This is a genomic window from Citrobacter sp. Cu233 (assembly GCF_030332225.1).
Classification (GTDB): Bacteria; Pseudomonadota; Gammaproteobacteria; order Enterobacterales; family Enterobacteriaceae; genus Citrobacter.
This window is the reverse complement of the sequence record NZ_JAOWIF010000031.1, coordinates 1-230,686: the sequence shown is the minus strand read 5'-3', so window position 1 is coordinate 230,686 and position 230,686 is coordinate 1. Positions and strand designations below refer to the sequence as shown.

Below are 230,686 nucleotides of genomic sequence, written 5' to 3'. Positions count from 1 at the left end.
CAATCCGGTACACTTACGCTGGGAGTAAAAGAGAGTTTTTTCCAGGTGAGTCCCGGTTACTCCGCGACTGCCAGAACAGATGTCCCCCACTTTTATGAAAACCAGGGTGATGACATCCTGAATTTCATCATGACCGTTAACGAAAAATCATCCTGAGGGGTGTCAGGCAGGATATGAATTTTACTTAACCACATAGAGCATATGAACATGCATAAATCATCAGGCTTTTTCGTCACACTTATGGAACTCAAGAAATTTCAGGAAATCGCTTTCTATGACCTGTTACTTTCACCTGAATGCCATTCCCGGCCTGATGTTGTTCGTGTGGGAACATACTGGCTTAATCACATTCATATCGTGGATAAGATTTTTCAGGCACATTTAAGTGGAGAAAAGCATGGTTTTGACTCTACGGTAAGTGATGATATTCCCGGGCTGCAGATGCTCAGACAACAGGCTGTCAACAGCAACGACTGGCTTATTGCCTATGCCGGATCTTTGAATTCAGACACTGCCGCTGAAAGGCTGCAGTTCACTTTCACTGATGGGGCGCCTGGCGACATGACGCGTGGAGAGATCCTTCTGCATCTGCTCACACATGCCATTTACCATCTGAGCACCTGCAGTCCGTTACTGGAGCAAAACAGACTCCCGATCCCTCCCATGCTCCTGACCACCATGCTGAGTTCCTCTTATGAAGATACTCTTTGTGGCAATAAGTAGCCCCGGGGCTGACAGGTATCCGAAAGGAGGTGCCTTGTGCACGCTCAACATCTGACTTTTAAAAAAGACCGCTATACAGTGACAACTGACCCTTCACTTTTCCAGACTGATGCCATACGCGATTATCTTTCGCAATCATCCTGGGCTCCCGGAATTGATGAGGAAACCGTCAGGCTATCCGTGCGTAACAGCCTGTGTTTCGGTTTACTGGACGGTTCTGATCAGATTGGATTTGCCCGGCTTGTCACTGACTATGCCACCTTTGGTTATCTCTGTGACGTGTACGTACTTGATAAGTACCAGAAGACTGGACTGGGCAGGTGGATGATTGAGTGCTGCCATGCGCACCCGGTTTTTTCACGCCTTCGGCGGATAATGTTGGTTACAGACAGTGCGCCGTGGCTATACCAGAAATTAGGGTACAGTCCTCTGAACCAACCTGATTTTGTCTGGCAAATCAACCGACCAGACATCTACCGGAAATCAGGCCAGAGTGAGTGAAACCTGAACTCCCGATAATAAAATATTCAGTGATGTCTTACCGTCTGTCTGCACGGGAAAGGCGGTTCCGTTGCAAGCATACGGATGTTGAGCGGCATCGCCCGGAAAAGCCGTAACGCATTTTTTGTTCACCCGGATTTAACATTGACGGATGCTTCAAGAACAATGCGGTGGCAAATTCTGGCAGAATATCATCGGGCTGACGATAGTGCATCGCCAGGATCAGTACAGGTCGCTTTGTTGACCCCACAAACTGATTCCAGTCGTCAAGGGATGAGCCTGCGTCCTGAAAATGAATTTCGACTTTCCAGGGTGGGGAACCTGCTGACCAGATACGATGGAATGACTGAGATTCACGGTCTTTGTCGATGCCGTTGGTCTGAACAATAATCTGAAGCGAGCCCGAAGGATATCGTCGACGAATCGAAGGCATTATCTGAACAATGAGATGACGAAGTAGCTGCTCAAAATGTGAAATCCCGGGCGTAAGAGGGTCGTCCGGCAACAGCGTTAAAGGCGGAATGTCTGCGCTATCCCCTTCCTGTATATGTGCAAGACGAGACAGCAATCCCGTACGCACGTTGTCATAAAACGCGCCGGCGACTTTACGCAGGATCTCATCTCCGGTGTTATGTCCCCACGTATCGTTGATTTGCTTAAATTTGTCGACATCAATCAGCAGCGTCGAAAGAGGTATCCCGCTCCGACTGGCGTGAATGCTTTCGCGGTACCAGACAGGAACCAAACCGGTTTGGTAAAACCCCATAATCTGGCATCCCGTCGGAGGTTAAGGTTATAATCCTGACAACGATTTTATTGGATCAGACGCAAAAATGACAAAACTCACCCTACAAGAGCAGATGCTGAAAGCGGGCTTAGTCTCCAGCAAAAAAATGGCGAAAGTACAGAGAACGGCGAAAAAATCGCGCGTTCAGGCCCGTGAAGCCAGAGAAGCGGTTGAAGAGAATAAAAAAGCACAAATTGAACGGGATAAGCAGTTAAGCGATCAACAGAAACAAGCGACGCTGTCGAAAGAATACAAAGCGCAGATTAAGCAGCTTATTGAAATGAACAAAATCACCATTTCCAAAGGTGATATTGGGTATAACTTCACCGATAATAATCTGATTAAAAAAATCTACGTGGATAAGGTGACTCAGGCACAATTGATTAAAGGGCGTTTGGCTATTGCCCGGCTGACTGCCGAAAGCGACCGCGACAGTGAATATGCTATTATCCCGGCTGTCGTTGCCGATAAAATTGCACAGCGCGACGGCAGCTACATCGTCTTAAATTGCGAGCTGAGCCAGGAAGCGAAAGACGAAGACGATCCGTACGCTGATTTCGTCGTACCTGACGATTTAATGTGGTAAATGAAAAATGCCGGATAATAAGTCCGGCATTTTTTCTAATAATGAGGTGACGACTCAGATGCTCACTCAATTCCCCTTATCATAACCGCATATCCTCTCTCTAAAACTTATAATGCTCTTTGCTTAGTCCGTATTTCCTCATCCGCAAATACAGTTTTTTGCGCGGAATTTGCAGATATTCTGCCACTTCATTAATACGCCCTTGATGAATATTTAGGGCTTCGGTAATGATTTGCCGCTCGTACTCTTCAACCCGGCGATCCAACGGTGTCGGTTCCGGCATATGCAACTGCGGATTGGCGGTTTCCGCCAATGGCAGCAACCCAACGGCAAAAAGCTCTGCGGCGTTTGCCAGCTCTCGCACATTGCTTAGCCACACACGACGTCGCATCCCTTTTAGCAATTCCCCGTCGACCTCCGGAATGGGGTGGTTCAGACGCAGACAGGCTTTTTGCAGGTAATGGCGAAATAGCGGCTCAATATCGTCCGGGCGCAGGGATAGCGGCTGGCAGGCGATTTGCGTCATGGCGAAACAGTAATAGAGTTCGGCCACGATCTGGTTTGTTGCCGCCAGCTCCACCAGCGATGTCGTGCCAATACCAATTAACCGAAAAGGGCGCCGCTCCTGGCTTTGCAGGTGAACCAACTGGTGCTGTTGCTCGCGTGTCAAACACTCTATATGACTTAATACCAGTGTCCCTCCTTGCGCTTGTGCCATTAGCTCATCGAGCTGAGCGGTGTTCCCGGTGGTGAGCTCTGCGCGAATAAGCGGCCCCTGGGCGCTACGTCCCAGTTGATGCAGATAACGGGCTCCCGTCATGCGTCCCGTTCCCGGCTCCCCATAAAACCAGACGGCAAGATCCGTTTCCGCAAGTTGCTGCAGGCGTTGACGGTACTGACTTACCCAGTCGCTGTAGCCAACCAACTCAACCTGTAGCTTTTGCTGGCAGTAATGACGACGGGCAATCACAGATTTTCGTTGTTGCAACGCCTCTGCAACCTGCAACAGCAGCTTGCCGGGATCGACCGGCTTTTGCAGAAAATCCCATGCCCCTTTCTTCACCGCATCCACCGCCATCGGCACATCACCATGTCCGGTAATCAGCAGGATCGGCAGCTGGTTATCATCCTGATGAAAAAGAGCCATCAGTTCGATACCGTTGCAGCCGGGCATACACACGTCACTCAGGACGATACCGGGCCAGTCAGCCTGTAGCCAATTTCGGGCATCATAGGGGTTATTGCACGCGCATACCCGATAACCCGCCTGCTCGAGCAACAAGGTGTAAGCATCAAGGACATCGGCATCATCATCAATCAGCAGAACAGAATATTCATCACTCAACATCTTCTACATCCGTCAGGTTGAATTGCAGTACCACGCAGGCATTGCGCCCCAGCGTCGATGCCAGGCGTAGCTCGCCGTTCATCTGCGCCATTAACGAGACACAAATTGATAGCCCAATACCGAGACCCACATCCTTACTGGTGGTAAACGGTTTTAATAGCGACGGTAGCAGTGCGCCAGGCCAGCCGGGACCATTATCGCTGACAAATACACATACCGTACTACCTTCGGCCTGCCAGTGAACGTCAATCTTCGCGGCAATCGGGCAGGCATCCAGCGCATTTGCCAGTATGTTTACCAGAACTTGCTGAATTCTCACCTCATCGCCCGTAACCCACACGCGCTCAACCGGCAGCGAAAGCGTACCCTGCTGCGGTTTATGCCGCATAGACAATAACTCCCAGGCCGCGCTGAAAGTTTGTCGTAAATCGACCGGATGCAGTGGTGCCCCCGGCTCGGCCCGGCGCGCAAACTGTCGCAATGAGCGGATAATGGCATCGATACGGGTAATGAGTCCTTCAGCTTTGGTTAACGTGCTTCTGGCCTGCGCCAACTGCTCTTGTTCAATTGCCCTGCCCGCAGTAAACAGATACATCGACAATGCATTCAGTGGTTGATTGATTTCGTGGGCCAGCGTGGTCATGGTCTGTCCGACCACCGCCAGTTTCGCCGTCTGAATCAATTCGCCCTGGGTCGCTCGCAGATCGGCTTCAATCTCCTTACGCTCTGCCACTTCCTGCTCAAGCTGACTTTTTTGCGTATTGAGCTGACCCAGCGTATGGCGCAGTAACCCCGCAATGCGCCCTAGCTCATCACGGCCATAAACCGGGATCGAAGCATCGGTTCTGCCAAGACCAATTTGCACCACCGCCTGGTTGAGCGCAGTAAAACGCTTCACCAACCGTGAACGGATAAAGTAGTGGTTGAGTCCCCAGGCAAGAAGCAGCGCCAACAGCGTCGCCAGCAGAATAAGCCCGCCGCTAACGCGAACAATCTGCTCCAGTCGCTGGTTAAACATCTGCATTTGCTGATGACTACTTCCTAACTGAGCCTCAAGCAATGTTCGAAAACGACCAAGCGTAGCTTCTCTGGCATGACTGGCATCAACCAGCGCTTTTTGCGCCGCGACATAATCGCGCATCGTATCGGGCATTTTGTTTTTCATCATCCCGATTTCCAGCAATTCGTCGATGGTTTGTCGCAACGTGATAGTACTGGGCCAGTCGTCCAGGGTACGGATATTTTCATCCGCCGTTTTCTTCAGATTTTCCAGATAGCGAATATGATTCTCCACCAGCATGCCGTCGTCGCTACCTGACTTCAGTTCATTCAACCTGTCGCGTAAATCATCGACAATCTGGTTTTCAATTCTTGCCAGCGTGTACACCTGTTGCTGCTCATTCTGCACCTCCCTGGCGCGTTTCAGGTACAACGCCGCGTCGCCATTTTTCGCTTCAATTTGATCCAACAACGTTCCCTGCTGCCAGGTGAAATCCTGCACCAGAGAGTTCAGTTCGGTCGTGAAATCATCATGTAACCAGTCGATTCGCGCGGAAAGTTCGCTGACTTTTTCGCGTACCAGGAACATGTTGTAGAGCACTCTGTCCAGCTCGGTCATCAACGCCCGGCTGTCCTGCAAAATCACCGCCAGCTGTTGCTGCTCCGTGGGTTGCAATCCCCGACTCAGCAGTTCAATTTTGTCCAGATGTTCTATGATCTGATTGCGCAGTTGCAGCCGTACGGTCGTATTGGGGGCAAGCAGGAATTCATTAAGCTGATCGACCACCAGGTTAAGATTCCCTTCAATCAAAAAAGCGGAATGCACGCGCGGGAAATAGTCATCGAGCGAATAGCGGATTTGCGAGCTTTGCTCATGCCAGGAATACAAACTGACACAGCTCACACTTAGCGTCAGTAAAGCTCCTGTCAGAAAAGCCCCCCGCAAACTGCTGCTGATGCTGAGCTGACGAAGACGCTGCAATAGCGAACCGCCTTTCATTGTAGTTCTTCCAGTTTTGATATCGCCAGGCGCTGGTTTTTAAGAAACCAGAGTTGCCATTCCATCATTTGCTGTTCAGCAAAGCTTTTATTATCGAATTGAGCAAGCCAGGCTTCATCTTCGCTGCTCCTGGCGTCGATTGGGACCTGGGTTAACAGCGCTCTGATTTCGGGTAACGGGCGTTTCAGACGGGCTTCCGCGCTGTACAGCGCTCGCCAGGCATCCTTAAGCTGCGCGAGGCGGAAACTGATGGCCGTATCAAACATCCGCTGGACCAGTTGTTGACGTTTCAGGATCAGACGGTAATTAAGCGGTGGCTGTTTCATCAAAATGGCCTGTTGGGCTGCACGCGGGTTATCTGTTGCCAGCGACGTTACCGGATATTTACCGGTATTCGCATCTGCAAGGATCCGCTGCCCTTCCGGGCTCAATAAATAGCGGATAAAACGTTGTGCTTCATTGGCGCGCGGGCTGTTTTTCAGCACGGCTACGTAGGTCGGCGAGACTGCAGAGTGTGGGAAGTAATTAAAGGTCAGATTGGGGTCATTGAGCAGCAGATTGGCATAGTTATCAATAACCGGTCCCGCAACGCCCAATCCGCTCTTAATTTTGTCCGCAACACCAAAGCTGCGTGATGAGATGGTCACCAGGTTCCCGGCACTGGCCAGCAATGTCGCCCAACCTTCTTGCCACCCTTTTTGTTGCAGCAGTGATTCAACCATCAGGTGATTGGTATCGGAGCGCGATGGGCTACTCATCAGCAGAGCATTTTGATATTTAGGATGCGTTAAATCCCCCCAGTCCGTCGGTGCTGGCAGATGTCGCGCCGTCAGTGCTGAACGATTAATCAGCAGACCAAATCCCGAGATCGCCACGGCTACAGACGTCGACCGTATTGACTCAGGCACCAGGCGCTGGCTTTCCGGCAATGCATTATCAAAAGGAGCAAGTTTCTGATGCTCCTGAAGATGCTGCAGTAGCATCGGCGAAGACGTTAAAATCAGGTCAACGTTTTCCGCATTCGCGGTGTCGAGCAATTGCTCCAGAGAAGAACTGGTCCGGTTTAGCGTGCGGATCATCACTGACCCCGGCTCCGTTTGCCAGCGCTGAATAATCCAGGCCGTTGCTCCCGGGGAAAACGTCGTCGCCATAACCAGCTCCTTCCCCTGTGCCAGACAGACCGCCGACAGCGACATAAAACACAGTGACAGCGCCAACAAACTACCCCGACAGAAAAGCCTGTTTGTGATCCTGTTCATAAATACCAACATCTTCGAAAAATAATATTGAGACAAAACTTACCCGTTTATCACGACAGGTGGAAAAGATAAAGCTGCTATCAAAATAACCAGACGGAATGCGATAACAGAGATAAAGAATACCTGAAAATGTCGTTTGAATTTGTTAATACCCGCACATGCTGATGATAAAAATGCTTTAAGAATAATAATCCCGGCCTCGCCATAATTCAAAAGAGTCAAAACCAGTCCCATTTTCAGTAAATTGAGTCAATAGTGACACATTTCTTCAATTTGAATTTCTTAGCCACCTATTTCACTCTTCACTGCGAAAAATCCTGAGATTCACATCAATATAAATTTAGGTGATGATATGTTATCAATATTCAAGACAGGGCCATCGGCAAATAAAGTCCCGGAAGAAAAAATTCAGGAGACTTATGGTCGATACCGCATTCAGGCGTTACTTAGCGTATTTCTTGGCTATCTTGCGTATTATATTGTACGCAATAACTTCACCCTCTCCACCCCGTACCTGAAAGAACATCTGGATCTCAGCGCAACACAGATTGGTTTACTCAGCAGTTGTATGCTAATTGCCTATGGGATCAGTAAAGGCATCATGAGCAGCCTGGCGGACAAAGCCAGCCCGAAAGTCTTTATGGCTTGCGGCCTGATCCTGTGCGCCATTGTCAACGTTGGCTTAGGGTTCAGCACCGGATTCTGGATTTTTGCCGCGCTGGTGGTCTTCAACGGGTTGTTCCAGGGGATGGGCGTCGGTCCCTCGTTTATAACCATCGCCAACTGGTTCCCACGCAAAGAGCGTGGACGCGTTGGTGCATTCTGGAATATCTCACACAACGTCGGTGGCGGTATTGTCGCCCCCATTGTTGGTGCCGCCTTTGCTATTCTCGGCAGCGAACACTGGCAAAGCGCCAGCTATATCGTCCCAGCCTGTGTTGCGGTGCTATTTGCTTTTATTGTTCTGATGTTGGGAAAAGGCTCACCACGCGAAGAAGGCTTGCCTGCTCTGGAACAGATGATGCCGGAAGAAAAAGTCGTGTTAAATGCCAGGCACGTAACCCAGGCACCGGAAAACATGAGCGCCTTTCAAATTTTTTGCACCTACGTGCTGCGTAACAAAAATGCCTGGTATGTTTCATTGGTAGATGTTTTTGTCTATATGGTGCGTTTTGGCATGATCAGTTGGTTACCGATTTATCTGTTAACTGAAAAACATTTCTCGAAAGAACAAATGAGCGTGGCGTTCCTGTTTTTCGAATGGGCCGCAATTCCTTCCACACTGCTGGCAGGCTGGCTGACCGATAAACTGTTTAAAGGTCGTCGCATGCCGTTGGCCATGATTTGTATGGCGCTGATCTTCGTCTGCCTGATCGGTTACTGGAAAAGTGAATCCCTGCTGATGGTCACTATTTTTGCCGCCATCGTCGGGTGCCTGATCTATGTGCCCCAGTTCCTGGCGTCTGTTCAGACCATGGAAATCGTCCCCAGCTTTGCTGTCGGTTCGGCGGTCGGATTACGCGGTTTTATGAGCTACATTTTTGGTGCATCGCTGGGAACCAGTCTGTTTGGTGTCATGGTCGATAAGATGGGATGGCATGGCGGTTTCTATCTGCTGATGGGCGGGATTGTCTGCTGCATTCTGTTCTGCTATCTGTCTCACCGCGGGGCGCTGGAACTCGAGCAACAACGAAAAAATGCCCAACAACAGGACACGGAGCTGCAGCTTGCTGATGCAAGGTAATCGGCTTTAGAGAGAAAAAAGTGCCAGCGATGCTGGCACTTTAGTTTGCTCAGATGGAAGCCAGAAAATCAGTCAATGTAGTACACAATTGCGTTTTCAGTTATGAACCTTCGATTTAATGCTTGTCATCCCCCACCATAAAGCGAATGATCAATCCGCATGCCGGGGCAAGAAAAAGAAATAGTCCCGTTATCATTTCGTTTCCATCAGTCAACCGTATGGTAAAGAAATAAATTAATGCCGTAAGGATAGCCATGCCGAAAAAAGAACTAATTGACGCGGCAGCGCCCATTACCTGCCAAATATAGCAACTGACGCACAGAATACTCAATGCGAGGAAAGTCCAAAAATAGAACATAGCGTTACCTCCTGTCTGCCGTAAAAATCGACGTAAGTCCTTACACTTCCTTGATTTTATAGTCTAAGACAATTCCGACCTGTTCGCAATTCAAGCAACATTTTCGCTACAATAACCGTTCATCTTCTGAACCGAGCATTCCCTGTTGACCTTTATTTAATCGTCATAAAAACAACAAATTATCTATAAGCTTATTCTTGCTTTTTATCGACCATAAAACATTTACGAAACTTGAGGAATTATTTCTGGATGACATTAATCTTCGGGTGTACATTGTGCGTCCGATCATTCATACCCTCGTGGTTTGTCCTGACTCAGTTTTACACTCTTTACAGGAACCATTGTCGCTCATAGTGACCTAACTGTTCAGTGTCAGAGAGTAACGCTGTAGACAAAGAATCTTCGCGATACATTATTTTCGTACCAACAACAGGTGCTTATGTTCCCCCAATGTAAATTTTCGCGCGCGTTTTTGCATCCGCGCTACTGGCTCACATGGTTCGGTGTCGGTGTGCTCTGGTTACTGGTGCAACTCCCTTATCCTGTTTTATGTTTTCTGGGCACCCGTACAGGTACGCTGGCGCGCCCATTTCTAAAGCGCCGGGAATCCATTGCCCATAAAAATCTCGAACTCTGTTTCCCGAACCTGTCACAAAAAGAAAGGAACAAACTGGTCGACGAGAACTTCCGCTCACTCGGTATGGCACTGCTTGAAACCGGTATGGCCTGGTTCTGGCCAGATCGCCGGGTGCGTAAATGGTTTGATGTTGAAGGTCTGGACAACCTGCAACGCGCTCAGGCGCATAACCGTGGCGTAATGGTAGTAGGCGTGCATTTTATGTCGCTGGAACTGGGGGGCCGCGTGATGGGGCTTTGCCAGCCAATGATGGCAACCTACCGCCCGCACAACAACAAATTAATGGAGTGGATACAAACCCGCGGCCGTATGCGCTCGAACAAAGCCATGATCGGCAGAAATAATCTGCGCGGCATTGTCGGTGCCCTGAAAAAAGGGGAAGCCGTATGGTTTGCACCCGATCAGGATTATGGCCGTAAAGGCAGCTCATTTGCTCCCTTCTTTGCCGTCAAAAATGTTGCGACAACCAACGGTACCTACGTGCTGTCACGCTTGTCGGGGGCGAAAATGCTGACCGTCACCATGGTGAGAAAATCTGATAATTCCGGCTACCGTCTGTTTATCACGCCAGAAATGGAAGGTTACCCGGAAGATGAAAACCAGGCCGCGGCCTATATGAACAAAATCATTGAGAAAGAGATCATGCGGGCACCCGAGCAGTATCTCTGGATCCATCGTCGTTTCAAAACCCGCCCGATGGGTGAAGCCTCGCTATATGTCTAAAAAGAAAGGCCGAATGGCCTTTCTTTATTTCTGCGCTTGAATTACTTAACACTCCACTTGTTCTGTAGTTCAGTCATTCGTTCGCTATATTCTCTGGCAAGGCAGGCGGGCTTATCCTGCTCTTTCCAGCATTCATTACGTCCTTTGATCCAACCTCGTTGCTCTGCTTTTAGCGTCGGGTCATTTTTCGATTTAGTCAGCGCCTGCTTGTAGACCCCGTTCAATTTTAAATCCATTGCGGAGAGCGACGGGCTCTGACAGATAATCTCTTCCATACTTCCCTTTTCCACTGCAGAACAGGAGAACGATGGGCCAGCATGAGTCGTTTTTTTCGCCGGAGAGAAATCAACATTATCTTCAGGCTGACAAATCCCATGCTTGCGGTTTGGGCCAGCCCAGGATACGTCCGGGTTTCCGTCATCTTTTCTGGAAATAGAGACGGTATTTTTACCGCTCTTCGCCTCCCAGTAATTGTCATTGAAGGTCTTAATGGTCGCTTTTGTGCCATTAATCCATACATTGCCTTTACCATCACTATTCACACCACCAATACTTGCGCAGCTGAAATTGAACGCTTGCGGTGCAGCCGCCATCGACGTCAATGGCGCAAGAACAAGTGCTAACATCATTAATCTGGTCATTTATAACCTTTTCATTATCAAATTCCGCGAAAAAATTAACCGCATTAACGTCAAGGTGATATGAGAATTTTCTGAGTAACAACTACGTCGCTCAATAGTAATTTATTACCGTCGGAAATTAAACTGTCGCCGAATCACGACACTTGTAAGTTACTAAAATTAAATAAAAAAATGCCTCTTGTTTCACCTCATTTTTAGGCGTACATTAGCGCCGTCTGGAGCATTAAAGCTCAGAATTCTGAGGTGATGCAGCCAAGCAAACGCGGGGTATTCTCCCTTTCGTTTATGCTCGCATCAGCTCTCTGTCAGGTAAGCATATGTTCATTTAGGCGTACTCATCGTATGCGGAGAGATGAAAAGTGAAATATTTCTTTATGGGCATTTCTTTTATGGTCATCGTGTGGGCCGGTACTTTTGCCCTGATGATCTAAATTGAAAGATGCAGCAAAAAAACAGGAGCCATTTGGCTCCTGTTTGCGTATGTAAGGTAAAGGTTTTGCTAGTCGGTGCTATCAGTGGCTGATTTAGGACTGGCCGGCAGTAAACCATCTGCGCGGAACATGGCTTTGATCCCACGGATTGCCTGACGGGTACGGTCACGGTTCTCAATCAGCGCAAAACGCACGTGTGTATCACCATAGTCCCCAAAGCCAATCCCCGGCGAAACACAGACCTTCGCCTCATTCAGCAATTTTTTGGCAAATTCAAGCGACCCCATCGCGGCGTACTGCTCCGGAATTTTCGCCCACACGTACATCGACGCTTTTGGCATTTCAACCATCCAGCCCGCTTCATGCAGCCCCTTGACCAGCACATCGCGACGACGCTTATATTGCTCAGCGATATCCCGTACGCATTGCTGATCACCTTCCAGCGCGGCAATAGCGGCTACCTGCAGCGGTGTAAACGTTCCGTAATCGTGATAGCTCTTAATGCGCGCCAGTGCGTTTACCAGCGTTTTATTGCCAACCATAAAGCCAATGCGCCACCCCGCCATGTTATAGCTTTTCGACAAGGTGAAAAATTCAACGGCAACATCACGGGCACCCGGAACCTGCATAATCGATGGCGCTTTCCAGCCATCGTAGACAATATCGGCATAGGCCAGGTCATGAACCACCAGCACATCGTAGCGTTTAGCCAGTGCGACAACCTTTTCGAAGAACTCCAGCTCGACACACTGCGCCGTCGGGTTGGACGGGAAGCCTAAGATCATCATTTTCGGTTTCGGGTAGCTTTCGCGAATCGCACGCTCCAGTTCATTAAAGAAATCGACCCCTTCCACCAGCGGCACGGAACGCACCTGTGCTCCGGCGATAACGGCACCATAAATATGGATGGGGTAACTGGGATTCGGCACCAGGACCGTGTCGCCGTGATCCAATGTAGCCAACATCAGGTGAGCCAGCCCCTCTTTGGAGCCAATCGTTACAATCGCTTCGGATTCAGGATCGATCGCGACGTCATAGCGTTCCTGATACCAGCGAGAAATCGCCCGACGTAAACGAGGAATACCGCGCGACGTTGAATAACCGTGGGTATCCGGGCGCTGCGCCACGGTACACAGTTTTTCAACAATGTGAGGAGGCGTAGCACCATCCGGGTTCCCCATGCTGAAATCGATAATATCTTCGCCGCGCCGACGCGCAGCCATCTTCAGTTCAGCGGTAATGTTAAAAACGTAAGGGGGAAGACGATCAATACGCGTAAAACGACGTTCAGGGCGGGAATCAGCCATAATATCCTCAGATGTACGTTAGCGCCCGGACCGTCCGAGCGACGCTGCCACGATGGTGGCACGTTTAGAAAATAGCCTGATCAATTTCCTTCTGTCGAGAGGTACAGCAAAATATTTTTTTCGACATAAAAGAGGAACAACGTTTCTAAAACGGGAAATTCATGAATATCCAACCCTCATGAAATTACCAGTTTTTAACATTTTGTTGTTAAATACATTACGTTGAAGTTCGCCTTCTCAGGAGAGATATTGTAAATACAACAATCATGCAACAATCCCCTTTTAATATTGTGGTTTTTCCTCATTAGCCTGTGCTGACAGGGATGCTGGTCATCCTGCCTCAGGTTACCTATCATAGAGGTTTAACCCCTTCGCAAGAGTCACCTGTGCACGAAATATTCAATATGCTGCTGGCGGTCTTTGATCGGGCTGCGCTGATGTTGTTCTGTCTGTTTTTCCTGATTCGTATCCGCCTGTTCCGCGAACTGTTGCACAAGTCAGCTCACTCGGTGAAAGAGCTGCTCGCCGTTACTGCCATTTTCTCCATGTTTGCCCTGTTCAGCACCTGGTCTGGTGTACCGGTAGAAGGTTCACTGGTGAACGTGCGGATCATTGCCGTGATGTCAGGAGGAATTTTGTTCGGCCCATGGGTCGGCATCATTACCGGACTCATCGCGGGTACACACCGTTATCTGATTGATATTGGAGGTGTTACTGCCCTTCCCTGTTTTATTACCAGTATCCTTGCTGGCTGTATTGCGGGTTGGATCAACCGAAAAATCCCTAAGGCACAACACTGGCGCGCCGGTATTTTAGGCGGGATGCTGTGCGAATCATTGACCATGATTCTGGTGGTCGTCTGGGCCCCCACAACCGAACTGGGGCTGGATATCGTCTCGAAAATCGGTATCCCAATGATCCTTGGCAGCGTCTGTATCGGCTTTATTGTCATGCTGGTACAAAGCGTGGAAGGTGAGAAAGAGGCCAGTGCGGCAAAACAGGCTAAACTGGCGCTGGATATCGCCAACAAAACCCTGCCGCTTTTTCGTCAGGTCAATAGCGAGTCGCTACGCCAGGTGTGCGAAATTATTCGCCATGATATTCATGCAGATGCCGTCGCGATCACCAATACCCAGCACGTTCTGGCCTATGTCGGCGTTGGCGAACTGAACTACCGCGACAACGATGATTTCGTTAGCCCGACCACCCAGCAGGCGATAAATTACGGAAAAATCATCATAAAGAACAATGATGAAGCACATCGCACGCCGGAAATACACTCCATGCTGGTAATACCGTTGTGGGAAAAAGGTGTGGTCACTGGCACGCTGAAAATCTACTACTGCCATGCCCACCAGATCACCTCTTCATTACAAGAAATGGCTATCGGTCTGTCACAAATTATCTCGACTCAGCTTGAGGTTTCCCGCGCCGAGCAGCTACGCGAAATGGCAAATAAGGCAGAGTTGCGGGCACTACAAAGTAAAATAAATCCCCATTTTCTGTTTAACGCGCTAAACGCGATCTCATCGTCAGTGCGGCTGAACCCGGACACTGCACGCCAGCTCATTTTTAATTTATCTCGCTATCTTCGCTATAATATTGAATTAAAAGATGATGAGCAGATCGACATCAAGAAAGAGCTGTATCAAATTAAGGATTACATTGCCATTGAGCAGGCCCGTTTTGGCGATAAGTTGACGGTTATTTATGATATTGATGAAGAAGTCAGCTGTTTTATTCCCAGCCTGCTGATTCAGCCATTGGTTGAGAATGCCATCGTCCATGGGATCCAACCCTGCAAAGGGAAAGGTGTGGTCACTATCAGCGTAGCAGAATGTGGTAATCGGGTACGCATTGCCGTCAGAGATACCGGCCATGGTATCGATCCAAAAGTCATTGAACGCGTTGAGTCCAATGAAATGCCGGGCAATAAAATTGGCCTGTTGAATGTGCATCACCGCGTTAAGCTCCTGTACGGTGAAGGGCTACATATCCGCCGTCTTGAACCTGGCACAGAGATTGCCTTTTACGTGCCAAACCAGCACTCACCTGCAGCAGCCCCGGCCACATTATTGCTTTAACCAGGAGTAAAGTTGTGAAAGTCATCATTGTTGAAGATGAATTCCTGGCCCAACAGGAACTTAGCTGGCTGATAAAAGAGCACAGCCAGATGGAAATTGTCGGCACATTTGACGACGGTCTGGATGTGCTAAAATACCTGCAGCACAACCGCGTTGACGCTATTTTTCTGGATATTAACATTCCGTCACTGGATGGTGTGCTGTTGGCACAGAACATCAGTCAGTTTGCGCATAAACCCTTTATCGTGTTTATTACAGCCTGGAAAGAACACGCTGTTGAAGCCTTTGAACTGGAAGCGTTTGACTATATTCTGAAACCGTACCAGGAATCACGAATTGTCGGCATGTTGCAAAAACTGGAGGCAGCCTGGCAACAGCAGCAAACTGGAGCCCCCCTGACCAGCCCGGTGACGCGTGAAAACGATACGATCAACCTGATCAAAGACGAGCGAATTATCGTCACGCCAATCAACGATATTTACTACGCTGAAGCCCATGAAAAGATGACCTTCGTCTACACGCGGCGCGAATCGTATGTCATGCCGATGAACATCACCGAATTTTGCAGCAAACTGCCTGCTTCACATTTTTTCCGCTGCCACCGCTCATTCTGCGTAAACCTGAACAAAATCCGCGAGATCGAACCATGGTTTAACAACACCTATATTTTGCGATTAAAAGATCTGGAATTTGAAATCCCGGTTAGCCGGAGTAAAGTAAAAGAATTCAGACAGTTAATGCATTTATAGTGCGATCAGTCATGACCGTGCGGATCGTTGTAAAATGGCGATCTACTGCCGGTGCTATAAAACATAATAAAGTGAATTTTCAATGAAATACAGACATGCGCTATCCCAGTTATGTTTTCAGATGCTTGAAATGGGTGCGGATCGCCGTACGGTGAAAAACGCCCTCACCTCCCGTCGAATGAAGGCTCGTCAGGCTGTCGTACTGCTGTGCAAGCAAGAGATGGTGCTACTGAGAGCCGGGAAACTACCGATACAAAATACAACAAACACGACATCTCACTGAGAATAACAGGTCGCGAGCTAACGAAACCATTATTACCTCGCGGCCACTTAGTGTGCAGGGCATGCTACAGACTAAACCGAATTAGCTAACAGCAACCTTAATACCGAGGGCAATCAGCAGACCGCCCAGCATTTTATTGATGACTTTCTGCGCCTTTGCCAGGCCAGCGCGAACTGGTGCACTTTGGATAAGGATCACGAGTACCGCTTACTAAATACACTAAAAAGAATTTCTCACGATAAATCGATTCTTATTGCAGCAATCTGGCCTGAATAATGCAATCTTATCCCGATGTATCACTATAAATAAGATGTCCATTCTCATAAAGAGAACAGTATTAAATTTACGCTAACTTAATGATATTTCGACACATTATTCACCAGAGTTGATATTTATACTTTTTCTTATTATTGCGGCAACCTTTTGAGGTTGAGCAGGATATTTAATGTCAACATAATGACATTGGTAATAATTGATAATACAAAAAACAGCCCTCACTCCCAGAGCGTTTCAGTTTTAACCGTCAACGGAATTATTTTCGTTGTTGGCCGGATAAGCGCAAAGCGCTATCCGGCACAAGTCTTACAGAATGTGCCCCAGCGTCTGGCGTAAATGCGCGCCGGAACCAAGCAGACCTGGATTATCATGCACAATAAGATATACCGGAATATCCTGCACATAGGCTTTAAAACGCCCTTTATCCTCAAAACCACCGCGAAAACCCGACGCTTTAAAGAATTCCAGGAAGCGCGGCACTATGCCGCCGGCAATGTACACCCCGCCAAACGTCCCTAGCGTTAATGCCAGATCGCCGCCAAACCGACCCATGATGACGCAAAACAGCGACAGTGCACGACGACAGTCAATACAGGAATCGGCCAGTGCGCGTTCCGTAATATCTTTCGGTTGCAGATTTTCCGGCAGACGTCCGTCGGATTTCACAATCGCGCGATACAGATTTACCAGCCCAGGACCGGACAGCACGCGCTCCGCAGAAACGTGACCAATCTCAGCCCTCAACACTTCCAGGATAATCGCTTCTTCCTCGCTGTTCGGCGCAAAATCTACATGCCCCCCCTCGCCTGGCAGGCTCACCCAGCGTTTATCCACATGTACCAGATGTGCCACGCCAAGACCGGTGCCCGCACCATAGACCGCAATAGGTTTGCCCTCGACAGGCTCAGCGCCGCCAAACTGAATCAAATGCTCTTTTTTCAGCATTGGAATTGCCATTGATACGGCAGTGAAATCATTGATGATTTCCAGATGGCTAAAGCCCAGATTCTTTTTCATCTCAGCAATAGAAAATGCCCAGGTATGGTTGGTCATGGCCACCCAGTCGCCGGTTATTGGGCAGGCAATGGCGATACAACCATCTTTGACGCTAACGCTATACTCATCCAGGTACACGCGCACAACGGCTTCAAGGCTTGGGTAATCCAGCCCGGAATAGGTTTTCGCTTGCGAAATCTCGCCGCTGGCGATATCGCACAGAGCAAGACGCGCATTGGTGCCGCCAACATCACCCACTAAAGCATATTTTGTCATTCTTCCACGGCTCCGCTAAAGTCAGAATAAATCTTTGCCACACTGTAAATTCATGGGGGCATAACAACAACGCCCTGAAGGCTGATGCCCGTGGAATATCGATCCAGGTCACAGAATTACTTTATCGTTTCAGCACCATTTGCAGCGATGCCGTTGGGCAGGCTGTGCAAACTACCTCTATGACTCTGCATTAAGGAATAGAAAATGCTCCATCCGCGAGCCAGAACGATGCTCTTGCTATCAACACCTGCGTTACTGATTGGTGTAGCGTCCAGTCTGGTGCTGATTGCTGTGATGAAAGTGGCTTCCGTTTTACAGCAATTTTTGTGGGAACGTCTGCCCATAAGCATCGGTATTGCCCAAGATTCTCCATTCTGGATTATTGCTATGCTCACGCTTGCCGGGGTCATGGTCGGGCTCATCATCCGCTACAGTCATGGTCATGCTGGCCCTGACCCAGCCTGCGAACCCTTAATCGGTATGCCCGTCTCGACCTCTGCGTTGCCAGGACTGCTGGCGGCCCTGATTATTGGCCTCGCGGGTGGCGTCAGTTTGGGCCCAGAGCACCCCATCATGACCGTTAACATTGCGCTGGCAGTGGCGATAGGTAGCCGCATGTTTCCGCGAATTGCAAAGCTGGACTGGACCATCCTCGCCTCTGCTGGCACCATCGGGGCGCTATTTGGCACCCCAGTTGCCGCTGCGCTGGTCTTTTCGCAAACGCTGAACAGCTCCAACGATGTCCCCCTATGGGACCGTCTGTTCGCACCGTTAATGGCCGCCGCGGCAGGATCACTCACCACCAGCCTGTTCTTTCATCCCCACTTTTCATTGCCCATCGCGCACTATACGCAGATGCATCTGGTCGATATCTTCAGCGGCGCGGTCGTTGCTGCCATTGCTATCGCAGCGGGGATGGTGGCCGTGTGGTGCCTGCCTCGTTTGCACCATCTGATACATCGCCTGAAACACCCGGTGCTGATCCTCGGCGTTGGAGGCTTTATCCTTGGTATTCTGGGTGTTATCGGAGGACCACTGACCCTGTTTAAGGGCCTGGATGAGATGCAGCAAATGGCATTTAGCCAGACGCTGGGAGCCTCAGACTATTTCATGCTGGCGGTGATAAAGCTGGCAGCGCTGGTCGTGGCTGCAGCGAGTGGTTTTCGCGGTGGGCGGATTTTCCCCGCGGTATTCGTTGGCGTCGCGCTGGGGCTGATGCTGCACGCCCATGTCGAAGCCGTTCCTGCCGCGATTACGGTCTCCTGCGCCATTATGGGACTGGTACTGGTCGTCACTCGTGATGCATGGCTGAGTCTGTTTATGGCGGCAGTGGTGGTGCCGGACACCACCCTACTACCGCTGTTGTGCATCGTTATGCTTCCTGCCTGGCTGCTATTAGCCGGAAAACCAATGATGATTGCTGACCGTCCCGATAAGTAGCTACCCCCCGTTACGGGATTCCAGCGCACGGGTCACCGTGCGCAAGAGTTCAGGAAGGTCAGCTTTCGGCAACACCACTTCTATCAACGAGAGGCGTTGCGGTTTTACCAGACGAGCCAGAACCTCTTCCAGTTGGACAGCCTGCTTCACGCGCCAGCATTCCGCCTGGCATTCACGACTTAGCGCCTGTGGCACCAGCGTCCAGCTCCATCCGGCGATATCATTGTATCGTTGGTTCGCACCATGAATGGCACGTTCCACGGTATAACCGTCATTATTGAGCAGTAAAATAACAGGAGTTTGCCCGTCTCTAAGCATGGTACCCAATTCCTGAATGGTGAGCTGTGCCGCGCCATCGCCAATAATCAGGATCACCCTACGGTGCGGGAAGGCCGTTTGCGCCCCGAAAGCAGCAGGCAAAGCGTAACCGATTGACCCCCACAGCGGCTGGACCAGTACCTCCGCCCCAGCAGGAAGCGACAGCGCAGCTGCGCCAAATGCTGCGGTCCCCTGATCGACAAGAATAATGTCGTCGGGGGCCAGATACTGCTGCACCGTATGCCAGAAATTCCCCTGCGTCAGAGGGCCTTTCTCAACCTGCAGACGCCCGGCACAAGGACGTTCAGGCGGAAGCGAAAACGACATTTCCAGGCACAGTTCCCGTAGCGTAGTGACCGCCTGTTCCATAGGGATGTTAAACCAGCTCCCTCCAACCCGCGACGCATGAGGTTGAACCTCAATAGTTCGCTCGAGAGGTAAGTTTTGCGTAAACCCGGCAGTCAGCGTGTCAACAAACTGGGTACCGACGCAAATAATCGTATCGGCATCTTCTATCGCCTGGCGCACATAATCACTGCTGGCCCCCGCACTGTATGTGCCAACAAACGCCGGATGTCGCTCGTCAAACAATCCTTTGCCCATCAACAGCGTGGCATGAGCCATCGGCGTTTCTGTCATCCAGCGTTGTAAAACGGGCTGCAAGCCAAAGCGTAGCGCGAGAAAATCGGCTAATAGTGACACTCGCGAACTGTCCAGCAACTGCTCACGCGCATGATAGCGAAATGCAGCAGCGACACTTCTTTCCGGCTCGCTTAAGGGAACAATAAGTATGTCACTCGGTGGTGTAGCAGGTTGTTTCGCAACATCAGCAGGTAGCATCAGGTAACCTGGTCGTCTTTCGGTTAACATCGCCTGCAGCACACGGTCAATTTCATAGCAGGCATTTTGTTCATCCAGCACAGCACTGGCTACCGTCACTGACTGTTGCATACGGTAGAAATGCTGAAAGTCACCGTCGCCAAGGGTGTGATGCATTAACTCGCCACGACGCTGAGCGCTGCGACATGGGGCCCCGACAATATGCAGGACAGGAACGTATTCCGCGTAACTTCCTGCAATGCCATTAATTGCGCTTAATTCGCCCACACCAAAAGTGGTAAGCAGCGCGCCCGCTCCGACTACCCGGGCGTAGCCATCCGCGGCATACGCCGCATTCAATTCATTCGCACACCCGACCCAACGCACACTTGAGTGGTCAATAACGTGGTCAAGAAACTGCAAATTGTAATCGCCCGGCACACCAAACAGATGGTCAATGCCACAGCCTGCCAGCCTGTCCAGCAGATAATCAGCAATGGAATACGGGGTTTGCATGACAGCTATCCTTCTGACGGTAACCTCATGTTGAGTATCGAAGAACTGTGATGACTGTCCAGGAATGTCGCCGTGAAGGGGGTGGAAAGCAGGATGTACAGTTTTGGCGAATAAAATTGCCTTGAAGAATCGATTGTGTAACCGTATACACTGAAAGACACATATGTTCTGGAAGGAGGCGACATGGTTTATCAGGCTAACGAAAATCGCTATCACACAATGGAATACCGCCGCTGCGGTCAGAGCGGGCTCAAACTGCCGATTGTCTCCCTGGGTCTGTGGCACAATTTTGGTGATACCACTCAAGTCGAAAACAGCCGGACCTTGTTACAGCACGCCTTCGATCTGGGGATCAGCCATTTTGATCTGGCGAATAACTACGGTCCGCCGCCGGGGTCGGCTGAACGAAACTTCGGTCGTATCCTGCAGGAAGATTTTTTATCGTACCGGGATGAACTGATAATCTCGACCAAAGCGGGCTATACCATGTGGGAAGGTCCCTACGGTGACTGGGGGTCGCGCAAGTACCTTATTGCCAGCCTCGATCAAAGCCTGAAACGTATGGGGCTGGAGTATGTTGATATCTTCTATCATCACCGCCCCGATCCCCAAACACCGCTCAGAGAAACCATGAAAGCGCTGGATCATATTGTGCGTCAGGGGAAAGCGTTGTACGTAGGACTCTCTAACTATCCGACGGATCTCGCCAGACAGGCGATCGAAATACTCGATGATTTAGGGACGCCATGTCTCATCCACCAACCGAAATATTCTATGTTTGAGCGCGAGGTTGAGGGGGGACTGCTGTCACTCTTACAGGAGAAAGGTGTTGGCAGTATCGCCTTTTCCCCGCTGGCTGGCGGGCAATTAACTGACCGCTATCTGAACGGTATTCCGGCGGATTCCCGGGCAGCGAGTGCCAGTCGTTTTCTCAACCCAGACCAGATCACCCCACAAAAACTGGAAAAAGTCCGTGCCCTGAATGCGCTGGCCGGGCGCCGGGGACAAAAACTGTCTCAGATGGCGTTAGCCTGGGTTCTTCGCGATGATAAAGTGACATCAGTACTGATTGGCGCCAGCAAACCTGCGCAAATTGAAGATGCCGTTGGCATGCTGGCAAACCGTCATTTCTCTCCCGAAGAGTGTGCGGAGATCGACACCATCCTGGGTTGATGGAAATAAAGACACATTTATTAACAAAAAGTGCTCTCTCAGATCATTTAAGAGTTAAGGCGATGAAACGGGGCTTTACTGCCCCGTAATATTGCGTTAACAGGCCGGCTACGGCTCGATCGTGAAGGAGAGAAAGAATGTTCAGATCATTGATTCTGGCGGCAGTCTTATTGGCTTTTGCACCGCTGGCCGCAAACGCTGGCGAAATCACCCTGCTGCCGTCAATTAAATTACAAATTGGCGATCGCGATAACTACGGCAACTACTGGGACGGTGGGCGCTGGCGTGACCGGGATTACTGGCACCATAATTATGAATGGCGTAAAAATCGTTGGTGGCGTCATGACAACGGCTATCATCGCGGCTGGGATAAGCGCAAAGCTTATGAGCGTGGCTATCGTGAAGGCTGGAACGATCGCGATGACCATCGCGGGCGTGGACGTGGCCACGGGCACCGCCATTAATGTAAAAAAACCCCATCATACGGGGAGTACTGTTCACACAAATCATCGAGTTACCCAGGGCCTGTATCTATGCATAGGCCCTTTTTGCATCACGCTTTGTCAATCGCCAGATGACGAGCGTTCACATCCGCTCTCCCCTGTTTTCCCGTAAATTTCCTGTTCATTTCACAAATTCGCAAAATCGGAAAAAAAAATTCCGATTTATCGTGTTTTTTTTGAACTTTGCGCGATAAATATTAACATTAATTTAATATTATAAAACCTGGGGTGAGCGCTAATGAAAAAACAAGAACGACAAAAGGCCATTCGGGTTAAGTTAGTCACCGATAAAAAGGTTTATGTTAGTGAATTAGCAAAGGAATTATCTGTCACAACTCGCACGATCCGTAATGACTTAAATGAATTAAGTCAGAATAGCCTTTTCTCGTTATTTCATGGTGGTGCGCAATTAAAAAGCGCATCTGATGAATCATTATTTGAACAGTCTTTCACCAACACCATATTGAATGGGTTCAAAAGCCACAGAGAAGAAATTGTATCGGTTTCTACTCACGCCAAACAAAATAGCTATATAGATGATAGCATTTACATACTTGGTTCATTTAATATAGATATTGTTTCTGAAACGACGACATTTCCTCAGATTGGCCAGACCATCCGAGCCTCTGCCACCCGTTTTTATGCCGGAGGAAAAGGCACAAACCAGGCGGTTGCCGCAGCTAAAATCAATAACAATGTTCATCTCACCGTTAAGTTAGGAGCCGATGAATTTTCAAAAAAAGCCAAAAGATATTTAACCAACACTGAAATTTCTTCTTTTTCTTTTTTTGAAAATGAAATGTCATCCACGGGCATTGCAATGGTATGGGTTTCAGGTGCCACGGGTGACAATATGATCAGTATCGATCTTGGGGCCAATGAAACATTTACCCAGGAAGATATTCTATTGGATATTGATACCATCCGTAATTGCAAAGTTTTTTTAACCCAACTGGAGAACAATTTCCCGATCACGCGTTTCGCTATCATGCAGGCAAAACTGGGAAAATCGCTGGTTGTCCTGAACCCGGCGCCTTATGTTTCAGAGATCAAAGAAATATTGCATTTAATTGACATTATTACGCCAAACAGAATTGAAGCTGAAGCGTTATCTGGTATCAACATTATTGATATCTATTCGGCCAAAAATGCCGCCAGGAGCATTTATGTGCAAGGCGCAAAATGCGTCATTATCACGTTAGGTAGCGACGGTTGTCTGATCTTTGATGGCACAGTTTTCACGCATATTCCTGCCTATAAATCAGCCGTGGTCGATACCAGTGGAGCAGGCGATGCCTTTACCGGGGCACTGGCTGCATGCATTGCAAACGGTAAAGGACTCATCAATGCAGCGCAGTACGCTTCTGCGTTTGCATCGTTGAAAGTTGAACGTAAAGGTGCATCAAACATGCCCAACAATTCACTCGTTTATCATCGTATGCAGTAGCTGTTTAGAGCATCATTCAGCCCCCTACACCTATAGGATAATCTCATGAAAAATAAAATGTTTTATCGTGTTATCGGTGCCACAGTCGGTTTAGCGCTTTCCGCCACTTTCACCGCTCCCACTTTTGCCGCCGATACTCAGACGCATAAACCTAAAGTCGCGCTGGTGATGAAGTCACTGGCAAATGAGTTTTTCCTGACCATGGAAACCGGAGCAAAAGAGTATCAGAAAAAAAATGCCGACAAGTTTGATTTGATTTCTAACGGCATCAAAAACGAAACGGATACGGCAAATCAAATCCAGATCGTTGAACAAATGATTGTCTCAAAAGCCGATGCGATTATCATTGCGCCATCAGACTCGAAAGCCCTTGTACCGGTCATTAAGAAGGCAATTGATGCAGGTATTATTGTCATCAACATTGATAACAAATTTGATGACGGTGTACTTAAAGATAAAAACCTGAATATTCCTTTTGTTGGCCCGGATAACCAAAAAGGTGCAAAAGAAATTGGCGATTATTTAGCGAAGCATCTTAAGGCCGGCGATCAGGTTGGCATTATTGAAGGCATCCCTACCTCCAGCAACTCTCAGCAACGTACTCTGGGCTTCCAAAATGCAATGGCGCAGGGTGGCATGAAAGTCGTCTCTGTTCAATCTGGCCAGTGGGAGATTAACAACGCCAATGCGGTCGCGGCAGCAATGTTAAGTGAGTATCCTGATATCAAAGCACTGTTAGCCGATAACGATAATATGGCATTAGGTGCCGTTTCCGCCATCCGCTCTGCCGGCAAAAAAGGACAGGTTCTGGTTGTCGGCTATGACAATATCGAAGCAATTAAGCCTATGTTAAATGACGGTCGTGTTTTAGCAACTGCGGACCAATTTGCCTCTCAACAAGCTGTATTTGGTATTGATGCTGCCCTTGATGCCTTAAAAAATGGCAAAAAACAGAGTGAGCTCTCCAGCAACGTAGAAACCCCAATAAAACTGATCGTCAAACAATAAGCGGATAACAGTGCGCCGCTGTGGTACTGGCATCAGTTGAGTATCAGAGCGGCTTACCGGATAAGGCCAGAATATGAAAAGTGGGCAAGAAATCCTCACAATACAGGGGGTAGGTAAAACCTACAGTGAACCTGTTTTGGTGGATGTGACGCTAGCATTATATCCAGGAAAAGTACTGGCCCTGACGGGAGAAAACGGTGCCGGGAAAAGTACGTTATCAAAAATTATCGGCGGGTTAACCAACGCAACGACCGGGAAAATGGTTTATCAGGGGCAGCCTTACGCACCTGCGAGCCGAAAAGAGGCGGAAAAGCTGGGTGTTCGCATGGTTATGCAAGAACTCAATTTACTGCCTACGTTGTCGGTTGCAGAGAACTTATTTCTCGAACAACTTCCGCATCGATTCGGCTGGATCGATCGAAAAAAACTCGCAGAAATGGCCCGTCCGGTAATGGCAATGGTTGGGCTGCAATCCGTCGATCCAAATACGCTGGTGGGCGAATTGGGGATTGGTCACCAACAGATGATCGAAATCGCCAGAAACCTGATTGGTGAAAGCCGGATACTTATTCTGGATGAACCGACGGCCATGCTCAGTAGTCGTGAGGTCGAACTGCTATTTAAACAAATAGCGATCTTCAAAGCCCGAGGCGTTTCAATAATTTATATTTCTCACCGACTGGATGAGCTTGCGATGATTGCTGATGACATCGCGGTGCTACGTGATGGTCATTTGGTTTGCGTGGACGATATTAAACGTTATACCAGCGATCAACTTGTTTCGTTGATGGTCGGCCGCGATTTAGAAAGTTCATTTGATTTAAGTGGACGCCAGGCCGGTCAACCCATCCTGAAAGTGGAAAATTTTAAGCGTGGAAAAATTATTCGGGACACGTCGTTTACCTTGCACAGTGGCGAAGTGCTCGGCATTAGTGGTCTTGTCGGCTCTGGCAGGACCGAGCTGCTACGCGCTATTTTTGGCGCGGACAAAATAGACAGTGGCACATTACTGATTGGTACTCCACTAAAACCAGTGGTGATCCGTTCGCCTGCACAAGCTATCCGACACGGTATCGCCTTAGTCACGGAGGATCGTAAAGGTGAAGGGCTTCTGCTACCACAGTCGGTTGCCGCAAATATCTCGTTGGGTAACAGCGAGAAAATTAGCCATCTGTCGGTCGTTAACGCATTGAGTGAAACCACATTAGCGAATAAGCACATCAAAAGTTTAGGCGTTCGTACAACGAATACCTCACAGGCCGTGGAAAGCCTGTCAGGTGGTAATCAGCAGAAAGTTCTCATTAGCCGGTGGCTGGAACGAGACTGTGAAGTCGTCTTATTTGATGAGCCGACTCGCGGTATTGATGTAGGTGCCAAACAAGATATTTATCAATTGCTGAATACGTTAACGGCGAAGGGAAAAGGCGTTGTTGTCGTTTCCAGTGACCTACGCGAACTGATGCTGGTTTGCGATCGTATTGCGGTCATTTCCGATGGCAAGTTAGTGAACACATTTACACGTGATAACTGGAGCCAGGATCGCATTTTAGCGGCTGCATTTTCGGCCTATCAGCATTCAGAAGAGACTGTCAGCGAGTAGCCGGGGATAAAAGATGAAAAACAATTTTGCGACAAAACAAGCGGCAGCAGAGAAAAGAAATACACCGACGTCATGGAAAGGCCTAAGTAGCTATATCGGGTTGCTCGGGGCGTTAGCCGCAATGATCGTCCTATTTTCATGCCTCAGTTCTCATTTCTGGAGCATGAACACTTTCAGCACTATTGCGAATCAGATCCCCGATTTAATCGTTATGTCGGTGGGGATGACATTTATCTTAATCATTGCCGGCATCGACCTTTCCGTTGGATCGTTGCTGGCGCTTGCTGCTGCAGTCGTCAGCGTCACCTATTTAAATTTTCATTGGACGCCCTGGCTTGCCGCGCTTTCAGGCGTAGCACTCGCCACATTCGTTGGAGCGTTAACGGGCCTGATTACCGTTGCCTGGCGTATTCCGGCGTTTATCGTCTCACTGGGCGTTCTGGAAATGGCCCGCGGAGCAGCATATCAGTTAACTGACTCGCGGACCGCGTATATCGGTTCTATTTATGATTATTTAGCCGACCCCATTCTCTTTGGCGTCTCCCCTTCTTTTATTATCGCGATCGTTGTCATTGTTGCAGGGCATCTGGTGCTGACGCGAACCGTATTTGGTCGCCATTTGATCGGTATTGGCACCAATGAAGAAGCCGTTCGATTGTCAGGTATAAATCCAGGTCCTTATAAGGTCGCAGTCTTTGCCTTGATGGGGGGATTATCCGGCCTGGCGTCGCTGTTTCAGGTTGCCCGTCTTGAAGCCGCCGACCCCAATAGCGGCGTTGGCATGGAACTACAGGTGATTGCCGCAGTTGTGATTGGCGGCACGAGCCTGATGGGAGGACGTGGCTCTATTATCTGTACGTTTCTTGGCGCGTTGATTATTTCCGTTCTGGCGGCGGGACTGGCGCAAATTGGCGCAAGCGAGCCGACAAAACGTTTTATAACAGGAGCCGTAATAATCGTTGCAGTGGTACTTGATACATACCGTAGCCACTTAAATAAAAAATAATAATGAGGGTTGCCCGGCTTGACCGGGTAACCACAGCAGATGAAATTCCTGTTACAGTCCGAGCGCGGTCCCGACGAGCAACCAGATATTCAGCGCCACCACCAGCACCACAATCACCCAGCCAACATATTTAACCCAGACAGTGTTAACCAAATCCCCCATTAACGTACTGTTGCTGGTGAATATCAGGAGTGGTACCAGCGCCAGCGCGATACCGAAACTCAGTAGTACCTGACTCATGACCAGAATACGGGTGGGATCCAGGCCCATCAGGATGACGATAAATGACGGCATCATGGTGACGCTACGGCGCACCCAGAGCGGGATATGAAAGCGGATAAACCCTTGCATAACCACCTGCCCCGCCAGCGTACCAACCACAGTAGAGGAAAGCCCTGCTGCCACCAGGCTTAAACCAAATACGGTAGCCGCAGCATGACTCAGCAGCGGTTCAAGCGTCAGATAGGCCTGGTCCAGGTCTGCAATACCGGTATGCCCGCTAAAGTGAAATGCGGCTGCTGCTGTCGCCATCATTGCCAGATTCACAAATCCAGCAATCGTCATGGCGATTGCCACATCCCATTTCGTCGCTGCGTAACGCTGTTGGCGCGTACCACCGTGCAAATGCTGGGTTAAGGAGGAGTGCAGATAAATGACGTGCGGCATGATGGTGGCACCAAGCACACCGGCCGCCAGGAACACCGCTTCGGAATTGGGCAGGCTCGGTATAACCATCCCTTTGCTAAGCTGCGCAAGGTTCGGTTGGGAAAAAATCAGCTCGACAATGTATGCCGCTGCCACGAACAACAACAAACCGCCGATCACTTTTTCCAGGGGTTTTTGCCCGCGACGCTGCAGCATCAGAATTAAAAATGTCGCAATACCAGTGAGCACAGCCCCCTGCAGCAGCGAAACGCCAAGGATAAGTTTAAAGCCAATCGCAGCGCCAATAAATTCTGCAAGATCGGTCGCCATCGCAATAATTTCGGCCTGTACCCAGTAAAACCAAACCACTGGACGAGGATAGTGATCACGGATCTGTTCCGCCAGGTTTTTGCCGGTGGCAATGCCAAGCTTGGCCGACAGCACCTGAATCAGCATCGCCATCAGATTTGCCCAGACCACAACCCACAACAGTTTGTAGCCAAAGCTGGCCCCTGCCTGGATATTCGTAGCAAAGTTACCGGGATCGATATATCCGATAGCCGCGATGAACGCAGGTCCCATTAATGCGAGCTTCAACTTGCGCGCTGCCCGTCCACTGCTACTCTCAACGCGATCGTTAGTCATTTTAGTGCCTCAGAAACATAGCCTTTGCTATGTTTCAAGCTACGCTTATTGAGAATGATTATCAAATTCATTTTAATGGGTGAAGTTGATTTCTCTGATAGCGTTTGCCTATGGAACGGTAAGAAATTTGGAAATGCCGGTAAGATGTTTGATTATTGTTATGAGATTAGCACAGTGACATAACTTTTCACTTCCATACTAAACATAACGGAAGTGTATCACCGATCACTAATTTTGAATCTCGTCACAGGTCCTTATTATAGTGTGTGTTTGATCTCGTTTTCTTTACTGTTGTTACATAGAATGTGCACGAAAACTAAATCTGCCTCAAATTTGGAGCAAATATGGACCGCGTTCTTCACTTTGTCCTGGCCCTTGCCGTGGTTGCGGTACTCGCACTGCTGGTAAGCAGTGACCGTAAAAAAATCCGCATTCGTTATGTTATTCAATTGCTTGTTATTGAAGTGTTACTGGCATGGTTCTTCCTGAACTCTGATGTCGGCCTGGGCTTTGTAAGAGGCTTTTCCGAGATGTTTGAAAAACTGCTCGGATTCGCTAATGAAGGGACTAACTTTGTCTTCGGCAGCATGAACGATAAAGGCCTGGCATTCTTCTTCCTGAAAGTGCTTTGCCCAATCGTCTTCATTTCCGCTCTGATCGGTATTTTGCAGCATATCCGTGTTCTGCCGGTTATCATCCGCGCGATTGGTTTCCTGTTATCCAAAGTGAACGGTATGGGCAAACTGGAATCCTTCAACGCCGTTAGCTCCCTGATCCTGGGTCAGTCCGAGAACTTTATCGCCTATAAAGATATCCTCGGTAAAATGTCTCGCAACCGCATGTACACCATGGCAGCAACAGCGATGTCTACCGTTTCCATGTCTATCGTCGGCGCATACATGACGATGCTGGAACCAAAATACGTTGTTGCTGCGCTGGTTCTGAACATGTTCAGCACCTTTATCGTTCTGTCACTGATCAACCCTTATACCGTTGATGCCAGCGAAGAAAATATTCAGATGTCCAATCTGCACGAAGGTCAGAGCTTCTTCGAAATGTTGGGTGAATACATTCTGGCAGGCTTCAAAGTTGCGATTATCGTTGCAGCAATGCTGATTGGTTTCATCGCGCTGATCGCTGCCCTGAACGCCCTGTTCGCTACCGTTACCGGTTGGTTTGGCTACAGCATCTCCTTCCAGGGCATCCTGGGTTACATCTTCTACCCGATTGCGTGGGTGATGGGTGTGCCGTCCAGCGAAGCGCTGCAGGTGGGCAGTATCATGGCAACCAAACTGGTTTCCAACGAATTCGTCGCAATGATGGACCTGCAGAAAATCGCCTCTACGCTCTCTCCGCGCGCTGAAGGCATTATCTCTGTGTTCCTGGTTTCCTTCGCGAACTTCTCTTCTATCGGTATCATTGCAGGCGCAATTAAAGGCCTGAACGAAGAGCAAGGTAACGTGGTTTCCCGCTTTGGTCTGAAACTGGTTTACGGTTCTACACTGGTCAGCGTACTGTCTGCTTCCATTGCAGCACTGGTACTGTAAGACGACATCAATACAGCCGTTACCAAACCGGGGAGTTCAGATTCTCCCCGGTTTTTTTATGTCTGTTATCCAGCAATCTAAGCAAATAAACGAAAAACGCAGGCAGGAATCAAATGCAAAAAACCCCCGCTTTTCAGCGAGGGTTTCAATTTTGGTGGAGCTAAGCGGGATCGAACCGCTGACCTCTTGCATGCCATGCAAGCGCTCTCCCAGCTGAGCTATAGCCCCACGATGCGTTTACGTACCAAATTCATTGGGATTAAATTTGGTGGAGCTAAGCGGGATCGAACCGCTGACCTCTTGCATGCCATGCAAGCGCTCTCCCAGCTGAGCTATAGCCCCGTCACGTAAAGCTTGTCGAGTTGACGGGCGGCATCATATGAATTCCCTTCGCGTGTGTCAACGGCAAAATTAACTCATAGAATTCAATCGCTGAAAAAGCAGGCAAATGAAGAACATTGCGCAACAACTCGCATTCAGTAGTTAAACGCGTCACGGTTTCTACTAAAATGGTGCTATAAAATGAACCACTAATTAACCCCACGACTATTCAGGGAATCGTTATGTTCAAGGAACGGATGACGCCAGAAGAACTTGCTAATCTGACCGGATACAGCCGACAGACCATCAATAAATGGGTGCGCAAGGAAGGTTGGGCTACCTCACCCAAACCAGGCGTTCAGGGCGGTAAAGCCCGTCTGGTTCACGTTACCGAACAAGTTCGTGAATACATTCGCAGCGCTGAGCGTTCAGCGGAAGGCTTATCAGATAGTTTATCTTTATCAGGTGACACCTCCATTGAAGCTCTACTGATAAGACTCGCCAAAGAAATGACGCCATCAGAACAGAAAATGTTTACGTCGCTGATCCTGCGTGAAGGCATTACGGGTTTGTTACAACGCTTAGGGATTCGCGACAACAAATAATATGAAAAAATTACGCAGTAAAATGACCACCGAAGAGCTGGCTGAATGTCTCGGTGTCGCCAAACAAACCGTCAATCGCTGGATCAGAGAGCAAAACTGGACAACCGAAAAGTTTCCCGGTGTTAAAGGTGGTCGCGCAAGGCTTATTCATATTGATGCGGCTGTCCGAGAGTTTCTTCTCAATATTCCCGCTTTTCGCAAGGTGCCAGAATTTTATCAGGCAGAAGAACCGCTTGCCGAGTATACACACGTGGTTCGCAGTCACGCCTGCCGTCAGATAATCAGCGCACTGGATAACATGTCACCAACGGAACAGGAAAAGCTGGCGATGTATATTTCGCGCGAAGGTATTCGCACTTTCCTGACCCGTCTGGGCATTGATGAGTCTGAATAAATACCAAAAAAACGGCAGGGTATGCGCCTGCCGTTATTTTATCTCTCAACCCGTCTTACTGCTGACTTTCACGCTCAGTAATAAACGCGAGCGCTTTGTTAATACGTTCAATGCTGCGAGATTTACCAATCGCATGCACAGTAACGTCTAACGCCGGAGACTGACCCGCACCAGTGACGGCTACGCGCAGCGGCATCCCGACTTTACCCATGCCCACTTCCAGCTCGTCAGCGGTTGCCTGAATCGCGTGGTGCACGTTTTCCGCGGTCCATTCGCTGATAGCAGCCAGTTTGTCGCGAACCACTTCCAGCGGCTGACGAGCAACCGGACGCAGGTGTTTCTTCGCCGCATCGGCATCGAACTCAGCAAAGTCTTCGTAGAAGTAGCGGCAGCTCTGCGCCATCTCTTTCAGCGTCTTGCAGCGTTCGCCCAGCAGTTTTACCAGCTCAGACAACTGCGGGCCAACGCGCGTATCGATATTTTCCTGCTCGATGTGCCACTGCAGATGTGTCGCCACATATTCTGGCGCCAGTGCATTAATGTAGTGGTGGTTCAACCACTGCAGTTTTTCAGTGTTGAACGCGCTCGCAGACTTGCTCACCGCACCGAGAGAGAACAGTTTGATCATTTCTTCACGGGTGAAGATCTCCTGATCGCCGCTGGACCACCCCAGACGTACCAGATAGTTCAGCAACGCTTCCGGCAGGTAGCCGTCGTCGCGATACTGCATAACGCTGACCGCACCGTGACGTTTAGAGAGTTTTTTGCCGTCGTCGCCGTTGATCATCGATACGTGAGCATAAACCGGGACCGGTGCATTCAACGCTTTCAGGATGTTGATCTGACGCGGGGTGTTGTTGATATGGTCTTCACCACGAATGACGTGGGTGATTTCCATATCCCAGTCATCAACCACAACGCAAAAGTTATAGGTCGGGGAACCATCAGTACGGCGGATGATCAGGTCGTCCAGCTCCTGGTTGCTGAATTCGATTGGCCCACGGATCTGGTCGTCAAAAATAACGGAACCATCCTGCGGGTTGGCAAAACGCACCACGCAAGGTTCGTCGTCCGCGTGGTGTTCATGGCTATGACGGCAGCGACCGTCGTAACGTGGTTTTTCACCTTTTGCCATCTGATCTTCACGTAGCTGTTCCAGACGCTCTTTGGAGCAATAGCATTTATATGCCGTACCTGCTTCCAGCATCTCATCGATGACAGCATTGTAACGATCAAAACGTTTAGTCTGGAAATACGGGCCTTCATCCCACTCCAGATTCAGCCAGTTCATGCCATCCATAATGGCTTCAATAGCTTCCGGAGTGGAGCGTTCGAGATCGGTGTCTTCAATACGCAGCACAAACTCACCGCCATGGTTACGTGCAAAAAGCCAGGAATAAAGAGCAGTACGCGCACCGCCGACGTGCAGGTAACCTGTCGGGCTTGGCGCGAAGCGAGTTTTGATTTTCATGAAATGGCCTTACGTTTATAAAGATGCCGACAACCGGCAAATCCTGGGAAGATTATCAGGCTGGTATTCTATCACTGTGGTCTGATTCCTCAATGTTGTTCAGGTTGGAACATCACGCTTTGCCATTTTCGTATACAAATCATGCGGCATGGATTGTTTTGCGATCGTTTTGCTTAAATTTACGACGAACGAACAATTTCTTTAGAAAATGCGTTGACTCATTTTCAACTCTCCCTATAATGCGACTCCACACAGCGGGGGTGATTAGCTCAGCTGGGAGAGCACCTCCCTTACAAGGAGGGGGTCGGCGGTTCGAACCCGTCATCACCCACCAACTACTTTAAGTAGTCTCCGCCGTGTTAAGTAAGAAATTGAGAAGTGGGTGATTAGCTCAGCTGGGAGAGCACCTCCCTTACAAGGAGGGGGTCGGCGGTTCGATCCCGTCATCACCCACCACTTTCTCGCCAGCTGGATTTCTTACAATACAATGAAGTACCGAAGTGGGTGATTAGCTCAGCTGGGAGAGCACCTCCCTTACAAGGAGGGGGTCGGCGGTTCGATCCCGTCATCACCCACCACTTCGGGTCGTTAGCTCAGTTGGTAGAGCAGTTGACTTTTAATCAATTGGTCGCAGGTTCGAATCCTGCACGACCCACCAATGTAAAAAGGCGCCCTAAAGGCGCCTTTTTGCTATGCGCAAAATTTAATGATTCGAACCTGCAGCAGGTTCGGGTCGAACGTAGTGAGACAACGGAGCCGTTGACGGCGATGACCCGAAGGGCGAGCGAAGCGAGTCATCCTGCACGACCCACCAATGTAAGAGAGGGCGCTGGCGGCGCCTTTTTGCTATTTGCGATTTATAAAACTGCCAGATAAGACGTTAATCGCCGTCCGGCACAGACATCATACCGTTAGCGCCACCACCAGTTTTTCCAGTGCCGGCGTTGCCTGTTGTTGGTCGTACACAATGTACAAATCAGCAGGGATCCGTTCTTCCAGTGGGCGAAACACCACTCCCGGCCAGTTCATCTGCGCATAACTGTCTGCGATTAAGGTAATACCAATCCCCATACTGATCATCGCCAGTACCGTTTGCGGCTCCCTCACCTCGCGAATAATCATTGGCGTGAAGCCGGCGCTCAGGCAAACACGCTGCAAAAACGTCCAGTCAGTATGAACGGAAGGCATCGTGACAAAATATTCGTTCCGTAACGCTTCCAATGGTATCGCTGCAAGCGCGATCAGTGGGTGCTCTTCTGGCATCGCTACCAGAAAAGAGGACTCATGCAAACGCAAGCTGGTGAATCCAGGCGAAGGTTCAGTCGCCATCCGCCATACTCCCGCATCCAGCTCACGCCGCTCCAGCATCGTCATCTGCATTGCCGGCATATGTTCACGAAACAGCACTTCAACGTTGGGGTTATCCTTCAAAAAACGCCGCATGACCGGGCGCATTTTTCCCCACATTGCCGTACCGATAACGCCAAGTTCAATTCGCCCTGTTTCACCCCGACCAATCTGTTCCACGCGTGCCAACGCCTGATTGGCGCTGGCTAACAAACGGCGCGACTCCTCCATCAAAATCGTCCCTGCATGGGTTAACGCAACACTACGGGAGTGACGAATGAACAGCAGAGTGCCAAGTTGCTGTTCAAGTTCTTTGATATGAATACTCAAAGGGGGTTGCGACATATTCAGCCGGGCAGCAGCCCGACCAAAATGCAGCTCTTCTGCAACAGCAAGGAAATAACGCAATAACTTCAGATCAATACGATGGGCACGTTCCATAACTGTTGCACTCCATGAATGAGGGATAAGGTCTTGAATTTACCACATTACCTGATAAAAAAGAGTTTTAACGACCAGATACCCGATATGCATACAGATAATAGACAGTACGTTGGGAAAAGATAGACATGAGAATAGATATATAGCGTAAAGTTAATAATGTGCCATTGCCAGCCTCAATGCCCAAAAATGGAATTATTTCTTTTACGTATTACTGTCGCTTATAAAGCAAACTGGCGAGTATTTCCTCGCCAGTGATATATAAATTAATGTGCCAATGATTTAGTCGCCAACTTTTCTGGATGATGCTGGTACTTAAAGAACAATGCGAATACAACCGCCAGCGCCAGTGCATAAGCAGCAAACACCAGCCAGATGGTTTGCCAGTCTTTTACTCCATCAATAGAGAAATAATCGACGGCCATACCGCTTAAAATCGAACCTACCCATGCACCAACACCATTTACCATCGTCATAAACAACCCTTGTGCACTGGCACGTATATTGGAGCTAACCTCCTGCTCCACAAACACCGAACCTGAGATGTTGAAGAAATCAAACGCACAGCCGTAGACGATCATCGACATAAGAAGCAGTACAAAACCAAACGGAGAGGGATCGCCGAACGCAAAGAACCCAAAGCGCAGCGTCCACGCCAGCATACTCATCAGCATCACCGTTTTGATGCCAAAACGTTTGAGGAAGAAGGGGATAGTGAGGATAAAGCCGACTTCCGCCATCTGAGAAACCGACAGTAGAATTGAAGGATATTGCACCACAAAGCTATTGGCAAACTCAGGGTTACGGGCGAAATCATGCAGGAACGGATTACCAAAGACGTTGGTAATCTGCAGCACCGCCCCCAGCATCATTGCAAACAAAAAGAAGATTGCCATACGCGGGTTTTTAAACAGAACAAACGCATCCAGTCCCAACTTACTGGCAAGTGTTGCTGATTCTTTTTTCTCTGCAACCGGAATTTTCGGCAACGTGAGAGCATAAAGCGCAAGCAGTAACGATGCACCGGAGGCGATATACAACTGTGCGCTGCTCAGTTCCAGCCCCATCAGACTGACTGTCCACATAGCCACGATAAACCCAATGGTGCCAAAAACGCGTACGGGTGGAAATGATGTGACGGGGTCCAGACCCGCTTTTGCCAGGCAAGAGTAGGAAACACTATTCGATAATGCGATCGTCGGCATGTAGGCCATGGCATTGACTAACATGACCCAAAACATCGTGTCCGAATCCGTGACGGTTGTGGCATACAGCAACACACCGGCACAGACCAGATGGCACAGCATGTACGCACGTTCCGCGCGTAACCATTTGTCGGCAATGATCCCCATAATGCCAGGCATGATAATCGCCGCCAGACCTTTGGAGCTGTAAACCATACCAACGTTGGCACCCGTAAAATGTAAGGTGTTTATCATGTATGAACCCAGGGTTACCAACCAACTACCCCAGATAAAATATTGCAAAAACGACATAATTTTTAATCGGGAAATAATACCCATTTTTATTCCTTGCCGTAGGGTAAAGCCCCTGATGCGGGGCTATTGTTATTGTGTATTTAGGCCAGCTTGCGTAAGAAACCACAAATCAGATTAATAAAGTTCTGACGAGAAAGTTCGGCTGCTGCCAGTGTTTGCTCATGGGACAGTTTTACATCACCCAATCCCTCCGCCAGATTGGTAATCGCTGATACTGCCACAACTTTCAGGTCGCAATGACGAGCAGCAATAACTTCAGGTACAACAGACATGCCCACCACATCGCCGCCAATAATTTGCATCATGCGAATCTCAGCTGCTGTTTCGAAGTTCGGTCCAGGATAAGAAACAAATACGCCTTCAGTGAGAGGGAATCCTTCATCTGCCGCGACGGTCTGGAGAATGGCGCGGTAATCTGCATCATAAGCATTCGCCAATGAGAAGAAGCGATCGCCAAAACGCTCATCATTTAGCCCGACCATCGGGGTACCCGGCATAGTATTGATATGGTCGCGTAACGCCACCAGACTCCCCGGGCCGACTTCTGGGCGCAAAGATCCTGCAGCATTGGTGCTGAACAATAATTCGCAACCCAGTAATTTCAGCGTACGAACGGCGTCAGTCATTACCGCCATGCCACGGCCTTCATAAAAATGGCCACGCCCTTTCATGCAAGCTACCGGGACCCCTGCCAGATGACCAAGCACCAGTTCTCCGGCATGCCCATGGACGGTACTCACCGGGAAACCCGGCAGCTTTTCGTAGGAGATAGCCACAGCACCTTCAATTTGTTCAGCCAACGCCCCCAGACCGGATCCCAGAATAAAGGCAACACGAGGGGTAAAGTCGGGTTTATAGCTACGAATAATATCAGCACTGTACCAGGGATTTTGCGAGAAAGAGTGGCTCATGATATGTCCTTCTAAGGGCTTATTAATTGAATGAAATCTGACACCCTTCGTTTATAGCGGGAATCACATGAGCCTTACCAATACCGTTTACTGCGTAGTTCAATATCGATTTGATATAGATTATTTTTATTAATTCAGATCCAATACCTATCAATTATCAATATTTAAATATTGGACGAGCCATCTCTCACACAAATAACATAAGAATAGCTGCATCCTGGCAGCAATTCTAAATTACGCACAAATATTCAGTGCATTTATTATTTGGCAGATGGAATACTCAATGAATAAAAAACTTATCGCAATAAGTTTAGCAACCTCATTAACCTTACCTCAACTGGCACAGGCTGAATTTAAAGGCGGCTTCGCCGATATTGGTCTGCATTACCTCGACTGGACATCAGACACCACGGAAAGAACCAGTAAGAAATCACATAAAGATGATTTTGGCTATCTGGAACTTGAAGGCGGTGCAAACTTTAGCTGGGGGGAAATGTACGGATTCTTCGACTGGGAGAATTTCTACAATGGCCGCCACGCTAAACCCGGCAGTGAACAGCGCTACACCTTCAAAAATACCAACCGTATCTATTTAGGTGATACAGGGTTAAACCTCTATCTTCATGCCTACGGGACCTATGGCTCACCGAACCGCGCTAACTTTCATGATGATATGTTTCTCTATGGTTTGGGCTATAACTTCACAGGTAACGGCTACTGGTTTAAACCCTTCTTTGCCAAACGCTATACCGACCAGACCTATTACACCGGGGATAACGGTTATGTAATGGGTTGGGTGGCCGGATATAGCTTCTTGCTGGGCAGTGAGAAATTCAGTGTGACTAACTGGAATGAGTACGAATTTGACCGTGACGCAACCTACGCCGCAGGGAATGGTGGTAAAGACGGCATTAATGGCGCGATCGCATTCTGGTGGAATGCTACCCCTCATCTGACAGCTGGCATTCAATACCGCTACGCCGATAATAAACTGGGAGAATCCTTCCTGCAGGACGGCGTTATTTACTCCATTAAATACCTGTTTTAACGCATTACGCCAGCCAGATAGTTAGATTTGATAGAGCGGATCGCGTACCCGGCCAGCAGTTAATTCACTGGCCTGCGTACGCACCACGTCCCACAATGCCTGAGCGGCAGTTGAGAGAGAGCGATTTTTGCGTCGCGCCAACATCAGTTGCCGCTCAACAACTGGCGTTAAACGTTTAACCTGTAAATGGCTGCCCTGTGGTAAGGGTAGTGCCAGCGCGGGCAGCACGCTGATACCAATCCCTGCTTCGACCATCGGGAACAGCGTTGCCGGGTGTCCAATCTCCTGAACAATGTTGGCATCAATAGAAAAATGAGACAATGCCGCATCAATCAGCGGTCGGCTACCGGAGGCATAATCCTGCAACACCAGGCGCTCATGCTGCAGATCCTGCCAGTTAATCCATTCCCGGTGAGCTAGCGGGTGATCCTGACGACACAACAACAGAAACGGCTCCGATAGCACCGCTTCACACTGCAGATCGGTTACGGCTCCCGGGTCAATCACAATGCCAAAATCCACTTCCCCCTGACGAATACTCTCCAGGACCCACTGTTGTGGCCTGTCGTGCAGGACAAAATCGATTGCCGGATAAAGCTGATTGCTCTGCGCAATACACTGCGGAATGAGATGCGCGGAAATCGTCTGGCTGGCAGCCACACGCACCGTACCGGTTAACTGCGTACCCACCTGCCCGGCTTCGCGCAGCGTACTGTGCAGTTCATCCAGAATGCGTTCCAGCCGTGCCGCCAGCTGTTGCCCGGCTTCCGTCAGCACCACCTCGCGCGTTGTACGATCCAGTAGCCGGACACCCGTCTGTCCTTCCAGCTCTTTTACACTATGACTGACCGCCGACTGGCTTAAGCCGATGATATCCCCCGCCCGGCTAAAACTTTTAGCCTGAGCGACGGTGACAAAGATACGTAATTGGCGCAAAGAATAATTCATCGATTCAATTCATATATAGATGCAATAAATCAATTTTATTTCTCAAATAGAAAAACGCAAAATGTGAATACCGAATTTCAGGAGCTTTTATGAAACTTTTTCGTATCCTTGATCCGTTCACGCTGACGCTGATTACCGTCGTTTTATTGGCCTCATTTTTCCCTGCCGAAGGCGGCTTTGTTCCTTTTTTTGAAGGCCTAACCACCGCCGCTATTGCCCTGCTCTTTTTTATGCACGGCGCAAAGCTCTCGCGTGAAGCCATTATTGCCGGCGGTAGCCACTGGCGTTTGCATCTGTGGGTCATGTGCAGCACCTTTGTGGTCTTCCCCGTGCTGGGCGTCCTGTTTGCCTGGTGGGCACCGGTCAACGTTGATCCGATGCTCTACACCGGTTTCCTGTACCTGTGCATTTTGCCCGCTACGGTGCAGTCGGCAATTGCCTTTACGTCACTGGCGGGAGGTAACGTTGCCGCCGCCGTGTGCTCCGCCTCTGCCTCCAGCCTGTTGGGTATTTTTCTCTCCCCGCTGTTGGTCGGACTGGTGATGAATATGCATGGTGCAGAGGGCAGCCTGGAGCAGGTAGGGAAAATCATGCTGCAACTGCTGCTGCCATTCGTGCTGGGGCATCTTTCACGCCCATGGATTGGCGACTGGGTGTCGCGCCATAAAAAATGGATCGCCAAAACGGACCAGTCATCCATTCTGCTGGTGGTTTACTCCGCTTTCAGTGAGGCGGTCGTGAACGGGATCTGGCACAAAGTTGGGGTCGGTTCACTGCTGTTTATTGTGATTGTCAGCCTTGTGTTACTGGCCATCGTGATGGGTATCAACGTTTTTGTCGCGCGCAAATGTGGCTTCAACAAAGCCGATGAAATTACCATTGTCTTCTGTGGGTCGAAAAAGAGTCTGGCGAACGGGATCCCCATGGCCAATATTCTGTTCCCGACTTCGGTGATTGGTATGATGGTGCTGCCGTTGATGATCTTCCATCAAATCCAACTGATGGTATGCGCTGTGTTGGCGCGTCGCTATAAGCGCCAGACGGACGCATTGCAGGCGGCGCAGCAGAACAGTCGCGCCGCGAAAGCTTAAAGCGGACGTTTCAGGGGCTGTACCAACTGTGTCAGCCCCTCGGTTTTAATCAGCAGTGTGATTTGCATTAGCTCACCCAGTTTGCCTGGCGGAAATTCATCTTTGCGGGCAAACCACAGCAGATACTCTTCCGGGACGTCAATCAGCCGACGCCCCTTATATTTTCCAAAAGGCATCACGGTATTGGCAATTTCAATCAGTTGCTCTTTTTCCATCTCAGGCGCCCAGTAAGCGGATCATTTCAGCTTCATCAATAATGGCAATGCCCAACTCCTGCGCTTTTGCCAGCTTCGAGCCTGCCGCTTCACCGGCAATAACCAGATCGGTTTTCTTCGACACGCTACCTGCCACTTTCGCCCCCAATTCAGCCAGCCGCGTTTTGGCATCATCGCGCGACATCTGGCTCAGACTCCCGGTCAGCACCACCGTTTTCCCCGCGAAAGGGCTGTCGATCTCTTCTGCATTGATGACGACGGGTGCTGGCCAGTGAATACCCTGCGCCAGCAACTGGACGATCACCTCGCGGTTGCTCTCTTCGGCAAAGAAGTTAAACACGTGAGTAGCCACCACGATGCCAACATCCGGTACTTTTTGCAGCTCTTCAATGGAAGCCGCTTCCAGCGCATCCAGCGTACCGAAATACGCGGCCAGACCCGCAGCCGTTGCTTCACCGACTTCGCGAATGCCCAGCGCATACAGGAAACGGGCAAAGGTGGTTTCTTTCGCTTTTTCCAGCGCGTTCACCACGTTTTGCGCCGATTTCGGTCCCATACGATCGAGACCGGTCAACTTACCTGCGGTCAACGTGAACAGATCCGCTGGTGTGTGCACGTACTCTTTCTCGACCAGTTGATCGATAATTTTGTCGCCCATACCGTCAACATCCAGCGCACGACGGGAAACGAAGTGTTTGAGCGACTCTTTACGCTGCGCACCACAGATTAAACCGCCAGTGCAGCGAGTCACGGCTTCGCCTTCCACGCGTTCAACGTCAGAGTTACACACCGGACAATGCGTGGGAAACTCGATTTCGCGCGTGTCTTCAGGACGCTCGGACAACACCACGTTTACCACCTGCGGGATCACATCGCCCGCACGACGAATAACGACTTTGTCGCCAATGCGTAATCCCAAACGCTCGATTTCATCGGCATTATGCAACGTAGCGTTACTGACCAGCACGCCAGCCACTTGCACCGGCTCGAGGCGGGCGACGGGCGTAATCGCGCCGGTACGCCCGACCTGAAACTCAACATCGCGAACAAAAGTCATCTGTTCCTGCGCCGGAAACTTAAAGGCTACCGCCCAGCGCGGTGCGCGGGCAACAAAGCCCAGTTGCTCCTGCAGCGCCATGGAGTTGACTTTGATCACCACGCCGTCAATATCGAATCCCAACGTTGGGCGGTCTTCTTCAACCTTATGATAGTAAGCGAGTACTTCCTCCGGAGAGTCGCACAACGTTACCCTGTTGCTGACCGGAAGGCCCCACGCTTTAAACTGCAGCAAGCGCCCCAAATGCGTATCGGGTAGTTCGCCGCCTTCCAGCACACCGACGCCATAGCAAAAGAAAGTAAGCGGTCGCTTCGCCGTGATACGCGGATCGAGCTGGCGTAATGATCCTGCCGCCGCATTACGCGGGTTAGCAAACACTTTGTTGCCAGTGCGGCGGGCTTCTTCGTTAATTTTTTCAAACCCGGCCTGCGGCAAAAACACTTCGCCGCGCACTTCCAGACGAGCCGGAATATTATCGCCGCGCAGTTTTAACGGGATCGCGCGGATGGTGCGCACGTTCGAGGTAATGTCCTCGCCAGTCGTACCATCACCACGCGTTGCTGCGCTGACCAGTACACCATTCTCATACAGGATACTGACCGCCAGACCATCCAGCTTCAGCTCACAGCACCAGGTCAGCTTATCCGTACTCTTCAGTCTGTCCTGAACGCGCTTATTGAAAGCGAGAAAACTCTCCTCATCAAACACGTTATCCAGCGACAGCATAGGCACTTCATGACGGATCTGGCTGAATGCCGCCAGTGGTGCGGCTCCTACGCGCTGGGTGGGTGAATCGGGCGTGACAAGTTCAGGATGCTGCGCTTCCAGTTCACGCAGTTCGCGCATCAGGCGATCATATTCCGCATCAGGGATTTCCGGCGCATCCATCACATGGTAAAGATACTCATGATGGCGAAGCGTGGTTCGCAGTTCTGTCAGTTGTTGTTCGATTGATTCCATATCGCACCATCAATGATAAAAAACCCCCGACAGGCGGGGGTTCAGAAAGGAGAGGTCACGCCAGATGAAAATCAGACGTGAGATTCTTTAACTTCGCGGATGCGGTCCTGATACTCGCGCAGTTTCTGCGGCGTCATCATACGACGTTGATCGTCGAGCACCACACCACCCACTTCATCGGCAATGTGTTGTGCGGACTGCAGCATCAGCTTGAAGTTTTGCAGCTCGTCGCCATAGGACGGAACCTGCATAAAGATAGTGACGCCCGGTGTGCTGAAATCGCCGGTCATCTCAGGGTCAAACGTCCCTGGGTTAACCATGTTGGCAAGACTGAACAGCGACGGACCACTACCATCCGGGCTGAGATGACGATGGAAAATATTCATATCGCCAAATTTAAAACCGGCCTGCTGAATGCTGTTGAGCAACACTTCACCGTTGAGCTCGCTGCCATGATGCGCCGCGACGTTCATAATGATGACCGCTTCTTTACGCTGCGGTTTTTCAGCAACGGGTGCTTCTTCAACAACCGGTTCAGGCTGCGGTTGCGGTTCAACAACAGGCTCTACGGGCTGAAAGGTCTGCGGTGCAGGTTGTGGCGCTTGCTGCACGGGTTGCTGTACCTGTGGAGCCGCCGGCTGAGGTTGCATCGGTTGCTGCTGTACCGGTTGTGGCTGTTGTACTGGCTGCTGCGGATGCTGGGCATGCGGCTGCGGTACCTGTGGCGCCTGAGTAGGCTGCTGCGCGTGTTGACGCGGCTGAGCAGACGCATAAGGCGGCTGGTACTGGTGTTGCGGCGACTGAGGAGGAACACCATGTTCCTGAGCGCTGCCGGGAGCATGATTCACACGATGCACGCGGACTTCGCCCACGCCTTCGTCTTCCTCGACGTTGTCGTCATAGGAATCCTCGTCATCACGTTTAGACTTCATGCGTTTCAGTGGGCGATCGCGGAATATAGAAGACCGTTCTTTACGGCTAGTCCAGAAACCATGTACCAGTAAAGCGATTATGGCGATCGCGCCAACAATGATTAATATCAGACGCAAATCCTGCATCATTATATTCTCTGTTGTTCTAACACCTTGCCACCACGGCAAACATTTACTCACTAAGAGTATTTGCCGATTACGCCAAGTGCAAGTGCACTCTTGGCTTTCACGGCATAAAGATGAATAAAAACGTGCTTTTTGCTGTTTTTTCGAACATTTCTGAACTGGCCTATGCTCGACAACCGAGTAAGATAAGCAAAGTTTACTCAGGGTTTTATATAATACGGAGCATATCCTGACTATGGTTTCATCATCTGCAGTTATATCACGTAGCGGTTTTTATTACTTCTCTCAGGGATGGAAGCTCATCACTCAACCGGGAATTCGTCGCTTTGTTATCCTGCCTTTACTGGTGAATATTGTGCTGATGGGCGGCGCATTCTGGTGGTTGTTTACACAACTGGACAGTTGGATCCCCGCGCTGATGAGTCACGTCCCGAACTGGCTACAGTGGCTTAGCTATTTGCTATGGCCGATTGTCACGATCTCCGTGCTACTGGTATTTGGCTACCTGTTCTCCACCATCGCCAACTGGATTGCCGCACCGTTTAACGGCTTATTGGCAGAACAACTCGAAGCCCGCCTGACAGGTGCGACACCGCCTGACACTGGCGTTCTTGGCATCATGAAAGATGTGCCGCGTATTATGAAGCGTGAATGGCAAAAGCTGGCGTGGTATCTCCCGCGCGCCTTTGTGTTACTGCTCCTCTATTTTATCCCCGGCGTGGGGCAGACCGTCGCACCCGTGCTATGGTTCCTGTTCAGTGCGTGGATGCTGGCCATTCAATATTGTGATTATCCGTTCGACAACCACAAAGTCCCTTTCAAAGAGATGCGTATCGCCCTGCGCACACGCAAAGTCACCAACATGCAGTTTGGTGCGCTAACCAGTTTGTTTACAATGATCCCGGTGCTCAATTTGTTCATCATGCCGGTTGCTGTTTGTGGTGCCACGGCGATGTGGGTAGACTGCTACCGTGCTAAACACGCGTTATGGAAGTAATGCAAAAATGTGTAAAACAGGGGTGGCTTATGCCGCCCCTTATTCCATACTGACGTCGAATATTTCCTTTCTGAATATAGATATGCTAAATCCTTACTTCCCCATACTTTCTCAACAGGTATGCTGAAGCGGTATCCCAATTTCATACAGTTAAGGACAGGCCATGAGTAAGATTTTTGAAGACAACTCGCTGACTATCGGTCATACGCCGCTGGTTCGACTGAACCGTATCGGTAACGGACGCATTCTGGCGAAGGTGGAGTCACGTAACCCGAGCTTCAGCGTCAAATGCCGTATTGGTGCCAATATGATTTGGGATGCCGAAAAACGTGGTGTACTGAAGCCGGGCGTTGAGTTGGTCGAACCGACCAGCGGTAACACCGGGATCGCGCTGGCATACGTTGCTGCCGCCCGTGGCTACAAACTCACCCTGACGATGCCAGAAACCATGAGCATTGAACGCCGCAAGTTGCTGAAAGCATTGGGTGCCAATCTGGTGTTGACCGAAGGTGCGAAAGGTATGAAGGGCGCGATTCAAAAGGCGGAAGAGATTGTTGCCAGCGACCCAGAAAAATTCCTGCTGCTTCAGCAATTCAGCAACCCGGCTAACCCGGAAATCCACGAGAAAACCACCGGCCCGGAAATCTGGGAAGACACCGATGGTCAGGTTGATGTGTTTATCTCTGGCGTAGGTACCGGCGGTACGCTGACCGGGGTGACCCGCTACATCAAAGGGACCAAGGGCAAAACGGACCTCATCACCGTTGCCGTTGAGCCGACAGACTCTCCGGTTATCGCCCAGGCGCTGGCGGGTGAAGAGCTGAAACCGGGTCCGCACAAAATTCAGGGCATTGGCGCAGGCTTCATTCCTGGTAACCTTGACCTGAAACTTATCGATAAAGTGGTTGCCATCACCAATGATGAAGCGATTTCCACGGCGCGCCACCTGATGGAAGAAGAAGGCATTCTGGCAGGTATCTCTTCAGGTGCTGCGGTAGCTGCTGCGCTTAAACTCCAGGAAGATGAAACCTTTACCAATAAGAATATAGTGGTTATTCTACCGTCATCGGGTGAGCGTTATCTGAGCACAGCACTGTTTGCCGATCTCTTCACTGAGAAAGAACTGCAACAGTAATGCCAGCATGTTAAATGCGCGTAAAAAAGCACCCTTTTGGGTGCTTTTTTGTGGCCTGCTTCAAAGTTTCAACCCACCTGGCATTGATTCAGCCCGCCGGAACTGGTATTTAACCAAACTAATTATTTTGATGCGCGAAATTAATCGTTACAGGAAAAGCGCTAGCTGAATCGATTTTATGATTTGGTTCAACTCTTCCTTTCGCGGCATAATGTTTAATGACGAAAGAAACGTCAGCGGCAAGAAGTTGCCAGCAACGGATTGCACCGAACTCCTTTTGTGTCGCGTCCTGTTTACGTCGACGCTAACAATACAGGCTAAAGTTGAACCGCCAGGCTAGACTTTAGTTCCACAACACTAAACCTATAAGTTGGGGAAATATAATGTTCCAGCAAGAAGTTACCATTACCGCTCCGAACGGTCTGCATACTCGCCCTGCTGCTCAGTTTGTTAAAGAAGCAAAAGGCTTTACGTCTGAAATCACTGTGACTTCCAACGGCAAAAGCGCCAGCGCCAAAAGCCTGTTTAAGCTGCAGACTCTGGGCCTGACCCAGGGCACCGTTGTTACCCTTTCCGCAGAAGGCGAAGACGAGCAGAAAGCAGTTGAGCATCTGGTTAAACTGATGGCTGAACTCGAGTAAGTTCAACGAGTTCTTTTAAATATCAGTCACAAGTAAGGTAGGGTTATGATTTCAGGCATTTTAGCATCCCCGGGTATCGCTTTCGGCAAGGCACTGCTGCTGAAAGAAGACGAAATCGTCATTGACCGGAAAAAAATTTCTGCCGACAAGGTTGATCAGGAAGTTGAACGTTTTCTGAGCGGTCGTGCCAAGGCATCTGCGCAACTGGAAGCGATCAAAACCAAAGCTGGTGAAACATTCGGTGAAGAAAAAGAAGCCATCTTTGAAGGGCATATCATGCTGCTCGAAGATGAGGAGCTGGAGCAGGAAATCATAGCCCTGATTAAAGATAAGCACATGACGGCTGACGCAGCTGCGCATGAGATTATCGAAGGCCAGGCCACAGCCCTGGAAGAGCTGGATGATGAATACCTGAAAGAACGTGCGGCTGACGTACGTGACATCGGTAAACGCCTGCTGCGTAACATCCTGGGTCTGGCAATTATCGACCTGAGCGCTATCCAGGAAGAAGTTATCCTGGTTGCCGCTGATTTGACCCCGTCAGAAACCGCACAGCTGAACCTCGAGAAGGTGCTGGGTTTCATCACTGACGCAGGCGGACGTACCTCTCATACCTCAATCATGGCGCGTTCTCTGGAACTGCCTGCCATCGTAGGTACCGGTAGCGTCACCTCTCAGGTGAAAAACGACGACTATCTGATTCTGGATGCCGTAAACAATCAGGTTTACGTCAACCCAACTAACGACGTTATCGAACAACTGCGTGCCGTTCAGGAGCAGGTTGCTACCGAGAAAGCGGAACTCGCTAAGCTGAAAGATCTGCCCGCTATCACGCTGGACGGTCATCAGGTCGAAGTGTGTGCCAACATCGGTACCGTTCGTGACGTTGAAGGCGCTGAGCGTAACGGTGCTGAAGGCGTGGGTCTGTATCGTACCGAATTCCTGTTCATGGACCGTGAATCGCTGCCAACTGAAGAAGAACAGTTTGCTGCGTATAAAGCCGTTGCTGAAGCGTGTGGCTCTCAGGCGGTTATCGTACGTACCATGGACATCGGCGGCGATAAAGAACTGCCGTATATGAATTTCCCGAAAGAAGAGAACCCGTTCCTGGGCTGGCGTGCAGTACGTATTGCCATGGATCGCAAAGAGATCCTGCGTGACCAGGTTCGCGCTATCCTGCGTGCCTCTGCTTTCGGCAAACTGCGCATCATGTTCCCGATGATTATCTCTGTTGAAGAAGTGCGCGCACTGCGCAAAGAGATCGAAATCTACAAACAGGAACTGCGCGACGAAGGTAAAGCATTTGACGAAAGCATTGAGATTGGCGTGATGGTGGAAACACCAGCTGCGGCAACAATTGCACGTCATTTAGCCAAAGAAGTTGATTTCTTTAGTATCGGCACCAATGATTTAACGCAGTACACCCTGGCAGTTGACCGTGGTAATGATATGATTTCACACCTTTACCAACCGATGTCGCCATCTGTTCTGACGCTGATCAAGCAAGTTATTGATGCTTCTCATGCTGAAGGCAAATGGACCGGCATGTGTGGTGAGCTTGCAGGCGACGAACGTGCTACACTTCTGTTGCTGGGGATGGGTCTGGACGAATTCTCTATGAGCGCCATTTCTATCCCGCGCATTAAGAAGATTATCCGTAACACGAACTTCGAAGATGCGAAGGTGTTAGCAGAGCAGGCTCTTGCTCAACCGACAACGGACGAGTTAATGACGCTGGTTAACAAGTTCATTGAAGAAAAAACAATCTGCTAATCCACGAGATGCGGCCCAATTTACTGCTTAGGAGAAGATCATGGGTTTGTTCGATAAACTGAAATCTCTGGTTTCTGATGATAAGAAAGACACCGGAACTATTGAGATTGTTGCTCCGCTCTCTGGCGAGATCGTCAACATCGAAGACGTGCCGGATGTAGTTTTTGCTGAAAAAATCGTTGGTGATGGTATTGCTATCAAACCAACTGGTAACAAAATGGTTGCCCCTGTTGATGGCACCATCGGCAAAATCTTTGAAACCAACCATGCGTTCTCTATCGAATCTGATAGCGGCATTGAGCTGTTTGTTCACTTCGGTATTGATACCGTTGAACTGAAAGGCGAAGGCTTCAAGCGTATCGCTGAAGAAGGCCAACGTGTGAAAGTGGGCGACCCGGTTATTGAATTCGATCTGCCGCTGCTGGAAGAGAAGGCCAAGTCTACCCTGACTCCGGTTGTTATCTCCAACATGGACGAAATCAAAGAACTGATCAAACTGTCCGGTAGCGTGACCGTGGGTGAAACTCCGGTTATCCGCATCAAGAAGTAATTCTTGCCGCAGGGAAGAATGGCGCCAGATGGCGCCATTTTTTTATCTAACGAACGTCAAAACCTGCCGGATGGCGGCATTAAATTTGTGAGGTGACCGGTCGGTAACACGCCTCGCGCATCAGGATTTTCATGCCTTCCGGCCCGCTTTCCAGCATCCGCCGTTCCGAATCCGCCACTAACAGTTCACAATCATAGCCACCGGCAATCCCAAACATGGCGCGCGCCACACAGATATCTTCCAGTGCTTCTGTTCCGCTGGTATCAAAATGCCCAACGATGCGTCCATGGTGACGAACCACCAGTCGATAACTCTTCATCGCGCCTCCCCTGCCGGTGGCAGAATTAACTCATCACAACCGCACAAGTGCGTCCATGTCATCACTTCCAGCACGCGCTGTGCTGCATCGTGCGTGGCGGTGGTGAGGGGTTTCCCCAGCACGATACCGCTCACCAGTTCAGCGCAGAACAGATCGCCGGTCCCTTTCAGATCCGTTTTCACCCGCGGATGGGCTAGCACCTCAACCGTTTCAGCCGTCACGACGGCAACCTGAATGACCTCCTCGGTTTCTCCCGGTGCGCTGGTGATTACCACCCATTTCAGCGTATCGGTGAGCAGCGATTTGGCTGCCAATATCGCTTCATCAAGTGTGCGACACGGTTTACCGCTCAACATCTGCAGCTCAAACACGTTTGGTGTCAGCCCCTGTGCCAGCGGTAGCAGATGTTTGCGATACGCCTCCGGTATTTCGGCCTTTACGTACATGCCGCTGTCCGTATCGCCAATCACCGGATCGACCAGAATACACAGATCCGGGTGGGTCGCCCGAACGGTCTCCAGCCACTGTGCCAACAGAGCGATTTGTTCCGCACTGCCCATATACCCCGTGGTCACCGCTTTTAGCTCACGTAACGCATCGCGTTCATTTAAGGCGCGAAGATAGCCGCTAAACCAGTCGGCCGGGATAACACCACCATAAAAGGTCTCATAATGTGGTGTATTGCTGAACAGCACTGTTGGGATCGCCGTGACGCGTAATCCCTGCGCTTTGATGGCTGGCACGGCGATACTGTTGCCTACGCTGCCATACACCACCTGTGACTGGACGGCAACGATATCGGTTTGTAACGCCCGATGCTTGTCGTCGAAGAGCACTGACTGTATTTCACTCTCCTGCTGCATAAACTTCTCCTCTCGCTGGACAGCGGGCTATCGCCTCACTATTATCGTCATATGCTAAAATTCATTTTGTCATAGGTCAATAATGATCGACGGAAAAACCGCTAACGAAATTTTTGACAGTATTCGTCAACATGTCGCTACAGGCACCCTCGCCTCAGGCGAAACGCTTCCGCCAGTGCGCGAGCTGGCGACGACATTGAACGTCAACCGCAATACTGTCGCGGCGGCTTATAAACGACTGGTCACCTCCGGGCTGGCACTCAGTCTTGGGAGAAACGGGACGGTAATAAAAGGAATGCCCTCCCCTATCGCGCTGGAGGGAGGTAACCCGGATACCCCGCTTACCGACCTTTCCGGCGGTAACCCTGCGCCGACGTGTCTCCCCGATCTCAGTCGTTATTTCGCGAAAATAAATAAGAGTCCACGTCTGTATGGCGATGCCGTCGTATCGCCCGAGCTTAAAACCTGGGCCACACGCTGGATGCAGGATGCCCTCCCTGGCGAGGGGGAAATTGATATCACCAGCGGTGCTATTGATGCCATTGAACGACTACTGTGCGCCCATTTATTGCCGGGCGATAGTGTCGCGGTAGAAGATCCCTGCTTTTTAAGTAGCATCAATATGTTGCGTTATGCAGGATTCTCAGCAAGTCCGGTCACCGTAGACAACGAAGGCATGCAACCTGACATGCTGGAGGCTGCGTTACAAAGAGGGGCGCGGGCAGTGATCCTGACCCCCCGCGCCCACAACCCGACGGGATGTAGCCTGAGTGCCTCACGCGCTGCCCAGTTACAAAACATCCTGACCCGCTATCCGCAGGTACTGGTGATAGTCGACGACCACTTTGCACTGCTGTCCGCTTCCCGCTGGCACCCGGTGATTGCCACGCAAACCACACACTGGGCAATCGTCCGTTCAATGTCGAAAACATTAGGCCCGGACTTACGCCTTGCCATTGTTGCCAGCGATCCGGTCACTTCAGCGAAACTGCGGTTGCGACTCAACTCCGGCAGTCAGTGGGTCAGCCATCTGCTTCAGGATTTAGCCTGCGCCTGTCTGAATGACGAGGAGTATCAACGTAAGCTGGTACAGACTCAGCAGTTTTACGCGGCACAGCAGCAAAAACTGACCACCGCTCTCAGAGGATATGGCATTGATCTGCCCGTCGGTGATGGTCTAAATCTGTGGCTGCCTCTGACGGACCACAGTCAATCACTTGCTTTTGCCCTGGCAAAATCCGGTTGGCTGGTACGCGAAGGCGAGGTGTTTGGTGTGAATACACCCTCGCACGGTCTGCGCATTACGCTGTCGACCTTAAACGACAGCGATATTCATAAGCTGGCGGGTGATATTCATCAGGCGCAACAGCGCTAACAGGAGAGAAAAAGTGCGAGTTCATTTTGTTATTCATGAGTCTTTTGAATCTGCTGGCGCGTATCTGCCATGGGCAGAACAGCGTGGCTATACCATCACCTGGTCACAGGTTTACGCCGGAGAATCGGTTCCCGCCAATGCTGATGGGTTCGATATGCTGGTTGTCTTTGGTGGCCCGCAGTCTCCACGCACCACGCTGGCGGAGTGCCCGTATTTTGATTCTCAGGCCGAACAGCATCTGATCAATCAGGCGATTTCAGCACGCAAAATTGTGCTGGGGATCTGCTTAGGTTCACAGCTAATTGGCGAAGCGCTGGGCGCGAAGGTATGTCAAAGCCCGGAAAAAGAGATTGGTCATTATCCCATTACACTGACTGAAGCAGGTAAAGCAAACCCGCTGATCGCCCACTTTGGATCGCCGCTGATGGTCGGTCACTGGCACAACGACATGCCTGGATTAACCGATCAGGCGACAATTCTTGCGACAAGTGAAGGCTGTCCGAGACAAATCGTGCAATACGGTAATTTTATCTATGGCTTCCAGTGTCATATGGAATTCACCGCCGAGGCAATAGAGGGGCTGATTCAGCATTCGGAACAAGAGTTAGCAGAGGCCGAAGGAAAACGCTTTATCCGATCTGTTGCTGAAATGCGCGAATGGGATTATCAACAGATGAATGAAAAACTGTGGCAGTTCCTGGATAAACTGGTAGAGAACCGTAACGATTAGTCATTGAAGGCCGGATAAAACACGCAACGTCTTATCCGGCGATCGTGTCGTATGTTTGCCAGAGGGCGCTACGCTTATCAGGCAAACAAATTAAATCCCTGCGCCCTAGTTGAAGTGCTCTTCACCAAAAACGCCGGTCGAAAGGTAGCGATCGCCGCGATCGCAGATGATCGCCACCACCACAGATCCGGGTGTAGCACGCGCCACGCGTAACGCCCCCGCCACCGCGCCGCCAGAGCTCACGCCGCAGAAAATCCCTTCACGAACCGCCAGCTCACGCATGGTGTTTTCGGCGTCAGTCTGATGAATATCCAGCACTTCATCGACCAGCGAAGCGTTAAAAATACCCGGCATATATTCCGCAGGCCAGCGGCGGATTCCCGGAATGCTGCTGCCCTCTTCCGGCTGCAGACCGACAATTGTCACCGGTTTAGCCTGCTCACGCAGAAAACGCGACACCCCCGTAATAGTGCCTGTGGTGCCCATGCTGGAGACGAAATGGGTAATGCGTCCGCACGTTTGCTGCCAGATTTCCGGGCCGGTTGTGGTGTAATGCGCATACGGGTTATCGGGATTGTTAAACTGATCGAGCAGTTTTCCTTCGCCACGTTGGGCCATTTCCAGGGCTAAATCGCGTGCCCCTTCCATGCCCTGCTCTTTAGTCACCAGAATCAGTTCAGCGCCATAAGCACGCATTGCCGAACGGCGTTCCTGACTCATGTTGTCAGGCATCAGCAGCTTCATGCGATAGCCTTTCAGCGCGGCGATCATCGCCAGCGCAATGCCGGTATTCCCGCTGGTTGCTTCAATCAGTACATCGCCCGGCTTAATTTCTCCGCGTTTCTCCGCTTCAACAATCATCGACAGCGCCGCCCGGTCTTTCACCGAGCCCGCTGGATTATTCCCTTCCAGTTTGACCCAAATTTCACTGCCGTTATCCGGCGTAAGGCGTTGCAGTTTGACCAGAGGCGTATTGCCAATTGTTTGTTCTAATGTGTTCACGAGCACTGTCCATAAAAAAGCCCGGATCGCGGAATGCGCCTCCGGGCGATAAACATACGAATTAAGCTATCAGGCCGATTCTGCCAGAGCAAGTTCCGCTTCACGCGTTTCAATGCGCTGGTCACCGTTGTACAGACGTGCATTTTGCAGCCCGACAAACAGGCGTTCGCCACGAGCTGGGGAATCGTCTCCCTGCATGACCACTGTCAGCGGTTCGTGATACCACCCCAGTGGTTGCACAACTAATTGGGTGTAGTGACCTTTCGGGCTGGCTTCCAGCACCTGTACCGGCAACGGGGAATCCAGGCTGGTACGACGGCTCACATCCACTTCCCACGGACGCAGGAACAGGTCGACCGGACCCTGATACGCGGGCGTATACCCCAGCGGCCAGCGATGTGCGCCAACGTGGAACTGACCGCCACGAACCGTGCCCTGCAGACGGTTAACTTCGCCCATAAACTCCAGCACAAAGCGGGTTGCCGGTTCGCGCCATACCTGGTCCGGCGCATCAGCCTGCTCAATATGTCCCTGGCTCATCACCACCACGCGATCCGCCACTTCCGTCGCTTCTTCCTGATCGTGGGTGACAAACACGCTGGTGAATTTCAGTTCTTCGTGCAACTGACGCAACCAGCGACGCAACTCTTTACGCACCTGAGCATCAAGTGCGCCAAACGGTTCGTCGAGCAGCAGGATCTGCGGTTCCACTGCCAACGCACGCGCCAGCGCCACACGCTGTTTTTGCCCGCCGGAAAGCTGCGCCGGAAAGCGATCCGCCAGATGGGCAAGCTGCACCATCTCCAGCAATTTGGTGACTTTTGCTTTGATGGCGGCGGCATTTGGACGTTCGCGACGCGGCAGTACCGTCAGGCCAAAGGCGATATTGTCGAACACGGTCATATGACGAAACAGCGCGTAGTGCTGAAAGACGAAGCCCACCTTACGGTCGCGGGCGTGCAGACGACTGACGTCCGTACCGTGAAAACGGATATGCCCGCTGGACTGATGCTCAAGCCCGGCAATGATGCGCAGCAGCGTCGTTTTACCCGAACCGGATGGTCCCAGCAGCGCGACCATCTGACCTGAAGGAATATCCAGCGAGATATCGTTCAGCACCTGGGTGCGACCAAAAGACTTCTTAATATTGGCAATCTCAATGCTCATGATTTTCCTCCTGCTGCGCGCGTTTTTCCTGGTTCTCCAGGCGCCATTGCAGCATGCTCTTCAAAAACAGGGTAATAATCGCCATCAGCGTTAACAACGCCGCTGCGGTAAAGGAGCCGACAGTGTTGTAATCCTGCTCCAGTAATTCAATCTGCAATGGCAACGACAAGGTTTCGCCGCGAATCGAACCAGAAACCACCGACACCGCGCCAAATTCGCCAATCGCGCGGGCATTCGTCAGCACCACGCCATACAGTAGCGCCCAGCGGATATTCGGTAACGTCACACGACGGAACATCTGCCAGCCGGATGCACCGAGTAAAACCGCCGCTTCGTCTTCATTGCTGCCCTGGCTCAACATCACTGGCACCAGTTCGCGCACCACAAACGGACAGGTCACAAATACCGTAACCAGCACCATCCCCGGCCAGGCAAACATGATTTGCAGGTTATGTTCATCCAGCCAGCCGCCGAGCGGGCCGTTGGAGCCGTAAAACAGCAGATACACCAGACCCGCAACAACCGGCGACACCGCAAACGGGATATCCAGCAACGTCAGCAATAACTGACGACCAGGGAAGTTAAAACGGGTCACCAGCCAGGCCAGCAAGACGCCAAACACCAGGTTCACCGGCACGGCGATCAGTGCGATCAACACCGTAAGCCAGATGGCATGCAGCATGTCCGGATTAGCCAGATTCTGTAATACCGGCAGTACCCCTTTACTGAACGCCTGCACGAAGATATAGATCATCGGCACCAGCAAAATAAACGCGGACACCAGCATGCCCGTGCCAATCAGAAACCATTTCCCCCAGTTGATGCGGGGCGCGCCATAGCGTTTCAATTGGGTAATCTCTGCCATCAGTGACCTACCACGCGTCGACCAAAGCGACTCTGCAGGGTGTTAATCGAAAACAGCAGCAACAACGAAGCCCCAAGGATTACTGACGCAATCGCGCTGGCGGCCGGGTAGTCAAACTCCTGCAAGCGGACAAAAATCATCAGCGAGGTCACTTCCGTTTTCCACGCAATGTTCCCGGCGATGAAAATAACGGCGCCAAACTCCCCCAGACTGCGGGTGAAGGAGAGCGCCACACCAGCAACCAGCGCAGGTGATAACTCCGGCAGCACCACTTTACGAAAACTCTGCCAACGCGTAGCACCAAGCGTTTCCGCCGCTTCTTCATACTCCGGGCCTAACTCCTCCAGCACCGGCTGTACGGTACGCACCACGAACGGAATACTGGTAAATGCCATAGCCACCGCAATACCCAGCCAGGTGTAAGTGACCTTAATATCCAGTTTCGCCAGCCATTCGCCGTAGAAACCGTTGACCGAAAACAGTGACGCCAGCGTCAGACCCGCTACCGCCGTAGGCAGCGCAAACGGCAGGTCCATCAGCGCATCCAGCAACGTGCGGCCCGGAAAACGGTAGCGGGTTAAGATCCACGCCATTAACAGACCAAACACGCCGTTAAAAATCGACGCTACAAATGCTGACAGCAGCGTGACTTTATAGGCCGCCACTACCTGCGGGTTAGTAATCACATCCCAATATTGCGCCCAGCTCATTTGCGCCAGTTGCATTACCAGCGCACTAAGCGGTAGCAGCAATATCAGGCACACAAACAGTAAGCTGGTACCCAGACTTAAGGTAAAGCCGGGCAGCACGCGTCGGGAAGAAACAGCAAACATTTACTTGCGCCCCGCCGCCAACAGCTTGTCCAGCTCACCACCGCTGACAAAGTGTGTTTTCATCACTTCAGGCCAGGAGCCGAACTTGTCTTCTACGCGGAACAATTCAGTCTGCGGGAATTTATCTTGCAGCTTGTCCATTACCTGTGGGTTATTCACACGGTAGTAATAGTCGGTGATGATGGTTTGCGCCTGCGGGCTGTACAGCCAGTTCAGATACGCTTTAGCCGCTTTCTCTGTGCCGTTGGCCTGCACATTCTTATCTACCCAGGCAACCGGGAACTCGGCAAGAATATTGGTTTTCGGAATAACAACCTCAAAACCCTGCGCTTCATACTGCTTGCGAATGTTATTCACTTCTGACTCGAAGCTGATCAATACGTCACCGAGCCCACGCTCAGCAAAAGTGGTGGTCGCGCCACGGCCGCCAGTATCAAACACTTCGACGTTTTTCAGGAACTGGGTCATAAACTGTTCGGTTTTGGCTTTATCGCCGCCGTCTGCTTTATCCGCAGCGCCCCACGCCGCTAAATAGGTGTAGCGCGCATTCCCGGAGGTTTTCGGGTTCGGGAAGATAAGCTTGACGTCAGAGCGAACAAGGTCATTCCAGTCGTGAATATTTTTGGGGTTTCCTTTACGCACCAGGAATCCCATTGTGGAATAGAACGGTGAACTGTTGTTCGGCAGACGAGTTTGCCAGTCGGCCGGGAGCAACTTGCCTTTGTCGTGCAGGATCTGCACGTCGGTCACCTGGTTATAGGTCACCACATCGGCTTTCAGTCCCTGTAAAATCGCCAGCGCCTGTTTTGATGACCCGGCATGAGATTGCTTTATCGTCAGTTTGTCACCGCCGTTATCCTTCGCCCATTGCTGCTCAAACGGAGGATTAAGGGCGGCAAACAGCTCGCGAGACACATCGTATGAACTGTTCAACAGCTCTGTTGCCTGCGCCTGCCCCACCAGCAACAGCAGCGCCGCCAGCGTCAGGGTTCTTTTTTTCAGTAAGTTAACGGCCATTGCGCACCCTTATAAATTTAATGACTTTCTTATGGTCATCATATTTATAACCGGCACTAAAGGAGTAACGGTTTTATATACCGTTTGATGATTTGAAAGTTGAAAAGAGAATAAGAGGTACCTCCTCCCCAGTGCACGGGGAGGAGACCGGCATCAATCAGACGCCGACGCTGACGCTTTCAGGCAGTGTGCTGCCGCCATCAATCACGTTTTGCGTGCCAGTTAAGTAACTGGACTCATCCGACGCCAGGAACGCCGCCAGTTCACCGACTTCGAGTGGGCAGGCCAGACGGCGCATTGGAATCGCTTTCGCCATTTCGACTAATACGGATTCAGGATCGTCCGGGTTAGACTGACGAGCAATATTCTCTGCCATCGGCGTACGAACGTAGCCCGGGCAAATAGCATTAACGCGAATGCCGGACTGCGCGTATTCCACAGCCAGGGATTTGGTCAAACCGATGATCGCGGCTTTCGACAGCGCATAGGCTGTTTCACCCGGATCGGCAACCATATCGCCAGTCACTGATGACATCATCACGATGCGCCCGTCTTTGCGCGCAATCATCTCCGGCAGAACGGCCTTCGTCACGTTCCAGACGCCTTTAATGTTGACGTCAATGTGGAAATCGCGATCTTCATCGCTCATATCAAGGAAGTTGCCGAGGCGACATACGCCCGCATTGTTGACCAGAATATCGATTTTGCCTTCAATCTTCTTCGCGCGTTTCACCGCGGCGGTAACAGAAGCAAAATCTCTGACGTCAGCGTGAACCGCTGTGCAGCGATGCCCGCGTCCAGCCAGTTCATCCGCCAGTTTTTCAATCTCATCGGAGATATCCAGCAGGATTAAGTTCGCGCCATGGCGGGCAAACGTTCTGGCGATCCCCTCGCCAATACCCTGAGATGCGCCTGTAATCAATGCTGTTTTGCCCGTGAGTTTTCCCATTTCAATATTCTCCTTTTGAATATGAAGCCTTCGCTTCATCACGCAGAAGATACAGCAATAACAAATTAGTGCTGAGGAATAGCTCACTAAATCAGGTTAAACTCAGGTAAAAAAATCCCCGACGATGCGGGGACCTAACAACAATCACGATCTGACCAGATGAACAGAGGACTTACAGCCTTTTTTCCAGCAAATGTGCTCTCATCAACTCAGATGCCATCTGTGCATCCCCTTTTTTGATATGAAGCAGTATTTCTCTCTGTTTCGTCGCCGTATCAAGAAAATACTGACGATCGTTCACAGGTAACGACTCCCTGGTTTTCTCGAAATACGTGATCAAAACATCAGAGAAGACCTGAAGCACCCGGTTGCCGCTCGCCTGTAACAACAGTAAATGAAAATCCCTGTCGTGACGATCGGCCACCTGCGGGTTATCAGCATTTTCTTCAATAAGCCTTAACTCGCTCTCAAGTTTAGAGAGCATTGCCGGGAAAATTCTACGCGTTGCCAGAGGGATAATCGCACACTCAATCAGGATCCTTGCCTCTGTAAATTCTGTGATATCAAACCCGGACAAATCAAACTGCATTAGCAACTGGTTATTTATGTTGTGCTGTTCCAAATTTTTCAAAACGCTGCCACGCCGGGGAGAGCGCTCAAGCATTCCCATCTGTACCAGTGTGCTGAGCGCCTGACGAACTTTATATCTTGATGTATTAAAACGAACAGCAAGTTCAGTCTCAGTTTCAATGCGACCATCGGCATCACGGTTAGCATCATCAAGCAGATAATTTTTAATACTTTCAAACAGTTCGTTTTTGTTATCCATAAACACTCTCTGATTAAAGAGCTACAAAACGCATGAGTATAAATAATCTAATAAGTTAGATTGCTTAATATACTGTTATGGTAAGATTATAGCCCCTATTATTCAAACTATATCAAGCCATTTGTTAATAAAAAGGAATTAATTATGGTGTTATTCGTAACTCAGTTTGCGATAGTGCTTACATGTATCGGTATAGGTGGGCGTTTTGGCGGGATTGGCCTGGGGGCGGCAGGCGGGCTAGGACTCGCTATCCTGACTTTTGGTTTTGGACTCCCGCCCGACTCTCCTCCTATTACTGTTATTTCTATTATCCTTGCTGTTATCACTTGTATCACAATCCTCCAGGCAGCTGGCGGGCTTGATTTATTCGTGACGATGGCTGAACGGATCCTCAGAAAGTGGCCGGGCGCTATCACTTTTCTCGGACCAGCAGTCGCTTACCTTTTTACTGCAATCTGCGGAACAGGATATGTCGCCTTTTCCGTTTATCCAGTAATTGCAGAAATTGCAGCTGATGCGAGGGTACGGCCAGAAAGAGCCATGTCGATGTCAGTCATCGCTGCCAATTTTGGACTCATTGCCAGCCCGGTCAGTGCGGTCGTTACAGGGACAATTGCAGTCCTTGCTGGATTACATGTCTCTGCTTTAGATATCTTATTAGTCACTATTCCCGGAACTTTCCTTGGTTGTCTTGTCGGCTGCCTGTTCGTCTTTAAAAGAGGTCATGAGCTTAACAGCGATCCAGAATTCCAACGCAGAGTTGCTGAAGGTGAGTTCGAATCGATAAAAGCTGAAGAGCGAGCAGCCAGTATTGTGACTAAAGAGGCCAAGAGAGGATTACTGATTTTTCTTATCGGGATCATCCTGGTCGTCCTTATGGGTTCAATTCCTGAATTACGTCCTGAATGGAATAACGGCACAGGGATGGAGCGTATGAGTATCCCAACCACGCTGCAAATAGTTATGCTGACAACGGCATGTATTATTATGATGGTGTGTCGAATTTCGCCTTCAAAACTCGATTCAGGTTCTGTTTTCAAAGCCGGCCTTGTAGGCGTCGTCGCCATATTTGGTCTGTCATGGATGATGAACTCCTTTTTTGAAGCCTGGCACGAATTATTTAACACGGCTTTCCACGATTTTCAGAATCCAGTATTGTTCGGCATTATTGTTTTTGGGCTTTCTGCCGTAATTTATAGCCCAGCGGCAACTGCTGTAGCGTTACTCCCCGCAGGCGTGTTAATGGGATATCCGGCAGAAACTTTGGTCGCCCTGCTCCCGCTAACCTGTGGATCATTCATTATTCCAGGGGGAGCACAGATTGGCTGTGTGGCGTTTGATCGTACAGGGACAACTCGAATTGGCAAGTATGTGGTTAATCACAGCTATATGCTACCAGGCCTTGTTACCGTTGTGGCATCAACTCTTTTTTGCTTCCTTTTTTCCAGTATGCTGATGTAGCGCGGGAGAGCAATTTAATTGGGTAATACCTATTTTCTCCTGGCATCCCCCTTGATTCACCTCAGAGAGGATGCCATTACTTACTTCTCAATATTGCTACTGTAATTTCCCACAGAATACGCTTTACAGGACAACCTGAGCAATTAAGTAGGCAAAAATTACCTGAGAGATAACCATTACAAAACCCGGACGTATGTAGCTATGGTTGACAACAAAACGTCCAATCTTTGTAGTACCTGTTCGGTCAAATGCAACACAACCGATTTGATTGGCTCCCGGTATAATAAAATCACCGCAGGTACAGGCAAAAATAGCGATAAGAAACGGTGCTGGTATTCCCAAGGTCACACCTAGTGGCATGATGGCGGCGACCGTCGCCGCAGGGCTCATAATGACCAGAGAGAACAAGAACACAACCACACCAAAAAGCATTGGTGCGCCATTTACCATACCACCAAAGACCTTAATCAGTTCTGGCTGATAAGCATCAAAAAACGTTGCCGTCATCCATGACACGCCGAGTATTGCAACCACCCCCATTAAGCCTGCACGAAAGACTGAGCCACTGTTCAAGGTACTACTTGGTACTTTACTGACAATCATAATAAACAAAGCAGCTGTCAGCATGATCATCTGAATAACCATCGGGGTTGACAGTCTTTTTCCATCCCAGGAAGGGAGTAACCCGGTAAAAGAACCTAAAATAAGAACCAGCACCACCCCAATCGCAAAGATAACGACCCCTTTTTTTGCGCCCGCTGAAGCAACAAATTCTTTTTTCTGCTCAGTATGCATGAACTCATATTCACCAGCGGCAACTCGCCTTTGAAACTCAGGATCATCCTCCAGCTCTTTTCCGCGTTTGTACACTGAAAAGCTGGTAACAATGGCAGCCATAAAAAATGAAGGAAGAGCAATAGCCAGTATTTGCCCAAGGCTAATTCCAGCATATTCATGCAGAATAGCCAGCATCCCCGCGGTTGCCGCACTCATCGGGCTGGCGGCAACCGCGACGCTAGCCGCTATAACCGTTGCGGACAATGCTCGCTCCGGGCGGACCTTTGCTTCAGCGGCAACCTCAGCAACAACCGGATACAAAGAGAATGCAACGTAAGTAGTCCCGCAGAATAACGTAAATATTGAAGTCAATATTGGGGCAACAAAGGTAATAGCCTGTGGCTTTTTACGGAGTAATTTTTCAGCCACGCGCACAAGATAATCAAGTCCACCAGCAGCCTGTAATACACTGACTGCACCAATAACACAAATAATAATTAGCATTGCAGTAATAGATGGTGTGGAGGGTTTAAGTCCAAACCCCAGAACTAATATGGCAACACCAAGTCCGCCACCAGCACCAAGTCCCATTCCGCCATAACGCCCGCCGATACCAATACAAGCGAGCACAATAAACAATTGTAAAAAAAACAAAGCATCCATTTTTTCACCTCAACGCGACTCCCGGATATTGCATCCGGGAGATATTGATTATTATGCTCAGGATTAGTTCAGATATGATTTTGCAATTTCGATCTGTTTTTTAACGGCATCCGTCCCTGTTCCACCATAAGACATCCTTGCTTTAATACAGGCTTCCAGAGATATATTCTCATAAATATCATTTTCAATTTTATTATCAAATGAATGAAACTCATCCATTGTAAGTTCTTCCAGCATTTTTCTATGTTTTATACAGTAATTAACAGCACTGCCGACAATATGGTGAGCTTCCCTGAAAGGAATTCCCTTACGAACCAGGTAGTCAGCCATATCGGTCGCATTTGAGAAACCTCTTGCCGCCGCGTTGCGAGTATTATCAGAAAGAATAACCATTTTATCGAGCATCGGTGCCATAATTTTTAGACTGGTCTGCAAAGTATCCATGGAATCATAGACCTGCTCTTTATCCTCACTCATATCAGTATTATAGGCGAGAGGAATCCCTTTCATAATGGTCAGCATCGCCATTAAATTTCCGTACATACGACCACCTTTGCCGCGCATTTTTTCAGCCACGTCGGGATTTTTCTTCTGTGGCATGATGCTGGAACCGGTGCAGAAATCATCAGAAAGCTCGATAAATTTAAAATCCTGACTTGAGAATAAAACCAGTTCTTCTGACAAACGGGTAAGATGCATAAAGCACATAGCGGCTGCAGCAGTGAATTCAACCATATGGTCACGATCGCTGACAGAATCAATACTATTCTCAGTCGGCTTATCAAAGCCAAGCTGTTGAGCGGTGAAATCACGATCAATAGGGAAAGTCGTGCCTGCAAGAGCAGCTGAACCTAAAGGACATTCTCCCATGCGTTGATAAAGGTCTGCAAAACGAGTCCAGTCACGACGTAACATCCAATAATATGCCATGATCCAGTGCGATAAAAGAATGGGCTGACCGGTCTGTAAATGAGTATAGCCCGGCATAATCGCATTAATATTATTTTCAGCTTTGTTGATAATGATTTTTTGCAGATTAACAATATCCTGCTGAATATCACGAATAGTTGATCTCATGTGCATTTTAGAATCGACAGTCGTCTGGTCATTACGACTTCGACCTGTATGAAGTTTCCCGCCAACAGGACCAATTATTTCGGTCATACGTCTTTCGATTGCCATATGAATATCTTCATCAACAGTATCAAAAACGAACTGCCCTTCTTCAATCTCTTTGCCTACTTGCTTTAACCCGCCAATAATCGCATTCGCTTCATCCTGTGTGATAATCCCCTGACGGCCCAACATAGTCGCGTGGGCAATACTCCCTTGAATATCAAAAGGACAGAGGCGTTGTTCCAGCATAATTGTCGCGTTGTATGATTCGACCAATTTATTTGTAGGCATATCAAAACGCCCACCCCATAATTTTGTAGACATAAAACCTCCAATGCACTTTTGTTGCCAAATGGTTAAACAGAAATTCCGTTATTTTTCGCTCATTTTCAGATTACAAGGCCATTATTTTAATTGTCAACAAATCAAGTCATTAAATCAATTTATAACGAAATTAATTAGACTTATAAGGCATTTTATTTTTTATGAATAGAATAAAAAAATCAGATCTTCATCACATTTAAACGATGATTTATTTCAGATACATTCGGAATCTTTAAAGTAATTATCTGGAATCTATTACTTATTAATTCTAAATGGCGGTGATTAATATCGGCGCTTTAGCCCACTAACTAGCAGGTAAACAACACTGAATTTGGGATGTGATTTTTTACGATGAACGTCAATGCGGGGGCAACATCAGCATGGCAAACGTTGTGGGGTTCGGAGGGTAACTATTTTGTAAAAGATGGCGGCGTAACCGCCATCTGGAATCAAGAATTACAGCGCCATCAGTCGATCCAGTGACGGTGCAAAGTAATAGCCACCGGTGACCGGTTTAGTAAAGCGCAGCATCGCGTCACGTTTGCCGTCGGTATCACCAAACATGCTCAGCAGTTGCTGCTCAATATTGTGCAGACGCGCGCAGTAAGCGCAGAAATAGAGACCATGTGTACCGCTGGCTGTACCGTATGGCAGGCTCTGACGAACAATTTTCAGACCCTTGCCATCTTCTTTCAGATCCACACGGCTCAGGTGAGATGTTACCGGACGATCGTCACCATCGATCTCTTCGTTGGCTTCCTTGGTGCGGCCAATCATCATTTCCTGATCGTGAATACTCATGCGGTTCAGTTGCTTCAGGTTGTGCTCCCAACGCTGCACAAACACATAGCTGCCGCCGGCATCCACGCCATCTTTGATGACAGCGACTTCACGACGCGTTTCTTCTCCCGCCGGGTTTTCCGTGCCGTCTACAAAGCCGCTGAGATCGCGCTCTTCCACCCAGCGGAAACCGTGGATCTCTTCTTTCACCTCGATGCAGTCGCCAAAGGCTTCCATCGCCGCCTGCGCAACGGAGAAATTCACGTCATGACGCAGGGAGAGAATATGGATCAGTACGTCATACTGGGTCGCCGGAGCCAGTCCTTTACCGTAGGGGATGAAGTCTTTCAGCTCTTCAGCGCCCACGCCGCCGCTCAGTGTGCGCCAGGTATTGTTGCCAAAGGCGACTACCGCGCCAAGGTGCGCATCCGGGAATTTCGCTTCAAAGGTTGCCAGCTTATCGGCAAATGTTTTACTGGCCGCTCGCAGAGCCTCAACATCACCTTTTACATTGGCTTCAATCCAAATCGCCGCACGGCAATGTTCTGGCAAAATGCCACTCTGAACCTGAGACATTGTTCCTCCTGAAAAAAAGCTGCCACGACATCGTGGCATTGATAGGCGTTATTCTACCTGTTTTTTTAGTAAGTCGATTTGTTCAGACGCAAATTAACGCCGCCAGATAATTTTGCTTACTTTCCACTCTTTCAGCGTATCGTCAGACGGCATTATGCCTTCAGGGCCGCTCCACTCGCCGGAGAAAATATAGCTAATATGCTGACTTCCTTCGGCTTTACACTCAACATGCGCACTGTCATCACCGGTTGCTTTCTGGCAATTACCGAACGCTTTAGTGTAAAGGTCGCTAAACGGTGTACCGATTTCGACACCCGAGGCTGATGCGATGTTGCTGTCCAATACATCAATGCGGCTGATGGTTCCCTGGTCGCCATTGATCACCATTGCCAGCTTGTCATCTTTCATCGCCTCAAAAAATCGCACTACATTGCCGTTATTGGTTTTCATCCCACTACGCAGGCGATAATCGCCATCCAGCGCATCAGCAATGGTCTTTTCTTCCAGTATTGTCGCACCCGTGAGTTTTCCCACGCCTTGCTCAGTGACCTCGGTCGAAGAACCAAACCAGTTCCACGGATTAGCGGCGGACCAGTTCACCGATGAGAGGGTTGAACACCCGGTCAGCACCAGCGGTATCGCGCATAACGTCAAACGCAGTGATTTCATTTCACTTCCTTCCATATTTATCAACGCTGCTTTGAGTCCGGTTTCACTAAAAAGTGCCGTTATTCTTTCTCGGGGGAAAAACAGGCACGCAAACGTTGATTGGTTAACAGCCAGACCAGCGCGACAATATCCGCCACCAACAGCGCCAGACCAACGCCGTTGACAGGATCGCCTTCCAGCCACAGCATCGGCTGCCAGCAGAGCAGCGCCAGTTGAGCCAGAATCAGTAATCCGCGCAGCCTGTGCCACAAAACTGGAAATGTGAAACGCCGCCCGCTGAGTAAAAATGCCAGTACGGCCGGAACACCGGGAAGTAACCCCAGCCAGAACGCGTCATGATCGGGATAAAACAAATTCAGCAACGTGTTGCCCTGATCGCGGGAAGACCCCGCAATCACAAACAACACCCAGGTACGCGCCTGGAGCAGCAGCACGCACCAGAACAGAAATGGCAGACGCAGACGCCCATGACCGTCATAGTCGGCGGGATGGAACTCAGTACTCTTCATCTTCGATTAAACGTTTACCCAGATGGAGTACATCGGTATGTTCATAGCCCAAACGCTCATACATTCCCAGCACAACGTCATTATCGTCACGCACCATGATTTGAATCTTTGGACAACCACGGGCAATGAGCTTTTTCTCCAGTCGGTTCAGCAGCGCATTAGCAATACCACGCCCCCTGAACTCAGGATGCACGCCAAGGTAATAAGCGGAACCACGATGACCGTCATAGCCCCCCATCACTGTGCCGACAACTTCACCGTTCACTTCTGCGACCAGAAACAAACTGACGTCATGATTGACTTTGCGCTCAATGTCCATTTCCGGGTCATTCCATGGACGCAGCAGATCACAGCGCTCCCAGAGGGTGATCACCTCTTCGAAATCTTCCTGGCGAAATACGCGTATGTCCATGGTATTAGTTTCCTTTTCAGGACGTTAAAAAGCGATTATGGCGCGAACCACTGATTTAGCCAATATCTGACGCGAAGCGACGGAAAAAATGGCATAATACGGAATTGTCACGTATTGAAATGAAAAGTAAAACAATTCTTATCCCGATCCGTCGCAACGGACTACGCGATACGATATAACGTCTGGAACCTTTTTTTACAACTCAGGCCGTATGAGCACTTTTAAACCACTAAAAACTCTCACATCGCGCCGCCAGGTGCTGAAAGCCGGACTGGCAGCCCTGACGCTGTCAGGCATGTCGCAAGCCATCGCAAAGGAAGAAACGCTAAAGACCAGTAATGGTCACAGCAAACCGAAAGCCAAAAAAGCGGGTGCTAAGCGTGTTGTTGTTCTTGACCCAGGGCACGGTGGTATTGATACCGGGGCAATTGGCCGCAACGGCTCGAAAGAAAAACACGTGGTGCTGGCGATTGCCAAGAATGTACGCTCGATTTTGCGCAATGAAGGAATTGATGCACGCCTGACCCGCTCCGGCGATACCTTCATTCCACTGTACGATCGCGTTGAGATTGCCCACAAGCACGGTGCCGATCTGTTTATGTCGATTCACGCTGATGGCTTCACCAATCCGAGCGCGGCGGGGGCATCGGTCTTCGCCCTGTCCAATCGCGGCGCCAGTAGCGCCATGGCGAAGTATCTGTCCGATCGTGAAAACCGTGCCGATGAAGTCGCGGGTAAAAAGGCCACCGATAAAGACCATTTATTGCAGCAGGTACTGTTCGATTTGGTACAAACTGACACCATTAAAAACAGCCTGACGCTCGGTTCGCACATTCTTAAGAAAATCAAGCCGGTACACCGCCTGCACAGTCGCAGCACGGAACAAGCCGCTTTCGTGGTACTAAAATCACCTTCCATTCCGTCGGTACTGGTCGAAACGTCATTCATCACCAACCCGGAAGAAGAACGGCTGCTGGGCACAACCGCATTTCGCCAGAAAATCGCCACCGCTATCGCCAATGGCATCATCAGCTATTTCCACTGGTTTGATAATCAGAAAGCCCATTCGAAGAAGCGTTAATTATGAAGCCCGATGCACAGCGCGTTAAACAGTTCCTGCTTAGTCTGCAGGATAATATTTGCCAACAGTTATCTGCCGTCGATGGTGCAACGTTTGTTGAAGATAACTGGCAGCGTGAAGCGGGCGGCGGTGGTCGTAGCCGGGTGCTACGTAACGGCGGTATCTTTGAACAAGCGGGGGTGAATTTCTCCCACGTACACGGTGACGCAATGCCAGCCTCTGCTACCGCACATCGCCCAGAGCTTGCCGGGCGCAGCTTTGAGGCGATGGGTGTCTCGCTGGTCGTGCATCCGCTCAATCCGTATATCCCTACCAGCCATGCCAACGTGCGTTTTTTTATCGCAGAAAAACCGGGTGCCGATCCAGTATGGTGGTTTGGCGGTGGCTTTGATTTAACGCCCTACTATGGTTTTGAAGAAGATGCCATTCACTGGCATCGCACCGCGTTTGAACTCTGCCAACCGTTTGGTGATGACGTGTACCCGCGTTACAAAAAATGGTGCGACGACTACTTCTTTCTGAAGCACCGTAACGAGCAGCGCGGTATCGGTGGGCTGTTTTTCGATGACTTAAATACGCCAGATTTCGACCACTGCTTCGCCTTTATGCAGGCGGTCGGGCAAGGTTACACCGAGGCGTATCTGCCGATCGTCGAACGCCGCAAAGCGATGAGCTGGGGCGAGCGCGAGCGCGATTTCCAGCTTTATCGTCGCGGACGCTATGTGGAATTTAATCTGGTGTGGGATCGCGGCACGTTATTCGGTTTACAGACCGGCGGACGCACGGAATCAATTTTGATGTCAATGCCGCCGCTGGTACGCTGGGAATATGACTGGCAGCCGGAAGCGAACAGCCCGGAAGCCGCCCTTAACGAGTTTATTCAGGTCCGCGACTGGGTGTAATTTACCTGGCCGGAGATAGACGCGTTAGCGTCGCATCCGGCACGGCACAAAATTCATATCATCACGCCCACTGACGCATGCGCTGATGCAGCGTCAGCGAGGGTTTTTCCGCAAACAGCTGCTGGTAATCGGTAGCAAACTGCCCTAAATGCCAGAATCCCCACTGCATCGCAGCATCTTTCACCGTCGCACTTTGTGACCACGGGCTAATAAGCTCCCGGCGCACAGCATTCAGACGAATACGTTTTAACCAGGCATTCGGTCCGATACCCAGGATCGCGTGAAACGCGTTTTGCAGCGTGCGACGACTCACATGTAGCTGGTTGCACAAGTCGAGCACGGTCAGCGGCTCTGACATATTTTCCAGCACATATTCGCGCGCACGCGACAGCAGGCGGCGATAGCTCTGATGGCTGATGCTTTCAGCGGTCATCATCGGCTGAGCGTCCTCCAGCATAGTGCCCATCGCCAGCAGCAGGTTATCACCCAACACTTTGCGCACCGCCGGTTGATGAAGGTTCTCAGGATTTTCACTAAACGTCGCCAGCGCCTGTTGCACAAAGCCCCATAACGCTGCTTTATGCTGCTCTTTTACTTCCAGCGCCGACTGGTTGCGCAGCATATGCAACACCCTTTCCGGGTTATGCAGGAAGTTAGCCTGACGCGCAATGGTGTCTTCAGAGATAACGACACCAAGAATGGTGTAGTCATCCGGCGTACTCAGTTCAAACTCCGTTCCGCCTGGGCGGGTCGCAATTTCAGCACTGCCAAGGCATTGCGTACCAATAAATCCCTGCTCGCCGCGCGTAGCCGGAATACCAAACCAGAACGAGTTCGGCCAAACCAGGCATGACTGGCGCAGCGCAAGACCGGTGTATTCACGGAACACCTGAATATCATCAAGCAGGATTTCCGTGAACTCGCCATGAAATTTTCCCGGATGCAGTTGATCGTAAATCTGCTGCCAGGCGGTAATCGTCAGGGCATGCTCATACACATCTGTTGTGCGCCGTTGGTGAACGTTGTCCACCTCCACCTTCGGCGTAAGTTTAACGTCTTCGGGTAATGCTTCATGATAAAGATGGTGCAGGTTTGCAGTACGGGTCTTTTTCATGATCTTTTAAGCCGGAAGCTTCAATGAAGCCCCCGGCCCTCCGACAGGTTAATTTTTTAAGCGATAGCGACTACTGCGTTTACGCAACGCTCCGTCAGAAAAGAGCTGTTCCAGCGCATTTCTGGCTTTATCAAGTGACCAGCCAAAGTGCGCGGCCACTTCCCCTGCCGTCATTCCTTGACGGGTCGATGCCAACAACGCCAGGAGCTCATCAGAAGATTCAGATGTCACAGGCGTTTCCTGCGTCTTTTCCGCTTTGGCTTCTGGCATCATTTCTGGCTTTGGTGCAGATTTCTTCGGCGCACGTTTAAAACCGCCGATCAGCCACTGGGTGTCATCATCCGGCCGTCCTATCTCTTTACGGCTGATAACACGACCTGTACGCGCAGCAGCAGCACTGCCAGCATCCAGCGCAGCACGGCATGCCGCCAGATCGCCTTCCACCACCAGCGTCAGCCTGCCAGGATCGAGCACTTCGTGGCTAAGCAGTCGCACGTTCGCAGCTTTCAGCATGGCGTCCGCAGCATCAACAGCAGCCACCATGCCATCCACTTCCAGTAATCCCAGTGCATTGATCATCACAACCTCTCTTACGCGCGTTGTACCGGATTACGGGCAATATCCAGAACGGCATCGGCAAAGGCGTTACAAGCAGCTTTACATGCGGCCTGACTGCCGGTCAAAAACGCCGCTGAGTAGTTGGTTTCTGACGGTGGTGGAACGTAGGTCACCAGTTGTACATCGGCAGATTTCAGTGCAGCATCAATACCAAATGTCGCTTCCAGCGGCGGGGCCACCAGATAAGCCATGGGATCGCCAAGTCGACATCCCGCTGTCGCAGAAAGATACGAACCCGTGCGCGATACGACGTGCGCCAGGAAGGCGGTATTTTCTGCGTCATTTGCCCACTGGAACGCCGCGCCACTTTCAATATTGGCAACCATGGCGTCCAGACCCGCGCGAACTTCAGCCGGGTTCGGCCCACCGAGCATAATCAGCACTTCACCTGCAGTGGGAGAAGGCCCGTGCGCCGCACCGGCATACAATGAGCGGCCATAAACCACTTCCACCATCGCCTGTTTTGTCGCTTCGTCTGCGGCAATATACGCCACGTCATCAGAATCTGCTGTGATGAGCCCGAGGCTACGTATATGTGGCGGTAATTTAAGTTCGCGAGCAAAACCGTCATTTACCGAGGCAATCACGCGCATCGCGGTGACTGATGGTCTTATCAAATCTAATGCTGGCATGATGCCTCCTTAACGGGTCATATTGATGCCGGATGCTTTTTGCTCCAGCATGCGCTTGGCCAAATCGACGATTACCGCAGCCGCTTCTACCGGAGGCGTACCGCCCTGGTGAATGTTCGAGATACAGGTGCGGTCAGCTTCAACGGTGGTCGCCACGCGCGGTGAATAGACGGCGTAGCAGGAAAGACTTTCCGACTGGCCGAGGCCCGGACGTTCACCCACCAGCAGGATCACCGCTTTCGCGCCGAGCAGTTCACCGATCTGATCTTCAATTTTCACGCGGCCATAGCGAACAAAGAACGGTGTCCCGACTTTTAATCCGGCCTGTTTTAAGCCTGACAACAGCGGCGGCAGGATCTCTTCGTAGTTGGCGGTGATGGCGTCGGTAGACAGACCATCAGAGATAATCACCTGCACATCCGGGTTCATTACACACTGTGATTTCAGCGCTTCAATGGCTTCTGCGCTCAGACGACGCCCCATGTCCGGGCGCGTCAGGTACAGGTTTTTGTCACTGATTTCCGAGCGCACCTCCAGCAGCCCTTGTGCTTTTACCCACTCTTCCGGCACTTCTTTCAATACCGTATCTTTCGAACGTGAGTGGTCAGCCAGGAAGCGCAGTAGCGCCTGAGTACGTGGACGCGGACCCGCACGACCGGTACATACACGCGCGGCAGTGCTGCGGCGCAGTTCTGTCAGCACTTCTGCGCGGTGTGGGTTTTCAACGCCAATCCACGCTTTCGCTTCGGCTGAACCTAAGTCCATCGCACAGCTTTCACCCGTTGGTGCGGCACACTGCGTGGTGCTGCATTTCACTTCCGGTGACGGTGCCTGAGCCTGCGGCTGTGACTCCCCCATTGACGCCATTACGCTGCGTACAATTTCTTCAATCTGTTTTTGATCCATCGTATGTCATCCCCGCGTCATCAGAAGAACAGTGACGGATCGCCCGCCCGTTTGGTCAGGCGACCGTTTGCCATAATGCCCATGGTTTCCAGCCAGCGTTCAAACTCCGGCGACGGACGCAGGTTCAGCAGCTGGCGCACGGTCGCGGTATCGTGGAAGGCGGTGGTCTGGTAGTTGAGCATGATGTCGTCACCGAGCGGCATGCCCATGATGTAGTTGCAGCCAGCGGTGGCGAGCAGAATCATCAGGTTTTCGTTGAGGTTCTGGTCGGCATCAGCATGGTTGGTGTAGCAGCAGTCACAGCCCATTGAGATGCCGCTCAGCTTGCCCATGAAGTGGTCTTCCAGACCGGCGCGAATAATCTGGCGGTCGTTGTAGAGATACTCTGGCCCGATAAAGCCCACCACGGTGTTCACCAGGAATGGATCGTAGTGACGCGCCAGCCCGTAGTTACGCGCTTCCATCGTCACCTGATCGGCACCGAAGTTAGCGCCAGCGGAAAGTGCAGAACCCTGCCCGGTTTCAAAGTACAGGCAGTTTTCCCCGGCAATACGGTTAAACTCCGCGCCCACGGCACGTGCTTCATCCAGCATTGCTAACTCAACGCCAAACTCTTTTAAGCCTTTTTCACTCCCGCAGATACTCTGGAAAATCAGCCCGCCCGGCGCGCCGCGACGAATGGCTTCAATCTGAGTGGTAACGTGCGCCAGTACGCAGCCCTGGGTCGGGATGTTAAATTTGTCGATTACGCCATACACGGTATCGAGGACGCGGCTTAAGTTCTCCACATCATCCGTTACCGGGTTGACGCCAATGACCGCATCACCCGCACCAAAGGAAAGGCCTTCATAGATCTGAGCCGCGATACTCTGTACATCGTCACGGGTATCATTCGGCTGTAAACGGCAGCTAAAGGTGCCCGGCAAACCAATGGTGGTGTTCGCCTTTTTGATCACCGGCATTTTCTTACCGCCGTAGATAAGATCCGCGTTGGAGCAAATCTTAGCCACGCCTGCGACCACTTCTGACGTTAACCCTTTGCGCATAAACGCAATGTCATCGACAGAGGTTTCATCACTCAGCACATACTCGCGCAGCTCACTGATACTCCAGTTTTTGATGCGGTTATAGGCCGTTTCGTTGACGTCATCCTGAATCAGACGCGTAACGCAGTCTTCTTCATAGGAAATCACCGGGTTGTTGCGGATATCCGCCACCGTCATTTCCGACAACACCTGCTTGGCAGCCACACGCTCCTGCGAGCTTGTTGCGGCCACTCCTGCCAGCACATCCCCCGAACGCAGTTCGTTGGCTTTTGCCAGCACCTCTTTTACATCCTTAAACTGATAAACATTGCCGAACAATGTGGTCTTTAGTTTCATAAGTCGTTCCCTCAGGAAGGAAATGCGAGTGATTTCACCGTCACCGGCACAACCGATCCGCCAAAAAGAGGCGTACCAATGTCGATATAGTCCCCCGCCCGGACAACCACCTCATCGATGACTGCCAGCGGGTGTTGCTGTAACTGTGGGCGTAACAGCATGCCCAGGGCTTTACCAAAATCCTGCTCGGCTACCACCAGCAGGGGATGCGGATTCGGATAACGCGCGATGAAGGCCAGCAGCGCGTCAATAACCGTTAACAGTGCGGCATAGCGCACCGGTAACGAACCGGGCAGCGCCAGCACATAAGCATCCGTTTGTGGATCCAGATCGAGCTGCATCAACGCCTGCTGCCAGGCAGCAACCAAATCGGACTCATCCACCGGAATCGCCACCGGCAGATTGCGCAGCGGAAGCTGAACGCCCTCCAGCCAGATGGTGCTGCCCGAAAGCGACAGCGTATGCGCACCAGCGCCAATCACCGTGGCGCGCACGGTTTGCGCCGGGAACTGCACGTTCATCTCTCGCAGACGCGGATGCTCATGCAGCGCCGTGGCGAGCAGTGGCCCAATGTCGGAAAAACAGAAAGGATCGGCAGGTTGATTGCGGTAGCATTCGCCCACCCCGCCGGACAACGTAATCACTTCCGGTTTCACGCCCGCAGGCAATAGACCGGTTTGCATCAGTGCCTGTGCCAGTGGTGAAAGCGTGCCTTCAATCACTTCCACAATCAGCGCCGCCATACGCCGCGCCACCTGAACCAGTTGCGTGGCGCTAAGCGAACGAGCGTCAGTGCCAGGACCAAAAACGTCATCGACAATCATCTGTCCCGGCTGATGCGCATGAACCACGCGCCCCTGGCCGTCCGTTTCCAGCAGACGCCCACCGACGTTCAGGCAGGCCGAACCGCTGACTTTTCCCGCGTCGAACAGCACGTAGTTCGAAGTCCCCCCGCCGATGTCGATATTCAGTACACGGCACAACTTCTGCTCTGACAGGGTCTGAGCACCCGCACCATGGCCAGCAATCACCGATTCCAGATGTGGACCGGCGCTTGCCACCACGAAATCGCCCAACGACTGGGAGAGCGTCATCACCGCCGGACGAGCATTGCGGGTTTTCGCACTTTCCCCGGTAATGATGATCGCGCCGGAATCGACGGTTTCTGGTGCGATGCCCGCGGCCTGATACTGTGCCAGGATCAACGCTTTCAGTTCGGCTTCTTTCAGCCCGCCCTGCTTATCAACGGGGGTAAAGAAAACCGGGCTTTGCCAGCTAATTTCGCGTTTGATGAATTCGTAGCGCGGCACCTGCGACACTGCCGCACGGTTAACCAGCTCAAGGCGGGAGAAGATCACCTGAGTGGTGGTGGTGCCGATATCGATACCGACGCTCAGTAGCTGGCGAGTGTTCACGATTGCGCCTCCGGGTTGGTTTCCACTTCTGCAGACACGTTTTCGTCTTTCGGTACCAACAGCATAGCCACACCAATCGCCGTCACGCCGCCAATCAGCTTGCCGACAATCATCGGGAAGATCATGGCGTTCATGTTCGCTGCGGCGAAGCCTAAGTGGTCACCCAAAGCGAAGGCCGCAGAGACCGCAAAGGCGCAGTTGATCACTTTGCCGCGGGTATCCATATTCTTCATCATGCCGAACATTGGGATGTTGTTCGCCAGCGTCGCCACCATACCAGCAGCTGCAATATTATTGATTTTTAACAGATTACCAACGCTCATCAGCGGTTTTTCGAACCAGCGAGTCAGCAGCAGTACCATTGGGTACGCACCAAGCAGTACGCAGGAGATAGAACCGATAACTTCGATGGCGCGCATCACTTCACCCGGCGTGTCTCCCGGAGCCATGAAGATAGGATCAAGACCCGGGATCAGCTCCCAGCCGAGCAGGAACTTAATCACTGCCGCAGCCAGACCGATGGTGATCAGTGCCACCAGGAACTTGGCGAAGATCTGGAAGCCGTTGATCATTTTTTCCGGAATGAATTTAAGTCCCAGCGCCACCAGCACGGCAACAATCAGTACCGGGATCATGTTCATCAGGATCAGCGCAAAGGTGAATTCCACCGGCTGCCCGTTGATTTCGACGCCGGAGTACATCGCTATCAAACCACCCGCAATACACCCAATAGGAATGGTGACGATACCGGCCAGCACGCCCAGCGCCAGATAACGACGGTCAGACGGTTCAATAATCCCCAGTGCAACCGGAATGGAGAACACCAGTGTCGGCCCCATCATCGCCCCGAGGATCAGACCAGAGTAGAGCCACGCCGCAACGTCGCCGCCCGCCAGTTCTTTCGCCAGGAAGAAACCGCCCATATCGCACGCCAGCAGCGTTCCGGCAAACATCGACGGGTTCGCGCCCAACATTTCGTACAGCGGAATAATCACCGGACCGAGTACATGCGCCAGTACCGGCGCCAGCGCGGTCATACCGACCATAGCCAGACCCAGCGCGCCCATCGCCATAAAACCTTCTTCAAACTGACCGCCCGATCCCTCAATACTCTTACCGAACTTGCCGAGGAAGCGTGCCGAACCGCCGAACTGCGACAGGATCCTGTCCACGGCGGCAATCAGCATAAAGAACATCATGATGTACATGATGATTTCGTTAATTCCCATAACCTTCACTCCCTGTCATATGTGTATTTATTGTGCCGCCGCATACAACGCGATAATGTCGGCCTGCGTAGCGGTTCGTGGGTTACTGCGAATACAAATGTCCTCCAGCGCAGCGTGTGCCCATGCGCTGTAATGCGCGGGTTCAGCACCAACGTCAGAGAGTCGTTTGGTCTGGCCCACTTCGTTAATCAGATCGCTAACAGCGCTGATGGCGTCACGATCGTCTGATTTCTTATTGGTTAATGCCCGCCCGATATGGCTGAAGCGCTCACGGCACACCATGCGGTTAAACCCCATTACCGTGGGTAACAGCATGGCATTAGCCTGCCCGTGAGGAATGTGCAGCGTCGCACCCGGCTGGTGCGCCATCGCGTGACACAAGCCCAGCCCGGCACTGGAAAACGCCATTCCTGCCATACAGGATGCCAGTAACATGCTTTCACGCGCCGCCAGATCATGGCCGTAGCCCACCGCTTTCGGCAGCGATTTGCCGATCATCGCAATCGCGCCAATCGCCAGGCTGTCGGTAAACGGCGTCGCGTTCAGGGCGCTATATGCTTCAACTGCATGGGTCAGCGCATCGATGCCGGTCATTGCCGTCACGTGCGCAGGCACACCTTCCGTTAGCGCAGCATCCAGAATCGCCACATCCGGCATCAGCGTGGCATGCGCCAGCACTTTCTTCAGCCCTGTCGCGGCATCAATAATCACCGTGACGTTGGTCGTTTCTGAGCCTGTTCCAGCTGTGGTCGGTACGGCAATCAGTGGCAACCGTGGGCATAACACGCTGCGTTCGTCCATGTCAGCCAGCGTCTGGGTCGGATTGGTCACCAGCAGTGCCACCGCTTTGGCGGCATCCAGCACGGAGCCGCCGCCAAAGGCCACGACGCCGTCGCACTTCGATTCACGCAGTTGCGCTACCGCAGCGCAGACATCAGTGATGCACGGTTCGCCCACTGGGCACGGCCACAGCGTCATCGCCACACCTTTCATCGCCAGGCTACGTTCAAGCGAGGCAGTCATTCCCGCCTGATGCAGGAAGCTATCCACCATGACGAACATATGCGTCAGTCCGCGCGTTTGCGCTTCCTGCCCGCAGATGCTGAGCGCACCCAATCCGCACAATGTGACAGGGGGAACACTAAACGTTTTAACGCGTTGCAGATTCAGGGTGTCAAATGCCTGAAAGAGCGCGGTCTGCAATTCAGCTTGCATAGATTCCTTCCGCTTTTTCTTTTCCGCTATTTGCAATCGCCAGCGGGGTCATGAACAGGCTGTGCTGCGGTAAGTGCACGTGCAGTTCCGGAAAACGCTTACGGAACAGCTCATCGACTCCCGGCTGCATGCAGGAACCACCGGCTAGCCATAAATCGGTAACTCCCTGTCCTGCAATATGGTGAGCTACGATTTCCGCCATCTTTTCGTAGACCGGCTTCACCACCGGCCAAATTTCTTTACCGTTGCTGCGCTTGTACTGCTCAGCTTCTTCGAGCTGAATGCGGCGATTTCCGGCCAGCGTCAGGGATATGTGGTGTCCACCGGTCGCCTCGTCGGCGGAGTAGGTCACTTTGCCCTGCTTCACAATGGCGATCCCGGTCGTACCACCACCAATATCGACGACTCCGGCGTTATCCAGCTTTAGCAGATCCGCCACGGCGGTTGGCTCATCCAGAACATGGCTAACCTCAAGTCCGGCGGACTCCAGCACGTTGATGGAAATACGCGGGTCCGTTCCCGGCGGGAACGAGGTCGCCGCATGGGTAAAACGACAACCTAACTGTTGTTCAAGCGTATCGAGATGGCGACGAACGATGGTCACCGCACCGAAGAAATCCCAAACGATGCCATCACGCACAACATCAGCCCAGTCCAGACAGACCGCAACCGGCTGCCCGTCGCTGTCGACAACCATCGACACCACATCGCAGGTTCCCAAATCAACGCCCAGCCACAGCGGTGAATCGCTCGCAGCGGGCGTCTGGTTACATAACGTTGCCGCTTTTTGCAGTCTGGGTGTGAGCCAAAGCTGTTCGTCGTGCGCCATCTCTTTCACTCCTTATACAATTCTGAAGGCGTCCACCAACACACAGCGACGCAGGCGTACAAACGTGCGCGCACTGGTCACCCCTTCCCCGGTTGGCGTGGTAATGGTCATGGTGGTCCAGCCTTCGCCGCCCAGTCCAAGACCGGCAATGCACGGTCCGTTCTTGACGAAAATGCTGGTATCGATGGCATTAGCCATGCGGTTCATGTTGTCGATATTGCGTGAGTGCATCGCCGCCGTATGGTGGCAACCACCTTCGAGCGTGACCGCCAGCGCAATGGCTTCGTCAACGTTAGCCACCCGCACTACCGGCAGCACCGGCATCATCAGTTCAGTCACCGCAAACGGATGCGTGGCGGAGGTTTCGACGAACAATAAGCAGGTTTGCTCCGGGACGTTCAGGCCAATCGCTGCGGCGATTTTTGCCGCATCGCGCCCGACCCAGTCACGGCTGACCGTGCCTTTACCGCGTTCGTCGACGTTTTTAAGCAGTACCGGCTGCAGCTGTTCAGCCTGAGCGGTCGTCAGTTTGACCGCGTGCTGGCCTTCCATCAGACGCATCAGCTCGTCAGCAACGCTATCCACGACGATCAACACTTTTTCATCGGCGCAGATAATGTTGTTATCAAACGACGCACCTTTGACGATGGATTGCGCGGCGCGAGCCAAATCGGCGGTTTCATCCACCACCACCGGTGGGTTACCTGCACCTGCGGCAATCAGACGTTTGTTGGTGTGCTTACGCGCAGATTCCACCACCGCTTCACCGCCGGTAACCACCAGCAGGCCAATGCCTGGATACTTGAACAGACGCTGAGCGGTTTCGATATCCGGATTGGCAACGGTAACCAGCAGGTTTGCCGGACCACCCGCAGCCACTACAGCCTGGTTAAGCAGGCCGATCGCGCGCTGAGAAACGCCTTTTGCTGCCGGATGCGGCGCAAAAACCACGCTGTTGCCGGCGGCAATCAGACTGATGGCGTTATTAATGACGGTCGCAGCCGGGTTGGTGGACGGCGTTACCGACGCCACTACGCCCCACGGCGCGTTTTCAATCAGCGTCAGGCCGTTATCGCCGGTCAGTACCTGTGGAGACAAGCATTCCACGCCCGGCGTGCCGCGTGCCTGCGCCACGTTTTTGGCAAATTTATCTTCAACGCGTCCCATGCCGGTTTCACTGACGGCAAATTCCGCTAATTCTCTGGCGTGTTTTTCGCCCGCTTCACGAATGGCGTGAATGGCTAACTGACGCATAGCGACGCTTTTCAGCCCTTGCTGGGCCAGTTTTGCGGCCGCCACTGCGTCATCCAGGGAGGCAAAAACGCCCATTTCTTGAACGGCATTAACGGGCTGGCTGCTGTCTTTCATTTTCAGCAGCACCGCTTTCACGACCTGTTCAATATCCTGTTGATTCATGATTTTCTGCCTTATTTGTGGAAGATCACCTGACCACCTGCCACCACTTCATCGACAATGCCAATCACGCACAGATCGACAGGCGATGATTCGTTATGGTGCGCCTGACGGGCGGAGCTTCCACTGACCAGCAGAACCCACTCTCCGTTTCCCGCTCCGATGCTGTCGATCGCAACAGCACACTGCCCGTCAGGATTTCCCTGGGCATCAATCATTTCCACCATCAGCAACTTATCGTGCGCAAGTCCCTGATGGCGTACGGTACAAACGATTTGTCCTGTGACGATTGCCAGTTTCATACCCGCCTCCGTGGCATATTTCAGGTAAAACCTCCCCCTACCCTCCGCAGAAGGTAATGTGAAAAGGAGAGAGGGTGACGCCAGCAATGATGTGGCGTCACATGGACTACTTACATGTCGTTGCTATCGCCTTTAAAGCTGATCGGGAAGACTTCTTCCAGATCGCCATGCGGGCGCGGAATCACGTGTACAGAAACCAGTTCACCAATGCGCTGTGCTGCAGCTGCGCCCGCATCCGTTGCCGCTTTGCAGGCCGCCACGTCGCCACGAACCATTGCAGTAACCAGACCGCCACCGATCTGCTTCACGCCAACCAGTTTCACGCGTGCCGCTTTAACCATTGCGTCAGAAGCCTCAATCAGTGCAACCAGGCCCCGGGTTTCAATCATTCCTAATGCTTCCATTGTGCTTTCCTCTTAAGTAGAAGGGGTCCAGAACGGGACCTAAACAACCAGTGTTTGTGAGGCGTCTTCACGACTCACGTCAGTCTGGCGCGGCACTGCTGCCACCAACGCCAGTTCGATAATTTCCTGTACGCTACAGCCGCGAGAAAGGTCATGAAGCGGTGCGGCAAGCCCTTGAATCAACGGACCGACAGCACGATACCCTCCCAGGCGCTGAGCGATTTTGTAACCAATGTTGCCTGCCTCCAGTGACGGAAAGACCATCACATTGGCATTGCCGTGTAGCGGGCTGGCAGGCGCTTTTTGCGCGGCGACATCCGGTACAAAAGCGGCATCAAACTGCAGTTCACCATCAACAGTAAGCTGCGGTGCGCGTTCACGAACGATGTCCGTGGCCTGCTGCACGTTGGCCACGTTGGGATGGCGCGCGCTGCCATTACTTGAAAAGGACAGCATGGCGACACGCGGTTCTTCTCCGGTAATGGCCTGCCAGGTCTGCGCACTGGCAATCGCAATATCCGCTAACTGCGCAGCAGTTGGCTGCGGCACCACGCTGCAATCGGCAAACCCTAATGACGGCCCGAGGTACTGCGGCAGCATCAGGAAAATCGACGACAGCGTTTTGCATCCCGGCTGTAACCCAATGATGCGTAGCCCTGCACGCAGCACATTCGCGGTTGATGACAGGTTGCCCGCAATACACACATCGGCTTTACCTGCGCTGACCATCGCGGCGGCGAACATTAGCGGATCGTTGAGTTTCTCAAGTGCATCAGGCGGCGTTTTCTCTCCCGCACGAGCCAGCCAACGCAGCGCAAATTCCTCTCGCATTTGCGGGTTGCTTTGTGGGTCGATCACCTGAATACCGTCCATTGCCACGCGGTGGCTGAGAGCAAACTGGCGCAGCGCGAACGGGCTGGCGACGAGAATGGGATGCGCCAACCCGTGCTGATGCAGGTAGTTCGCGGCTTTCAACACCCGAACATCCAGCGCATCCGGGAACACTACCCGAGCGGGTGCGCGCTGAGCGAGTTGGCGAGCACGTTCAATGATCATTGCTTCTCCCCCAGTCGCTGTTGGATTTGGCTGACGCTTAGCGGATGCTTCGCCACACTCAGAATCATCATCACGTAGACCGTACTCGACAGGCGATTCAGCGCCTGCAAAATGTCCGGTCGCAATACTTCAAAACTGCGGGTGATAAACACCTGCGCCGCTACGGTTTCCGTTTCACGTACTTTGGTGCGCAGCAGATTAAGCAGTGCAGCGTCACGACCGTGGCTGGCTTCCGGCACCAGATGATCGTGGTCCAGGTAACGCAGCGGCTGGTGCGAGAGTCGGTGTAAATCTTCGTCGCTTAAACCGACGATTGACTGCGCGGACAGCGGTTCGTCCATGGCATCGGCACGCATAATGTTGCCCAAACGTGAGCGGATATCCGCCAGCCATGGCTGCCACGGCTCCACCAGTTCAATCTGCAGCCACACCGCCAAACCAATGGTGCTGTCCAGCGCCGCACGAAATCCCAGTCGCGGATCGCTTTTGGCAACCATCTTGTCTGCCGTCAGATGCGTCAACGTGTCAGGTTTCTTCGCCACCGGTTGATGACACAGCTCGCAGGTCGCCTGCGGATGTGTATCGCTGCTGGTTAAACCATGCACCGGCTGCGGCTGCTGTTCCTCGTCGTCAACAAACAAGCTTCCCTGCTCGTCGATATACTTAATGCGCAGACGACGGCTTTCCAGCAACTCCCGGGCAGACGGCGTCAGGCGAGCATCAGCGGGGAGGTGAATTTCAGCCCCTTCGCTGAGCGTATGGTTCGCTCTGAGCCATGCTTCGGTAATGAAATCCTTCATACATCCGCCTTAGCAGGACTGCCAGTTCGCAGGCCAGGCCACATACAGGAATTTCACAGTCGATGGCGTACCAAACTCGATGCTGGAACCCTTCGGGATAAACATCACATCCCCGGCTTTCGCAATCATGGTTTCGCCTTCATGACGAACGTGCAGTTCGCCTTCCAGAATCATGTCGATTTCGTCGTAATTCAGCGTCCATGGGAAAAACGCGTTATCCCACTGCATGAAGCCGGCGGCCATGCTACTGCCGTCCTGATCGGTCACTAAGTCGGTTAAGCCGACGCAGTGCGGTTGAGCACCGTCAAAACGACCAAACTTCACACTGCTGCCGTCAATGACCTTCACGCCGCCCTTGCCGGTAACCGACGTGAAGCTCGGCTGCATTCCGCCCTGCTCCAGCGACTGCTTCTCCTTCATGACTTTATCCATCAGCTGCGCGACCAGACTTTCGGTGAACTGCCCTTCCGGCAGTTGCGCGATGATGGTTTCGCGAATGCGCTGACTTTCCGATTTGCCATCATCCACTGGAGCGGCCGCAGCGGCAGTTGCTGCAACTGGCGCTGATTCATCGCATTCAGTGATAGTGACGCCCAGCAGCTCCGCAACCTCGCGAGCCTCCGGGGTGATGATGCTGGCGCGCAGAACAACCGACAATTCCTGTTCGCCGCGTGCGTGGGCCGCACGAATATCGTTAGCTGTGATGAGTTTTTTCACCTGCCCTTTCCTCCTTTTGGCTGAGCTCAGTCAGATAATCCACCAGGTGCTGCACGCTGCGCGGGTCATGGCTATTGAGTTCAAAAATTGGCTCCTGGAACCCTATCCCGCGAAGTAGTTGTCGCGTTGCGGCGACGTCGGCATCCGGCATGTCCGTTTTGCTGATAACGGCGATTTGTCGTTTACTGGCGCCGATATCCAACAGCCCGGCAGGTAAGCGACTTTCTTTATCATTTGCCGCGTGTATATAAATCAACGTATCAACATCTTGCAGCGTGGTAATTAAGGCGTGATACCAGCGCGGATGGCTAAAATATTCTCCGGGTGTATCGATATCACCGTTTTCATTAAACTCCACGGCCTGCGTTTTTCTGGCGAGGGAATAATTTCCCTGGAGCGCATTAAAAAGCGTTGTTTTCCCCGCCCCGACCGTACCGACAAAAGCAATACGTTTCATCGCCGCCTCTGATTAACTTTTTGTCAGGTTGCACAAAGTGAAATTTAATACCCGACCCAGGCCGCTAACGGTCTGTAATAATGCTTCTTCGACCGCACCAACAGAGCCGTAGATCACCAGCGCACCGCTGAATCTATCGAGAAAACCGATATGTACATCTGCTGCCTTCATAGCAAAATCACCGGCAATCATCGCGGTTTCTCCCGGCGTCAGCGTCATGATGCCGATAGCACCCGCTTCGGGAACGCCGATCTTTTTCGCCAGTTCTTCACCGGGGTGCGCAATCAGATGCGCCAGCGTGACCTGTTTTCCCGGCACAAATTCCTGAATGATGCGTTCTTTTTCCATTGCTCACCGCCTCTGCTAAAACTGTCCTCATCGTGGCAATTTTTTGTCAGAGTAAATAACAAAATTCGGCAAGTGGGTTTAAAAGGTGAAGTAGATCACTAAGAAATGAAAAATAAAAAGGCGCGGGAGAACCCCGCGCCGGAATTAATTAAAGTGAAATTACAGCGGTTGCGTTTGGGCTTCTACGACCGCCAGCGCCACCATATTAACGATACGACGAACAGAGGCGATCGGCGTTAATACGTGAACCGGTTTAGCGACCCCCATCAGCACCGGACCCACGGTAACACCTTCCGAACTGGAAACGCGTAGTAAGTTGTAACTAATACGGGCCGCTTCCATATTCGGCATCACCAGAATATTGGCTGAGCCTTTCAGCGGGCTGTCCGGCATCCTGTCGTTACGAATGCTCTCTACCAGCGCCGCATCGCCGTGCATTTCACCGTCGATCATCAGCTCAGGCGCACGCGCCTTAATCAGCTCAAGCGCGTCGCGCATTTTGCTGGCGGATGGGCAGTTGGAGGAGCCAAAGTTAGAGTGCGACAGCAACGCCACTTTCGGTTCGATACCGAAGCGACGCACCGTTTCTGCCGCCATCACGGCGATTTCAGCCAGCTGTTCCGGCGTAGGGTCATCGTTAACGTAGGTATCCGCAATAAAGGTGTTTCCGCTTGGCAGCAGCAGCGCGTTCATCGCCCCTGCCGTATGGACACCTTCACGATGACCAAACACCTCTTTTACCACGCTGAAATGCTCATGGTAGTCGCCAATCGTACCGCAGATCATTGCATCTGCTTCGCCGCGCTGCACCATGATCGCACCGATCACCGTGGTGTTAGCGATCACTGCGCGCTGCGCCTGTTCCTGGGTAATACCGCGGCGCTTCATGATCTGGTAATACTCGCTCCAGTACTCTTTGAAGCGCGGATCGGATTCATTATTGACGATCTCGAAATCGACGCCCGCTTTGATCTGCAGACCCAGCTTCTGGATACGCATTTCGATCACGCTCGGACGACCAATCAGGATCGGCTTCGCCAGGCCTAAGGTGATCAATTCCTGCGTTGCATGCAGTACACGCGCTTCTTCCCCTTCCGTCAGCACCACGCGCTTCGGCGCTTTACGTGCCAGCGAGAATATCGGCTTCATGAATAAGTTGGTTTTGTAAACGAATTCGGTCAGCTTATCGATGTAAGCGTCAAAATCAGCAATCGGACGTGTCGCCACGCCGGAATCCATCGCCGCTTTCGCTACCGCTGGCGCGATTTTGACAATCAGACGTGGGTCAAACGGTTTAGGAATAATGTATTCCGGGCCGAAGCTCAGATCCTGGTCGCCATAAGCCGAAGCCACGACTTCGCTCTGTTCAGCATGCGCCAGTTCAGCAATGGCGTGTACCGCGGCCAGTTTCATCTCTTCGTTGATAGCGGTAGCACCAACGTCCAGCGCACCACGGAAGATGAACGGGAAGCACAGGACGTTGTTAACCTGGTTCGGGTAGTCAGAACGGCCGGTACAGATAATGGCGTCGGAACGCACCTCTTTTGCCAGCGGCGGCAGGATTTCCGGTTCCGGGTTTGCCAGCGCGAGGATCATCGGCGCACGGGCCATTTTCTTGACCATTTCCTGAGTCAATACTTTTGGACCCGAGCAGCCGAGGAAAATGTCTGCGCCGTCAATCACGTCATCCAGCGTTCGCTTACCGTCATCTACCACCGCATAAGCCGCTTTGGTTTCCGCCATATTCGGTTCGCGGTCTTTGTAAATCACGCCTTTGGAGTCGCAGACCACAATGTTGTGCTTCTGCATACCCAGCGCCACCAGCAGGTTCATACAGGCAATCGCCGCAGCACCTGCACCGGACACCACCATGCGCACATCAGAAATATTCTTCTCTACCACCCGCAGACCGTTAAGAATTGCGGCCGTACTGATAATCGCAGTGCCGTGCTGGTCATCATGGAATACCGGAATATTCATGCGCTCACGCAGCTTTTGCTCAATGTAGAAACATTCCGGCGCTTTGATGTCTTCGAGGTTGATACCGCCAAATGTCGGTTCGAGGGCCGCCACGACATTGATAAATTTATCCGGATCGAGTTCATCGACTTCAATATCGAACACGTCAATTCCGGCGAATTTCTTAAACAGAACGCCTTTACCTTCCATCACGGGTTTACCGGCTAGCGCACCGATGTTACCCAGTCCCAGCACCGCAGTACCGTTGGAAATAACCGCAACCAGATTACCGCGCGCGGTATATTTGTAGGCCGCCAACGGGTCTTTTTCAATTTCCAGACACGGAGCTGCAACACCGGGTGAATAGGCCAGCGCAAGGTCACGTTGGGTGGCAAGAGGTTTGGTCGGAGAAACCTGAATTTTGCCTGGTACTGGAAATTCGTGGAAATCGAGAGCGCTTTGTTTTAACTGGTCATCCATCTTGTTGTTCCTTTCACGTATCGATCAAAAAGTGTCGCAGGTAACCCTTCTATACCCTGGATAATTCGAGTTGCATGAAGGCGGCAAGGAAGTGAATCCCCAGGAGCATAGCGAACTATGTGACTGGGGTGAGCGAGCGTAGCCAACGAACATGCAACTTGAAGTATGACGGGTATACTGAGCCGCACATTATCACCTCAGTTAGCGGCGCAAACTTTGAAGGTCCCCAAACTCTCACTACTCAAAGAAAGAATTTGTTATCAATTTATAACAACCATGTTACCTGCTTAAGCCAGCAATACCATCCCTGTCTGCTATGCTTTTTGCTGACAACGCCCGCAATTTTCCCAAAAGTGTGAATCACAACACGCATCTAACGCTTTACTTTTCAAGGAGTATTTCCTATGACCCGTAAAGAGCTTGCCAATGCCATTCGTGCGCTGAGTATGGATGCCGTCCAAAAAGCCAACTCAGGCCATCCCGGCGCACCGATGGGTATGGCCGATATCGCCGAAGTGCTGTGGAACGATTTTCTCCGCCATAATCCAGGCGATCCTCACTGGTACGATCGTGACCGGTTTATCCTGTCCAACGGTCACGCCTCAATGCTGCTCTACAGCCTGCTGCATCTTTCCGGCTACGATCTGCCGTTAGAAGAGTTAAAGAATTTCCGCCAGCTGCACTCGAAAACGCCAGGACATCCGGAAATTGGCTACACGCCGGGCGTGGAAACCACCACGGGTCCACTGGGTCAGGGACTCGCAAACGCCGTCGGGATGGCCATAGCTGAACGGACGCTGGCTGCACAGTTTAATCAGCCGGATCACGAAATTGTCGACCACTTCACCTACGTCTTTATGGGTGACGGCTGTCTGATGGAAGGGATTTCTCACGAAGCCTGTTCGCTGGCGGGCACGCTGGGACTGGGTAAACTGATCGGTTTCTACGATCACAACGGTATCTCGATTGATGGCGAAACCAAAGGCTGGTTTACCGACGATACCGCGAAACGCTTTGAAGCGTATCACTGGCATGTGGTGCACGAAATAGACGGCCACGATCCTGAGGCGGTGAAGAAAGCCATTCTTGAAGCCCAAAGCGTGACCGATAAGCCGTCGCTGATTATCTGTCGGACGGTGATTGGCTTTGGCTCACCGAATAAGGCCGGGAAAGAAGAGGCGCACGGCGCGGCGTTGGGTGAAGAAGAAGTGGCGTTGACCCGTCAGAAGCTGGGCTGGCATCATCCAGCCTTTGAGATCCCGAAAGACATTTACCGGGCATGGGATGCACGCGAAAAAGGGGAAAAAGCGCAGCAGAACTGGAAGGCGAAATTCACGGCTTACCAACACGCATACCCGGAACTGGCAGCGGAGTTTACCCGCCGGATGCGCGGCGAACTCCCCGACGAATGGGAAAAAACAACCCAGAAATACATTACCGAATTACAGGCTAATCCGGCCAAAATCGCCAGCCGCAAGGCTTCGCAAAATACACTGAACGCCTACGGGCCAATACTCCCTGAACTGCTTGGTGGTTCGGCAGATCTCGCGCCCAGCAACCTGACTATCTGGAAAGGCTCAACATCCCTGAAAGAAGATCCCGCTGGCAATTATATTCACTACGGCGTGCGTGAATTCGGCATGACTGCCATTGCCAACGGCATCGCTCATCACGGTGGTTTTGTGCCGTACACTGCGACCTTCCTGATGTTTGTCGAGTATGCCCGTAACGCCGCACGCATGGCGGCACTCATGAAAGCCAGGCAGATCATGGTCTATACCCACGACTCGATTGGTCTGGGAGAAGATGGACCGACGCACCAGGCCGTCGAACAACTCGCCAGCCTGCGCCTGACGCCAAATTTCAGCACCTGGCGTCCGTGCGATCAGGTGGAGGCGGCGGTCGGCTGGAAGCTCGCGGTGGAGCGTCATGACGGACCCACGGCGTTGATCCTCTCCAGACAGAATCTGGCACAGATTGAACGTACTCCCGAGCAGGTGAAGCAGATTGCCCGCGGTGGCTATGTGCTGAAAGACGGCGGAGGAAAACCCGATGTCATCCTGATTGCCACCGGGTCAGAAATGGAAATCACGCTGCTGGCGGCGGAGAAACTGACGGGTGAAGGTCGTAACGTCCGCGTGGTCTCCCTGCCCTCAACGGATATCTTCGACGCCCAGGACGAGGCGTACCGGGAATCTGTCCTGCCAGCAAACGTCAGCGCGCGGGTAGCAGTCGAAGCGGGCATTGCCGACTACTGGTACAAATACGTCGGGCTGAAAGGCGCAATTGTCGGCATGACCGGCTACGGGGAATCCGCCCCTGCGGACAAGCTATTCCCTTTCTTCGGCTTTACGGTGGAGAACATCGTCGAAAAAGCGCATAAAGTGCTTAACGCGTGATCCACAATGTAGGCCAGGCATCGGGGCCATGCCAGTTATCACAGCTTGGCTCTTGTGCGTAACGCACCAGACGAAAACGCTGGCCGTCAAAACGCCAGCGCGTCTGGATCCCGCAGTCCGACAATCCACGGCCTTTGGCGAGAGTGACCAACTCACGAGATTTCTCGTCAAACGTAGCATTGGTCAGTTCCATGTCGGTACTGTCTGCATCGGTTTTAAATGGCAGGCTCAGGCGTACAGCGCGAGAGGTAAACGGTGTGGCGCGGGAAACGGTCCATGCCAGATCGATCGTGTTGTACGCCCCTGCTTCGCAGCCGATCATCAGCAGCGCTTTGTCGTCCGTTAAGGCGAAAACCCGCATCTCACGACGCATGGGATCGAGAGAACAGCGGATGCCATTGATCCGCCAGTTGCCATAATCCAACAGCTCGCTACGCTCCTGTTGAGTGAGTGGCGTTGGCGTGGAATTAACCACCGCCACACCTTTCAGGGCAGGAGCCGGTGGAACGCTGAGCGGCGGCTCGTCTCCTTTCTCAATCCAGGCGGTTTCACTCCCGACGCGCTTTTGTTGCGCATCAATAAACAACAATGCTGCTTTCAGCCCAGACAGAGAAAGAGTTTGCGTACCTTTTTGCAGGGTAATGGCTTTCGCATCCTGCACCGTTTGTAAAAAGGTACCGATGGTAACCGGATCATCCGTCATCAAATGCCAGGGCGTAATACGCCAGTGTTCACCGGCCAAGGGGAGTGGCGCGCCGTCCAGCAGCAAGCGCGGCGCAATATCGGCCTCTTTGACATCAGGAGAATCCATACCGCCAAGTTCAATACGTAGCACGGCATCGGTATGCGCCCCGGCACTGCGGCTCAGGGTCATCACCAGACCGTGATGATCTCCCGTATTGCGCGCCACGCAGAAGTTTTGATTATTGCAGGTCACCTGCCAATCTGAAAATGCCTGCTGCGCAGGCGCCGCCCACAGCAAGCGGGCCGGTAGCAGGCCGAGCAGGAATAAGAAAATAATGCGATAGCGCATGGACGGTACAACCCCGAAATCAAAACACACAGCCCAGGCAGTATCTTCCTTGCGCGACTGATGTGGCTCAATAAGAATCGTCGGATTGGCCTGTATCTTTGTAAAGAAATATAAACTCTGACCGCTAATCCATAAGATGCGACGATTGCAGGTAGTTAAGTAAAAGCACCGTTTTCCCGTCGCGAATCTCGCCCGTTTTGATCATTGATAGTGCCTGTTCAAAAGGCAATTCCAGTACATCAATATCCTCATCTTCAATACCGCCACCCGCATTTGCCCGTTGGCTGTCACTGTATTGCGCGATAAAAAAGTGAATGATCTCCGTCACGCCGCCCGGCGACATATATAACTCAAAAAGTTTTCGTGCTTCGCCCACTTCATAGCCGGTCTCTTCAATGGCTTCTTTACGAATACAAACTTCCGGCTCATCGTTGTCCAGCAACCCGGCACAGGCTTCAATCAGTTGTCCACTTTCATTGCCGTTGACCCAGGTCGCAATACGGAACTGACGGGTCAGCACGACGGTTTTTTTCTCCGGGTTATACAGCAAAACTGTGGCACCGTTACCACGATCGTAAACCTCACGTTTGTGGCGAATGACCTCGCCATTGCTGCGGGTCAGGTCATAGGTGATATTGCGCAGGATGAAGTAGTTATCAGAAAGAACTTTATCTTTGATGAGGGTAATTTTTTGCGACATACCGGCTCCACAGCAAGAAGTGAGAAATAATACTACGCCGTGAAACCGGGTTTGTCTGCGTACAATGTGAGCCTGAACAGCGAAGCGCCATCAGACAATCATGCGGTACAAGGCCGGATGCCAACGCTAACGCGCCTTGCCCGGCCTTGTCAGTGGATTAGTGAGATTTGACTGATTTTACACCCAGCCAGTCAATGATGCCCTGCGCAGCATGACGCCCTTCCGCCATCGCAGTAACGACCAGGTCTGCACCGCGAACTGCATCCCCCCCGGCAAAGATCTTCGGGTTAGTGGTTTGATAACGGTATGCGCTCTCAACATCAGCAGCGATGCGCCCCCAGCTATCAACCTTCACGCCGTGAGTTTCCAGCCACGGCATACCGTGAGGATGAAAACCAAACGCCATAATTACCGCATCAGCAGGCATCACAAATTCACTCCCGGCAATGGGTACCGGACGACGACGCCCTTGTGCGTCAGGTTCACCGAGCTGAGTACGTAAGAAACGCACGCCGCTGACGCGCCCTTCGGCATTCAGCACCAGTTCCACCGGTTGGACGTTAAATTCAAAGTTAGCCCCTTCTTCGCGGGCATTTTTTACCTCTTTTTTCGAGCCAGGCATGTTGGCCTCATCGCGACGGTAAGCGCAGGTCACCTGACTCGCACCGTGACGTAACGCGGTTCGTACACAGTCCATCGCCGTATCGCCGCCGCCGAGCACCACCACGTTCAGCCCGGCGGTATCAATAAACGGTTCTTCCGGCAGCTCATCCAGCCCCATCACCTGTTTGGTGTTGGCAATCAGGAACGGCAGCGCGTCATACACGCCGGGCGCATCCTCGTTTGGCAGATCCGCTTTCATCGAGCGATAGGTACCGACGCCGACGAAGACGGCATCGTAGTCTTCAAGCAGAGATGCCAGCGCCACGTCTTTACCCACTTCGCAATTCAGTTCGAAATGAATACCCATCGCGCTAAAGATTTCACGACGGCGTGCCAGCAACGATTTGTCCAGCTTGAAAGCCGGAATACCAAATGTCAGTAAACCGCCAATTTCAGGATGACGATCGAACACGGTAGCGCTGACGCCGTTTCGCGCTAACACATCTGCACAGGCAAGACCTGCCGGACCTGCGCCAATAATGGCGACACGTTTATCGACTTTCTGTACATGGCTTAGGTCGGGTCGCCATCCTTTGCTCAGTGCACGGTCAGAAATATAACGTTCAATATTGCCGATAGTCACCGCGCCATGCTCGTTCCGCACCGTACAGGCCCCTTCGCACAGTCGGTCCTGTGGACAGACGCGTCCAGTCACCTCTGGCAGGCAGTTAGTCTGGTGAGAAAGCTCTACCGCCGCATCAATGTTCCCGGCTTTTACCAGTTCAATCCACTGTGGGATGTGGTTATGCAGTGGGCAGGTCCATTCGCAAATACTGTGTTCTCCGCACTTCAGGCAGCGGGACGCTTCCCGCTCCGCCTGCGCCGTACGAAATGGCAGGTATATTTCATCAAAGCTGGTTTTACGGGCTTCTATAGCCAATTTATCCGGTTCACCGCGCGGTGGCGTCGCCTGCATCTGCTCGCGCCTGGTGAGTCGATGGGCCGTAAAACCGGTCGAGCTGGCATGCCAGGGCTGACTTTCGAGACTTGCCGTACGCAGCCGGCGTGCTTTTGATAATCCGGTCAGCGAGCTTTCCGTCACCAGTTGTAACGCCTGCGCCGGACAGTTCTCCACGCAAGCCGGACCCTCTTCACGCCCCTGACACAAGTCGCATTTGTGCGCCGTTGCTTTTACCTTTCCTTTAGCGACGGGAGTGAGTACGATCTGCATCGTACCAAAAGGACAGGCAACGACGCACGATTTGCAGCCAATACACTTTTGCGCATTCACCTGAACGCTGTCGTGCTCATGACTAATGGCCCCATTCGGGCAACTTCTGGCGCAAGGGGCATCTTCACAGTGGTGGCAGGTGACTGCACTGCGCTGTTGCTGATGCTTGATGACGGTAATTCGGGGCTGAAAATGCCGTTGGCTCAGGACATGTTGCTCGTCATTGTGGGCCATGACGCAGGCGACCTCACAGGCATGGCATCCCAGGCACTGTTGGCTATTGACCATAATAAAACGATTCATGGCTTCCTTCTTTTTTGGTTGTGAAAACCTTATTCTTTATATGACTGTTGTTATTAACCGACCCTGAAGAGGGCGGCAATGTTCATTTGCCCAGGAAGCACAACTATTTATCCAGAACCTGTGGCAGATCAATTTATTTCATCGAATATGAAATTGCGTTTCATTTAGCAATCAGTTTCATGGCGATTTTATTAACATTTATCAACTACACTGAGTCGTTCGGGCTGTATCCAGGCGCGACGCGTATTGTGTGAGGATGTGCGAGTGACGGTAAAGCGTCCTGTCTCGGCCAGTTTAGCCAAAGCTTTTTTCTACATCGTGCTGCTGTCAATTCTCTCTACGGGTATTGCACTGCTTACGCTGACCAGCAGTTTGCGGGATGCTGAAGCCATCAATATTGCCGGCTCTCTGCGTATGCAGAGCTATCGATTAGGTTACGATTTGCAAAGCCAGAGCCCGCAGTTAAACGCCCACCGTCAGCTTTTCCAGCAAGCGCTTAACGCGCCAGCATTGCAAAATCTGAACGCCTGGTATGTGCCGCAAGCGGTAAAAAGTCGCTATGGCCGCCTGCATGCTAACTGGCTGGAAATGAACGCCCGCCTGATTAATGGCGACTTGCAGTGGTATCAGTCTAATATCAACAACTACGTCGATCAGATAGATCTCTTTGTGTTGGCACTTCAGCATTATGCCGAGCGCAAAGTGATGTTGGTTTTTGGCATATCGCTGGCGGGGGGGATCGGCATCTTCACCCTCGTTTTCTTTACGCTACGGCGTATTCGCCAGCAGGTCGTGCGCCCGCTGAATAAGCTGGTGACGGCCAGCCAGCATATTGAACACGGTCGGTTTGATATCTCACCGCTGGATACACAACTCCCCAACGAACTGGGATTACTGGCGAAGACGTTTAGCCAGATGTCGAGTGAGTTGCATAAGCTGTACCGCTCGCTGGAAGCCTCCGTCGCCGAGAAAACCCACGATCTCCACGAAGCCAATCGCCGTCTGGAAGTGTTATATCAGTGTTCTCAGGCACTGAATACCAGCCAGATTGACGTGTACTGCTTCCGCCATATTTTACAGATTGTCCGCGAACATGACGCCGCGTATTTCCTGGAGCTCACCGTCGGTGATAACTGGCGAATCAGCGAAGGAACGAAAAGCCCCGACCTGCCGATGCAGATCCTGCCGGTCACGATGCAGGAGACCGTTTATGGTGAATTACACTGGCAAAGCCCTAACGTGAGTGCTTCCACACCGCTGCTCAATAGCGTGTCATCCATGCTCGGGCGCGGGCTGTACTTCAATCAGGCGCAAAAACATTTTCAGCAACTGCTGTTAATGGAAGAGCGAGCGACCATCGCACGCGAGCTCCACGACTCGCTGGCGCAGGTACTTTCTTATTTACGTATTCAGCTTACGCTACTGAAACGCTCTATTCCGCAGGATAACGTTCCGGCGCAAAGCATCATGGCGGACTTTTCCCAGGCACTGAATGATGCCTATCGCCAATTGCGCGAACTGCTTACCACCTTCCGCCTGACCTTACAGCAGGCCGATTTGCCTTCCGCCCTGCATGAAATGCTGGAAACGTTGCAAAATCAAACATCGGCTAAACTGACTCTCGATTGTCGGCTGCCAACACTGGCACTGGACGCGCAAATGCAGGTGCATCTGTTGCAGATCATCCGTGAAGCGGTGCTGAATGCCATTAAGCATGCCAATGCCAGCGAAATTGCTGTCAGTTGTGTGACCGCGCCGGATGGTAATCATACCGTTTATATCCGTGATAACGGTGTCGGCATCGGTGAGCCCCATGAGCCTACGGGGCACTATGGTTTGAATATTATGCGTGAGCGCGCAGAGAGACTCGGCGGTACGTTGACCTTCTCGCAACCTTCCGGAGGCGGCACGCTAGTGAGTATCAGCTTTCGATCGGCAGAGACCGACAGTCAGCTAACGTAAAGAACGACAACGCGTCGGAAAGCCTGAATTCAGGCCTGACGGCATTGGTACAAAAGGTACGCTGTAAACGGGCATGATAATTTACATTATCTTCTTTTTTTCTCCACGTTTGGCCCGTACCTTGCCGCTACAGTGAAGCAAGTCATACCGATAACGATACGCAGAAACACGAGGTCCCCTTTTAATGGCGAATTTTTTTATCGATCGCCCCATTTTTGCCTGGGTGTTAGCTATCCTGTTGTGCCTGACAGGAACCCTGGCTATTTTTTCGCTGCCCGTTGAACAATATCCCGACCTGGCACCACCAAACGTACGCGTCACCGCGAACTATCCTGGTGCATCGGCACAAACGCTGGAAAACACCGTAACCCAGGTTATCGAACAGAACATGACCGGCCTCGATAACCTGATGTATATGTCATCCCAAAGCAGCGGAACCGGTCAGGCGACGGTGATGCTGAGCTTCGTCGCCGGAACCGATCCTGACGAGGCCGTCCAGCAGGTGCAGAACCAGCTGCAATCGGCAATGCGTAAACTGCCGCAGGCGGTACAGGATCAGGGGGTCACGGTGCGTAAGACCGGGGACACCAATATTCTGACCATCGCCTTCGTCTCCACCGATGGCTCAATGGATAAGCAGGACATCGCCGACTACGTGGCGAGTAATATTCAGGACCCGCTTAGCCGTATTAACGGGGTCGGGGATATTGACGCCTACGGCTCACAGTATTCCATGCGTATCTGGCTCGACCCGGCCAAACTTAACAGCTTCCAGATGACCGCCAAAGATGTGACGGACGCTATTGAGTCACAGAATGCGCAAATTGCGGTAGGGCAGCTTGGCGGTACGCCTTCTGTGGACAAACAGGCGTTGAATGCAACGATCAACGCGCAGTCGCTACTACAAACGCCGGAACAGTTCCGCGACATTACACTACGTGTTAACCAGGACGGCTCGGAAGTCAGACTAGGCGATGTGGCAACGGTCGAAATGGGGGCCGAGAAGTACGACTACCTCAGCCGGTTTAATGGCCACCCCGCGTCCGGACTTGGGGTCAAACTGGCTTCTGGTGCCAATGAAATGGCAACAGCAGAACGGGTCATCAACCGCCTCGATGAGCTGTCGCAGTATTTTCCGCACGGGCTGGAATACAAGGTGGCGTATGAAACCACCTCCTTCGTCAAAGCGTCGATTGTCGATGTGGTGAAAACGCTGCTCGAAGCTATCGCGCTGGTCTTCCTCGTAATGTACCTGTTCCTGCAAAACTTCCGCGCGACGCTTATCCCGACCATCGCCGTCCCGGTGGTGTTAATGGGCACCTTCTCCGTACTTTACGCCTTTGGCTACAGCATCAACACGCTGACGATGTTTGCGATGGTGCTGGCAATCGGTCTGCTGGTCGATGATGCCATTGTAGTAGTGGAGAACGTCGAGCGCATCATGAGCGAAGAAGGCCTCTCGCCGCGTGAAGCCACGCGTAAATCAATGGGGCAGATCCAGGGCGCGTTGGTGGGTATTGCCATGGTGCTGTCGGCGGTGTTTATTCCAATGGCCTTCTTCGGCGGCACCACCGGGGCCATTTACCGCCAGTTCTCGATTACCATTGTCTCGGCAATGGTGCTGTCTGTTCTGGTGGCGATGATCCTGACTCCGGCCCTGTGCGCCACGCTGCTCAAGCCGCTGCATAAGGGCGAACATCACGGCCAGACCGGGTTCTTTGGCTGGTTTAACCGAATGTTTAACCGCAACGCTGAACGTTACGAAAAAGGCGTTGCCCGGATTTTGCATCGTAGCCTGCGTTGGATCCTGATCTACGGCTTGTTGCTCGGCGGCATGGTATTCCTGTTCCTGCGACTGCCAACGTCCTTCCTGCCGCTGGAAGACCGCGGCATGTTTACCACTTCGGTACAGCTGCCGAGCGGCTCCACGCAGCAGCAAACATTAAAAGTCGTTGAGGAAGTCGAGAAGTACTACTTCACTCATGAAAAAGACAACATCATGTCGGTCTTCTCGACTGTCGGTTCCGGCCCTGGCGGGAACGGACAGAACGTGGCGCGCATGTTTGTCCGCTTAAAAGACTGGGACGATCGTGACGCCACCACCGGCACCTCATTTGCCATTATCGAACGCGCCACCAAAGCCTTTAACCAGATTAAAGAGGCTCGCGTCTTCGCCAGCAGCCCTCCGGCTATTAGTGGTCTGGGGAGCTCTGCCGGTTTTGATATGGAGTTGCAGGATCACGCAGGCGCAGGCCATGACGCGTTAATGGCCGCACGCGACAAACTGATAGAACTTGCCGGGAAAGACACGTCCCTGACCCGCGTACGCCATAATGGTCTGGACGACAGCCCACAGCTGCAAATTGATATCGACCAGCGCAAAGCGCAGGCGCTGGGTGTATCTATTGATGATATCAACGACACCTTGCAGACAGCGTGGGGCTCCAGCTACGTCAATGACTTTATGGACCGTGGTCGCGTGAAAAAAGTCTACGTGCAGGCGGCGGCGAAATATCGCATGCTCCCTGACGATATCAACCTGTGGTACGTACGCAATAATAGCGGCGGCATGGTGCCGTTCTCGGCGTTTGCCACTTCGCGCTGGGAAACCGGTTCACCGCGTCTGGAACGCTATAATGGCTACTCCGCCGTCGAGATTGTCGGCGAAGCAGCGCCCGGCATCAGTACCGGTACAGCAATGGACGTGATGGAGTCGCTGGTGCATCAGCTACCGACCGGGTTTGGCCTCGAATGGACGGCAATGTCGTATCAGGAACGGCTCTCGGGATCTCAGGCTCCTGCCCTGTACGCCATTTCACTGTTAGTCGTGTTCCTGTGTCTGGCAGCGCTGTACGAGAGCTGGTCGGTTCCGTTCTCCGTCATGCTGGTCGTACCGTTAGGGGTCATTGGTGCGCTGCTGGCGACCTGGATGCGGGGTCTGGAAAACGATGTTTATTTCCAGGTCGGTTTATTAACAGTAATCGGGCTATCGGCGAAGAACGCGATACTGATTGTTGAATTCGCCAACGAGATGAACGAAAAAGGACACGACCTGCTCGATGCTACGCTGCATGCGTGTCGCCAACGTTTACGCCCGATTCTCATGACATCGCTGGCGTTTATCTTCGGGGTGCTGCCGATGACAATCAGTAGCGGTGCTGGCTCCGGCGGCCAGCACGCGGTGGGGACCGGTGTAATGGGTGGGATGATTTCAGCCACCATTCTGGCGATTTACTTCGTTCCGCTGTTCTTTGTGCTGGTGCGTAGACGCTTCCCGCTGAAGCCAAAGCCTGAATAAGGCACAAAAAAGGCGACTTACGATGAGTCGCCTTTTTCATCCTTTTCAGGATATGAATTTCTTCCAGAAAATTATTTACGAAGCATCACTTCGATAAAGTCTTTCCAGTTCCCCAGTTCACGTTCAATCATAACAACCTCTCTTATTATTATGAGCATTCTACAAAATCATCATCATCAAAAGAAGAACATTTAACCGATGTTTGTGATTACATCCTCCAGTGCCTGGGGTCATGTCATCACTATGCGCCATACCCATAAATTTTATGTGACTTACGGCAATATTTTGAAATATTCATACATAATCTACGACTTTGACAATCTGATGGAAAAACAGTCGGATGCAAACAGGTAAATTCTGAATTTCAACCCAGCCGAGGTTCTGGAACTTTCAGGAATCATTATTCACTCTTCAACAACAATGTTATATTTTTCTATAACGATTGAGTGACAATATGTATTATCCGGAATAACACCGTTCAAGAATAAATATTCAAAATACGTCAATAAGGATTCAAATGATTACCCTCTACGGCATTAAAAACTGCGATACCATTAAAAAAGCCCGACGCTGGCTGGAGGAACACGGCATTGACTACCGCTTCCATGATTATCGCGTTGACGGTCTGGACAATGCACTCATACAGTCTTTTATCAGCGAGTTAGGCTGGGAGGCGCTGCTCAATACGCGCGGAACTACCTGGCGTAAATTGGATGAATCCACGCGCAGCCAAATCACCGATGCAGCTTCCGCCGCTGCGTTGATGATTGAAATGCCGGCAATTATCAAACGCCCATTGCTCTGCGAGCCGGGTAAGCCTATGCTGCTTGGTTTTAGTGAATCCAGTTATACTCTATGGATTTCGAGTTGCGGGAAGGCAACGAGCGAGTAAGTCCCCTGGAGCTTACTGAAGTAAGTAACTGGGGCGAGTGAACGCCGTCGCCGCACATGCGGCTTGAAAAACAACGAGTATATGCAGTTTTTTAATGAGGTGTAGTCTATGTCGTGCCCGGTTATTGAGCTGACACAGCAGCTTATTCGCCGTCCCTCCCTGAGCCCGGATGATGCCGGGTGCCAGGCGTTAATGATTGAACGCCTGCGCGCGGTAGGTTTTACCGTTGAGCGTATGGATTTTGGTGACACACAGAATTTTTGGGCATGGCGCGGACAAGGTGAGACGCTGGCATTTGCCGGTCACACCGACGTAGTGCCTGCCGGCGACGTTGATCGTTGGATTAATCCGCCGTTTGAACCGACGATCCGCGACGGCCTGCTGTTCGGGCGTGGCGCTGCCGATATGAAAGGCTCGCTGGCGGCGATGGTTGTTGCAGCCGAGCGTTTCGTAGCCCAGCACCCTAACCACAAAGGCCGTCTGGCGTTTTTAATCACCTCAGACGAAGAAGCCAGCGCTAAAAACGGCACCGTTAAGGTGGTCGAAGCGCTGATGGCGCGCAACGAGCGGCTGGATTATTGCCTGGTCGGCGAGCCGTCCAGCACCGAAATCGTCGGTGACGTGGTGAAAAATGGGCGTCGTGGTTCCCTCACCTGCAACCTGACGATCCACGGCGTTCAGGGGCATGTGGCCTATCCGCATCTGGCCGATAACCCGGTACACCGGGCTGCACCAATGCTGAATGAACTGGTGACTATCGAATGGGATCAGGGCAATGAATTTTTCCCGGCAACCAGCATGCAGATTGCCAATATTCAGGCAGGCACGGGCAGCAACAACGTCATCCCTGGCGAACTGTTTATTCAGTTCAACTTCCGTTTCAGCACCGAATTAAACGACGAAATGATTAAGTCGCGGGTACTGGAACTGTTGGACAAGTACCAACTGCGTTACACAGTAGACTGGTGGCTTTCCGGCCAACCGTTCCTCACCGAACGCGGTAAACTGGTGGATGCAGTGGTGAACGCCATTGAGCACTATAATGAGATTAAACCGCAGTTACTGACGACAGGCGGGACATCCGACGGGCGCTTTATTGCCCGTATGGGGGCACAGGTGGTGGAACTTGGGCCGGTCAATGCCACCATTCATAAAATAAATGAATGCGTCAATGCCGCCGACCTGCAGCTGCTTGCCCGTATGTATCAACGTATCATGGAACAACTCGTCGCCTGATGAGTGTTCCTGCAAGAGGAAATGAGCATGGACTGGCTGGCAAAATATTGGTGGATTTTAGTGCTGGTGTTTCTGGTGGGGGTACTGCTGAATGTGATTAAAGATCTTAAGCGTGTCGACCACAAGAAGTTTCTTGCCAATAAGCCGGAGCTTCCCCCGCATCGTGATTTTAACGATAAATGGGACGATGACGACGATTGGCCGAACAAAGACCAACCTAAGAAGTAAGTACGATTTAAAAGCCCGGAAAATCATTTCTTTTCCGGGCTTTTCGTTTAAATCATCTCAATCACATCATCATCGTGAGGCTTACCACCGCTCAGCGCTTCATCAAAGTAGTGCTTCGGTACGGTAAAACGCAGATGATCGAGCGCAAACTGCATGCTGCGATCGTCAATGGCGTGACCCAGGTCGTCGACGATATCCAACGTCACATCCCCACCAGCGCGAATTAACGCTTCCTGCGCTGCGACGGCGTGAGACAGTTCAATGACCCGATCTTCCCCACCATGAATCAAATGCACCGTCGTTGCTGTGGTTGCCACTTCCGGCAAGCTGGCGTAGCGGCCATTGAACGCAATCACCCGCGATGCCAACCCCGGCTCAGCTTTGATACTCTCAAGTGACATAATCGCCCCCTGAGAAAAACCAATCAACGCGGTAGCCTGAGGGGAAACGCCGCTCTGCTGCTGCCAGTAGCGAACGGTGTCAATAAAGACCGGCATGATGGCATCAATACGCGCCTGACGGTTCTCTTCTGTTACACCCTGAACAGAAAACCACTGACGCCCACCGGCAGCGCCATAAGGCTCAGCGCCACCAATGCTGACAATCAGCGCGTCCGGAAACAGTGGTGCAAACCAGGAACCAATTTCGCCCATGGCTACCGGATTATCGCCGACGCCATGAAACAGCAGAAGTAGCTGTTGAGCGGGTTTATCGGGACTTTGAACAACAAAATGGTCATGTTTCATGGCGATCTCCTTAACTGATGAGAATTATTCTACGCCGCTTAACCGCAATGACCATGCCAGGAAATTGAAGAAGTTAGTGAAAAAATTGCCATTGCATAATGCGATTACGTAACCGTTGCTGACGTTCGGTATCCAACTGCGCTAACGCCTGTGCCGCCTCTTCACGCTGAACCAGCAACAACGCTTTGCGCCCCGAGACCTTCAGCCGCTTGCACAATTCCGCGTCACTGCATTTTTCCTGTAAACGCCCTCGCAGCGCCGGGAGAGGCTGTTCACAGTGCTGGAGCAGACGACTCAGACAGCCGAGTGATGTGAGTAACGGCCGATGCGCGAAGGCAAACCCTGCCAGCTCATCCCAGTCATCATCATTAAGCGTAGACTCTTTCAGTGGAACGACCGGGATACACTCATCATTCCATTGTGCGAGGATCGCCGCATCACGACGCAATCGCTGATGTTCCCGCTCAGCCAGACGCTGCCCTGCATCACTGATAGGAAGTAATGCCATTGCCGTATAGCACCCACTGCTGGCTTCACGATGATTCCCCATCCGCACCATAACAAAACCGCAGCGCTGCCAAAAACGCCACAATTCGGCCGTATAACCAAAACTGACGGAAAGATAATCACACGGCGAGGAATACTGATGGGCCTGCATAATCAGTTGCTGCCCGATACCTTCCCGCTGACGAGCGGGATGAACCGCAATACGGCTAACCCGCCGCCCAACCAGCGTTGCGGCCAGCGGATCGCTGCCATGCGCCGCCAGTGACTGCGCAACCAGATTGCCTCTTGGCCGACGATATCCCGCCCACACAGCCTGACTTAACGCTGCGGATAGTCCCCCCTCATCCACCAGCCAGACAGCGCCCGCAACAGAGTCCACGCCCGATGCCTGAAGAAAATGCTGCCCCGGCGCATCCATCATCCGGCGCAGATCCAGTGGTGAAGTGCGATAATGCGCGCCGGAGAGCAATTGATAGACCGCCAGCGGTAGCGTCGGGTTGGTATGCCAGACTTTCGCATCAAATGCGCGGAAGCGAATCTCACCCTCTGGCGCATGAGTAAAGGTTTCATCATCAAACACCAGCGCATCGCTGACCATTTTTTCCAGTGGGCATCCCTGTGCCCAACGCACTGGCTGTTGTAATTCAAAGCGCCGCAGATGTGGGAAGCGAGCGCAGAATTTCAACAAAAACCCTCTGCCGGTTCCTTCATAGCCCTGAACGGTTGTCGTTAACAGCGTGCGGGGAAAGCGTGAAACCAGCTGATGTAGAAGCGGCGCAGGAATAGCAGCCGCTTCATCAACAACGAGCCAGTCAGCCGTTTCAGCGTTGGCTAACAGCGCGTCCGGCGCCATAAAGCAGTAGCGTTCCCCAGCAAACTGCGCCAGTACATCCGTTGCCGCTTTAGCCGGTGCAGTAACGATAGCCGTCCCCGTCATACGCGAAATCAACTGCCCAGCCAGCGCGGATTTTCCCCGACCACGCGCGGCGGTCACCGCAACCACACCCGGAGGCATATCCAGCAGGTAATGTAAAATCTTCGCCTGTTCCGGCTGAGGATCGCCGTTTGCCGCCAGCCAGTCTGCTCGCACAGGAAAATGCGGATAGGATTTCGCCTGATGCTGTTGCCAGTGCAGCGTTTCCCCCTCACGGGTCACTGCTCTCCTGAAGTGTTCAACAAAGTGTGGTGTTGGGATAGGTTCGGCGCAGTCGCTCCAGCGCAGGGAATCCGCGTCCGGAGACGTTTGCCAGTCCTGCCAGGGGGGGGTCAGCAACACCAGCCAACTCCCGGCGCGGAGCGTGCCGCTGAGTGCGGCAAATGCCGCCGCGTCAAACCCCTGTCCGGCATCAAAAACGGCATGGCAAAATTCACGCCCCAGCAGCGTTTGTAGCGCCTGTGGTGTGCAACCTGGCTCAGCAGGGGCTGTTGCCCCCACCCATAGCCAGTCGCCGGGCAATGTATTGCGTAGCGCTAACGCCTGGGCCTGGCACCAGTTTTCTTCGCCGCTGATTATCAGCAGACGGCGAATCCCTTCTCGGGCCATGCGTTCTGTGAGCGCACTCAGTGCAGCATTGTCAGACATCCCTGCCTCAATATCTTAAATGCCTTTGCCAAAGGTATTACATTGTCCCGGATCGCCACTGTCAAAGCCGCGTTTAAACCAGGTGTAACGTTGCTGCGAGGTGCCGTGAGTAAAGCTATCGGGCACCACGCGTCCTTGCCCTTGCTGTTGCAAACGATCATCACCAATGGCCTGAGCGGCGTTTAGCGCCTCTTCCAGATCGCCGGATTCAAGTACACCCTGCTGCTGCATACTGTGTCCCCAGACACCCGCAAAGCAATCCGCCTGCAGTTCCATACGAACAGAAAGGCGATTCACTTCAGCCTCAGAGGCATTCTGCTGCATCTGGCGAACTTTCGGTTCAATACCCAGCAGTTTCTGCACATGGTGGCCCACTTCGTGCGCGATGACATAGCCCTGAGCAAAATCGCCATCCGCGCCCAGCTTATTTTTCATGTCATCATAGAAGGAAAGATCGATATATACCGTGCCGTCCGCCGGGCAATAAAACGGTCCCATCACGGACTGGCCCGCACCGCAGCCAGTACGCGTCGCGCCACGATACATCACCAGCTTCGGCTGTTGATAGGTGCGCCCCATTTTTTCAAACTGCTGCCCCCAGGTATCTTCGGTCGTTGCCAGTATCACTGAGGTAAATTTTGCGGCTTCGTCATCATTCGGGCTGATGGAGCGTGTGGTTTGCTGTTGCGAAACAGGCTGACCGGTCATGAGTCCGGTGAGATCCACGCCATAATAGCCCGCGACAAGCACCACAATCAGCAGAATGATACCGCCTTTACCACTCGGCAAACGAAAACCGGGGCCGCCCATGGAAGGACCACCACCGGCGCTATTTCGTCTGTCTTCCACATTGTCACTTTCACGACGCCCTTGCCAGCGCATAGTCACCTCAACTTTTTATTCATTATGTTGATGATCGTAGGCGGTTCGGAACAGGATTACCATAAGAAACAGTAATCAAAATCGGGGGATTGATGAGCCGGAGAGCGATCGCCGGCTCAGGGAGGCGTTAGTCTAACTTCACACCCAGACGATGCGCGACAGCTTCATAGGCTTCGATCAGGCCGCCCAGACTCTGGCGGAAGCGGTCTTTGTCCATTTTATCCAGCGTTTCTTTGTCCCACAGACGACTACCGTCCGGTGAGAATTCGTCGCCCAGCACCACTTCACCTTTATACAAGCCAAACTCAAGTTTAAAGTCGACCAGAATCAAGCCTGCGTCATCAAACATCTTTTTCAGCACGTCGTTGGCTTTGTAGGTCAGCTCTTTCATACGTGCCAGATTCTCTTTGCTCACCCAACCAAAAGTTTCGCAATAGGAATCGTTAATCATTGGATCGTGCATAGCATCATTTTTCAGGAACAGATCAAACAGCGGCGGATTCAGTTCAATACCTTCCTCAACACCTAAACGCTTCACCAGGGAACCTGCCGCGCGGTTACGCACCACGCACTCAACCGGGACCATTTCCAGTTTTTTCACCAGACATTCGGTATCGGATAACAGTCGCTCCATCTGGGTAGGAATGCCTGCTTCTTGCAGTTTGGTCATAATGAAATGGTTGAACTTGTTGTTCACCATACCTTTACGGTCAAACTGTTCAATGCGCGCGCCATCCCCTGCTGACGTATCATTGCGGAATTCGAGCACCAACAGGTCCGGGTTTTCCGTGCTGTATACGGTCTTCGCTTTACCACGATACAACTCAGCTTGCTTTTGCATCTTTATTACTCCTGGGTGTGAATTAACGATAAATATTGCGTTTTTCTGCCGACGCACACGTTTGCGTATCATATCAGAAAAAAAGGGCTGGATAACTCCAGCCCTTCATTTTTACTTACTGAACGCTGCCTGGAAGACGGCAACCAGCGCGTCGTTCTGGCTTTGCGTCAGGGTATGTCCCTTCGGATCGATAAACTGCATACTACTGCGGTTGTCTAAATCACCCACCTGCAGTTTATAGTCACCGGATACAAGTCCTGGATCGGTGGCGCCCAGTTCCTGCCAGTTGCTGTCTGACAGTGGTTTGTAAGTCACAGCGATACTGCCCTGAGAACGGGTGCTGTCGGTCACTTTCATGCCCACTTTTTCCAGCGCTGCCGGCAGACGCTGCCACACTACGTTGAACGGTCCACGTACCACCAGCATCGGTAAACCGGTGTCATCTGCAGCACTCTGAACGTCCATAGTCGCGGCAGAACGGTTCTGCGCGGCATTCGCAGCGTCGGTGGCGTTCTTATCCAGACCCGCAGAGATAACGTTCATCATCTCAGCGCTATAGCGCTGCATTGATGCCGGATCGGCTACCGGTTTTCCAGCCTGCTCGAGGTTAATCAATTTCACCGTCACCGCCTGCTGATAACCCTGCGGTTTAACCGAGATTTGATAACGTCCACGGTACTGTTCATCTTCATCCAGACGGTTCCAGTCAACCCAATCGGTGGTCAGCGTCTGGCTGGTATCATCACGTTTCGCGATAGTGTAGTTTTTAGACTGCACAACGCTCACGACCTGTGGCCACAGCGTGTTGCCACGACCATTTTCCACCAGCAATGTCGCCGTATCACCCGCGATCTGAGTACGGGCGCCCGTGACTAATGCTAACGGCTGAGCCGGTGGGCGAATGTCCAGTGCTTTACCCACGGCACCGCTACCGTTGGTTACCGGGATGTTATAGTCGCCGGTCATAACCGGCAGAATCATCCCAGCTGGCGCGTGAAGCTCAGCAAGCGGTGCGGCCTCCAGATAGGATTCATCACCGCTCACCTGGCGCTTATAGCGCGAGTCAGAACTACAGGCCGCGAGCAACATAACAAGCGAAACACCCGCAACCTTGGCCAGGCGCGACTTTTGTACTGAGTAAGCCATCAAATCTCCCTAAACTTTACAGCAAACCGGCATGCTTAAGCGCCGCTTTGACAATATCACGAGCATTGTCCGTGATTGGTGTCATCGGCAAACGTAGCGTATCGGTCGCCACAAGTCCCAACTCCTTACATGCCCATTTCACTGGGATAGGATTGGGTTCGACAAATAGTTTGTTGTGTAACGGCATCAGACGTTGGTTGATCACCCGCGCCTCGGCAAAATGCCCTTCTGCCGCCAGTTTGCACATTTCAGCCATATCGCGTGCCGCAACGTTAGCTGTTACGGAAATCACGCCATGACCACCGAGCTGCATGAAGTCCAGTCCGGTCGCATCATCACCGCTGAGCAGAATAAAATCGTCTGAAACCAGCTCTTTGATCTGGTGAACACGACTTAAGTTCCCTGTGGCCTCTTTGATCGCGACAATATTTTTTACCTTCGCCAGGCGACCAACGGTTTCCGGCAGCATATCGCAGCCAGTACGGGACGGCACATTATACAGAATTTGCGGCAGGTCAGTATGTTCCGCGATGGCTTTGAAATGCTGGAACAAACCCTCCTGAGTTGGGCGGTTGTAATAAGGCGTCACCGTCAGGCAGCCGACAACACCGCTGTCGTTGAAACGCTGCGTCAGACTAATGGCTTCTGCGGTCGCATTGGCGCCCGTTCCGGCAATAACCGGAATACGCCCATCGGCCAGCTCCAGCGTCATCATTACCACATCGCCATGTTCATCATGACTCAGGGTAGCGGACTCACCAGTGGTGCCAACCGAAACGATCGCCGAGGTGCCGCTGGCGACATGATAATCAATCAGTTTTTTCAGGCTCGACCGGCAGACTTTACCTTTCTCATCCATCGGCGTAATAAGCGCGACAATACTTCCCGTGAACATGGGCCATCCTCTGTGCAAACAAGTGTCTCAATGGTACGTTTGGTACGACAATAAAAGCAAGCGGCCATAGCCCTTCTGATTGTTGTATGCATGTTTTTTTTATGCTTTCCTTATGATTACCTCACCGCTCAAAGGAAGAACAGGTTTGACATCGTCATCGCAACACTATCTGGTCATTACTGCGCTGGGTGCTGACCGCCCGGGAATTGTGAACACTATCACCCGTCATGTCAGCAGTTGTGGCTGTAATATCGAAGACAGCCGACTGGCCATGCTGGGTGACGAGTTTACGTTTATCATGTTGTTATCCGGAACCTGGAATGCCATCACCCTGATTGAATCAACCTTGCCTTTGAAAGGCGCAGAGCTGGATTTATTGATTGTGATGAAGCGTACAACCGCGCGTCCCCGCCCGGCGATGCCCGCCACGGTATGGGTGCAGGTCGATGTCCCCGACTCTCCTCATTTGATTGAGCGCTTTACCGCCCTTTTTGACAGCCACCAAATGAATATTGCGGAACTGGTTTCGCGCACACAGCCGGCTGAAAACGGCAAGGCTGCACAATTGTTTATTCAAATTACCGCACATAGTCCTGCGTCACATGATTCGGCAAATATTGAGGATGCGTTTAAAGCACTCTGTACAGAACTCAATGCGCAAGGCAGTATTAACGTTGTCAATTACTCACAGCATGATGAACAGGATGGAGTTAAGTAATGAACCCACTGAAAGCCGGTGATATCGCACCGAAATTTAGCTTGCCGGATCAAGACGGAGAACAAGTAAATTTAACCGACTTCCAGGGACAGCGTGTTCTGGTTTATTTCTACCCGAAAGCCATGACGCCCGGCTGTACCGTACAGGCCTGTGGCTTGCGCGATAACATGGATCAGTTAAAAAAAGCCGGTGTTGAGGTGCTGGGAATAAGCACCGATAAACCAGAAAAGCTTTCCCGATTTGCGGAGAAAGAAGTGCTTAACTTCACGCTCCTGTCTGATGAAGATCATCAGGTTTGCGAGCAGTTTGGCGTCTGGGGTGAAAAGTCATTTATGGGTAAGACCTACGATGGCATCCACCGCATCAGCTTCCTGATTGATGCCGAAGGCAAAATTGAACATGTGTTTGATGATTTCAAAACCAGCAATCACCACGACATCGTGCTGAACTGGGTTCTGGAAAACGCCTGAGATACGTTTTGCTGAATAAAGCCTGATAGCGACGTGAACACGTCTTATCAGGCCTACATCTGTACAAATCTGTAGGCCGAATAAGGTGTTTACGCTGCCATCCGGCATAAAAATCGTTTATTCAAACGTTCCTTTTACACACGCTTTCTTCTCTTTCACCCTGGCTTTCCCCTTCGCCCACAGGTCATTCACTTCCAGCGCGCTGTTCAGCACCAGAATATCCGCATCGCATCCCGCCGACGGCGTTGCGCCGTAGGAACTGATGGATTAGCGATCGTCAACCGTCTGACCATCCGGCCAGGCATGCACCACGGCTTTGATGAGCGTCGCCAACGGAATGGCAAAGAATACCCCCCAGAATCCCCACAGACCGCCGAAAATAACTACCGACAGAATAATCACCAGTGGATGCAGGTTTACGGCTTCGGAGAAGAGTACGGGAACCAGCAGATTGCCGTCCAGCGCCTGGATTATCAGGTACACGGCGAAACAGCTCCAGAACTCCGTTCCGAGTCCGAACTGAAACAACGCCACACCAACGACCGGAATCGTCACCACAAACGCGCCGATGTACGGGATGAGCACAGAGAACCCCACCAGCACTGCCAACAGCAGAGAGTAGTTAAGACCAAACATCAGGAAGCCCAGCCAGGTTGCAACACCGACCACCACCATCTCCAGGACTTTACCGCGGATATAGTTGGTGATTTGCTGGTTCATCTCTTTCCAGACCTGTCCTGCCAGTCCACGATTTCGCGGCAGCACCCGGCGCACAGCATTCAACATCTGGCTTTTATCCTTCACCAAAAAGAACACCATCAGTGGGACAAGCACCAGATACACCGCCAGTGTCAACAGCCCAACCAGAGAAGCCAGCGAATATTTCACCACTGAATCACCCATGGTGAGCATCCGGGAACGCATATTCTCGGCCATCGCATCAATGATGCCCGCATCCATAAGCGCCGGATAACGTCGCGGTAAGGTGGCGGCAAAGTCAGACAATTTGTTAAGCATGCCAGGCATATCGCGTATCAAATAGATGCCTTGCTGCCATGCGACAGGCATTACCACAAACGCCATCAGCAGCAAAATACCGACAAACACTACCAGCACAATTGACGTCGCCCAGCGCCGCGAACAACCGATATTTTCCAGCCGGGCGGTAGGCCATTCCAGCAAATAAGCCAGCACAATCGCGACCAGCAGCGGCGCTAACAGACCACTAAAGAAGAACAGGATGCCAAAACCGGCAACCAGAATTATCAGCAAGGCAATAGCCTCAGGGTCGCTAAAGCGGCGGCGATACCATTGCGTCAACATTTCGAGCATAAAACCTTCCCTGAACCTCAATAGCGGGATTGCGATCCCGAATTGTATCGAAATGTCACAAAAAAGACTTCGCTTTTTATGGCTGATTACGCAAAGTGAAAAGACATTTTTCCTGGGTGTTCATCGTCAGGTTTCGCAGTTACACTCGCTAAGCTTGCGGAGTGTGAACGATACTTCACGGCATTGGTCAAATGGCTATCTCAAAAAAGAATACAGGACAGAGGTTATGTTCAGGCAGTTGAAAAAAAACCTGGTTGCTACCCTCATTGCTGCACTGACCGTCGGTCAGGTCGCACCCGCATTTGCTGACACTGCGGATACCCTACCTGATATGGGAACCTCAGCAGGGAGTACGCTTTCTATTGGTCAAGAAATGCAGATGGGCGATTATTACGTTCGGCAGCTGCGTGGTAGTGCGCCGTTAATTAACGATCCGCTGCTAACCCAATATATTAATGCACTGGGGATGCGCCTGGTTTCGCATGCAGATTCCGTAAAAACGCCCTTCACTTTCTTTTTAATTAACAATGATGAAATAAACGCCTTCGCTTTTTTTGGCGGCAACGTTGTATTGCACTCAGCACTGTTCCGCTATTCCGATAACGAAAGCCAACTGGCGTCGGTAATGGCGCACGAAATTTCTCACGTCACGCAGCGCCACCTGGCGCGAGCGATGGAAGATCAGAAACGTAGCGCACCGCTGACATGGGTCGGTGCATTAGGCTCGATTTTATTAGCGATGGCCAGCCCGCAGGCAGGTATGGCGGCGCTAACCGGTACGCTGGCGGGTACTCGCCAGGGGATGATTAGCTTTACTCAACAGAACGAACAGGAAGCAGACCGCATCGGTATTCAGGTGCTGCAACGTTCAGGATTCGATCCCCAGGCCATGCCAACATTCCTGGAGAAACTGCTCGATCAGGCCCGTTACTCTACACGTCCCCCGGAAATTCTTCTGACTCACCCCCTGCCAGAAAGCCGTCTGGCAGATGCGCGTAACCGCGCCAACCAGATGCGCCCGGTAGTCGTGCAATCTTCAGAAGATTTTTATTTGGCCAAAGCGCGAACCTTGGGCATGTACAATTCAGGCCGCAACCAGTTAACCAGCGATCTACTGGATAACTGGTCGAAAGGCAACGTGCGCGAACAGCGCGCTGCGCAGTACGGTCGGGCGCTGCAAGCGATGGAAGCCAGTAAATACGACGAAGCACGTAAAACGCTTCAGCCGCTGCTCGCGGCAGATCCGAATAATGCATGGTACCTCGACCTGGCAACGGACATCGATCTCGGCCAGAAGAAAACCAGCGATGCCATTAATCGCCTGAAAAACGCTCGCGACCTGCGCGTGAATCCAGTATTGCAACTCAACCTGGCAAATGCGTATTTGCAGGGAGGACAAGCTAAAGAGGCTGCCACCATCCTGAATCGCTATACGTTTAACCATAAAGATGACACTAACGGCTGGGATCTGTTGGCGCAAACGGAAGCGAACCTGAATAACCGCGATCAGGAGCTGGCCGCACGTGCTGAAGGGTATGCGCTGGCGGGCCGTCTTGATCAGGCAATCTCGATGCTCAGTAACGCCAGTTCTCAGGTGAAACTCGGCAGCCAGCAGCAGGCCAGATACGATGCCCGTATCGACCAACTGCGCCAACTGCAAGAGCGCTTTAAACCGTACTCGAAAATGTAACTATTGAATACTTGCCGGATAGCGGCGCTGTTGCGTCTTATCCGGCCTGCGGCAGGCACAATAGGTCGGCCGAATCGTCATGCAAGGAGAAGTCATGTCAGACGCGATTAAAATTTACCATAACCCACGCTGCTCAAAGAGCCGTGAAACGCTGGAATTACTCAAGTCTAACGGTGTAGAGCCAGAAGTCGTGCTCTATCTGGAAACCCCGGCTGATGCAGCGACACTGCGTGAATTGCTGAAGATGCTGGGAATGTCCAGCGCTCGCGAACTGATGCGTCAGAAAGAAGATCTCTACAAATCGCTCAACCTGGCGGACAGCAGTTTGAGTGAAGATGCGCTGATTCAGGCGATGGTCGAAAACCCGAAGCTGATGGAGCGCCCGATTGTGGTAGCGAAAGGTCAGGCACGGATTGGTCGCCCACCTGAGCAAGTGCTGGAAATCGTCGGTTAATCTTAAGACTGCCGCAGTTTTTCGGCTGCGGCACTTACAGCTTCAAAATTTCTTTTACGAAGGGAATCGTCAGCTTACGCTGAGCGGTGATCGAAGCATGGTCCAGTTGATCCAGCGTCATAAACAGCGTACGCATCTCCCGATCCAGACGCTTAAGCAGGAAACGTCCTACATCTTCAGGCAGTTCGAACCCACGTAATCTGGCACGTAATTGCAAAGCCTGTAGCTTGTCTTCATCGGAAAGCGGCTGAAGCTTGTAGATTTGCCCCCAGTCCAGACGTGAGGCGAGGTCCGGCAGCCCCAAATTCAGCTGTCTCGGCGGACGGTCGCCGGTGATCAACAGGCGGGTTTTCCCTGATTCCAGGATGCGGTTGTAGAGATCAAAGATCGCCATTTCCCAAAGAGAATCTCCGGCGACACACTCGATATTATCGATGCATACCAGCGACAGATGCTCCATTCCATCAAGCACCTCGGGTACGAACCAGGTTCGTTTATCGAGCGGCACATACCCTACCGCATCACCGCGTGCAGACAGTTCTGCACATGCCGCATGCAGCAAGTGACTACGGCCTGCGCCTTCACGCGACCAAAGATAAATGTACCCGCTATGTTCCTGACGCAGCACGTTTTGCAGTGCAGCCAGTAAAGAGGAGTTATCCCCCGGCCAGAAACTTGCGAAGGTTTCATCGTCAGGAAGATAAAGTGGCAGAGAGAGCTGTGCCGGTGTGTTCAGAGATACCTCAACCCAGGATTTCATAAAATCGAGATGAGTTTAACACAGAAATACGTCGTGATAGAACCGGGCAGCAGCGCTGCCCGGTCAGAGACTTACTGTTGCGGGCTATCCGCATCTTTAGCATCAAGAACCACTTCTTCCGGACGCAGCAGACTGATGACTTTGAAAATCAGGCTCAGGCAAACGCCGACGATGGTCGCCAGCGCCATACCTTTCAGTTCCGCAGCACCAATGTGAACCTTCGCGCCACTTACGCCGATGATCAAAATAACAGACGTCAGAATCAGGTTTTGCGCCTTGTTATAATCGACTTTTGATTCGATCAACACGCGAATACCGGAAGCGCCGATGACGCCGTACAGCAACAACGATACGCCCCCCATTACCGGCAACGGGATAATCTGGATTGCAGCCGCCAGTTTACCTACACAGGAGAGCAGAATCGCAAAAATCGCCGCTCCGCCGATAACCCAGGTACTGTATACGCGAGTAATCGCCATAACACCGATGTTTTCACCGTAGGTGGTGTTAGGCGTCGAACCAAAGAAGCCGGAGATCACCGTCGACAGGCCGTTGGCGAACATCGAACGGTGCAGGCCAGGATCGCGAATCAAATCTTTCTTCACAATATTGGCCGTTACGACCAGGTGGCCTACGTGTTCGGCAATAACGACTAATGCCGCAGGCAGGATAGTCAGAATAGCAACCCACTCAAAGCGCGGTGTGTAGAACGTCGGCAGAGCAAACCAGTGAGCTTGCGCAATGGGTGTGGTGTCCACAACGCCCATCACAAAGGAAAGCGCGTAACCGGCCAGTACACCAATCAAAATCGGGATAATCGCCATAAAACCGCGGAACAGCACAGAGCCAAATACCGTTACGGCCAGCGTCACCATTGAGATGATGATGGTTTTCGAGTCTGGTAATTGCCCTTCAGCAGGCAATAATCCCGCCATGCCCGCAGCAACACCCGCCAGCTCCAGCCCGATGACGGCAACGATTGCGCCCATCGCGGCAGGCGGGAACATAACATCCAGCCAGCCAGTACCGGCTTTCTTCACAATGAAAGAAACCAGGCAGAACAGAACGCCGCACATAATAAAACCGCCCAGCGCCACTTCATACCCTAACGGCAGCAGCAACAGTACCGGGGAGATAAACGCAAAGCTCGAACCCAGATAGGCTGGAATTTTACCTTTGCAAATGAAGAGATACAGCAACGTACCAATGCCGTTAAACAGCAGGACGGTAGCCGGGTTGATATGAAACAGGACTGGCACCAGAACCGTTGCACCAAACATGGCGAACAGGTGCTGCAAACTAAGCGGGATTGTCTGTAAAAGCGGCGGTCTTTCACTCACCCCGATAGCACGGCGCGTCATAGTGTTTTCCTCTGAGTATTGTGTGTTAGTAGCGATTGGGTTGTTTTATTCAAAAAAAAGCCGACTCTTAAAGTCGGCTTCTTTTTATTTATTCATTTACTTGGTACCAAAAATCTTATCGCCGGCATCGCCGAGTCCCGGAATAATGTATCCATGCTCGTTCAGCCCCTGATCGATAGATGCGGTGTACAGCTCAACATCCGGGTGTGCTTTTTCCAGTGCCGCGATACCTTCTGGTGCCGCAACCAGAACCAGTACTTTAATGCTGGTGCAGCCTGCATTCTTCAGCAGGTCGATGGTCGCGATAACGGAACCACCGGTTGCCAGCATCGGGTCAACGATCAGCGCCATGCGCTCATCAATATTAGATACCAGCTTCTGGAAGTATGGAACCGGCTCCAGCGTTTCTTCGTTACGGTACATACCCACAACGCTGATACGCGCGCTCGGAACGTTCTCCAGTACGCCTTCCATCATACCCAGGCCCGCACGCAGGATGGGTACAACGGTGATTTTTTTACCTTTGATTTGGTCTACTTCAACCGGGCCGTTCCAACCTTCAATGGTCACCTTTTCGGTTTCCAGACCTGCAGTTGCTTCATAAGTCAGCAGACTGCCAACTTCCGAGGCGAGTTCACGAAAGCGTTTAGTGCTGATGTCGTTTTCACGCATCAGTCCCAGCTTGTGTTTGACGAGTGGGTGTTTGACTTCCACGATCTTCATACTCTTCTCCTTTCCTCAGACGAGTGGCAACCACAAAAAAAATCGCCGGATTATACCGCTTTTCGTCTCTGGCGCAACACTGGATACGCTTGATATGGATCAACCAAAGTCATTTACGTCTGGAAGATGAGTATAAAACAAGCCCCGTACTATGGGCGGGGCTTAATATCAATACACTGAATTTTATAGAGATTCAGCGTTACTCCGGATAACATTTTGATACCATGAAAAAGATTTCTTAGGAGACCGTGCTAATGTCCCACTGCCGTCATTATTTTTGTCGACATAAATAAATCCATAGCGTTTTTTCATTTCGCCGGTTCCCGCTGACACTAAATCAATGCAGCCCCACGGAGTGTAGCCCATCAGATCCACGCCATCTTCCACCACTGCTTTTTTCATCTCACGAATATGGGCTGCCAGGTAGTCAATGCGGTACTGATCGTTCACCGTGCCGTCACTTTCCTGTACATCAATCGCGCCAAACCCGTTTTCAACAATAAACAGCGGGAGCTGATAATGATCCCAGAACCAGTTCAGCGAATAGCGCAGACCAACCGGATCAATCTGCCAGCCCCAGTCTGATTTCTGCACATACGGATTGGGCACCAGACTTTTCGATTCGTCGTAATCCAACTGCGGGTTATCTGCCGTTGCCTGAGTCGCGAAGGACATATAGTAGCTAAAACCGATATAGTCGACGCAGCCCTGAGCCAGTATTTGTCGGTCTTCTTCAGTAATATCGAGTTCGAAGCCGCGACGCGCAAAGTAGTTCAACAGATGCTGCGGATACTTGCCCCGTACGTGAACGTCGGTAAACCAGTATCGACGGTGCATCGCGTTAATCGCCATCATCATATCGTCTGGCGCACAGGTCAGTGGATAAACAGGACACATAGCAATCATGCACCCAACCTGCAATGCCGGGTTGATTTCACGTGCAACCTTTACTGCCAGCGCGCTCGCCACCAGTTCATAGTGTGCAGCCTGATACATGACCGGTTCGCGGTCTTCACCCGGCTGATACTTAAGGCCGGAGTTGGTAAACGGCGCGAAATCTTCATGGAAGTTAGCCTGGTTGTTGATTTCATTAAACGTCATCCAGTACTTCACTTTACGCTGGTAGCGCGTGAAAACCACCCCGGCAAAACGGACAAAGAAATCAATCAGTTTACGATTGCGCCATCCGCCATATTCCGTCACCAGGTGATAAGGCATCTCGAAATGCGACAGTGTAATCACCGGTTCAATCCCATACTTCAGGCATTCATCAAAGAGATCGTCGTAGAATTGCAATCCGGCTTCATTGGGCAGTGCTTCATCACCTTGCGGGAAAATACGCGTCCATGCAATGGAGGTACGAAAGCACGTAAAGCCCATTTCGGCAAACAGCTTAATATCATCTTGATAGCGATGATAAAAATCGATGGCCTCGTGGTTAGGGTAATTTTTGCCTGCAATCACGCCGTCGGTAATTTCACGCGCTACCCCATGGGCCCCAGCCGTCATCACATCGGCAACGCTAATCCCTTTACCGCCCTCCTGCCAGCCGCCTTCCAGTTGATGAGCAGCCACAGCGCCGCCCCACATAAAATCTGCTTTAAACCCAGGCATACGTTTCCCCTCTCGTGATTGCACTGTTCAAACACACCTGATGTGGTTCGCAACAGAAAACAGAAACCGGTTTCAGTACGATACTGTGCATTCAGCAGGCAGGTTTCAAGCACAAGACTGAACCCGGTTTCATTTTCGTGGCGCAGTTCAAACAAATGGATAAACGACTGGAAAATGCTGAAATATTCAGCAGATAAACGTCAATGCAAAGCAGGCTCGCAAACGTTTGCTTTCCCTGTTAGAATTGCGCCGAATTTAACTTTTACTGCAAGTAAACACGTGGGGAACCAGGCAGTGACCGATAAAACCTCTCTTAGCTACAAAGATGCCGGTGTTGATATTGACGCAGGTAATGCTCTGGTTGATCGAATCAAAGGCGTAGTAAAGAAAACTCGTCGCCCGGAAGTAATGGGTGGTCTGGGTGGCTTCGGTGCGCTGTGCGCATTGCCGCAAAAATATCGTGAACCTGTACTGGTTTCCGGCACTGATGGCGTAGGGACAAAACTGCGTCTGGCGATGGATCTGAAACGCCACGATACCATCGGCATTGATCTGGTGGCGATGTGTGTAAACGACCTCGTGGTTCAGGGCGCTGAACCGCTGTTTTTCCTCGACTACTATGCAACGGGTAAACTGGATGTGGACACCGCAGCCAGCGTAATCAACGGTATTGCCGAAGGTTGCCTGCAGTCTGGTTGTGCATTGGTTGGTGGTGAAACGGCTGAAATGCCTGGGATGTATCACGGTGAAGATTATGACGTGGCAGGTTTCTGTGTCGGCGTCGTTGAAAAATCAGAGATTATCGACGGTTCAAAAGTGGCTGATGGCGATGTGCTGATTGCACTCGGCTCCAGTGGCCCACACTCCAATGGTTATTCCCTGGTGCGTAAGATCGTTGAAGTCAGCGGCTGCGACCCGGAAACAACCGAACTGGATGGTAAATCACTGGCCGATCACCTGCTGGCACCGACGCGCATTTATGTGAAATCCATTCTGGAACTGATCGAGAAGGTTGATGTGCACGCTATCGCGCACCTGACCGGCGGGGGTTTCTGGGAAAATATTCCGCGCGTACTGCCAGACAATACTCAGGCCGTCATCGACGAATCCTCATGGCAGTGGCCGGCCGTCTTCAACTGGCTGCAAACTGCGGGTAACGTCAGTCAGCACGAGATGTACCGCACCTTCAACTGTGGGGTCGGCATGGTCATTGCTCTGCCGGAATCCGAAGTAGAAAGTGCGCTCGCTCTGCTGAATGCAAAAGGTGAAAACGCCTGGAAAATCGGTATCATCAAAGCGTCTGATTCCGAACAGCGTGTGGTCATTGAATGAAAAACATTGTGGTGCTCATTTCCGGCAACGGAAGCAATTTGCAGGCAATAATCGATGCCTGCAAACAGAAAAAAATCAGTGGCACCATACGTGCAGTATTCAGCAACAAGGCCGATGCGTTCGGCCTTGTTCGTGCACGAGAGGAAAATATTCCGGCACATGCCCTGGAAGCAAGCCACTTTGCCAGCCGCGAAGCATTCGACCGCCAGCTAATACAAGAGATTGACGCCTGGGCGCCCGATGTCGTCGTGCTGGCCGGCTATATGCGCATCCTCAGCCCGGCGTTTGTCGCTCACTATTCTGAACGACTGCTGAATATCCATCCCTCTTTATTACCCAAGTATCCAGGCCTGCATACCCATCGTCAGGTGCTGGAAAATGGGGATGAAGAACACGGAACCTCAGTCCATTTCGTCACCGATGAACTGGACGGCGGACCGGTTATTCTCCAGGCCAGGGTGCCGGTATTTGCAGGTGATAGCGAAGATGATATTACTGCCCGGGTTCAGGCGCAGGAACATGCGATTTATCCGCTGGTCGTCAGCTGGTTTACCGACGGTCGCCTGAAGATGCGCGATAACGCAGCATGGCTGGACGGCAATCGTCTGCCCCCCCATGGTTATGCGGCAGACGAATAATAAAATTCAACCTGTAAGCCGAATGTCACCATCCGGCTTACAGGCATAACTACCTTTTCCGGTTAATACCACTGGTATTCATCTACGCTCCCCCTTTCTCTTTGCTATCAGACGGTTTATTGTCATATTTTTCTGGCACAGTTGGACATCTGAGAGCAATGCTCGCCATAATAAATCGGTAGTGTCCCGTGAATGAAACGGAGTAAAAGTGGTAATGGGTCAGGAAAAGCTATATATCGAGAAAGAACTCAGCTGGTTGGCGTTCAACGAACGCGTGCTCCAGGAGGCAGCTGATAAATCAAACCCGTTGATCGAACGGATGCGTTTCTTAGGCATTTATTCCAATAACCTTGACGAGTTTTACAAGGTGCGTTTTGCCGAACTGAAGCGCCGTATCATTATTAGCGAAGAACAGGGTTCAAACTCTCACTCCCGCCATCTGTTAGGCAAAATCCAGGCCCGCGTATTAAAAGCCGATCAGGAATTTGACGGCCTGTACAACGAATTACTGCTGGAGATGGCACGCAACCAGATCTTCTTGATCAACGAACGCCAGTTGTCAGTAAATCAACAGAGCTGGTTACGCCACTACTTCAAGCAATATCTGCGTCAGCACATCACGCCGATCCTGATTAACCGTGAGACGGATTTAGTCCAGTTTTTAAAAGACGATTACACTTATCTGGCCGTAGAAATTATCCGCGGAGATACGATTCGTTACGCTTTGCTGGAAATTCCATCCGATAAGGTTCCTCGCTTTGTGAATTTGCCGCCGGAAACCCCGCGCCGTCGCAAACCGATGATCCTGCTGGACAACATTTTACGTTATTGCCTTGATGACATTTTTAAAGGGTTCTTTGATTACGATGCGCTGAATGCCTATTCGATGAAAATGACCCGCGACGCCGAGTACGATTTGGTGCATGAGATGGAATCGAGCCTGATGGAGCTCATGTCTTCCAGCCTGAAGCAACGTCTGACCGCGGAGCCTGTACGTTTTGTTTATCAGCGCGATATGCCCAATGCGCTGGTTGAAGTACTGCGTGAAAAGCTGACGATCTCTCGCTACGACTCCATTGTCCCCGGCGGGCGTTATCATAACTTCAAAGACTTTATTAATTTCCCCAACGTTGGCAAAGCTAACCTGGTGAACAAACCCTTGCCGCGTCTGCGCCATATCTGGTTCGATAACGAGAAGTTTCGCAACGGCTTTGATGCCGTACGTGAACGCGATGTGTTACTTTATTATCCGTATCACACCTTTGAACACGTTCTTGAACTGCTGCGCCAGGCCTCATTCGACCCGAGCGTGCTGGCGATAAAAATTAACATCTACCGTGTGGCAAAAGATTCGCGCATCATCGACTCGATGATCCATGCCGCGCATAACGGTAAAAAAGTAACCGTGGTGGTGGAACTGCAGGCGCGCTTCGATGAAGAGGCCAATATTCATTGGGCTAAACGCCTTACCGAAGCGGGGGTCCACGTCATCTTCTCCGCGCCAGGGCTGAAAATTCACGCCAAGCTGTTCCTGATTTCGCGTAAAGAAGGTGATGACGTCGTGCGCTATGCACATATCGGCACCGGGAACTTCAACGAAAAAACAGCGCGTCTGTATACCGACTACTCGTTGCTGACTGCCGATTCGCGCATTACCAACGAAGTCCGTCGGGTGTTTAACTTCATCGAAAACCCGTATCGCCCGGTAACGTTCGATTATCTGCTGGTTTCCCCGCAAAACTCACGGCGCCTGCTGTACAGCATGATTGACAAAGAGATCGCTAATGCACAGCAAGGGCTGCCTTCTGGCATTACCCTGAAGCTGAATAATCTGGTCGATAAAGGGCTGGTTGACCGCCTGTATGCGGCTTCAGGTTCAGGTGTCCCCGTTAATTTATTGATCCGCGGTATGTGCTCACTGATCCCGAATCTGGAAGGCATCAGTGACAATATTCGCGTTATCAGCATTGTTGACCGCTATCTCGAACACGACCGGGTCTATATCTTTGAGAACGGGGGCGATAAGCAGGTGTATCTCTCCTCTGCTGACTGGATGACAAGAAACATCGATTATCGTATCGAAGTTGCCACACCGCTTCTTGACCCGCGCCTTAAGCAGCGCGTGCTGGATATTATCGATATCCTGTTCAGCGACACGGTGAAAGCCCGCTTTATTGATAAAGAACTGAGTAATCGCTACGTACCGCGCGGAAACCGTCGTAAGGTTCAGTCACAATTAGCGATTTACGACTACATCAAATCACTCGAGCAACCTGACTAACTCTATGCCAATACACGACAAGTCTCCACGACCGCAGGAATTTGCTGCGGTCGACCTTGGTTCAAACAGTTTCCATATGGTCATTGCCCGCGTGGTCGATGGCGCAATGCAAATTATCGGGCGACTGAAACAACGCGTACATCTGGCGGACGGCCTTGGCGCGGACAACAAGCTAAGCGAAGAAGCGATGGAACGCGGCTTAAGCTGTCTGTCACTTTTCGCTGAACGTCTGCAGGGATTTCCTCCCTCCAGCGTCTGCATCGTGGGAACCCATACTTTGCGCCAGGCGCTAAATGCGACTGATTTTCTTAAGCGAGCAGAAAAGGTCATCCCCTACCCGATCGAAATAATTTCCGGTAACGAAGAAGCCCGACTGATTTTTATGGGCGTGGAGCATACGCAGCCAGAAAAGGGCCGTAAGCTGGTTATCGACATCGGTGGTGGTTCGACAGAGCTGGTGATCGGTGAAGATTTCGAGCCTAAACTGGTCGAAAGCCGCCGTATGGGTTGCGTCAGTTTTGCCCAGATGTACTTTCCGGGTGGTGCGATCAGCCGGGAAAACTTCCAGCGCGCCCGTATGGCGGCAGCGCAAAAACTGGAAACGCTCACCTGGCAATTTCGAATTCAGGGCTGGAACGTTGCACTGGGAGCTTCAGGCACCATCAAAGCAGCGCATGAAGTGCTGCTGGAAATGGGTGAGAAAGATGGTTTTATCACCCCAGAACGTCTGGACAAGCTGACAACTGAAGTCCTGAAGCATGCTTCCTTTGAGGCACTCAGCATGCCGGGGCTGTCAGAAGAACGAAAGGCGGTTTTTGTTCCCGGTCTGGCAATACTGTGCGGTGTTTTTGATGCCCTCGCTATTCGTGAACTCCGACTTTCCGATGGCGCGCTGCGTGAAGGCGTACTGTATGAGATGGAAGGCCGTTTTCGCCACCAGGATGTTCGTAGCCGTACCGCCAGTAGTCTGGCAAACCAGTACAATATCGACAGCGAACAAGCCCGACGCGTACTGGAAACTACCATGCAGATGTACGATCAGTGGCATGCGCAGCAACCTAAACTGGCAAACCCGCAACTGGAAGCATTGCTCCGGTGGGCGGCTATGCTGCATGAAGTCGGGCTGAACATCAACCACAGCGGACTGCATCGCCACTCGGCTTATATTCTGCAAAACAGCGACCTGCCAGGTTTCAACCAGGAGCAACAGCTGATGATGGCGACCCTGGTTCGCTATCATCGTAAAGCGGTTAAGCTGGATGATTTGCCCCGCTTTACGTTGTTCAAGAAAAAGCAGTTCCTGCCGCTAATTCAGCTGTTGCGACTTGGGGTATTGCTCAACAACCAGCGCCAGGCAACCACTACACCGCCGACGCTCACGTTGATTACTGACGATAACCACTGGACGCTACGCTTCCCGCACGACTGGTTTAGCCAGAACGCGCTGGTGCTGCTCGATCTGGAAAAAGAACAGCAATACTGGGAGGCCGTCACAGGCTGGCGCCTTAAAATTGAGGAAGAAAACTCACCCGATATCGCTGCGTGAGTGATCGGCAGGTGCCAGCGTGGCTGGCACCTGTTCTTCCAGAGTTTGATGCAGCGGCCGCGGCTCACCGATCAGATAGCCCTGCAAATAATCAATCCCCAGAGAAATCACCGCACTACGTATTTCTTCGCTTTCGACATACTCCGCCACCACCAACATTTTTTTCATCCGCGCCAGGTGACAAATCGAGGCCACGATTTGGTAGTCGAGACTATTTGAGACAATGTTACGGATAAAGCTTCCGTCAATCTTCAGGATGTCAGCGCTCACATTTTTCAACCGTGCATAGCTGGCATAGCCGGTACCAAAATCATCGATCGCGATCTGACAGCCCAGTACTTGCAGTTGCAGCAATGTTGCCTGGGCCTGCTCCGCATTGGTTAACGCATTGCTCTCTGTAACCTCAAAGATCAATTGCCATGCTTCAACCTGATATTTCACCAACAACTGACTGATTTCTTGAGGAAATCTGGCTCTACATACAGACGTGGGCGATAAATTGATCGCAAAACGATGAGCGGGCATTTTCTCCCGATTCTGCGCCATAAATTTCAGCGTATTTTCAATGACCCACAGATCAATGCTGGATGACAACCCAAACTCATGGGCTACCGGTAAGAAATTATCAGGAGCAATCGTTTCACCTTCATCACCCTGAAGACGCAGCAGGATTTCATGATAAACATCGCCCCGCACGCCAAAAATCGGCTGTGCCAGCAGGAAGAAGCGATCATGCTCCAGCGCCTGCTGCAAACGGTTCATCATCGCCACTCTATCTTTCAGATCCCGCTGCAGGTGCATTACGCCACGTCGTTGCAAACTTTCCGGCATATTGGTTGCCAGCGAGAGCTCGGCGATGGTGCTTAACTCCCCCAGTAACAGATAGATGTGGTTAACAGGTGAGCGAACATAGCAAAAACTGATCCCAACCTGCGGTTGTAGGGACATACCATCCCAGACAAAACGAAACTGCCTGATATGTTTGTCCAGCGCTTCAATGCGCTGCTGATGCGACTCAGTATTAAAACGCAGAATTAAATCATTACCGGATAGTTGAAAAACATATTCGTCTTGTTCCAGCAACGGCGCTATCCAATGAGAAAGTTTTTGCTTGTACTGGATACGCAGCATAATGCCGTAGTTTTTCACCAACAGTTCCATGCCCGGTATACGCAGAAAACAGAGCACTGACCATGGCGCTTTTTTCAGCGTTAGGTTCAATGCCCGCAGGTTTGGCAAATGCACCATCGGATCAAAATATGCCAGACGATGTGTGCGTCGGGTAACAAATCGCTGACGCGTTGCCAGCACGGCAATGTAATTTACGATGAAAGAAAAAACGAGGTAACTCGAAGAGGTAATTGCGAGTTGTGTATCGTAACCCGAATACCAGGGCATATAGCGCTGATAATAATGAATGGCAGTTATCAACACGACTGTCCATATCATTGAAATAAATCGGTAACCGTAACGCATTGCGCCCCATAACATGAGGGGCAGTAACAGAGACAAGGTATAATTTGTGCTGAATATCGAACTCTGTTCATTTAACGGCATACACAGCAAAGCCATCAATAAAGTCAATATTATCAACCAGACAGCAAATTCTGTTCGCGTGACTTTAGTGTCAAACTGCTGCTTTAATTGTGAAAAATAGCCCCGTATATGCAGCGGATTTCGAATGGTTCGGATTATAAAATAGCACAGAGGAATACCCACAAGGTTTCCTACCAGCATAGCCTGGTAGTTGATCAACGTTCCTGTATTAAAGGGCATAACGCCCACCATACCTGATTTGCTCTCGTATACGCCAACAAACGCAGCGAACTGGAAAAGGATCAGGAATAGCGTTGCCGGACAGAAAACCTGCCAAAACATTCGCTGAAACATCAGATGGGAGTCGCCATGAGCCACGTTGTTTCGCCGGGGAGCAAAAACTTTATATCCGCCCCAACTAAGCACCATTGTAACTATAAAGTGCGTAATAATTGACAGCGTTTCAAATAATCCAACCTGCGGATATTTGTACCAACCGATGGCAATGATTATTCCTGGCAGTGCCGCCCAACTAAAAAACAACATCAGGCTAATCGTCAGCGCTAAAGGCAGGTAGAAAAGGATGACAGTACCGGTACTAATATGCGCGTAGGTATTGGCAGTGCTTAATAACGGCAACAGTAAAGATGGTAAGATGAGGGGCAGCGCCCACCATTTATCTCTAATACTTATATAGTTTTTATTGAGTTTCATAGATGCTCAGTAGAATCCCTCACGTCATGCAGGGGTATTTTCTGTGAAGGACATTAAGACAGGCATCCCACCTGACGTTAAAACGATGATGTAATACACATCACAATGACTCATCGATTTTAGTTACGGATAACCGATGAGGTTTGATATATGTCAAAAAAAACATCCCCCATTAATCAATTATTACTTTTTTCTTTATTTATGATCGTTTATTCATTATTAATGCAAATAATAATATTAATTCCCATAACATAAGGGGATAAAAGCGTTGATGCAATTTTACATAACGAAGAATTGACCATTCCCTCTTAGTGTGCCTTAATGTAAGTATCGCCCACTGGTTGGGTACACTTTAAGGAACCTTTTGTGAGCCAGGTTACCAGCCTACGCAAACGACACCGATTTAACAGTCGCATGATCCGGATCGTACTGCTTATCAGCTTCATCTTCTTCTTCGGACGCTTCGTCTACTCTGCTATCGGTGCGTGGCACCACCACCAGGACAAGAAAGAATCCCAGCAGACCACCTTGCCACAACAGACTTCTCCTGCACAAACTGACGAACGTTGAACGCTCGTATCTGTGATCCCTCAGTCTTAAGATTCCTTACCGGATGGCTAATCGCCTGACATTTAACCATCCGGTAAGGGATTTGAGCGAATATTTTTCGCCCTATCCAGCCAACAACACTGACTGCTACATTGGATATGCCTGCGGCGTTTCGCACAATGACACAATCTTTTCCGCCCACTTCACCGCACCATTTGCGCTGTTATTTTACGTTCGCCTTTACTGAACATAAAAAGACTTACACAACTCAAATAACCGCTAATTAATATACTCAAAAAATATCAGCGGCCTACACATTAATATTTTGTATAAAAATTTAATTGTTTATTTGAATTTCTAACATTTGTTAATACTACAGCCATACCGTGAGTAGTTTTACACTCTTTCCCAAAATACGTACCGGTCTTGAATGGCTTGCCGGGTACAGTGATGCGGTAATTCAATTTGGCTGGAACATCGTCGCTGCCGTCATTTTGCTGTTTGTCGGTAAATTTATCTCTCGCCTGCTCTCCAGCGGGCGGGAAAAATTACCCCTCAAGCGAAAAGTCGACATCACCATCATCCAGCTTTTCACCGCTCTCGTCCGTTACATTACCCTCGCCTTTTTCGTTGTCGCTGCACTGGGTCGCGCCGGTATTCAAACATCATCCATTATTGCGGTTGGGTTTAGCATTTATAAATCATTTCTCGCCTGTACCTACTAACGTAAACGCACCAGCAGAGTCAGCACAAACACAGGCAGAACCCGCCCAAACACCAGCACAACCTTCATCACAACCTTCACAACAAACGGCAGACAAGGCGTTGCAAGGAGATGATCTCTGGCAAACAGAAGACTAAATATCACGTAACAAGCGTTCAAAGCATATCTCGGGCCACATCGTGGCCCTTTTTTATATTCTACACAATCTCACGCGCGGACATATTGTTAGGGTAATACAGCCAACCAGCATCATCACGCCAGCTTTGAAGCACGCAAGCCGCACACCCTTCGTGAGATGTAGGCAACGCGCGCGACCTTATGTTGGCAGCGGGCTGTTTATGCTATGAGTAAAGGGAAAGCATTGAATGACAGGCCAGGTAAAGACCAGCCGTATGATTCTTGTATACAAATAAAAACCCCCTGTAAAAACAGAGGGTTGATTACAGTTTTACCTGTTCATGAAAACTCAGGAAGGGTTATCGGCTTATTCCCACTCAATGGTTGCTGGCGGCTTACCGCTGATGTCATACACCACGCGGGAGATACCGTTCACTTCGTTGATGATGCGGTTGGACACGCGGCCCAGGAAGTCATACGGCAGGTGCGCCCAATGTGCGGTCATAAAGTCGATGGTTTCTACAGCACGCAGGGAAACCACCCAGTCATACTTACGGCCATCGCCCATTACGCCAACGGAACGAACCGGCAGGAACACGGTGAACGCCTGACTTACTTTGTTGTACAGGTCAGCTTTGTGCAGTTCTTCGATGAAGATAGCATCCGCACGACGCAGCAAATCGCAGTACTCTTTCTTCACCTCGCCCAGCACACGAACGCCCAGACCCGGCCCCGGGAACGGGTGACGGTACAGCATGTCGTATGGCAGACCCAGTTCCAGACCAATTTTGCGCACTTCGTCTTTGAACAGCTCACGCAGCGGTTCAACAAGCCCCATCTTCATCTCTTTCGGCAGGCCGCCCACGTTGTGGTGAGATTTGATGACGTGAGCTTTACCGGTTGCCGAAGCCGCGGATTCGATCACGTCAGGGTAGATAGTGCCCTGCGCCAGCCATTTAACGTCTTCCAGTTTCAGTGCTTCTTCATCGAACACTTCAACGAACACACGACCGATGATTTTACGTTTGGCTTCCGGATCGTTCTCGCCTTTCAGCGCATCCAGGAAACGCTGCTCGCCTTCAACATGAACAATGTTCAGACCGAAATGGTCACCGAACATATCCATCACCTGCTGAGCTTCGTTCAGACGCAGCAGACCGTTATCCACGAAGACGCAGGTCAGGTTTTTGCCAATGGCGCGGTGCAGCAGCATGGCGGTGACGGAGGAGTCTACGCCACCGGACAGACCGAGGATCACTTTGTCATTACCAACCTGCTCACGAATACGTGCCACGGCGTCGTCGATGATTTTTTCCGGTGTCCACAGTGCTTCACACTGGCAGATGTCACGCACAAAGCGCTCCAGCATGCGCATACCTTGACGGGTATGGGTCACTTCCGGGTGGAACTGCACACCGTAGAAGCGTTTTTCTTCATGCGCCATGATGGCGAACGGGCAACTGTCGGTGCTGGCAACGGTAACAAAACCTTCCGGGATAGCAGTCACTTTATCGCCGTGACTCATCCATACGTCCAGCAGAGGTTTGCCTTCTGCAGTCAGGGAGTCTTCGATACCACGGATCAGCGCGCTATCGGTCTGGACCTCAACCTGTGCATAACCGAACTCACGCTCGTTAGAACCTTCAACATGTCCACCCAGTTGCATTGCCATGGTCTGCATGCCATAGCACACGCCAAAGACCGGCACGCCAGCATTGAACACGTACTCTGGTGCACGTGGGCTGTTTGCTTCGGTGGTACTTTCCGGACCACCGGAAAGAATAATACCGCTTGGGTTGAATTCGCGAATTTGTGCTTCCGTAACATCCCATGCCCACAGCTCACAGTAGACGCCCAGTTCACGTACGCGACGTGCAACCAGCTGAGTGTACTGCGATCCGAAATCGAGGATGAGAATGCGATGTTTATGAATATTGTCTGTCATTGACGCTAATTCCGAGGCAAGTGAAACAAATTCGCCCGGCATAGAGCCGGGCGCGGAAACTTATCAGGAGCCCATGCGGTAGTTAGGGGACTCTTTGGTGATGGTCACATCGTGAACGTGACTTTCCTGAATACCCGCACCACTGATACGGACAAATTCAGCCTGAGTACGCAGCGCGTCGATAGTACCACAGCCGGTCAGACCCATACAGGAGCGCAGGCCGCCCATCTGCTGGTGAATGATCTCTTTCAGGCGACCTTTATACGCCACACGGCCTTCGATACCTTCCGGAACCAGTTTGTCAGCAGCGTTATCGCTCTGGAAATAACGGTCAGAAGAACCTTTGGACATCGCACCCAGGGAACCCATACCACGGTAAGACTTGTAAGAACGCCCCTGGTACAGTTCGATTTCCCCCGGAGACTCTTCGGTACCTGCCAGCATAGAACCCACCATGACAGCAGCAGCACCTGCAGCAATCGCTTTAGCAATGTCGCCAGAGAAACGAATACCGCCGTCGGCGATAACCGGAATGCCTGTCCCTTCCAGTGCTGCAACCGCATCAGAAACGGCGGTAATCTGCGGAACGCCCACACCGGTAACGATACGGGTAGTACAGATGGAGCCAGGACCGATACCGACTTTAACTGCGCTACAGCCTGCTTCGGCCAGCGCGCGCGCACCGGCACCCGTCGCAACGTTGCCGCCGATGATCTGCAGATCCGGGTATTTTGCACGTGTTTCGCGGATACGCTGCAGAACACCTTCAGAGTGGCCATGAGAGGAGTCGATCAGCAGAACGTCAACACCGGCGGCAACCAGCGCATCAACACGCTCTTCATTTCCTGCGCCGGCACCAACCGCAGCACCCACGCGCAGACGACCATGCTCATCTTTACAGGCGTTAGGTTTACGTTCTGCTTTCTGGAAATCTTTTACGGTGATCATGCCGAGAAGATGGAAACTGTCATCAACGACCAGCGCTTTCTCAACACGTTTTTCGTGCATTTTTGCAAACACAACATCACGCGCTTCACCTTCGCGTACGGTGACCAGACGCTCTTTCGGCGTCATGTAAACGCTAACCGGCTGGCTGAGGTCAGTAACAAAGCGTACGTCACGACCGGTGATGATACCGACCAGTTCGTTGTCTTCCGTTACAACCGGGTAGCCTGCAAAGCCATTACGCTCGGTCAGTTCTTTCACTTCACGCAGCGTGGTGGTTGGCAGTACGGTCTGTGGGTCAGTCACCACGCCAGATTCGTGTTTTTTCACACGTTTAACTTCTTCGGCCTGGCGCTCGATGGACATGTTTTTGTGGATAAAACCGATGCCGCCTTCCTGAGCCAGGGCAATTGCCAGGCGTGCTTCCGTCACGGTGTCCATTGCCGCAGAGAGCATAGGAATGTTCAGGCGAATGGTTTTCGTCAACTGCGTGCTGAGATCAGCAGTATTCGGCAGAACGGTAGAATGAGCGGGAACGAGGAGGACGTCGTCAAACGTCAGGGCTTCTTTAGCGATACGTAGCATGGGCAATATCTCACCTGGGAGGTTATTAAATATTGCCGCGGCATTATACAGAGCGTAACCGATTGCATCCACACTTTTTTGCAAAAAAACCTTGCGCTCCTCTGTGAGCATGTTACTTTCGATTGAATAACCTGCTGATTTAGAATTTGATCCCGCTCACATGTTATCCTCTCAGACCACCTCAATTTTTACCGTAAGCCGCCTGAATCAGACGGTACGTCTGCTGCTTGAGCAGGAGATGGGACAAGTCTGGATCAGCGGTGAAATCTCGAATTTCACCCAGCCTTCTTCAGGCCACTGGTATTTCACGCTTAAAGATGACACCGCCCAGGTACGCTGCGCGATGTTTCGCAACAGCAACCGTCGTGTGACGTTTCGTCCCCAGCACGGACAACAAGTGCTGGTGCGCGCCAATATTACGCTGTATGAACCGCGCGGTGACTACCAGATTATCGTTGAGAGCATGCAGCCTGCGGGTGAAGGTTTGCTGCAGCAGAAGTACGAACAACTCAAAGCGAAGCTACAAGCTGAAGGACTGTTTGATCAGCAGTTCAAGAAATTACTGCCCTCACCGGCCCACTGCGTCGGGGTGATCACCTCAAAAACCGGCGCTGCGCTGCACGATATTCTCCACGTACTGAAGCGACGTGACCCTTCCCTGCCCGTGATAATTTACCCAACCGCCGTGCAGGGTGATGATGCACCAACCCAGATCGTACGTGCCATTGAACTGGCTAACGCACGTCAGGAGTGCGATGTTTTAATCGTCGGGCGTGGCGGCGGTTCACTGGAAGATTTGTGGAGCTTTAACGACGAACGCGTGGCGCGCGCGATTTTTGCCAGTGCAATTCCCGTGGTCAGCGCCGTCGGACATGAAACCGACGTGACCATCGCTGATTTTGTTGGCGACCTGCGCGCACCAACGCCTTCTGCGGCTGCCGAAATTGTCAGCCGCAATCAACAGGAGTTGTTACGCCAGATTCAGTCTGTACAGCAACGCCTGGAAATGGCGATGGATTACTACCTTGCCAACCGTACCCGTCGCTTTACTCAGATCCATCATCGCTTGCAACAACAGCACCCTCAGTTGCGTCTGGCACGCCAGCAGACTTCACTTGAGCGTCTGCGTCAGCGGATGAACTTCGCACTGGATAATCAACTAAAACGCTCGGCGTCACGTCAGTTGCGTATTACCCAACGATTGAACCAGCAAAACCCGCAGCCTCGAATTTATCGTGGCCAGACGCGTATTCAGCAACTGGAACATCGTCTGGCACAGAACATTCGTACACGGCTGAGCGAGCAACGTGAACGCTTCGGTAATACGGTGACGCATCTGGAAGCTGTCAGCCCGTTAGCTACGCTGGCGCGCGGCTATAGTGTCACTACCGCGACGGACGGCAACGTGCTGAAGCAGACCAAACAAGTGAAGGCTGGTGATGTGCTCACGACCCGACTGTCAGATGGCTGGGTCGTGAGTGAAGTAAAAGGCATAACGGCGGCAAAGAAAACGCGTAAGAAAAAGCCGGATTAAACCGGTGCAAATTCCACGCGTTTTTTAGAAATCAGCCCATGACCGTTCTGGCAGAAATAGTCCACCGCACCGCAGGCTTTTAACACCTGCAGAGGCTGATGGCACTCCGGGCAACGCGCTTCTAACGGAATATCTTTTTTGCAGTTTTCGCAGTGTGCCACACCGTTTTGTGGCTCCAGTTCAGCATGGCAATCCGGGCAGTTAATCGACATGGTGACTCCTGTTCAGGGGATGTAATAGTGCTTCAATTTTAACACGATGCGCTTAATGTGCCCCACGCAACTGTTGCTGTAACGTTAGCAAGTACTCGACTTCTTCAAGCCTGCGTTGTGTTGTGCGTCCCACCTCCTGTGGGCTGCGTTCAAACAAACTTTGCGCCCCCAGAATGTGCTCTGCCAGGCAGTGGGCGTAAATCGTACCGGGAAGCCTCCAGCGACGCACAGCATCACCGTCAATCAAGTCAAGCACATCCCCGGTGCCGCGCCGGTCATGGCTGATGATACGACCATCGCTTAGATACAGGCGCAGGCCTTTTTGTCCGCCAGTTGGACCCGCGTATTTATTCAGCCAGATATCCAGCGGTATACCGCTAATCTGTCCCTGTAAATGCGCTTCTCCTTCCGCCGTTATCAGGTCCCCCTGAGCGATATCTCGTCCCAGACGGTCTTTAGCGCGCTTCACCTGCAAAGTCATACTGTCATTGCCGCCCAGGTAACGTACCGTTTCACGCAACATTGCCAGCACGTGCGTACCAATATCCAGAATCACGCCATCCGGATGGCGAAGCTCGCGCGTATCCGGATCACCGGTGGCAAAGTTGAGCGCGATAGGTTCCCCGGCGGTGTTAAACCCGCTTGGCTCTTGCAAGAATCCTTCAATTTTAACAATGTCCGAAAAGTGGGAAACCAGTGCCGGTTGTGGGTTATCGCCCTGCCACTGCGCCCCGAGTTTCCCCAATGCCAGTTGCAGTGCGCCAGTACGCGCCATCCAATGGTCTAGCGCCAGTACGCGATCACCGACACCGGGTTGAACCAGCAGCATTTTCAGTTTTTCAATTTGGGAAAGCGTGGCGACAATCGGTTTTTCGACCACGATTCGTGCGATGGGAGCGGCCAGCGCCTGTTCCAGCACCTCAAGATGGTGCAGGGATGCGGTGGTGATAAACAAGGTATCAAGCGGTGTTGCAAGAAGTTCAGCGAGCGATGCGCAACGTGTCACATCTGCAGGCTGTTTTGCAGGTTGCACATCAAATCCCACACAGCAGAGTGAATCACCGAACATGTGACGTAGTGCGGGCAAGTATGCCGTTTCAACCACTGCGCCAAGCCCCACAAACCCTAACAGCATACTCTTACCTCGTTGATTGAATTGCCGGAGCAGAATGCCCGCCCCGGCAATGTCGAGGTGTTATCAGGCGCTGGTAACCGGTTTAGTCTGCGCATTCTCCAGCATACGGCGTATCGGAACAATGAGAACTACCAGTACCGCAGCACAGATTATCAACGCGATGGAGCAACGCGCAAACAGATCCGGCAGCATATCCAGCTGATCGGCCTTCACGTGACCACCAATCAGGCCCGCCGCCAGGTTACCCAGCGCACTGGCACAGAACCACAGTCCCATCATCTGACCGCGCATTCTTTCCGGCGCCAGCAGCGTCATTGTCGCCAGGCCAATCGGACTCAGGCACAGTTCACCCAGTGTCAGCATCAGGATGCTGCCCACCAGCCAGAAAGGCGAAACGCCTGCACCGCCATTATTCAGCACGTTTTGTGCTGCCAGCATCATCAGGCCAAAACCCGCTGCGGCACACAGAATACCGATAACAAATTTAGTGATACTGCTCGGGCGAATGTTCATGCTGGCAAGCTTCGGCCACGCCCAGCTAAAGACCGGGGCCAGCAGGATGATAAACAGCGCGTTAATCGACTGGAACCAGACAGCCGGGATTTCAAAATCGCCGATCATACGGTTAGTGTAGTCGTTAGCGAACAGGTTAAACGACGTTGGCTTTTGCTCAAATGCCGACCAGAAGAAGGCGGCGGAAACCAGCAGAATAAAGCAGACCAACAATCTGGCGCGCTCTTTACGGTTCAGGCCAGCAAAGACAAACAGGTAGATGAAGTAGAGGGCCACGGATGCCGCAATCACATACACCAACACGCTGGCTACCGCGACCGGGTTAATCACAATCACACCTTGAGCTATCAGGGTAACAATGACAGCCACACCTACCGCCAGCGCCAACAACCACGTGCCTACGCCCTTTCTTTTAACTACCGGGCTGTTCCAGGTAGAGTCCAGCCCGACTTCGCTGTCGTAGCGTTTCATCGCCGGAACAGCAAACACGCGGAAGATAATCAACGCAACCAGCATCCCGATGCCACCGATACCAAAGCCCCAATGCCAGCCATGAGATTTAATCAGCCACCCGGAGATCAACGGCGCAATGAAGGAGCCCATATTGATACCCATGTAGAACAGCGAGAAACCGCCATCACGACGCGCATCGCCTTTTTTATACAGCGTCCCAACCATTACCGAGATACAGGTCTTGAACAGACCTGAGCCGAGCACGATAAACATCAGGCCGATAAAGAACAGGTTGTCACCCATGATGGCAGAGAGCGCAATCGATAAATGGCCGAGGGCAATCAGGATAGATCCATACCAGACAGCTCTTTGCTGACCAAGCCAGTTATCCGCCAGCCAACCGCCCGGCAGCGCGGCAAGATACATGGTACCGGCAAAGATACCGACAATTGCCGACGCATTTTCACGCGCCAGCCCCATACCGCCGTCATAAACGGTAGCTGCCATAAACAGGATCAGTAACGGACGAATGCCATAAAACGAAAAACGCTCCCACATCTCAGTGAAGAACAATGAGCCGAGCGGATAAGGATGACCGAAGAACGTTCGGCTTTCTTTTTGATTAACAGAGGATTGCATAATTCTCCCGAAAAAATATGTCGTGTGCTTGTAAACACCGTGATGTACGCCGGCCAGTTACGTAGCTGGTCGATTTTTTACATACGGCGAAGAGTTATTTAACCATTTGATAACCTGACAGTAGTTTTGTCTAGTACCAACCCGGTGACTTTAAGATGAAAATTCGACAATTGTCTACTTTCTTAGATTTAAACTTGGTAAAAAGCGAATAGTCATTGACAGCAAACAGACAGGTACAGGCTAAAAAAGGGCGAAAAAAAAGCCCGCGATTTACGCGGGCCTCTATCGCCATCAGCAGGAGTTACTTGCTTTTTTTGATGTGCTTAATCAAACGCTTACGCTTACGCATCTGCGTTGGTGTCAGTGTATTACGTTTGTTCGCAAACGGGTTTTCCCCTTCTTTGAACTGAATACGAATTGGTGTACCCATTACTTCCAGTGATTTGCGGAAGTAGTTCATCAGATAGCGCTTGTACGAATCCGGCAGGTCTTTCACCTGGTTACCGTGGATCACCACAATAGGCGGGTTATAACCACCAGCGTGCGCATACTTAAGCTTCACACGGCGACCACGTACCAGCGGCGGCTGATGGTCTTCTACCGCCATGGTCATGATGCGGGTCAGCATCGCGGTGCTAACGCGGCGAGTTGAGCTGTCATACGCTTCGCGCACGGATTCGAACAGGTTACCTACACCGCTGCCGTGCAGCGCGGAAATAAAGTGAACGCGGGCAAAATCGATAAAGCCCAGGCGGAAGTCCAGCGTCTCTTTTACCTGTTCTTTCACTTCCTGCGTCAGGCCGTCCCATTTGTTGACAACGATAACAAGTGAGCGCCCACTATTGAGGATAAAGCCCAGCAGCGAGAGGTCCTGATCGGAGATCCCTTCGCGGGCGTCAATCACCAGCATCACCACGTTGGCATCTTCAATTGCCTGCAACGTTTTGATTACAGAGAATTTTTCTACCGCTTCGGTAATTTTACCGCGCTTACGTACACCCGCAGTATCAATCAGCACATATTCGCGCTCATCACGTTCCATCGGAATATAAATACTGTCGCGCGTGGTCCCCGGCATATCGTAAACCACCACGCGGTCTTCGCCGAGAATACGGTTAGTCAGTGTGGACTTACCTACGTTCGGGCGCCCGACAATTGCCAGTTTGATGGGCAGATCCTGCGGATTGAAATCATCTTCAGGCTCTTCTTCGCCGTTTTCTTCGGCTTCCAGTTTCGCCCAGTATTCCGCATCTTCATCGACTTCTTCCTGCGGCGCGACATCGTCCATCCACGGGAGCAGAACGTGCTCCAGCAGGCTAAGGACTCCACGACCATGGGAAGCCGCGATGGGGTAAATTTCACCCAGCCCCAGTGAGTAAAAATCGACAACGGCCTGATCCGGATCGAGTCCGTCAGTTTTGTTGGCAACGAGAAAGGTTGGTTTCTGGCGCGCACGCAGATGCTTGGCAATGGCTTCATCTGCCGGCATCAGACCAGCACGCGCATCCACCATGAACAGCACAACGTCCGCTTCTTCAATAGCCAGCAACGACTGCTCAGCCATACGGGTTTCAACACCGTCTTCAGTGCCATCAATACCGCCAGTATCAATGCAGATAAACTCGCGGCCTTCAATTTCCGCACGACCGTACTTACGGTCACGAGTCAGACCCGGGAAATCCGCAACCAGCGCATCTCGGGTGCGAGTTAGACGGTTAAATAACGTGGATTTGCCAACGTTAGGGCGCCCGACAAGCGCGACCACAGGTACCATGTTTAAAGCCTCATTTAAAAAATCATCAGACAATGGACACTCTTTTTGCGCCATTGTTAAAAACAGTAAAACGGCCCCTGCACCAGGAGCCGTTTTTCAAAGCGAGCGGCCAGGACGATTAACGCGTAATGGAGTACAACGTACCGTCTTTCGCCTGGATCAGCAGTTTACCATCAGCAGAAACCGGCTCGGTCAGGAAACCTGAGCTGTCGACTTTCTGCTGAGCGACAAAGCGACCATCTTCAACGTTAATCCAGTGCAGGTAGCCTTCGCTATCACCTACGACCAGGTTGCCGTTATACAGCGCCGGAGACGTCAGCAGACGGTGCAGCAGATCGCTTTGCGTCCACAGCGTCACGCCACCATCGGTAGTCAGCGCCAGCACACGGTCATTCTGATCAACCAGATAGATACGATTGCCATCGACGATGAAATCATTCACCGAGCCGAGCTCACGTTTCCACATGATCTGACCACTGCGCAGATCCAGCGCCGTCAGGTTACCATTATAAGCCAGTGCGTAAACTACGCCATTGACGATAACCGGCGTGGTATCGACATCACTCAGACGGTCGATTTCGGTTGGGCCAGTGGCCTGAGAGATACGCTGCTGCCAAATCATCTGACCCTGCTGCATCAGTACGGCACTTACGCGACCATTATCGCCACCCACAATAGCTGCGCCAAAGGCGGTCGCCGGAGCGGATTCACCACGTAAGGAAAGTGATGGCATGTCGAGGTTCACGGTCCATTTGATGGCACCGTCAGCTTCGTTCAATGCCTGCAACTGACCGTTACTGGTATGGATCAATACCACACCATCGCTCACCACCGGGCGAGACAACGCTTCACCGGCAACTTTCGTTTGCCATGCGGTTGTACCGTCACTGGTGTTAAGCGCATAAACCTGTGCTTTTTCGCTGCCAATATAAACATGGCCGCCCGACACGGTTACACCGCCAGAAAGCTGAGCAGATGCACGGGAGAACCAACCGTCTTTCTCACCCAGATTAACAGACCAGACTTCTTTGCCGTCGTCTGCGTTCAGCGCTTTCACCACACCGGCGCGAGAGGCTGCATAGACCACGTTATCCGCCAGCGCAGGATGAAGGTTAGAGTAGAAATCACCAATACCGTTACCTACAGACGTGCTCCAGGCAGTAGACGGAGTAAACTGGTTTTCAACCACCGGTAACGGGGACATCTTAACGACATCTTCTTCGCCACTAAACAGTGAACAGCCGCTCAATAGGGTAACGGAAAGCAGCCCTGGCAGAAGTAATTTACGCAATTGCATCGGGTCCCTCTCAGATGGACAAATTATTGATTTTCATCTGCATCATTTCGCTCAGAGCAGGAGAGGCATCGCTTTTCACGCCCGCTTCCCATGCGCTACGCGCACCTTGTTTGTCGCCTTTGCTCAGCAACGCTTCACCACGCAGATCGGCCACAATTGCCGCCCACCCTTCACCTTTAATGGTATCAAGTGTTTTTAGCGCGGTATCAGCCTGCTTAAGCTGAACCTGAACACGAGCAAGGCGCAGATTAAGCACCGCGTTGAGATTCTCATCGCTGGTTGCGGCCAGGCCTTGTTGTAACTGGGCCGCGGCTTTCTCTAGTTCGTTTTGGTCAACAAACTGCTGTGCCAGTTCCATTGACGCTAACGCGCCATAGGTGTTTTTGTTTTCCGCTGCAAATTTCTCTGCGGCAGGAATGCTATCAGGCTTACCTGCGCTAACCGCAGTCACCGTATTTTGATATGCCAGAGAAGCAGAGCGTGCGGACTCTGTCTGATGACTGGTCCAGTAACGCCAGCCGACCAGCGCGCCGACCCCTAAAATTACCCCAACAACCAGCGCTTTGCCGTTTTCAGCAAAGAAGCGTTTTACCGCATCAACCTGGTCGTGTTCGTTCTCGTAAATTTCCACGCTGTCCTTCTCCTTAGCCCAGTAGAGTGCGCAAATGCGTGGCAACGCTATCCTGCGCTACTGCCGTTTGCTCACCAGAGCGCAAATCCTTCACTACAACGGTACCGTCAGCCACTTCGGACTCACCCAGTACCAGTGCAACGCGGGCGCCCCACTTATCGGCGCGAGCAAACTGTTTCTTAAAGTTGCCGCCACCGTGGTTAGTCATCAGTTTCACACCGGGAACTTCATCACGCAGACGTTCAGCAAGCCGCATCGCAGCCGACTGTGTATCCGCACCTGAAGCAACCAGGTATATATCGACAACAGGATCTGCGTTAAATTCCGGATTAACTGCCTGAACTAACAAAACAAGTCGTTCAAGACCCATAGCAAAGCCTACCGCTGGCGTGGCACGACCGCCAAGTTGCTCAACCAGGCCATCATAGCGACCACCAGCACATACGGTACCCTGTGAGCCCAGGCTGTTGGTTACCCACTCAAATACGGTGCGGTTGTAGTAGTCGAGACCACGAACCAGGCGCTGATTAACGGTGTAGGCAATACCTGCGGATTCCAGCAGCTTGCACAGACCCGCGAAATGTTCGCGAGAATCGTCATCCAGATAGTCACCCAGTGCAGGGGCATCGTTCAGCAGCGCCTGCACTTCCGGGTTTTTGGAGTCGAGAACGCGCAGCGGGTTGGTGTACATGCGGCGCTTGCAATCTTCGTCCAGTTTTTCTTTGTGCTGTTCCAGGTAGGCGACCAGCGCATCACGGTAGTTAGCACGCGCTTCAAGCGAACCAATAGAGTTCAGCTCAAGGCTAACATGCTGGGAAATACCCAGTGCACGCCACCAGCGGGCAGTCAGCATAATCAGTTCAGCATCAATGTCCGGTCCTTGCAGACCAAACACTTCGACACCCAACTGATGGAATTGGCGATAACGTCCTTTTTGCGGACGTTCGTGGCGGAACATCGGCCCGATGTACCACAGACGCTGTTCCTGATTGTACAGGAGACCATGTTCGATGCCGGCGCGTACGCAGCCCGCAGTGCCTTCAGGACGCAGGGTCAGGCTGTCGCCATTGCGGTCCTCAAAGGTATACATTTCTTTTTCAACGACGTCGGTCACTTCACCGATCGCACGTTTGAATAACGGGGTCTGCTCTACAATCGGCAAGCGGATTTCACTGTAACCGTAGCTGCCGAGCACGTTTTTGAGAGTGCCTTCAATGCGCTGCCAGATGGCGGTTTCGCCAGGCAGATAATCGTTCATGCCGCGAATGGCTTGAATGTTTTTTGCCACGTTTATTCTCTTTATGGATATAAAAATGAACCCTCAGCGCTAACCCGAACAATACGGGCGCCATGCGGGTTCAATCATACACGGGAAGCACGCCGCTTCCCATCACGTTATTATTTTTCAAGCTGCTGCACGTCAATGCGTCGCGCTTCGTCGAGGATACTCGCTTTGGCGCGAATACGGGCTTCGAGCTGCGTGATCATGTCATCGTTGTCGAGTCTGTCTTTACGCACGCCGTCTTCATACAGGCCGCTTTTCTTGTTGCCGCCCGTCACGCCCAGCGTGGAAACCAGTGCTTCGCCAGGACCGTTTACCACGCAACCGATGATCGAAACGTCCATTGGCGTAATGATATCTTCCAGGCGTTGCTCCAGCGCGTTAACCGTGCCGATAACGTCGAACTCCTGGCGTGAGCAGGTTGGACAAGCGATAAAGTTAATGCCACGCGCGCGAATGCGCAGTGATTTCAGAATATCAAAACCCACTTTGATCTCTTCGACCGGATCCGCCGCCAGAGAAACGCGCAGCGTATCACCGATGCCCTCTGACAGCAGCAGTCCCAGACCGATCGCAGATTTTACCGCACCACTACGTGCGCCACCGGCTTCGGTGATCCCCAGGTGCAGCGGTTGATCAATCTGTTTTGCCAGCAGACGATAAGATTCTACGGCGAGGAAAACATCAGACGCTTTCACGCTAACTTTGAACTGATCGAAGTTCAGACGATCGAGATGATCCACATGGCGCATCGCGGATTCCAGCAGCGCCTGCGGTGTTGGTTCACCGTATTTTTCCTGCAGATCTTTTTCCAGCGATCCGGCGTTGACGCCGATGCGGATAGGAATATTTTTGTCACGAGCGCAGTCCACCACCATGCGAATACGCTCTTCGTTACCGATGTTACCTGGGTTGATACGCAGACAATCGACACCGTATTCCGCCACTTTCAGCGCAATACGGTAATCAAAGTGAATATCGGCAACCAGCGGGACATTAACCTGCTGTTTGATAAGCTTGAACGCTTCTGCAGCATCCATTGTCGGTACAGAGACACGAACAATATCTGCGCCTACACGTTCCAGCGCTTTGATCTGATTAACCGTCGCTTCCACATCCGTGGTACGCGTATTGGTCATAGACTGTACGGCGATGGGAGCCCCATCGCCGATCGGCACGTTCCCAACGTAAATGCGTGTCGATTTTCTACGTTGAATTGGAGCCTGATTATGCATTAAAAAATCTCCCGCATTGCCGTCTGTTACTGAGCCGGTGATTGTTCGGCATTAACGGTCAGACGCGCAACCTGGTTAGTTCTGATAAAACGACTCAGGTCGACAGGTTTACCCTGGAACTGAATCTGCACTGCCGCCGGAGCACCAATTTTCAGTTTGTACGGCGCCTGACCGGCCAGATTCAAATTGCCATCTTTACGCTGCATGCCGCTAAACAGTTTTTTACCGGTTGCGTCGGTCACTTCCAGCCAGCAGTCAGCGGTGAAATTCATCACCAGCGCGTTAGGATCGGCAGCCGGCGTTGTTATACCGGCCTGGTCAGTCGGCAGTGATGCCGCTGTTGCCGGTGCAGTGGGTGTGGTCGCTGCAGTATCAACATTGGCCTGAGACGGAGCCACAACGGCGTTTTGATCTGCGCCAGGAGCCGGGGTCGCTGCAGTATCCGGCGTTTGAGCGGCATCAGCCACTGCGCCATCACCCGGAGCTGGTGTATTGTCCTGGCTTGCGGCAGCGCTGGTATCCAGCGGTACACTCTGTGCGTTATCTTTACCGGCATTCAGTTCAGCGGAAGATTGATCGGCCATCGTGGTGATTTCTTCCTGCTGCGCTTTATGGTTTTGCCACCACCAGGCACCCGTCAGTCCGACAACGACAAACAGTACCAGCCAGGTAAAGGTCATTAGCCAGCCGTCACGCTTCTTGCGGCGCTTACCGAGCGAAAAACTCTGCATCGGCGCAACTTTGGCAGGGCGAATCGGAGCCTGTTTTTCCAGCCCTGGCAACAGTTCTTCTTCAGGAATATGCACCAGACGCGCATAAGAACGGATATACCCGCGCAGGAATGTTGAAGCGAGATCGGCGGGTGCCTTATCTTCTTCAATATCGCGTACCGTGGAGACCTTCAGGCAGAGTCGTTCCGCGACCACCTGTTGGCTGAATCCGAGTTGTTCACGGGCATTGCGCAGACGAACGCCGGTGGATAGTGCTTCATTTTTGTCGTGCGTGGCTTCAGTATTCATTCGCTACAGCTGCGTAAATTTGGGTTCTGGTGCCGGCGAGTCACAATGCTCACCCACACCGCGAAACATCTGGTCAGTTAACCTTCGTCAGACAGTATAAAACGGTCAGACTATCAATAACAAAACAGCGTAAATCTGAGGGTCTAAACTCTTGTTGCCCCGCTACATACTGCCTTAAAGTCGACTAAAACGCACCGTTATTATTGATCAGACGACTACAACAAAGGACCTTATATAATTTACATTGCACTACGGTACATTATTTATACCGTAGTGCATTCGGCATCAAACGGTTTTGATATCGATAGCATCGCCCTGCATACGCTTGCGCAGAGTACGCTTAGTACGGTCGATAACGTCTCCCGCCAGCTGACCACAGGCTGCATCGATGTCATCACCACGTGTTTTACGCACGATGGTCGTGAAACCATAGCTCATCAACACTTTAGAGAAACGATCGATACGACTGTTAGAGCTACGACCATACGGCGCGCCCGGGAACGGGTTCCACGGAATCAGGTTGATCTTACACGGTGTGTCTTTCAGCAGTTCTGCAAGCTGATGAGCATGCTCAGTGCCATCGTTGATGTGATCCAACATCACATACTCGATAGTCACGCGGCCCTGGTTCGCATTGGATTTCTCCAGATAGCGGCGCACGGCCCCGAGGAACGTTTCGATATTGTACTTTTTGTTGATAGGTACAATTTCGTCACGAATTTCATCATTTGGCGCATGCAGAGAAATCGCCAGTGCGACATCAATCATATCGCCCAACTTATCCAGCGCAGGGACAACGCCTGAGGTGGACAGCGTAACGCGACGCTTGGACAACCCGAAACCGAAGTCATCAAGCATAATTTCCATCGCCGGAACGACGTTAGTCAGGTTAAGCAGTGGCTCCCCCATCCCCATCATCACCACGTTGGTGATTGGACGTACGCCTGTGGCTTTCACCGCGCCGACGATTTTCGCCGCACGCCAGACCTGACCAATGATTTCCGACACACGCAGGTTACGGTTAAAGCCCTGCTGCGCCGTAGAGCAGAATTTACACTCTAATGCACAACCAACCTGTGAAGAAACACACAGGGTCGCGCGATCGTCTTCCGGGATATAAACCGTTTCAACACGCTGATCGCCAACCGCGATGGCCCATTTGATAGTGCCATCAGAAGAACGCTGCTCTTCCACCACTTCCGGGGCGCGAATTTCAGCCACTTCTTTCAATTTGTTGCGCAGCACCTTATTGATGTCAGTCATGTCATCAAAATTGTCGCTGCAATAGTGGTACATCCATTTCATGACCTGATCGGCACGAAACGGTTTTTCGCCCATCTCTTTGAAGAATTCGCGCATCTGCTGACGGTTCAGATCCAGCAGGTTAATTTTTCCATTTTTATTTGGAACCGCAGCAATGACGACTTCAGAGGTGTTAACTAATTCAGACATAATTTTTTCCGGCCTCGTTGTTACACGTTATGGCCCGTGGAGGGTTAAAAAGAAACGCCCCGGTAAGCGGTCTGCTCTTCCGGGGCGTTGCATTGTACAAAGTCTGGCGCAGGGATGCCACGTTTGCACGAAGCATTAGCGAAAATAATATGTAAACGAACCCGTTAAATTAACGAGTACGAGCGCACACTTCGCCTTCACCAAAGAAATAGGCGATTTCACGGGCTGCAGATTCAACGGAATCGGAACCGTGAGTACCATTTTCGGTGAAGCTGTCAGCGTAGTCGGCACGCAGCGTACCAGCCAGCGCATTTGCCGGATTCGTTGCGCCCAGCAGATCGCGATGACGCTGAACGGCGTTTTCGCTTTCCAGTACAGAAACAACAATCGGACCGGAAGTCATGAATTCAACCAGGCCATCAAAGAACGGTTTGCCGTCGTGCTCAGCATAGAAACCACGCGCCTGCTCAACGGTCAGGTGCAGCATTTTAGTACCGACAATTTTGAACCCTGCTGCTTCGAAGCGCGCAAAGATGCTCCCAATAACGTTTTTTGCCACCGCGTTTGGTTTGATGATGGAAAAAGTACGTTCAATAGCCATGATTACCTCTGAAAAAAGATGTTCTGTTATGGTTTACCTGGCGCGGATTATAAAGAGCATCCTGGCCGTTGACTATTGACGAAGGTAACATTTCTTTAAAATAAGATGATTTTTAGCAACAAAGCATCTCAACCTGGTCTATTGCAAAGAAAATCTCACCGTCGCCACCTGTCCCGCGTCATCCATCACCAGGAGTTGGTAATCCCCTTTGACTGTGAGTCGCAGGGTAAGACGACGCCCACGCTCATCCAGCCGTTCACCGTTAAGAAACCACCAGCGCTCACCTGTCCCACCGCTGGTTTGCACCGGTACTGAGACCTCCGGAGAACCGGGTAAGCGTTTCACAATCGCGCCATCACGAATGCCTGTCAACTGGAGCGGTAAGAAAGCGTCCTGCCCCAACGGCGGGCAGGTAGCGGAAATCGGCGGTAGCCGTGCAGCCCGGCGCTCAGATTGCGGCAGCCAGGGCTCCAGCGGCAAGGGCCAGACGATTAACATATGTTCGCGCGCCTGCGCGCAATCTGGCGCAACGCGATTTCCTGCCTCATCTAACCAGACGGGAAAACGAATACCGTTAACCCCTTCCTGCTCGGGTAATAACAGCGTCGGCGGCTGGCTACCGTCCAGTAGCCAGGTGGCTAAGCGGCGACGACAGTTGCCGTCCCCGTCTGGCAAAAATTGCCCGCCCGGCCAGCACACCACGCCTCGGCTGACCGACTCTGGACGAGGATCTTCTGGCTGATGTGTCCCACGCGCCAGCAGCAGGTTGTTGACCTGATTCAGCAAAGGCACCGCGCTGGCAAAACCAAACTGCCCGACCACCGGCGTCCCATCTGGCCTGCCGGTCCAGATACCTATCACATAACGTGAATTAACGCCGATTGCCCATGCGTCACGATAGCCATAACTGGTGCCCGTTTTCCATGCCAGCGGAACCACTCTGCTCAGCGCGTTATCCGGAAGAGGTTGCGCTTCGTCAGCCATAATCCGGCGAATAATCCATGCCGCACCTGCTGACATCAACGGTCGTTCCAGGAGTGGATCTGTCGGCTGCAAACGCAGTTTTCCCGCCTTACCATGACGGGCAAACGCACTGTATGCCGCCGCCATATCTTCAAGTCTCGCCCCCGCGCCGCCCAGGATCAACGACAGATTCGGCGCAGCTCCTGCAGGTAAGTACAGCGGCAAACCCACATTGCGCAATTTTGCGGCAAAACGCTTCGAACCATAAGCTTCAAGCACCTGAACTGCGGGTAAATTTAGCGAACGCACCAGCGCTTCACTCACGCTTACCGGGCCATGAAAGCCACTATCAAAATTCCCTGGACGATAATCCCCGGTACGACGCGGCACGTCCTGCAGCAACGAAGCCGGGTGAATCAATCCGTCATCCAGCGCCAGGCCATAAACAAATGGCTTCAGCACCGATCCCGGAGAACGAATCGCGTTCACCATATCAACATGACCAAAGCGGGTATCGTCATTCATATCTACCGACCCCACCCAGCCACGCACGCTCATATCGGTATGATCGACAACAATCATCGCCAGCGAAGTGCGCGCAGGAAGCCGCCCCTTCCAGCTTTGTGCCAGCTCTTCCAGCTGGCGTTGCAGCCCGGCGTCCAGCGTGGTCAAGATTTTGTCACTGTGGCTTTTGCTCAACATCATGCGTGAGAACAACGGTGCTAGCTGCGGCATCTGCCTGGGAGCCAACCAGACGGGTTCTTCGCGCGACTCCTGTACCTGTTTCGTGGGCCAAATCCCTTGCGTCGCCATACGCTCAAGCACTTTATTGCGTGCCACTTCGGCGCGTTCCGGCCAGCGATCCGGGCGCAAGCGGCTCGGCGCCTGTGGCAGTACGGCCAGTAATGCCGCCTCAGAATAACTGAGTTGGGCGGGGGATTTGCCAAGATATGCCCAGCTTGCTGCGCCAACACCCTGAAGCGTGCCGCCGAAAGGTGCGCGGTTGAGGTACAGCGTCAGGATGTCGCGTTTCGAGAGATGCCATTCAAGCTGGAGTGCGCGCCAGAGCTGGCGAAATTTGCCGCCAAAGGTACGTGAGTGCGGGTCAAGTAATCTTGCTACCTGCATGGTGAGCGTACTGCCGCCTGAGACAACGCGTCCAGAGGAGAGATCCTGCCACGCGGCACGCAGCACCGAAAACGGATTAACACCGGGATGTTTCCAGAACCAGCGATCTTCGTAATTGATTAATGCATCGAGGTACCGGGGAGAAACCTCATCAATAGTGACCGGATAACGCCAGATACCGTCCGCATCGGCAAAACGCCATAGCGGCGTACCATCGTACGCCACCACGACACGCGCAGGATCGACTTCATGAAGCGGCAGCGGCCAGATTTTATCTGCCGACCAAACCACCGCCACAAGTAATAGCATAACGGCGGCCAGCCAGCCGCCGCGTTTAGCCCATCGAAGCATCATTTACGGTCTGACAATCAGCGGGCCCTCAGCCGTGCCAGTCGCGCGCCACTGCGGAACATACATCGATTCCACCTGCGGCACAGGAATCTGATATGTCCCCGGCGTGACCGCACGCGCCAGATACACCAGCGTGACCGGTTGGCCTTCGTTGACCGCGACCGCCGCGACAAAACGGTCGTCGCGGAACTCCATGTGCTGAATATCAGCCTGCTGCATTTGATTGAGCAGATTCGCCACTTCACTGCCGCTATCCTGCAGGCTGGCGCTGCCGTTAGCCAGATTCTGGTTTTCCAGCTCCAGTCCGGCAGGCAGGAGATCGACCACCAGCGCATCCGGTACATTCTGGCTGGCTTTCACCGTCAGCCAAACCAGCACCAGTTCGCCGCTGCGCAGAGAGTCCAGCGATTTGCTGTGACCATCCAGCCCCAGGATCTGACGTTCAATATGCAGGACATTACTGGCAGGCTGCGGCGAAGTTTGCGGGTAACCACTTACATCCAGACGCAGCCACAGCGGCAAATTACCGGTATTGGTGACGCTCAGAGTAGACAGCCGATCGGCATCCAGGTTGCGGGTTTGCGATTTGTCACCTGTCAGAGGCTGTTCGTCAAGTGACGTCTGCGCCTGCCACGTGCCAGGTAAATCCTGTAGCGTACGCGCGGCAAGAAATAGCGCATTATTTTCCTGAGTAGAGAGCCAGCGCTGGCCGAAGGCCTGTTCTGACAACGTGTTCAACAGCGTATTCTGCACGTCAGGTTTGAGCTTATTCTCTTCCAACAATGCCAGCATCAGCGCATTATCGCGCAGCTGACTGCCGTAATCCGCCATCCACTGCTGCGCATCGCGGCGTGGTGTATTCAATGCCAGCGTCAAAGCCTGTTCACTGCGATTCGCATCGCCCATGTTTTTCAGTGCAACCCCCAATTGCAGCAGCGGTAGACCGGAGGCGGCCTGAGCACGACGCTCCCAGATCTCGCGCAGTGCACCAAGCGGGGCTTTCTGCTGACGGGCCAACACCAACGCGGCATAGGCCTGCACGGCAAACCGGCTGGCTGCGGTATCATCAGTGTAGCGAATCGACATCATGCCCGGATCCTGCAAATAGCGCAGCAACCGCGCATTGCCCTGGTTAATCACTTCAGCCGGAACGCTGTAGCCCTGCTCATTTGCCCGGACGAGGAAATCCATGACATAGGCGCTCAGCCAGTACTCCTCCGGCCCGTTTTTATCCCACAATGCAAACCCACCGTCGTCACGCTGCATCTGCAGCAACCGGGAAATACCGATCTCGACCGCCGCGCGACGTTTCTCATCACTATCGCCCGCAATGCCCAACGCCTTCAACTGCGCGGCGTTGGTATATAACGACGGGAACAGCCCACTGGCTGTTTGTTCCAGACAACCGTAAGGATAGGCTTTCAATTCGCGGATGTAGCGCGCCAGATTCAGCGGCGGTTTGCCGCTGAACAGCAGTTGTCCCTGCACTGTCACCGGCGAGAAATTAACCAACTCTTCACCTGGCAATTGCCAGATTTCACCCGGCTGGAGGGCAACACCGTTATTGACAGTTTGCGCCGGGAACGCCGGGCGCACGCCAATCTTCCACTGTTTATGCTGAACAGGTAGCGTTTCGCCGGGCAGTTCCAGCCCCGTAATCTCAGCCTGAACTTCACCCTCGCCAAATCCTTCCCGTGCTCGCACCGGAACAAGCAGCGTGGTGCGTACACCTGGCGCCAGATTCACGGGTGCCGGATCTTGCCCCCTCAGTTCCAGTAATCCACTGGCGGCAAGCTTGATATTCAGCGTCTGCGGTTTGTCTGTCAGGTTAGTCACATCCAGCGTCAGTCGCGACGTATCGCCCCCGGCCAGGAAACGCGGAGTATTCAGTTCAGCAATCACCGGGGCGGCAACAATCACTTTACTTTCGCTGCTGCCAAAATCATCCGCCGTCCAGGCCTGCGCCATGACCCGCAGCTCACCGTTGAAATCACCAATCGGTAACGTCACTGTGCCTTCACCCTGCTCGTTGAGCGTAACCGGCTGAGCCTGCTGTGCGACGATATTGACGTGATTGACTGGCGGTTTTCCGCCGCGTTTTAACGCATCGCCATCCCCCCCGAAACGCAGTGCCGCCTGACGCCCTTGCCCTTCAATAACCTGGCCATAAATATCATAAATATCCGCACCATAGCGTTTTTGCCCGAAAAATGCCTGCCACGGATCTGGCGTGGCGTAATCCGTGATATTCAACACCCCGCTATCAACGGCAGAGACCAGTACATTAACCTGCTTTGGTATCTCGCCATTTTTAACACTGGCTTTCACCTTGACGGTCAGCGGCTGATTCGGGCGCATTTTCGCCGGGTTTTCCAGGGCCAGCGCCAGACGACGGTTCTCATCACCCAACGGCAAATGCAGCAGCCCAACCGCACGTTTAGGCGTTGCTGAACGGGATTTGTCGCCAGGGCGGATCACCAGCGCACTGAGATACAAATCGTGGCGGTTCCAGCTTTTATCGACCGGAATAGAGAGCTCAAGACCATCCGCAGGCACCTCGATTTCTTGCCACCACAGCGGACCATCACTCGATTCCACCATCGCATAGCCTTTACCCGCTGCCGGCGCGGCAATGTGCAGCTTCATGGTATCACCGGGACGATAACTGGGTTTGTCCAGTTTCAACGTCACGCGATCGGGACGGACCGCTCCGCTACCGTCGCTGTTATCCTGCCAGCTGTATCCGGCCCAGAAGCGTACACTGCTCACCGTATCGTTTGGCGCTTTAACCTCGAGGCGGTATGCACCCCACTCTACCGGGAAACTCACTTTACCGGTTTCATCGGCCTTAAGATCCAGCGTCTGCTCGCCTTCGACCAGATCCTTTTGATCGAACTGAGACTGCCAGCCTTCGCCCTCAGACCAGTTCCAGTAATAATCCCGACGTTCACGGATCAAACGCACCTGCAAACCGGTTACCGCTTTTTTCTCGCCTTGCGCATCGGCATACACGATATCGAAGGCGGCGCTGCTGTCTTCATCCACGATGGGCTGATTCACGGTGGTATCGGTGCGGTAGTCATAAACGGCTTTTGCCGCAAACTGCGGACGAATACCCGGCAGCGTATCCGCAGGCCAGATGGCTTGGTCTGCCCGACGGGTCACTGGACGGCCCCCCGACTCCAGCAGGCTGGCCTGCAAAATGACCTGCAGCGGCGAATGCGTTTCTTGCCACTGGCTACTGGCGATGACCTCGCCGCGACCTTGTTCATCTAACGTAAGCTGAACTTCATCGAGGCTACGGGACAGGTTTTCTTCAGCAATATTACCGAACTGGAATCCCGGTAGCACCTGCACCGCTTCACGCAGTGGCCGCAGGAAAAGCTGGCCTTGCAGGGCGTTACCGTTGGCAGGTGCGCCGTACAGGTAGTAGCCCACAACTGAAAACTTCACATCATCCGCCGGCGCTACGGGCGTTTTTTCCGCAGCGAGATTGAGCGCCATTCGCTCCGGCATAAAGTCTTCGACGTGGAAGTCCCACATCCGCGACTGGTTATCACCGGTATTAGCCCGAATATGCCACATGCCGGTTGGCGCACTGCTGTCCAGCGGCCAGCTAAAGCGATACAAACCATTTTCGGGCTGGCTGACCACCGTGCGTAATACCTGTCCGTCGGGTTTCACGACCTCCAGCTTAACCGGCTGATCGGGCAACGTTTTGCCGTCGCTGTCGCGCAGCAGTCCGTTGAGGATCACCGTTTCACCAGGGCGATAGAGATCGCGTGGACCAAACATAAAGAACTGCTTGCTGTAGCCCGGCGCCCCCGCGATATCAAACTCGGCCAGATCCAGCGCCGGGAGCTTCAAATCCAACAATGTGGTTTGCCCATCTTTTCGCGCCAGCAATAAAGCCGCATCTTTATCAGTTTCAAGCTTTACATGCCCCTGCGCATCACTGGTGGCTTGCGCCAATGTCTGCCCTTTCTCATTGAGTAAGGTGATATCAATCCCCTGTTGCGCAGCACCGTTTTCCAGGCTTTGTGTGAAAACATCCAGTTGGTTGTGGTAACGATGAACAGAGACACCGATATCGCTGAGCGTAAACAACGTTGCGGCATTGCTGTAGTTGTAATGCCCGGCCTGATTCATCACCGCCACGTACACGCCCGCCTGCTGCAGCGGCTTGATATCGCTCAACGGCAGCAACAGTTTCTCTCGGGTATTACGCGTTGGATTGAGATCAAAGCGCCCGGTATACACCAGTTCCGCCATTTTCAGCAGGTTATCGGATTCCCAGTTGGACAATGCGCTACGGTATTCCCACTGGCTGACAAAGGCACCGAGCGATTCAGGTTTCACGCGAAAGAAGTTCACATCTACGCTATTAACGTTCAGCGTCATCACCGGTAATCCTTCAATCACTTTGCCCGGCAGTAGCGAGCCACGACTGGCAAACCCTACACTCGGCTGAACATCGCGCGTGGTAATATTTTTTTCATACTCAATGCCAAACGTCGCTTTATTCAATGCCAACAAGTCACGTTCAATGGTGACTACCAGCTCGCGGTTGGGTTCAAGGTGGCGTAAACGCAGCTCTTTCAGATTCGGTGCCAGCTCCCAGGCACCATCCACTTTGCCGCTTTTTTTATCGACAACGTGCAGCACGCGAGAAAAATCTTGTTCGGGATTGAGAGGAATAGAGAAAGTCAGCACCAGCGTCGCCGCACCGTCCAACTGGACTTCAGAGGCATCCAACAGCGTCAACGGTTTACCCTGGCTTTGCTGCATCAGCTTTTGTAATTGCGCCGGATCTTTTACCGGTGCGCTCTGCGGGGCTGGCGCATCATTTTTCGCCGCTGTTGACGGCTTATCGTTATTATTATCGCACCCCGCCAGCGCCAACATCAGCATACAGGCCACTACGCGAATATATTTCATTTTTCATCCCTGGCCGCAGTGGCCCGTTAGCTACGTAGAACAACTATTATGCGTCAGATTTCTGGTGGTGGAAGTCAGTAATAGGATGTTGTATCTGAATTTTCGTGATTAATGTGGGTCCACCTGACAAATCAGCCTCTTTTACTTGTCGCTTTACAGTAAACATCCGACAATTTGCCGAAACCTGGTAATAATGGAGATGCCTATGACTACCGCCTTCTTTGTCGCTGCCGACTGGCTTGTCGAACATATTGACGACCCGGAAATACAAATTCTTGATGCCCGGATGGCACCCCCAGGCCAGGAAGATCGTGATGTTGGCGAGGAATATCGTGCAGGCCATATTCCTGGCGCTGTCTTTTTTGATATTGAAGCCCTCTCTGACCACACCTCCCCCTTTCCACATATGATGCCGCGCCCGGAAGCCTTCGCCGTCGCCATGCGCGAATCAGGCGTACACCAGGATAAGCACCTGGTGATATACGATGAAGGAAACCTGTTCTCTGCTCCGCGGGCATGGTGGATGCTGCGGACATTTGGCGTTGAAAATGTCTCTATTCTGGCTGGCGGTTTGGCTGGCTGGCAGCGTGATGAACTCCCCTTGCAGACAGGAAATGTGGATTTACCCGAAGGTGAATTTGACACAGCATTCGCGCCTGAAGCGGTTGTACGCGTGACTGATGTGCTGCTGGCCAGCCATGAAAAAACGGCTCAGATCGTCGATGCCCGCCCGGCGGCACGTTTTAATGCCCAGGTTGATGAACCCCGTCCAGGCCTGAAACGCGGTCATGTTCCAGGCGCATTGAACGTGCCCTGGACTGAACTGGTACGTGATGGAGAATTGAAAACCACCGACGAACTGGATGCGATTTTCTTCAGCCACGGCGTGAGTTTTGACAGACCCATTATCGCCAGCTGCGGCTCCGGCGTCACAGCTGCCGTGGTGGTGCTGGCGCTTACCACGCTGGGTGTCCCCAACGTCGCATTGTATGACGGTGCGTGGAGCGAATGGGGAGCGCGCAACGATTTACCGGTAGAACCGGTATTATAAAGCTGGAAATGCCGGATGGCGCTTCGCTTATCCGGCCTACAAAATAGCGCAAATCGTAGGCCGGATAAGATGTATGCGTCACCATCCGGCAAGGTCTTTTAGATAATCCGATTCTGTTTAAAATCGCGCAGGAAACCGCCCCAGCGGCGCTCGTAGAACGGCGCGATGTGCTCGGTAATAAAGTGGCTGACGCCCTTCTCACCTTTCTTCACCTGGCAGATATCAATCGGTTCATCACCCGGTAAGGTATCCGTTGCTACACTGCCCGTGGCATGAATAATCTCTTCAATATCACCATCGGCTTCAATGCCAATCAGCAGGTTCGGCTGAGCATCAGGACTCTCTTTAATCGAGCAGATAAATGCCCGTTTAACGGGTTTAATGGGTTTAAACAGCGTGGTCAGTGAGTCAATCATCTGCGCCGGCGGTTCCGCAACCTCAGAGAGGATAAGCGACTCGCCGCCTTCCAGCACTTCCTGAGTACTCAGCGGATTGCCTTCTTCCCCCATCAGCAGACTGATTTCGCGTGGCATAAACTCTTTGCCGGTGGGCAGTTTGGCGTTGAGAAACAGCGTTTCGCCCAGCGTCATTTCAAACAGCGTGCGTACCGGCATCACAACAAATGCCTGTTCGTCTTCAACTGCCTGCTGCAAGGCTTCAAGAGAGGTGAAAAACGGGATCACGGTGGTACCGTCTTCTTTTTCCCAGTGCTGCAGATCCAGCGCGCTATCTTCAACCACCGCCTCGCCTTCTGCGGCTGTTCCCGGAACCCAGACGGTGGATTCCAGCAGCGTACGGAAAAATGCCGGGCGATGCGCAGGCTCAGTCGCCGCTTGTTCCAGCAACGTTTCTAATTCGTTTTTTGTTTCAGACATAAGAACCACAAATTGGATAAGTACGTGTAGGCCGAATGCGCGAAATGCCATCCGGCCATACAGTCATAAATTACGCGGTCAGCAGGTTGGCAATCGTGCGTACGCCCAGACCGGTTGCGCCCGCGGACCACTGCTCAACCGGCGCTTTGCGATACGTTGCAGAGCAATCGATGTGCAGCCAGCCTTGCTGATAATTTTCCACAAAGTGTGACAGGAAGCCTGCTGCAGTACTTGCGCCAGCCGGGTAAGCCGCACTGCCGGTGTTATTCAACTCGGCAAAGTTAGACGGCAGCTGGCTACGGTGGAATTCCGCCAGCGGCAGACGCCAGAACAACTCGTTTTCTTGTGCGGCACTTGCCAGCAAGCGAGCAGCCAGTTGGTCATCAAAGCTGAACAGCGCGTGATAATCATTACCCAGTGCAGTTTTCGCGGCACCTGTCAGCGTGGCGGCATCAATGATCAGCTCCGGTTTCTGCGCACTGGCGTCAATCAGGCCATCCGCCAGAACCAGACGGCCTTCGGCGTCGGTGTTCATCACTTCAACATTTTTGCCGTTGCGATAGTGAATAATATCACCCAGTTTAAAGGCATTACCGCTAATCAAATTATCCGCACAGCACAGATACAGTTTCACGCGCTTGTTCAGACCGCGAGTAATAGCAAATGCCAGTGCGCCCGTCACCGTCGCTGCGCCGCCCATATCGGACTTCATTGAGTCCATAAATGCGCTTTGTTTGATGCTGTAACCGCCGGAGTCAAAGGTGATGCCTTTGCCGACCAGGCAGGCATAAACCGGCGCTTCTTTATCGCCCGTTGGGTTGTAGTCCAGCGCCAGCAGCACCGGCGGACGTTCGGAACCGCGTCCAACGGTATGCAGTCCCATGTAGTTCTGCTCACGCAGATCTTCACCTTTGGTGATGCGGTAAGACACGTTATCGCACGCGACAGAGCACAGCAGATCAACCGCACGCTGCGCCAGTTGTTCCGGGCCCAGTTCTTCCGCCGGGGCGTTAATGGTATCGCGCACCCAGTCGATAATTTTCAGACGGTTATCCAGCTCTTTACGCTGCGTCTCGTCCAGAGCAGCCCACTCAACTTTTCGGCTGCCTTTCGGCCCTTTATAACCCTGCCAGAATGCCCAACTGCGCTCGGTATCCCAGCCTTCACCGTCCAGTTGAACGTGTTTAATCCCCAGGCCGTCAATTTTACGCGCGGCACGCTGGATAAGGCCAAGGTCATCTTTTCCGTTCAGGTGCAGGGTAATGCCATCATTATTGATACTGTATGTTGCCTTTTCACCCCAGCGGGCATCGGCAGGTTGCGTGGAAAGCGTAATTTTCATGGCTTCTGTCATTTTATTTATCCTTATTTTCGCGCATACAGGAAAACGGGCCACCCGTGGGCAGCCCGTTGACTTATTCGGCTTCGTCCAGCCAGACCAGCAAGATGGCCTCAAGGATTTTTTCGTTCGATGCCTGTGGATCATCATCGAACTCTTCCAGGTCACAGATCCATTGGTGCAGATCGGTGAAACGAACGGTCTTGGGATCGAGATCGGGGAACGCGTCGTACAACGCCTCGCCGATTTCGCGGCTATCGGTCCACTTCAGTCCCATACTACCCTCTGTTAATGCTCACGCGCATGATTGATTGTGTAACGTGGGATTTCGACCACTAAATCATCCTCAGTGACCCGTGCCTGACAGCTCAAACGGCTCTCCGGCTCCAGACCCCAGGCTTTATCCAGCATGTCGTCTTCTTCTTCTGTGCTTTCCGGCAAAGAATCAAAACCTTCACGTACGATGCAGTGACAGGTCGTGCAGGCACAGGATTTTTCACAGGCGTGTTCAATCTCGATACCGTTACGCAGGGCAACGTCGAGTATCGTTTCGCCAGTCTCAGCTTCCAGAACGGCACCATCGGGACAGAGATCCTGATGAGGCAAAATAACAATCTTTGGCATATTAAACCTCGTCCACAGAATGGCCTTTCAGCGCGCTACGGACAGATTTATCCATGCGGCGAGCGGCGAAATCCTGGGTTTGTTTGTCTACGTTTTTAATGGCTTGTTCGATTGCGTCAACATCGTCGCCCTGTGCAACCTCGCTCAAATGCGCGGCGGCGGCGTCGATAATCTGACGTTCTGCGGCGCTTAACAGCGCGGCATCAGCAGCGAGCGCACCGGACAGGCTTTCCAGTACACGTGCTGCTTCGACTTTTTGTTCTGCCAGCATACGCGCTTTGACATCCTGCTCGGCAAAACTCATCGAATCCTGAATCATAGAGGCGATTTCACTGTCGGTCAGACCGTAGGACGGTTTGACCTGAATGGAGGATTCCACGCCGGTGGATTTCTCCATGGCGGTCACGCTTAGCAGTCCGTCCGCATCGACCTGGAAGGTGACGCGGATATGCGCACCGCCTGCTGGCAGCGCCGGAATACCACGCAGCGCAAAACGCGCCAGCGAACGGCAGTCCTGCACCAGCTCACGCTCGCCCTGCATCACGTGAATCGACATCGCCGTTTGCCCGTCTTTGAAGGTGGTAAAGTCTTGTGCCCGTGCCACCGGAATCGTGGTGTTACGCGGAATAACTTTCTCCACCAGGCCGCCCATGGTTTCCAGTCCCAGGGACAGCGGGATAACGTCCAGTAACAGCATTTCACTGTCCGGTTTATTGCCAACCAGAATATCGGCCTGGATTGCCGCGCCGATGGCGACCACTTTGTCCGGGTCGATTGAGGTCAGCGGCGTACGGCCAAAGAACTCGCCGACGCGTTCACGCACCAGCGGCACGCGCGTTGAACCACCGACCATCACCACTTCCAGCACATCCTGCGCCTCAACGCCCGCATCTTTCAGTGCGCGACGACAGGCCAACAGCGTGCGCTTAACCAGCGCGGAGATCAGTTCATTAAACGTTTCACGGGTAATTTCACCCTGCCATCCCGCCACGTTAACTGTGACAGACTCGGCGTCGCTCAGCGCAATTTTGGCGGCAATCGCGGCATCCAACAGTTCACGCTGTACGCGGTTGTCGCTACGATCGGCAACGCCTGCCTGCTCACGGATGTAGTCGGCCAGCAGATGGTCAAAATCATCACCGCCAAGCGCGGAATCCCCGCCGGTCGCCAGCACTTCAAACACGCCACGGCTCAGGCGCAGAATAGAAATATCAAATGTACCGCCGCCAAGGTCATAAACGGCAATGACACCTTCCTGACCTGAATCCAGGCCATAGGCGATTGCAGCAGCAGTGGGTTCGTTCAGCAGACGCAGTACGTGCAGGCCCGCCAGACGCGCGGCGTCTTTGGTGCCCTGACGCTGAGCATCATCAAAGTATGCCGGAACGGTGATCACCACGCCGTCCAGTTCGCCGGACAGTGCTTCTGTTGCTCGTGCGGCCAGCGCTTTCAGAATGTCAGCGGATACGCGCACCGGATTAAGCAAACCGGCAGCGGTTTCGATCATCGGCAGACCGTTTTCACTCGCCTGAAACGTATACGGCAGATGTGGGTAACGCGCCTGGATATCCGCAAGCGAGCGGCCCATCATGCGTTTTACCGAACTGACAGTGTTAGCGGTGTCCAACGCGGCATTGGCGCGGGCATCGTAACCGACAGAGTAGCCCTGCTGCTGATAGTGAACCACTGACGGCAACAGGTGGCGACCTTCGTGGTCAGCCAGCGTTTCGGCCTGGCCGCTGCGTACAGTCGCAACCAGGGAGTTGGTGGTGCCTAAATCGATACCGACCGCCAGACGACGCTGGTGCGGCGCGGCGCTCAGACCAGGCTCACTAATTTGTAATAAGGCCATTTTCGCTTCCGGAAATTAAAAATCGAGCAGTTTTTCTTCGAGTTGTTCTGCACTGCTTCGTAGTTTATCGAGAAAACGCAGCTTACGCACGGTATCTGCCGCCGCGTCCCACGTCTCGCTGTCCAGCTGTTCAACCATCAGTTGATGACGAACGTTGTACATCTCGCTGACGCGCTGCATAAACGCATCCAGACGTTGACTGTCTTTAGCCTGTTCAATCTCGTCCAGCTCTTCGCGAAGTTCCAGTTGCTCCATCAGGAAGGCGGTATCGCGCACCGTGTGCTGCTCGCTTCGGATATCAAAGCCGTGTAAAGACAGTAAGTATTCGGCGCGCATCAAGGGATGACGCAGCGTTTGCCAGGCCTGGTTGATAGTGGCGGACTGCGAAACGGCAGCAAGTTGTTCCGCCTGAGAACCGCTGGCGAATTTATCAGGATGATACTGACGTTGTAGATCCTGAAAACGGAGGCTCAGCGCCTGAGTATCGAGCTGATAACGGGCCGGTAAGCCAAAGAGGGTGAAGTAGTCCATAACATTCTCAGGGGTAGCTATTAGAACAAACCCCACACGTAGCAAAGCCACGGTGGGGTTTTCGGGTGACGCACGTTACACGTGGAAGCTTTCGCCGCACCCACACTCGTCTTTCACGTTAGGGTTGGTGAACTTAAACCCTTCGTTCAGACCTTCTTTGACGAAGTCTAACTGCGTACCGTCGAGGAATTGCAGGCTCTTGCCGTCGACCACAACTTTAACGCCTTTGTCTTCAAACACGGTATCTTCAGCCGCCGGCTCGTCAACAAATTCCAGTACATAGGCCATACCTGAGCAGCCGGAGGTTCTCACGCCCAGACGCAGACCAAACCCTTTACCGCGGTTTGCCAAGAAGGTATTTACACGCGCTGCTGCACTGTCGCTTAAGGTAATCGACATAATAAAACCTCAACTCTTAATTATTTTGCTTCACGTTTGCTTTTGTAATCCGCAATCGCGGCTTTAATCGCGTCTTCAGCCAGGATAGAACAGTGAATTTTCACTGGCGGCAGTTCAAGTTCGTCTGCGATATCGGTGTTCTTAATCGCCTGTGCTTCGTCCAGAGATTTCCCTTTTACCCATTCGGTAACCAGAGAGCTGGAGGCAATAGCGGAACCGCAGCCGTAAGTCTTGAAACGCGCGTCTTCAATGATACCCTCATTGTTGACTTTGATCTGCAACTTCATCACGTCGCCACAGGCCGGTGCACCCACCATGCCGCTGCCCACGTTCTCGTCGCTGTTGTCAAAAGAGCCCACGTTACGTGGATTCTCGTAATGATCGATTACTTTTTCGCTGTAAGCCATGATGAATTCTCCTTATCGGTACCGATTAGTGATGTGACCATTCAATGCTGTTCAGATCCACGCCCTGCTTGAACATTTCCCACAGCGGAGAAAGGTCACGCAGACGGCCGATGGAGTTACGAACCAGATTGATGGTGTAGTCAATCTCTTCTTCGGTAGTGAAACGACCTAAAGAGAAACGAATTGAGCTGTGTGCCAGCTCGTCAGTCATCCCCAGCGCACGCAGCACATAGGAGGGTTCCAGGCTTGCAGAAGTACATGCAGAACCGGAAGATACAGCCAGATCTTTCAGCGCCATAATCAGCGATTCGCCTTCAACAAAGTTGAAGCTGACGTTGAGAATGTTCGGTGCGCCATGCTCGAGGTCACCGTTCAGGTACACCTCTTCCATATCTTTTACGCCGTTCCACAGACGGTTACGCAGACCGCGCAGACGCGCCATCTCGGTTTCCATCTCTTCTTTCGCGATACGATAAGCTTCACCCATACCGACAATCTGGTGGACAGGCAGCGTACCGGAACGCATACCGCGCTCGTGACCACCGCCGTGCATCTGTGCTTCGATGCGAATACGCGGTTTACGACGAACATACAGCGCGCCGATACCTTTCGGACCGTAAATTTTGTGACCGGAGAAGGACATCAGGTCAACTTTCAGCTGGCTCAGATCGATAGGCAGTTTGCCCACGCTCTGGGTCGCATCAACATGGTAGATGATGCCACGCGCACGGCACATTTCGCCGATAGCCGCGATATCCTGCACCACGCCGATTTCATTATTCACGTGCATAATGGAAACGAGGATGGTGTCATCACGCATCGCCGCTTCGAGTTCTTTCAGATCAATAATACCGTTGCGCTGCGGGGCGAGGTAGGTCACTTCAAACCCTTCACGCTCCAGCTGACGACAGGTGTCCAGCACGGCTTTGTGCTCCGTTTTGCTGGTGATGATGTGCTTGCCTTTTTTCTGATAAAAGTTGGCCGCACCTTTAATCGCCAGGTTGTCGGATTCGGTCGCACCGGAAGTAAAGACGATTTCACGCGGATCGGCACCTACCAGATCGGCAATCTGATTGCGGGCGATATCTACCGCCTCTTCAGCATGCCAGCCAAAACGGTGTGAACGGGACGCTGGGTTACCAAAGTTTCCGTCCAGGGTCAGACACTGCATCATTTTCTCGGCAACACGCGGGTCCACCGGCGTGGTTGCGGAGTAGTCGAGATAGATCGGTAATTTCATTGCTCTATAAACTCCGTACATCGCTTCAATGCAAGGAATCAGGCAACCGGCTGGATGTACGACCGAGTTAACGGGGTGTCCAACACCCCGGCCTGATTCTGAATACTTTTTATTATGCGCGCAACTTAACGTCGATCGCGTCTTGTGAACGATTGCTGCGTGGAGCGTCATGCGTGTGCTGGCGACCAGACACATCGAGGACTTCCTGATTATTGACCAGTTCGCCCAACGTAATATTGTTGAGGAAACCGGTCAGGCGGTCACTCAGATCGCGCCACAGCGCGTGGGTCAGGCACTTATCGCCGCCCTGACAACCGCCTTTGCCCTGGCAACGGGTCGCATCTACAGACTCGTCAACAGCGCTAATCACTTCACCTACTGCGATGCTGCCTGCATCTTTACCCAGCAGATATCCACCGCCTGGTCCACGTACGCTGGAAACCAGACCGTTTTTACGCAAACGGGAAAACAGCTGCTCCAGGTATGAAAGGGAAATTCCCTGACGTTCAGAAATATCAGCCAACGGTACCGGGCCCGTTTCGGAGTTGAGCGCAACGTCCAACATTGCGGTCACGGCATAACGCCCTTTTGATGTCAGTCTCATGTCTTACTTAGCCTCAAACTCGCCCCTGCCCGGGGTTTTTTATTGTAAAATGGGGGTATTGCATAGCAGGGGCAAGTCTGACATTCCCGACTAAATCAGTCAACTATTTACTTGACTAATTTAGTCAGGTATTTTGCGTTCCGTGCGGTATTCGTTTGCCGGATGGCGCTTCGCGTATCCGGCGTAAAGACAAGCTACTTCCCTTTATTCTGTTGTTCAATCGACGCTAAAATCCCGCGCAGGATATTCAGTTCCTGGCTCTCCGGACGTGCGCGAGTGAACAGACGACGCAGCTTGTTCATCACCTGCCCCGGATGGCCTTCACGGATAAACCCGGTCGACAGCAGTGTCTGTTCCAGATGACCGTAAAAACGCTCTAAATCATCGACCAGTGGATACTCAGTTTCTTCGTATTCTGTGGTCTTACCGCTTTCCTGCGTGGCCAGCCAGGCCATGCGCACTTCATAAGAGATGACTTGTACCGCCATCGCCAGATTGAGCGAACTGTATTCCGGGTTCGCGGCAATAGCGACGTGATAATGGCATTTTTGCAGTTCTTCGTTAGTCAGCCCCACGCGCTCACGGCCAAAGACCAGCGCTACCGGGGTATTCGCCGCTTCGGCTACGCTTTTTAAACCACACTCACGCGGATCCAGCATCGGCCACGGCAGGGTACGGGAACGCGCGCTGGTTCCGACAACCAGGCTACAACCCGCCAGCGCTTCATCGAGCGTGTCGACGATTTGCGCACTGCCAATCACATCGCTGGCACCGGCCGCCAGGGCGATGGCCTGGGAGTCCGGTTTTACCAATGGATTGACCAGCCACAGATTGGTTAAACCCATCGTTTTCATTGCGCGGGCAACAGAGCCCATGTTGCCAGTGTGAGACGTTTCCACCAGCACGATTCGAATATTTTGCAGCATTGTATTTCTTCGGCTAAAGATTATTCGGCCATATTATCATAAAACGAAGACATATACCGAACTCGCTGCTATACTCTGCGCCGTTTTCCCGTTCTTTAACATCCAGTGAGAGAGACCGATGCATCCGATGCTGACCATCGCCGTGCGCGCAGCGCGCAAGGCGGGTAATGTAATTGCCAAACACTACGAAACACCAGACTCTGTAGAAACCAGCCAGAAAGGCAGCAATGATTTCGTGACTAACGTCGATAAAGCCGCCGAAGCGATTATTATCGAAACAATCCGCAAATCTTACCCTCAGCACACCATCATCACCGAAGAAAGCGGTGAACATGTTGGTGAAGATTTGGATGTTCAATGGGTTATCGATCCACTGGATGGCACCACCAACTTCGTAAAACGTCTGCCGCACTTCGCGGTATCTATCGCAGTACGCATCAAAGGCCGTACTGAAGTCGCCGTTGTTTACGATCCAATGCGTAACGAACTGTTCACCGCGACTCGCGGTCAGGGCGCACAGCTGAACGGTTACCGTCTGCGCGGCAGCACGGCTCGCGATCTGGATGGCACCATCATCGCCACCGGTTTCCCGTTCAAAGCGAAGCAGCACGCCGCTTCTTATATGAAAATCCTCGGCAACATGTTCACCGAATGCGCGGACTTCCGTCGCACCGGTTCTGCAGCGCTGGATCTGGCATATGTTGCCGCCGCACGCGTTGATGGTTATTTTGAAATTGGCCTGCGCCCGTGGGATTTTGCCGCAGGTGAACTGATTGCCCGTGAAGCTGGCGCACTGGTGTGCGACTTTACCGGTGGTCATAACTACATGGCGACTGGCAACATTGTTGCTGGTAACCCGCGCGTCGTTAAAGCCATGCTGGCGAACATGCGTGACGAACTGAGCGACGCACTGAAGCGCTAATCTCAGACGTGCCCGGTAACGTGCTATCGCTTACCGGGCCGACAACTTAAAACGGTCGTAATCCCCTTCCCACTGGCACCGCACTCATCCACATCACCACCGCAGCAACCACTAACATTGCACCACCGGCCAATGCCAGCATGGTCCAGCCAATCTGTCGCCACAACACAGGCGCTTTATTTCCGCTAAGTCTTACCGCCAGCGTACGGAAACTGTGTACCAGTAACGCCAGCGAGGTAATGGTCAGGGAGGTTCCCGCGGCCATCGCCAGCGCCGACGCCATCCCCCAGCTAAAGACGCCAACCACTTTGCTAAACAGCAGCACCATGATTGCGCCGGAACACGGGCGCATGCCCATAGAGAGAATTATCATCAGTCGCGCACGCCAGTCATCGCCGCTTTGCAGTTGTTCCGGGTTGGGCAAATGCTGATGCCCGCAGCCACAGCCCTCGTGATGCACATGGTGCGGCGTAAAGGTGGTGAATGTCGGGCGGCACAGCAGCTGGCGCAATTTCTTCAGCGCACGGACACACAATAAAACGCCCAACACGCCAACCAGCGCATAACTCCCTTTCTCCAGCCAGAAACTGCTCATATGCAGCTGCCGGGCGGGCAGTTGCAGCAGCGTGAGCACCACCACCACCAGCCCAATTGCGACCAGTCCCTGTAACAACGAAGAAGCCAGCGTCAGCCCGATACTCGACTTCAACTTCGACGGATGGGTCGCAAGCCAGGTGGTAATAACAATTTTCCCGTGTCCCGGCCCCAGCGCGTGTAGTACCCCATACAGGAAACTAAACAACAGCAGCGATCCCCCGGCCCGGGCCGGATTAGCAGCAACCGCTTTGAGCAACCCACTCATCTGCTGATTAACGTCCCGCTGCCAGACAATACTTTTCACCATCACCTGCGGCCAGGCTTGCCATAACCACAGTGCACCACCGGTCGCCAGCAGCAAAAACAGCGCCAACGGCCATAGACTAAGCCAACGACGTCTGGCCGTGTGTGGTCGGTACATTACTGACATTGCAACGTCACCGTCTGTGCAAACTGTTTACCTAATTCCATATCCTCTGGCGGTGCATCTTCTTTATCCAGCGACTGTGCAAAACTCAGCGTTTGTTCATTCGGCGTCGGCGTATGTACGGAAATCCGACATTGCTGGCGTAGGGTCCGCGCCAGAGAGGCATCGCTGTCTTTGTCATAGCTCATATCCACGTAGTAGGTGGGATCGAATGTGGAAATAATATAGGTCTGCCCGGAAAGCGGCTGCGGCTCGGCCAGCGGCAGAACAAACGTCAACACCGCCTGATGTTCCTCACGCTCCATGCCATATTCCGTCGGCCTGTTTTTAAACTTTACTTTCTGCCCGTTGTGCCACACTTCGGTGAAATAGTGCTGTCCGAGGACATTGGCCATCACTTCCGCCGCCAGTTTTTTCCAGATCTCATCACCCGGTTTGGCATTGCCTGCATCGTACAGCAGGTCAGCCGAGGTGATTTCATCCATCGTCCAGCGCATTTTCAGCGCTACAAACTGGTTATTGTCGCTCACTATCTCAGTTTTCAGATGGATAAAACTGTGGGGATGCGCACCGACATTAAAAGACAGGATAGCCAGGATCAACGTGACAATGATGCGTTGAACGCGTTGCATGAGTTCTCCACGGTAGAAATACAGGCCGCCACAATGATGACGTCCTGGGCGAAAAGAGTGGTGAGCATATCATCGAACGGAAAAATGTTGAGCCCCCTTTTCCGGTATCGATTCAGTTCTCAATTTCGACAATTTCTTATTTTCCCGCAACCGTAAAAAAGACATTTCATTGCTTCAATTTACGTCAAATGATACGAAAATGTTAATTAAAAGTTTGATATTAATGTTTAATTAACAAAAATGATGCCATAAAAAATTCAATCCGCATTTAATTTAACTAAAAATTAACCATACTTTATCCATAAAATAACAATAATGGGCATACATCACATTCCTCAAACTTATGGTTCATTCCCTCTTCCATTCGTTGTTAACTTCACGCCGTGACATGCCCTGCCCCCTACTAAAGGTACAACTATGAAATTCAAACTCGCATTACTCAGTGCAACCCTGGTTTCTGCATGCATGTTGTCCGGTACGTCCTTTGCGGCGGAAAAATATGAAATTGCTGTGGTTGCCAAAGTCACCGGTATTCCCTGGTTTAACCGCATGGAAACCGGCGTGAACGAAGCAGCAAAAAAACTCGATGTGAACGCTTACCAGACCGGTCCCTCTACGCCAGATCCGGCTCAGCAGGTAAAGGTGATTGAAGATCTGATCGCCAAAAACGTCAATGCGATCATCGTGGTGCCGAACGATGCCAAAGTCCTTGAACCCGTACTGAAAAAAGCGCGCGAGAAAGGCATTGTGGTCCTGACGCACGAATCCCCGGACGAGCACATCGGCCAGTGGGATATCGAAACCATCGACAGTGAAAAATACGCGCAGGCCAACGTTGATGAGCTGGCGAAAAGTATGGGCGGCAAAGGGGGTTATGCCATCTATGTCGGCTCACTGACCGTGCCGTTGCATAACGCGTGGGCAGACTACGCGATTAAGTATCAGAAAGAAAAATACCCGGAGATGTTCGAAGTCACCTCCCGTCTGCCGGTAGCGGAAAGTATTGATAAGTCCTATGCCACCACGCTGGATCTGATGAAAACGTACCCGCAGATGAAAGGCATTATCGGTTTCGGCTCGCTGGGTCCTATCGGTGCAGGCCAGGCGGTTCAGAAAAAACGCGCCAAAGATAAGATTGCCGTCGTCGGTATCGCTATGCCAGCACAAGCCGCGCCTTACCTGATGCGTGGCGACATCAAAAAAGCGTTGCTGTGGGATCCGAAAGATGCAGGCTACGCGCTGGTCACGGTTGCCGATCAACTGTTACAGGGCAAAGAGGTCAATGCAGATCTGAGTATCGATGGTTTAGGGAAAGCCGATATCGACATGGAGAAGAAAGTGATCCGCTTTAACAAGATCCTCGAAGTCACCAAAGACAACGCACAATCACTCGGTTTCTAAGGCTTTAGCCAACACCAGGGAACCTTAACGCCGACCGTCTGGTCGGCGCTATCTACCAAACTAACACTCAGCGTCCGTCAGGACGCTCGCAGGGGTATTGTCCATGACAGACACCACCGCATTTATCACTCTTGAGAATATCAGCAAACAATTCCCGGGCGTGCTGGCGCTGGATAACGTGAATCTGACGCTGAAAAAAGGCGAAGTTCACTGTCTGGCGGGTCAAAACGGCTGTGGTAAGAGCACCATCATTAAAGTGATTTCCGGGGTCTATCACCCTGAAAAAGGGGCGCAGATTTTACTCGATGGCAAACTGTTCCATCATCTGACACCGCAACTCTCTTCCCACTATGGTATTCAGGTTATTTATCAGGACCTGTCGTTGTTTCCCAATTTTAGCGTCGCGGAGAATATTGCGGTTAACCGCTACCTGCCCGGCGGCGATATCTGGGTACGGCGTGGTGCCATGAAGCAGCAGGCGCTGGCGGCCATGAAACGCATCGGAGTGAACATTGATCCCGATAAAAAAGTCGAAAAACTCTCGATTGCCGACCGACAACTGGTCGCTATTTGCCGGGCGATCGCCGCCGATGCCCGACTGGTCATTATGGATGAACCCACCGCCTCTCTGACCCGCCAGGAAGTTAACGGTCTGCTGCGGGTGGTCAACGAACTGAAAGCGGCCGGGATTTGCGTGGTGTTTGTCAGCCATCGTCTTGATGAGGTGATGGAAGTGGCGGACCGCATCAGCGTGATGCGCGACGGCAAACTGGTAGGCACGTACCCTGCCAGCGAACTGGACAGCCACGAGCTGGCCTTCCTGATGACCGGACAACGCTTCCACTACAGCCCGCTGCCGGAGAAATCATTCGACGATCGGGAACCGCTGCTTGAGCTGCGCAACCTGAGTCGTCGCGGGAAGTATCAGGATATTAATCTGTCGCTGCACGGCGGCGAGATAGTTTCCATTGTTGGTCTGCTGGGTGCCGGACGTACCGAGCTCTGTCTGAGCCTGTTCGGTATGACGCATCCTGAAAGCGGTGAAATGCGCATTAACGGTCAACCGGTCACGCTTCGCAATAACCACGATGCCATTAAGCACGGGATAGGCTACGTCTCAGAAGATCGCCTGACGCAGGGGCTTATCATGGAGCAGTCGATCTATGACAACACTATCGTCACGGTATTTGACCAACTGCATACCCGCAGCGGCCTGCTCGATCATCACAAAGCGCAAAAGCTGGTCGCTGACCTGATCCACGAGCTAAACATTAAAGTCTCCGATCCACATCTGCCGGTCAAAACACTTTCTGGTGGTAATGCCCAGCGTATCGCCATTGCTAAATGGGTGGCGACCAATCCGCGCATCCTGATCCTCGACTCGCCTACCGTTGGCGTCGATATCGCCAACAAAGAAGGCATTTATCAGATAGCCCGCGACCTGGCGGAACAGGGGATGGCGGTACTGATGATTTGCGATGAAATTCCGGAAGCGTATTACAACAGCCATCGCGTGCTGGTGATGCGCCGCGGCAAGCTGGTAGCGGAATTTAACCCCCATCACTGTCGTGAAGATGAGATTGCTGAAGTGGTCGAGGTAATCAATGAATAGTCTGCGTTTCTCCCGTTTAATCGGGCAACATGAGTTCTGGCTGGGCCTTCTGGTCGTGGCGCTTGCCGTCGGGCTGAGTATCAGCACCGATGAGTTTCTGTCACTGGGGAACCTGACAGATGTGGCGACCAGCTACGCGATTCTTGGCATCCTTGCCTGTGGGCTGTTTGTGGTGTTGATTTCCGGCGGTATCGACATCTCCTTCCCGGCCATGACCGCCATTGCCCAATACGCGATGGCCAGTTGGGTGATCGGCCACGGCGGCAACTTCGCACTGGCGCTGGCGATTGCGGTTGCAGTGGGTCTGCTGCTCGGACTCATCAACGGCTTCCTGGTCTACTGGCTGCGCGTCCCGGCGATCATCATTACTATCGCCACGTTGAACGTTTATTACGGCCTACTGGTTTACACCACCAAAGGCACCTGGCTGTATGGCTTCCCCGACTGGTTTATGAACGGCATCAACTGGCTCTCGTTCACCGCCGCGGACGGTTATGACTACGGTTTGACGCTGCCCCTGCTGTGCCTGGCCGCTGTAATCATCTTTACGGCCGTACTGATGAACTATACCCGTCTTGGCCGTCAGGTTTACGCCATGGGCGGCAACCGTGATGCGGCCTCGCGTCTGGGACTTAACCTGCTGAAACTGCATTTCTACGTGTATGGCTATATGGGCATTCTGGCGGGTGTCGCCGCCGTGGTGCAGGCGCAAATCACCCAGTCTGTGGCCCCCAATTCACTGCTTGGTTTTGAGCTAACAGTGCTGGCAGCGGTGGTACTCGGGGGAACCAGCATGAGCGGTGGACGTGGCACGTTAACCGGAACGTTGCTTGGCGTTGTCCTGCTGGCCTTCTTACAAAACGGCCTGACGCTGCTCAGCGTCTCCTCTTACTGGCATACCGTGTTCAGCGGCGCCATTATCCTGGTCAGCATCAGCGCCACGGCCTGGAACGAAAAACGCAAACTGGCAAGGGAGCTTTGAGATGAAAACAATCGCCAGATTTTTACCCGGTGATGCCATCATTCGCCTGCAATGCGTCATTATTGTGGTCGTCGCACTGGTCTTCTCGGCTCTGCTCGGCAGCCGTTTTTTCAGCATTGCTAACTTTCAGTCCATCGGCTCGCAGTTACCGATCCTCGGCATGCTGGCCCTGGGAATGGGCATGACCATGCTGACCGGCGGCATTAACCTGTCGATTATTGCCGGGGCGAACGCCTGCTCGCTGGTGATGGCAGCCGTTATCGTCACCCATCCGGATAACCCGCTGTTTCTGGTCATTGCCCTGCTGGCGGGTGCCGCCGTGGCAGTTGCTATCGGCACCCTGAACGGCGCGCTGATCGCCTGGGTCGGTGTGTCGCCTATTCTCGCCACGCTCGGCACCATGACGCTTATCTCCGGGCTGAATATTCTGCTGTCTAACGGGACGGTCATCTCCGGCTTCCCGACGGCGATTCAATATCTTGGCAACGCAACGATTGCCGGGATTCCGGTGGCGCTGCTGCTCTTTTTCCTTGTGGCGATCCTGCTGTGGGTTCTGCTCGAACACACCACATTAGGGCGCAGCCTGTATCTCGTCGGCTCCAATGAACAGGCAACCCGCTACAGCGGTGTGAATACCGTTCGGGTACAGATTTCCGTGTACGTCATTTCGGCACTGCTCGGCTGGGTAGCCGCCATTCTGATGATGGCGAAATTCAACTCGGCGAAAGCCGGATATGGAGAATCCTACCTGTTGGTGACCATCCTTGCTTCCGTACTCGGCGGCATCAACCCGGATGGCGGCTTCGGGCGCATTATCGGCCTGGTGCTGGCGCTTATTGTGCTGCAAATGCTGGAAAGCGGCCTTAACTTGCTGGGGGTCAGTAGCTATCTGACGATGGCGCTGTGGGGCGCGGTGCTGATCCTCTTTATCGCATTACAGAATCGTAAAGCCTGATTCCAGGAGAAAAAATTATGGCAAGTTACTTTATTGGTGTGGATGTCGGAACCGGAAGCGCCCGGGCAGGCGTGTTTGATCTCAACGGCAGGATGGTCGGCCAGGCCAGTCGGGCCATCGAGATTTACCGTCCGCAAGCCGATTTCGTTGAGCAGTCCTCCGATAACATCTGGCAGGCAGTGTGTAACGCGGTTCGCGATGCCATCAACCAGTCAGATATCAACCCGATTCAGGTGAAAGGTCTGGGCTTTGACGCCACCTGTTCATTAGTGGTGCTGGATAAAGAAGGCAAACCGCTGACCATCAGCCCTTCCGGGCGCAGCGAACAGAACATTATCGTGTGGATGGACCACCGCGCCATTACCCAGGCCGAGCGGATTAACGCCCAGCACCATCGGGTGCTGGACTACGTTGGCGGAATTATTTCGCCGGAAATGCAGACGCCAAAACTGTTGTGGCTGAAGCAGCATATGCCCAATACTTGGGCCAATGCAGGTTACTACTTTGATTTGCCAGACTTCCTCACCTGGCGTGCGACCGGAGACGACACGCGCTCGCTGTGCTCAACGGTATGCAAATGGACCTATATGGGCCATGAAGACAAATGGGATGCCAGCTACTTCCGCCAGATCGGTCTGGAAGATTTACTGGAGCACGATGCTGCCAAAATTGGCCGCTACGTAAAAACCATGGGTGAACCACTCGGTCATGGGCTGTCGGCACGAGCCGCCAGCGAAATGGGGCTGATTCCGGGGACTGCCGTCAGCGTATCGATCATCGATGCCCACGCAGGTACGCTCGGCACACTCGGCGCCTGCGGCGTTTCCGGCGAAGTGGCGGATTTCGACCGTCGTGTCGCACTGATTGGCGGGACCTCCACTGGCCATATGGCCATTTCCAAAGAACCCCGTTTTATCAGCGGCATCTGGGGTCCCTACTACTCTGCTGTTCTGCCAGGGTATTGGCTGAATGAAGGCGGGCAGTCAGCGACCGGGGCGTTAATCGACCACGTCATTCAGTCGCATCCGTGCTATGAAACACTACTGGCGCAAGCGAAGTCCCAGGGACAAACCATTTACGAAGTCCTGAACGCACTGCTGCGTAAAATGGCCGGTGAGCCGGAAGATATCGCCTTCCTGACCCGCGACATGCATATCCTGCCCTATTTCCACGGCAACCGCTCACCGCGCGCAAACCCAACGCTCACAGGGGCAATCACCGGGCTGAAGCTATCCCGCACGCCAGAAGACATGGCGTTGCAGTATCTGGCAACTATCCAGGCCATTGCCCTGGGGACACGTCATATTATCGAGACGATGAATCAAAGTGGTTACACCATCGATACGATTATGGCCAGCGGCGGCGGGACAAAGAACCCGATCTTCGTTCAGGAACATGCTAACGCCACGGGTTGCGCAATGTTGCTGCCAGAAGAGAGCGAAGCCATGCTGCTGGGTAGCGCGATGATGGGAACCATCGCGGCAGGTGTTTTTGACACCCTCCCGGAAGCCATGTCGGCAATGAGTCGTATTGGTAAGACGGTCACACCACAAACTAACCGTATTAAGCAGTACTACGATCGCAAATACCGGGTATTCCACGAGATGTATCAGGACCACATGAAGTACCGCGAGCTGATGCAGGAGGACGCATGAATGATTCCTGGTCTCAGGCCAGCGGCGTATGGCAACTCTACAGCGATGCTCTCGCGGGACTGAGAGAGCATCTGACCGAGCAAACCTGGCTGTCACTGATGGCGGAACTGCGCGATTGCACGGGGAAAATCGTCGTCACTGGCGTCGGCACGTCTGGCATTGCAGCACGTAAAGTGGCGCATATGCTTGCCTGCGTGGAGCGTCCGGCAATTTACCTCAATGCCACTGACGCCGCACATGGCGACCTGGGTTTTTTACGTGCCGATGATCTGGTCATCATGCTGTCACGCGGGGGCAATTCAGATGAACTCACCCGGCTGCTGCCAGGGCTTGCTGAGAAGAATGTATCGGTAATCAGCGTGACTGAAAACCCGAACTCCGCTATCGCCAGGGCGTCGCGACTGGTTATTTCCACCGGCGTACAGCGCGAAGCCGATCCGCTAAACATGCTGGCAACCACGTCAATAATGCTGGTACTGGCAATCTTTGATGCCGCCTGCGCCTGCCTGATGAGCGAAAGCGGCTACTCAAAGGAGACGTTGTTGTCTGTGCATCCCGGCGGTGATGTGGGGTTAACGCTGAGCCGTGGTAAGTAACGCCAGGCAGCTGTTCCGGAGGTAATGAATCTGTTGCCTCCGGTATATTACTACGTTCACCTTATATTTTTCACTTCTCTGAAACAATCCTCCCTGTGAGCGTGTTAAGGGTACTATCGCCGTACCCTTAACAATCCCGCCGGGAGCCTGGGTTGCAAGGGAGGCGGCGGTGAGCCTCCCTTGCACGTTCACGGGTATCTGCGCTTCAGAGAAATAACACCGTTGAGGTGAACGGAACCCCATAGAAGAATAAAATGTTCTCCATAATGTTTAGCAGATATGCAGTACATCTCTGGCATATCTAAACAAAAGATAAAACAGTGAAAAAGGGGGTTAACGCGCTGCGTTTAACTCCCGGTCACTGTTCCTCACGTTAAAAATTCTGTGACGTTCTCCAGCATTCCTGGCGGAAAGCATTCCATTCTCCATTTCAATAAGCAAACTTTAGCTATTCTTATCAAACATACTTACGGGAGATCCTACAGATGATGTCAACGCTTGCCCCGCCATCTGTACTATCCGCTCCCCAGCGCCGTTGTCAGGTGCTTCTGACGCTTTTCCTGCCAGGGCAGGTTGCCACTGCGCAGACTTTCAGCACGCTGAACGGGGTCGATGATGCCACGGTTCGGGAAGATATTATCGGTGCCGGGCTCGAAATCCAGCGCTATCATCGGCTCGCCATTACCACCGCTCAGAATGGAAGTTATGTAATAGAAGGAACCCCGCTTAATCAGCGTCTGTGCCTGTTACAGTGGCTGCGCCGTGGCCTGCGGATTTGTCCAACGTTTATTGCCCAGCAGTTTACCCCGGCGTTAAAAATGGAACTTAAACAACGCGGTATTGCGCGGACGCTGTATGACGACACCAATCTGCATGCGCTGATCAACCTGTGTTCCCGACGCTTGCAGAAGTCGTTTGAGTGCCGAGATATCCAGTTTCTGCGGCTTTATTTACAGTACTGCCTGCTACAGCATCACGCAGGGATCACCCCGGAGTTTAATCCTCTGCAACAACGCTGGGCGCAAGCTTGTGCCGAATACCCACTCGCTGAGGAAATCGGCCGCCACTGGCAACGGCACGTTATGCAGAGTGCGCCGTTGGGGGAATCGCTATTTATGGCGCTGCTGTTTTCGATGATCCGCATCCCCGATCCGATCCGTGATAACCACCAGCAGGATCGTCGTCTGCGCCTTGAGATTGCCCGGTTGGTGCTGCGGTTTCGTGAGTACGGCAACGTCCGCTTCAGCGATGAACAGGGGCTAAATGACCAACTGTATGTCCATCTGGCTCAAGCGCTGAACCGCAGTCTGTTCGCCATTGGTATTGATAACACCCTGCCGGAAGAATTCAGTCGGCTGTATCCCCGGTTAGTACGTACCACGCGTGAAGCGTTACACGGATTCGAAGAGGAATACGATGTGCGTTTTTCAGAGGAAGAGACTGGGCTGGTGGCCGTCATTTTCGGCGCCTGGCTGATGCAGGAAAAGGATTTACACGAGAAGCAGATAATCCTGCTGACCGGCAATAATGAACGACTCGAAACCCATATAGAACAACAGCTACGCGAACTGACTTTGCTGCCGCTGAATATCAAACATATGCCGATGCAGGACTTTCAGAAACAGGGGTCGCCGCGTGGTGTGGCGCTGATTATCACGCCATACACCACGCCGCTGCCGCTGTTTTCACCCCCGTTGATTCATGCGGACCTGGCGCTTACGCCGCATCAGCAGCAGCAGATCCGCAAAATCCTCGAATCATAACGCCGATGCCTGCGCCGTCACTTTAGGCCGCAAGGCGATGGCGGGAAGCGCCACCAGCGCCATCACCCAGAATACGCCGCTGCCCAGATTTTGATACAGGTAGCCGGCGAACACGGTCATGATGGCGATACTCCCCCCCATCGCCACCGCGGAATAAACCGCCTGCAAACGAATGACTTCGCTGCCCTGTCGCGTCGCGATATAACGCATCGCCGCAAGATGACAGACCGTAAATGTGCCGCAATGCAGGATCTGCACTACAATCAGCCACGGCAGTTCGGTACTCCAGCCCATCAATCCCCAACGCACCACGCCGCAAACGGCAGAGAGCAGCAGCAGATCGCGAGCGCTAAAGCGACGGAATAGCTTGTGGCTGAGCGCAAAAATAATCACTTCCGCCACCACACCGAGCGACCATAAGTACCCTACCGCCGAGGCAGAATATCCAGCCGACTGCCAGTAGAGGGCGCTAAAACCGTAATAGGCCGCATGAGCCCCTTGCAGCAGGCTTACGCAGGCGAGAAAACGCCAGCTTTGGGCTATCAACGTGCGCCAGGCCGGCCATCCTGCGCTCTCCTGCTGACGGTTTTCACCCGCAGGCTGAACACTCGGGCGGATCATCATCCCCAGCAGCATCGACGCGACCCCAAGCGACAACAGTACAAGGATCATCCGGTAATCAAACAAGCTCACCAGTTTACCGGTTAGCGCGGAGCCGATCACAAATGCCACAGACCCCCACAGGCGCACCCGCCCATAATCCATGGTGATCTGTTTTTGCCAGGTGTTGGCCAGCGCATCCGTCAGCGGCACCAGCGGTGAGAAAAACAGGTTAAAGCCGACCATCACCACCATCAGCCACGCGACGTGGGTTCCCGCCCAGAAAGCCAGCGCAAAGACCAGCGTCAGGAGCGCCAGGATACGCAAGGCAGAGATCAGGCGGGAGGGATCGCTCACGCGCGGCGCAATCAGCAAACTCCCCAGAAAACGAGCAATCAGCCCCGCGCCCAGCAGCACACCAATGGTTTCCGGCGTCAGCCCTAACCCTTCGAGCCAGACGCTCCAGAAAGGCAGAAAAATACCGTAGCTAAAGAAATAGGTGAAATAACTGAGCGCCAGCCAGCGCGTGGAATGCAGAGCCATGAATCCCTCCCGTTTGGAGGCGATAGTCTGGCGATAAAGTGGGATGGGTGCAAGGTGAAGTTATGCCTGCCCGTCTCCGGGCAGGTTAGGCTTAGTGAGAATAAATCTTCAGCATCATCTTTTGTCGCATACTTTCACCATATGACAACATGGTCAACTGGCCAAAACCAGAACGATGATGATCGTCAGGCGCATGACTCATGGGTTCAAAACAAAAGAAATCAAATGCATATCCTTTATCAAACGCTGGATCGGAAACAAAAACAAAGTAGCAGGTCGAAGGTGGTTCAGTGGTTAGTGAAAGATGATAACCCAACTCTGGCTGCTGGATTGTCGCTGTCCCATCCCAGCCAGAAAAACCATTATTCAGCCAATGCTCAGGCAGCGAGGTAGGCTGGTTGAAATCCAGCTCCTGCGGTAACTTTTCCTGGTGTTCTCCGGTTAGCCAGTGCTCTTTCTCAAGCCAGTAGCCTGTAGTATGTGCCTGCACACGAGTTTCCGGAGATAACGGAAAATAAGGGTGCCAGCCGAGGCCAAATGGCAGCGAATCGCCATCATTGGTAACGACCAGTTCAACCTCGACCCCCAACTCGCTCAGGGTAAAGATCTGCTGCACCGTATAAAAATAGACACCTTGTCGATGGACGTATTCTAATTTAATCTGCGTTGGTGATTGCTCAAAGCAACGCCAGAGATTCAGCCAGCCATCGCCGTGAAGATAATGACTATCCCACTCAACGTTAGGCTGCAACAGATGCTCTCCCGTTGGGGTGCAAAACCTATTTCCACTCACCCTGTTGCCAAACGGTACCAGCGGGAAGCAAGAAGACTCCACAGCCACGCCACTTTTCAGGCCCGGGCGCAGCACGGGGATCATTTTTCCCTTACTCAGCCACCACAGCCCCTCAATCGCACCACCTTGATCCGCAACCTGAAGTCGCAACTCACCATTATCCAGAGTAAAAAGCGTCATCTGGTCTCCTTAATCTGGGAAGTTAATCACCACTTTGCCACACTTCCCACTCGCCATCAGCGCGTAGGCCTCTCCCGCTTGCTCAAGGGCAAAACGATGGGTAATCGCACTATGCGGCCACAACTTCCAGTCGGTCAGGTCGCGGGCACATTTCTCCATATGAAACAAACTGGTTACCCATGAACCAATAATACGCCGCTGGTGATGCATCAGGTCAGCGCTCACCTCAAATTCAACTTTCCCGGTTTCACCGATATACACCACCCGTCCCCAGTCCGCTGTAGATTGTAGCGCCAGGAGACGGCCGGCAGCATTACCGGAACAATCGAGCGCCACATCCGCACCACCGTGCGTCAGTTCGGCAACAAGTGCTGGAAGATTTTCCGTCGTTGCCAGGAATCCATTGTCCATCACGCCCAGTTGCTTTGCCGTCGCCAGGCGATCCGGCAGCATATCGACGCCAATAACGCGTTTTGCACCGCGCCCTTTCGCTAACATCATGGCCATCATGCCGACAGGCCCTAAACCAACAACCAGAACGTTGTCGCTGCCAGACACCTCGCCGCGCAGAATACCTTCATACGCTGTACCCACACCGCAGCTAATAAACGCCCCATCTTCATAGTTCAGGGCATCCGGAAGATGAATCAGGTCTTTTTCTTCCGCCAGTAAATATTCAGCATGCCCGCCATCGCGCTGCCAACCGTAGGCCGCTTTTCCCTTCCCGGTACAGGAGATCGGATATCCCCGACGACAGTTGGAACAAAATCCACAACCGGAAATATGGTAAACCAGCACCCGATCCCCTGCTTTAAAGTGGCGACACCCCGCCCCCGTCTCAATGATTTGCCCACAAGGCTCATGACCATTAATAAAACCCTGATACAACGGTTTATCTGGCGCGGCGGCAGTCGCCCGATGCTGATGATAGATATAATGGACATCGCTCCCGCAAATTCCTGATGATTTCATTTTTATCAGGACCTGATTAATACCCGGTGTTGGAACCGGTACTTCTCTGAGTTCAACAGTCGAATTACCCGGTAAATACGCTGCTAACATTGTTTTCATAATTTCCTCTGTACAAATTAATGAATATTAATGTTTTCGTTTATTGTTGCGCTGGGTCAGCAATATATTAGCCAACACCGCCACCACAATAATCAATCCGCGAACGACCTGCTGGAAGAATGAATTAATGCCCAGCAGCACCAATCCATTGCCAATAAGGGTGATAACCAATACGCCGAGTAGCGTGCCAAACAGCGAGCCGCGCCCTCCCGACAGCGCAGTACCTCCGACCACTACTGCCGCAATAACGTCAAATTCTAGGCCATTGGCTGCTCCCGCATTACCTGAGCCGAGCCTTGCCGCCAAAAGAATGCCGGTAATTGCGGCCAGCAAACCAGAAAGCGTAAATATTAAAATACGCACCCGCTTGACGTTAATCCCGCAGAGTTGGGCTGCGGTCGCATTACCACCGGTAGCAAAAACGGAACGGCCAAACGCGGTCTTGCGACTGATGAAAACAAAGATGACAAACAGAATCAGCATAATTAATGCCGATACAGGAATGCCGAAAAGTTGTCCTCCAAGCCAGTCAAGTATCTCATTTTCATCGATGGGTACCGGGAGCGCATTAGTCATAAACAGCCCCATACCGCGTAATGCGCTCCACAAACCTAATGTGGCCACAAAGCTTGGAACGTTGAATACTCCTCTCAGTACTCCGGCGAGAGTGCCCAGGGCAGCCCCCAGTATTAAAACTAACAGGCAGGCTACGCTAAGTGGCACCTGAAACTGCAGCAAGAAAGCCAGGCAGACGGAGATAAACGCCACCATCGGCCCAACGCTCACATCTATCTCACCGGAGATAATAATGAGTGTCATCGCCCATGCAGCAATCCCAATCGTTGCAGCATCACGTAACACGTTCATTTGGTTGTTTATTGAAATAAACCCTGGTGCATTAAATGAAAAGACCAGATATAAAATAGCAATAACCACCAGCAGACCAATTTCATTAATATGGCGACTGATAAACTGCTTGGGTGTGGAATTTTTGCCTTGCGGCAGCGTTAATGATGAGGCAGACATCTGTTAGTTCCTCAATAAACGTAATCGCTAATGCGTGGATAAAATTGCCGACATTAATTCATCGACATTTACAGGGGCTAAAAGCTCACGAGTAAACTCGCCGTTTTGCAGCAACAAAATACGATCGCAAACCAAAGGCAACTCTTCTACTTCGCTAGAAATAAATATGACGCTTTTACCTTCTGCGGCCAACTCCCGTACAATGTGATATATCTGCTGCTTAGCTTCAATATCGACTCCGCGCGTCGGCTCATCAAGGAGCAAAATTTCACTTCCGGCATAAACCCAGCGTCCAATCACCACCTTTTGCTGATTGCCGCCCGATAAGGTCCCAATTGCAGTTTGCGTATTCGCCGCTTTCACCGTCATCCGGCTCATCACCGCCGCAGTCAATTCCTGGATCCGCTGCCAGTTCAACACGCCACGTTGACTCACTTTGTGTCGGTTAGTCATCACCGTATTTTCATCCACACCCAGTAGCGGAATGATCCCCGCCTCCTTACGATTTTCCGGGGTATAGCCAATACCGCTTTTCAGCATTGCACTGTATTCCGGCCGCGAAATACTCACCCCATTCAGCGTGATTTCTCCGCTGGCAAAAGGTTCTAATCCGATAATGGCCTTAAGTAACTCGCTACGGCCCGATCCCAGCAGTCCGGCAATCCCCAACACTTCGCCGCGATGCAACGTAAAATTAATCTTTTGCAGCTTAGGCGGGTGGCATAGCTGAGCAACCTGCAAAACCGGAGTCGTTAACGAGATGTCTGATTTCACTAAGGGGAGAGCGATATGCTCCCTGCCCAACATCAACGAGACAATTTCCTGAGTGGTCGTGCACTCCAGAGAAACATCGCCCGCCACCTGACCATCACGCATGATGGTTGCACAGGAAGCGATTCGGCGTATCTCCTCCATACGATGGCTAACATAAATCACGGCAATGCCAAGCGCCGACATCCGTTTCACCGCGTTGATAACCAGCTCAACTTCCGCATTAGCCAAAGAACTGGTTGGTTCGTCAAGGATCACGACCTGCGGCTGGCCCTTCATCACGCGGGCAATCTCTACCAACTGCTTTTGTGCCGGGCTCAGTGTGTCGACAAGCGCACCCGGGGGGACATCAACACCAAGAGCAGCCAGTGCCTCTGCGGCCTGGCAAGCCATCATAGTCTGGTCAATCACGCCATTGCGGTACGGCCACTGACCAAGGCAGAGATTCTCCGCAACCGTTAATCCATCAACCAGACTCAGTTCCTGATATACCGCCCTGACCCCCAGTTCTGCCGCACGCCGCGTCAGCGTTGCATCGTTACCCTCAAGGCGGATCCCCCCCAACCAAATTTCACCGCTATCCGGGCTTTCACTACCGGTCAGCATGCGAATAAGTGTGGATTTTCCCGCGCCATTTTTCCCCAGTAGAGCGCGAACCTCACCTTTTGAGAGCGTAAAATCAACGCTATTCAGCGCAACAACGCCGGGATAACGCTTATTTCCCCCAACGATCTTCGCAACCGGCATCGACATTTTTTCTATTGCCGTCATAACATCACTACCTCAGTTAGCGGACAGGTGTCGTTAAGGCAGGCCGTCGACATGCGTAGCCAGCCATTGCTTGCCATCTTCAGATTTAACGTAGGTATCGATATCCACGGGGATGATTTTGTTTGCTGGTGGAGTCTTATTAATCAGATTAATGGTTTGCGCGAAAACGGCATTGCCCATTTTCTTACCGGAAATGTCTACAACGGCTTTCAACACCTGATTGCTTTGCAATTCCTGAGCGATTTCTGTCGTCATATCAGAGCCGAACACAGCAATTTTTCCCACTTTATTCTGGTTACGAACGGCTTTCACCGCCCCCAGTGTCGCACCGCCGGATTCGCCCATAATGGCGTCCAGGTCAGATGAGGAAATAATCAGCTTTTCGCCCACGGAGATAGCTTTATCAAGGACGGTCCCTTCCTGATTAGCAACGATCTGCATATCCGGAACGCGAGCCTTGAGCGCAGCTTCAAAGCCTTTTCGGCGCTGTACGCACACTTCAAACGCTTCACAGTTAATTACCGCTATTTTTGGTGCATTGATGTTATTGGCAATAAAGTAATCGGCTGCGGCATCACCCAGTTTTTCACCAAATTCAAGCGGATCGCCAACCAGATAGGCTGAGACATACTTATCCACGCCTTTATCATTAATACAGGTGTTGTAGCAAATAACCGGTATACCCGCTTCATTGGCCCGGCGAATCGCACGGCTGCTGCCATTTTCTGAAACCGCAGAAAGAATGATGGCGTCAACGTTACGCGCAACCAGCGTATCGATAAACGAGCTCTCTTTGGAAATGTCTCCCTGAGCGTTAGTTTCAATCAGTTGGATTTTCGCCTGATTCTCTTTCGCCGAATCCTGAACACCCTGACGAACACCGGCATAATAGCCCTGAGTATCAAGATAGATGGCACCGACGGTAACCTCTTTCTCTGCGCTAAAACCTGGGAATGAAATACTCAACAACGTTAACAGCAAACATGAGAAAAATGAGACTGCTTTATTTTTAGACATACGTGCCTCCTGTAGGGTCAGGCATTTATTGTTGTTTGACTTCAGCAGAAAATGGACATTCCGCCGATGGATTTCACATATTCTAAACATCTCAGGAAAAGCGGCGGGTCAGGCCGCTCAAAGATTACAGTAAACACTCTTTAGTGAATGAGATGCAGCACAAACGGTATTGTCTGTCGGAACAGCGCTGCCTTCGCCCAGGCCGGATTCAACGCTTCCAGCTCAGACAGCGCCTGCTCGTATCTCGCCCCCCCACCCAGTCCTGCTGTCGCCAGAGAACGTACGAACAAACATTTCTCCTGATGCTGTTTTTGAATATCGGCATATAGCGCGAGCAGATCCGGCTGGGATACCGCGAAGAAATCGGCCTCCACCAGTTCGGTCTCCATATGCTGCGACCACTGCAACATATCGCTAAAAAGCTGGTTGCTGGCCGAATGCTCGCCAATCATCTGCAAGGCAATACCTTGCCAGAAGAGGTAGTCCACCGGCTGATCGTTGTAGTAGCTATGAATATTGATCGCTCTATCACCCAATGTTGCCTTGTGGAAGCACTCGATGGCACGCTCTTCCTTTCCCTGTTGCCTTGCGCAAACGCCCAACCAAAACCAGATATCGTTATCCGTTTGTCCCGGCAGTCGCCCTTCGCTAAGGTTATCCGGATAGTGCAACGCCGAGTTCAGTAGCGCTTCAGCCTGCTGCGGTTGCTGCTGATAGATATGCTGCCAGGCCTGCAACAGATGATTGATAATAAACTGGCTGGTGATTTTTCCTTCGCCGCCTTCCCATGGATGAAACTTACGCGAAGAAAGAACGTCAGCCGCTTGTTCAGTCTTCCCGGCAAGATGCCAAAGGTGTAATAGTTCCGCCGTTAAATCATCACGCTTCATAGCGGTGGCAAGATGTGCCTCTAACCGGGCAAGACGTTTTTCTGGTTCTGTGGCAGTAAGCTTATCCAGCAAATCGCGTTCAAACAGCAGACGAGCATCCTCCGGTTGCTGTTCACAGGCTTTATCCAGATATATTGCCGCCATGTCAGCGTCTGATTGCTTATTCCACGCATGAATCGCCAGCCCTCGCCAGGCATCGGCAAAATCAGGGGCCATTTCAACGCAGTGCTGCCACAAGCGGGTCGCTTTCTCATAGTTACGGCGATTGTAGTGGAAGCAGGCAAGCAGATGCTGAGCAAAATAGCACTCAGTCACCTTCTCCAGAGCCGCCACCTCTACCAATAGATTGGGAAAGCGTACGAAGTCAGGAAAAACTTCGCGGGCGCGGTTTATCAACGCTATTCGCTCATTACCCTCGCTCAGGCTGGCCTGTAAATAGAGCGGCAGTGTTTTCTGGCAGCCAAGCCTAACCAGTACGGCTTTCGCTCGCTCAGCCATTCCCCAGCTCAGCAATAATCCGGCTGTCTGAAGAGCGTTAATATCCCGAGACTGACACACGCGCATCCATTGAGCTATGTCCGATTCCGCTTCAGATAGCACCGACTTAATCCACCAGAGAGTGGGATTCAGGGGATAGTCGCGCAAAAGTTTTTCAACCTGCAGTCGTGCCTCACTGCGACGACCGGTGAGATGGAGTAAGAATGTTTCCAGTGACAACACATCCTGGTTAGTCTGACATGCCAACAAACTCTGCCGACAAAAATTTAGGGCATCGTCATAACGCTCGTTTCGCGTAGCCAACCGGGCAAGCCCGTAATATCCGCCCGCTTTGCTGTTGCCGCTCCAAACCGCGCGCCAAAAATCCTCCTGTGCATCATGCCACTGTTGTAATCGTTCTCTGGCGCTGGCGCGGATCATACTTGCCTGACCGCACTGAGGGTTTTTATTTAAACGATGCGCACGCACCAAGGCCTGCGTCGCATAATCAATCGCTTGCGGGTAATCAGCACGATTATATTCCAGCATCGCCAGCGCCAGATTGCATCGGTAATCCTGCGGATCCAGCTCAATGCCACGAAGGTAATAGTCGAAAGGTGAACGGCTGGCGTGGTGATACTGCTCCAGATGCTGACCGATAAACCATGCTTCATCCACGCTGACAATTTCATCTGCTCTCAACGGAGCTTTCGCCACTTCCGGCAGCGGGATTTCCTGCGGTTGATGCTCCTGATAGCGCAAAACACACTTGCCCTGGCTATCAAACAACTCTATCGTCAGACGCGCGGGATCTATACCTGTAAGCGTCCCTTGTTCTACAGCGCATGGCGTCAGCTCAATTACCTTATCCAACAACGGCTGTGGGTTGCCCTCTTCACGAACGGTAAGACAGTGTGCGGTAAGAGGAGAGATGGCATACACGCCCCAGGCAATGCCATCTTCGTCACGCTGCAGTTTAATCACCGCATCGCGCGAGGCGTTCTGTACCATACCTAGCGAATGGTAAGGCAGGAAATATTGCTCAAAGCGTTTTTCTTCAAACGGATCGAGCCAGGTAAAATCTGGCTGGTTATCAGCAAAAATACCGGTCATCAGCTCAATATAAGGACCGTTATCATCAGTCAGATTTTTATCCCATGCCTGACCAAATTCGCTAAAGCCCCAACTCCACTGTTTTTTCCCCGGTGCGATATGATGATCCGCAACGTGCAGTAGCCCGCCATTTTCATCATGGCACCAGGCGCCGACAAAATCGTACTCTGATTTTTCTGCCATGTAAGAGGTCGGTACCGGGACATTTTTATAGCGCGAGATATCGACGCCAGCTGAGTAGTCCACCTTGTAATACGTTCCGGTAGCGACCGGAAAGGCTGAAACTGCGCGTTTGCCGTGATCAAATACTGCGGTAACATCCGGTGGGAAAACACTTTGATGCCCGTCACCGCCTTTCACCGCCGGATTCGCCCACCATAAGAAATGGCGCGGCGTGGCATTACTGTTGTAGACCCTGCTACCAATCTCCAGTGCCGCACGTTCCGGACGCAGAGTAAATCCGGTCATCACCTGCAGCCCATGCATCGGCTCGGTCTCACCAACCCAAACGGTTTTCGAACCATCCTCATTTTCGCTAATGGTAAAGTCCACTGGCATATAGGTCGTGGGGCGATGGTGCTGCGGCCAGTTGAATTCTATTCCTCCAGAGATCCATGGGCCAAGCAGGCCCACCAGAGCAGGCTTGATAACATCATTGTGATAAACAAAATCACGCTGCCTGACCTTATCCCACGCACGGTGCACGCGGCCGCCTAGCTGGGGCAGAATCATTACCTTGATATAATCGTTTTCCAGCCATACCGCCTGCCAGGCTTTTAGGGTTTTATCCTCGCTCAGCGTATCCGTCACACCATAGGGATACACAGCCCCGGAAGACCCCTGATAGACTCGATTTTCCAGAAACATGGGATGAACATCCTGCGCCCCCGTTTCATAGGTCGGAATATGTACCGTTTCCTGCCAAACGTTTACTGAACTCATAATGCCCTCAAAGTTAACAAGACATACTGAAGTGAAATAATGAGAGCAGTTTAATAGACGTAATTAGTGCGTTAATGCACAATAATCACGCATTTTAGTTAACAAGGTTTAGTTTATGAAAACCTGCATTAACAATCAGCAAATTCGCCGTTACAACAAGGGCGTACTGCTGGAGTATCTGTATCGCAAAAAACGCGCCAGTAAATCCACCCTTGCGCGACTGGCGCAAATCTCTATTCCTGCCGTTAGCAATATTCTTCAGGAACTGGAAGAAGAAGGCCGCGTCGTAAACGTTCAGGACGGTAACCTTTCACGCGGCAATAGCAGCGGCGCCTGGCTTATCGCACCCGATGGCGACTGGACTTTATGCATGAACATCACGCCAACCAGCATCGAATGCCAGCTTGGCAACGCCTGCCTGAGCCCAAAAGGTGATGTGGAATGCCATGTTATTGACGCCCCCAATCCTCAGGCATTACTTACCGCCATCGAGAAATGCTGGCATCAGTACCGCAGAAATTGGCCTAATCGAAAAATCAATCTGGCACTGGCAGTTCATGGTCAGGTTGACACGGGAACCGGTGTGTCGCAGACCATGCCACAGGCTCCCTGGAAGCACCCGGTGGAGATAAAATATCTGCTGGAAGAAAAGCTCAATGTCCGCGTTATGGTCGACAATGACTGCGTAATGCTGGCACTGGCAGAAAAATGGCAAAATGAGGGTCAGTATCGGGACTTTTGCGTAATCAATGTCGATTACGGCATCGGATCGTCGTTCGTTATTAACGATCAGGTATGGCGCGGTAGCCTTTACGGTAGTGGGCAAATCGGACACACGATTATCAATCCAGACGGTGTGGCTTGTGATTGTGGCCGGTACGGCTGCCTGGAAACCGTGGCTTCACTCAGCTCATTGAAAAAGCAGGCGAGGATGTGGCTAAAAACCCATCCTGGTCTTGCGGATAATCCTGAGGCACTCAGCATCGATACCTTAATAGAAAAATGGCAGCAAGGGGATTCCCGCCTTCACACCTGGGTTGAAGACTCAGCAAACGCCATTGGGCTTAGCCTCTACAACTTTCTTAATATATTGAATATAAATAATATTTTATTATACGGTCGCGGTTGTGATTTTGGGGAAGAATGGCTGAATATCATTATCAAGCAGACGGGGTTTAATCCCTTTGATCATCATGACACCACGCGCACCAGGGCTACCCAAATCAGTTTTGGCAAACTGACCCGAGCCCAGCAACTGATGGGCATTGGCTACCTGTATGTGGAATCACAACTGAGCGAGCTGTAACCATTACTCCGTCAGACTCACCTCTAAACGTTCCTGTACCGTGGCGATAAAATCAGCAAGCGCGGGTTTTATCGTCCCCTTTTTCCACGCCATCAGCAGTGAAATGGTCGGGATATCGCCGACAATTGGCCGGAAAACCACCTGACCGGTATTAAAATTATTCATATAACCGGGTATCAAAGTTACCCCCAGTCCCATACCGACCAGGTTCATGGTCACCAGAATATTGGTCGCCACCTGTACAATATTGGGCTGGCTTTTTTGCTGCTGGAACCAGTTTTTTACAATCATCGCTAACGCACCGGAATAAGCGGGATCGGTGCTGACAAAATTGACACCGTTCAGTTGCTGTGCCGATATCGCCTTTTCACTGGCTAACGGATGGTTAACCGGTAGCACCACCACCAGCGGCTCATGGAAAAGTTCCAGGTAGTCCAGTTCCGGGCTGTACACCGGATGGCGCATTAAGCCAACATCCAGCGCCCCACGCAGGATCTTCTCTTCCTGCTCCGTGGTTATCAGACTCACCAGTTCAATGTGTGTATCCGGTTGTTTTAAACGAAACAAAGGCAGCACCTTCGGCAGCAGATTCACCTCTGCTGAAGGAACAAAACCAATCGTAAAATGCTTATCTTCCTGCACCGTTTTACGGGCGCGCGTTTTCGCGTTCTCCGCCTGTTCGAGGATAGCCAGCGCATCCTGTAAAAAGCACTCTCCCGCCGCTGTCAGAGCCACTTTTCGCTTATCGCGTACCAGCAACGGAACGCCCACATAGGTCTCCAGATCACGGATCTGGCTACTCAACGACGGCTGAGAGGTATGCAGCTTTTCTGCCGCACGGGTGAAATTCAGCGCCTGCGCCACCGCGACAAAATAGCGTAAGTGCCTCAGTTCCATGCCCTTCTCCTTGTTATCGAAAAAATGTCTCAACTGGTAGAAATTTACTATTTCACAGATTGATAACTAACCAGCAACATCCTTATGGCACAAAAAAAGAAGGTCAATACATCTTAGCTTTCAGGATTAAAAAATATGACCACACCCTCAAATTTAGACATCTACCAACTGATTGATACCCAAAACGGTCGCGTAACTCCACGGATTTATACCGACCCTGAAATTTACCAACTGGAGCTGGAACGTATCTTCGGACGCTGCTGGCTCTTTCTCGCCCACGAAAGCCAAATCCCCAAGCCCGGTGATTTTTTTAACACCTACATGGGCGAGGATGCGGTCGTGGTGGTGCGTCAGAAAGACGGCAGCATCAAAGCCTTTCTCAACCAATGCCGTCACCGCGCCATGCGCGTCAGTTACGCTGACTGCGGCAACACCCGCGCCTTTACCTGCCCGTATCACGGCTGGTCATACGGTATTAACGGCGAGCTAATCGATGTCCCGCTGGAGCCGCGTGCTTACCCACAAGGGTTGTGCAAGTCCCACTGGGGCCTGAATGAGGTCCCCGGCGTCGAGAGTTACAAGGGGCTGATTTTCGGTAACTGGGACACCACCGCACCAGCACTGCGTGATTATCTCGGCGACATCGCCTGGTATCTGGACGGCGTGCTGGATCGTCGTGAAGGCGGCACCGAAATCGTCGGCGGCGTACAGAAATGGACCATCGACTGTAACTGGAAATTCCCTGCTGAGCAGTTCGCCAGCGACCAGTACCACGCGCTGTTCAGCCACGCTTCTGCCGTGCAGGTGCTCGGCGCCAAAGACGACGGCAGCGATAAGCGTCTGGGCGACGGACAAACCGCACGTCCAGTGTGGGAAACCGCCAAAGATGCGCTGCAATTCGGCCAGGACGGACATGGCAGCGGATTTTTCTTTACCGAGAAACCCGATGCCAACGTCTGGGTCGACGGCGAGGTCTCCAGCTACTACCGCGATACTTACGCCGAAGCCGAACAGCGTCTGGGTAAGGTTCGTGCCTTGCGTCTGGCCGGTCACAACAATATTTTCCCCACTCTGTCCTGGCTGAACGGCACCGCCACGCTGCGCGTCTGGCACCCGCGCGGGCCGGATCAAGTCGAAGTGTGGGCGTTCTGTATTACCGATAAAGCAGCCTCTGACGACGTGAAAGCCGCGTTTGAAAACAGCGCCACCCGCGCCTTTGGCCCGGCCGGTTTTCTTGAACAAGATGACTCGGAAAACTGGTGTGAAATCCAGAAGTTACTCAAAGGCCATCGCGCACGTAACAGCCAGCTGTGTCTGGAAATGGGCTTAGGTCAGGAAAAGCGTCGTGAAGACGGCATTCCGGGGATCACCAACTACATCTTCTCGGAAACCGCCGCGCGTGGGATGTATCAACGTTGGGCCGATTTGTTAAGCAGCGAAAGCTGGCAGGAAGTGCAGGAAAAAACCGCCGCTTACCAGCAGGAGGTGATGAAATGAGCGCGTTAGTCTCTCTGGAACTGCATCATCGCATTTCCCAGTTTCTTTACCACGAAGCCAGCTTGTTGGATGACTGGAAGTTTCGCGACTGGCTGGCGCAGCTTGACGACGAAATCCGTTACACCATGCGTACCACGGTGAATGCCCAGACCCGCGACCGCCGCAAAGGGGTGCAGCCACCGACCACCTGGATTTTCAACGACAACAAAGATCAGCTCGAGCGCCGCATTGCACGACTGGAAACCGGCATGGCCTGGGCGGAAGAACCCCCATCCCGCACTCGTCATCTGATCAGCAACCTGCAGGTCAGCGAAACGGGCCAACCCGACGTGTTCGCGGTGCGCCTTAACTACCTGCTGTACCGCGCGCAAAAAGAGCGAGATGAAACCTTTTATGTTGGCATGCGCGTAGACAAAGTTCGCCGTCTGCCGGGTGATGAGTGGCGTTTACTGGAGCGTGAGATCGTGCTGGATCAGGTGGTGATCACCTCCCATAACCTGAGTGTACTGTTCTGATGAATCGTGTATTTGCTTGCCCCGTAGGGGATTTGCCGGAGGGTGAAGCGCTGCGGCTCGACACCTCGCCGGTCATCGCGCTGTTTAATGTTGGCGGTGAGTTTTATGCCATTAACGATCGCTGTAGCCACGGTAACGCCTCGATGTCTGAAGGTTATCTGGAAGACGATGCCACCGTGGAGTGCCCGCTGCATGCCGCCAGCTTCTGCCTGAAAACCGGCAAAGCGCTGTGCCTGCCCGCCACCGATCCGCTGACCACCTACACGGTGTACGTGGAAGGTGGCGAGGTGTTTATTGATATGCCTGAGGAGGCCTGATGAGCGATTTACGCGATAACGTGGTCTTTATTACCGGCGGTGGCTCCGGTCTTGGGCTGGCGCTGGTCGAACGCTTTATTGAAGAAGGCGCGCGGGTCGCCACGCTGGAACTCTCTGCAGCCAAAGTCGCCAGCCTGCGCCAGCGTTTTGGCGAACACGTGCTGGCGGTCGAAGGAAACGTCACCTGCTACGCCGACTATCAGCGCGCAGTGGATCAGATCCTCACCACCTTCGGCAAGCTGGACTGTTTTATCGGCAATGCGGGAATTTGGGATCATAACGCATCGTTGGTGAACACCTCTGCTGAGGCACTGGAGACAGGCTTTCACGAGTTATTCAACGTCAACGTGCTGGGTTATCTGTTGGGGGCCAAAGCCTGCGCCCCCGCGCTAATCGCCAGCGAAGGCAGTATCATTTTTACCCTTTCCAATGCCGCATGGTATCCCGGCGGCGGTGGCCCGTTGTATACCGCAAGCAAGCACGCCGCAACCGGACTCATTCGTCAGTTAGCCTACGAGTTAGCACCGAAAGTTCGTGTCAACGGCGTAGGGCCGTGCGGAATGGCAACCGACCTGCGCGGCCCGCAGGCGTTGGGTCAGAACGATACATCAATTATGCAATCACTGACGCCGGAAAAAATCGCCGCCATCCTACCGCTGCAATTTTTCCCTGATCCGGCAGATTTTACCGGTCCATACGTGATGCTGGCATCGCGGCGCAATAACCGTACGTTGAGCGGTGTGATGATCAATGCCGACGCGGGTCTGGGTATTCGCGGTATTCGCCACGTTGCCGCCGGGCTGGATCTCTGAGGAGGCATTATGCACAACAAAATTATTGCTATCGTCGGCGGTGGACAGGCCGCAGCGATGGCGGCGGTAGCACTGCGCCAGCAAGGGTTTGACGGCGAGATACATCTGTTCTCCAATGAACCGCATCTGCCGTACGAACGCCCTCCATTGTCCAAAGCCATGCTGCTGGACGACGTCCCACAGCTACAGCCGGTGCTGAGCACGGACTGGTGGCGGGACAATAACGTTCAGCTGCATCTGGGCGTAACCGTGCGAACGCTCGGACGACAAACCCACGAGCTGGCATTGGCTGACGGGCAGACCTACCCGTGGGATCAGCTACTGATTGCCACAGGTGCGGCTGCGCGACCGTTCCCATTACTGGATACGCTCGGCGAACGCTGCTTCACGCTGCGCCACGCCGGGGATGCGGCACGCCTGCGGGAAGCGCTCAGCCCCGGGCAGTCGATCGCCATTGTCGGGGCTGGAACCATTGGACTTGAGCTGGCAGCCAGCGCCACGCAGCGCGGTTGCCAGGTCACCGTCATTGAACTGGCCGCCACGGTGATGGGTCGCAACGCACCGCCGCCGATACAACGTTACCTGACCGCCCGCCACCAGCAGGCAGGCGTACACCTTATTCTCAACAATGCGATTGAGCAGGTGTTTGAGGGAGAGCGTCTTACTCTTACATTGCAAAGCGGTGAGCAGCTTCAGGTTGATAGCGTGATTTACGGTATCGGGATTATTGCCAACGACGAGCTTGCCCGTGAGGCGGGTCTTGATGTGGCAAATGGCATTATCATTGATGCCTCATGCACAACCGCAGATCCGAACATTTTTGCCGCCGGTGATGTGGCAGTACAGCGTTTGCCAGACGGAACGCTGCAACGTTGTGAAAGCTGGGAAAACGCCAATAATCAGGCGCAAACTGCCGCAGCGGCTATGCTCGAATTACCTCTACCGACACTGCCCCCGTCCTGGTTCTGGACCGACCAATTTAATGACAATCTACAATTTGTTGGCGATATGCGTGGAGAGAGCTGGGTCGTTCGCGGCAATCCAGATGACGGCAAGGCTATCTGGTTCCAGCTACGCAATGAGGCATTGATTGGCGCAGTAGCGCTCAACAACGGACGCGAAGTGCGCGTGCTGCGTAAGCTGATTCAGTCTGGACGAGCGGTGAGCAAGGAAGCGCTGTGTGATGAAAGCGTAACGTTGAAGTCGTTGTGATAACGGCCTGATAAACACAGCGCCATCGGGCACAAAAAAGGCCGCATTCGCGGCCTTTTTCACATCAAACGATTAACGCTTACGCGTAAACCGGGAAGCGTGCACAGATATCCAGCACTTTACCTTTCACACGCTCAATAACAGCTTCGTCATTGATGTTGTCCAGAACGTCACACATCCAGCCAGCCAGTTCTTTCACTTCTGCTTCTTTAAAGCCACGACGAGTCACAGCCGGAGAACCAATGCGGATACCGGACGTTACAAACGGGCTCTTCGGATCGTTCGGAACGCTGTTTTTGTTAACGGTGATGTTAGCACGGCCCAGCGCGGCGTCAGCTTCTTTACCGGTCAGGTTTTTGTCAACCAGATCCAGCAGGAACAGGTGGTTTTCAGTCCCGCCAGAAACCACTTTGTAACCACGGTTCAGGAACACTTCCACCATCGCTTTGGCATTTTTAGCAACCTGCTGTTGGTAAACTTTGAACTCTGGCTCCATCGCTTCTTTCAGTGCTACCGCTTTACCGGCAATCACGTGCATCAGAGGGCCGCCCTGCGCATTTGGGAAGACAGCGGAATTCAGTTTTTTGTACAGCTCTTCGTCACCGCCTTTCGCCAGGATCAGGCCGCCACGCGGACCCGCCAGGGTTTTGTGGGTGGTGGTAGTCACAACATGAGCATGCGGAACTGGGTTCGGGTAAACGCCTGCGGCAATCAGACCCGCAACGTGCGCCATGTCAACAAACAGGTATGCGCCGATGCTGTCGGCGATTTCACGCATTTTTGCCCAGTCAACCACACCGGAATAAGCAGAGAAGCCACCGATGATCATCTTCGGCTTGTGCTCTTTGGCCTGCTTAGCCATGTCTTCGTAGTCAATTTTGCCGGACTCATCAATACCGTAAGGGATGATGTTGTACAGTTTACCGGAGAAGTTTACCGGGGAGCCGTGAGTCAGGTGGCCGCCTTGTGCCAGGTTCATACCCAGAACGGTATCGCCCGGTTGCAGCAGAGCGGTATAAACAGCGAAGTTAGCCTGAGAACCTGAGTGCGGTTGGACGTTAGCGTAATCAGCACCAAACAGCGCTTTCGCGCGGTCGATCGCCAGTTGCTCAACGATATCAACGTATTCGCAACCGCCGTAGTAGCGCTTGCCCGGATAACCTTCAGCGTATTTGTTGGTCAGCTGAGAACCCTGTGCCTGCATAACACGCGGGCTGGTGTAGTTTTCGGAGGCGATCAGTTCGATGTGCTCTTCCTGACGTACTTTTTCCTGCTCCATAGCCTGCCACAGTTCGGCATCATAATCGGCAATGTTCATTTCACGCTTTAACATCCGCATCTCCTGACTCAGCTAACGATAAATTTTTAGGCCTTATAAAGGCGGTCCATAGGACAACGGCCAACAGTATAACCGAATCATTCCTCGATAACAGGTCTTGACAAAGGATTTTACGCAAACGATTACCTCCACAGCACACAAGGCTTTGGAGAATAAAGAGATGGCGAATTTCAACGGATTTCTTTTCAGGTTTGTGATGCAGATTTTTCACGTTGTAACCTTTACAACGCAAAGTTACAAAGAACCATTTACAATGCAGGGGTATTTTTTATAAGATGTATTTGACATACATCATTAAAGTCTCAGATAAAGGAAGACCGTATGCTTGACGCACAAACCATCGCTACAGTGAAAGCCACCATCCCCTTGCTGGTTGAAACAGGTCCGAAACTGACCGCTCATTTCTACGATCGCATGTTTACGCATAACCCAGAGCTGAAAGAAATTTTCAACATGAGTAACCAGCGTAATGGCGATCAGCGTGAAGCGTTGTTTAACGCCATTGCCGCGTATGCCAGCAATATCGAAAACCTGCCGGCGCTGCTGCCAGCGGTCGAGAAAATTGCCCAGAAGCATACCAGCTTCCAGATTAAACCCGAGCAATACAACATCGTGGGTGGTCATCTGTTGGCAACGCTGGATGAGATTTTCAGCCCAGGACAAGAAGTACTGGATGCGTGGGGCAAAGCGTATGGAGTGCTGGCTAACGTCTTCATCAACCGTGAAGCGCAGATTTACAGCGAGAACGCCAGCAAAAATGGCGGCTGGGAAGGCACCCGTCCTTTCCGTATCGTGGCCAAAACGCCTCGCAGTGCGCTTATCACCAGCTTTGAGTTCGAACCTGTCGACGGCAAAACCGTTGCTGAATACCACCCGGGACAATATCTGGGCGTTTGGCTGAAGCCAGAAGGCTTCCCACATCAGGAGATTCGTCAGTACTCACTGACCCGTAAACCGAACGGCAAAGGCTACCGTATTGCCGTTAAGCGTGAAGAAGGTGGCCAGGTCTCAACCTGGTTGCACAACCACGCAAATGTGGGTGACGTTGTTCATTTAGCCGCACCTGCGGGCGATTTCTTTATGGATGTCGCCACCGATATCCCCGTTTCACTGATTTCCGCAGGCGTAGGTCAGACCCCAATGCTGGCCATGCTGGATACGCTGGCAAAAGCGAATCATACCGCACAGGTTAACTGGTTCCACGCAGCGGAAAACGGCGACGTGCATGCCTTTGCTGATGAAGTCAACGAACTAGGCAAAACGCTGCCACGCTTTAGTGCACACACCTGGTATCGTGAACCAACCGAAGCCGATCGCGCGAAAGGTACGTTTGACAGTGTTGGGCTGATGGATCTGAACAAACTAGAAGGCGCTATCAGCGACCCGACGATGCAGTTCTATCTGTGCGGCCCGGTTGGCTTTATGCAATTTGCTGCAAAGCAACTGGTCGGTCTGGGTGTGAAAAACGAAAACATTCATTACGAATGCTTCGGCCCACATAAAGTCTTGTAATTAAGTCATGCCTGATGGCGCTGTGCTTATCAGGCCTACGGGAGTGTGTAGGCCGGATAAGGTGTTTACACCGCCATCCGGCAAGCACGGCGCGACTTAGATTGCCGCGTCGTCTTCTTCGCCGGTACGGATACGAATAACACGCGCCACATCGAAGACAAAAATCTTACCGTCACCGATTTTGCCAGTCTGGGCAGTACGAATAATCGTGTCGACACAGGTATCGACAATATCGTCGGTAACCACGATTTCAATTTTTACCTTCGGTAGAAAATCCACCATATATTCCGCGCCACGGTACAGCTCGGTGTGGCCTTTCTGACGGCCAAACCCCTTCACTTCTGTCACTGTCATACCGGTAATGCCGACTTCTGCCAGCGCTTCGCGGACATCGTCCAGCTTGAAGGGTTTAATAATCGCATCAATTTTTTTCATGGTTTTCCTGTCGTTTTTATCGCGTAACCGGTTGCTCACCGTATCATAAATCAGTCGTATTGACGGTGCTACTCTTTAAAGTCGTTTGCATCCAGCTCGTGACGAGAAAGCAATTTATAGAATTCTGTGCGATTGCGTCCCGCCATTCGTGCAGCATGGGTAACATTGCCTTTGGTGATTTGCAGCAGCTTACGCAAGTAGTTGAGCTCAAACTGATTGCGCGCTTCAACAAAGGTTGGCAGCGCCGTATTTTCACCTTCCAGCGCCTGCTCCACCAGCGCGTCACTGATCACCGGCGAAGAAGTTAACGCCACGCACTGTTCAATCACGTTGACCAACTGACGCACGTTGCCCGGCCAACTGGCGGTCATTAAACGTTTCATCGCATCAGTCGAAAAAGCACGGACAAACGGTTTATGCCGTTCGGCTGACTGACGCAGCAAATGGTTTGCCAGCAGTGGTATATCTTCTGTACGCTCAGCCAGCGCCGGGATCTTCAGACTCACCACATTAAGACGGTAATAGAGATCCTCACGAAATTCGCCCCGCGCCATTGCTTTGGGCAGGTCGCGGTGCGTTGCAGAAACAATCCGCACATCAATGTCGATATCGCGATTGCTTCCAAGCGGACGAACTTTACGCTCCTGCAGTACGCGCAGCAATTTAACCTGTAACGGCGCGGGCATGTCGCCTATTTCGTCGAGAAATAACGTCCCGCCTTCTGCAGCCTGAAACAAGCCTTCACGATTGCTCACCGCTCCGGTAAAGGCACCGCGCGCATGACCAAAAAGCTCTGATTCCAGCAGTTGTTCCGGCAACGCCCCGCAGTTTATGGCGATAAAGGGCTTGTGGCTGCGTGGGCTGGCGTTGTGAATCGCCTGGGCAAACACCTCTTTCCCGGTGCCGCTCTGACCATTGATCAATACACTGACATCCGATTGCGCTACCATCCGCGCCTGTTCTAACAAACGCAGCATTAACGGGCTACGGGTAACAATTGATTCACGCCAGCTGTCATCAGTAGCAGGCGCGGACTGTTCCAGCGCACCGTCAATCGCTTTATATAGCGCGTCTTTATCGACCGGCTTGGTGAGAAAGCTGAAAACCCCCTGCTGCGTTGCCGCGACAGCATCGGGAATGGAGCCGTGCGCAGTCAGGATAATGACCGGCATCCCCGGCTGCACTTTCTGGATTTCAGTGAACAGTTGCATGCCGTCCATTTCATCCATGCGCAGGTCGCTAATGACCAGATCCACTTTTTCACGATGTAGTACCCGTAATCCTTCCAGCCCACTTTCTGCAGTGACGACGCTGTAACCTTCGCTGGTCAGCCGCATACCGAGCAATTTCAACAACCCCGGATCGTCATCGACGAGCAGCAAATGCGCGGGCTTGCGGCTTATCATGGCGTGACCTCCCCATCATCAGGCGTCATGAGTTTATCATTACCATGCAACGCATCGGGATTGTAGCTGCCGGCAGGTTTACGGGTGGACAGTTGTCGTTCAATATCGGTCAGGTTTTCCAGCTTACGGGTGGTGAGATCGAGCTGGCTCTGCAAATTCTGTTGCTGTTGGCGCAGCGCATCAAGATCGCTGTCGGATGACTGCTGAAGTTTACTGTAGCGCATACGTTCTTCTGCAAGCTGTAACTGCAGCGTTTGACTACTGCGCCAGACCTGATAAAGCGGACGTACCTGGGCCGGAATTTGCGGGCTTAGCGCATCCAGACGGGTCATTATTTCACGCCTTTCAGGCGGTGTAATGTGGGCGCCATCAAGCAGGATCCCACGCTTAAAAGCGCCCTGCCAGGTATCCGTGAGTTGGGTACTGGCTTCACTGCGTGCCTGAACAGGCATCAGGCGATCGGCACAATCCATGGTCCGCAGCCAGTAGAGCGGGTTGGTATCTGTGGACTGGCCCGACAGCGACCAGATATCCGTGCATTCGGTAGCAAGGTAATCAGCGAGTTGATGAGGCGGGATTTTCTCCTGCGAAGGATCGCCGATAATGTGATTCACCGCGTTTGGAACGCAGCCGACCAGCGCCAGGCATGGCAGACTTGCGAGTAAGACGCGGCGAATAAAATCTCGTTTAAGCATTCGGGCAACAACGTGTGGCATACTCACCAGACTTAGGTTCATTTTAGTGGTTTTTCGATGCAGATAGCGGCAGTTCTATGCGAAAACAAACGCTTTGCACATGCTCATCAACCAAATACAGTTTTCCCCGCATCCGGCGGATACAGTCTCTGGCGATACTCAGTCCCAACCCGCTTCCTTTGACTGCCCCTTTTCGCTGATGGCTACCCTGGAAAAAAGGTTCGAAGATCATCGCCTGCTCTGCTTCTGGAATCGGTGTGCCGGTATTTATGACATCAATGTATACCGTCGAGCCATGCAAACTGCTGCGGATCCAAATGTTACCGGATTCAGCGCCATAGTGCACCGCATTGGAATAAAGATTGTCCAGTACGCTCATTAACAGCATTGGCTCGGCCAGACAAGCGTTTGCCGCCAGCGCAACATCAGTATGTATCATTTTGGCGCGAGCGGGCAGGCTATGTGCTGAAACAACACTTTCCACCAACGGCGCGATTTCAACGCGCTCAAGTTCTACTTCGTCATCCGCCAGCTTGCGGTTGTAATCAAGCAATTGCTCAATCAGCTTTTGCAGATTGCGGCTACTGTCATCCAGAATACCGACAACCTCTTTTTGCTCGGGAGTGAGCGGCCCAACGACCTGATCGGCCAGCAACTCCGTGCCTTCACGCATACTTGCCAGCGGCGTTTTCAGCTCGTGTGAGAGATGGCGTAAAAACTGATGTCGCTGAGACTCAAGCCAGGAAAGACGCTCGCTCAACCAGATTATGCGCTGGCCAACGGAACGCAGTTCCCGGGGGCCTGTAAACAATACGCTATCGCCCAGTGAGCGACCTTCCCCCAGACGGTTAATCATCCGTTCAATACCCTTCACCGGGCCGATAATCATACGGGTAAACAGCAGTACCATCGCCAGACTAACGAGAAACAGTACCAGCGCCTGCCAGCCAAAGAACTGGCCACGTTCGGCAATTTCTTGTTGTAACTGCTGACCGCGCGAGAAGACCACGGTACGTGTGGCCTGCACCATGTCGGTATTCGCATTAGCGAAGGCTTCCAGGCGGGCAGCCGCCTGGCTGTCAGGACCGCTGTTATTACACTGAAGCTGGGCCAGATCGTTGAGATCCTGCCGCAACGCCTTGTAGAGCGTATTGTCCGGTAAAACGCCCGCATGCGCGTCCAGCATGTCGCTATAACGTTTACGCTGGCTCTGGTAAACCTTTGCCAGCGTCGGATCATCCAGCACACAATACTGTCGGTAGCTACGCTCCATCTCCAGCGCGGCGTTGGTCATTGCCTCGCTACGTCGGGCATCAATGAGCGTGGTTCTGTTAGTCAGCGCCGCCTGAGCGCTCAGGGCGTTCAGGCTCTGCCACGCCTGCCAGGCCAGTACGAGCAAAGGAAGCAGGATCAGCAAAAATGCCAGTGTCACCAGCTGACGTAAGGATCGGGGGAAAACAGACCAGCGCTTCAAGGCGTTACTCTCAATAGACGGGAATAAGACGATGCTAACTGAGGGGAACGTCAGATACAACAAAGCCGGGATTAACCCGGCTTTGTTATGGAATAAGGCGGTGCCTAACTCGACGTTTCGCCCGAAGGTTGATATGAGCTTCGCTAATATCAGATGTTGGACGGCAGGCACCTTGTTGTGCGTCATTCGAAGTTTATGTAGCACGTCCCGAAGGGGCTGACATAAGAAGGTGAATGAGCCACTGGTTAATATTATGCAGCATCTGTGCCAATATTCAAAACACTTTATTAACACAATGATAAATATAAGAAATATTAATAATCGTGCAAAAATAAGGGGTGAGTGTTTTTTGTTCACTATGTCGCTAATCAGCAACACTCGCGGTGCTTAAAAACAAAACCATTATAAATCAAATCATTAAGTGTCTCTTTTTGGCGACAAGCCAACCCTGCCAATGTCGGGATTTCCCGACACTTTATTTTTCGGCATAAGCGCTGAGTTTATTGCCGGATGGCGACGGAAACGCCGTATCCGGCCTGCAAGTGCCCTTCCCCGCAGGCCTGATAAGCGCAGCGCCATCAGCCACCCTGTATCCTGGCGACAAAAAAGCCCCTCAAGAGGGGCTTCATGATTTTCGACCAGATTAACCGAGCTGTTTACGCGCATTACGGAAGATGCGCATCCACGGGCTATCCTCGCCCCAGTTTTCCGGGTGCCAGGAGTTGCTCACGGTACGGAATACACGTTCCGGGTGTGGCATCATAATGGTTACACGACCATTTTCGGTGGTAACAGCAGTGATACCGTTTGGCGAACCGTTCGGGTTAGCCGGATAGGTTTCGGTCACCTTACCGAAGTTATCAACGTAGCGCAGTGCCACCAGTCCTTTGCTCTCCAGTCCTGCCAAATGCGCATCGTCACGCACTTCTACGCGACCTTCGCCGTGAGAAACCGCGATTGGCATCTGTGACCCCACCATACCCTGCAGCAGCAGAGACGGGCTTTGTGTCACTTCGACCAGGCTGAAACGCGCTTCAAAGCGATCGGATTGGTTACGCACAAAGCGCGGCCACAGGTCGCTTCCTGGGATCAGCTCGCGCAGGTTAGACATCATCTGACAACCGTTACACACGCCGAGTGCCAGCGTTTGCGGGCGATGGAAGAAGGTTTCGAACTCATCACGAACACGATTGTTGAACAGAATCGACTTCGCCCAACCTTCGCCTGCGCCAAGCACATCACCGTAAGAGAAACCACCACAGGCCACCAGCGCCTGGAAATTCCCCAGACCAATACGGCCGCCCAGCAGATCGCTCATATGAACGTCAATAGCGTCAAAGCCCGCACGGTGGAAAGCTGCCGCCATTTCTACGTGGGAGTTAACGCCCTGTTCGCGCAGCACGGCCACTTTTGGACGCGCACCGATAGCGATATACGGGGCCGCAATATCTTCGTTGATATCAAATGACAGTTTCACGTTTAGGCCAGGATCGGCATCGTTGGTTTTAGCGTCGTGTTCCTGATCGGCACATTCCGGGTTATCGCGTAGACGCTGCATCTGCCAGGTGGTTTCCGCCCACCACATACGCAGGGTAGTACGGCTTTCGCTAAACACCGGCTGACCGTGGGCAGTCAGAGTGAAACGATCGCCGCCTACCGCCTGGCCGAGATAATGTACGCAATCAGCCAGACCGTTCGCCGCCAGAATCGCTTCTACCGCGTCACGGTCAGCGGCGCGAACCTGAATGACAGCCCCCAGCTCTTCATTAAACAGCGCCGCCAGATGATCATCGCCCAGAGTACCGATATCTGCTTCAACGCCACAGTGACCGGTAAAGGCCATTTCTGCCAGCGTAACCAGCAGACCGCCGTCGGAGCGGTCATGGTAAGCCAGTAGCTTACGTTGTGCGACCAACGCCTGAATGGCGTCGTAGAAGCCTTTCAACTGCGTTACATCGCGCACATCGGCAGGTTTGTCGCCCAGTTGACGGTATACCTGTGCCAGCGATGTCGCACCCAGAGCATTGTGACCAAGGCCAAGATCAATTAACAGCAGCGCATTGTCTTCAGTAGACAGCTGCGGCGTGATGGTATGGCGCACGTCTTCCACACGAGCAAAGGCGGTAATCACCAGTGACAGCGGGGAGGTCATTTCACGCTGCTCGTTACCTTCCTGCCAGCGGGTTTTCATCGACATGGAGTCTTTACCCACCGGGATAGTCAGGCCAAGCGCCGGACATAACTCTTCCCCGACGGCTTTTACCGCTTCGTACAGCCCGGCATCTTCACCGGGATGGCCAGCAGCAGCCATCCAGTTTGCTGATAATTTGATACGTTTGATATCGCCAATCTGCGTAGCCGCAATATTGGTTAGCGCTTCACCGACTGCCAGACGCGCAGAGGCGGAGAAGTCCAGCAGCGCGACAGGTGCGCGTTCACCGATGGACATCGCTTCGCCATAGTAGCTATCCAGACTGGCGGTAGTGACCGCACAGTTCGCTACCGGGATCTGCCACGGCCCAACCATTTGGTCACGCGCCACCATCCCGGTGACAGTACGGTCGCCGATGGTAACAAGGAAGGTTTTCTCTGCCACGGTCGGCAGGTGCAGCACGCGGTTTACCGCGTCAGCAATCGTAATATGCTCACGTGTAAGCTGCTCGCCTTTGGCTTTCAGCGTTTGTACGTCGCGGGTCATTTTCGGCGTTTTACCCAGCAGAACGTCCAGCGGCATGTCAATCGGCTGATTGTCGAAGTGGCTATCGCTCAGAGTCAGGTGTTGTTCTTCGGTGGCTTCACCAATCACCGCATAGGGGGCACGCTCGCGCTTACACAGCTCATCAAACAGCGGCAGCTGATCGGCGGCCACCGCCAGCACATAGCGCTCCTGAGATTCGTTACACCAGATTTCCAGCGGGCTCATACCCGGTTCATCACTCAGGATATCGCGCAACTGGAATTTACCGCCACGTCCGCCGTCACTGACCAGCTCCGGCATCGCATTAGACAGGCCGCCCGCGCCCACATCGTGGATGAACAGGATCGGGTTTGCGTCCCCCATTTGCCAGCAACGGTCGATAACTTCCTGGCAGCGACGTTCCATTTCTGGGTTGTCGCGCTGTACAGAAGCAAAATCAAGATCGGCATCAGACTGACCGGACGCCATAGATGATGCAGCCCCACCACCAAGACCGATGTTCATCGCCGGACCGCCAAGGACGATCAGCTTAGCACCCACCACGATCTCGCCTTTCTGTACGTGATCTTCACGGATATTGCCGATCCCACCCGCCAGCATGATCGGTTTATGGTAACCGCGCAGCTCTTCACCGTTATGGCTGTTCACTTTCTCTTCATAGGTGCGGAAGTAGCCCGTCAGCGCAGGACGACCAAATTCGTTGTTAAACGCCGCGCCGCCCAGCGGGCCTTCAGTCATGATGTCCAGTGCGGTGACAATACGGTCCGGCTTGCCAAAATCTTCTTCCCACGGCTGCTCAAAGCCCGGGATACGCAGGTTGGAAACGGAGAAACCCACCAGGCCGGCTTTCGGTTTCGCACCGCGCCCGGTTGCGCCTTCATCACGAATTTCACCGCCAGAGCCCGTTGCGGCACCCGGCCACGGCGAGATCGCCGTCGGGTGGTTATGGGTTTCAACCTTCATCAGGATATGAGCAGGCTCCTGATGGAAATCGTAGCGACCGGTCTGGTGGTCAGCAAAGTAGCGACCCACTTCAGAACCTTCCATCACCGCTGCGTTATCTTTATAGGCAGACAGGACGTGATCCGGCGTGGTTTCGAAGGTGTTTTTGATCATCTTGAACAGCGATTTCGGCTGCTGCTTACCGTCGATCACCCAGTCGGCATTAAAAATCTTATGGCGGCAGTGCTCAGAGTTGGCCTGTGCAAACATGTACAGTTCGATATCGTTCGGGTTGCGTCCCAGTTTGGTGAACGCATCTTGCAGATAGTCGATTTCATCCTCTGCCAGCGCCAGCCCCAGACGCAGGTTAGCGTCAATCAACGCCTGGCGCCCTTCACCCAGCAGGTCAACGCTGGAAACCGGCGCAGGCTGGTGATGAACAAACAGTTTTTCAGCATCGCTCAGCGCAGAGAAAACCGTTTCCATCATGCGGTCATGCAGAATATCGGCAACCGTCAGCCACTGCTCAGCAGTCAGCGTGGAAGCCTCAACATACCAGGCAATGCCACGTTCCAGACGGCTAATTTGTTGCAGGCCGCAGTTATGGGCAATATCAGTCGCTTTAGAAGACCACGGGGAGATGGTGCCCGGGCGGGGCGTGACCAGCAGCAGTTTGCCTTCAGGGGCATGACTGTGAAGAGCAGGACCATATTTCAGCAGACGGGCAAGTTGCGCGCGCTCATCCTCATTTAATGGTGCATTCAGATCGGCAAAATGGACGTACTCGGCGTAAATATTGTGGACCTGGAGGTTGGCAGCCTGAAAACGTGCCAGCAGTTTGTTAATACGGAATGCAGACAGTGCAGGTGAACCACGCAGAATTTCCATCATAAGTCTCTCGTCTTCTAAGCTTTCGGTGTGCCCAAGTGGGGGAAACGGGCGTCATTATAAAGAATCTACCGCGCCGACGAAACCGTTTGCGTCGAAATAAAATCACGACCTTGTCTTATCATCAAATGCGATCTGGTTTCTGAATAAGTTGCCAACTGACGCAAGTTTAAGCAAAATGCCGCTCATTAATGACTAATTCACTTCTTAATCAATACCACAGCACGCAGAGACAACGTACGGTTCAGAGAATTAACTAATTGAAAAAATTAAAGATTAATTATCTGTTCATCGGTATTTTGACGCTGTTGTTGGCAGCGGCCCTCTGGCCATCTATCCCCTGGTTCGGTAAAGCCGACAATCGTATCGCCGCCATTCAGTCGCGGGGAGAGTTGCGCGTCAGTACTATCGACTCACCGCTCACTTACGCCACGCTTAATGGGAAAAAGTTTGGACTGGATTACGAACTGACCAAAGCCTTCGCCAACTACCTGGGTGTGAAGCTGAAAATCACCGTACGCCAGAACATCAGCCAGCTTTTTGACGACCTGGATAACGGTAATGCCGATCTGTTAGCCGCTGGTCTGGTGTATAACAGCGAGCGTGTTAAAAATTATCAGCCGGGTCCGACCTACTATTCCGTATCGCAACAACTGGTGTATCGGGTTGGGCAATATCGACCTCGCAGCCTTGCCAGTGTGACCGAAAATCAGCTGACCATTGCCCCGGGCCACGTGGTGATAAACGACCTCCAGCAGATAAAAGAAAAAAAATACCCGGACCTGAGCTGGAAAGTTGATAAGAAAAAGGGCACCACTGAACTGCTTGATGATGTCATCGCCGGTAAGCTGGACTATACCATCGCTGATTCCGTTGCCATCAGCCTGTACCAGCGTGTACATCCTGAGCTGGCCGTCGCGCTGGATGTCTCCGACGAACAACCCGTTACCTGGTTCAGCCGTCTGGACGATGACAATACGCTGTCCGCTGCCCTGCTGGATTTCTTCAATACCATGAATGAAGACGGCTCGCTTGCGCGGCTGGAAGAAAAGTACCTTGGGCATGGCGATGATTTTGACTATGTTGATACCCGCACCTTCCTGCGTGCGGTTGATAGCGTGTTACCGGATCTGAAGCCACTTTTTGAGAAATATGCGCAGGAAATAGACTGGCGACTGCTCGCGGCAATCTCTTATCAGGAATCACACTGGGACGCCCAGGCAACCTCCCCGACCGGCGTACGCGGTCTGATGATGCTAACCAAAAATACCGCCCAAAGCCTTGGGCTCACTGACCGTACCGATGCCGAACAGAGCATCAGCGGTGGCGCGCGCTACTTACAGGATATGATGAGTAAAGTGCCGGATACCGTCCCTGAAGGAGAACGTATCTGGTTTGCACTCGCCGCTTACAATATGGGCTACGCGCATATGCTGGATGCGCGGGCGCTGACGGTAAAAACCAAAGGCAACCCGAACAGTTGGTCCGATGTAAAACAACGTCTGCCGCTGCTCAGTCAAAAGCCGTATTACAACAAGCTGACCTATGGCTATGCGCGCGGTCACGAAGCCTACGCCTATGTGGAAAATATCCGTAAATACCAGATAAGTCTGGTGGGATACCTGCAAGAGAAAGAAAAGCAGGCAATTGAAACACAGCAACTGGCGCAGGATTACCCGGCGGTATCGCCCGCAGAACTGTTAGGTGAGGAGAAGTTGCCGCTGGCGGCATTCCTGTCTCAGACCTCATCAAGCTATCTGTCGCACACCCCTTCTCTGCTATTTTCGACGCAGAAAAAAGAGCAGAAGTAGTCTTTGAAGGGAGGCCATCGGGCTGATTAGCGCAACGCCCTCAGGCAATCAGCTCGGTATTTACCTGTTGGAGGATTTTTTCAGGGCTTTAATTTCCTGACGACGCATACGGAAAAAATCGCTGAGCAACGTGGCGCATTCATCACGTAACACACCTTCAGTCACGTCAACCCGATGGTTCATGCCTGGATGATGCAGTACGTCCATTAACGAACCAGCAGCCCCCGTTTTCGCATCGCGCGCACCAAAAACCACCCGACCAATACGGCTGTGCACCATCGCACCGGCACACATGACGCACGGTTCCAGTGTGACATACAACGTCGCATCCAGCAGACGGTAGTTTTGTAGCACCATGCCGCCCTGGCGCAACGCCATGATTTCAGCGTGGGCGGTAGGATCATGATGGCCAATCGGCCGATTCCAGCCTTCGCCAATAACGTGGTTGTTGAGTACCAATACTGCACCCACCGGGACTTCACGCTCATCCCAGGCGCGCTTAGCTAACGTTAAAGCATGGCGCATCCAGTATTCGTGGTTAAATTCAACATCAGACAAAGGGGTAACTCCAGTAATAAAAAGCGGACGCATTATACCCGTCATACTCCAAATTGCATGCGCGTTCGCTATTCGAGTTGTTGCAGTTCCCCGCGCGGCGTGACGCGCCAGCGATGCTGGCAAAAAGAGAGCAGTGGATTGTCCTGCTTACTGTCGCTGTAACCGCTGTATAGATGCAATGGCGCGCCAATCTGCTGTTCCAGTTGCGCTACTTTTTCATGCCCCAGACAGCGCAGTGGCAATACCCAGCCACCGTATCCACGCGCCATTTGACTGGCAATCAGATTGACACGCGGCAGCCACGGTGTATCGAAGTAAACCTGCTCCACCAGCGACTGCGGGGAACCGGTGATAAGCCAAATATCAGCATCGGAGCTTAGCAAGTACGTCGTCAGGCGCTGCTGCACGACAGGAAATGCCGTCACATGACCGCGAAACCAGCGCACAAAATCGGCCTGATGTGCCTTCAGGCACGTTTCACTGCGACCAAACGTGCAGCCCCACAAGAGCAGGCTCATGGGCCAGCGGGCAGCGCGCCCTTTAATTAACATTGCCAGCGCAATAATCGGCAACAGAGGCAGCACCAGCAACGCATTTAGCGGTTGGCGACGCAACAGAAAACGTAAGAAACTGCCGAACATATCCTGCTGGTGTAACGTGCCATCCAAATCAAAAAAAACAACGCGACGCTGGTGACTGGTCAAACCTTATTCCTCTGGATCGTTGAACCCCAATAGCCAGGTAAACAGGAACCCGGCAATAACCGCTACCAGATAGCCTAACAGATAGAACATCACTTTTCCGGCAACAATCGTCAGTGCCAGCGGCAATCCCGAGATGCCAAAGGTGATGACCGTCGCCACCTTCCAGTAGCTGATCAGCGCCCCACCTACAGCACCACCGAGGCAGGCACCGATAAACGGCTTGCCTAATGGCAATGTCACACCAAAAATCAGCGGTTCGCCAATACCCAGCAATCCGACCGGCAGCGCGCTTTTAATCACTTTTTTCAGCCGTGCGTTACGGGTTTTCATCAGTACCGCAATAGCCGCACCGATTTGCCCCACTCCTGCCATCGCCAGAATTGGAAAGAGTGCGTTATACCCGTGCGCCTGCACCAGTTCTACATGGATAGGGACCAATCCCTGATGGAGTCCGGTGAGAACCAGTGGCAGAAAGGTGCCTGCCAGCACCGCCCCCACCAGGACGCCACCGCGATCGATAGCCCAGGAAGCGCCATGGGCAATGGATTCGGCTATCCAGCCACCAAGCGGTTGCAGCGCCACAATGGCGATTGTCCCGGTAATAAGGGTGGTCAGCAGTGGATTAAGGATCAGTTCAAGGGACTCCGGCAGCACTTCGCGGAATTTACGCTCAATCCAGCACATCAGCGCCACCACCAGTAGCACCGCGATCACCCCACCGCGTCCCGGCTGCAATGCCTCGCCAAACAAGGTAATTTGCGCCAGTTGCGGGCTGGAAAGAATACCGGCCATCACGCCCCCCATCGCCAGCGAACCGCCAAACACTTTGGCAGTATTCACCCCGACAAGGATGTTCATAATGGCAAACACGGCGCTACCGAAAATCCCTAACAGCCCCAACATATTCGGATAGTGGGTCGCAAAGTCCCCCACGATGTCCGGACGTTTAAGGATGTTAATGATGCCGGTAATCAAACCGGAGGCGATAAACGCCGGAATAAGCGGGATAAAAACGTTAGCCAGTTTGCGCAGCGCGTCACTCATTGGCGCTTTGTACTTCGCTTTGGCCTCTGATTTTGTTCGCTCAATATCCCCCACTCTGGAGCGCTCGCCGCCATCAGCAATCAGGGAACGCATGGCATCGACCACTTTCCCGGCTTTGCCCGGACCAACAATAATCTGGTGCTGCGCCCCCTGCTTCACGTAGCCGCTAACGCCCGGCAGTTGCTTGAGTCGGGAAATATCGAGCTGAGCGTCATCCTGTACTTCCACTCTGACGCGCGTCATACAGTTTTCCAGGCGCAGAATATTTTTCTCTCCGCCCACGCCCAGCAGGATATCGCTGGCAAGCACCGCCGTTTTATCCATATTAACCTCTTAGTGTTCTAACGCCGCGCGTAAAAAACCCTGATGTGCAGCCAGTTTTTCCCGGGCTGCAGTGGCATCGAGCCCCGTGAGAGCCATCAAAATGGCGGGCTTCACATCAAAATCGGTCTGTTTCAGCAGAGCCTGCGCCTGGTCATACGCAATACCGGTGGCTTCCACGACCATGCGACACGCCCGGTCTACCAGCTTAACGTTGGTCGCTTTCATATCCACCATCAGGTTCTGATACACCTTGCCAAACTTCACCATGGCGCCGGTAGAAATCATATTGAGCACCAGTTTTTGCGCAGTACCGGACTTCAGTCGCGTTGACCCTGTCAGGGCCTCTGGGCCAACAACCGGTGATATGGCAATGTCCGCTTCACGCGCGATGGGGGAATCCGGGTTACAGGAAATCGCCACCGTGGTGCAGCCTACGGAACGGGCATATTGCAAACCGCCAATCACATACGGTGTACGCCCGGATGCCGCCAGCCCCACCACCAAATCCTGTGCCATAAGGTTGAGCGAGCGAAGATCATCTTCACCCAGCTGCGGGTTATCTTCTGCACCTTCGACGGCCTTCAACAATGCGCCCGGCCCGCCAGCAATCAGGCCAACAACCCGTCCATGCGGTACACCAAAAGTCGGTGGGCACTCAGACGCATCCAGTACGCCAAGACGCCCACTGGTCCCCGCCCCCATGTAGATAATCCGTCCCCCCGCTTTTAATGCGTCAGCCGCCGCATCAACCGCAAGCGCAACTTCAGTCAGAGTTGCTTTTACAGCAACGGCTACCAGCGTATCCTGTTGATTAAAACGATGAACCAACTCAAGCGTGGATAACGCATCAAGATCCATTGTCTGAGGATTGCGGCTTTCTGAAACTAACGCACCGAGATTCATTTCTTGTTCCTTAGGAATTTTTAATTCATAGTAATCCGTTATAATGGAATATAATATTCATCCAGGCGAGTGAAATTTTGTTTTGTAATCGCCATCACGTTTCGCCCAGGAGACAGCATGAACTGTTTGATTCGCATTCGTCAGCGTTACCCGGACCTCGCGCAAAGCGATAAAAAGCTTGCGGATTACCTCCTTGCACAGCCGGATACTGCGCGTCATCTCAGTTCACAGCAACTCGCTTTTGAAGCGGGCGTCAGCCAGTCCAGCGTCGTGAAGTTCGCACAAAAAATGGGGTTTAAAGGGTTTCCCGCACTGAAACTGGCAATCAGCGAAGCACTGGCCAGTAATCCCAATCCCCATTCTATCCCAGTGCATAATCAGATCCGCGGCGACGACCCAATGCGTCTGGTTGGTGAAAAACTGATTCAGGAGAACGTTGCGGCCATGCACGCCACACTGGATATCAACAGCGAAGAAAAGCTGATGGAAAGCGTCGCCTTGTTACGCTCAGCCCGACGCATTGTTCTGACCGGAATTGGCGCCTCCGGGCTGGTGGCACAGAATTTTGCCTGGAAACTGTTGAAAATTGGTTTTAACGCGGTAGTGGAACGCGATATGCACGCCCTGCTGGCAACGGTACAGGCACTTTCACCGGGCGACCTCCTGTTGGCGATTTCCTATACCGGGGAACGTCGTGAACTCAACCTGGCTGCGGATGAAACATTGCGTACCGGTGCCAAAATCCTTGCCATCACCGGATTTACACCCAATGCCCTGCAACAGCGAGCAAGCCATTGCCTGTATACGATTGCCGAAGAACAAGCGACGCGCAGCGCGGCAATTTCATCGACGCACGCGCAGATGATGCTGACCGATTTACTGTTTATGGCGCTGGTTCAGCAAGATTTAGAACATGCCCCGGAACGAATTCGCCACAGTGAAGCGCTGGTAAAAAAACTGGTCTGAGCAAAGAATGCGCGTATAATGCCCGCCCGATTTGTGATGTTTTGAGAGTTTCCTGATGGCCCTGTTAATCACTAAAAAGTGTATCAATTGCGATATGTGCGAACCCGAATGCCCGAATGAGGCGATTTCAATGGGTGAGAGCATCTACGAGATTAACAGCGACAAATGTACGGAATGCGTAGGCCATTACGACACGCCAACCTGTCAGAAAGTGTGTCCGATCCCCAACACCATTTTGAAAGACCCGGCACATAGCGAAACCGAAGAACAGCTGTGGGATAAGTTTGTATTAATGCATCACGCGGATAAGCTGTAACTCGCCCTGATAGCATGCCGGATGGCGGCGTAAGCGCCTTATCCGGCCTACAAAATCCTGACACTAGCTTTCGATAATCACCGTGGCACAAGCGTAGTGCCGTTCATCGGCCAGCGTCACATGCATATGCGCGACACCCAATTTTTCCGCCAGTTTTAACGCCTCCCCCCATAACCGCAGGCGCGGTTTACCGAGTTCATCGTTGAAGACTTCAAACTGATTAAACGCCAACCCATTGCGAATGCCGGTACCGAAGGCTTTTGCTGCAGCCTCTTTTACCGCAAAGCGCTTTGCCAGAAAACGCACCGGTTGCTGATGCGTTTCCCAGATGGCCCATTCGTTGTCACTCAGGACCCGTCTGGCCAGGCGTTCACCGGAGCGGGAGATCACCGCCTCGATCCGCGCAATCTCCACGATATCCGTGCCTAAACCCAGAATCGCCATTAGCCACGCGCTTCCAGCATCAGACGTTTCATTTCCACTACCGCGTCCTTCAGCCCGCTCATCACCGCACGTCCGATAATGGCATGCCCAATGTTTAGCTCGTGCATTTCCGGGATCCGCGCAATGGCTTTAACGTTATGGTACGTCAAACCGTGACCGGCATTCACCTTCAGGCCCAAACTGGCTGCAAAAGTCGCCGCGTTAGCAATACGCGCCAGCTCACTCGCCTGTTCAGCATCGGTTTTCGCATCCGCATAGCAACCGGTATGAATTTCAATGAATGGAGCGCCCACGTCGGCAGCCGCTTTAATTTGTTCTTCATCCGCATCGATAAACAACGAGACCAGAATTCCGGCATCAGCCAGTCGCTTGCAGGCATCGCGCATTTTGTCGCGCTGCCCCGCAACGTCCAGCCCCCCTTCCGTCGTGACTTCCTGACGTTTTTCCGGCACCAGGCAGCAAAAATGCGGCTTCGTCTCTACGGCGATAGCCAACATTTCTTCGGTTACCGCCATTTCCAGATTCATTCGCGTATCCAGCGTCTGGCGCAGAATACGTACGTCGCGGTCGGTAATATGGCGACGGTCTTCACGCAGGTGTACGGTGATGCCATCCGCTCCGGCCTGTTCAACGATAAACGCGGCCTGAACCGGGTCCGGATATGCGGTACCACGAGCATTACGTAAAGTGGCAATGTGATCAATGTTGACGCCTAACAGTAATTCAGCCATGACAATCCTCGTTATTTTATTTTCGCTTCGGCAGAAACTGCCGGAATAATTCGCGGCTCTTTAAGGGCTTACCACCAAGATACGGCTTTAAGGCCATACGGGTAAAGCGTTTCGCAGCACGCAGCGTGTCAGCATCCGGAAATTCACGCGATTCAAGCGCTTTCAGATGGCGTCCGGTAAAGGTGCTGTTATCGATGACGACACTGGCGATAAATCCTTTTTCTTCACGATAGCGGTAGGTCATGGTGTCATCTACCGGCTCGCCGCTGCCCGCACAGTGGGTGAAATCCACGCCGTAACCCAGGTGGTTAAGTAAGGCCAGTTCAAAGCGACGCAGCGCCGGCTCTGGCGAACCTGTCGCGCCAGCCAGTGCCTGAATGCAGTTCAGGTAGTCGAAAAAGAGTTCAGAAAAACGGGTTTCATACTCAAGCACGCGCGAGATGAGTTCATTGATGTACAGGCCGCTGTACAACGTGATACCGCTAAGGGGGAGTGCCAAAGATACGGCTTCCGCGCTGCGTAAGGTTTTCACCTCACCGCGGCCGCCAAAGCGAAGTAACAACGGGGTAAAAGGCTGGAGTGCGCCTTTCAGATTGGAACGTTTAGAACGTGCGCCTTTGGCGACAAGGCGCACGCGGCCAGACTCTTCCGTGAAGACATCCAGCACGAGACTGGTTTCGCTCCAGGGGCGACTATGTAAGACAAAGGCGCGTTGCCATCCTTCCATCATACCCGCCGTCTTTCAAGCTGCAGGTGTGTTGGCCGCGCCCACTCACCCCAATCACTTACTTGAGTAAGCTCCCGGAGATTCGCGGCCTTAGCGCCGCCCAGCACCTCGAAAGCCATAGCCTGTGTGAAATTAGACGTCGTCGCCGTAACCGAGACTGCGCAGCGCACGTTCGTCATCGGCCCAGCCGGATTTCACTTTCACCCACAACTCCAGGTGTACAGGCGCTTCGAACATCTCCTGCATGTCTTTACGGGCTTCAATGCCGATGGTTTTGATTTTGGCGCCTTTATTACCAATCACCATCTTCTTCTGCCCTTCACGCTCAACGAGGATCAGACCGTTGATATCGTAACCGCCGCGCTCGTTGGAAATAAAACGTTCAATTTCGACGGTGACAGAATAAGGCAGCTCAGCACCCAGGAAACGCATCAGTTTTTCGCGGATGATCTCAGAGGCCATAAAACGCTGGGAGCGATCGGTGATGTAATCTTCCGGGAAGTGATGAATCGCTTCCGGCAGATGTTTACGCACGATACCCGCGATAGTATCAACATTCAGTCCAGTTTCGGCAGACATCGGGACGATATCAAGGAAATTCATCTGGCTTGCCAGGAACTGCAGGTGCGGCAACAGATCGGCCTTTTCCTGGACGTTATCCACTTTATTGACAGCCAGAATAACCGGGACCTTACCGTCACGCAGCTTGTTGAGCACCATCTCATCGTCCGGCGTCCAGCGCGTACCTTCCACGACAAAGATGACCAGCTCAACGTCACCGATAGAACTGCTTGCCGCTTTGTTCATCAGCCGGTTGATGGCGCGTTTCTCTTCCATATGCAGACCCGGGGTATCGACATAAATCGCCTGATACGCGCCTTCGGTATGGATACCAACAATACGGTGACGAGTTGTCTGTGCCTTACGTGAGGTAATGGAAATCTTCTGCCCAAGCAGATTATTCAACAGGGTGGATTTGCCGACGTTCGGGCGACCGACGATGGCAATAAATCCGCAGTAAGTTTTCTCTTCGCTCATTCCAGCTCCAGTTTTTTCAACGCCTGTTCGGCGGCAGCCTGCTCAGCCTTACGTCGGCTCGAACCTGTGCCAACCACCGGTTCACTCAGGCCGCTGACCTGGCAGTGGATTGTAAATTCTTGATCGTGCGCTTCGCCACGGACCTGCACCACCAGATAAGACGGCAGCGGCAGGTGGCGGCCCTGCAAATATTCCTGCAAGCGCGTTTTCGGATCTTTTTGTTTGTCGCCCGGACTAATTTCGTCCAGACGCGTTTGATACCAGTTCAGGATCAGTTGTTCAACTGTCTGAATATCGCTGTCGAGGAAGACCCCTCCGATCAACGCTTCGACGGTATCCGCCAGAATTGATTCGCGACGAAAACCGCCGCTTTTCAGTTCACCCGGTCCCAGGCGTAAACATTCACCGAGGTCAAATTCACGGGCTAATTCAGCCAGCGTATTTCCACGCACCAGCGTGGCGCGCATGCGGCTCATGTCACCTTCATCCACACGCGGGAAACGGTGATACAGCGCATTCGCAATAACAAAGCTCAAAATAGAGTCGCCTAAAAATTCTAAACGCTCGTTATGTTTGCTGCTGGCACTACGGTGAGTTAATGCCTGCTGCAACAGCTCCTGATGATTAAAAGTGTAGCCCAGCTTCCGTTGAAGCCGATTAATTACGATGGGATTCATGCGATACCAATAAATGAATGCGTCAACAATTCAGCACACGAAACAGACCTGATATACACCCGTCATTAGAGAGACCAATGCTGTTTCGTGTGCCGTGGCAACCTGACGGTGCCAACCTAAAACTTCGGGGGAATATTCTATACACAACGACAAGGGATGTCGTTAGTCTGAGGGAATTAATCCGAGAAATAATTCACGCTGTCGTTATTAAGACGACAGCGTGAACAATTATCAGCAATTAGTGGATGCCACCAATGCGGCTCAAACGAACGCCGGTTGGCCACTCACCTTCTTGTTTGTCGAAACTCATCCAGATTGCGGTCGCTTTACCTACCAGATTCGCTTCCGGTACAAATCCCCAATAACGGCTGTCCGCACTGTTGTCACGGTTATCACCCATCATGAAGTAATGCCCCGGTGGAACGATCCAGGTTGCCAGTTGTTGACCAGGCTGGCGGTAATACATCCCTACCTGATCCTGTGCAATTGGCACGGTCAGAATGCGATGTGTTACCTCACCCAGCGTTTCTTTACGCTCGGTCAGGCGAATACCGTTGTCTTTCGTTTCGTTCAGCGGAACCTCAAAGAAACCGCTAGTCGCTTCCCCGCCGTTACGGCGAGCAAACGTCTGCACAAAATCGCTTGGCTGAACATCGGAATAGGTTACCGGCAGCGCGTTTTCACACGCCTGACCAGAACTGCATCCTGGCTGAATAGTGACCTCTTTCGCCACCGGATCGTACGTCACTTTATCTCCCGGTAAACCGACAGCGCGTTTGATGTAGTCCAGACGCGGATCTTCCGGGTATTTAAATACCACGATGTCACCGCGTTTCGGGTGGCCTGTTTCGACTAGCGTTTTCTGATAAATAGGATCTTTAATTCCGTAGGCAAATTTCTCTACCAGAATAAAATCACCAATCAACAGTGTTGGCATCATCGAACCCGACGGGATCTGGAAGGGTTCATAAATAAATGAACGCACCACCAGCACAATAGCCAGTACCGGGAAAACGGATGCACCGGTTTCCAGCCAGCCCGGCTTAGGGGCAACTTTTTTCAGCGTCGCTTTATCCAGTGAATCACCTGCAGCGGCCTGTGCCGCAGCCTGGCGCTCCCGGCGTTTTGGCGCGAAGACAAACTTATCTACGCACCATAAAATGCCCGTCACCAGTGTGGCAATCACCAGAATCAGGGCAAACATGTTCGCCATGCCAACTCCTTAAGATTATTTGCTGTCTTTACCGACATGCAGAATAGCGAGGAAGGCTTCCTGCGGCAGTTCGACGTTACCGATCTGCTTCATTCGCTTTTTACCCTCTTTCTGTTTTTGCAGCAGTTTTTTCTTACGGCTGATATCACCACCGTAGCACTTAGCCAGAACGTTTTTACGCAGTTGCTTAACCGTTGAACGCGCAATGATGTGCGTACCAATGGCCGCCTGAATTGCGATATCAAATTGCTGGCGAGGGATCAGATCTTTCATCTTCTCGACCAGTTCACGGCCACGGCTCTGGGAGTTATCGCGGTGAGTAATCAGCGCCAGTGCATCGACGCGTTCGTTGTTGATGAGAACATCAACACGTACCATGTCGGAGGCCTGGAAACGTTTGAAGTTATAATCCAGCGACGCGTAGCCACGAGAGGTTGACTTCAGACGATCGAAGAAGTCGAGGACCACTTCTGCCATTGGAATTTCATAGGTCAGCGCAACCTGGTTACCGTGGTAAACCATGTTGGTCTGTACACCACGCTTCTCGATACACAGCGTAATAACGTTACCGAGGTATGCCTGCGGCAACAGCATGTGACATTCAGCAATCGGTTCGCGCAGTTCGTAGATATTGTTCAGCGGCGGCAGCTTGGACGGGCTATCGACGTAGATAGTCTCTTTCGCGGTGGTTTCCACTTCGTAAACTACGGTCGGCGCGGTGGTGATCAGATCAAGATCGTATTCACGTTCCAGACGTTCCTGAATGATCTCCATGTGCAGCAGACCCAGGAAGCCACAGCGGAAGCCGAAGCCCAGCGCGGTAGAGCTTTCCGGCTCGTAGAACAGGGAAGCATCGTTCAGGCTCAGCTTACCAAGCGCATCACGGAAGTTTTCGTAGTCGTCGGAGCTAACCGGGAACAGACCCGCGTAAACCTGCGGCTTCACTTTTTTAAAGCCAGGCAGGGGTTTATCCGCCGGGTTACGAGCCAATGTCAGGGTATCGCCTACCGGTGCGCCGAGGATGTCTTTAATGGCGCAAACTAACCAACCCACCTCGCCACACTTCAGTTCGGTACGGTCAACCTGTTTCGGCGTAAAGATGCCCAGACGGTCGGCATTGTAGACCTGACCGGTGCTCATCACTTTGATTTTGTCGCCTTTACGCATGGTTCCGTTTTTAATACGGACCAGCGAGACCACACCGAGATAGTTGTCGAACCAGGAGTCGATGATCAGTGCCTGTAACGGGCCTTCCGGGTCACCTTCCGGCGGCGGAATATCACGTACCAGACGTTCAAGAACGTCAGTCACGCCAACCCCGGTTTTCGCCGAGCAACGGACAGCGTCAGCCGCATCGATACCGACGATATCTTCAATCTCTTCCGCCACGCGCTCTGGATCGGCGGCTGGCAGGTCAATTTTGTTCAGCACCGGCACAACTTCCAGATCCATTTCCATGGCGGTATAGCAGTTAGCCAGTGTTTGCGCTTCAACACCCTGCCCGGCATCAACGACCAGCAGTGCGCCTTCACAGGCGGCAAGCGAGCGAGAAACTTCATAAGAGAAGTCAACGTGGCCCGGCGTGTCGATAAAGTTAAGCTGGTAGGTTTCACCATCAGATGCTTTGAAATCGAGCGTCACGCTCTGCGCTTTGATAGTAATACCGCGCTCACGCTCAAGATCCATCGAGTCGAGAACCTGCGCTTCCATTTCACGGTCAGACAGGCCACCGCAGATCTGGATAATACGGTCAGACAGCGTCGATTTACCGTGGTCGATGTGAGCTATGATTGAAAAGTTACGTATGTTCTTCATATAGTGTAATTATTGTGCCTTACGCCTGCCTGAGCAGGCTCTGAGAAGTCGCTGTTCTGAGCTTAACGTCTGTTTTAGTGAAACGCCGCATTCTACACTACATCGCCGAGGCGAGGAAATGTTCATAGAGCAAGGATAGCGGGAACTGGAAACGGCATCGCTTTTCTGATGTAAAACATCGTAAGAGAAGCGTGATGCCCGATGGCACAAGCTTATCGGGCTTACTGATCGTTTGTAGGCCGGATAAGGCGAAGCCGCCATCCGGCAAGAATATCATGGGGTCGTTTCGGTAGATGGTGTTTCAACGCGAATCAGATCAGGCGGGAGAGCAATGTTGAGAATAACCGGTTGCCAGGCTTCGCGCTCAGCAAGCTTACGGGAATATCCTCGCGCAATCAGGAATCCCCCCACGCCGCCCAGTATCGCCCCGCTTAGTGCGGCGATATCGCTGCCAAACAGCACCTGAAACAGCGCAGCAAAAATAAAGAGTCCCGCCAGCGGAGACATATAAACCAGCATCGCCGAACCTAACAGACTCCCTTCGGCAATACCCAGTTCAACTTTTTGCCCTGGCGTCAGCGGTTCATCGCTGGGTACCACAATAGTATGTGTTGTTTGCGGCCCCAGTTTGTTCAGCACACGACTGCCACATCCCGCCCGCGACGCGCAGCTGCTACACGATGCTTTAACATCGCAGCTGACCGTCGCCAGACCATTTTGCCAGGAAACAACCGTTGCCCATTCCTTAATCATTGCGCTGCCCTGAACTTAATATTGTCCGCGATACGTTTTGCCGTTTGCGGCGGGAGCTCGCCCACAATGGTTATTTCGGCGTTATCCCGAACGGTAGTACTGACCGTTCGGCGTCCGGTGCGCAGCAGTTGATCGGCGCTGTTTTGCGAGGCGCGGTTCACGTTCACAGAAAAACTGAACAGGCCATCAGAATACAGACGTGATTCAATCGGCATGTTATCCATTGTCGGCAGTGGACGTCGGCTACTGGAGACCTCACTGAATCCTTGTGGTAACCACGATGGACTCCAGTTGAAGTTAGTTTTCTCTCCCGCCGGAACAGACAGTAACGGCGGAAGATTTGCTTTCGCCAGCGTCTGCATGCTGTCGCTAACCCCACTATTGACGGTAAAGGCGATAACGCGGAATTGTTCCAGCGTTTCGCCATCCCGATCGAGGAGATCGACACGCATTGGCAGCTTGGTTTCGGTGTCCATCCAGACGATGTAGCTGTAACGCGTACCGTCACGCGCTACCACGCGGATAACTTCACAGAGTCGGTCTGCAATACGCGTGCGGCCTACCGCGATAAAATCATAGTAGGGAGCAAGACGTTTAAAGTCGGTGTAAATCAGGGATGGCAGAGAATCAACGATATAGTCGCCATTCAGCGTGAACGGTTCGAGTCCTGGCTCAAAGTAACTGATTTCGTTGCCACGTTGCACCACTTCCCGGCGCGGTCCATCCATTTGCAACAACTGTGCAAGAGGGCGGTTGTCCTGGCGGGCATGGCGATAACGTAGGGATTCAACGCCCTGTTTATTGATGCTGACAAATGACAGCTCATAGGTGAGCGACTGGCTGGCCAGATTCATCTGCTGCAACAACGCCCCGGACGCAGGATTGGCCGAGGCGTTTACAGAGAAGAACAGGCTACCAGCCACAAGTGACATGGCAAACCAAAGTTGCTTCATTACTGCGATTGCGTTCCTAAAGTTTGAATTCCTGGCACCTGGACAGCGGCTTGCTGTGTTTGCGCCTGCTCAAACTGAAGCTGTTCGGAGTGCAGTCGACGTTGCAGTTCGTAATCCTGCAACATGGCATTAATACGACGACGCTGCTCCTGTACCTGCTGTTGCTGACCGCCACTGGCTGTCGCGTCAGAAGGTACACCCAGGCTCACCGGACTGGCTTTACCCATCATCGGTAAGGTATTAAATACCGGCGTTTCGGGCTGCTGGGACGTTTCAGATTGTCCATTATAGTGCTGGACGCCAACAATAACTGCAAGTGATACACACGCGGCCACACCCATCTGGGTAAGCTGCGCGGCCCACGGACGCATTTTCTTCCAGAATGGCATTTTCTGCCACTGATGCGGTGCTGGCTGGGCCTCAGGGATCAATGGCGCCGCCTGACGTACGGGCTCATCTGCGATGGCAGCCATTACGCGGTCGGAAATATCGAAATGGAGAACGTCGGCGGTATCACCTCGCATAGAATCGCGGATCAGGTGATAACTCTCCCAGGTTTTTTGCATTTCCGGGTCATGAGTCAACTCTTTAAGTAACTCAGTGTCCAGCGTTTCGCCATCCATTAAAGCGGAAAGTTTTTCTTTCTGCATGCCTAATACCTTTTCCAGTATCCCGCTATCGTCAACGCCTGATAAGCGGTTGAACTTTATTATCAATAGCTTCCCTCGCTCGGAAGATACGTGAACGCACCGTACCCACCGGACAATCCATGATAGCGGCTATCTCTTCATAGCTCAGGCCATCCAGCTCCCGCAAGGTTATTGCCATGCGTAAATCTTCCGGGAGGGACTCAATAGTTCGGAAAACTATCTGTCTCAGTTCTTCTGACAACATTAAGTTCTCAGGGTTCGAAATTTCTTTCAGAGCTCCGCCACTTTCGTAATTTTCTGCTTCAATCGCATCTATATCACTGGAAGGTGGACGACGCCCCTGAGCGACCAGGTAATTCTTCGCTGTATTGACTGCAATACGATACAGCCAGGTATAAAAAGCACTATCTCCCCGGAACGAGTCCAGCGCACGATAGGCCTTGATAAATGCTTCTTGTACAACATCGGGAACATCGCCCGAAGGTACATAGCGGGAAACCAGACTCGCCACCTTATGCTGGTAGCGAACCACCAGTAAGTTAAAGGCTTTCTGATCTCCCTTCTGGACCCGTTCAACCAGGACCTGGTCCGTTAACTGCTCGCTCATCCGAGGTAAAGTCTCCCCAAACCAAATTTCCACGCGCTTTCGAAACGCCACTCCATAAGCTTCACTATGAGCAAGCAAAAGCTTAGAGTGCTCAAGTTTCGTAAAGTTCCGTTACGCATTTGTTTTTGTTTGTCATGTTGTAGACAGGTCTTATCTCTCATTATAAGTCTACATAACCCGATCAACGCACTATCTGTATAGAAATGCCCATTTCACCGCTTGCAGAGTAACCCAACAGCCACTTTATTTCACCTCATAATCTGATGCTAACGGCCTGCTTCACAAAATATTTTTGCTCTTTCACTCATCCCCATGCCTTTCCTCTATGTTTAGCCATTGCAACACAGTTAAAAATAAAACGTGCAGTATCGCGCAATGTGGTGCTATGGTGACCAAACTCTGTTTAGTAAATTAAACAAAAATCATGAATACGACTCCCGAATTATTCTGTGATGTACTGATCATTGGCAGCGGGGCTGCCGGACTTTCACTGGCGCTACGCCTGGCTGAAAAACATCAGGTCATTGTCCTGAGCAAAGGGCCGGTTAGCGAAGGCTCGACATTTTATGCTCAGGGTGGCATCGCCGCCGTTTTTGATGAAACCGACAGCATTGACTCTCACGTTGAAGACACGCTGATTGCAGGGGCCGGTCTTTGCGATCGTCATGCCGTTGAGTTTGTTGCCAGCAACGCCCGTTCATGTGTCCAGTGGCTGATTGATCAAGGCGTCTTATTTGATACTCAGGTTCAGCCCAACGGCGAAGAGAGCTATCACCTGACCCGAGAAGGCGGCCATAGCCATCGACGAATCCTGCATGCGGCAGATGCTACGGGTAAAGAAGTCGAAACCACGCTGGTCAGCCAGGCGCAAAATCATCCGAATATTCGGGTGCTGGAACGCAGTAACGCCGTGGACCTGATCATCTCAGATAAAATTGGTCTACCGGGGACGCGCCGGGTTGTTGGAGCATGGATTTGGAACCGGAATAAAGAGGCTGTTGAAACCTGTCATGCGAAGTCAGTCGTGCTGGCTACCGGCGGCGCTTCTAAAGTGTATCAATACACCACCAACCCGGATATTTCCTCCGGTGATGGGATAGCCATGGCCTGGCGTGCGGGTTGCCGCGTTGCCAATCTCGAATTTAACCAGTTTCACCCAACCGCACTGTATCACCCACAGGCGCGCAATTTTCTGCTGACCGAAGCACTGCGTGGGGAAGGCGCGCACCTGAAACGCCCGGACGGCTCACGTTTTATGCCCGACTTTGACAAGCGCGGCGAGCTGGCTCCACGTGATATTGTCGCCCGTGCCATCGACCATGAAATGAAGCGTTTGGGTGCTGACTGCATGTTCCTCGACATCAGCCATAAACCAGAAGAATTTGTCCGCCAGCATTTCCCGATGATTTATGAAAAACTGTTAGGCCTGGGTATCGATCTGACCAAAGAGCCGGTCCCTATCGTCCCCGCTGCACACTATACCTGCGGCGGTGTGATGGTTGATGACTTTGGCCGCACAGATGTCGACGGTTTATATGCCATCGGCGAAGTGAGCTATACCGGTCTGCATGGTGCCAATCGCATGGCGTCGAACTCGCTGCTGGAGTGTCTGGTGTATGGCTGGTCTGCTGCGGAAGATATTGACCGCAGAATGCCTTATGCCCGCGGCGTTAACTCGCTGCCGGGTTGGGATGAAAGTCGGGTAGAAAATCCGGATGAATTGGTTGTTATCCAGCATAACTGGCATGAGTTACGGCTGTTTATGTGGGATTACGTCGGCATCGTGCGTACGACCAAACGTCTGGAGCGTGCACTGCGACGTATCACTATGCTACAGCAGGAAATCGACGAATATTACGCCCATTTCCGCGTGTCGAATAATTTGCTGGAACTGCGCAATCTGGTGCAGGTCGCCGAATTAATTGTACGCTGTGCGATGATGCGCAAAGAAAGTCGGGGCCTGCACTACACGCTGGATTATCCGGAGCAGTTGCCTGAATCAGGCCCTTCTATTCTTTCGCCACTAAGCCATCACATAAACAGATAAAATGCCTGGGTCAGCGCCGTGTAGCCTTCAGAATAACGCTGGTCTGACCCACGGATAACCAGCCTGTCGCTAAAGCACTCCCCGGTCTGCGGGGAGAAAGCCAGCAAAACCCGATGCGGTAACCGGGCCTCGGTTTCCGCCACATCCGTACGCAAACGCAGATGCCAGCCCATACTTAATGCCTGTTGGGTAAACGCGTTGCCAATTTGCTCCGGTAGCACCACACAAAAAAAACCTTCTTCGGTAATGCTGTCAGCCGCCAGGGTGAGTAATGCTTCGTGATCGAGTGTGGTCGTGTAGCGCGCCTGTTCTCGCTGTGGGGTTGCGCATTCCACACCCTGTTCATAATAGGGTGGATTGCTGATAATCAAGTCAAAACGTACGGTCTGGCGCGGTACCCATTGCTGAGCATCCTCTGAATGCACCGTCACACGATGCCTCCAGGGAGATTGCGCGATGTTTTCCTGCGCCTGCTGCGCAGCATCAACATCAAGCTCAACAGCATCAATGATGACGTTCTCGTCTGTACGTTGGGCCAGCATCAGCGCCAGCAGGCCACTCCCGGTACCAATATCAAGGATCCGTTTTACGCCGGCCACAGGGGCCCAGGCACCCAATAAAATACCGTCCGTTCCGACTTTCATTGCACAACGATCGTGTGCCACAAAAAACTGCTTAAAAGTAAACCCATTACGCCGAAGTACGGATGTAGACTGAGGCATGAAGAACAACCTTCCTGGGAAAAAAACGATAACATAGGATAAAAACAATACCTGAGAAGGTATATCCATACAAACAGATGAAGATTGCAGCCGTAACGTCTATAATCAGCGCCCCACTCAGAGGTAGAACATGACTGTAACGACTTTTTCCGAACTTGAACTCGATGAAAGCCTGCTGGAAGCCCTCCAGGAAAAAGGTTTCACTCGCCCGACCGCCATTCAGGCTGCCGCCATTCCGCCTGCGCTCGATGGCCGTGATGTACTCGGTTCTGCGCCGACAGGCACCGGTAAAACGGCGGCATACTTGCTGCCAGCGTTGCAGCACCTGCTCGACTTCCCGCGCAAGAAATCCGGTCCACCACGCATTTTAATCCTGACGCCAACGCGCGAACTGGCGATGCAGGTTGCCGAACACGCCCGTGAATTGGCCAAAAATACGCATCTGGATATTGCCACCATTACTGGCGGCGTGGCTTACATGAACCACATGGAAGTCTTCAGCGAAAACCAGGACATCGTGGTCGCCACCACGGGTCGTTTGCTGCAATACATCAAAGAAGAGAACTTTGACTGTCATGCGGTTGAGACACTGATCCTTGATGAAGCCGATCGCATGCTGGACATGGGCTTTGCCCAGGACATCGAGCATATTGCCGGTGAAACCCGCTGGCGTAAGCAGACCATGCTGTTCTCAGCCACGCTGGAAGGTGATGCGATAAAAGATTTTGCCGAACGTCTGCTGGACGATCCGGTTGAAGTTTCTGCGGATCCGTCGACACGCGAACGCAAGAAGATCCATCAATGGTACTACCGTGCCGATGACATCGAACATAAAACAGCTCTGCTGATCCATCTGCTAAAACAGCCGGAAGCGACCCGCTCAATCGTCTTTGTCCGTAAACGTGAGCGTGTGCACGAGCTGGCAGGTTGGCTGCGCCAGGCTGGCATTAATAACTGCTATCTCGAAGGCGAGATGGTGCAGATTAAGCGTAACGAAGCGATCAAACGTCTGACCGATGGTCGTGTGAACGTACTGGTTGCAACAGATGTAGCTGCGCGTGGTATCGACATCCCGGACGTCAGCCACGTGTTTAACTTCGACATGCCGCGCAGTGGCGATGCCTATCTGCACCGCATTGGCCGTACTGGTCGTGCCGGGCGGAAAGGTACTGCGATTTCTCTGGTTGAAGCGCATGACCACCTGTTACTCGGCAAAGCGAGTCGTTATATTGACGAGCCATTGAAGGCACGCGTCATTGATGAACTGCGTCCAACAACGCGTGCGCCAAGTGAGAAGTCTAACGGCAAGCCATCCAAGAAAGTACTGGCGAAACGCGCAGAGAAAAAAGCCAAAGATAAAGAAAAGCCGCGAGTGAAGAAACGTCACCGCGATGCCAAGAATATCGGCAAACGTCGCAAGCCAAGCGGTACTGCCCCACAGCAGACCGACAAAGAGTAAGCAGAATGCCGGGCCAGTCAGCCCGGCATTTTTTCATGCACGGCAAAGCTCTCTGAAATACATTCTATAAAAACCCGCATCGCCGGGCTAACGACTTTTCCGGCATGATGTGCGCACAATGCGGTAATCAGTTCAGGCTCCTGACTGAATGGCAACTCTATTAATTCACCTGAGCGTAATTCCTTCTCGACGGTAAACCGCGGTAAAAAACTGACACCAAGATTCGCAGAAACACACTGCTTGATGCTTTCGATACTCCATAGCTCGATAGTGTTTTCCAGCGTAATCTGTCGCTTACGCAGCATACTTTCAAAACGCTGTCTAAAAATACATTGCGGTTCATTAATGATAAAAGTGCAGGGAATATGCTGATTATGCTGAGTGAAATCAACATCCTGAAGAGCCGGAGAGGCGACCAGCGCCAGTGGCTGTTCACCCAGTGACAACATCTCAAGCGCATCATCATTTCCCACCCGATAAAACACCCCCAGATCAACCTCATCACCCAGCAGAGCATCACGAATGACATAACAATTGAGCGACTGTAGGGACAATCGAACATTAGGAGCGCGTTGTTTAAAGCGCTGTAAAACCTGCGGCATTTTATAGGCCAGCAACGTTTCTCCGGTTGCGACGCGGAGATCACCGCTCGGCTGTGCATCTTGTTGCGCCGTCTGACGGATCGACGCCATCACGCGAGTCAGGTCATGTATATGCGGCATCAGCCGTTTACCCTCACTGGTGAGACACATCCGCCGACCAATTTTTTCGAATAACTGTATTGAGAGTTCTTGTTCAAGCTGTTGAATATGAAACGTTACGGTCGATTGCGTACAGCAAAGTTTTTGTGAAGCCCGAAGGAATGAGCCCTCTTCCACTACCGTTTTTAACGTAATAAACCGACGTAAATCCATCCTCACCAACCCATCGAAATTATCGAATTCAAAATGCAAAAACATTCATTTTTTAAAATGTTGTGTCTCGGGTACTGTCTGCTAAAACAGAGGAGATAACAAGTGACCCCCATGCTTTTAAGTGCATTCTGGACCTATACACTGATTACTGCGCTAACACCCGGCCCGAATAATATCCTCGCGCTGAGTGCGGCAACATCACATGGCTTACGTCAGAGCACGCGTGTTCTGGCAGGAATGAGCCTGGGCTTTTTAATCGTCATGCTGCTGTGCGCCGGGATCTCGTTTTCGCTGGCCGTCCTGGATCCGGCTATCATTCATTGGCTGAGTTGGGCAGGGGCAGCCTACATTTTATGGCTGGCAATGAAAATCGCCACCAGCCCAGCCTCAAACGATAGCCTACAGGCGAAACCGATTAGCTTTTGGGCGAGTTTTGGTTTGCAGTTTGTGAACGTCAAAATCATTTTGTACGGCATTACCGCGTTATCCACGTTTGTGTTGCCATATACCCAGGATGCTTACTGGTTAGTGAGTGTCAGTATTTTGCTGGCGCTGATTGGAACCTTTGGCAATGCCTGCTGGGCGCTGGCTGGTCATCTTTTCCAGCGGATTTTTCGCCACTATGGACGGCAGCTGAATATCGTTCTGGCATTACTGTTGGTTTATTGTGCGGTGAGGATTTTTTACTAACGGAGGTGAAAAGGCGGAAGCTGCACTAACATCTTCCGCCTTCTGATTTTCTGCTAATCGGGGTTACTCCCCGCGAGCCTTACAGGCTCTCAGTAAAGGTACGAGCAATAACGTCGCGCTGCTGTTCTGGAGTCAGCGAGTTAAAACGTACTGCATAACCAGAAACACGGATGGTCAGCTGCGGATATTTTTCCGGGTGCTTAACTGCATCTTCCAGCGTTTCACGACGCAGAACGTTAACGTTCAGGTGCTGGCCACCTTCTACGCGCACTTCTGGCTGTACATCTACCGGTACTTCACGGTATTCGATTTCGCCCAGTTTGCTGACGGCAACGACTTCATCAGCGTTGAAACCTGCTTTCGCAACGATGCAGCGTGCTTCGCCTTTTTCGCTGTCCAGCAGCCAGAAAGAGTTCAGCAGGTCGTCGTTTGCAGCTTTAGTAATCTGGATACCTGTAATCATGTTGATGCCTCCCCGGCAAAATTATTTGATTTCGGTTGGCCTCATCCGGCCAATTGGTAAAACCATTGTTGCTTGAGTGTATATATACCCCTCACACACCCTTGAATCTTTGATTTAAATCAACAAAAACCACACATGAAAAGTGGTGATAGGTGGATTTTATTGTTTTACATCAACTTACGCCATGTGCGCAGGTAAACTTTTTACATAAATTTTCAACTATCTTTAAGGGGTAGCTCTTTGAGAAACGTGCAGAATTTTGCGCCGTTGAAAGAAGCAGTTAAGCTATGGGGATTGAAAAAATCGCAGGAGAGCGAGATGGCCACCGAATTAACCTGGCACGATGTGCTGGCTGAAGAGAAACAGCAGCCCTATTTTGTGAACACGTTGCATACCGTTGCCGGCGAACGCCAGTCAGGTATGACAATTTATCCGCCACAAAAAGATGTGTTTAACGCTTTTCGCTTTACTGAGCTTGGCGACGTTAAAGTTGTCATTCTGGGACAAGATCCTTACCACGGTCCAGGGCAGGCCCATGGTCTGGCTTTCTCTGTACGTCCAGGCATCGCCACTCCGCCGTCATTACTGAACATGTATAAAGAGCTGGAAGCCACCATCCCAGGATTTACCCGTCCGACGCATGGATACCTGGAGAGCTGGGCTCGTCAGGGAGTGTTGCTACTGAACACTGTTCTCACCGTTCGGGCAGGTCAGGCACATTCACATGCCAGCCTGGGTTGGGAAACCTTTACCGATAAAGTCATTAGCCTGATTAACGAACATCGTGAAGGCGTTGTTTTCCTGCTTTGGGGCTCTCACGCCCAGAAGAAAGGGTCCATTATTGATGCACAGCGCCACCATGTGCTGAAAGCGCCGCACCCGTCCCCCCTTTCTGCCCATCGCGGTTTCTTTGGTTGTAATCACTTTGTACTGGCAAATGAATGGCTGGAACAACGGGGAGAAAAGCCGATCGACTGGATGCCGGTATTGCCGGCGGAGAGCGAGTAAAAAAATGCCAGCGAATCGCTGGCATTTTTATTATCAGGCTTTGTTCTGACGCCACCACTCCGCGAGCAGTACACCTGTCGCAACGGAGACGTTAAGCGTTTCTACGTTGCCAGTACCATCAATCGCAACGCACAGGTCGTCTGCTGAGCAAGCTGCTTCTGGCAGAGCTTCACGTTCGCGGCCTAACACCAGCACCATTTTTTCTGGCAGCGTGGTGTTAAATAGCGGCTTACCTTTGTCGCTTGAGGTCATGACGACGGTGTAACCCGCCTGGCGGAAATCATCCAGCACATCCACAATACTGTCGCCAGTAATCGGTTGAACATGCTCGGCACCACCTTCCGCAGTACGGATGGCTGCACCGGATTCCAGCAGCGCTGCATCCTGTACCACGACGCCTTTCACGCCGAAGTGTGCGCAGCTGCGCATCATACCGCCCAGGTTATGCGGATTGGCGATATCTTCCAGCGCCAGCACACAATCTTGCGCCCCCGCCTGACCAACCCACTGCTTAACGGTAGTACCGTTACGTTTTTTGATCAGGAAGCAAACACCGCCATGGTGCTCAGTACCAGACGCTTTCGCCAGTTCGGCCTCATCAACCACGTGATAGGCTTTGCGGTTTGCCGCCATCCAGCGCAATGCTTCTTTGAATCGCGGTGTTACGCTCTGAATAAACCAGGCGCGGACGATGGCATCCGGGCGGCTCTGGAACAGCGCCTGACACGCATTTTCGCCATAAACGCGGGTTTCTTCCGCGCGCTGACGACGCAGTACTTCAGGATCGATAAAGCTCTTACCGCTGATGCCACCATGATCGGCTTTATCCGCAATATCATCATTCGGTGCGCGGGATACGGTACGCCACGGTGAATCTTCACGTCTGCGATCGCGTTCTACATCGCGGTCACGACCACGCTCACGACCGCGTTCACTGTTCGGACCCTTTCTGTCATCACGGGCAGGGCGACGACCGCCTTCGGCTCGGGAAGTACCGGGGCGACCGCCGCCTTTGCCAGTACGTGGATTTTGGGTGCGTTTATCCGAGTCATCGTCACTGCGGACGTACATCACTTTGACCTTGCCGTTTTTGTTCTTCAGTTCGTCGCTCATGTTTTTCTCCACCTGCTCTGCGCGAAGCGCGCAGATTACCCGATGTGCACGTCGTTAGCCATTATTTCATTTAAAAGCTAATGACTATTGTACTCATTGAATAAAACGCATTGTTGTTTAAAACAGTCTCTCCGATAATATGTAACATAATAGAAACATACTGGCGTCATTGCCGCAAAGTCCACCCTACTCATCCAGAGGTTAGTTATGAATACCGTTTGTACCAGCTGCCAGGCTATCAACCGCATTCCCGACGATCGTGTTCAGGAAGCGGCCAAATGCGGACGCTGTGGTCACGACCTGTTTGACGGGGAGGTGATCAATGCGACCGGTGAAACGCTGGATAAGCTGCTAAAAGACGATCTTCCGGTGGTCGTTGATTTTTGGGCACCATGGTGTGGTCCGTGCCGTAACTTCGCACCTATTTTTGAAGATGTCGCGGAAGAGCGTAGCGGTAAAGTGCGCTTTGTTAAAGTGAATACGGAAGCTGAACGCGAACTCAGTGCACGTTTCGGCATCCGCAGCATTCCGACCATCATGATCTTCAGGAAGGGTGAAGTCGTCGATATGCTGAATGGCGCTGTACCCAAAGCCCCGTTTGATAGCTGGCTTAACGAATCGTTATAATCTCTGCGGGGCGCATCTTGTGCCCCGTTTTCACCTCTGCGACAATAGCGTTTTTCAACGTGTTTCCCCATGACCGATAACGCTGTTCTTCAGTTACGCGCCGAGCGCCTCGCGCGCGCCACACGTCCTTTTCTTGCCCGAGGCAACCGCATTCGTCGCTGTCAGCGTTGTCTGCTACCGCTAAAACTCTGTCTGTGCGCCACATGGGTGTCTTCTCAGGCCAAAAGCCGTTTTTGTCTGATGATGTTCGATACCGAACCGATGAAGCCCAGTAACACGGGACGTTTGATTGCCGATATTTTACCCAACACTGCTGCTTTTCAGTGGTCTCGCACCGAACCACCGCAGGAGCTGCTTGATCTGGTGCAACATCCTGATTATCAGCCAATGGTCGTTTTCCCCGCGTCTTATGCCGGTGAAGAACGTGACGTCATTTTCACACCACCAGCCGGTAAACCACCGTTGTTTATCATGCTTGATGGCACCTGGCCGGAAGCACGTAAAATGTTCCGTAAAAGTCCCTACCTCGACAACCTGCCGGTGATCTCCGTCGATCTATCGCGCCTTTCCGCTTACCACCTGCGCGGGGTGCACGCCGAGGGACAATACTGCACTGCCGAAGTCGCCATTGCCTTGTTGGATTTGGCAGGAGATACGCAAGCAGCTGAGGGCTTAAGCGCCCACTTTACTCGCTTTAAAACACGCTACCTGGCAGGAAAAACTCAACATCAGGGAAGCGTCACAGCAGAGTCAATAGAAAGCGTTTAAAATCATTCGGTCACTGGAGTCATTAAGGAAGCCGATATGAGTCAACGTGGTCTGGAAGCGCTACTGCGACCGAAGTCCATTGCAGTGATTGGGGCGTCAATGAAGCCAAATCGAGCAGGATACCTGATGATGCGTAACCTGCTGGCAGGAGGGTTCAACGGCCCCGTTTTACCAGTGACACCCGCCTGGAAAGCAGTGTTGGGCGTACTGGCCTGGCCCAATATTGGCAGCCTGCCTTTTTCTCCTGACCTGGCCATTTTGTGTACCAATGCCAGCCGTAATCTGGCGTTACTGGAAGCACTGGGCGAGAAAGGCTGCAAAACCTGCATTATTCTCTCGGCTCCCGCGGCACAGCATGCTGAACTGCTGGCCTGCGCATCACGTTATAAAATTCGTCTACTGGGCCCTAACAGTCTCGGGGTTCTGGCCCCCTGGCAAGGGCTTAACGCCAGCTTTTCTCCCGTTCCGATTAAACGCGGCAAGCTTGCTTTTATCTCCCAGTCGGCGGCGATTTCCAACACCATTCTGGACTGGGCGCAGCAGCGCGATATGGGGTTTTCCTGGTTTATCGCGCTGGGCGACAGCCTGGATATTGATGTTGATGAACTACTGGATTACCTGGCGCGCGACAGTAAAACCAGCGCGATATTGCTCTACCTCGAACATTTAAGCGATGCCCGGCGTTTTGTCTCAGCCGCGCGTAGCGCCTCGCGTAACAAACCTATTCTGGTGATTAAAAGCGGCCGTAGCCCCGCAGCACAGCGTTTACTGCATACCAGTGCCGGAATGGACCCGGCCTGGGATGCAGCGATTCAACGTGCTGGTTTATTGCGCGTACAGGACACTCATGAGCTTTTCTCGGCAGTCGAAACCCTGAGCCATATGCGCCCGTTACGCGGCGACAGACTGATGATCATTAGCAATGGGGCCGCTCCCGCGGCGCTGGCATTAGATGAGCTGTGGTCGAGAAACGGTAAGCTGGCCGCGCTGAGTGAGGAAACCTGTCAGAAATTACGCGATGCCTTACCTGCTCACGTAGATATTGCCAATCCACTGGATCTGCGTGACGATGCCAGCAGCGAACATTACGTCAAGACACTGGATATTTTACTCGCCAGTCAGGATTTCGACGCACTGATGGTCATTCACTCACCCAGTGCGGCAGCCCCCGGAACCGAGAGCGCACAGGCGCTAATTGAAGCCGTCAAACACCATCCGCGAGGTAAGTTCGTCTCCTTGCTGACCAACTGGTGCGGCGAGTTTTCATCCCAGGAAGCTCGCAGGCTGTTTAGTGAAGCCGGATTACCCACCTATCGCACACCGGAAGGTACCATTACGGCCTTCATGCATATGGTCGAATATCGGCGTAACCAGAAGCAACTGCGAGAAACACCAGCCCTACCCGATAGCCTGACCGCTAACACCGCCGAAGCGCATAGTCTGTTACAGCAGGCGATTGCTGAGGGAGCAACATCGCTGGATACCCATGAAGTGCAGCCGATTTTGCAAGCCTATGGTTTACACACTCTACCTACCTGGATCGCCAGCGACAGTGCGGAAGCCGTACACATCGCAGAACAAATCGGTTACCCGGTAGCACTGAAGCTTCGCTCTCCTGATATCCCGCATAAGTCGGAAGTTCAGGGGGTTATGTTGTACCTGCGTACGGCAATAGAAGTGCAGCAGGCTGCGAATGCGATTTTTGATCGGGTAAGAATGGCCTGGCCACAGGCACGTATCCACGGTTTGTTAGTACAAAGTATGGCTAACCGCGCCGGTGCTCAGGAGCTGCGCGTCGTCGTCGAACATGATCCTGTGTTTGGCCCACTGATTATGTTGGGTGAAGGTGGCGTTGAGTGGCGTCCTGAAGAGCAAGCTGTTGTCGCATTGCCACCACTCAACATGAACCTGGCGCGTTATCTGGTGATCCAGGGGATCAAAAACAAAAAGATCCGCGCTCGCAGCGCACTACGTCCCTTAGATATTGCAGGCTTAAGCCAACTGTTGGTCCAGGTCTCCAACCTGATCGTAGACTGTCCGGAAATTCAGCGCCTGGATATCCATCCTCTGTTGGCCTCTGCTGGGGAATTTACTGCACTGGACGTCACACTGGATATTGGCCCTTTCACGGGCGATAACGAAAGCAGACTGGCGATACGCCCTTATCCCCATCAGCTTGAAGAGTGGGTCGAGATGAAGAACGGCGAGCGCTGTCTGTTCCGCCCTATTCTGCCGGAAGATGAACCCTATTTGCAGCAATTCATTTCACAGGTGACGAAAGAAGATCTTTATTATCGCTACTTCAGTGAGATCAACGAATTCACCCATGAAGATTTAGCCAACATGACGCAGATCGACTACGATCGGGAAATGGCCTTTGTGGCCGTGCGTTGTCGTGATAACCACGAAGAGATCCTCGGCGTGACGCGGGCCATCTCCGATCCGGATAATATCGATGCGGAATTTGCCGTACTGGTTCGTTCAGACCTCAAAGGGCTGGGTTTAGGTCGCCGGTTGATGGAAAAGTTGATTGCATACACCCGAGATCACGGACTTAGACGTTTAAATGGTATTACGATGCCAAACAATCGTGGGATGGTCGCCCTGGCCCGAAAACTCGGGTTTGATGTCGACGTCCAGCTCGAAGAGGGAATTGTTGGGCTAACGCTGAATCTGGCCCAATATGAGGAATCGTGAGTAAGGTACTGGAAATGTTGACCACATTCATGGGTACTGGTGGTATCATTGCCCGCTTATGTCGTCTGCAAAGCACAGAGGACCCTTCAATGAACAGAGAAGAAATGCACTGTGATGTTGTCAAAATTTAAGCGTAATAAACATCAACAACACCTTGCCCAACTACCTAAGATTTCTCAGTCAGTTGATGATGTAGATTTCTTTTATGCTCCCGCAAATTTCAGGGAGACTCTGCTGGAGAAAATTGCCAGCGCGACGCGACGGATCTGCATTATTGCGCTGTATCTGGAACAGGATGACGGCGGTAAAGGCATACTCGACGCGCTCTATGCGGCAAAGCGGCAGCGTCCTGAACTGGATATCCGGGTGCTTGTCGACTGGCATCGAGCTCAGCGTGGACGCATTGGTGTTGCGGCATCCAATACCAACGCTGACTGGTATTGCCGCATGGCGCAAGAAAACCCTGGTATCGATATCCCTGTCTACGGCGTGCCGATTAACACCCGCGAAGCGCTTGGTGTTCTGCATTTTAAAGGCTTTATCATTGATGATAGCGTCCTGTATAGCGGGGCCAGTCTGAACGATGTTTACTTACACCAACATGATAAATACCGCTATGACCGCTATCAGCTGATTCGCAACACGAAGATGGCCGATATCATGTACGATTGGGTTACGCAAAACCTGATGAATGGGCGCGGCGTTAATCGTCTCGATGATATCCATCGTCCTAAAAGTCCGGAAATTAAAAACGATATCCGCCTGTACCGCCAGGAATTGCGCGATGCATCCTTCCATTTTCAGGGTGATGCGGATAATGAACAGCTTTCGGTCACGCCGCTGGTTGGGCTCGGAAAATCCAGTCTGTTAAATAAGACTATTTTCCACCTCATGCCCTGTGCGGAGCACAAACTCACAATCTGTACCCCTTATTTCAACCTGCCTGCCATACTGGTGCGCAATATCATTCAACTGCTGCGTGAAGGGAAAAAAGTTGAAATCATTGTCGGTGATAAAACCGCCAACGACTTTTTCATTCCGGAAGATGAGCCATTCAAGATCATCGGTGCGCTGCCTTATCTGTATGAAATAAATCTGCGTCGTTTCCTGAGCAGACTGCAGTATTACGTGAATACTGACCAGCTGGTCGTGCGCTTATGGAAAGATGATGACAACACCTATCATCTGAAAGGCATGTGGGTTGATGATAAATGGATGCTGCTTACCGGCAATAATCTTAACCCCCGCGCCTGGCGGCTGGATTTGGAAAACGCCATTCTTATCCATGATCCCCAGCAGGAACTGACTCCCCAGCGTGATAAAGAGCTGGAGCTTATCCGCACCCACACCACCGTCGTGAAACACTATCGCGACTTGCAAAGTATTGCTGACTATCCGGTGAAAGTGCGTAAGCTTATCCGTCGATTACGTCGTATTCGAATCGACAGATTAATCAGCCGTATTCTGTAATCAAGACCCCGTCCAGTGACGGGGTTTTTCCTATGGAGGCAACGGTGCGCCTGTGTATTCTTGCCAGTGTTTTGCTTCTTTCCGGTTGTAGCCACATGGCTAACGACAGCTGGAGTGGGCAAGACAAAGCTCAACACTTTATCGCCTCGGCCATGCTTGCCGCAGCAGGGAACGAGTATGCACAACATCAGGGAAACAGTCGCGATCGTAGCGCAGCTATCGGTTTGATGTTCTCAGTCAGCCTTGGTGCATCAAAAGAGCTGTGGGACAGCCGACCCACTGGGAGCGGCTGGAGCTGGAAAGACTTTGCCTGGGATGTGGCGGGCGCATCAACCGGCTATGCCGTTTGGCAACTGGCACATCATTAGAGGCGTAAGCCTTTTCCCTTACGGTGTAACATCAGCGAAACCAGGAATGCGACCACCGCCATCGCAGTGACATACCAGAAGAATGACGTTTCCATACCGACAGATTTTAGGGATAGCGCGACATATTCAGCCGACCCCCCAAACAGGGCATTGGCTACCGCATACGATAATCCCACCCCCAGCGCACGGACCTGCGCCGGAAACATCTCTGCCTTCAGTATCCCGCTGATGGACGTATAGAAACTGACGATCAGCAAGGCGCACATCACAAGGGCAAATGCCACAAACGGAGAACTCACATTCTGCAGTGCAGACAGAATAGGCACAGTGAAAATCGTCGCCAGCGCACCAAAGCATAGCATTGAAGTCCGTCGGCCTATTTTATCTGACAACGCACCGAACAGCGGTTGTACCAACATAAACACGCACAATGCAGCCGTCATAATGCCGCTGGCCACGTTGGCATGCATACCCGCCGTATTGACCAGATATTTCTGCATGTAGGTCGTAAACGTATAAAAACACAGAGAGCCAGCAGCGGTGAACCCCAGAACCATAAGAAAGGCTTTGCGGTTACGCCACAACCCTTTCAGAGAACCCGCTTCTTTCAACGCACGGACATCCTGTTTTGATGTTTCATCCAGTTGACGACGCAGCCACAATGCCACAATAGCTAACACAGCACCCAGTGCAAACGGAATACGCCAGCCCCAGGCTCTGAGCGCAGAATCGTCCAGGGTTTGCTGTAGTATGACCACAACAAGTAATGCCAGTAGTTGCCCACCAATTAACGTAACGTACTGGAACGATGCATAGAATCCTTTCTTACCTTCAACTGCCACTTCACTCATGTAAGTCGCGCTAGTACCGTATTCCCCACCAACAGATAGCCCCTGGAATAATCTGGCCAGCAGTAATAGCGCGGGAGCCCAGGTGCCGATCGTCTCATATCCAGGTAGACAGGCGATCACCAGCGATCCCATGCACATCATGCAGACAGATAACAACATAGACTTTTTACGTCCGTGTTTATCCGCAATACGGCCAAAAAGCCATCCCCCGATTGGCCGCATCAGAAAGCCTGCAGCGAAAACGCCGGCGGTTTGTAACAATTGAGTGGTGGTATTTCCGGAAGGAAAAAATATGTGGGCAAAATAAAGGGAACAGAAAGAGTAGATATAGAAATCAAACCATTCAACCAGATTCCCTGACGATGCACCAACAATTGCCCATATACGACGACGGGTGTCGCCATCTGCCAGCGCCCCGTTCTCAGTTACACTACTATCAGCCATTAGAATTGTACCCCTGCCAGGATCTTATGAATCTATCAATGATGTTTCGTATCCATTTTAGTAAAACAAATGTTATATAATTGTTATTATTTATTGTGAGAGATAGATCGCAATTTTAATTAGCAGGGAAAGGATTAAGAAATGTTCGAGGGAAGAGTGAGGTGTTGCTTTGTACCCGATAGTGTTGCAGTTGTAGGCCGGATAAGGCAGCACGCCGCATCCGGCAATGTGCCCAGGCCTGCAAAATACGTTCAGTCCAGCGCACACGCAAAAAA

Annotated in this window: 205 protein-coding genes, 6 tRNA genes and 4 pseudogenes (1 of these 215 cut by a window edge); 80 read left to right on the top strand and 135 right to left on the bottom strand. The window is 52.2% G+C overall.

Going from position 1 to position 230,686, the window contains the following annotated elements; genetic code table 11:
- The 3 genes in view from OGX95_RS07545 to OGX95_RS07535 are tightly spaced (at most 45 nt apart) and all read left to right on the top strand, a layout consistent with a single transcriptional unit that may run on beyond the window.
- On the top strand, positions 1–156 hold the end of the coding sequence (locus OGX95_RS07545) for a helix-turn-helix domain-containing protein (RefSeq protein WP_286629001.1). It extends 447 nt beyond the left edge of the window; the window shows 156 of its 603 coding nt (coding positions 448–603); its start codon lies beyond the left edge, outside the window; the stop codon is at positions 154–156.
- Positions 157–201: 45 nt separating this feature from the next.
- Positions 202–723, top strand: a complete 522-nt coding sequence (locus OGX95_RS07540; protein ID WP_286629000.1) for a DinB family protein — start codon at positions 202–204, stop codon at positions 721–723.
- A 36-nt stretch (positions 724–759) separates the two neighbouring features.
- On the top strand, positions 760–1,224 hold the full coding sequence (locus OGX95_RS07535) for a GNAT family N-acetyltransferase (RefSeq protein ID WP_286628999.1): 465 nt from the start codon (positions 760–762) through the stop codon (positions 1,222–1,224).
- Between the two features lie 571 nt (positions 1,225–1,795).
- On the opposite strand, the pseudogene OGX95_RS07530 reads toward OGX95_RS07535, so the two are convergent.
- Positions 1,796–1,951, bottom strand: a pseudogene (locus OGX95_RS07530) (diguanylate cyclase); the annotation flags it as partial.
- Between the two features lie 106 nt (positions 1,952–2,057).
- Here OGX95_RS07530 and OGX95_RS07525 point away from each other — a divergent pair.
- Positions 2,058–2,597: a DUF2058 domain-containing protein gene (locus OGX95_RS07525; protein ID WP_286628998.1), complete on the top strand. Its 540-nt coding sequence runs from the start codon at positions 2,058–2,060 to the stop codon at positions 2,595–2,597.
- A 100-nt stretch (positions 2,598–2,697) separates the two neighbouring features.
- Here OGX95_RS07525 and pgtA read toward each other — a convergent pair whose 3' ends face one another.
- From pgtA to pgtC, 3 genes are read right to left on the bottom strand one after another with little or no spacing between them, the layout of a single operon-like run.
- Positions 2,698–3,945: a two-component system response regulator PgtA gene (pgtA, locus tag OGX95_RS07520; protein ID WP_286628997.1), complete on the bottom strand. Its 1,248-nt coding sequence runs from the start codon at positions 3,943–3,945 to the stop codon at positions 2,698–2,700.
- Positions 3,935–5,944, bottom strand: coding sequence for a two-component system sensor histidine kinase PgtB (pgtB, locus tag OGX95_RS07515; RefSeq protein WP_286628996.1), 2,010 nt, complete (start codon positions 5,942–5,944; stop codon positions 3,935–3,937). The genes pgtA and pgtB overlap by 11 nt, the downstream gene beginning before the upstream one ends.
- The gene (gene pgtC / locus OGX95_RS07510; RefSeq protein WP_286629308.1) at positions 5,941–7,140 is read right to left on the bottom strand and encodes a phosphoglycerate transport regulator PgtC; all 1,200 of its coding nucleotides are present in this window, start codon (positions 7,138–7,140) and stop codon (positions 5,941–5,943) included. Before pgtC ends, pgtB begins: the two co-directional genes overlap by 4 nt.
- 415 nt (positions 7,141–7,555) lie before the next feature.
- Between pgtC and pgtP the strand changes: the two genes are divergently transcribed.
- A complete protein-coding gene (gene pgtP, locus OGX95_RS07505) occupies positions 7,556–8,947 on the top strand; it encodes a phosphoglycerate transporter PgtP (protein ID WP_040231431.1) in 1,392 nt (463 codons plus the stop codon).
- Positions 8,948–9,062: 115 nt separating this feature from the next.
- On the opposite strand, the gene OGX95_RS07500 is transcribed toward pgtP, so the two are convergent.
- A complete protein-coding gene (locus tag OGX95_RS07500) occupies positions 9,063–9,305 on the bottom strand; it encodes a YfdY family protein (RefSeq protein ID WP_286628995.1) in 243 nt (80 codons plus the stop codon).
- Between the two features lie 439 nt (positions 9,306–9,744).
- Between OGX95_RS07500 and lpxP the strand changes: the two genes are divergently transcribed.
- On the top strand, positions 9,745–10,665 hold the full coding sequence (lpxP, locus tag OGX95_RS07495; protein ID WP_286628994.1) for a kdo(2)-lipid IV(A) palmitoleoyltransferase: 921 nt from the start codon (positions 9,745–9,747) through the stop codon (positions 10,663–10,665).
- A gap of 41 nt (positions 10,666–10,706) precedes the next feature.
- On the opposite strand, the gene OGX95_RS07490 is transcribed toward lpxP, so the two are convergent.
- Entirely contained in the window at positions 10,707–11,294 is a 588-nt protein-coding gene (locus tag OGX95_RS07490; RefSeq protein WP_286628993.1) for a lysozyme inhibitor LprI family protein, read from the bottom strand.
- A 371-nt stretch (positions 11,295–11,665) separates the two neighbouring features.
- Between OGX95_RS07490 and ypdK the strand changes: the two genes are divergently transcribed.
- Complete coding sequence (gene ypdK / locus OGX95_RS07485) at positions 11,666–11,737, top strand: membrane protein YpdK (protein WP_010723117.1); 72 nt, start codon at positions 11,666–11,668, stop codon at positions 11,735–11,737.
- Between the two features lie 68 nt (positions 11,738–11,805).
- Here the strand turns inward: ypdK and alaC are convergent, their stop codons facing one another.
- A complete protein-coding gene (gene alaC, locus OGX95_RS07480; RefSeq protein ID WP_286628992.1) occupies positions 11,806–13,044 on the bottom strand; it encodes an alanine transaminase in 1,239 nt (412 codons plus the stop codon).
- Between the two features lie 386 nt (positions 13,045–13,430).
- Between alaC and OGX95_RS07475 the strand changes: the two genes are divergently transcribed.
- Both OGX95_RS07475 and ypdB read left to right on the top strand, forming a co-directional pair.
- The gene (locus OGX95_RS07475) at positions 13,431–15,128 is read left to right on the top strand and encodes a sensor histidine kinase (protein ID WP_137384256.1); all 1,698 of its coding nucleotides are present in this window, start codon (positions 13,431–13,433) and stop codon (positions 15,126–15,128) included.
- Positions 15,129–15,142: 14 nt separating this feature from the next.
- On the top strand, positions 15,143–15,877 hold the full coding sequence (gene ypdB, locus OGX95_RS07470) for a two-component system response regulator YpdB (RefSeq protein ID WP_286628991.1): 735 nt from the start codon (positions 15,143–15,145) through the stop codon (positions 15,875–15,877).
- Between the two features lie 364 nt (positions 15,878–16,241).
- Here ypdB and OGX95_RS07465 read toward each other — a convergent pair.
- Both OGX95_RS07465 and glk read right to left on the bottom strand, forming a co-directional pair.
- Positions 16,242–16,364: pseudogene (locus tag OGX95_RS07465) on the bottom strand (LysE family translocator); the annotation flags it as partial.
- A 378-nt stretch (positions 16,365–16,742) separates the two neighbouring features.
- The gene (gene glk, locus OGX95_RS07460; protein WP_286628990.1) at positions 16,743–17,708 is read right to left on the bottom strand and encodes a glucokinase; all 966 of its coding nucleotides are present in this window, start codon (positions 17,706–17,708) and stop codon (positions 16,743–16,745) included.
- 204 nt (positions 17,709–17,912) lie between these two features.
- On the opposite strand from glk, the gene OGX95_RS07455 reads away from it, so the two are divergent.
- Positions 17,913–19,148 carry an ion channel protein gene (locus tag OGX95_RS07455; protein WP_286628989.1) on the top strand — a complete coding sequence of 412 codons (1,236 nt, stop codon included), beginning with the start codon at positions 17,913–17,915 and terminating at the stop codon, positions 19,146–19,148.
- Here the strand turns inward: OGX95_RS07455 and OGX95_RS07450 are convergent, their stop codons facing one another.
- Complete coding sequence (locus OGX95_RS07450; protein WP_286628988.1) at positions 19,149–20,801, bottom strand: alpha-keto acid decarboxylase family protein; 1,653 nt, start codon at positions 20,799–20,801, stop codon at positions 19,149–19,151. It lies immediately after the preceding gene.
- A gap of 183 nt (positions 20,802–20,984) precedes the next feature.
- Here OGX95_RS07450 and mgrA point away from each other — a divergent pair, with 183 nt between their 5' ends.
- The 6 genes from mgrA to OGX95_RS07420 all read left to right on the top strand — a co-directional run bounded on the left by mgrA (position 20,985) and on the right by OGX95_RS07420 (position 27,538).
- A complete protein-coding gene (gene mgrA, locus OGX95_RS07445; RefSeq protein ID WP_286628987.1) occupies positions 20,985–21,974 on the top strand; it encodes an L-glyceraldehyde 3-phosphate reductase in 990 nt (329 codons plus the stop codon).
- A 137-nt stretch (positions 21,975–22,111) separates the two neighbouring features.
- Complete coding sequence (gene ypeC / locus OGX95_RS07440) at positions 22,112–22,438, top strand: DUF2502 domain-containing protein YpeC (RefSeq protein ID WP_005122377.1); 327 nt, start codon at positions 22,112–22,114, stop codon at positions 22,436–22,438.
- 277 nt (positions 22,439–22,715) lie between these two features.
- Positions 22,716–23,924, top strand: a complete 1,209-nt coding sequence (locus OGX95_RS07435) for a PfkB family carbohydrate kinase (RefSeq protein ID WP_286628986.1) — start codon at positions 22,716–22,718, stop codon at positions 23,922–23,924.
- A 45-nt stretch (positions 23,925–23,969) separates the two neighbouring features.
- Entirely contained in the window at positions 23,970–24,932 is a 963-nt protein-coding gene (locus tag OGX95_RS07430; RefSeq protein ID WP_286628985.1) for a sugar ABC transporter substrate-binding protein, read from the top strand.
- Between the two features lie 73 nt (positions 24,933–25,005).
- Entirely contained in the window at positions 25,006–26,532 is a 1,527-nt protein-coding gene (locus OGX95_RS07425; RefSeq protein WP_286628984.1) for a sugar ABC transporter ATP-binding protein, read from the top strand.
- A 13-nt stretch (positions 26,533–26,545) separates the two neighbouring features.
- Positions 26,546–27,538: an ABC transporter permease gene (locus tag OGX95_RS07420; RefSeq protein WP_286628983.1), complete on the top strand. Its 993-nt coding sequence runs from the start codon at positions 26,546–26,548 to the stop codon at positions 27,536–27,538.
- Between the two features lie 51 nt (positions 27,539–27,589).
- Here OGX95_RS07420 and OGX95_RS07415 read toward each other — a convergent pair whose 3' ends face one another.
- Both OGX95_RS07415 and OGX95_RS22995 read right to left on the bottom strand, forming a co-directional pair.
- Entirely contained in the window at positions 27,590–28,828 is a 1,239-nt protein-coding gene (locus tag OGX95_RS07415) for an Nramp family divalent metal transporter (RefSeq protein ID WP_286628982.1), read from the bottom strand.
- Positions 28,825–28,899 (bottom strand): hypothetical protein, encoded by a 75-nt coding sequence (locus tag OGX95_RS22995; protein WP_420808581.1) that lies wholly within the window; start codon positions 28,897–28,899, stop codon positions 28,825–28,827. The genes OGX95_RS07415 and OGX95_RS22995 overlap by 4 nt, the downstream gene beginning before the upstream one ends.
- Before the next feature lie 273 nt (positions 28,900–29,172).
- Between OGX95_RS22995 and nupC the strand changes: the two genes are divergently transcribed.
- Positions 29,173–30,375, top strand: coding sequence for a nucleoside permease NupC (gene nupC / locus OGX95_RS07410; protein ID WP_048210997.1), 1,203 nt, complete (start codon positions 29,173–29,175; stop codon positions 30,373–30,375).
- Between the two features lie 152 nt (positions 30,376–30,527).
- Here the strand turns inward: nupC and OGX95_RS07405 are convergent.
- Together OGX95_RS07405 and OGX95_RS07400 are read right to left on the bottom strand one after the other, a co-directional pair.
- Positions 30,528–30,603, bottom strand: a tRNA-Ala gene (locus tag OGX95_RS07405).
- Positions 30,604–30,641: 38 nt separating this feature from the next.
- A tRNA-Ala gene (locus OGX95_RS07400) sits at positions 30,642–30,717 on the bottom strand.
- A gap of 221 nt (positions 30,718–30,938) precedes the next feature.
- On the opposite strand from OGX95_RS07400, the gene OGX95_RS07395 reads away from it, so the two are divergent.
- Positions 30,939–31,301 (top strand): YfeC-like transcriptional regulator, encoded by a 363-nt coding sequence (locus tag OGX95_RS07395; protein ID WP_286628981.1) that lies wholly within the window; start codon positions 30,939–30,941, stop codon positions 31,299–31,301.
- Between the two features lies 1 nt (position 31,302).
- Positions 31,303–31,695 carry a MerR family transcriptional regulator gene (locus OGX95_RS07390; protein WP_286628980.1) on the top strand — a complete coding sequence of 131 codons (393 nt, stop codon included), beginning with the start codon at positions 31,303–31,305 and terminating at the stop codon, positions 31,693–31,695.
- A gap of 55 nt (positions 31,696–31,750) precedes the next feature.
- Here OGX95_RS07390 and gltX read toward each other — a convergent pair whose 3' ends face one another.
- Positions 31,751–33,166: a glutamate--tRNA ligase gene (gene gltX, locus OGX95_RS07385; protein ID WP_286628979.1), complete on the bottom strand. Its 1,416-nt coding sequence runs from the start codon at positions 33,164–33,166 to the stop codon at positions 31,751–31,753.
- 258 nt (positions 33,167–33,424) lie between these two features.
- Between gltX and OGX95_RS07380 the strand changes: the two genes are divergently transcribed.
- From OGX95_RS07380 to OGX95_RS07365, 4 genes are all read left to right on the top strand, one after another.
- A tRNA-Val gene (locus OGX95_RS07380) sits at positions 33,425–33,500 on the top strand.
- 46 nt (positions 33,501–33,546) lie between these two features.
- Positions 33,547–33,622 (top strand) — tRNA-Val (locus OGX95_RS07375).
- A 46-nt stretch (positions 33,623–33,668) separates the two neighbouring features.
- Positions 33,669–33,744, top strand: a tRNA-Val gene (locus tag OGX95_RS07370).
- 4 nt (positions 33,745–33,748) lie between these two features.
- Positions 33,749–33,824 (top strand) — tRNA-Lys (locus OGX95_RS07365).
- Positions 33,825–34,069: 245 nt separating this feature from the next.
- Here OGX95_RS07365 and OGX95_RS07355 read toward each other — a convergent pair.
- The 3 genes from OGX95_RS07355 to xapA all read right to left on the bottom strand — a co-directional run bounded on the left by OGX95_RS07355 (position 34,070) and on the right by xapA (position 37,364).
- The gene (locus tag OGX95_RS07355; RefSeq protein WP_286628978.1) at positions 34,070–34,954 is read right to left on the bottom strand and encodes a LysR family transcriptional regulator; all 885 of its coding nucleotides are present in this window, start codon (positions 34,952–34,954) and stop codon (positions 34,070–34,072) included.
- 266 nt (positions 34,955–35,220) lie between these two features.
- Positions 35,221–36,477, bottom strand: coding sequence for a nucleoside permease (locus OGX95_RS07350; protein ID WP_271440200.1), 1,257 nt, complete (start codon positions 36,475–36,477; stop codon positions 35,221–35,223).
- Positions 36,478–36,533: 56 nt separating this feature from the next.
- Positions 36,534–37,364: a xanthosine phosphorylase gene (xapA, locus tag OGX95_RS07345; RefSeq protein WP_271448565.1), complete on the bottom strand. Its 831-nt coding sequence runs from the start codon at positions 37,362–37,364 to the stop codon at positions 36,534–36,536.
- A gap of 283 nt (positions 37,365–37,647) precedes the next feature.
- Between xapA and OGX95_RS07340 the strand changes: the two genes are divergently transcribed.
- Complete coding sequence (locus tag OGX95_RS07340; RefSeq protein ID WP_286628977.1) at positions 37,648–38,412, top strand: nucleoside-specific channel-forming Tsx family protein; 765 nt, start codon at positions 37,648–37,650, stop codon at positions 38,410–38,412.
- Between the two features lie 21 nt (positions 38,413–38,433).
- Here OGX95_RS07340 and OGX95_RS07335 read toward each other — a convergent pair whose 3' ends face one another.
- On the bottom strand, positions 38,434–39,360 hold the full coding sequence (locus tag OGX95_RS07335; RefSeq protein ID WP_286628976.1) for a LysR family transcriptional regulator: 927 nt from the start codon (positions 39,358–39,360) through the stop codon (positions 38,434–38,436).
- A gap of 89 nt (positions 39,361–39,449) precedes the next feature.
- On the opposite strand from OGX95_RS07335, the gene OGX95_RS07330 reads away from it, so the two are divergent.
- Positions 39,450–40,451: a bile acid:sodium symporter family protein gene (locus OGX95_RS07330; protein WP_286628974.1), complete on the top strand. Its 1,002-nt coding sequence runs from the start codon at positions 39,450–39,452 to the stop codon at positions 40,449–40,451.
- Here the strand turns inward: OGX95_RS07330 and OGX95_RS07325 are convergent.
- The 3 genes from OGX95_RS07325 to zipA form a co-directional block, all read right to left on the bottom strand.
- On the bottom strand, positions 40,448–40,666 hold the full coding sequence (locus OGX95_RS07325; protein WP_048210989.1) for a DUF3820 family protein: 219 nt from the start codon (positions 40,664–40,666) through the stop codon (positions 40,448–40,450). The two genes, OGX95_RS07330 and OGX95_RS07325, sit on opposite strands and share 4 nt — an antisense overlap.
- Position 40,667: 1 nt before the next feature.
- A complete protein-coding gene (gene ligA, locus OGX95_RS07320; RefSeq protein WP_286628973.1) occupies positions 40,668–42,683 on the bottom strand; it encodes an NAD-dependent DNA ligase LigA in 2,016 nt (671 codons plus the stop codon).
- A 71-nt stretch (positions 42,684–42,754) separates the two neighbouring features.
- Positions 42,755–43,744, bottom strand: coding sequence for a cell division protein ZipA (gene zipA, locus OGX95_RS07315; RefSeq protein WP_286628971.1), 990 nt, complete (start codon positions 43,742–43,744; stop codon positions 42,755–42,757).
- A gap of 232 nt (positions 43,745–43,976) precedes the next feature.
- Between zipA and cysZ the strand changes: the two genes are divergently transcribed.
- The 5 genes from cysZ to crr all read left to right on the top strand — a co-directional run bounded on the left by cysZ (position 43,977) and on the right by crr (position 48,837).
- Positions 43,977–44,738 carry a sulfate transporter CysZ gene (gene cysZ / locus OGX95_RS07310; protein ID WP_286628970.1) on the top strand — a complete coding sequence of 254 codons (762 nt, stop codon included), beginning with the start codon at positions 43,977–43,979 and terminating at the stop codon, positions 44,736–44,738.
- A gap of 163 nt (positions 44,739–44,901) precedes the next feature.
- A complete protein-coding gene (gene cysK, locus OGX95_RS07305) occupies positions 44,902–45,873 on the top strand; it encodes a cysteine synthase A (protein WP_286628969.1) in 972 nt (323 codons plus the stop codon).
- A 383-nt stretch (positions 45,874–46,256) separates the two neighbouring features.
- Positions 46,257–46,514, top strand: a complete 258-nt coding sequence (ptsH, locus tag OGX95_RS07300) for a phosphocarrier protein Hpr (protein ID WP_002913505.1) — start codon at positions 46,257–46,259, stop codon at positions 46,512–46,514.
- Positions 46,515–46,559: 45 nt separating this feature from the next.
- Positions 46,560–48,287: a phosphoenolpyruvate-protein phosphotransferase PtsI gene (gene ptsI / locus OGX95_RS07295; RefSeq protein ID WP_005121951.1), complete on the top strand. Its 1,728-nt coding sequence runs from the start codon at positions 46,560–46,562 to the stop codon at positions 48,285–48,287.
- Positions 48,288–48,327: 40 nt separating this feature from the next.
- The gene (crr, locus tag OGX95_RS07290) at positions 48,328–48,837 is read left to right on the top strand and encodes a PTS glucose transporter subunit IIA (RefSeq protein WP_000522253.1); all 510 of its coding nucleotides are present in this window, start codon (positions 48,328–48,330) and stop codon (positions 48,835–48,837) included.
- A gap of 79 nt (positions 48,838–48,916) precedes the next feature.
- Here crr and OGX95_RS07285 read toward each other — a convergent pair whose 3' ends face one another.
- Positions 48,917–49,156, bottom strand: coding sequence for a cytoplasmic protein (locus tag OGX95_RS07285; RefSeq protein ID WP_286628968.1), 240 nt, complete (start codon positions 49,154–49,156; stop codon positions 48,917–48,919).
- Entirely contained in the window at positions 49,153–50,019 is an 867-nt protein-coding gene (gene pdxK, locus OGX95_RS07280) for a pyridoxine/pyridoxal/pyridoxamine kinase (protein WP_286628966.1), read from the bottom strand. Before pdxK ends, OGX95_RS07285 begins: the two co-directional genes overlap by 4 nt.
- Positions 50,020–50,101: 82 nt before the next feature.
- On the opposite strand from pdxK, the gene ptsJ reads away from it, so the two are divergent.
- Both ptsJ and OGX95_RS07270 read left to right on the top strand, forming a co-directional pair.
- Positions 50,102–51,394 (top strand): MocR-like B6 salvage transcription factor PtsJ, encoded by a 1,293-nt coding sequence (ptsJ, locus tag OGX95_RS07275; protein ID WP_286628964.1) that lies wholly within the window; start codon positions 50,102–50,104, stop codon positions 51,392–51,394.
- A 13-nt stretch (positions 51,395–51,407) separates the two neighbouring features.
- Positions 51,408–52,124 carry a type 1 glutamine amidotransferase gene (locus OGX95_RS07270; protein ID WP_286628963.1) on the top strand — a complete coding sequence of 239 codons (717 nt, stop codon included), beginning with the start codon at positions 51,408–51,410 and terminating at the stop codon, positions 52,122–52,124.
- Positions 52,125–52,229: 105 nt separating this feature from the next.
- On the opposite strand, the gene cysM is transcribed toward OGX95_RS07270, so the two are convergent.
- The 7 genes from cysM to OGX95_RS07235 form a co-directional block, all read right to left on the bottom strand.
- Positions 52,230–53,126, bottom strand: a complete 897-nt coding sequence (gene cysM / locus OGX95_RS07265) for a cysteine synthase CysM (protein ID WP_286628962.1) — start codon at positions 53,124–53,126, stop codon at positions 52,230–52,232.
- 69 nt (positions 53,127–53,195) lie between these two features.
- Positions 53,196–54,293 (bottom strand): sulfate/thiosulfate ABC transporter ATP-binding protein CysA, encoded by a 1,098-nt coding sequence (gene cysA, locus OGX95_RS07260; protein WP_286628961.1) that lies wholly within the window; start codon positions 54,291–54,293, stop codon positions 53,196–53,198.
- Positions 54,283–55,158, bottom strand: coding sequence for a sulfate/thiosulfate ABC transporter permease CysW (gene cysW, locus OGX95_RS07255; RefSeq protein WP_286628960.1), 876 nt, complete (start codon positions 55,156–55,158; stop codon positions 54,283–54,285). Before cysW ends, cysA begins: the two co-directional genes overlap by 11 nt.
- Positions 55,158–55,991, bottom strand: coding sequence for a sulfate/thiosulfate ABC transporter permease CysT (gene cysT / locus OGX95_RS07250; protein WP_003038061.1), 834 nt, complete (start codon positions 55,989–55,991; stop codon positions 55,158–55,160). Before cysT ends, cysW begins: the two co-directional genes overlap by 1 nt.
- A complete protein-coding gene (cysP, locus tag OGX95_RS07245) occupies positions 55,992–57,008 on the bottom strand; it encodes a thiosulfate/sulfate ABC transporter substrate-binding protein CysP (RefSeq protein ID WP_286628958.1) in 1,017 nt (338 codons plus the stop codon).
- Positions 57,009–57,165: 157 nt separating this feature from the next.
- Positions 57,166–57,957 (bottom strand): SDR family oxidoreductase UcpA, encoded by a 792-nt coding sequence (gene ucpA / locus OGX95_RS07240; RefSeq protein ID WP_286628957.1) that lies wholly within the window; start codon positions 57,955–57,957, stop codon positions 57,166–57,168.
- Between the two features lie 172 nt (positions 57,958–58,129).
- On the bottom strand, positions 58,130–58,786 hold the full coding sequence (locus OGX95_RS07235) for a FadR/GntR family transcriptional regulator (protein ID WP_286628956.1): 657 nt from the start codon (positions 58,784–58,786) through the stop codon (positions 58,130–58,132).
- A gap of 144 nt (positions 58,787–58,930) precedes the next feature.
- Here OGX95_RS07235 and OGX95_RS07230 point away from each other — a divergent pair, with 144 nt between their 5' ends.
- Entirely contained in the window at positions 58,931–60,247 is a 1,317-nt protein-coding gene (locus tag OGX95_RS07230) for an anaerobic C4-dicarboxylate transporter family protein (protein ID WP_286628955.1), read from the top strand.
- A gap of 123 nt (positions 60,248–60,370) precedes the next feature.
- Here OGX95_RS07230 and OGX95_RS07225 read toward each other — a convergent pair whose 3' ends face one another.
- The 6 genes from OGX95_RS07225 to OGX95_RS07200 form a co-directional block, all read right to left on the bottom strand.
- Positions 60,371–61,687 carry an anaerobic C4-dicarboxylate transporter family protein gene (locus OGX95_RS07225; RefSeq protein WP_286628954.1) on the bottom strand — a complete coding sequence of 439 codons (1,317 nt, stop codon included), beginning with the start codon at positions 61,685–61,687 and terminating at the stop codon, positions 60,371–60,373.
- Positions 61,688–61,750: 63 nt separating this feature from the next.
- Positions 61,751–63,127, bottom strand: coding sequence for an argininosuccinate lyase (gene argH / locus OGX95_RS07220; RefSeq protein WP_286628953.1), 1,377 nt, complete (start codon positions 63,125–63,127; stop codon positions 61,751–61,753).
- A gap of 456 nt (positions 63,128–63,583) precedes the next feature.
- A complete protein-coding gene (gene yfeX, locus OGX95_RS07215) occupies positions 63,584–64,483 on the bottom strand; it encodes a porphyrinogen peroxidase (RefSeq protein WP_048210975.1) in 900 nt (299 codons plus the stop codon).
- Positions 64,484–64,576: 93 nt separating this feature from the next.
- Positions 64,577–65,152 carry an RpoE-regulated lipoprotein gene (locus OGX95_RS07210; protein ID WP_286628951.1) on the bottom strand — a complete coding sequence of 192 codons (576 nt, stop codon included), beginning with the start codon at positions 65,150–65,152 and terminating at the stop codon, positions 64,577–64,579.
- Between the two features lie 59 nt (positions 65,153–65,211).
- Complete coding sequence (locus tag OGX95_RS07205) at positions 65,212–65,661, bottom strand: DUF2919 domain-containing protein (protein WP_286628950.1); 450 nt, start codon at positions 65,659–65,661, stop codon at positions 65,212–65,214.
- Entirely contained in the window at positions 65,648–66,073 is a 426-nt protein-coding gene (locus tag OGX95_RS07200) for a GNAT family acetyltransferase (protein ID WP_172742464.1), read from the bottom strand. The genes OGX95_RS07205 and OGX95_RS07200 overlap by 14 nt, the downstream gene beginning before the upstream one ends.
- Positions 66,074–66,284: 211 nt before the next feature.
- On the opposite strand from OGX95_RS07200, the gene amiA reads away from it, so the two are divergent.
- Together amiA and hemF are read left to right on the top strand one after the other, a co-directional pair.
- Positions 66,285–67,154, top strand: coding sequence for an N-acetylmuramoyl-L-alanine amidase AmiA (gene amiA / locus OGX95_RS07195; RefSeq protein WP_137384734.1), 870 nt, complete (start codon positions 66,285–66,287; stop codon positions 67,152–67,154).
- A 2-nt stretch (positions 67,155–67,156) separates the two neighbouring features.
- Positions 67,157–68,056, top strand: a complete 900-nt coding sequence (gene hemF, locus OGX95_RS07190) for an oxygen-dependent coproporphyrinogen oxidase (RefSeq protein WP_286628948.1) — start codon at positions 67,157–67,159, stop codon at positions 68,054–68,056.
- A gap of 61 nt (positions 68,057–68,117) precedes the next feature.
- Here hemF and eutR read toward each other — a convergent pair whose 3' ends face one another.
- The 18 genes from eutR to maeB form a co-directional block, all read right to left on the bottom strand.
- Positions 68,118–69,170 (bottom strand): HTH-type transcriptional regulator EutR, encoded by a 1,053-nt coding sequence (gene eutR, locus OGX95_RS07185; protein WP_286628947.1) that lies wholly within the window; start codon positions 69,168–69,170, stop codon positions 68,118–68,120.
- 48 nt (positions 69,171–69,218) lie between these two features.
- Positions 69,219–69,749, bottom strand: coding sequence for an ethanolamine utilization microcompartment protein EutK (gene eutK, locus OGX95_RS07180; RefSeq protein WP_286628946.1), 531 nt, complete (start codon positions 69,747–69,749; stop codon positions 69,219–69,221).
- 11 nt (positions 69,750–69,760) lie between these two features.
- Complete coding sequence (gene eutL / locus OGX95_RS07175) at positions 69,761–70,420, bottom strand: ethanolamine utilization microcompartment protein EutL (RefSeq protein WP_198903394.1); 660 nt, start codon at positions 70,418–70,420, stop codon at positions 69,761–69,763.
- Between the two features lie 9 nt (positions 70,421–70,429).
- Entirely contained in the window at positions 70,430–71,326 is an 897-nt protein-coding gene (gene eutC, locus OGX95_RS07170) for an ethanolamine ammonia-lyase subunit EutC (RefSeq protein WP_286628943.1), read from the bottom strand.
- A 20-nt stretch (positions 71,327–71,346) separates the two neighbouring features.
- Positions 71,347–72,708: an ethanolamine ammonia-lyase subunit alpha gene (eutB, locus tag OGX95_RS07165; protein WP_005121914.1), complete on the bottom strand. Its 1,362-nt coding sequence runs from the start codon at positions 72,706–72,708 to the stop codon at positions 71,347–71,349.
- Positions 72,709–72,719: 11 nt separating this feature from the next.
- Positions 72,720–74,123, bottom strand: coding sequence for an ethanolamine ammonia-lyase reactivating factor EutA (eutA, locus tag OGX95_RS07160; protein ID WP_286628942.1), 1,404 nt, complete (start codon positions 74,121–74,123; stop codon positions 72,720–72,722).
- Positions 74,120–75,352, bottom strand: coding sequence for an ethanolamine utilization protein EutH (gene eutH, locus OGX95_RS07155; protein WP_286628940.1), 1,233 nt, complete (start codon positions 75,350–75,352; stop codon positions 74,120–74,122). The genes eutA and eutH overlap by 4 nt, the downstream gene beginning before the upstream one ends.
- Positions 75,353–75,379: 27 nt before the next feature.
- Complete coding sequence (gene eutG / locus OGX95_RS07150; protein ID WP_286628939.1) at positions 75,380–76,567, bottom strand: ethanolamine utilization ethanol dehydrogenase EutG; 1,188 nt, start codon at positions 76,565–76,567, stop codon at positions 75,380–75,382.
- The gene (gene eutJ, locus OGX95_RS07145; protein WP_286628937.1) at positions 76,557–77,396 is read right to left on the bottom strand and encodes an ethanolamine utilization protein EutJ; all 840 of its coding nucleotides are present in this window, start codon (positions 77,394–77,396) and stop codon (positions 76,557–76,559) included. The genes eutG and eutJ overlap by 11 nt, the downstream gene beginning before the upstream one ends.
- Positions 77,397–77,408: 12 nt before the next feature.
- Positions 77,409–78,812 carry an aldehyde dehydrogenase family protein gene (locus OGX95_RS07140; RefSeq protein WP_286628936.1) on the bottom strand — a complete coding sequence of 468 codons (1,404 nt, stop codon included), beginning with the start codon at positions 78,810–78,812 and terminating at the stop codon, positions 77,409–77,411.
- An 11-nt stretch (positions 78,813–78,823) separates the two neighbouring features.
- Entirely contained in the window at positions 78,824–79,111 is a 288-nt protein-coding gene (eutN, locus tag OGX95_RS07135; RefSeq protein WP_137384744.1) for an ethanolamine utilization microcompartment protein EutN, read from the bottom strand.
- Positions 79,112–79,221: 110 nt separating this feature from the next.
- The gene (gene eutM, locus OGX95_RS07130; protein WP_003835054.1) at positions 79,222–79,515 is read right to left on the bottom strand and encodes an ethanolamine utilization microcompartment protein EutM; all 294 of its coding nucleotides are present in this window, start codon (positions 79,513–79,515) and stop codon (positions 79,222–79,224) included.
- A gap of 39 nt (positions 79,516–79,554) precedes the next feature.
- Positions 79,555–80,571: a phosphate acetyltransferase gene (gene pta / locus OGX95_RS07125; protein ID WP_271454148.1), complete on the bottom strand. Its 1,017-nt coding sequence runs from the start codon at positions 80,569–80,571 to the stop codon at positions 79,555–79,557.
- Positions 80,568–81,371, bottom strand: coding sequence for an ethanolamine utilization cob(I)yrinic acid a,c-diamide adenosyltransferase EutT (gene eutT / locus OGX95_RS07120; protein WP_286628935.1), 804 nt, complete (start codon positions 81,369–81,371; stop codon positions 80,568–80,570). Before eutT ends, pta begins: the two co-directional genes overlap by 4 nt.
- Positions 81,372–81,380: 9 nt before the next feature.
- Positions 81,381–82,088, bottom strand: coding sequence for an ethanolamine utilization acetate kinase EutQ (gene eutQ, locus OGX95_RS07115; RefSeq protein ID WP_286628934.1), 708 nt, complete (start codon positions 82,086–82,088; stop codon positions 81,381–81,383).
- Positions 82,066–82,545, bottom strand: a complete 480-nt coding sequence (gene eutP / locus OGX95_RS07110; RefSeq protein ID WP_016153958.1) for an ethanolamine utilization acetate kinase EutP — start codon at positions 82,543–82,545, stop codon at positions 82,066–82,068. Before eutP ends, eutQ begins: the two co-directional genes overlap by 23 nt.
- 12 nt (positions 82,546–82,557) lie before the next feature.
- Positions 82,558–82,893, bottom strand: a complete 336-nt coding sequence (gene eutS, locus OGX95_RS07105; RefSeq protein ID WP_286628933.1) for an ethanolamine utilization microcompartment protein EutS — start codon at positions 82,891–82,893, stop codon at positions 82,558–82,560.
- Positions 82,894–83,052: 159 nt separating this feature from the next.
- Positions 83,053–85,332 (bottom strand): NADP-dependent oxaloacetate-decarboxylating malate dehydrogenase, encoded by a 2,280-nt coding sequence (maeB, locus tag OGX95_RS07100; protein WP_271440170.1) that lies wholly within the window; start codon positions 85,330–85,332, stop codon positions 83,053–83,055.
- Positions 85,333–85,736: 404 nt separating this feature from the next.
- Here maeB and tkt point away from each other — a divergent pair, with 404 nt between their 5' ends.
- Positions 85,737–87,731: a transketolase gene (gene tkt, locus OGX95_RS07095; protein WP_286628932.1), complete on the top strand. Its 1,995-nt coding sequence runs from the start codon at positions 85,737–85,739 to the stop codon at positions 87,729–87,731.
- Here the strand turns inward: tkt and OGX95_RS07090 are convergent.
- From OGX95_RS07090 to aegA, 3 genes are all read right to left on the bottom strand, one after another.
- Positions 87,721–88,764 carry a DUF1176 domain-containing protein gene (locus OGX95_RS07090; protein WP_286628931.1) on the bottom strand — a complete coding sequence of 348 codons (1,044 nt, stop codon included), beginning with the start codon at positions 88,762–88,764 and terminating at the stop codon, positions 87,721–87,723. The genes tkt and OGX95_RS07090 overlap by 11 nt on opposite strands.
- A 124-nt stretch (positions 88,765–88,888) precedes the next feature.
- Positions 88,889–89,464 carry a GDP-mannose pyrophosphatase NudK gene (gene nudK / locus OGX95_RS07085; RefSeq protein WP_286628930.1) on the bottom strand — a complete coding sequence of 192 codons (576 nt, stop codon included), beginning with the start codon at positions 89,462–89,464 and terminating at the stop codon, positions 88,889–88,891.
- Positions 89,465–89,621: 157 nt separating this feature from the next.
- Entirely contained in the window at positions 89,622–91,601 is a 1,980-nt protein-coding gene (gene aegA / locus OGX95_RS07080) for a formate-dependent uric acid utilization protein AegA (RefSeq protein ID WP_286628929.1), read from the bottom strand.
- 264 nt (positions 91,602–91,865) lie between these two features.
- On the opposite strand from aegA, the gene narQ reads away from it, so the two are divergent.
- Both narQ and acrD read left to right on the top strand, forming a co-directional pair.
- Entirely contained in the window at positions 91,866–93,563 is a 1,698-nt protein-coding gene (gene narQ, locus OGX95_RS07075) for a nitrate/nitrite two-component system sensor histidine kinase NarQ (protein ID WP_286628928.1), read from the top strand.
- 184 nt (positions 93,564–93,747) lie between these two features.
- Complete coding sequence (gene acrD, locus OGX95_RS07070; protein WP_286628927.1) at positions 93,748–96,861, top strand: multidrug efflux RND transporter permease AcrD; 3,114 nt, start codon at positions 93,748–93,750, stop codon at positions 96,859–96,861.
- 71 nt (positions 96,862–96,932) lie between these two features.
- Here acrD and ypfM read toward each other — a convergent pair whose 3' ends face one another.
- Positions 96,933–96,992 carry a protein YpfM gene (gene ypfM, locus OGX95_RS07065; RefSeq protein WP_001386977.1) on the bottom strand — a complete coding sequence of 20 codons (60 nt, stop codon included), beginning with the start codon at positions 96,990–96,992 and terminating at the stop codon, positions 96,933–96,935.
- 386 nt (positions 96,993–97,378) lie between these two features.
- Here ypfM and OGX95_RS07060 point away from each other — a divergent pair, with 386 nt between their 5' ends.
- The 3 genes from OGX95_RS07060 (at position 97,379) to OGX95_RS07050 (ending at position 99,217) form a co-directional block, all read left to right on the top strand.
- Positions 97,379–97,753: an ArsC family reductase gene (locus OGX95_RS07060; RefSeq protein WP_286628926.1), complete on the top strand. Its 375-nt coding sequence runs from the start codon at positions 97,379–97,381 to the stop codon at positions 97,751–97,753.
- Positions 97,754–97,861: 108 nt separating this feature from the next.
- Positions 97,862–98,989, top strand: a complete 1,128-nt coding sequence (dapE, locus tag OGX95_RS07055; protein WP_286628925.1) for a succinyl-diaminopimelate desuccinylase — start codon at positions 97,862–97,864, stop codon at positions 98,987–98,989.
- Between the two features lie 27 nt (positions 98,990–99,016).
- Entirely contained in the window at positions 99,017–99,217 is a 201-nt protein-coding gene (locus OGX95_RS07050) for a YpfN family protein (protein ID WP_003835080.1), read from the top strand.
- Between the two features lie 47 nt (positions 99,218–99,264).
- On the opposite strand, the gene ypfH is transcribed toward OGX95_RS07050, so the two are convergent.
- The 6 genes from ypfH to dapA form a co-directional block, all read right to left on the bottom strand.
- A complete protein-coding gene (gene ypfH, locus OGX95_RS07045) occupies positions 99,265–99,963 on the bottom strand; it encodes an esterase (protein WP_286628923.1) in 699 nt (232 codons plus the stop codon).
- 73 nt (positions 99,964–100,036) lie between these two features.
- Positions 100,037–102,052, bottom strand: coding sequence for a tRNA(Met) cytidine acetyltransferase TmcA (locus OGX95_RS07040; protein ID WP_286628922.1), 2,016 nt, complete (start codon positions 102,050–102,052; stop codon positions 100,037–100,039).
- Positions 102,053–102,067: 15 nt separating this feature from the next.
- The gene (gene ypfJ / locus OGX95_RS07035) at positions 102,068–102,934 is read right to left on the bottom strand and encodes a KPN_02809 family neutral zinc metallopeptidase (protein ID WP_286628920.1); all 867 of its coding nucleotides are present in this window, start codon (positions 102,932–102,934) and stop codon (positions 102,068–102,070) included.
- A gap of 127 nt (positions 102,935–103,061) precedes the next feature.
- The gene (purC, locus tag OGX95_RS07030; RefSeq protein ID WP_003835086.1) at positions 103,062–103,775 is read right to left on the bottom strand and encodes a phosphoribosylaminoimidazolesuccinocarboxamide synthase; all 714 of its coding nucleotides are present in this window, start codon (positions 103,773–103,775) and stop codon (positions 103,062–103,064) included.
- A gap of 111 nt (positions 103,776–103,886) precedes the next feature.
- Complete coding sequence (bamC, locus tag OGX95_RS07025) at positions 103,887–104,921, bottom strand: outer membrane protein assembly factor BamC (protein ID WP_286628918.1); 1,035 nt, start codon at positions 104,919–104,921, stop codon at positions 103,887–103,889.
- Positions 104,922–104,937: 16 nt separating this feature from the next.
- Complete coding sequence (dapA, locus tag OGX95_RS07020) at positions 104,938–105,816, bottom strand: 4-hydroxy-tetrahydrodipicolinate synthase (RefSeq protein WP_271440159.1); 879 nt, start codon at positions 105,814–105,816, stop codon at positions 104,938–104,940.
- A gap of 145 nt (positions 105,817–105,961) precedes the next feature.
- On the opposite strand from dapA, the gene OGX95_RS07015 reads away from it, so the two are divergent.
- Together OGX95_RS07015 and bcp are read left to right on the top strand one after the other, a co-directional pair.
- Positions 105,962–106,534, top strand: coding sequence for a glycine cleavage system transcriptional repressor (locus tag OGX95_RS07015; RefSeq protein WP_003037954.1), 573 nt, complete (start codon positions 105,962–105,964; stop codon positions 106,532–106,534).
- Entirely contained in the window at positions 106,534–107,004 is a 471-nt protein-coding gene (gene bcp / locus OGX95_RS07010; protein ID WP_137384768.1) for a thioredoxin-dependent thiol peroxidase, read from the top strand. Before OGX95_RS07015 ends, bcp begins: the two co-directional genes overlap by 1 nt.
- Before the next feature lie 117 nt (positions 107,005–107,121).
- Here the strand turns inward: bcp and OGX95_RS22935 are convergent.
- Positions 107,122–107,244 (bottom strand): annotated as a pseudogene (locus tag OGX95_RS22935) (beta-aspartyl-peptidase); the annotation flags it as partial.
- Between the two features lie 27 nt (positions 107,245–107,271).
- Entirely contained in the window at positions 107,272–108,336 is a 1,065-nt protein-coding gene (locus tag OGX95_RS07005; protein WP_005121878.1) for an AI-2E family transporter, read from the bottom strand.
- Positions 108,337–108,562: 226 nt separating this feature from the next.
- On the opposite strand from OGX95_RS07005, the gene bepA reads away from it, so the two are divergent.
- A complete protein-coding gene (bepA, locus tag OGX95_RS07000; RefSeq protein ID WP_286628916.1) occupies positions 108,563–110,026 on the top strand; it encodes a beta-barrel assembly-enhancing protease in 1,464 nt (487 codons plus the stop codon).
- Between the two features lie 94 nt (positions 110,027–110,120).
- The gene (arsC, locus tag OGX95_RS06995) at positions 110,121–110,480 is read left to right on the top strand and encodes an arsenate reductase (glutaredoxin) (protein WP_137384773.1); all 360 of its coding nucleotides are present in this window, start codon (positions 110,121–110,123) and stop codon (positions 110,478–110,480) included.
- Between the two features lie 34 nt (positions 110,481–110,514).
- Here the strand turns inward: arsC and OGX95_RS06990 are convergent, their stop codons facing one another.
- From OGX95_RS06990 to OGX95_RS06975, 4 genes are all read right to left on the bottom strand, one after another.
- Positions 110,515–111,216, bottom strand: a complete 702-nt coding sequence (locus OGX95_RS06990; RefSeq protein ID WP_211924219.1) for a DnaA inactivator Hda — start codon at positions 111,214–111,216, stop codon at positions 110,515–110,517.
- Positions 111,217–111,311: 95 nt separating this feature from the next.
- Positions 111,312–112,601 carry a uracil permease gene (gene uraA, locus OGX95_RS06985; protein ID WP_003835107.1) on the bottom strand — a complete coding sequence of 430 codons (1,290 nt, stop codon included), beginning with the start codon at positions 112,599–112,601 and terminating at the stop codon, positions 111,312–111,314.
- A gap of 96 nt (positions 112,602–112,697) precedes the next feature.
- Entirely contained in the window at positions 112,698–113,324 is a 627-nt protein-coding gene (gene upp, locus OGX95_RS06980) for a uracil phosphoribosyltransferase (protein ID WP_003835110.1), read from the bottom strand.
- A gap of 183 nt (positions 113,325–113,507) precedes the next feature.
- Positions 113,508–114,938 (bottom strand): 6-phospho-beta-glucosidase, encoded by a 1,431-nt coding sequence (locus tag OGX95_RS06975; RefSeq protein WP_286628915.1) that lies wholly within the window; start codon positions 114,936–114,938, stop codon positions 113,508–113,510.
- A 294-nt stretch (positions 114,939–115,232) separates the two neighbouring features.
- Between OGX95_RS06975 and purM the strand changes: the two genes are divergently transcribed.
- From purM to ppx, 4 genes are all read left to right on the top strand, one after another.
- On the top strand, positions 115,233–116,270 hold the full coding sequence (gene purM / locus OGX95_RS06970) for a phosphoribosylformylglycinamidine cyclo-ligase (protein ID WP_286628914.1): 1,038 nt from the start codon (positions 115,233–115,235) through the stop codon (positions 116,268–116,270).
- The gene (purN, locus tag OGX95_RS06965) at positions 116,267–116,908 is read left to right on the top strand and encodes a phosphoribosylglycinamide formyltransferase (protein WP_286628913.1); all 642 of its coding nucleotides are present in this window, start codon (positions 116,267–116,269) and stop codon (positions 116,906–116,908) included. The genes purM and purN overlap by 4 nt, the downstream gene beginning before the upstream one ends.
- A gap of 214 nt (positions 116,909–117,122) precedes the next feature.
- Positions 117,123–119,189: a polyphosphate kinase 1 gene (ppk1, locus tag OGX95_RS06960; RefSeq protein ID WP_286628911.1), complete on the top strand. Its 2,067-nt coding sequence runs from the start codon at positions 117,123–117,125 to the stop codon at positions 119,187–119,189.
- 4 nt (positions 119,190–119,193) lie between these two features.
- The gene (ppx, locus tag OGX95_RS06955) at positions 119,194–120,735 is read left to right on the top strand and encodes an exopolyphosphatase (RefSeq protein WP_271440151.1); all 1,542 of its coding nucleotides are present in this window, start codon (positions 119,194–119,196) and stop codon (positions 120,733–120,735) included.
- Here the strand turns inward: ppx and OGX95_RS06950 are convergent.
- Complete coding sequence (locus OGX95_RS06950; protein ID WP_286628910.1) at positions 120,715–122,985, bottom strand: bifunctional diguanylate cyclase/phosphodiesterase; 2,271 nt, start codon at positions 122,983–122,985, stop codon at positions 120,715–120,717. The genes ppx and OGX95_RS06950 overlap by 21 nt on opposite strands.
- A gap of 366 nt (positions 122,986–123,351) precedes the next feature.
- Here OGX95_RS06950 and OGX95_RS06945 point away from each other — a divergent pair, with 366 nt between their 5' ends.
- Entirely contained in the window at positions 123,352–123,555 is a 204-nt protein-coding gene (locus OGX95_RS06945) for a YfgG family protein (RefSeq protein WP_071887371.1), read from the top strand.
- 365 nt (positions 123,556–123,920) lie between these two features.
- Positions 123,921–124,217: pseudogene (locus OGX95_RS06940) on the top strand (mechanosensitive ion channel family protein); the annotation flags it as partial.
- A 525-nt stretch (positions 124,218–124,742) separates the two neighbouring features.
- Here the strand turns inward: OGX95_RS06940 and guaA are convergent.
- Together guaA and guaB are read right to left on the bottom strand one after the other, a co-directional pair.
- A complete protein-coding gene (guaA, locus tag OGX95_RS06935; RefSeq protein ID WP_124021378.1) occupies positions 124,743–126,320 on the bottom strand; it encodes a glutamine-hydrolyzing GMP synthase in 1,578 nt (525 codons plus the stop codon).
- 63 nt (positions 126,321–126,383) lie between these two features.
- Complete coding sequence (gene guaB / locus OGX95_RS06930) at positions 126,384–127,850, bottom strand: IMP dehydrogenase (RefSeq protein ID WP_048210934.1); 1,467 nt, start codon at positions 127,848–127,850, stop codon at positions 126,384–126,386.
- Between the two features lie 160 nt (positions 127,851–128,010).
- Here guaB and xseA point away from each other — a divergent pair, with 160 nt between their 5' ends.
- Positions 128,011–129,384 (top strand): exodeoxyribonuclease VII large subunit, encoded by a 1,374-nt coding sequence (gene xseA, locus OGX95_RS06925; RefSeq protein ID WP_286628908.1) that lies wholly within the window; start codon positions 128,011–128,013, stop codon positions 129,382–129,384.
- On the opposite strand, the gene OGX95_RS06920 is transcribed toward xseA, so the two are convergent.
- The 13 genes from OGX95_RS06920 to OGX95_RS06860 form a co-directional block, all read right to left on the bottom strand.
- The gene (locus OGX95_RS06920; RefSeq protein WP_286628906.1) at positions 129,381–129,596 is read right to left on the bottom strand and encodes a zinc ribbon domain-containing protein; all 216 of its coding nucleotides are present in this window, start codon (positions 129,594–129,596) and stop codon (positions 129,381–129,383) included. The genes xseA and OGX95_RS06920 overlap by 4 nt on opposite strands.
- Positions 129,597–129,648: 52 nt before the next feature.
- Entirely contained in the window at positions 129,649–130,731 is a 1,083-nt protein-coding gene (locus tag OGX95_RS06915; RefSeq protein WP_286628905.1) for a Gfo/Idh/MocA family oxidoreductase, read from the bottom strand.
- Positions 130,732–130,794: 63 nt separating this feature from the next.
- A complete protein-coding gene (locus tag OGX95_RS06910) occupies positions 130,795–132,336 on the bottom strand; it encodes a peptide MFS transporter (protein WP_137384788.1) in 1,542 nt (513 codons plus the stop codon).
- A 301-nt stretch (positions 132,337–132,637) separates the two neighbouring features.
- Positions 132,638–134,110: a ribosome biogenesis GTPase Der gene (gene der / locus OGX95_RS06905; protein WP_271440698.1), complete on the bottom strand. Its 1,473-nt coding sequence runs from the start codon at positions 134,108–134,110 to the stop codon at positions 132,638–132,640.
- Between the two features lie 118 nt (positions 134,111–134,228).
- Positions 134,229–135,407, bottom strand: a complete 1,179-nt coding sequence (gene bamB, locus OGX95_RS06900) for an outer membrane protein assembly factor BamB (RefSeq protein ID WP_286628904.1) — start codon at positions 135,405–135,407, stop codon at positions 134,229–134,231.
- Positions 135,408–135,417: 10 nt separating this feature from the next.
- Positions 135,418–136,038, bottom strand: a complete 621-nt coding sequence (locus OGX95_RS06895; protein ID WP_286628903.1) for a YfgM family protein — start codon at positions 136,036–136,038, stop codon at positions 135,418–135,420.
- Between the two features lie 13 nt (positions 136,039–136,051).
- Positions 136,052–137,326, bottom strand: coding sequence for a histidine--tRNA ligase (gene hisS, locus OGX95_RS06890; RefSeq protein ID WP_286628902.1), 1,275 nt, complete (start codon positions 137,324–137,326; stop codon positions 136,052–136,054).
- A 110-nt stretch (positions 137,327–137,436) separates the two neighbouring features.
- Complete coding sequence (gene ispG / locus OGX95_RS06885; RefSeq protein WP_016154000.1) at positions 137,437–138,555, bottom strand: flavodoxin-dependent (E)-4-hydroxy-3-methylbut-2-enyl-diphosphate synthase; 1,119 nt, start codon at positions 138,553–138,555, stop codon at positions 137,437–137,439.
- Between the two features lie 26 nt (positions 138,556–138,581).
- Positions 138,582–139,574 (bottom strand): cytoskeleton protein RodZ, encoded by a 993-nt coding sequence (gene rodZ, locus OGX95_RS06880; protein ID WP_286628901.1) that lies wholly within the window; start codon positions 139,572–139,574, stop codon positions 138,582–138,584.
- Between the two features lie 285 nt (positions 139,575–139,859).
- Positions 139,860–141,026: a dual-specificity RNA methyltransferase RlmN gene (rlmN, locus tag OGX95_RS06875; protein ID WP_137384795.1), complete on the bottom strand. Its 1,167-nt coding sequence runs from the start codon at positions 141,024–141,026 to the stop codon at positions 139,860–139,862.
- Between the two features lie 169 nt (positions 141,027–141,195).
- On the bottom strand, positions 141,196–141,627 hold the full coding sequence (ndk, locus tag OGX95_RS06870; protein ID WP_213133616.1) for a nucleoside-diphosphate kinase: 432 nt from the start codon (positions 141,625–141,627) through the stop codon (positions 141,196–141,198).
- A 138-nt stretch (positions 141,628–141,765) separates the two neighbouring features.
- Positions 141,766–144,072: a peptidoglycan glycosyltransferase PbpC gene (pbpC, locus tag OGX95_RS06865; RefSeq protein ID WP_286628900.1), complete on the bottom strand. Its 2,307-nt coding sequence runs from the start codon at positions 144,070–144,072 to the stop codon at positions 141,766–141,768.
- The gene (locus tag OGX95_RS06860) at positions 144,073–149,007 is read right to left on the bottom strand and encodes an alpha-2-macroglobulin family protein (RefSeq protein WP_286628899.1); all 4,935 of its coding nucleotides are present in this window, start codon (positions 149,005–149,007) and stop codon (positions 144,073–144,075) included.
- A gap of 205 nt (positions 149,008–149,212) precedes the next feature.
- Between OGX95_RS06860 and sseA the strand changes: the two genes are divergently transcribed.
- On the top strand, positions 149,213–150,058 hold the full coding sequence (sseA, locus tag OGX95_RS06855; protein ID WP_286628898.1) for a 3-mercaptopyruvate sulfurtransferase: 846 nt from the start codon (positions 149,213–149,215) through the stop codon (positions 150,056–150,058).
- Between the two features lie 98 nt (positions 150,059–150,156).
- Here the strand turns inward: sseA and sseB are convergent, their stop codons facing one another.
- The 11 genes from sseB to trmJ all read right to left on the bottom strand — a co-directional run bounded on the left by sseB (position 150,157) and on the right by trmJ (position 158,855).
- Positions 150,157–150,933: an enhanced serine sensitivity protein SseB gene (gene sseB, locus OGX95_RS06850; RefSeq protein WP_286628897.1), complete on the bottom strand. Its 777-nt coding sequence runs from the start codon at positions 150,931–150,933 to the stop codon at positions 150,157–150,159.
- A 70-nt stretch (positions 150,934–151,003) separates the two neighbouring features.
- Positions 151,004–152,287, bottom strand: a complete 1,284-nt coding sequence (pepB, locus tag OGX95_RS06845; RefSeq protein WP_286628896.1) for an aminopeptidase PepB — start codon at positions 152,285–152,287, stop codon at positions 151,004–151,006.
- A 61-nt stretch (positions 152,288–152,348) separates the two neighbouring features.
- Positions 152,349–152,549: a Fe-S cluster assembly protein IscX gene (gene iscX / locus OGX95_RS06840; protein ID WP_003037694.1), complete on the bottom strand. Its 201-nt coding sequence runs from the start codon at positions 152,547–152,549 to the stop codon at positions 152,349–152,351.
- Between the two features lie 11 nt (positions 152,550–152,560).
- A complete protein-coding gene (gene fdx / locus OGX95_RS06835; protein WP_003037690.1) occupies positions 152,561–152,896 on the bottom strand; it encodes an ISC system 2Fe-2S type ferredoxin in 336 nt (111 codons plus the stop codon).
- 1 nt (position 152,897) lies between these two features.
- Complete coding sequence (hscA, locus tag OGX95_RS06830; RefSeq protein WP_286628895.1) at positions 152,898–154,748, bottom strand: Fe-S protein assembly chaperone HscA; 1,851 nt, start codon at positions 154,746–154,748, stop codon at positions 152,898–152,900.
- 15 nt (positions 154,749–154,763) lie between these two features.
- Positions 154,764–155,279: a co-chaperone HscB gene (gene hscB / locus OGX95_RS06825; RefSeq protein ID WP_003838436.1), complete on the bottom strand. Its 516-nt coding sequence runs from the start codon at positions 155,277–155,279 to the stop codon at positions 154,764–154,766.
- Positions 155,280–155,354: 75 nt separating this feature from the next.
- A complete protein-coding gene (iscA, locus tag OGX95_RS06820; RefSeq protein ID WP_003037681.1) occupies positions 155,355–155,678 on the bottom strand; it encodes an iron-sulfur cluster assembly protein IscA in 324 nt (107 codons plus the stop codon).
- Between the two features lie 20 nt (positions 155,679–155,698).
- Positions 155,699–156,085, bottom strand: coding sequence for a Fe-S cluster assembly scaffold IscU (gene iscU, locus OGX95_RS06815; RefSeq protein ID WP_002913991.1), 387 nt, complete (start codon positions 156,083–156,085; stop codon positions 155,699–155,701).
- A 25-nt stretch (positions 156,086–156,110) separates the two neighbouring features.
- Entirely contained in the window at positions 156,111–157,325 is a 1,215-nt protein-coding gene (gene iscS / locus OGX95_RS06810; protein ID WP_135324753.1) for a cysteine desulfurase, read from the bottom strand.
- Between the two features lie 112 nt (positions 157,326–157,437).
- On the bottom strand, positions 157,438–157,929 hold the full coding sequence (gene iscR, locus OGX95_RS06805) for a Fe-S cluster assembly transcriptional regulator IscR (protein WP_286628894.1): 492 nt from the start codon (positions 157,927–157,929) through the stop codon (positions 157,438–157,440).
- 194 nt (positions 157,930–158,123) lie between these two features.
- Positions 158,124–158,855, bottom strand: a complete 732-nt coding sequence (trmJ, locus tag OGX95_RS06800) for a tRNA (cytosine(32)/uridine(32)-2'-O)-methyltransferase TrmJ (RefSeq protein WP_286628892.1) — start codon at positions 158,853–158,855, stop codon at positions 158,124–158,126.
- A gap of 118 nt (positions 158,856–158,973) precedes the next feature.
- Here trmJ and suhB point away from each other — a divergent pair, with 118 nt between their 5' ends.
- A complete protein-coding gene (gene suhB, locus OGX95_RS06795; RefSeq protein WP_003835237.1) occupies positions 158,974–159,777 on the top strand; it encodes an inositol-1-monophosphatase in 804 nt (267 codons plus the stop codon).
- Positions 159,778–159,823: 46 nt separating this feature from the next.
- Here suhB and OGX95_RS06790 read toward each other — a convergent pair whose 3' ends face one another.
- Both OGX95_RS06790 and OGX95_RS06785 read right to left on the bottom strand, forming a co-directional pair.
- A complete protein-coding gene (locus tag OGX95_RS06790) occupies positions 159,824–160,804 on the bottom strand; it encodes a nickel/cobalt transporter (protein ID WP_286628891.1) in 981 nt (326 codons plus the stop codon).
- The gene (locus OGX95_RS06785) at positions 160,795–161,433 is read right to left on the bottom strand and encodes a DUF1007 family protein (protein WP_286628890.1); all 639 of its coding nucleotides are present in this window, start codon (positions 161,431–161,433) and stop codon (positions 160,795–160,797) included. Before OGX95_RS06785 ends, OGX95_RS06790 begins: the two co-directional genes overlap by 10 nt.
- Positions 161,434–161,850: 417 nt before the next feature.
- Between OGX95_RS06785 and OGX95_RS06780 the strand changes: the two genes are divergently transcribed.
- The 7 genes from OGX95_RS06780 (at position 161,851) to csiE (ending at position 170,397) form a co-directional block, all read left to right on the top strand.
- On the top strand, positions 161,851–162,834 hold the full coding sequence (locus OGX95_RS06780) for an autoinducer 2 ABC transporter substrate-binding protein (protein ID WP_286628889.1): 984 nt from the start codon (positions 161,851–161,853) through the stop codon (positions 162,832–162,834).
- 103 nt (positions 162,835–162,937) lie between these two features.
- Complete coding sequence (locus OGX95_RS06775; protein WP_286628888.1) at positions 162,938–164,446, top strand: sugar ABC transporter ATP-binding protein; 1,509 nt, start codon at positions 162,938–162,940, stop codon at positions 164,444–164,446.
- Complete coding sequence (locus OGX95_RS06770) at positions 164,439–165,428, top strand: ABC transporter permease (RefSeq protein ID WP_286628887.1); 990 nt, start codon at positions 164,439–164,441, stop codon at positions 165,426–165,428. The genes OGX95_RS06775 and OGX95_RS06770 overlap by 8 nt, the downstream gene beginning before the upstream one ends.
- Before the next feature lies 1 nt (position 165,429).
- The gene (locus OGX95_RS06765; RefSeq protein ID WP_286628885.1) at positions 165,430–166,383 is read left to right on the top strand and encodes an ABC transporter permease; all 954 of its coding nucleotides are present in this window, start codon (positions 165,430–165,432) and stop codon (positions 166,381–166,383) included.
- Positions 166,384–166,400: 17 nt separating this feature from the next.
- A complete protein-coding gene (locus tag OGX95_RS06760) occupies positions 166,401–168,038 on the top strand; it encodes an FGGY-family carbohydrate kinase (protein WP_286628884.1) in 1,638 nt (545 codons plus the stop codon).
- The gene (locus tag OGX95_RS06755) at positions 168,035–168,634 is read left to right on the top strand and encodes a KpsF/GutQ family sugar-phosphate isomerase (RefSeq protein WP_286628882.1); all 600 of its coding nucleotides are present in this window, start codon (positions 168,035–168,037) and stop codon (positions 168,632–168,634) included. The genes OGX95_RS06760 and OGX95_RS06755 overlap by 4 nt, the downstream gene beginning before the upstream one ends.
- A gap of 485 nt (positions 168,635–169,119) precedes the next feature.
- Entirely contained in the window at positions 169,120–170,397 is a 1,278-nt protein-coding gene (gene csiE / locus OGX95_RS06750; protein WP_286628880.1) for a stationary phase inducible protein CsiE, read from the top strand.
- Here the strand turns inward: csiE and OGX95_RS06745 are convergent.
- From OGX95_RS06745 to OGX95_RS06715, 7 genes are all read right to left on the bottom strand, one after another.
- The gene (locus OGX95_RS06745; protein WP_286628879.1) at positions 170,392–171,540 is read right to left on the bottom strand and encodes a 3-phenylpropionate MFS transporter; all 1,149 of its coding nucleotides are present in this window, start codon (positions 171,538–171,540) and stop codon (positions 170,392–170,394) included. The genes csiE and OGX95_RS06745 overlap by 6 nt on opposite strands.
- Positions 171,541–171,631: 91 nt before the next feature.
- The gene (locus tag OGX95_RS06740; RefSeq protein ID WP_286628878.1) at positions 171,632–172,513 is read right to left on the bottom strand and encodes an aldose 1-epimerase; all 882 of its coding nucleotides are present in this window, start codon (positions 172,511–172,513) and stop codon (positions 171,632–171,634) included.
- 9 nt (positions 172,514–172,522) lie between these two features.
- Positions 172,523–173,584 carry a zinc-dependent alcohol dehydrogenase family protein gene (locus tag OGX95_RS06735; protein ID WP_286628877.1) on the bottom strand — a complete coding sequence of 354 codons (1,062 nt, stop codon included), beginning with the start codon at positions 173,582–173,584 and terminating at the stop codon, positions 172,523–172,525.
- A 27-nt stretch (positions 173,585–173,611) separates the two neighbouring features.
- Positions 173,612–174,610, bottom strand: coding sequence for an ABC transporter permease (locus OGX95_RS06730; RefSeq protein ID WP_286628876.1), 999 nt, complete (start codon positions 174,608–174,610; stop codon positions 173,612–173,614).
- Positions 174,611–174,637: 27 nt separating this feature from the next.
- On the bottom strand, positions 174,638–176,152 hold the full coding sequence (locus OGX95_RS06725; protein ID WP_286628875.1) for a sugar ABC transporter ATP-binding protein: 1,515 nt from the start codon (positions 176,150–176,152) through the stop codon (positions 174,638–174,640).
- A 33-nt stretch (positions 176,153–176,185) separates the two neighbouring features.
- Positions 176,186–177,169 carry a substrate-binding domain-containing protein gene (locus OGX95_RS06720; protein WP_286628873.1) on the bottom strand — a complete coding sequence of 328 codons (984 nt, stop codon included), beginning with the start codon at positions 177,167–177,169 and terminating at the stop codon, positions 176,186–176,188.
- Between the two features lie 140 nt (positions 177,170–177,309).
- A complete protein-coding gene (locus tag OGX95_RS06715; RefSeq protein ID WP_286628871.1) occupies positions 177,310–180,591 on the bottom strand; it encodes a DUF5107 domain-containing protein in 3,282 nt (1,093 codons plus the stop codon).
- Positions 180,592–180,706: 115 nt separating this feature from the next.
- Here OGX95_RS06715 and OGX95_RS06710 point away from each other — a divergent pair, with 115 nt between their 5' ends.
- A complete protein-coding gene (locus OGX95_RS06710) occupies positions 180,707–181,897 on the top strand; it encodes an ROK family transcriptional regulator (RefSeq protein ID WP_286628869.1) in 1,191 nt (396 codons plus the stop codon).
- Positions 181,898–181,900: 3 nt separating this feature from the next.
- Here the strand turns inward: OGX95_RS06710 and hcaR are convergent, their stop codons facing one another.
- The gene (gene hcaR, locus OGX95_RS06705; RefSeq protein ID WP_286628867.1) at positions 181,901–182,794 is read right to left on the bottom strand and encodes a DNA-binding transcriptional regulator HcaR; all 894 of its coding nucleotides are present in this window, start codon (positions 182,792–182,794) and stop codon (positions 181,901–181,903) included.
- 135 nt (positions 182,795–182,929) lie between these two features.
- Between hcaR and hcaE the strand changes: the two genes are divergently transcribed.
- Genes hcaE through hcaD form a run of 5 tightly spaced genes read left to right on the top strand, consistent with a single transcriptional unit; the run spans position 182,930 to position 187,147 of the window.
- Positions 182,930–184,291, top strand: a complete 1,362-nt coding sequence (gene hcaE / locus OGX95_RS06700; RefSeq protein WP_286628865.1) for a 3-phenylpropionate/cinnamic acid dioxygenase subunit alpha — start codon at positions 182,930–182,932, stop codon at positions 184,289–184,291.
- Complete coding sequence (gene hcaF / locus OGX95_RS06695; protein WP_286628863.1) at positions 184,288–184,806, top strand: 3-phenylpropionate/cinnamic acid dioxygenase subunit beta; 519 nt, start codon at positions 184,288–184,290, stop codon at positions 184,804–184,806. Before hcaE ends, hcaF begins: the two co-directional genes overlap by 4 nt.
- Complete coding sequence (gene hcaC, locus OGX95_RS06690) at positions 184,806–185,123, top strand: 3-phenylpropionate/cinnamic acid dioxygenase ferredoxin subunit (protein ID WP_286628862.1); 318 nt, start codon at positions 184,806–184,808, stop codon at positions 185,121–185,123. Before hcaF ends, hcaC begins: the two co-directional genes overlap by 1 nt.
- Positions 185,123–185,935, top strand: a complete 813-nt coding sequence (hcaB, locus tag OGX95_RS06685) for a 3-phenylpropionate-dihydrodiol/cinnamic acid-dihydrodiol dehydrogenase (protein ID WP_286628860.1) — start codon at positions 185,123–185,125, stop codon at positions 185,933–185,935. Before hcaC ends, hcaB begins: the two co-directional genes overlap by 1 nt.
- A 9-nt stretch (positions 185,936–185,944) precedes the next feature.
- A complete protein-coding gene (gene hcaD / locus OGX95_RS06680) occupies positions 185,945–187,147 on the top strand; it encodes a phenylpropionate dioxygenase ferredoxin reductase subunit (RefSeq protein ID WP_286628859.1) in 1,203 nt (400 codons plus the stop codon).
- A 79-nt stretch (positions 187,148–187,226) separates the two neighbouring features.
- On the opposite strand, the gene glyA is transcribed toward hcaD, so the two are convergent.
- Positions 187,227–188,480 carry a serine hydroxymethyltransferase gene (glyA, locus tag OGX95_RS06675; protein WP_286628857.1) on the bottom strand — a complete coding sequence of 418 codons (1,254 nt, stop codon included), beginning with the start codon at positions 188,478–188,480 and terminating at the stop codon, positions 187,227–187,229.
- A gap of 327 nt (positions 188,481–188,807) precedes the next feature.
- Here glyA and hmpA point away from each other — a divergent pair, with 327 nt between their 5' ends.
- Positions 188,808–189,998, top strand: coding sequence for an NO-inducible flavohemoprotein (gene hmpA, locus OGX95_RS06670; RefSeq protein WP_286628855.1), 1,191 nt, complete (start codon positions 188,808–188,810; stop codon positions 189,996–189,998).
- 96 nt (positions 189,999–190,094) lie between these two features.
- On the opposite strand, the gene glnB is transcribed toward hmpA, so the two are convergent.
- The 5 genes from glnB to purL all read right to left on the bottom strand — a co-directional run bounded on the left by glnB (position 190,095) and on the right by purL (position 198,539).
- On the bottom strand, positions 190,095–190,433 hold the full coding sequence (gene glnB, locus OGX95_RS06665) for a nitrogen regulatory protein P-II (protein ID WP_002914032.1): 339 nt from the start codon (positions 190,431–190,433) through the stop codon (positions 190,095–190,097).
- 68 nt (positions 190,434–190,501) lie between these two features.
- Positions 190,502–191,836, bottom strand: a complete 1,335-nt coding sequence (glrR, locus tag OGX95_RS06660) for a two-component system response regulator GlrR (protein WP_353655422.1) — start codon at positions 191,834–191,836, stop codon at positions 190,502–190,504.
- Positions 191,836–192,555: a two-component system QseEF-associated lipoprotein QseG gene (gene qseG / locus OGX95_RS06655; protein WP_286628853.1), complete on the bottom strand. Its 720-nt coding sequence runs from the start codon at positions 192,553–192,555 to the stop codon at positions 191,836–191,838. The genes glrR and qseG overlap by 1 nt, the downstream gene beginning before the upstream one ends.
- A gap of 22 nt (positions 192,556–192,577) precedes the next feature.
- Positions 192,578–194,008, bottom strand: coding sequence for a two component system sensor histidine kinase QseE/GlrK (gene qseE, locus OGX95_RS06650; RefSeq protein ID WP_286629307.1), 1,431 nt, complete (start codon positions 194,006–194,008; stop codon positions 192,578–192,580).
- A gap of 643 nt (positions 194,009–194,651) precedes the next feature.
- The gene (gene purL / locus OGX95_RS06645) at positions 194,652–198,539 is read right to left on the bottom strand and encodes a phosphoribosylformylglycinamidine synthase (RefSeq protein ID WP_286628852.1); all 3,888 of its coding nucleotides are present in this window, start codon (positions 198,537–198,539) and stop codon (positions 194,652–194,654) included.
- 257 nt (positions 198,540–198,796) lie between these two features.
- On the opposite strand from purL, the gene mltF reads away from it, so the two are divergent.
- Positions 198,797–200,347 carry a membrane-bound lytic murein transglycosylase MltF gene (mltF, locus tag OGX95_RS06640; protein ID WP_286628851.1) on the top strand — a complete coding sequence of 517 codons (1,551 nt, stop codon included), beginning with the start codon at positions 198,797–198,799 and terminating at the stop codon, positions 200,345–200,347.
- A 60-nt stretch (positions 200,348–200,407) separates the two neighbouring features.
- Here mltF and tadA read toward each other — a convergent pair whose 3' ends face one another.
- Genes tadA through murQ form a run of 4 tightly spaced genes read right to left on the bottom strand, consistent with a single transcriptional unit; the run spans position 200,408 to position 203,880 of the window.
- Positions 200,408–200,938 (bottom strand): tRNA adenosine(34) deaminase TadA, encoded by a 531-nt coding sequence (gene tadA / locus OGX95_RS06635; RefSeq protein ID WP_286628850.1) that lies wholly within the window; start codon positions 200,936–200,938, stop codon positions 200,408–200,410.
- Positions 200,939–200,973: 35 nt separating this feature from the next.
- On the bottom strand, positions 200,974–201,609 hold the full coding sequence (gene yfhb / locus OGX95_RS06630) for a phosphatidylglycerophosphatase C (RefSeq protein WP_286628849.1): 636 nt from the start codon (positions 201,607–201,609) through the stop codon (positions 200,974–200,976).
- A 3-nt stretch (positions 201,610–201,612) separates the two neighbouring features.
- Positions 201,613–202,977, bottom strand: a complete 1,365-nt coding sequence (locus tag OGX95_RS06625) for a PTS transporter subunit EIIC (RefSeq protein ID WP_286628847.1) — start codon at positions 202,975–202,977, stop codon at positions 201,613–201,615.
- A gap of 9 nt (positions 202,978–202,986) precedes the next feature.
- Complete coding sequence (gene murQ, locus OGX95_RS06620; RefSeq protein WP_286628845.1) at positions 202,987–203,880, bottom strand: N-acetylmuramic acid 6-phosphate etherase; 894 nt, start codon at positions 203,878–203,880, stop codon at positions 202,987–202,989.
- A 117-nt stretch (positions 203,881–203,997) separates the two neighbouring features.
- Between murQ and OGX95_RS06615 the strand changes: the two genes are divergently transcribed.
- Positions 203,998–204,846: a MurR/RpiR family transcriptional regulator gene (locus OGX95_RS06615; RefSeq protein WP_048210891.1), complete on the top strand. Its 849-nt coding sequence runs from the start codon at positions 203,998–204,000 to the stop codon at positions 204,844–204,846.
- Between the two features lie 55 nt (positions 204,847–204,901).
- Positions 204,902–205,162 (top strand): YfhL family 4Fe-4S dicluster ferredoxin, encoded by a 261-nt coding sequence (locus OGX95_RS06610; protein ID WP_137383471.1) that lies wholly within the window; start codon positions 204,902–204,904, stop codon positions 205,160–205,162.
- 63 nt (positions 205,163–205,225) lie between these two features.
- On the opposite strand, the gene acpS is transcribed toward OGX95_RS06610, so the two are convergent.
- The 12 genes from acpS to rseD all read right to left on the bottom strand — a co-directional run bounded on the left by acpS (position 205,226) and on the right by rseD (position 214,931).
- The gene (gene acpS / locus OGX95_RS06605) at positions 205,226–205,606 is read right to left on the bottom strand and encodes a holo-ACP synthase (protein WP_005130319.1); all 381 of its coding nucleotides are present in this window, start codon (positions 205,604–205,606) and stop codon (positions 205,226–205,228) included.
- Entirely contained in the window at positions 205,606–206,337 is a 732-nt protein-coding gene (pdxJ, locus tag OGX95_RS06600; protein ID WP_286628843.1) for a pyridoxine 5'-phosphate synthase, read from the bottom strand. Before pdxJ ends, acpS begins: the two co-directional genes overlap by 1 nt.
- A 16-nt stretch (positions 206,338–206,353) precedes the next feature.
- Positions 206,354–207,064, bottom strand: coding sequence for a DNA repair protein RecO (gene recO / locus OGX95_RS06595; RefSeq protein ID WP_286629306.1), 711 nt, complete (start codon positions 207,062–207,064; stop codon positions 206,354–206,356).
- Between the two features lie 132 nt (positions 207,065–207,196).
- Entirely contained in the window at positions 207,197–208,102 is a 906-nt protein-coding gene (era, locus tag OGX95_RS06590) for a GTPase Era (RefSeq protein WP_286628842.1), read from the bottom strand.
- The gene (rnc, locus tag OGX95_RS06585; RefSeq protein ID WP_003037579.1) at positions 208,099–208,779 is read right to left on the bottom strand and encodes a ribonuclease III; all 681 of its coding nucleotides are present in this window, start codon (positions 208,777–208,779) and stop codon (positions 208,099–208,101) included. The genes era and rnc overlap by 4 nt, the downstream gene beginning before the upstream one ends.
- 238 nt (positions 208,780–209,017) lie before the next feature.
- Positions 209,018–209,992, bottom strand: a complete 975-nt coding sequence (gene lepB / locus OGX95_RS06580; RefSeq protein ID WP_286628840.1) for a signal peptidase I — start codon at positions 209,990–209,992, stop codon at positions 209,018–209,020.
- A 15-nt stretch (positions 209,993–210,007) separates the two neighbouring features.
- Positions 210,008–211,807 carry a translation elongation factor 4 gene (lepA, locus tag OGX95_RS06575; RefSeq protein WP_005130327.1) on the bottom strand — a complete coding sequence of 600 codons (1,800 nt, stop codon included), beginning with the start codon at positions 211,805–211,807 and terminating at the stop codon, positions 210,008–210,010.
- Between the two features lie 273 nt (positions 211,808–212,080).
- A complete protein-coding gene (gene rseC, locus OGX95_RS06570; protein WP_286628839.1) occupies positions 212,081–212,560 on the bottom strand; it encodes a SoxR-reducing system protein RseC in 480 nt (159 codons plus the stop codon).
- Positions 212,557–213,513: a sigma-E factor regulatory protein RseB gene (rseB, locus tag OGX95_RS06565; protein WP_286628838.1), complete on the bottom strand. Its 957-nt coding sequence runs from the start codon at positions 213,511–213,513 to the stop codon at positions 212,557–212,559. The genes rseC and rseB overlap by 4 nt, the downstream gene beginning before the upstream one ends.
- Positions 213,513–214,163, bottom strand: coding sequence for an anti-sigma-E factor RseA (gene rseA / locus OGX95_RS06560; protein ID WP_271440664.1), 651 nt, complete (start codon positions 214,161–214,163; stop codon positions 213,513–213,515). Before rseA ends, rseB begins: the two co-directional genes overlap by 1 nt.
- Before the next feature lie 31 nt (positions 214,164–214,194).
- Positions 214,195–214,770: an RNA polymerase sigma factor RpoE gene (gene rpoE, locus OGX95_RS06555; RefSeq protein ID WP_003037573.1), complete on the bottom strand. Its 576-nt coding sequence runs from the start codon at positions 214,768–214,770 to the stop codon at positions 214,195–214,197.
- Positions 214,767–214,931, bottom strand: a complete 165-nt coding sequence (gene rseD, locus OGX95_RS06550; protein WP_124022090.1) for a rpoE leader peptide RseD — start codon at positions 214,929–214,931, stop codon at positions 214,767–214,769. Before rseD ends, rpoE begins: the two co-directional genes overlap by 4 nt.
- Before the next feature lie 263 nt (positions 214,932–215,194).
- On the opposite strand from rseD, the gene nadB reads away from it, so the two are divergent.
- The gene (nadB, locus tag OGX95_RS06545; RefSeq protein WP_286628836.1) at positions 215,195–216,817 is read left to right on the top strand and encodes an L-aspartate oxidase; all 1,623 of its coding nucleotides are present in this window, start codon (positions 215,195–215,197) and stop codon (positions 216,815–216,817) included.
- On the opposite strand, the gene trmN is transcribed toward nadB, so the two are convergent.
- Positions 216,802–217,539: a tRNA(1)(Val) (adenine(37)-N(6))-methyltransferase TrmN gene (trmN, locus tag OGX95_RS06540; protein WP_286628835.1), complete on the bottom strand. Its 738-nt coding sequence runs from the start codon at positions 217,537–217,539 to the stop codon at positions 216,802–216,804. The two genes, nadB and trmN, sit on opposite strands and share 16 nt — an antisense overlap.
- Before the next feature lie 130 nt (positions 217,540–217,669).
- Between trmN and srmB the strand changes: the two genes are divergently transcribed.
- Positions 217,670–218,998, top strand: coding sequence for an ATP-dependent RNA helicase SrmB (gene srmB, locus OGX95_RS06535; protein ID WP_286628833.1), 1,329 nt, complete (start codon positions 217,670–217,672; stop codon positions 218,996–218,998).
- A gap of 17 nt (positions 218,999–219,015) precedes the next feature.
- On the opposite strand, the gene OGX95_RS06530 is transcribed toward srmB, so the two are convergent.
- The gene (locus tag OGX95_RS06530; RefSeq protein ID WP_286628832.1) at positions 219,016–219,912 is read right to left on the bottom strand and encodes a LysR family transcriptional regulator; all 897 of its coding nucleotides are present in this window, start codon (positions 219,910–219,912) and stop codon (positions 219,016–219,018) included.
- 102 nt (positions 219,913–220,014) lie between these two features.
- Here OGX95_RS06530 and eamB point away from each other — a divergent pair, with 102 nt between their 5' ends.
- Entirely contained in the window at positions 220,015–220,602 is a 588-nt protein-coding gene (gene eamB, locus OGX95_RS06525) for a cysteine/O-acetylserine transporter (protein ID WP_286628830.1), read from the top strand.
- A gap of 79 nt (positions 220,603–220,681) precedes the next feature.
- Here eamB and grcA read toward each other — a convergent pair whose 3' ends face one another.
- Positions 220,682–221,065 (bottom strand): autonomous glycyl radical cofactor GrcA, encoded by a 384-nt coding sequence (grcA, locus tag OGX95_RS06520; protein ID WP_003037563.1) that lies wholly within the window; start codon positions 221,063–221,065, stop codon positions 220,682–220,684.
- Positions 221,066–221,383: 318 nt separating this feature from the next.
- Here grcA and ung point away from each other — a divergent pair, with 318 nt between their 5' ends.
- A complete protein-coding gene (gene ung / locus OGX95_RS06515) occupies positions 221,384–222,073 on the top strand; it encodes a uracil-DNA glycosylase (RefSeq protein WP_286628829.1) in 690 nt (229 codons plus the stop codon).
- A gap of 33 nt (positions 222,074–222,106) precedes the next feature.
- Here the strand turns inward: ung and OGX95_RS06510 are convergent, their stop codons facing one another.
- Positions 222,107–223,186, bottom strand: coding sequence for a tRNA/rRNA methyltransferase (locus OGX95_RS06510; protein ID WP_286628828.1), 1,080 nt, complete (start codon positions 223,184–223,186; stop codon positions 222,107–222,109).
- Positions 223,187–223,393: 207 nt separating this feature from the next.
- Between OGX95_RS06510 and trxC the strand changes: the two genes are divergently transcribed.
- The 5 genes from trxC to OGX95_RS06480 all read left to right on the top strand — a co-directional run bounded on the left by trxC (position 223,394) and on the right by OGX95_RS06480 (position 229,116).
- On the top strand, positions 223,394–223,813 hold the full coding sequence (gene trxC, locus OGX95_RS06505; protein ID WP_137383461.1) for a thioredoxin TrxC: 420 nt from the start codon (positions 223,394–223,396) through the stop codon (positions 223,811–223,813).
- 69 nt (positions 223,814–223,882) lie between these two features.
- Complete coding sequence (tapT, locus tag OGX95_RS06500; RefSeq protein WP_286628824.1) at positions 223,883–224,581, top strand: tRNA-uridine aminocarboxypropyltransferase; 699 nt, start codon at positions 223,883–223,885, stop codon at positions 224,579–224,581.
- A gap of 36 nt (positions 224,582–224,617) precedes the next feature.
- Positions 224,618–227,278, top strand: coding sequence for a bifunctional acetate--CoA ligase family protein/GNAT family N-acetyltransferase (locus tag OGX95_RS06495; protein WP_286628823.1), 2,661 nt, complete (start codon positions 224,618–224,620; stop codon positions 227,276–227,278).
- A gap of 114 nt (positions 227,279–227,392) precedes the next feature.
- On the top strand, positions 227,393–228,748 hold the full coding sequence (gene pssA, locus OGX95_RS06485; RefSeq protein ID WP_286629305.1) for a CDP-diacylglycerol--serine O-phosphatidyltransferase: 1,356 nt from the start codon (positions 227,393–227,395) through the stop codon (positions 228,746–228,748).
- A 32-nt stretch (positions 228,749–228,780) separates the two neighbouring features.
- Positions 228,781–229,116, top strand: a complete 336-nt coding sequence (locus OGX95_RS06480; RefSeq protein WP_502872767.1) for a YfiM family lipoprotein — start codon at positions 228,781–228,783, stop codon at positions 229,114–229,116.
- On the opposite strand, the gene OGX95_RS06475 is transcribed toward OGX95_RS06480, so the two are convergent.
- On the bottom strand, positions 229,113–230,411 hold the full coding sequence (locus OGX95_RS06475; RefSeq protein ID WP_286628822.1) for an MFS transporter: 1,299 nt from the start codon (positions 230,409–230,411) through the stop codon (positions 229,113–229,115). The two genes, OGX95_RS06480 and OGX95_RS06475, sit on opposite strands and share 4 nt — an antisense overlap.
- Between the last annotated feature and the right edge of the window lie 275 nt (positions 230,412–230,686).

Excerpts from the sequence above, each read along its gene's own strand:
- OGX95_RS07200 (WP_172742464.1), bottom strand. The coding sequence starts at position 66,073 with ATGGACATACGCGTATTTCGCCAGGAAGATTTCGAAGAGGTGATCACC.
- OGX95_RS06860 (WP_286628899.1), bottom strand. The coding sequence starts at position 149,007 with ATGAAATATATTCGCGTAGTGGCCTGTATGCTGATGTTGGCGCTGGCG.
- hcaB (WP_286628860.1), top strand. The coding sequence starts at position 185,123 with ATGAGCGATTTACGCGATAACGTGGTCTTTATTACCGGCGGTGGCTCC.
- pgtA (WP_286628997.1), bottom strand. The coding sequence starts at position 3,945 with ATGTTGAGTGATGAATATTCTGTTCTGCTGATTGATGATGATGCCGAT.
- OGX95_RS07395 (WP_286628981.1), top strand. The coding sequence starts at position 30,939 with ATGTTCAAGGAACGGATGACGCCAGAAGAACTTGCTAATCTGACCGGA.
- OGX95_RS07540 (WP_286629000.1), top strand. The coding sequence starts at position 202 with ATGAACATGCATAAATCATCAGGCTTTTTCGTCACACTTATGGAACTC.
- recO (WP_286629306.1), bottom strand. The coding sequence starts at position 207,064 with ATGGAAGGATGGCAACGCGCCTTTGTCTTACATAGTCGCCCCTGGAGC.
- bcp (WP_137384768.1), top strand. The coding sequence starts at position 106,534 with ATGAACCCACTGAAAGCCGGTGATATCGCACCGAAATTTAGCTTGCCG.
- ptsI (WP_005121951.1), top strand. The coding sequence starts at position 46,560 with ATGATTTCAGGCATTTTAGCATCCCCGGGTATCGCTTTCGGCAAGGCA.
- aegA (WP_286628929.1), bottom strand. The coding sequence starts at position 91,601 with ATGAATCGTTTTATTATGGTCAATAGCCAACAGTGCCTGGGATGCCAT.
- trmJ (WP_286628892.1), bottom strand. The coding sequence starts at position 158,855 with ATGCTGCAAAATATTCGAATCGTGCTGGTGGAAACGTCTCACACTGGC.
- hscB (WP_003838436.1), bottom strand. The coding sequence starts at position 155,279 with ATGGACTACTTCACCCTCTTTGGCTTACCGGCCCGTTATCAGCTCGAT.
- suhB (WP_003835237.1), top strand. The coding sequence starts at position 158,974 with ATGCATCCGATGCTGACCATCGCCGTGCGCGCAGCGCGCAAGGCGGGT.
- grcA (WP_003037563.1), bottom strand. The coding sequence starts at position 221,065 with ATGATTACAGGTATCCAGATTACTAAAGCTGCAAACGACGACCTGCTG.
- OGX95_RS06765 (WP_286628885.1), top strand. The coding sequence starts at position 165,430 with ATGAAAACAATCGCCAGATTTTTACCCGGTGATGCCATCATTCGCCTG.
- ligA (WP_286628973.1), bottom strand. The coding sequence starts at position 42,683 with ATGGAATCAATCGAACAACAACTGACAGAACTGCGAACCACGCTTCGC.
- OGX95_RS06785 (WP_286628890.1), bottom strand. The coding sequence starts at position 161,433 with ATGCAACGCGTTCAACGCATCATTGTCACGTTGATCCTGGCTATCCTG.
- hemF (WP_286628948.1), top strand. The coding sequence starts at position 67,157 with ATGAAGCCCGATGCACAGCGCGTTAAACAGTTCCTGCTTAGTCTGCAG.
- pepB (WP_286628896.1), bottom strand. The coding sequence starts at position 152,287 with ATGACAGAAGCCATGAAAATTACGCTTTCCACGCAACCTGCCGATGCC.
- guaA (WP_124021378.1), bottom strand. The coding sequence starts at position 126,320 with ATGACAGACAATATTCATAAACATCGCATTCTCATCCTCGATTTCGGA.
- fdx (WP_003037690.1), bottom strand. The coding sequence starts at position 152,896 with ATGCCAAAGATTGTTATTTTGCCTCATCAGGATCTCTGTCCCGATGGT.
- OGX95_RS06615 (WP_048210891.1), top strand. The coding sequence starts at position 203,998 with ATGAACTGTTTGATTCGCATTCGTCAGCGTTACCCGGACCTCGCGCAA.
- crr (WP_000522253.1), top strand. The coding sequence starts at position 48,328 with ATGGGTTTGTTCGATAAACTGAAATCTCTGGTTTCTGATGATAAGAAA.
- csiE (WP_286628880.1), top strand. The coding sequence starts at position 169,120 with ATGATGTCAACGCTTGCCCCGCCATCTGTACTATCCGCTCCCCAGCGC.
- cysW (WP_286628960.1), bottom strand. The coding sequence starts at position 55,158 with ATGGCAGAGATTACCCAATTGAAACGCTATGGCGCGCCCCGCATCAAC.
- der (WP_271440698.1), bottom strand. The coding sequence starts at position 134,110 with ATGGTACCTGTGGTCGCGCTTGTCGGGCGCCCTAACGTTGGCAAATCC.
- cysP (WP_286628958.1), bottom strand. The coding sequence starts at position 57,008 with ATGGCCGTTAACTTACTGAAAAAAAGAACCCTGACGCTGGCGGCGCTG.
- OGX95_RS07210 (WP_286628951.1), bottom strand. The coding sequence starts at position 65,152 with ATGAAATCACTGCGTTTGACGTTATGCGCGATACCGCTGGTGCTGACC.
- acrD (WP_286628927.1), top strand. The coding sequence starts at position 93,748 with ATGGCGAATTTTTTTATCGATCGCCCCATTTTTGCCTGGGTGTTAGCT.
- OGX95_RS06790 (WP_286628891.1), bottom strand. The coding sequence starts at position 160,804 with ATGTCAGTAATGTACCGACCACACACGGCCAGACGTCGTTGGCTTAGT.
- OGX95_RS06480 (WP_502872767.1), top strand. The coding sequence starts at position 228,781 with ATGGAGGCAACGGTGCGCCTGTGTATTCTTGCCAGTGTTTTGCTTCTT.
- lepA (WP_005130327.1), bottom strand. The coding sequence starts at position 211,807 with ATGAAGAACATACGTAACTTTTCAATCATAGCTCACATCGACCACGGT.
- OGX95_RS06760 (WP_286628884.1), top strand. The coding sequence starts at position 166,401 with ATGGCAAGTTACTTTATTGGTGTGGATGTCGGAACCGGAAGCGCCCGG.
- OGX95_RS07500 (WP_286628995.1), bottom strand. The coding sequence starts at position 9,305 with ATGTTCTATTTTTGGACTTTCCTCGCATTGAGTATTCTGTGCGTCAGT.
- cysA (WP_286628961.1), bottom strand. The coding sequence starts at position 54,293 with ATGAGCATTGAGATTGCCAATATTAAGAAGTCTTTTGGTCGCACCCAG.
- hcaD (WP_286628859.1), top strand. The coding sequence starts at position 185,945 with ATGCACAACAAAATTATTGCTATCGTCGGCGGTGGACAGGCCGCAGCG.
- xseA (WP_286628908.1), top strand. The coding sequence starts at position 128,011 with ATGTTATCCTCTCAGACCACCTCAATTTTTACCGTAAGCCGCCTGAAT.
- eutM (WP_003835054.1), bottom strand. The coding sequence starts at position 79,515 with ATGGAAGCATTAGGAATGATTGAAACCCGGGGCCTGGTTGCACTGATT.
- ppx (WP_271440151.1), top strand. The coding sequence starts at position 119,194 with ATGCCAATACACGACAAGTCTCCACGACCGCAGGAATTTGCTGCGGTC.
- OGX95_RS06710 (WP_286628869.1), top strand. The coding sequence starts at position 180,707 with ATGAAAACCTGCATTAACAATCAGCAAATTCGCCGTTACAACAAGGGC.
- dapA (WP_271440159.1), bottom strand. The coding sequence starts at position 105,816 with ATGTTCACGGGAAGTATTGTCGCGCTTATTACGCCGATGGATGAGAAA.
- nudK (WP_286628930.1), bottom strand. The coding sequence starts at position 89,464 with ATGTCGCAAAAAATTACCCTCATCAAAGATAAAGTTCTTTCTGATAAC.
- OGX95_RS07335 (WP_286628976.1), bottom strand. The coding sequence starts at position 39,360 with ATGAATTATTCTTTGCGCCAATTACGTATCTTTGTCACCGTCGCTCAG.
- pgtP (WP_040231431.1), top strand. The coding sequence starts at position 7,556 with ATGTTATCAATATTCAAGACAGGGCCATCGGCAAATAAAGTCCCGGAA.
- ptsH (WP_002913505.1), top strand. The coding sequence starts at position 46,257 with ATGTTCCAGCAAGAAGTTACCATTACCGCTCCGAACGGTCTGCATACT.
- ypfJ (WP_286628920.1), bottom strand. The coding sequence starts at position 102,934 with ATGCGCTGGCAAGGGCGTCGTGAAAGTGACAATGTGGAAGACAGACGA.
- rseD (WP_124022090.1), bottom strand. The coding sequence starts at position 214,931 with ATGAGAGATAAGACCTGTCTACAACATGACAAACAAAAACAAATGCGT.
- OGX95_RS07140 (WP_286628936.1), bottom strand. The coding sequence starts at position 78,812 with ATGAATCAACAGGATATTGAACAGGTCGTGAAAGCGGTGCTGCTGAAA.
- eutH (WP_286628940.1), bottom strand. The coding sequence starts at position 75,352 with ATGGGAATTAACGAAATCATCATGTACATCATGATGTTCTTTATGCTG.
- OGX95_RS07060 (WP_286628926.1), top strand. The coding sequence starts at position 97,379 with ATGATTACCCTCTACGGCATTAAAAACTGCGATACCATTAAAAAAGCC.
- eutC (WP_286628943.1), bottom strand. The coding sequence starts at position 71,326 with ATGGATCAAAAACAGATTGAAGAAATTGTACGCAGCGTAATGGCGTCA.
- OGX95_RS06625 (WP_286628847.1), bottom strand. The coding sequence starts at position 202,977 with ATGGATAAAACGGCGGTGCTTGCCAGCGATATCCTGCTGGGCGTGGGC.
- pgtB (WP_286628996.1), bottom strand. The coding sequence starts at position 5,944 with ATGAAAGGCGGTTCGCTATTGCAGCGTCTTCGTCAGCTCAGCATCAGC.
- OGX95_RS06730 (WP_286628876.1), bottom strand. The coding sequence starts at position 174,610 with ATGTCTGCCTCATCATTAACGCTGCCGCAAGGCAAAAATTCCACACCC.
- murQ (WP_286628845.1), bottom strand. The coding sequence starts at position 203,880 with ATGAATCTCGGTGCGTTAGTTTCAGAAAGCCGCAATCCTCAGACAATG.
- OGX95_RS06725 (WP_286628875.1), bottom strand. The coding sequence starts at position 176,152 with ATGACGGCAATAGAAAAAATGTCGATGCCGGTTGCGAAGATCGTTGGG.
- era (WP_286628842.1), bottom strand. The coding sequence starts at position 208,102 with ATGAGCGAAGAGAAAACTTACTGCGGATTTATTGCCATCGTCGGTCGC.
- eutJ (WP_286628937.1), bottom strand. The coding sequence starts at position 77,396 with ATGGCGCACGACGAACAGCTTTGGCTCACACCCAGACTGCAAAAAGCG.
- ppk1 (WP_286628911.1), top strand. The coding sequence starts at position 117,123 with ATGGGTCAGGAAAAGCTATATATCGAGAAAGAACTCAGCTGGTTGGCG.
- tkt (WP_286628932.1), top strand. The coding sequence starts at position 85,737 with ATGACCCGTAAAGAGCTTGCCAATGCCATTCGTGCGCTGAGTATGGAT.
- OGX95_RS07230 (WP_286628955.1), top strand. The coding sequence starts at position 58,931 with ATGGTGTTATTCGTAACTCAGTTTGCGATAGTGCTTACATGTATCGGT.
- eutP (WP_016153958.1), bottom strand. The coding sequence starts at position 82,545 with ATGAAACGTATTGCTTTTGTCGGTACGGTCGGGGCGGGGAAAACAACG.
- maeB (WP_271440170.1), bottom strand. The coding sequence starts at position 85,332 with ATGGATGACCAGTTAAAACAAAGCGCTCTCGATTTCCACGAATTTCCA.
- OGX95_RS07490 (WP_286628993.1), bottom strand. The coding sequence starts at position 11,294 with ATGATGTTAGCACTTGTTCTTGCGCCATTGACGTCGATGGCGGCTGCA.
- OGX95_RS06775 (WP_286628888.1), top strand. The coding sequence starts at position 162,938 with ATGACAGACACCACCGCATTTATCACTCTTGAGAATATCAGCAAACAA.
- OGX95_RS07285 (WP_286628968.1), bottom strand. The coding sequence starts at position 49,156 with ATGAAGAGTTATCGACTGGTGGTTCGTCACCATGGACGCATCGTTGGG.
- zipA (WP_286628971.1), bottom strand. The coding sequence starts at position 43,744 with ATGATGCAGGATTTGCGTCTGATATTAATCATTGTTGGCGCGATCGCC.
- hmpA (WP_286628855.1), top strand. The coding sequence starts at position 188,808 with ATGCTTGACGCACAAACCATCGCTACAGTGAAAGCCACCATCCCCTTG.
- OGX95_RS06475 (WP_286628822.1), bottom strand. The coding sequence starts at position 230,411 with ATGGCTGATAGTAGTGTAACTGAGAACGGGGCGCTGGCAGATGGCGAC.
- uraA (WP_003835107.1), bottom strand. The coding sequence starts at position 112,601 with ATGACGCGCCGTGCTATCGGGGTGAGTGAAAGACCGCCGCTTTTACAG.
- nupC (WP_048210997.1), top strand. The coding sequence starts at position 29,173 with ATGGACCGCGTTCTTCACTTTGTCCTGGCCCTTGCCGTGGTTGCGGTA.
- OGX95_RS07435 (WP_286628986.1), top strand. The coding sequence starts at position 22,716 with ATGAAAAAACAAGAACGACAAAAGGCCATTCGGGTTAAGTTAGTCACC.
- OGX95_RS07355 (WP_286628978.1), bottom strand. The coding sequence starts at position 34,954 with ATGGAACGTGCCCATCGTATTGATCTGAAGTTATTGCGTTATTTCCTT.
- OGX95_RS07090 (WP_286628931.1), bottom strand. The coding sequence starts at position 88,764 with ATGCGCTATCGCATTATTTTCTTATTCCTGCTCGGCCTGCTACCGGCC.
- OGX95_RS07330 (WP_286628974.1), top strand. The coding sequence starts at position 39,450 with ATGAAACTTTTTCGTATCCTTGATCCGTTCACGCTGACGCTGATTACC.
- xapA (WP_271448565.1), bottom strand. The coding sequence starts at position 37,364 with ATGAGCCACTCTTTCTCGCAAAATCCCTGGTACAGTGCTGATATTATT.
- sseB (WP_286628897.1), bottom strand. The coding sequence starts at position 150,933 with ATGTCTGAAACAAAAAACGAATTAGAAACGTTGCTGGAACAAGCGGCG.
- OGX95_RS06495 (WP_286628823.1), top strand. The coding sequence starts at position 224,618 with ATGAGTCAACGTGGTCTGGAAGCGCTACTGCGACCGAAGTCCATTGCA.
- sseA (WP_286628898.1), top strand. The coding sequence starts at position 149,213 with ATGACTACCGCCTTCTTTGTCGCTGCCGACTGGCTTGTCGAACATATT.
- OGX95_RS06910 (WP_137384788.1), bottom strand. The coding sequence starts at position 132,336 with ATGCAATCCTCTGTTAATCAAAAAGAAAGCCGAACGTTCTTCGGTCAT.
- lepB (WP_286628840.1), bottom strand. The coding sequence starts at position 209,992 with ATGGCGAACATGTTTGCCCTGATTCTGGTGATTGCCACACTGGTGACG.
- glyA (WP_286628857.1), bottom strand. The coding sequence starts at position 188,480 with ATGTTAAAGCGTGAAATGAACATTGCCGATTATGATGCCGAACTGTGG.
- OGX95_RS06915 (WP_286628905.1), bottom strand. The coding sequence starts at position 130,731 with ATGCTGTTAGGGTTTGTGGGGCTTGGCGCAGTGGTTGAAACGGCATAC.
- rseA (WP_271440664.1), bottom strand. The coding sequence starts at position 214,163 with ATGCAGAAAGAAAAACTTTCCGCTTTAATGGATGGCGAAACGCTGGAC.
- bamB (WP_286628904.1), bottom strand. The coding sequence starts at position 135,407 with ATGCAATTGCGTAAATTACTTCTGCCAGGGCTGCTTTCCGTTACCCTA.
- iscA (WP_003037681.1), bottom strand. The coding sequence starts at position 155,678 with ATGTCGATTACCTTAAGCGACAGTGCAGCAGCGCGTGTAAATACCTTC.
- hcaF (WP_286628863.1), top strand. The coding sequence starts at position 184,288 with ATGAGCGCGTTAGTCTCTCTGGAACTGCATCATCGCATTTCCCAGTTT.
- OGX95_RS06920 (WP_286628906.1), bottom strand. The coding sequence starts at position 129,596 with ATGTCGATTAACTGCCCGGATTGCCATGCTGAACTGGAGCCACAAAAC.
- iscS (WP_135324753.1), bottom strand. The coding sequence starts at position 157,325 with ATGAAATTACCGATCTATCTCGACTACTCCGCAACCACGCCGGTGGAC.
- eutB (WP_005121914.1), bottom strand. The coding sequence starts at position 72,708 with ATGAAACTAAAGACCACATTGTTCGGCAATGTTTATCAGTTTAAGGAT.
- cysK (WP_286628969.1), top strand. The coding sequence starts at position 44,902 with ATGAGTAAGATTTTTGAAGACAACTCGCTGACTATCGGTCATACGCCG.
- arsC (WP_137384773.1), top strand. The coding sequence starts at position 110,121 with ATGTCAGACGCGATTAAAATTTACCATAACCCACGCTGCTCAAAGAGC.
- OGX95_RS06530 (WP_286628832.1), bottom strand. The coding sequence starts at position 219,912 with ATGGATTTACGTCGGTTTATTACGTTAAAAACGGTAGTGGAAGAGGGC.
- pgtC (WP_286629308.1), bottom strand. The coding sequence starts at position 7,140 with ATGTCGCTGTCGGCGGTCTGTCTGGCACAGGGGAAGGAGCTGGTTATG.
- bepA (WP_286628916.1), top strand. The coding sequence starts at position 108,563 with ATGTTCAGGCAGTTGAAAAAAAACCTGGTTGCTACCCTCATTGCTGCA.
- OGX95_RS07430 (WP_286628985.1), top strand. The coding sequence starts at position 23,970 with ATGAAAAATAAAATGTTTTATCGTGTTATCGGTGCCACAGTCGGTTTA.
- OGX95_RS06950 (WP_286628910.1), bottom strand. The coding sequence starts at position 122,985 with ATGAAACTCAATAAAAACTATATAAGTATTAGAGATAAATGGTGGGCG.
- upp (WP_003835110.1), bottom strand. The coding sequence starts at position 113,324 with ATGAAGATCGTGGAAGTCAAACACCCACTCGTCAAACACAAGCTGGGA.
- OGX95_RS06735 (WP_286628877.1), bottom strand. The coding sequence starts at position 173,584 with ATGAAAACAATGTTAGCAGCGTATTTACCGGGTAATTCGACTGTTGAA.
- eutS (WP_286628933.1), bottom strand. The coding sequence starts at position 82,893 with ATGGAAAAAGAACGCATCATTCAGGAATTTGTGCCGGGAAAACAGGTC.
- OGX95_RS06745 (WP_286628879.1), bottom strand. The coding sequence starts at position 171,540 with ATGGCTCTGCATTCCACGCGCTGGCTGGCGCTCAGTTATTTCACCTAT.
- OGX95_RS06510 (WP_286628828.1), bottom strand. The coding sequence starts at position 223,186 with ATGAGCGACGAACTGAAGAACAAAAACGGCAAGGTCAAAGTGATGTAC.
- hcaC (WP_286628862.1), top strand. The coding sequence starts at position 184,806 with ATGAATCGTGTATTTGCTTGCCCCGTAGGGGATTTGCCGGAGGGTGAA.
- acpS (WP_005130319.1), bottom strand. The coding sequence starts at position 205,606 with ATGGCGATTCTGGGTTTAGGCACGGATATCGTGGAGATTGCGCGGATC.
- OGX95_RS07325 (WP_048210989.1), bottom strand. The coding sequence starts at position 40,666 with ATGGAAAAAGAGCAACTGATTGAAATTGCCAATACCGTGATGCCTTTT.
- pta (WP_271454148.1), bottom strand. The coding sequence starts at position 80,571 with ATGATCATTGAACGTGCTCGCCAACTCGCTCAGCGCGCACCCGCTCGG.
- ndk (WP_213133616.1), bottom strand. The coding sequence starts at position 141,627 with ATGGCTATTGAACGTACTTTTTCCATCATCAAACCAAACGCGGTGGCA.
- guaB (WP_048210934.1), bottom strand. The coding sequence starts at position 127,850 with ATGCTACGTATCGCTAAAGAAGCCCTGACGTTTGACGACGTCCTCCTC.
- cysZ (WP_286628970.1), top strand. The coding sequence starts at position 43,977 with ATGGTTTCATCATCTGCAGTTATATCACGTAGCGGTTTTTATTACTTC.
- iscU (WP_002913991.1), bottom strand. The coding sequence starts at position 156,085 with ATGGCTTACAGCGAAAAAGTAATCGATCATTACGAGAATCCACGTAAC.
- argH (WP_286628953.1), bottom strand. The coding sequence starts at position 63,127 with ATGTCTACAAAATTATGGGGTGGGCGTTTTGATATGCCTACAAATAAA.
- OGX95_RS07050 (WP_003835080.1), top strand. The coding sequence starts at position 99,017 with ATGGACTGGCTGGCAAAATATTGGTGGATTTTAGTGCTGGTGTTTCTG.
- ypeC (WP_005122377.1), top strand. The coding sequence starts at position 22,112 with ATGTTCAGATCATTGATTCTGGCGGCAGTCTTATTGGCTTTTGCACCG.
- dapE (WP_286628925.1), top strand. The coding sequence starts at position 97,862 with ATGTCGTGCCCGGTTATTGAGCTGACACAGCAGCTTATTCGCCGTCCC.
- purL (WP_286628852.1), bottom strand. The coding sequence starts at position 198,539 with ATGATGGAAATTCTGCGTGGTTCACCTGCACTGTCTGCATTCCGTATT.
- hcaR (WP_286628867.1), bottom strand. The coding sequence starts at position 182,794 with ATGGAACTGAGGCACTTACGCTATTTTGTCGCGGTGGCGCAGGCGCTG.
- OGX95_RS07450 (WP_286628988.1), bottom strand. The coding sequence starts at position 20,801 with ATGCAAACCCCGTATTCCATTGCTGATTATCTGCTGGACAGGCTGGCA.
- eutR (WP_286628947.1), bottom strand. The coding sequence starts at position 69,170 with ATGAAAAAGACCCGTACTGCAAACCTGCACCATCTTTATCATGAAGCA.
- rseC (WP_286628839.1), bottom strand. The coding sequence starts at position 212,560 with ATGATTAAGGAATGGGCAACGGTTGTTTCCTGGCAAAATGGTCTGGCG.
- OGX95_RS07340 (WP_286628977.1), top strand. The coding sequence starts at position 37,648 with ATGAATAAAAAACTTATCGCAATAAGTTTAGCAACCTCATTAACCTTA.
- ypfH (WP_286628923.1), bottom strand. The coding sequence starts at position 99,963 with ATGAAACATGACCATTTTGTTGTTCAAAGTCCCGATAAACCCGCTCAA.
- eutG (WP_286628939.1), bottom strand. The coding sequence starts at position 76,567 with ATGCAAGCTGAATTGCAGACCGCGCTCTTTCAGGCATTTGACACCCTG.
- OGX95_RS07525 (WP_286628998.1), top strand. The coding sequence starts at position 2,058 with ATGACAAAACTCACCCTACAAGAGCAGATGCTGAAAGCGGGCTTAGTC.
- eutN (WP_137384744.1), bottom strand. The coding sequence starts at position 79,111 with ATGAAACTGGCAATCGTCACAGGACAAATCGTTTGTACCGTACGCCAT.
- OGX95_RS07005 (WP_005121878.1), bottom strand. The coding sequence starts at position 108,336 with ATGCTCGAAATGTTGACGCAATGGTATCGCCGCCGCTTTAGCGACCCT.
- rodZ (WP_286628901.1), bottom strand. The coding sequence starts at position 139,574 with ATGAATACTGAAGCCACGCACGACAAAAATGAAGCACTATCCACCGGC.
- hcaE (WP_286628865.1), top strand. The coding sequence starts at position 182,930 with ATGACCACACCCTCAAATTTAGACATCTACCAACTGATTGATACCCAA.
- hscA (WP_286628895.1), bottom strand. The coding sequence starts at position 154,748 with ATGGCCTTATTACAAATTAGTGAGCCTGGTCTGAGCGCCGCGCCGCAC.
- OGX95_RS06740 (WP_286628878.1), bottom strand. The coding sequence starts at position 172,513 with ATGACGCTTTTTACTCTGGATAATGGTGAGTTGCGACTTCAGGTTGCG.
- alaC (WP_286628992.1), bottom strand. The coding sequence starts at position 13,044 with ATGGCTGATTCCCGCCCTGAACGTCGTTTTACGCGTATTGATCGTCTT.
- OGX95_RS07205 (WP_286628950.1), bottom strand. The coding sequence starts at position 65,661 with ATGAAGAGTACTGAGTTCCATCCCGCCGACTATGACGGTCATGGGCGT.
- pssA (WP_286629305.1), top strand. The coding sequence starts at position 227,393 with ATGTTGTCAAAATTTAAGCGTAATAAACATCAACAACACCTTGCCCAA.
- OGX95_RS06610 (WP_137383471.1), top strand. The coding sequence starts at position 204,902 with ATGGCCCTGTTAATCACTAAAAAGTGTATCAATTGCGATATGTGCGAA.
- tapT (WP_286628824.1), top strand. The coding sequence starts at position 223,883 with ATGACCGATAACGCTGTTCTTCAGTTACGCGCCGAGCGCCTCGCGCGC.
- OGX95_RS07420 (WP_286628983.1), top strand. The coding sequence starts at position 26,546 with ATGAAAAACAATTTTGCGACAAAACAAGCGGCAGCAGAGAAAAGAAAT.
- mgrA (WP_286628987.1), top strand. The coding sequence starts at position 20,985 with ATGGTTTATCAGGCTAACGAAAATCGCTATCACACAATGGAATACCGC.
- glnB (WP_002914032.1), bottom strand. The coding sequence starts at position 190,433 with ATGAAAAAAATTGATGCGATTATTAAACCCTTCAAGCTGGACGATGTC.
- pdxJ (WP_286628843.1), bottom strand. The coding sequence starts at position 206,337 with ATGGCTGAATTACTGTTAGGCGTCAACATTGATCACATTGCCACTTTA.
- ispG (WP_016154000.1), bottom strand. The coding sequence starts at position 138,555 with ATGCATAATCAGGCTCCAATTCAACGTAGAAAATCGACACGCATTTAC.
- OGX95_RS06780 (WP_286628889.1), top strand. The coding sequence starts at position 161,851 with ATGAAATTCAAACTCGCATTACTCAGTGCAACCCTGGTTTCTGCATGC.
- gltX (WP_286628979.1), bottom strand. The coding sequence starts at position 33,166 with ATGAAAATCAAAACTCGCTTCGCGCCAAGCCCGACAGGTTACCTGCAC.
- OGX95_RS07235 (WP_286628956.1), bottom strand. The coding sequence starts at position 58,786 with ATGGATAACAAAAACGAACTGTTTGAAAGTATTAAAAATTATCTGCTT.
- lpxP (WP_286628994.1), top strand. The coding sequence starts at position 9,745 with ATGTTCCCCCAATGTAAATTTTCGCGCGCGTTTTTGCATCCGCGCTAC.
- iscX (WP_003037694.1), bottom strand. The coding sequence starts at position 152,549 with ATGGGACTGAAGTGGACCGATAGCCGCGAAATCGGCGAGGCGTTGTAC.
- OGX95_RS07415 (WP_286628982.1), bottom strand. The coding sequence starts at position 28,828 with ATGACTAACGATCGCGTTGAGAGTAGCAGTGGACGGGCAGCGCGCAAG.
- OGX95_RS06715 (WP_286628871.1), bottom strand. The coding sequence starts at position 180,591 with ATGAGTTCAGTAAACGTTTGGCAGGAAACGGTACATATTCCGACCTAT.
- OGX95_RS07455 (WP_286628989.1), top strand. The coding sequence starts at position 17,913 with ATGCTCCATCCGCGAGCCAGAACGATGCTCTTGCTATCAACACCTGCG.
- amiA (WP_137384734.1), top strand. The coding sequence starts at position 66,285 with ATGAGCACTTTTAAACCACTAAAAACTCTCACATCGCGCCGCCAGGTG.
- ucpA (WP_286628957.1), bottom strand. The coding sequence starts at position 57,957 with ATGGGAAAACTCACGGGCAAAACAGCATTGATTACAGGCGCATCTCAG.
- OGX95_RS07425 (WP_286628984.1), top strand. The coding sequence starts at position 25,006 with ATGAAAAGTGGGCAAGAAATCCTCACAATACAGGGGGTAGGTAAAACC.
- OGX95_RS06770 (WP_286628887.1), top strand. The coding sequence starts at position 164,439 with ATGAATAGTCTGCGTTTCTCCCGTTTAATCGGGCAACATGAGTTCTGG.
- ung (WP_286628829.1), top strand. The coding sequence starts at position 221,384 with ATGGCCACCGAATTAACCTGGCACGATGTGCTGGCTGAAGAGAAACAG.
- purN (WP_286628913.1), top strand. The coding sequence starts at position 116,267 with ATGAAAAACATTGTGGTGCTCATTTCCGGCAACGGAAGCAATTTGCAG.
- rseB (WP_286628838.1), bottom strand. The coding sequence starts at position 213,513 with ATGAAGCAACTTTGGTTTGCCATGTCACTTGTGGCTGGTAGCCTGTTC.
- ptsJ (WP_286628964.1), top strand. The coding sequence starts at position 50,102 with ATGATCGACGGAAAAACCGCTAACGAAATTTTTGACAGTATTCGTCAA.
- eutK (WP_286628946.1), bottom strand. The coding sequence starts at position 69,749 with ATGATCAATGCACTGGGATTACTGGAAGTGGATGGCATGGTGGCTGCT.
- OGX95_RS06755 (WP_286628882.1), top strand. The coding sequence starts at position 168,035 with ATGAATGATTCCTGGTCTCAGGCCAGCGGCGTATGGCAACTCTACAGC.
- pdxK (WP_286628966.1), bottom strand. The coding sequence starts at position 50,019 with ATGCAGCAGGAGAGTGAAATACAGTCAGTGCTCTTCGACGACAAGCAT.
- OGX95_RS06975 (WP_286628915.1), bottom strand. The coding sequence starts at position 114,938 with ATGCCTGGGTTTAAAGCAGATTTTATGTGGGGCGGCGCTGTGGCTGCT.
- srmB (WP_286628833.1), top strand. The coding sequence starts at position 217,670 with ATGACTGTAACGACTTTTTCCGAACTTGAACTCGATGAAAGCCTGCTG.
- pbpC (WP_286628900.1), bottom strand. The coding sequence starts at position 144,072 with ATGATGCTTCGATGGGCTAAACGCGGCGGCTGGCTGGCCGCCGTTATG.
- yfeX (WP_048210975.1), bottom strand. The coding sequence starts at position 64,483 with ATGTCTCAGGTTCAGAGTGGCATTTTGCCAGAACATTGCCGTGCGGCG.
- rnc (WP_003037579.1), bottom strand. The coding sequence starts at position 208,779 with ATGAATCCCATCGTAATTAATCGGCTTCAACGGAAGCTGGGCTACACT.
- trxC (WP_137383461.1), top strand. The coding sequence starts at position 223,394 with ATGAATACCGTTTGTACCAGCTGCCAGGCTATCAACCGCATTCCCGAC.
- purC (WP_003835086.1), bottom strand. The coding sequence starts at position 103,775 with ATGCAAAAGCAAGCTGAGTTGTATCGTGGTAAAGCGAAGACCGTATAC.
- qseG (WP_286628853.1), bottom strand. The coding sequence starts at position 192,555 with ATGCCACACGTTGTTGCCCGAATGCTTAAACGAGATTTTATTCGCCGC.
- rpoE (WP_003037573.1), bottom strand. The coding sequence starts at position 214,770 with ATGAGCGAGCAGTTAACGGACCAGGTCCTGGTTGAACGGGTCCAGAAG.
- glk (WP_286628990.1), bottom strand. The coding sequence starts at position 17,708 with ATGACAAAATATGCTTTAGTGGGTGATGTTGGCGGCACCAATGCGCGT.
- cysT (WP_003038061.1), bottom strand. The coding sequence starts at position 55,991 with ATGTTTGCTGTTTCTTCCCGACGCGTGCTGCCCGGCTTTACCTTAAGT.
- OGX95_RS07390 (WP_286628980.1), top strand. The coding sequence starts at position 31,303 with ATGAAAAAATTACGCAGTAAAATGACCACCGAAGAGCTGGCTGAATGT.
- nadB (WP_286628836.1), top strand. The coding sequence starts at position 215,195 with ATGAATACGACTCCCGAATTATTCTGTGATGTACTGATCATTGGCAGC.
- OGX95_RS07040 (WP_286628922.1), bottom strand. The coding sequence starts at position 102,052 with ATGTCTGACAATGCTGCACTGAGTGCGCTCACAGAACGCATGGCCCGA.
- bamC (WP_286628918.1), bottom strand. The coding sequence starts at position 104,921 with ATGGCTTACTCAGTACAAAAGTCGCGCCTGGCCAAGGTTGCGGGTGTT.
- tadA (WP_286628850.1), bottom strand. The coding sequence starts at position 200,938 with ATGCGTCCGCTTTTTATTACTGGAGTTACCCCTTTGTCTGATGTTGAA.
- iscR (WP_286628894.1), bottom strand. The coding sequence starts at position 157,929 with ATGAGACTGACATCAAAAGGGCGTTATGCCGTGACCGCAATGTTGGAC.
- OGX95_RS06720 (WP_286628873.1), bottom strand. The coding sequence starts at position 177,169 with ATGTCTAAAAATAAAGCAGTCTCATTTTTCTCATGTTTGCTGTTAACG.
- OGX95_RS07350 (WP_271440200.1), bottom strand. The coding sequence starts at position 36,477 with ATGGGTATTATTTCCCGATTAAAAATTATGTCGTTTTTGCAATATTTT.
- rlmN (WP_137384795.1), bottom strand. The coding sequence starts at position 141,026 with ATGTCTGAATTAGTTAACACCTCTGAAGTCGTCATTGCTGCGGTTCCA.
- trmN (WP_286628835.1), bottom strand. The coding sequence starts at position 217,539 with ATGCCTCAGTCTACATCCGTACTTCGGCGTAATGGGTTTACTTTTAAG.
- eutT (WP_286628935.1), bottom strand. The coding sequence starts at position 81,371 with ATGAAGGATTTCATTACCGAAGCATGGCTCAGAGCGAACCATACGCTC.
- eutL (WP_198903394.1), bottom strand. The coding sequence starts at position 70,420 with ATGCCAGCATTAGATTTGATAAGACCATCAGTCACCGCGATGCGCGTG.
- OGX95_RS07225 (WP_286628954.1), bottom strand. The coding sequence starts at position 61,687 with ATGGATGCTTTGTTTTTTTTACAATTGTTTATTGTGCTCGCTTGTATT.